This window comes from Pseudoxanthomonas sp. GM95 (genome assembly GCF_900109775.1).
In the GTDB taxonomy this organism is placed as follows: Bacteria; Pseudomonadota; Gammaproteobacteria; order Xanthomonadales; family Xanthomonadaceae; genus Pseudoxanthomonas_A.
In genome coordinates this window covers 228,645-456,348 of the sequence record NZ_FOAX01000002.1, presented here as the reverse complement: position 1 = coordinate 456,348, position 227,704 = coordinate 228,645, and the positions used below count along the sequence as shown (strand labels likewise).

General features: G+C 67.1%; 198 protein-coding genes, 1 tRNA gene and 1 pseudogene (2 of these 200 only partly in view). 86 read left to right on the top strand and 114 right to left on the bottom strand.

The features are described from left to right. From BMZ17_RS10190 to BMZ17_RS10150, 9 genes are all read left to right on the top strand, one after another. Positions 1-1,517 carry the 3' portion of an exo-alpha-sialidase gene (locus BMZ17_RS10190; protein ID WP_254775268.1) on the top strand. The gene continues 61 nt to the left of window position 1, outside the view, so 1,517 of the gene's 1,578 nt are visible here — the last part of the coding sequence; its start codon lies off the left edge, out of view; its stop codon occupies positions 1,515-1,517. A gap of 102 nt (positions 1,518-1,619) precedes the next feature. Continuing rightward, the gene (locus BMZ17_RS10185; RefSeq protein WP_254775267.1) at positions 1,620-2,336 is read left to right on the top strand and encodes a FadR/GntR family transcriptional regulator; all 717 of its coding nucleotides are present in this window, start codon (positions 1,620-1,622) and stop codon (positions 2,334-2,336) included. 10 nt (positions 2,337-2,346) lie between these two features. Further along, positions 2,347-2,982, top strand: a complete 636-nt coding sequence (locus BMZ17_RS10180) for a 2-dehydro-3-deoxy-6-phosphogalactonate aldolase (RefSeq protein ID WP_093138477.1) — start codon at positions 2,347-2,349, stop codon at positions 2,980-2,982. Next, entirely contained in the window at positions 2,979-4,127 is a 1,149-nt protein-coding gene (gene dgoD, locus BMZ17_RS10175) for a galactonate dehydratase (protein ID WP_093138476.1), read from the top strand. The genes BMZ17_RS10180 and dgoD overlap by 4 nt, the downstream gene beginning before the upstream one ends. 5 nt (positions 4,128-4,132) lie before the next feature. Further along, on the top strand, positions 4,133-4,918 hold the full coding sequence (locus BMZ17_RS10170; protein ID WP_093139583.1) for an SDR family NAD(P)-dependent oxidoreductase: 786 nt from the start codon (positions 4,133-4,135) through the stop codon (positions 4,916-4,918). After that, on the top strand, positions 4,915-5,817 hold the full coding sequence (locus BMZ17_RS10165) for an SMP-30/gluconolactonase/LRE family protein (protein ID WP_093138475.1): 903 nt from the start codon (positions 4,915-4,917) through the stop codon (positions 5,815-5,817). The genes BMZ17_RS10170 and BMZ17_RS10165 overlap by 4 nt, the downstream gene beginning before the upstream one ends. A gap of 36 nt (positions 5,818-5,853) precedes the next feature. Beyond that, complete coding sequence (locus tag BMZ17_RS10160) at positions 5,854-7,413, top strand: sodium/sugar symporter (RefSeq protein WP_093138474.1); 1,560 nt, start codon at positions 5,854-5,856, stop codon at positions 7,411-7,413. A gap of 94 nt (positions 7,414-7,507) precedes the next feature. Next, a complete protein-coding gene (locus tag BMZ17_RS10155; RefSeq protein WP_093138473.1) occupies positions 7,508-10,840 on the top strand; it encodes a glycosyl hydrolase in 3,333 nt (1,110 codons plus the stop codon). Between the two features lie 40 nt (positions 10,841-10,880). Beyond that, the gene (locus tag BMZ17_RS10150; protein ID WP_093138472.1) at positions 10,881-11,891 is read left to right on the top strand and encodes a glycoside hydrolase family 43 protein; all 1,011 of its coding nucleotides are present in this window, start codon (positions 10,881-10,883) and stop codon (positions 11,889-11,891) included. Positions 11,892-11,907: 16 nt separating this feature from the next. Here BMZ17_RS10150 and BMZ17_RS10145 read toward each other — a convergent pair whose 3' ends face one another. The 25 genes from BMZ17_RS10145 to BMZ17_RS10025 form a co-directional block, all read right to left on the bottom strand. Continuing rightward, positions 11,908-12,993, bottom strand: coding sequence for a Ca2+-dependent phosphoinositide-specific phospholipase C (locus tag BMZ17_RS10145; protein WP_093138471.1), 1,086 nt, complete (start codon positions 12,991-12,993; stop codon positions 11,908-11,910). Next, a complete protein-coding gene (locus BMZ17_RS10140; protein ID WP_093138470.1) occupies positions 12,993-14,378 on the bottom strand; it encodes a CehA/McbA family metallohydrolase domain-containing protein in 1,386 nt (461 codons plus the stop codon). The genes BMZ17_RS10145 and BMZ17_RS10140 overlap by 1 nt, the downstream gene beginning before the upstream one ends. A gap of 104 nt (positions 14,379-14,482) precedes the next feature. Beyond that, a complete protein-coding gene (locus BMZ17_RS10135) occupies positions 14,483-17,530 on the bottom strand; it encodes a TonB-dependent receptor (RefSeq protein WP_093138469.1) in 3,048 nt (1,015 codons plus the stop codon). A 213-nt stretch (positions 17,531-17,743) separates the two neighbouring features. Next, positions 17,744-18,799 (bottom strand): FecR family protein, encoded by a 1,056-nt coding sequence (locus tag BMZ17_RS10130; RefSeq protein WP_254775266.1) that lies wholly within the window; start codon positions 18,797-18,799, stop codon positions 17,744-17,746. Then, positions 18,796-19,281 (bottom strand): RNA polymerase sigma factor, encoded by a 486-nt coding sequence (locus BMZ17_RS10125; protein ID WP_093138468.1) that lies wholly within the window; start codon positions 19,279-19,281, stop codon positions 18,796-18,798. The genes BMZ17_RS10130 and BMZ17_RS10125 overlap by 4 nt, the downstream gene beginning before the upstream one ends. Positions 19,282-19,450: 169 nt before the next feature. Beyond that, the gene (locus BMZ17_RS10120) at positions 19,451-22,015 is read right to left on the bottom strand and encodes a beta-glucosidase (protein ID WP_093138467.1); all 2,565 of its coding nucleotides are present in this window, start codon (positions 22,013-22,015) and stop codon (positions 19,451-19,453) included. An 81-nt stretch (positions 22,016-22,096) separates the two neighbouring features. Next, positions 22,097-24,391 (bottom strand): TonB-dependent receptor, encoded by a 2,295-nt coding sequence (locus BMZ17_RS10115; protein WP_175485548.1) that lies wholly within the window; start codon positions 24,389-24,391, stop codon positions 22,097-22,099. Positions 24,392-24,844: 453 nt separating this feature from the next. Beyond that, positions 24,845-25,324: a flavin reductase gene (locus BMZ17_RS10110; protein WP_175485547.1), complete on the bottom strand. Its 480-nt coding sequence runs from the start codon at positions 25,322-25,324 to the stop codon at positions 24,845-24,847. A 35-nt stretch (positions 25,325-25,359) separates the two neighbouring features. Next, positions 25,360-26,319: a PDR/VanB family oxidoreductase gene (locus BMZ17_RS10105; protein ID WP_093138465.1), complete on the bottom strand. Its 960-nt coding sequence runs from the start codon at positions 26,317-26,319 to the stop codon at positions 25,360-25,362. Positions 26,320-26,394: 75 nt separating this feature from the next. Beyond that, the gene (locus BMZ17_RS10100) at positions 26,395-27,144 is read right to left on the bottom strand and encodes an SDR family NAD(P)-dependent oxidoreductase (protein WP_093138464.1); all 750 of its coding nucleotides are present in this window, start codon (positions 27,142-27,144) and stop codon (positions 26,395-26,397) included. Beyond that, positions 27,141-27,647, bottom strand: coding sequence for an aromatic-ring-hydroxylating dioxygenase subunit beta (locus BMZ17_RS10095; protein WP_093138463.1), 507 nt, complete (start codon positions 27,645-27,647; stop codon positions 27,141-27,143). The genes BMZ17_RS10100 and BMZ17_RS10095 overlap by 4 nt, the downstream gene beginning before the upstream one ends. Further along, positions 27,644-28,921, bottom strand: a complete 1,278-nt coding sequence (locus BMZ17_RS10090; protein ID WP_093138462.1) for an aromatic ring-hydroxylating oxygenase subunit alpha — start codon at positions 28,919-28,921, stop codon at positions 27,644-27,646. The genes BMZ17_RS10095 and BMZ17_RS10090 overlap by 4 nt, the downstream gene beginning before the upstream one ends. Before the next feature lie 43 nt (positions 28,922-28,964). Next, positions 28,965-29,543, bottom strand: a complete 579-nt coding sequence (locus BMZ17_RS10085; RefSeq protein WP_217645781.1) for a nuclear transport factor 2 family protein — start codon at positions 29,541-29,543, stop codon at positions 28,965-28,967. After that, positions 29,540-29,902 carry a hypothetical protein gene (locus BMZ17_RS10080; RefSeq protein WP_093138461.1) on the bottom strand — a complete coding sequence of 121 codons (363 nt, stop codon included), beginning with the start codon at positions 29,900-29,902 and terminating at the stop codon, positions 29,540-29,542. The genes BMZ17_RS10085 and BMZ17_RS10080 overlap by 4 nt, the downstream gene beginning before the upstream one ends. Positions 29,903-29,945: 43 nt before the next feature. Continuing rightward, positions 29,946-31,118, bottom strand: coding sequence for an acyl-CoA dehydrogenase family protein (locus BMZ17_RS10075; protein ID WP_217645780.1), 1,173 nt, complete (start codon positions 31,116-31,118; stop codon positions 29,946-29,948). A gap of 8 nt (positions 31,119-31,126) precedes the next feature. Then, on the bottom strand, positions 31,127-32,269 hold the full coding sequence (locus tag BMZ17_RS10070; RefSeq protein WP_093138459.1) for an amidase: 1,143 nt from the start codon (positions 32,267-32,269) through the stop codon (positions 31,127-31,129). 1 nt (position 32,270) lies between these two features. Next, complete coding sequence (locus BMZ17_RS10065) at positions 32,271-33,032, bottom strand: class II aldolase/adducin family protein (RefSeq protein WP_093138458.1); 762 nt, start codon at positions 33,030-33,032, stop codon at positions 32,271-32,273. Beyond that, on the bottom strand, positions 33,029-34,039 hold the full coding sequence (locus tag BMZ17_RS10060) for a ketopantoate reductase family protein (protein ID WP_093138457.1): 1,011 nt from the start codon (positions 34,037-34,039) through the stop codon (positions 33,029-33,031). The genes BMZ17_RS10065 and BMZ17_RS10060 overlap by 4 nt, the downstream gene beginning before the upstream one ends. Continuing rightward, positions 34,036-35,238 (bottom strand): amino acid aminotransferase, encoded by a 1,203-nt coding sequence (locus tag BMZ17_RS10055; RefSeq protein WP_093139576.1) that lies wholly within the window; start codon positions 35,236-35,238, stop codon positions 34,036-34,038. Before BMZ17_RS10055 ends, BMZ17_RS10060 begins: the two co-directional genes overlap by 4 nt. A 189-nt stretch (positions 35,239-35,427) precedes the next feature. Next, entirely contained in the window at positions 35,428-36,450 is a 1,023-nt protein-coding gene (locus BMZ17_RS10050; protein ID WP_093138456.1) for an amidohydrolase family protein, read from the bottom strand. 41 nt (positions 36,451-36,491) lie between these two features. Then, a complete protein-coding gene (locus BMZ17_RS10045) occupies positions 36,492-37,163 on the bottom strand; it encodes a 4-carboxy-4-hydroxy-2-oxoadipate aldolase/oxaloacetate decarboxylase (RefSeq protein ID WP_093138455.1) in 672 nt (223 codons plus the stop codon). 59 nt (positions 37,164-37,222) lie between these two features. Further along, entirely contained in the window at positions 37,223-38,638 is a 1,416-nt protein-coding gene (locus BMZ17_RS10040) for a carbohydrate porin (protein WP_093138454.1), read from the bottom strand. Positions 38,639-38,707: 69 nt separating this feature from the next. Beyond that, positions 38,708-40,009: a C4-dicarboxylate transporter DctA gene (gene dctA, locus BMZ17_RS10035; RefSeq protein ID WP_093138453.1), complete on the bottom strand. Its 1,302-nt coding sequence runs from the start codon at positions 40,007-40,009 to the stop codon at positions 38,708-38,710. 60 nt (positions 40,010-40,069) lie between these two features. Beyond that, positions 40,070-40,972, bottom strand: coding sequence for a substrate-binding domain-containing protein (locus tag BMZ17_RS10030; protein ID WP_093138452.1), 903 nt, complete (start codon positions 40,970-40,972; stop codon positions 40,070-40,072). Beyond that, positions 40,969-41,829, bottom strand: a complete 861-nt coding sequence (locus BMZ17_RS10025) for an amidohydrolase family protein (protein WP_093138451.1) — start codon at positions 41,827-41,829, stop codon at positions 40,969-40,971. Before BMZ17_RS10025 ends, BMZ17_RS10030 begins: the two co-directional genes overlap by 4 nt. A 212-nt stretch (positions 41,830-42,041) precedes the next feature. Between BMZ17_RS10025 and BMZ17_RS10020 the strand changes: the two genes are divergently transcribed. From BMZ17_RS10020 to BMZ17_RS10005, 4 genes are all read left to right on the top strand, one after another. Next, positions 42,042-43,262: a LysR substrate-binding domain-containing protein gene (locus BMZ17_RS10020; protein ID WP_093138450.1), complete on the top strand. Its 1,221-nt coding sequence runs from the start codon at positions 42,042-42,044 to the stop codon at positions 43,260-43,262. Between the two features lie 393 nt (positions 43,263-43,655). Then, positions 43,656-44,759: an efflux RND transporter periplasmic adaptor subunit gene (locus BMZ17_RS10015; protein WP_254775315.1), complete on the top strand. Its 1,104-nt coding sequence runs from the start codon at positions 43,656-43,658 to the stop codon at positions 44,757-44,759. A 7-nt stretch (positions 44,760-44,766) separates the two neighbouring features. Beyond that, on the top strand, positions 44,767-47,868 hold the full coding sequence (locus BMZ17_RS10010) for an efflux RND transporter permease subunit (RefSeq protein WP_093138448.1): 3,102 nt from the start codon (positions 44,767-44,769) through the stop codon (positions 47,866-47,868). 139 nt (positions 47,869-48,007) lie between these two features. Next, positions 48,008-48,790: a transporter gene (locus BMZ17_RS10005; protein WP_093138447.1), complete on the top strand. Its 783-nt coding sequence runs from the start codon at positions 48,008-48,010 to the stop codon at positions 48,788-48,790. Positions 48,791-48,815: 25 nt separating this feature from the next. On the opposite strand, the gene pcaF is transcribed toward BMZ17_RS10005, so the two are convergent. From pcaF to BMZ17_RS09985, 4 genes are all read right to left on the bottom strand, one after another. Then, positions 48,816-50,015, bottom strand: a complete 1,200-nt coding sequence (gene pcaF, locus BMZ17_RS10000) for a 3-oxoadipyl-CoA thiolase (protein ID WP_093138446.1) — start codon at positions 50,013-50,015, stop codon at positions 48,816-48,818. A 23-nt stretch (positions 50,016-50,038) separates the two neighbouring features. Continuing rightward, a complete protein-coding gene (locus tag BMZ17_RS09995; RefSeq protein ID WP_093138445.1) occupies positions 50,039-51,367 on the bottom strand; it encodes an MFS transporter in 1,329 nt (442 codons plus the stop codon). A 93-nt stretch (positions 51,368-51,460) separates the two neighbouring features. Continuing rightward, on the bottom strand, positions 51,461-52,735 hold the full coding sequence (locus tag BMZ17_RS09990) for a porin (RefSeq protein ID WP_093138444.1): 1,275 nt from the start codon (positions 52,733-52,735) through the stop codon (positions 51,461-51,463). A 95-nt stretch (positions 52,736-52,830) separates the two neighbouring features. Continuing rightward, entirely contained in the window at positions 52,831-53,697 is an 867-nt protein-coding gene (locus BMZ17_RS09985) for an alpha/beta fold hydrolase (RefSeq protein ID WP_217645778.1), read from the bottom strand. A gap of 523 nt (positions 53,698-54,220) precedes the next feature. Between BMZ17_RS09985 and BMZ17_RS09980 the strand changes: the two genes are divergently transcribed. From BMZ17_RS09980 to BMZ17_RS09940, 9 genes are all read left to right on the top strand, one after another. After that, entirely contained in the window at positions 54,221-55,201 is a 981-nt protein-coding gene (locus BMZ17_RS09980) for a LysR substrate-binding domain-containing protein (RefSeq protein WP_093138443.1), read from the top strand. 103 nt (positions 55,202-55,304) lie between these two features. Further along, positions 55,305-55,874, top strand: a complete 570-nt coding sequence (locus BMZ17_RS09975; protein WP_093138442.1) for a carboxymuconolactone decarboxylase family protein — start codon at positions 55,305-55,307, stop codon at positions 55,872-55,874. Next, a complete protein-coding gene (locus BMZ17_RS09970) occupies positions 55,871-56,668 on the top strand; it encodes an amidohydrolase family protein (protein WP_093138441.1) in 798 nt (265 codons plus the stop codon). The genes BMZ17_RS09975 and BMZ17_RS09970 overlap by 4 nt, the downstream gene beginning before the upstream one ends. Before the next feature lie 141 nt (positions 56,669-56,809). Then, positions 56,810-57,586 (top strand): enoyl-CoA hydratase/isomerase family protein, encoded by a 777-nt coding sequence (locus BMZ17_RS09965; RefSeq protein ID WP_093138440.1) that lies wholly within the window; start codon positions 56,810-56,812, stop codon positions 57,584-57,586. A 75-nt stretch (positions 57,587-57,661) separates the two neighbouring features. Continuing rightward, a complete protein-coding gene (locus BMZ17_RS09960) occupies positions 57,662-58,888 on the top strand; it encodes a CaiB/BaiF CoA transferase family protein (protein WP_093138439.1) in 1,227 nt (408 codons plus the stop codon). Beyond that, positions 58,888-59,490, top strand: a complete 603-nt coding sequence (locus BMZ17_RS09955) for a glutathione S-transferase family protein (protein ID WP_093138438.1) — start codon at positions 58,888-58,890, stop codon at positions 59,488-59,490. Before BMZ17_RS09960 ends, BMZ17_RS09955 begins: the two co-directional genes overlap by 1 nt. Further along, positions 59,483-61,009 (top strand): 3-hydroxyacyl-CoA dehydrogenase, encoded by a 1,527-nt coding sequence (locus BMZ17_RS09950; RefSeq protein ID WP_093138437.1) that lies wholly within the window; start codon positions 59,483-59,485, stop codon positions 61,007-61,009. The genes BMZ17_RS09955 and BMZ17_RS09950 overlap by 8 nt, the downstream gene beginning before the upstream one ends. Then, complete coding sequence (locus BMZ17_RS09945) at positions 61,002-61,772, top strand: enoyl-CoA hydratase-related protein (RefSeq protein WP_093138436.1); 771 nt, start codon at positions 61,002-61,004, stop codon at positions 61,770-61,772. Before BMZ17_RS09950 ends, BMZ17_RS09945 begins: the two co-directional genes overlap by 8 nt. Before the next feature lie 123 nt (positions 61,773-61,895). After that, a complete protein-coding gene (locus BMZ17_RS09940) occupies positions 61,896-63,311 on the top strand; it encodes a carboxylesterase/lipase family protein (RefSeq protein WP_093138435.1) in 1,416 nt (471 codons plus the stop codon). A 48-nt stretch (positions 63,312-63,359) separates the two neighbouring features. Here the strand turns inward: BMZ17_RS09940 and paoC are convergent, their stop codons facing one another. The 3 genes from paoC to paoA are packed head-to-tail and all read right to left on the bottom strand — an operon-like array spanning position 63,360 to position 67,176. Then, positions 63,360-65,576 (bottom strand): aldehyde oxidoreductase molybdenum-binding subunit PaoC, encoded by a 2,217-nt coding sequence (gene paoC / locus BMZ17_RS09935; RefSeq protein ID WP_093138434.1) that lies wholly within the window; start codon positions 65,574-65,576, stop codon positions 63,360-63,362. A 2-nt stretch (positions 65,577-65,578) separates the two neighbouring features. After that, on the bottom strand, positions 65,579-66,529 hold the full coding sequence (locus BMZ17_RS09930) for an FAD binding domain-containing protein (RefSeq protein WP_093138433.1): 951 nt from the start codon (positions 66,527-66,529) through the stop codon (positions 65,579-65,581). Continuing rightward, positions 66,526-67,176, bottom strand: coding sequence for an aldehyde dehydrogenase iron-sulfur subunit PaoA (gene paoA / locus BMZ17_RS09925; protein ID WP_093138432.1), 651 nt, complete (start codon positions 67,174-67,176; stop codon positions 66,526-66,528). Before paoA ends, BMZ17_RS09930 begins: the two co-directional genes overlap by 4 nt. A 407-nt stretch (positions 67,177-67,583) precedes the next feature. On the opposite strand from paoA, the gene BMZ17_RS09920 reads away from it, so the two are divergent. Next, positions 67,584-67,656 (top strand) — tRNA-Ile (locus BMZ17_RS09920). Between the two features lie 86 nt (positions 67,657-67,742). Here BMZ17_RS09920 and BMZ17_RS20945 read toward each other — a convergent pair. Together BMZ17_RS20945 and BMZ17_RS09910 are read right to left on the bottom strand one after the other, a co-directional pair. After that, complete coding sequence (locus BMZ17_RS20945; RefSeq protein WP_139202885.1) at positions 67,743-68,210, bottom strand: hypothetical protein; 468 nt, start codon at positions 68,208-68,210, stop codon at positions 67,743-67,745. Beyond that, positions 68,207-68,785 (bottom strand): hypothetical protein, encoded by a 579-nt coding sequence (locus BMZ17_RS09910; RefSeq protein ID WP_093138430.1) that lies wholly within the window; start codon positions 68,783-68,785, stop codon positions 68,207-68,209. The genes BMZ17_RS20945 and BMZ17_RS09910 overlap by 4 nt, the downstream gene beginning before the upstream one ends. A 178-nt stretch (positions 68,786-68,963) precedes the next feature. On the opposite strand from BMZ17_RS09910, the gene BMZ17_RS09905 reads away from it, so the two are divergent. Together BMZ17_RS09905 and BMZ17_RS09900 are read left to right on the top strand one after the other, a co-directional pair. Next, positions 68,964-70,004, top strand: coding sequence for an aldo/keto reductase (locus BMZ17_RS09905; RefSeq protein WP_093138429.1), 1,041 nt, complete (start codon positions 68,964-68,966; stop codon positions 70,002-70,004). Positions 70,005-70,199: 195 nt separating this feature from the next. Then, positions 70,200-70,985: a hypothetical protein gene (locus BMZ17_RS09900; protein ID WP_093138428.1), complete on the top strand. Its 786-nt coding sequence runs from the start codon at positions 70,200-70,202 to the stop codon at positions 70,983-70,985. Positions 70,986-71,430: 445 nt separating this feature from the next. Here BMZ17_RS09900 and BMZ17_RS09890 read toward each other — a convergent pair whose 3' ends face one another. Then, positions 71,431-72,000, bottom strand: a complete 570-nt coding sequence (locus tag BMZ17_RS09890) for a hypothetical protein (protein WP_093138426.1) — start codon at positions 71,998-72,000, stop codon at positions 71,431-71,433. Positions 72,001-72,198: 198 nt separating this feature from the next. On the opposite strand from BMZ17_RS09890, the gene BMZ17_RS09885 reads away from it, so the two are divergent. Then, positions 72,199-72,435, top strand: coding sequence for a hypothetical protein (locus BMZ17_RS09885; protein ID WP_093138425.1), 237 nt, complete (start codon positions 72,199-72,201; stop codon positions 72,433-72,435). Positions 72,436-72,548: 113 nt separating this feature from the next. On the opposite strand, the gene BMZ17_RS09880 is transcribed toward BMZ17_RS09885, so the two are convergent. From BMZ17_RS09880 to BMZ17_RS09860, 5 genes are all read right to left on the bottom strand, one after another. Further along, the gene (locus tag BMZ17_RS09880) at positions 72,549-72,776 is read right to left on the bottom strand and encodes a hypothetical protein (RefSeq protein WP_093138424.1); all 228 of its coding nucleotides are present in this window, start codon (positions 72,774-72,776) and stop codon (positions 72,549-72,551) included. Beyond that, entirely contained in the window at positions 72,773-74,137 is a 1,365-nt protein-coding gene (locus BMZ17_RS09875; protein ID WP_093138423.1) for a sensor histidine kinase, read from the bottom strand. The genes BMZ17_RS09880 and BMZ17_RS09875 overlap by 4 nt, the downstream gene beginning before the upstream one ends. Continuing rightward, a complete protein-coding gene (locus tag BMZ17_RS09870) occupies positions 74,124-74,834 on the bottom strand; it encodes a response regulator transcription factor (protein ID WP_093138422.1) in 711 nt (236 codons plus the stop codon). Before BMZ17_RS09870 ends, BMZ17_RS09875 begins: the two co-directional genes overlap by 14 nt. Positions 74,835-74,868: 34 nt before the next feature. Further along, on the bottom strand, positions 74,869-75,672 hold the full coding sequence (locus BMZ17_RS09865; RefSeq protein ID WP_093138421.1) for a MipA/OmpV family protein: 804 nt from the start codon (positions 75,670-75,672) through the stop codon (positions 74,869-74,871). Between the two features lie 80 nt (positions 75,673-75,752). Continuing rightward, a complete protein-coding gene (locus BMZ17_RS09860; protein WP_139202884.1) occupies positions 75,753-76,700 on the bottom strand; it encodes an SDR family oxidoreductase in 948 nt (315 codons plus the stop codon). Positions 76,701-76,986: 286 nt separating this feature from the next. Between BMZ17_RS09860 and BMZ17_RS09855 the strand changes: the two genes are divergently transcribed. Genes BMZ17_RS09855 through BMZ17_RS09845 form a run of 3 tightly spaced genes read left to right on the top strand, consistent with a single transcriptional unit; the run spans position 76,987 to position 80,809 of the window. Beyond that, the gene (locus tag BMZ17_RS09855) at positions 76,987-77,541 is read left to right on the top strand and encodes a 2Fe-2S iron-sulfur cluster-binding protein (RefSeq protein ID WP_254775265.1); all 555 of its coding nucleotides are present in this window, start codon (positions 76,987-76,989) and stop codon (positions 77,539-77,541) included. After that, the gene (locus tag BMZ17_RS09850; protein ID WP_093138418.1) at positions 77,538-78,524 is read left to right on the top strand and encodes an FAD binding domain-containing protein; all 987 of its coding nucleotides are present in this window, start codon (positions 77,538-77,540) and stop codon (positions 78,522-78,524) included. Before BMZ17_RS09855 ends, BMZ17_RS09850 begins: the two co-directional genes overlap by 4 nt. Positions 78,525-78,538: 14 nt before the next feature. After that, positions 78,539-80,809 carry a xanthine dehydrogenase family protein molybdopterin-binding subunit gene (locus BMZ17_RS09845; RefSeq protein ID WP_093139570.1) on the top strand — a complete coding sequence of 757 codons (2,271 nt, stop codon included), beginning with the start codon at positions 78,539-78,541 and terminating at the stop codon, positions 80,807-80,809. 103 nt (positions 80,810-80,912) lie between these two features. Here the strand turns inward: BMZ17_RS09845 and BMZ17_RS09840 are convergent, their stop codons facing one another. The 3 genes from BMZ17_RS09840 to BMZ17_RS09830 form a co-directional block, all read right to left on the bottom strand. Continuing rightward, positions 80,913-81,146, bottom strand: a complete 234-nt coding sequence (locus BMZ17_RS09840) for a hypothetical protein (protein WP_093138417.1) — start codon at positions 81,144-81,146, stop codon at positions 80,913-80,915. A gap of 96 nt (positions 81,147-81,242) precedes the next feature. Beyond that, positions 81,243-82,349 carry a zinc-binding metallopeptidase family protein gene (locus BMZ17_RS09835; protein WP_093138416.1) on the bottom strand — a complete coding sequence of 369 codons (1,107 nt, stop codon included), beginning with the start codon at positions 82,347-82,349 and terminating at the stop codon, positions 81,243-81,245. A gap of 3 nt (positions 82,350-82,352) precedes the next feature. After that, on the bottom strand, positions 82,353-83,153 hold the full coding sequence (locus tag BMZ17_RS09830; protein ID WP_093138415.1) for a transglutaminase-like domain-containing protein: 801 nt from the start codon (positions 83,151-83,153) through the stop codon (positions 82,353-82,355). Positions 83,154-83,357: 204 nt separating this feature from the next. On the opposite strand from BMZ17_RS09830, the gene BMZ17_RS09825 reads away from it, so the two are divergent. From BMZ17_RS09825 to BMZ17_RS09815, 3 genes are all read left to right on the top strand, one after another. Further along, positions 83,358-84,623 (top strand): phospholipase D-like domain-containing protein, encoded by a 1,266-nt coding sequence (locus BMZ17_RS09825; protein ID WP_175485609.1) that lies wholly within the window; start codon positions 83,358-83,360, stop codon positions 84,621-84,623. A 109-nt stretch (positions 84,624-84,732) separates the two neighbouring features. Continuing rightward, positions 84,733-85,209 carry a hypothetical protein gene (locus BMZ17_RS09820; RefSeq protein WP_093138414.1) on the top strand — a complete coding sequence of 159 codons (477 nt, stop codon included), beginning with the start codon at positions 84,733-84,735 and terminating at the stop codon, positions 85,207-85,209. Between the two features lie 144 nt (positions 85,210-85,353). Beyond that, positions 85,354-86,544, top strand: coding sequence for a winged helix-turn-helix domain-containing protein (locus tag BMZ17_RS09815; RefSeq protein ID WP_093138413.1), 1,191 nt, complete (start codon positions 85,354-85,356; stop codon positions 86,542-86,544). A 79-nt stretch (positions 86,545-86,623) separates the two neighbouring features. Here BMZ17_RS09815 and BMZ17_RS09810 read toward each other — a convergent pair whose 3' ends face one another. Both BMZ17_RS09810 and BMZ17_RS09805 read right to left on the bottom strand, forming a co-directional pair. Then, the gene (locus tag BMZ17_RS09810) at positions 86,624-87,457 is read right to left on the bottom strand and encodes a pirin family protein (protein WP_093138412.1); all 834 of its coding nucleotides are present in this window, start codon (positions 87,455-87,457) and stop codon (positions 86,624-86,626) included. A gap of 16 nt (positions 87,458-87,473) precedes the next feature. Then, positions 87,474-88,064: an NADPH-dependent FMN reductase gene (locus BMZ17_RS09805; RefSeq protein ID WP_093138411.1), complete on the bottom strand. Its 591-nt coding sequence runs from the start codon at positions 88,062-88,064 to the stop codon at positions 87,474-87,476. Between the two features lie 122 nt (positions 88,065-88,186). Here BMZ17_RS09805 and BMZ17_RS09800 point away from each other — a divergent pair, with 122 nt between their 5' ends. Next, positions 88,187-88,582: a winged helix-turn-helix transcriptional regulator gene (locus BMZ17_RS09800; protein WP_093138410.1), complete on the top strand. Its 396-nt coding sequence runs from the start codon at positions 88,187-88,189 to the stop codon at positions 88,580-88,582. A 254-nt stretch (positions 88,583-88,836) separates the two neighbouring features. Here the strand turns inward: BMZ17_RS09800 and BMZ17_RS09795 are convergent, their stop codons facing one another. Next, positions 88,837-90,129, bottom strand: coding sequence for a phospholipase D-like domain-containing protein (locus BMZ17_RS09795; protein WP_093138409.1), 1,293 nt, complete (start codon positions 90,127-90,129; stop codon positions 88,837-88,839). 472 nt (positions 90,130-90,601) lie between these two features. Next, entirely contained in the window at positions 90,602-90,970 is a 369-nt protein-coding gene (locus BMZ17_RS09790) for a hypothetical protein (RefSeq protein ID WP_217645775.1), read from the bottom strand. A gap of 290 nt (positions 90,971-91,260) precedes the next feature. On the opposite strand from BMZ17_RS09790, the gene BMZ17_RS09785 reads away from it, so the two are divergent. Next, positions 91,261-91,455: a hypothetical protein gene (locus BMZ17_RS09785; RefSeq protein ID WP_093138407.1), complete on the top strand. Its 195-nt coding sequence runs from the start codon at positions 91,261-91,263 to the stop codon at positions 91,453-91,455. Between the two features lie 160 nt (positions 91,456-91,615). On the opposite strand, the gene BMZ17_RS09780 is transcribed toward BMZ17_RS09785, so the two are convergent. The 5 genes from BMZ17_RS09780 to BMZ17_RS09760 all read right to left on the bottom strand — a co-directional run bounded on the left by BMZ17_RS09780 (position 91,616) and on the right by BMZ17_RS09760 (position 103,010). After that, the gene (locus BMZ17_RS09780) at positions 91,616-92,029 is read right to left on the bottom strand and encodes a response regulator (protein WP_093138406.1); all 414 of its coding nucleotides are present in this window, start codon (positions 92,027-92,029) and stop codon (positions 91,616-91,618) included. Next, positions 92,026-93,207, bottom strand: coding sequence for a sensor histidine kinase (locus BMZ17_RS09775; RefSeq protein WP_175485546.1), 1,182 nt, complete (start codon positions 93,205-93,207; stop codon positions 92,026-92,028). Before BMZ17_RS09775 ends, BMZ17_RS09780 begins: the two co-directional genes overlap by 4 nt. A gap of 7 nt (positions 93,208-93,214) precedes the next feature. Beyond that, positions 93,215-94,027: an alpha/beta fold hydrolase gene (locus BMZ17_RS09770; protein ID WP_093138404.1), complete on the bottom strand. Its 813-nt coding sequence runs from the start codon at positions 94,025-94,027 to the stop codon at positions 93,215-93,217. A gap of 227 nt (positions 94,028-94,254) precedes the next feature. Then, positions 94,255-94,482 carry a hypothetical protein gene (locus tag BMZ17_RS09765; protein WP_254775264.1) on the bottom strand — a complete coding sequence of 76 codons (228 nt, stop codon included), beginning with the start codon at positions 94,480-94,482 and terminating at the stop codon, positions 94,255-94,257. Continuing rightward, complete coding sequence (locus BMZ17_RS09760; protein WP_175485608.1) at positions 94,482-103,010, bottom strand: glycoside hydrolase family 94 protein; 8,529 nt, start codon at positions 103,008-103,010, stop codon at positions 94,482-94,484. The genes BMZ17_RS09765 and BMZ17_RS09760 overlap by 1 nt, the downstream gene beginning before the upstream one ends. Before the next feature lie 223 nt (positions 103,011-103,233). Here BMZ17_RS09760 and BMZ17_RS09755 point away from each other — a divergent pair, with 223 nt between their 5' ends. Continuing rightward, on the top strand, positions 103,234-103,572 hold the full coding sequence (locus BMZ17_RS09755) for a hypothetical protein (RefSeq protein WP_093138402.1): 339 nt from the start codon (positions 103,234-103,236) through the stop codon (positions 103,570-103,572). A gap of 71 nt (positions 103,573-103,643) precedes the next feature. Here the strand turns inward: BMZ17_RS09755 and BMZ17_RS09750 are convergent, their stop codons facing one another. The 3 genes from BMZ17_RS09750 to BMZ17_RS09740 form a co-directional block, all read right to left on the bottom strand. Then, positions 103,644-103,976: a hypothetical protein gene (locus BMZ17_RS09750; RefSeq protein ID WP_093138401.1), complete on the bottom strand. Its 333-nt coding sequence runs from the start codon at positions 103,974-103,976 to the stop codon at positions 103,644-103,646. After that, positions 103,976-104,251: a hypothetical protein gene (locus tag BMZ17_RS09745; protein ID WP_093138400.1), complete on the bottom strand. Its 276-nt coding sequence runs from the start codon at positions 104,249-104,251 to the stop codon at positions 103,976-103,978. Before BMZ17_RS09745 ends, BMZ17_RS09750 begins: the two co-directional genes overlap by 1 nt. 853 nt (positions 104,252-105,104) lie before the next feature. Beyond that, positions 105,105-106,109 (bottom strand): LacI family DNA-binding transcriptional regulator, encoded by a 1,005-nt coding sequence (locus BMZ17_RS09740; protein ID WP_093138399.1) that lies wholly within the window; start codon positions 106,107-106,109, stop codon positions 105,105-105,107. A gap of 94 nt (positions 106,110-106,203) precedes the next feature. Here BMZ17_RS09740 and BMZ17_RS09735 point away from each other — a divergent pair, with 94 nt between their 5' ends. Genes BMZ17_RS09735 through BMZ17_RS09720 form a run of 4 tightly spaced genes read left to right on the top strand, consistent with a single transcriptional unit; the run spans position 106,204 to position 110,554 of the window. Further along, entirely contained in the window at positions 106,204-107,256 is a 1,053-nt protein-coding gene (locus tag BMZ17_RS09735) for a sugar phosphate isomerase/epimerase family protein (RefSeq protein WP_093138398.1), read from the top strand. A gap of 42 nt (positions 107,257-107,298) precedes the next feature. After that, positions 107,299-108,516, top strand: a complete 1,218-nt coding sequence (locus tag BMZ17_RS09730) for a nucleoside permease (protein ID WP_093138397.1) — start codon at positions 107,299-107,301, stop codon at positions 108,514-108,516. A gap of 11 nt (positions 108,517-108,527) precedes the next feature. After that, complete coding sequence (locus BMZ17_RS09725) at positions 108,528-109,652, top strand: Gfo/Idh/MocA family protein (protein WP_093138396.1); 1,125 nt, start codon at positions 108,528-108,530, stop codon at positions 109,650-109,652. 44 nt (positions 109,653-109,696) lie between these two features. Further along, entirely contained in the window at positions 109,697-110,554 is an 858-nt protein-coding gene (locus tag BMZ17_RS09720; protein ID WP_093138395.1) for a sugar phosphate isomerase/epimerase family protein, read from the top strand. A 96-nt stretch (positions 110,555-110,650) separates the two neighbouring features. Here the strand turns inward: BMZ17_RS09720 and BMZ17_RS09715 are convergent, their stop codons facing one another. From BMZ17_RS09715 to BMZ17_RS20940, 5 genes are all read right to left on the bottom strand, one after another. Continuing rightward, entirely contained in the window at positions 110,651-111,391 is a 741-nt protein-coding gene (locus BMZ17_RS09715; RefSeq protein ID WP_093138394.1) for a 3-keto-disaccharide hydrolase, read from the bottom strand. 40 nt (positions 111,392-111,431) lie between these two features. Next, the gene (locus BMZ17_RS09710; RefSeq protein ID WP_093138393.1) at positions 111,432-112,016 is read right to left on the bottom strand and encodes a gluconate 2-dehydrogenase subunit 3 family protein; all 585 of its coding nucleotides are present in this window, start codon (positions 112,014-112,016) and stop codon (positions 111,432-111,434) included. Beyond that, positions 112,016-113,701 (bottom strand): GMC oxidoreductase, encoded by a 1,686-nt coding sequence (locus BMZ17_RS09705; protein ID WP_093138392.1) that lies wholly within the window; start codon positions 113,699-113,701, stop codon positions 112,016-112,018. The genes BMZ17_RS09710 and BMZ17_RS09705 overlap by 1 nt, the downstream gene beginning before the upstream one ends. A gap of 33 nt (positions 113,702-113,734) precedes the next feature. After that, positions 113,735-114,607 carry a hydroxypyruvate isomerase family protein gene (locus BMZ17_RS09700; protein WP_175485545.1) on the bottom strand — a complete coding sequence of 291 codons (873 nt, stop codon included), beginning with the start codon at positions 114,605-114,607 and terminating at the stop codon, positions 113,735-113,737. A 292-nt stretch (positions 114,608-114,899) separates the two neighbouring features. Further along, positions 114,900-115,082, bottom strand: a complete 183-nt coding sequence (locus BMZ17_RS20940) for a hypothetical protein (protein ID WP_139202881.1) — start codon at positions 115,080-115,082, stop codon at positions 114,900-114,902. Between the two features lie 165 nt (positions 115,083-115,247). Between BMZ17_RS20940 and BMZ17_RS09695 the strand changes: the two genes are divergently transcribed. Both BMZ17_RS09695 and ilvA read left to right on the top strand, forming a co-directional pair. Then, positions 115,248-116,453 (top strand): MFS transporter, encoded by a 1,206-nt coding sequence (locus tag BMZ17_RS09695; protein WP_093138391.1) that lies wholly within the window; start codon positions 115,248-115,250, stop codon positions 116,451-116,453. 212 nt (positions 116,454-116,665) lie between these two features. Next, entirely contained in the window at positions 116,666-118,210 is a 1,545-nt protein-coding gene (ilvA, locus tag BMZ17_RS09690) for a threonine ammonia-lyase, biosynthetic (RefSeq protein WP_093138390.1), read from the top strand. Positions 118,211-118,275: 65 nt separating this feature from the next. Here ilvA and mdoH read toward each other — a convergent pair whose 3' ends face one another. The 3 genes from mdoH to dtd form a co-directional block, all read right to left on the bottom strand. Next, complete coding sequence (gene mdoH / locus BMZ17_RS09685) at positions 118,276-120,237, bottom strand: glucans biosynthesis glucosyltransferase MdoH (RefSeq protein WP_093139558.1); 1,962 nt, start codon at positions 120,235-120,237, stop codon at positions 118,276-118,278. A gap of 361 nt (positions 120,238-120,598) precedes the next feature. Beyond that, positions 120,599-122,464, bottom strand: a complete 1,866-nt coding sequence (gene rpoD / locus BMZ17_RS09680) for an RNA polymerase sigma factor RpoD (protein WP_093138389.1) — start codon at positions 122,462-122,464, stop codon at positions 120,599-120,601. Between the two features lie 109 nt (positions 122,465-122,573). Beyond that, positions 122,574-123,011: a D-aminoacyl-tRNA deacylase gene (gene dtd, locus BMZ17_RS09675; RefSeq protein WP_093138388.1), complete on the bottom strand. Its 438-nt coding sequence runs from the start codon at positions 123,009-123,011 to the stop codon at positions 122,574-122,576. A 94-nt stretch (positions 123,012-123,105) separates the two neighbouring features. Between dtd and BMZ17_RS09670 the strand changes: the two genes are divergently transcribed. From BMZ17_RS09670 to BMZ17_RS09655, 4 genes are all read left to right on the top strand, one after another. Next, positions 123,106-124,026, top strand: a complete 921-nt coding sequence (locus BMZ17_RS09670; RefSeq protein WP_093138387.1) for a lauroyl acyltransferase — start codon at positions 123,106-123,108, stop codon at positions 124,024-124,026. A gap of 221 nt (positions 124,027-124,247) precedes the next feature. Continuing rightward, entirely contained in the window at positions 124,248-125,369 is a 1,122-nt protein-coding gene (gene ribA, locus BMZ17_RS09665) for a GTP cyclohydrolase II RibA (RefSeq protein WP_093138386.1), read from the top strand. 282 nt (positions 125,370-125,651) lie between these two features. Then, on the top strand, positions 125,652-126,083 hold the full coding sequence (locus tag BMZ17_RS09660; RefSeq protein WP_093139555.1) for a PH domain-containing protein: 432 nt from the start codon (positions 125,652-125,654) through the stop codon (positions 126,081-126,083). Continuing rightward, the gene (locus tag BMZ17_RS09655; RefSeq protein WP_093138385.1) at positions 126,080-127,591 is read left to right on the top strand and encodes a PH domain-containing protein; all 1,512 of its coding nucleotides are present in this window, start codon (positions 126,080-126,082) and stop codon (positions 127,589-127,591) included. The genes BMZ17_RS09660 and BMZ17_RS09655 overlap by 4 nt, the downstream gene beginning before the upstream one ends. 102 nt (positions 127,592-127,693) lie before the next feature. Here BMZ17_RS09655 and BMZ17_RS09650 read toward each other — a convergent pair whose 3' ends face one another. Next, a complete protein-coding gene (locus BMZ17_RS09650; RefSeq protein WP_093138384.1) occupies positions 127,694-128,758 on the bottom strand; it encodes a CDP-glycerol glycerophosphotransferase family protein in 1,065 nt (354 codons plus the stop codon). Between the two features lie 3 nt (positions 128,759-128,761). Here BMZ17_RS09650 and BMZ17_RS09645 point away from each other — a divergent pair, with 3 nt between their 5' ends. After that, positions 128,762-129,571: a glycosyltransferase family 2 protein gene (locus tag BMZ17_RS09645; protein ID WP_093138383.1), complete on the top strand. Its 810-nt coding sequence runs from the start codon at positions 128,762-128,764 to the stop codon at positions 129,569-129,571. Between the two features lie 6 nt (positions 129,572-129,577). Here the strand turns inward: BMZ17_RS09645 and BMZ17_RS09640 are convergent, their stop codons facing one another. From BMZ17_RS09640 to def, 5 genes are all read right to left on the bottom strand, one after another. After that, on the bottom strand, positions 129,578-130,828 hold the full coding sequence (locus tag BMZ17_RS09640) for an O-antigen ligase family protein (protein ID WP_175485544.1): 1,251 nt from the start codon (positions 130,826-130,828) through the stop codon (positions 129,578-129,580). A gap of 41 nt (positions 130,829-130,869) precedes the next feature. Then, a complete protein-coding gene (locus tag BMZ17_RS09635) occupies positions 130,870-132,597 on the bottom strand; it encodes an ArnT family glycosyltransferase (RefSeq protein WP_093138381.1) in 1,728 nt (575 codons plus the stop codon). Between the two features lie 65 nt (positions 132,598-132,662). Beyond that, on the bottom strand, positions 132,663-133,961 hold the full coding sequence (rsmB, locus tag BMZ17_RS09630; protein ID WP_093138380.1) for a 16S rRNA (cytosine(967)-C(5))-methyltransferase RsmB: 1,299 nt from the start codon (positions 133,959-133,961) through the stop codon (positions 132,663-132,665). Next, a complete protein-coding gene (gene fmt / locus BMZ17_RS09625) occupies positions 133,958-134,878 on the bottom strand; it encodes a methionyl-tRNA formyltransferase (RefSeq protein ID WP_093138379.1) in 921 nt (306 codons plus the stop codon). The genes rsmB and fmt overlap by 4 nt, the downstream gene beginning before the upstream one ends. Before the next feature lie 90 nt (positions 134,879-134,968). Continuing rightward, the gene (gene def, locus BMZ17_RS09620) at positions 134,969-135,481 is read right to left on the bottom strand and encodes a peptide deformylase (RefSeq protein WP_093139552.1); all 513 of its coding nucleotides are present in this window, start codon (positions 135,479-135,481) and stop codon (positions 134,969-134,971) included. 145 nt (positions 135,482-135,626) lie between these two features. Here def and BMZ17_RS09615 point away from each other — a divergent pair, with 145 nt between their 5' ends. The 9 genes from BMZ17_RS09615 (at position 135,627) to BMZ17_RS09575 (ending at position 145,235) form a co-directional block, all read left to right on the top strand. Then, complete coding sequence (locus tag BMZ17_RS09615) at positions 135,627-136,778, top strand: LysM peptidoglycan-binding domain-containing protein (protein ID WP_093138378.1); 1,152 nt, start codon at positions 135,627-135,629, stop codon at positions 136,776-136,778. Positions 136,779-136,852: 74 nt separating this feature from the next. After that, positions 136,853-137,980 carry a DNA-processing protein DprA gene (gene dprA / locus BMZ17_RS09610; protein ID WP_093138377.1) on the top strand — a complete coding sequence of 376 codons (1,128 nt, stop codon included), beginning with the start codon at positions 136,853-136,855 and terminating at the stop codon, positions 137,978-137,980. Between the two features lie 43 nt (positions 137,981-138,023). After that, a complete protein-coding gene (locus BMZ17_RS09605; RefSeq protein ID WP_093138376.1) occupies positions 138,024-138,497 on the top strand; it encodes a DUF494 family protein in 474 nt (157 codons plus the stop codon). 56 nt (positions 138,498-138,553) lie between these two features. Next, entirely contained in the window at positions 138,554-139,258 is a 705-nt protein-coding gene (locus BMZ17_RS09600) for a GYF domain-containing protein (RefSeq protein ID WP_175485543.1), read from the top strand. Positions 139,259-139,317: 59 nt separating this feature from the next. After that, positions 139,318-140,316, top strand: coding sequence for an RDD family protein (locus BMZ17_RS09595; protein ID WP_093138374.1), 999 nt, complete (start codon positions 139,318-139,320; stop codon positions 140,314-140,316). 170 nt (positions 140,317-140,486) lie between these two features. Then, positions 140,487-142,976 (top strand): DNA topoisomerase I, encoded by a 2,490-nt coding sequence (locus BMZ17_RS09590; RefSeq protein ID WP_093138373.1) that lies wholly within the window; start codon positions 140,487-140,489, stop codon positions 142,974-142,976. A 13-nt stretch (positions 142,977-142,989) separates the two neighbouring features. Next, the gene (locus BMZ17_RS09585; RefSeq protein WP_093138372.1) at positions 142,990-143,556 is read left to right on the top strand and encodes an L-threonylcarbamoyladenylate synthase type 1 TsaC; all 567 of its coding nucleotides are present in this window, start codon (positions 142,990-142,992) and stop codon (positions 143,554-143,556) included. Positions 143,557-143,610: 54 nt separating this feature from the next. Then, positions 143,611-144,201 (top strand): DUF4124 domain-containing protein, encoded by a 591-nt coding sequence (locus BMZ17_RS09580; protein WP_093138371.1) that lies wholly within the window; start codon positions 143,611-143,613, stop codon positions 144,199-144,201. Continuing rightward, entirely contained in the window at positions 144,201-145,235 is a 1,035-nt protein-coding gene (locus tag BMZ17_RS09575) for a DUF4124 domain-containing protein (RefSeq protein ID WP_093138370.1), read from the top strand. Before BMZ17_RS09580 ends, BMZ17_RS09575 begins: the two co-directional genes overlap by 1 nt. Before the next feature lie 168 nt (positions 145,236-145,403). On the opposite strand, the gene mmsB is transcribed toward BMZ17_RS09575, so the two are convergent. Genes mmsB through BMZ17_RS09550 form a run of 5 tightly spaced genes read right to left on the bottom strand, consistent with a single transcriptional unit; the run spans position 145,404 to position 150,990 of the window. Further along, entirely contained in the window at positions 145,404-146,297 is an 894-nt protein-coding gene (gene mmsB, locus BMZ17_RS09570) for a 3-hydroxyisobutyrate dehydrogenase (RefSeq protein ID WP_093138369.1), read from the bottom strand. Next, positions 146,294-147,472: an enoyl-CoA hydratase/isomerase family protein gene (locus BMZ17_RS09565; RefSeq protein WP_093138368.1), complete on the bottom strand. Its 1,179-nt coding sequence runs from the start codon at positions 147,470-147,472 to the stop codon at positions 146,294-146,296. The genes mmsB and BMZ17_RS09565 overlap by 4 nt, the downstream gene beginning before the upstream one ends. Continuing rightward, positions 147,469-148,263, bottom strand: a complete 795-nt coding sequence (locus BMZ17_RS09560; protein WP_093138367.1) for an enoyl-CoA hydratase — start codon at positions 148,261-148,263, stop codon at positions 147,469-147,471. The genes BMZ17_RS09565 and BMZ17_RS09560 overlap by 4 nt, the downstream gene beginning before the upstream one ends. Then, positions 148,260-149,441 (bottom strand): acyl-CoA dehydrogenase family protein, encoded by a 1,182-nt coding sequence (locus tag BMZ17_RS09555; protein ID WP_093138366.1) that lies wholly within the window; start codon positions 149,439-149,441, stop codon positions 148,260-148,262. Before BMZ17_RS09555 ends, BMZ17_RS09560 begins: the two co-directional genes overlap by 4 nt. A gap of 43 nt (positions 149,442-149,484) precedes the next feature. After that, complete coding sequence (locus BMZ17_RS09550) at positions 149,485-150,990, bottom strand: CoA-acylating methylmalonate-semialdehyde dehydrogenase (RefSeq protein ID WP_093138365.1); 1,506 nt, start codon at positions 150,988-150,990, stop codon at positions 149,485-149,487. Positions 150,991-151,109: 119 nt separating this feature from the next. On the opposite strand from BMZ17_RS09550, the gene BMZ17_RS09545 reads away from it, so the two are divergent. The 3 genes from BMZ17_RS09545 to BMZ17_RS09535 all read left to right on the top strand — a co-directional run bounded on the left by BMZ17_RS09545 (position 151,110) and on the right by BMZ17_RS09535 (position 153,681). Beyond that, complete coding sequence (locus BMZ17_RS09545; RefSeq protein WP_093138364.1) at positions 151,110-152,489, top strand: helix-turn-helix domain-containing protein; 1,380 nt, start codon at positions 151,110-151,112, stop codon at positions 152,487-152,489. A gap of 49 nt (positions 152,490-152,538) precedes the next feature. Beyond that, the gene (locus BMZ17_RS09540) at positions 152,539-153,147 is read left to right on the top strand and encodes a hypothetical protein (protein WP_139202879.1); all 609 of its coding nucleotides are present in this window, start codon (positions 152,539-152,541) and stop codon (positions 153,145-153,147) included. Between the two features lie 123 nt (positions 153,148-153,270). Then, positions 153,271-153,681 (top strand): hypothetical protein, encoded by a 411-nt coding sequence (locus BMZ17_RS09535; protein WP_093138362.1) that lies wholly within the window; start codon positions 153,271-153,273, stop codon positions 153,679-153,681. 13 nt (positions 153,682-153,694) lie between these two features. Here the strand turns inward: BMZ17_RS09535 and BMZ17_RS20935 are convergent, their stop codons facing one another. Continuing rightward, positions 153,695-154,075: a hypothetical protein gene (locus tag BMZ17_RS20935; protein WP_139202878.1), complete on the bottom strand. Its 381-nt coding sequence runs from the start codon at positions 154,073-154,075 to the stop codon at positions 153,695-153,697. A 147-nt stretch (positions 154,076-154,222) separates the two neighbouring features. Here BMZ17_RS20935 and BMZ17_RS09530 point away from each other — a divergent pair, with 147 nt between their 5' ends. After that, entirely contained in the window at positions 154,223-157,252 is a 3,030-nt protein-coding gene (locus tag BMZ17_RS09530; protein WP_093138361.1) for a TonB-dependent receptor, read from the top strand. A gap of 92 nt (positions 157,253-157,344) precedes the next feature. Here BMZ17_RS09530 and BMZ17_RS09525 read toward each other — a convergent pair whose 3' ends face one another. Then, on the bottom strand, positions 157,345-159,351 hold the full coding sequence (locus BMZ17_RS09525; protein ID WP_093138360.1) for a CocE/NonD family hydrolase: 2,007 nt from the start codon (positions 159,349-159,351) through the stop codon (positions 157,345-157,347). Positions 159,352-159,515: 164 nt separating this feature from the next. Between BMZ17_RS09525 and BMZ17_RS09520 the strand changes: the two genes are divergently transcribed. The 7 genes and pseudogenes from BMZ17_RS09520 (at position 159,516) to BMZ17_RS09485 (ending at position 167,471) form a co-directional block, all read left to right on the top strand. Beyond that, complete coding sequence (locus BMZ17_RS09520; RefSeq protein ID WP_093138359.1) at positions 159,516-160,289, top strand: glutaminyl-peptide cyclotransferase; 774 nt, start codon at positions 159,516-159,518, stop codon at positions 160,287-160,289. Positions 160,290-160,321: 32 nt separating this feature from the next. Then, positions 160,322-160,717, top strand: a complete 396-nt coding sequence (locus BMZ17_RS09515; protein ID WP_093138358.1) for a hypothetical protein — start codon at positions 160,322-160,324, stop codon at positions 160,715-160,717. A gap of 696 nt (positions 160,718-161,413) precedes the next feature. Further along, positions 161,414-162,682 (top strand): annotated as a pseudogene (locus BMZ17_RS09505) (malic enzyme-like NAD(P)-binding protein); the annotation flags it as partial. Positions 162,683-162,908: 226 nt separating this feature from the next. Next, the gene (locus tag BMZ17_RS09500) at positions 162,909-163,643 is read left to right on the top strand and encodes a DUF3348 domain-containing protein (RefSeq protein WP_093138356.1); all 735 of its coding nucleotides are present in this window, start codon (positions 162,909-162,911) and stop codon (positions 163,641-163,643) included. A 15-nt stretch (positions 163,644-163,658) separates the two neighbouring features. Next, positions 163,659-166,169 (top strand): DUF802 domain-containing protein, encoded by a 2,511-nt coding sequence (locus tag BMZ17_RS09495; protein WP_093138355.1) that lies wholly within the window; start codon positions 163,659-163,661, stop codon positions 166,167-166,169. Continuing rightward, on the top strand, positions 166,166-166,786 hold the full coding sequence (locus BMZ17_RS09490; RefSeq protein WP_093138354.1) for an OmpA family protein: 621 nt from the start codon (positions 166,166-166,168) through the stop codon (positions 166,784-166,786). The genes BMZ17_RS09495 and BMZ17_RS09490 overlap by 4 nt, the downstream gene beginning before the upstream one ends. Position 166,787: 1 nt before the next feature. After that, positions 166,788-167,471 (top strand): DUF2894 domain-containing protein, encoded by a 684-nt coding sequence (locus BMZ17_RS09485; protein ID WP_093138353.1) that lies wholly within the window; start codon positions 166,788-166,790, stop codon positions 167,469-167,471. 34 nt (positions 167,472-167,505) lie between these two features. Here the strand turns inward: BMZ17_RS09485 and BMZ17_RS09480 are convergent, their stop codons facing one another. Genes BMZ17_RS09480 through BMZ17_RS09470 form a run of 3 tightly spaced genes read right to left on the bottom strand, consistent with a single transcriptional unit; the run spans position 167,506 to position 169,066 of the window. Further along, positions 167,506-168,282 carry an SDR family oxidoreductase gene (locus BMZ17_RS09480; protein WP_093138352.1) on the bottom strand — a complete coding sequence of 259 codons (777 nt, stop codon included), beginning with the start codon at positions 168,280-168,282 and terminating at the stop codon, positions 167,506-167,508. A 20-nt stretch (positions 168,283-168,302) separates the two neighbouring features. Further along, the gene (locus BMZ17_RS09475; protein WP_093138351.1) at positions 168,303-168,710 is read right to left on the bottom strand and encodes a GNAT family N-acetyltransferase; all 408 of its coding nucleotides are present in this window, start codon (positions 168,708-168,710) and stop codon (positions 168,303-168,305) included. Between the two features lie 26 nt (positions 168,711-168,736). After that, the gene (locus BMZ17_RS09470) at positions 168,737-169,066 is read right to left on the bottom strand and encodes a hypothetical protein (RefSeq protein ID WP_139202875.1); all 330 of its coding nucleotides are present in this window, start codon (positions 169,064-169,066) and stop codon (positions 168,737-168,739) included. Positions 169,067-169,136: 70 nt separating this feature from the next. Between BMZ17_RS09470 and BMZ17_RS09465 the strand changes: the two genes are divergently transcribed. Next, positions 169,137-169,361, top strand: a complete 225-nt coding sequence (locus BMZ17_RS09465; RefSeq protein WP_093138349.1) for a hypothetical protein — start codon at positions 169,137-169,139, stop codon at positions 169,359-169,361. A 109-nt stretch (positions 169,362-169,470) separates the two neighbouring features. On the opposite strand, the gene sppA is transcribed toward BMZ17_RS09465, so the two are convergent. Both sppA and BMZ17_RS09455 read right to left on the bottom strand, forming a co-directional pair. Further along, positions 169,471-171,378, bottom strand: a complete 1,908-nt coding sequence (sppA, locus tag BMZ17_RS09460) for a signal peptide peptidase SppA (protein ID WP_093138348.1) — start codon at positions 171,376-171,378, stop codon at positions 169,471-169,473. A gap of 92 nt (positions 171,379-171,470) precedes the next feature. Then, positions 171,471-172,823, bottom strand: coding sequence for an MATE family efflux transporter (locus BMZ17_RS09455; RefSeq protein ID WP_093138347.1), 1,353 nt, complete (start codon positions 172,821-172,823; stop codon positions 171,471-171,473). Positions 172,824-172,928: 105 nt separating this feature from the next. Between BMZ17_RS09455 and BMZ17_RS09450 the strand changes: the two genes are divergently transcribed. Then, on the top strand, positions 172,929-174,125 hold the full coding sequence (locus BMZ17_RS09450) for a DUF3667 domain-containing protein (RefSeq protein ID WP_175485542.1): 1,197 nt from the start codon (positions 172,929-172,931) through the stop codon (positions 174,123-174,125). 4 nt (positions 174,126-174,129) lie between these two features. On the opposite strand, the gene BMZ17_RS09445 is transcribed toward BMZ17_RS09450, so the two are convergent. Together BMZ17_RS09445 and BMZ17_RS09440 are read right to left on the bottom strand one after the other, a co-directional pair. Further along, on the bottom strand, positions 174,130-174,747 hold the full coding sequence (locus tag BMZ17_RS09445) for a DUF3106 domain-containing protein (RefSeq protein ID WP_093138346.1): 618 nt from the start codon (positions 174,745-174,747) through the stop codon (positions 174,130-174,132). Beyond that, complete coding sequence (locus BMZ17_RS09440) at positions 174,734-175,792, bottom strand: hypothetical protein (RefSeq protein ID WP_139202873.1); 1,059 nt, start codon at positions 175,790-175,792, stop codon at positions 174,734-174,736. The genes BMZ17_RS09445 and BMZ17_RS09440 overlap by 14 nt, the downstream gene beginning before the upstream one ends. Before the next feature lie 469 nt (positions 175,793-176,261). On the opposite strand from BMZ17_RS09440, the gene BMZ17_RS09435 reads away from it, so the two are divergent. Together BMZ17_RS09435 and BMZ17_RS09430 are read left to right on the top strand one after the other, a co-directional pair. Next, positions 176,262-178,442 (top strand): primosomal protein N', encoded by a 2,181-nt coding sequence (locus BMZ17_RS09435; RefSeq protein WP_093138344.1) that lies wholly within the window; start codon positions 176,262-176,264, stop codon positions 178,440-178,442. Between the two features lie 156 nt (positions 178,443-178,598). Further along, positions 178,599-179,921 carry an NAD(P)/FAD-dependent oxidoreductase gene (locus tag BMZ17_RS09430; RefSeq protein WP_093138343.1) on the top strand — a complete coding sequence of 441 codons (1,323 nt, stop codon included), beginning with the start codon at positions 178,599-178,601 and terminating at the stop codon, positions 179,919-179,921. A gap of 58 nt (positions 179,922-179,979) precedes the next feature. On the opposite strand, the gene BMZ17_RS09425 is transcribed toward BMZ17_RS09430, so the two are convergent. The 10 genes from BMZ17_RS09425 to BMZ17_RS09380 all read right to left on the bottom strand — a co-directional run bounded on the left by BMZ17_RS09425 (position 179,980) and on the right by BMZ17_RS09380 (position 191,999). After that, complete coding sequence (locus BMZ17_RS09425) at positions 179,980-180,801, bottom strand: ABC transporter ATP-binding protein (RefSeq protein ID WP_093138342.1); 822 nt, start codon at positions 180,799-180,801, stop codon at positions 179,980-179,982. 8 nt (positions 180,802-180,809) lie between these two features. After that, positions 180,810-181,856: a FecCD family ABC transporter permease gene (locus BMZ17_RS09420; RefSeq protein ID WP_093138341.1), complete on the bottom strand. Its 1,047-nt coding sequence runs from the start codon at positions 181,854-181,856 to the stop codon at positions 180,810-180,812. Continuing rightward, positions 181,853-182,875 (bottom strand): FecCD family ABC transporter permease, encoded by a 1,023-nt coding sequence (locus BMZ17_RS09415; RefSeq protein WP_217645774.1) that lies wholly within the window; start codon positions 182,873-182,875, stop codon positions 181,853-181,855. Before BMZ17_RS09415 ends, BMZ17_RS09420 begins: the two co-directional genes overlap by 4 nt. Positions 182,876-182,910: 35 nt before the next feature. Beyond that, positions 182,911-183,873 (bottom strand): Fe2+-enterobactin ABC transporter substrate-binding protein, encoded by a 963-nt coding sequence (gene fepB / locus BMZ17_RS09410; protein WP_093138339.1) that lies wholly within the window; start codon positions 183,871-183,873, stop codon positions 182,911-182,913. A gap of 69 nt (positions 183,874-183,942) precedes the next feature. Further along, positions 183,943-185,364, bottom strand: coding sequence for a YncE family protein (locus tag BMZ17_RS09405; protein WP_093138338.1), 1,422 nt, complete (start codon positions 185,362-185,364; stop codon positions 183,943-183,945). A gap of 132 nt (positions 185,365-185,496) precedes the next feature. Continuing rightward, positions 185,497-186,426, bottom strand: a complete 930-nt coding sequence (locus tag BMZ17_RS09400) for an alpha/beta hydrolase (protein ID WP_093138337.1) — start codon at positions 186,424-186,426, stop codon at positions 185,497-185,499. A gap of 97 nt (positions 186,427-186,523) precedes the next feature. Beyond that, on the bottom strand, positions 186,524-188,776 hold the full coding sequence (locus BMZ17_RS09395) for a TonB-dependent siderophore receptor (protein ID WP_093138336.1): 2,253 nt from the start codon (positions 188,774-188,776) through the stop codon (positions 186,524-186,526). 291 nt (positions 188,777-189,067) lie between these two features. Further along, the gene (gene rpoH / locus BMZ17_RS09390) at positions 189,068-189,946 is read right to left on the bottom strand and encodes an RNA polymerase sigma factor RpoH (RefSeq protein WP_093138335.1); all 879 of its coding nucleotides are present in this window, start codon (positions 189,944-189,946) and stop codon (positions 189,068-189,070) included. Positions 189,947-190,210: 264 nt separating this feature from the next. Then, positions 190,211-190,531: a TFIIB-type zinc ribbon-containing protein gene (locus BMZ17_RS09385; protein WP_093138334.1), complete on the bottom strand. Its 321-nt coding sequence runs from the start codon at positions 190,529-190,531 to the stop codon at positions 190,211-190,213. 97 nt (positions 190,532-190,628) lie between these two features. Further along, positions 190,629-191,999, bottom strand: a complete 1,371-nt coding sequence (locus BMZ17_RS09380; protein ID WP_175485541.1) for a Dyp-type peroxidase — start codon at positions 191,997-191,999, stop codon at positions 190,629-190,631. Between the two features lie 467 nt (positions 192,000-192,466). Here BMZ17_RS09380 and gndA point away from each other — a divergent pair, with 467 nt between their 5' ends. The 3 genes from gndA (at position 192,467) to BMZ17_RS09365 (ending at position 196,695) form a co-directional block, all read left to right on the top strand. Then, positions 192,467-193,876: an NADP-dependent phosphogluconate dehydrogenase gene (gndA, locus tag BMZ17_RS09375; protein WP_093139546.1), complete on the top strand. Its 1,410-nt coding sequence runs from the start codon at positions 192,467-192,469 to the stop codon at positions 193,874-193,876. A 208-nt stretch (positions 193,877-194,084) separates the two neighbouring features. Continuing rightward, positions 194,085-194,960, top strand: coding sequence for an endonuclease/exonuclease/phosphatase family protein (locus BMZ17_RS09370; RefSeq protein ID WP_093139543.1), 876 nt, complete (start codon positions 194,085-194,087; stop codon positions 194,958-194,960). Between the two features lie 106 nt (positions 194,961-195,066). Next, entirely contained in the window at positions 195,067-196,695 is a 1,629-nt protein-coding gene (locus BMZ17_RS09365; RefSeq protein ID WP_093138332.1) for a sensor domain-containing diguanylate cyclase, read from the top strand. A gap of 12 nt (positions 196,696-196,707) precedes the next feature. Here the strand turns inward: BMZ17_RS09365 and BMZ17_RS09360 are convergent, their stop codons facing one another. From BMZ17_RS09360 to BMZ17_RS09350, 3 genes are all read right to left on the bottom strand, one after another. After that, entirely contained in the window at positions 196,708-197,178 is a 471-nt protein-coding gene (locus BMZ17_RS09360) for a hypothetical protein (RefSeq protein WP_139202869.1), read from the bottom strand. Between the two features lie 328 nt (positions 197,179-197,506). Continuing rightward, the gene (gene pip / locus BMZ17_RS09355; RefSeq protein WP_093138330.1) at positions 197,507-198,460 is read right to left on the bottom strand and encodes a prolyl aminopeptidase; all 954 of its coding nucleotides are present in this window, start codon (positions 198,458-198,460) and stop codon (positions 197,507-197,509) included. Positions 198,461-198,627: 167 nt separating this feature from the next. Continuing rightward, on the bottom strand, positions 198,628-199,083 hold the full coding sequence (locus BMZ17_RS09350; RefSeq protein WP_093138329.1) for a PA2169 family four-helix-bundle protein: 456 nt from the start codon (positions 199,081-199,083) through the stop codon (positions 198,628-198,630). A 389-nt stretch (positions 199,084-199,472) separates the two neighbouring features. Here BMZ17_RS09350 and BMZ17_RS09345 point away from each other — a divergent pair, with 389 nt between their 5' ends. Together BMZ17_RS09345 and BMZ17_RS09340 are read left to right on the top strand one after the other, a co-directional pair. After that, a complete protein-coding gene (locus BMZ17_RS09345; RefSeq protein WP_139202867.1) occupies positions 199,473-199,730 on the top strand; it encodes a hypothetical protein in 258 nt (85 codons plus the stop codon). An 80-nt stretch (positions 199,731-199,810) separates the two neighbouring features. Further along, on the top strand, positions 199,811-200,239 hold the full coding sequence (locus BMZ17_RS09340; protein ID WP_093138327.1) for a VOC family protein: 429 nt from the start codon (positions 199,811-199,813) through the stop codon (positions 200,237-200,239). 10 nt (positions 200,240-200,249) lie between these two features. Here BMZ17_RS09340 and BMZ17_RS09335 read toward each other — a convergent pair whose 3' ends face one another. Continuing rightward, entirely contained in the window at positions 200,250-201,566 is a 1,317-nt protein-coding gene (locus tag BMZ17_RS09335; RefSeq protein ID WP_343124183.1) for a glycoside hydrolase family 2 TIM barrel-domain containing protein, read from the bottom strand. A gap of 157 nt (positions 201,567-201,723) precedes the next feature. Here BMZ17_RS09335 and BMZ17_RS09330 point away from each other — a divergent pair, with 157 nt between their 5' ends. Then, positions 201,724-202,962: a sensor histidine kinase gene (locus tag BMZ17_RS09330; protein ID WP_093138325.1), complete on the top strand. Its 1,239-nt coding sequence runs from the start codon at positions 201,724-201,726 to the stop codon at positions 202,960-202,962. On the opposite strand, the gene BMZ17_RS09325 is transcribed toward BMZ17_RS09330, so the two are convergent. Beyond that, positions 202,948-203,928, bottom strand: coding sequence for an NAD(P)H-quinone oxidoreductase (locus BMZ17_RS09325; protein WP_093138324.1), 981 nt, complete (start codon positions 203,926-203,928; stop codon positions 202,948-202,950). The genes BMZ17_RS09330 and BMZ17_RS09325 overlap by 15 nt on opposite strands. Positions 203,929-204,108: 180 nt before the next feature. Between BMZ17_RS09325 and BMZ17_RS09320 the strand changes: the two genes are divergently transcribed. Continuing rightward, entirely contained in the window at positions 204,109-205,533 is a 1,425-nt protein-coding gene (locus BMZ17_RS09320) for a GGDEF domain-containing protein (protein ID WP_093138323.1), read from the top strand. Between the two features lie 4 nt (positions 205,534-205,537). On the opposite strand, the gene BMZ17_RS09315 is transcribed toward BMZ17_RS09320, so the two are convergent. Beyond that, a complete protein-coding gene (locus tag BMZ17_RS09315) occupies positions 205,538-206,365 on the bottom strand; it encodes a polysaccharide deacetylase family protein (RefSeq protein ID WP_093138322.1) in 828 nt (275 codons plus the stop codon). Positions 206,366-206,460: 95 nt separating this feature from the next. Beyond that, positions 206,461-207,168, bottom strand: a complete 708-nt coding sequence (locus BMZ17_RS09310; RefSeq protein WP_093138321.1) for a DUF6445 family protein — start codon at positions 207,166-207,168, stop codon at positions 206,461-206,463. A gap of 101 nt (positions 207,169-207,269) precedes the next feature. Between BMZ17_RS09310 and BMZ17_RS09305 the strand changes: the two genes are divergently transcribed. Beyond that, positions 207,270-207,743 (top strand): YehS family protein, encoded by a 474-nt coding sequence (locus tag BMZ17_RS09305; RefSeq protein ID WP_093138320.1) that lies wholly within the window; start codon positions 207,270-207,272, stop codon positions 207,741-207,743. 70 nt (positions 207,744-207,813) lie between these two features. Next, positions 207,814-208,836, top strand: coding sequence for a purine-nucleoside phosphorylase (locus tag BMZ17_RS09300; protein WP_175485540.1), 1,023 nt, complete (start codon positions 207,814-207,816; stop codon positions 208,834-208,836). 18 nt (positions 208,837-208,854) lie between these two features. Here the strand turns inward: BMZ17_RS09300 and BMZ17_RS09295 are convergent, their stop codons facing one another. Further along, positions 208,855-209,919 carry an SDR family oxidoreductase gene (locus BMZ17_RS09295; RefSeq protein ID WP_093138318.1) on the bottom strand — a complete coding sequence of 355 codons (1,065 nt, stop codon included), beginning with the start codon at positions 209,917-209,919 and terminating at the stop codon, positions 208,855-208,857. A gap of 83 nt (positions 209,920-210,002) precedes the next feature. On the opposite strand from BMZ17_RS09295, the gene BMZ17_RS09290 reads away from it, so the two are divergent. Further along, entirely contained in the window at positions 210,003-210,386 is a 384-nt protein-coding gene (locus BMZ17_RS09290) for a winged helix-turn-helix transcriptional regulator (protein WP_093138317.1), read from the top strand. Positions 210,387-210,452: 66 nt separating this feature from the next. Here BMZ17_RS09290 and BMZ17_RS09285 read toward each other — a convergent pair whose 3' ends face one another. Beyond that, positions 210,453-212,153, bottom strand: a complete 1,701-nt coding sequence (locus tag BMZ17_RS09285; protein WP_093138316.1) for an alpha-amylase family glycosyl hydrolase — start codon at positions 212,151-212,153, stop codon at positions 210,453-210,455. 411 nt (positions 212,154-212,564) lie between these two features. Between BMZ17_RS09285 and BMZ17_RS09280 the strand changes: the two genes are divergently transcribed. Together BMZ17_RS09280 and BMZ17_RS09275 are read left to right on the top strand one after the other, a co-directional pair. Beyond that, entirely contained in the window at positions 212,565-213,926 is a 1,362-nt protein-coding gene (locus tag BMZ17_RS09280) for a family 16 glycosylhydrolase (protein WP_093138315.1), read from the top strand. A 195-nt stretch (positions 213,927-214,121) separates the two neighbouring features. Next, entirely contained in the window at positions 214,122-215,729 is a 1,608-nt protein-coding gene (locus BMZ17_RS09275; protein WP_093138314.1) for an alpha/beta hydrolase, read from the top strand. Positions 215,730-215,751: 22 nt separating this feature from the next. Here the strand turns inward: BMZ17_RS09275 and BMZ17_RS09270 are convergent, their stop codons facing one another. Next, positions 215,752-216,723: an HPP family protein gene (locus BMZ17_RS09270; RefSeq protein WP_093139540.1), complete on the bottom strand. Its 972-nt coding sequence runs from the start codon at positions 216,721-216,723 to the stop codon at positions 215,752-215,754. Positions 216,724-216,862: 139 nt separating this feature from the next. After that, the gene (locus BMZ17_RS09265) at positions 216,863-217,756 is read right to left on the bottom strand and encodes a LysR family transcriptional regulator (protein ID WP_093138313.1); all 894 of its coding nucleotides are present in this window, start codon (positions 217,754-217,756) and stop codon (positions 216,863-216,865) included. Positions 217,757-217,843: 87 nt separating this feature from the next. Here BMZ17_RS09265 and BMZ17_RS09260 point away from each other — a divergent pair, with 87 nt between their 5' ends. Continuing rightward, on the top strand, positions 217,844-218,635 hold the full coding sequence (locus BMZ17_RS09260; protein ID WP_093138312.1) for an NAD(P)H-dependent oxidoreductase: 792 nt from the start codon (positions 217,844-217,846) through the stop codon (positions 218,633-218,635). A gap of 10 nt (positions 218,636-218,645) precedes the next feature. Here BMZ17_RS09260 and BMZ17_RS09255 read toward each other — a convergent pair whose 3' ends face one another. From BMZ17_RS09255 to BMZ17_RS09245, 3 genes are all read right to left on the bottom strand, one after another. Beyond that, the gene (locus BMZ17_RS09255) at positions 218,646-219,686 is read right to left on the bottom strand and encodes a S41 family peptidase (RefSeq protein ID WP_093138311.1); all 1,041 of its coding nucleotides are present in this window, start codon (positions 219,684-219,686) and stop codon (positions 218,646-218,648) included. Positions 219,687-219,758: 72 nt separating this feature from the next. Next, positions 219,759-220,310 carry an SRPBCC family protein gene (locus tag BMZ17_RS09250; RefSeq protein ID WP_093138310.1) on the bottom strand — a complete coding sequence of 184 codons (552 nt, stop codon included), beginning with the start codon at positions 220,308-220,310 and terminating at the stop codon, positions 219,759-219,761. Beyond that, positions 220,307-220,699 (bottom strand): ArsR/SmtB family transcription factor, encoded by a 393-nt coding sequence (locus tag BMZ17_RS09245; RefSeq protein ID WP_093138309.1) that lies wholly within the window; start codon positions 220,697-220,699, stop codon positions 220,307-220,309. Before BMZ17_RS09245 ends, BMZ17_RS09250 begins: the two co-directional genes overlap by 4 nt. Positions 220,700-220,860: 161 nt before the next feature. Between BMZ17_RS09245 and BMZ17_RS09240 the strand changes: the two genes are divergently transcribed. After that, complete coding sequence (locus tag BMZ17_RS09240; RefSeq protein WP_093138308.1) at positions 220,861-221,451, top strand: NADPH-dependent FMN reductase; 591 nt, start codon at positions 220,861-220,863, stop codon at positions 221,449-221,451. 36 nt (positions 221,452-221,487) lie between these two features. On the opposite strand, the gene BMZ17_RS09235 is transcribed toward BMZ17_RS09240, so the two are convergent. Beyond that, complete coding sequence (locus tag BMZ17_RS09235; RefSeq protein WP_093138307.1) at positions 221,488-221,955, bottom strand: cupin domain-containing protein; 468 nt, start codon at positions 221,953-221,955, stop codon at positions 221,488-221,490. Between the two features lie 191 nt (positions 221,956-222,146). Between BMZ17_RS09235 and BMZ17_RS09230 the strand changes: the two genes are divergently transcribed. Beyond that, positions 222,147-222,578, top strand: coding sequence for a DUF3597 domain-containing protein (locus BMZ17_RS09230; protein WP_093138306.1), 432 nt, complete (start codon positions 222,147-222,149; stop codon positions 222,576-222,578). A gap of 94 nt (positions 222,579-222,672) precedes the next feature. On the opposite strand, the gene BMZ17_RS09225 is transcribed toward BMZ17_RS09230, so the two are convergent. From BMZ17_RS09225 to BMZ17_RS09215, 3 genes are all read right to left on the bottom strand, one after another. Further along, entirely contained in the window at positions 222,673-223,164 is a 492-nt protein-coding gene (locus BMZ17_RS09225; protein WP_093139537.1) for a pyridoxamine 5'-phosphate oxidase family protein, read from the bottom strand. Positions 223,165-223,272: 108 nt separating this feature from the next. Then, positions 223,273-223,641, bottom strand: a complete 369-nt coding sequence (locus tag BMZ17_RS09220) for a TraR/DksA family transcriptional regulator (protein WP_093138305.1) — start codon at positions 223,639-223,641, stop codon at positions 223,273-223,275. A gap of 96 nt (positions 223,642-223,737) precedes the next feature. Next, the gene (locus tag BMZ17_RS09215) at positions 223,738-224,049 is read right to left on the bottom strand and encodes an ArsR/SmtB family transcription factor (RefSeq protein WP_254775263.1); all 312 of its coding nucleotides are present in this window, start codon (positions 224,047-224,049) and stop codon (positions 223,738-223,740) included. Between the two features lie 98 nt (positions 224,050-224,147). On the opposite strand from BMZ17_RS09215, the gene BMZ17_RS09210 reads away from it, so the two are divergent. Then, entirely contained in the window at positions 224,148-225,242 is a 1,095-nt protein-coding gene (locus BMZ17_RS09210) for an NADH:flavin oxidoreductase/NADH oxidase (RefSeq protein WP_093138304.1), read from the top strand. A gap of 99 nt (positions 225,243-225,341) precedes the next feature. Here the strand turns inward: BMZ17_RS09210 and BMZ17_RS09205 are convergent, their stop codons facing one another. The 3 genes from BMZ17_RS09205 to BMZ17_RS09195 all read right to left on the bottom strand — a co-directional run. Beyond that, positions 225,342-226,346, bottom strand: coding sequence for an amidohydrolase family protein (locus BMZ17_RS09205; protein ID WP_175485539.1), 1,005 nt, complete (start codon positions 226,344-226,346; stop codon positions 225,342-225,344). A 308-nt stretch (positions 226,347-226,654) separates the two neighbouring features. Further along, positions 226,655-227,077 (bottom strand): YqaA family protein, encoded by a 423-nt coding sequence (locus tag BMZ17_RS09200; protein WP_093138302.1) that lies wholly within the window; start codon positions 227,075-227,077, stop codon positions 226,655-226,657. A 216-nt stretch (positions 227,078-227,293) separates the two neighbouring features. Further along, positions 227,294-227,704, bottom strand: partial view of an SDR family oxidoreductase gene (locus BMZ17_RS09195; RefSeq protein ID WP_093138301.1) — the 3' portion only. The gene runs 345 nt beyond the window's last position; the window shows 411 of its 756 coding nt (coding positions 346-756); the start codon falls outside the window, past its right edge; the stop codon is at positions 227,294-227,296.

Here is a 227,704-nt window from a genome sequence, read left to right as displayed (position 1 = left end):
CCGCCGCCGCCCTGCCCGCGTCGAAGGACGCGGCGCCGGTCGTCGGCACGCGCCTGGCGACCGGGATGAGCTATGTCTCGGCGGTGCGCATGGCGCATCAACGCAACGCCGCGGACAACAAGCGGATGCTGATGGTGTTCGAAGTAGCCGGCGATCCGACCCTGCCGCTGTATGAAAGCCGCGACGACGGCGACAGCTGGAGACAGATCGGCCACCTCGCCGACCAGGCCCACGACGGCTCGCCGCACTGGAGCCTCCACTGGCAGCCGCACCTGAGCGAGCTGCCGCGCGCCAGCGGCGACCTGCCGGCCGGCACGCTGCTATTGGCCGCCAATTCGATTGAACGCAACGACGACAAACGCATCACCGCGCAGGACATGCAGCTCTACACCAGCGCCGATGCGGGCAAGACCTGGCACTACCGCAGCAGCATCGTCAAAGGCGCCGGGCAGCCGTCCGATCGCCTCAACGGCGGTGTCTGGGAACCGTACATCGTGATCCTGGACGACGGCCGCATGGTCGCCTTCTATTCCAGCGAACGGCACAAGCGCGAAGGCTTCAACCAGCTGCTGGCCCACAAGGTGTCCAGCGATGGCGGCCGGACCTGGGGCGAGGAAGTGTTCGACGTCGCCCTGCCCGGCGGCGTGGATCGTCCCGGCATGGCAGTGGTCGAACGCCTGCCTTCGGGCGACTACGCGATGGTGTTCGAAAACATCGACAACACCGATGGTCCGCGCAGCGGACAGGTGCATATCAAGTTCAGCCGCGATGGCCTGGCCTGGAACGCCAGCGATCGTGGCATCGGCCTGGAAACCGCGTCCGGCGCATGGCCTTCGGCCTGCCCGATGATCCGCTGGATGCCGGGCGAAACCGAGGATGGCGTGCTGCTGGTCGCCGCGCAACGCGCTGGCGGTGGTGGCGATGTCGCCGGCCGCACGCTGTATCGCAACGACACCGGCGGGCGCGGCCCGTGGTGGGAAACCGTGGCCCCGGTGCAGAAGCGCACCGGCAACGGCCATGCCGGCTGGACCCAGGTGCTGCTGCCGCGCGCCGACGGCAAGCTGCTGCATGTCACCTCGTCGTCCAGCGCCGCCACGCCGGACGTCGAAGCCGACAACGAGATCCTCTACGCCAGCGCGCCGCTGGCGCTCAACCGCTACGAAGCCGAGGACGCCGCCCGCAGCGGCAGCGCGCAGATCGAGGACAAGACCGCCTCGGCCGGGCGCCGCGTGCGCGTGGCCGGTGTCGACGACGCCCGCCTGACCTTCCCCCTGCGCATCGGCAAGGCTGGCACGCGCCGGCTGCAGGTGCGCTTCAACGACATCGGCCTGGGCGGCACGCCACAGGTTGAGGTCAACGGGCAGCCCGCGCGCATGATCGGCGCGGTGGATGGCAGCGGCTGGCGCATGGCGCAATTCGATGCGGCGTTCCGCGCCGGTGACAATCAGGTCATCGTGCGCAACCCGGCGCAGGCGCTGGACTACGACTACCTGCAGATCGATCCGGTGACGCCATGACCGGAAACGGGACTTCCAGCTTGCTCGTCGACCGCGTTAACCCCTATTGTCGGATAATAGGAGCATCCGCATGGCGCGGTGCTTTCCGTCGAAGGGCGCTTAGTGAAACAGATCTCGGTTCGCAATCTCCACGATCAGGTGATCCAGGAACTGGGCCGGCTGATCATCACCGGCGAGATCAAGCCCGGCGAACTGCTGCCCCGCGAGGAAGCCTTGGCCCAGCGCATGGCGGTCAGTCGCACGGCGCTGCGCGAGGCGTTGAAGGTGCTGGGCTCCAAGGGCCTGATCGAAACCAAGCAGAAGACCGGCACCCGGGTGCGCGATCCGCGCTACTGGAACCAGCTGGACGCCGACATCCTGGCCTGGCGCTGCGCGTCGATGCCGACCGAGGATTTCGTCGAGAAGCTGGTGGAGATGCGCGAGATCATCGAGCCCTTCGCCTCGGCGGCGGCGGCCAAGCGCCGCACGCCCGAGCAGCTGGCGCGGATCAAGGCTGCCTACGAGGACATGGATGCGGCGCAGGACCAGGATGCCTGGGCCACGGCCGACCTGTCGTTCCACGAAGCGGTGCTGGATGCGGCCAACAACGAGCTGCTGGGGTCGCTGTTCTCGGTGATCGACACCGCGCTGGGCGCCTACCTGCTGCTGTCGGCGCGCAAGGCAGCCGACTTCAAGTATTCGCTGCCGCGCCACTTCGCGGTCTACGACGCCATTCGCCTCAAGCGCCCCGAATCGGCGCGCGAAGCGATGCACGGGATGATCGTGGACTCACGCGCCAACATCAAACGGCGCTCGCGCGCCACCAAATCCAAACCCTGACGGAGTCCTCATGAGTACCGCATGGCTGCAACCTCTTCCACTGGTTGCGATCCTGCGGGGCCTCACGCCGCAGGACGCACTGGCCGTGGGCACGGCGCTGGTCGATGCCGGCTTCCGCACGCTGGAAGTGCCGCTCAATTCCCCCGACCCGTTGCAGAGCATCGGGCTGCTGGCCGAAGCCTTCGGTGATCGCTGCCTGGTCGGTGCCGGCACGGTGATGACGCCGGCGCAGGTGCGCGACATCGCCAGGGTCGGCGGCAAGCTGATCGTGATGCCGCACGCCGATACGGTGGTCATCTCCGAAGCCAAGGCCGCCGGCCTGGTCTGCGCGCCCGGCGTGTCGACCATGACCGAAGCCTTCGCCGCGCTGGCCGCCGGCGCTGATGCGCTCAAGCTCTTCCCCGCCGAACAACTGCCGCCGCCGGTGCTCAAGGCCTGGCTGAGCGTGCTGCCCAAGGGCACGGCCCTGCTGCCGGTCGGCGGCATCACCCCGGACAACATGGGCGCCTATCGCAAAGCCGGAGCCAGCGGCTTCGGCATCGGCTCGGCGCTCTACACCCCCGGCCTGGACGCAGCCGAAGTCGGCCGCCGCGCCCATGCCTTCATCAACGCCTGGAACGAGACGAACAGGGCCCCCACCCCATGAAGATCACTGCGATTACCACCTTCCTCGTGCCGCCGCGCTGGCTGTTCGTCCGCATCGATACCGATGCGGGCATCAGCGGCTGGGGCGAGCCGGTCGTGGAGGGCCGCGCGCACACCGTCGCCGCGGCCGTCGACGAACTCTCCGACTACCTGATCGGCAAGGATCCGCGCCACATCGAGGACCACTGGCAGGTGTTGTACCGCGGCGGTTTCTACCGCGGCGGCCCGATCCTGATGAGCGCGCTGGCCGGCATCGACCAGGCGCTGTGGGACATCCACGGCAAGGCGCTGAACCAGCCGGTGCACAAGCTGCTCGGCGGCCCGGTGCGCGACCGCATCCGCGTGTACTCGTGGATCGGCGGCGATCGCCCGGCCGACACCGCGCGCGCGGCCAAGGCGGCGGTCGAACGCGGCTTCACCGCGGTCAAGATGAATGCCACCGAGGAAGTGCAGTTCGTCGATTCGCACGACAAGGTCACCAAGGTGCTGGAGAACGTGCAGGCCGTGCGCGATGCAGTGGGCAAGGACATCGGCCTGGCGGTGGATTTCCATGGCCGCGTGCACAAGCCGATGGCGCGCGTGCTGATGCGCGAGCTGGCCCCGTTCGGCCTGATGTTCATCGAAGAACCGGTGCTGTCCGAACACCTGGAAGCCATCCCCGAGCTGGCCGCGCTGTCGCCGGCGCCGATCGCGCTGGGTGAGCGGCTGTACTCGCGCTTCGACTTCAAACGCGTGCTGCAGACCGGCGGCGTGGACATCATCCAGCCCGATCCCTCGCACGCAGGCGGCATCACCGAGACGCGCAAGATTGCGGCGATGGCCGAAGCGTATGACGTCGCCCTTGCGCTGCACTGCCCACTGGGCCCGATCGCGCTGGCCGCCAACCTGCAGCTGGATGCCGTCTGCTACAACGCCTTCATCCAGGAGCAGAGCCTGGGCATCCACTACAACGCTGCCAACGACCTGCTGGATTACCTGGTCGACCGCGCGCCGTTCGCCTACAACGAAGGCTACGTAACCATCCCCGATGGCCCGGGCCTGGGCATCGAGATCAACCAGCAGTACGTGGACGAACGCGTCGCGGAGGGACATCGCTGGCGCAATCCGATCTGGCGCCACGCCGACGGCAGCGTGGCGGAGTGGTGAGCGCGATGAGGGAGGGCATCGACAACACCGACAACACCGCGCACTACCCCAGCCTCGCTGGCCGCGCCGTCCTGGTCACCGGCGGCGCCACCGGCATCGGCGCCAGCTTCGTCGAGCAGTTCGCCCGCCAGGGCGCGCGCGTGGCGTTCCTGGATATCGACGACGCCGGCGCCCAGGCGCTGGTCGAACAGCTGCACGACGTGCCGCACGCGCCGGTATACCTGCATTGCGATGCGACCGACATCGACGCACTGCAGGCCAGCATCGCCGCGGCGCGCGCGCAGATCGGCCCGATCTCGGTGCTGGTCAACAACGCGGCCAACGACGTGCGCCACAGCTTCGCCAAGACCACACCGGCCGATTTCGAACGCAACATCGCAGTCAACCTGCGCCACCAGTATTTCGCCACGCAGGCGGTGGTGGCCGACATGCGCGCCAACGGCGGCGGCTCGGTGATCTGCCTGGGCTCGACCGGCTGGATGATCAAGAACGCCGGCTACCCGATGTATGCGATGGCCAAGTCCGCCGTGCACGGCCTGGTCAACGGCCTGGCACGCGAGCTGGGCGGCGATCGTATCCGTATCAACGCGTTGATCCCCGGCTGGGTGATCACCGAGAAGCAGCGCCGGCTGTGGCTGGACGAGGAAGGCGAGGAGCAGATCCGCCGCTCGCAATGCTTGCCTGGCCACCTGCAGCCGGAGGACCTGGCCCGGATGGCGCTGTTCCTGGGCGCGGACGACAGCCGCATGTGCACCGGCCAGCACTTCATCGTCGACGGCGGCTGGGTGTGAGCACCGACGCGCGCACGGTCGTGGCGGCCGGTAACCGGCTGGGCGAAGGCGTGGTCTGGTGCGAACGCACCGGCGCCCTGCTCTGGACCGATATCCACAACGCGGTGCTGTGGCGGCACGTGCCGGCCACCGGTGCGACGCGGCAGTGGCCGATGCCCGAGCGGCTGGCCTCGTTCGCGCTGTGCGACACCGACGGCTGGCTGCTGCTGGCGATGGCCTCGCGGCTGGCGTTCTTCCACTTGGACACCGGCGAGCTGCGCGCCATCTGCACGATCGACGGCGCACCAGACACCCGTGCCAACGACGGCGGCTGCGACCGCCAGGGCCGGTTCGTGTTCGGCACGCTGCACGAGCCGGCGCAGGGCCCGAAGCAGAAGGTCGGCGGCTTCTTCCGGCTCAACGCCGAGCTGGCGCTGGAAGCCCTGCCGCTGCCCGGTGTGGCGATCTCCAACGCGATCGCCTTCAGTCCCGACGGCGACACGCTGTACTTCTGCGACTCGCTGGACAAGGCGATCCAGCGCGTGGAGTACGGCGACACGCTGGGCACGCCCTCGACCTTCGTCGACTTGTCCGACCAGCCCGGCGAGCCCGATGGTGCCGCGGTGGATGCACAGGGTGGCGTGTGGAGCGCGCAGTGGGGCGCCGCACGCGTGGTGCGTTACCGGCCTGATGGCCGCGAGGACGGCGTGTTCCCCATGCCGACCGCGCAGCCCACGCGTCCGGCGTTTGGCGGCGGCGAGCTTTCCACGCTCTACGTCACCAGCGCGCACGACGGCATGGATGCCGCCACCCGTGCAGCCGATCCCTCGGCAGGCGATGTGTTCGCCCTGCCGGTGGGCGTGCGTGGCCTGCCTGAGGCCCGGTTCGCCGGGCATCCCGATTCCGCGCTGCGTCGCTGACGCCGCGCACCTCTTGCAACAGCGGAGCACCTCAACATGGGTCTTTCCACCCTCGACATCACCATCGTCCTGGTCTACCTTGCAGGCATCTTCATCCTGGCCCAGGTCGTCTCGCGCGAGAAAGGCGGGCGCGAGAAATCCGCGCAGGACTACTTCCTGGCCAGCCGCAGCCTGCCCTGGTGGGCGATCGGCGCCTCGCTGATCGCGGCCAATATTTCTGCCGAGCAGATCATCGGCATGTCCGGCTCCGGCTATGCGCTGGGCCTGGCGATCGCCTCCTACGAATGGATGGCCGCGCTGACCCTGCTGATCGTGGGCAAATGGTTCCTGCCGATCTTCCTGCGCAACCAGATCACCACGATGCCGCAGTTCCTGGAGGAACGCTACGGCAACCGCATCCGTACGCTGATGGCGGTGTTCTGGCTGGCGCTGTACGTCTTCGTCAACCTGACCTCGATCCTGTGGCTGGGCTCGATCGCCATCGCCCAGGTGGCCGGCATCGACCAGACCCTGGCGCTGGTGCTGCTGGGCATCTTCGCCCTGGCCTACCAGCTCTACGGCGGCCTGAAGGCGGTGGCGCTGACCGACATCGTGCAGGTCTGCCTGCTGGTGCTGGGCGGGCTGATGGTCACCGGCATCACCTTGAGCCGGATCGGCGACGGCAGCATCGTCGGGGGCTTCACGACCCTGCTGCAGACCCATCCGGGCAAGTTCGAGATGATCCTCAAGCCGGACAATCCCTTCTACAAGGATCTGCCGGGCCTGGCGGTGCTGTTCGGCGGTCTGTGGATCGCCAACCTGAGCTACTGGGGCTTCAACCAGTACATCATCCAGCGCGCCCTGGCGGCAAAGGACATTCCCGAGGCGCAGAAGGGCATCGTGTTCGCCGCGTTCCTCAAGCTGCTGATCCCGGTGATCGTGGTGTTGCCGGGCATCGCCGCGGTGATGCTGGCGCCGGACCTGAAGCGCCCGGACGAAGCCTATCCGACCATGCTGCGCATGCTGCCCAGCGGCGTGCTGGGCCTGGTATTCGCCGCGCTGATCGCCGCGATCGTCGCCTCGCTCGCTTCCAAGATCAATTCGGTGGCGACCATCTTCACCCTGGATTTCTACGCCAAGCGCGCACCGCAGGCTTCCGAACAGAAGCTGGTGCGCGTGGGCCGCATCACCGCGATCGTGGCGATCATCATCGCGGTGCTGACCGCACGCCCGCTGCTGGGCGGCTTCGACCAGGGCTTCCAGTACATCCAGGAATTCACCGGTTTCTTCACCCCGGGCATCGTGGTGATCTTCTTCCTGGGCATGTTCTGGAAGCGCGCCAACGAAGCCGGCGCGCTGACCGCGGCGATCGGCTCGTTCGTGCTGTCGCTGGTGTTCAAGTTCGCGCTGCCGGACATGCCCTTCATGAACCGCATCGGCCTGGTGTTCCTGGTGTCGCTGGCGCTGTCGGTGGTGGTCTCGCTGATGACCAAGGCCAGCGGCGACCGCGACCGCATCCAGACCCGCGACGTGGTCTACGCCACCCGGCCGTCGTTCAACATCGCGTCGATCGCGATCATCGCGGTGCTGGTCGCGCTGTACGCCACGTTCTGGTGAGCCACGCGGGCGCGGCGTGATCCTGTCCGCCGCGCCCGTTTCCACATCGTCGATGCCGCCGCCCGCGCAGCGAGCCACTGATCCGAGGACGCGCATGGCCACCCGCCACCGCACGCTGCTGTTCGCCGCGCTGTGCCTGTTCGCGCCGATGGCGTCGAGCCAGCAGCGCGTTGCAGGCGGCGATGCACTGGCCGAAGGCTTCGCCGATCCGCCCAGCGACGCGCGCCCGCTGGCGTGGTGGCACTGGATGGACGGCAACATCACCCGGGACGGCATCGATGCGGACATCGCCTGGTTCAAGCGGATCGGCCTGGGCGGCGTGCAGAATTTCGACGCCGGCCTGCGCACGCCGACCATCGTCGACCAACGCATCACCTACCTGTCGCCGCAGTGGAAGGCCGCCTTCCGCCACGCAGTGCAGCAAGCCGATGCGCAGGGCCTGAGCTATGGCACTGCGGCCTCGCCGGGCTGGAGCGAGACCGGCGGCCCGTGGGTGTCGCCGCAGGACGGCATGAAGAAACTGGTCTGGAGCGAGGCAATCGTCAGCGGCGGTGCACGCACGATCCGCCTGCCTGCCTTGCCCGATGTCGCCGGGCCGTATCAGCAGATTCCGCGTGGCGACGGAGAGCTGCCTGGCGGCGCGAAGCGCGTCGCGCAGGACACGCGCGTGCTCGCCTATCCGCTCGACACACCGGCCGAGCAGCCCGCTTCCCGCGTCACCGTCTCGGGCTATCCCATCGATGGCGCGCCGCTGTCCGATCCACGCGGCGCGCGTTCGATCAGCGTGCCGTCCGGCACGCCCGAGCAGCCCACCGACCTCACGCTCAGCTTCGAGGCGCCACGCATGCTGCAATCGGCGACGCTGTTCATGGCCGGGGCGTGGGTGCCGTTCCAGGCCGCGCGCTTCGTGCCGGCGCTGCAGGCGCGCATCGACGGGCAATGGCGCACGCTGGCCACGCTGCCGGTCGAAGCGGTGCCAACCACGGTGAGCTTCGCACCGGTGCGGGCCGATGCGATGCGCGTGGTGTTCACCGTCAATCCGCATCCCGTGCGCCCGGTCATCGACAACCCCGCGCCCGGTGTCGATGTCGGCGTCGATATGCACGCCGCTTCGCGTTCGATCGAGGTCACCACGTTCACCGTCTCCGGCGATGCGCGGGTCAACCGGTTCGAAGCAAAAGCCGGGTTTGCGACGGCGCCGGATTACTTCGCGCTGGGCGATCCGACGATCGAGGCGCACGGTGTCGATCCCACGCAGGTCCGCGACCTCACCGGCAAGCTGCACGCCGACGGTACGCTGGACTGGACGCCGCCGCCCGGCCGTTGGCGCGTACTGCGCCTGGGGTATTCGCTGCTGGGCACCACCAACCATCCCGCGCCGGCCGAAGCCACCGGCCTGGAAGTGGACAAGTACGATCCGGCCGCGGTATCGCGCTACTTCAGCACCTACCTGTCGATGTACAAGGCGGCGGTGGGCGCGGACCTGTTCGGCAAGCGCGGGCTCAAGACCATCGTCACCGACAGCATCGAATCGGGCAACGCGAACTGGACGCCGACGATCGTCGGCGACTTCAAGCGCCTGCGCGGCTACGACCCCACGCCGTACCTGCCTGCGCTGACCGGCGTGGTGGTTGGCTCGCGCCGCGCGAGCGATGGCTTTCTCTACGACTGGCGCCGCACGCTGACCGACCTGCTGACCAGCGCCCACTACGGCACGATCGCGCGCATCGCCAAGGACCAGCAACTCACGCTGTTCGGCGAGGCGCTGGAAACCGGCCGCCCGCAGCTGGGCGATGACCTGGCGATGCGCAGCCACGCCGATATCCCGATGGCCGCGCTGTGGACCTTCAATCCTGCGCTCGGGCCGAACCCGGCGTATGTGGGCGACATGCGTGGCGCGGCATCGGTGGCGCATGTGTACGGGCGCCCGTATGCGGCGGCCGAAACGATGACTGCTGGACTGGCCTCGTATGCCTTCGCGCCGAGCGACCTGAAGCGGGTGATCGACCTGGCCTTCGCCAGCGGCATCAATCGGCCGGTGATCCACAGTTCGGTACATCAGCCCGTTGACGACAAGCAGCCGGGGCTGACGCTGTCGGGCTTCGGCCAGTACTTCAACCGCCACGACACCTGGGCCGAGTTCGCGCGGCCGTGGGTCGACTACATCGCGCGCAGCAGCTATCTGTTGCAGCAGGGCTGCAACGTGGCCGACGTGGCCTGGTTCATCGGCGAGGAAGCGCCGGTGACCGCGCAATGGGCCAACGGCACGCTGCGCGCCGGGCCAGCGACCCATGCCTACGACTACGTCAACGCGGACATGCTGCTGCACGAGTTCTCGGTCGACCGCGGCACCCTGCTGACCCGCGGCGGTGCGCGCTACCGGGCGCTCTATCTGGATGCTGCGAGCACGCAGATGACCCTGCCGACACTGCGTGCGATCGCGCAATTGGTGCAAGCGGGTGCAACCGTGATCGGCACGGCGCCGAGCGATACACCCTCGCAGGCCGACGACCACGCGGCATTCAATATGCTGGTCCAACAGCTGTGGGGCGCGTCACCGAAGGTGGCGGCAGGCCGCATCGTCGCCACGCAGGATCTCCCCGCAGGCCTGTCCACGGCCGGCATCGCTGCCGATGTCACCGTGCAGGCCACGACCGGCGACCCCACGCCGAGCTTCGTGCATCGCGCCTTGCCCGACGGCGCGCTGTACTACCTGCACACCACCGCGATGCGCCCGACCCAGATGGAAGCCAGCTTCCGCATCAACGGCTATGCGCCGGAGCTGTGGCGCGCCGACACCGGTACGCGCACGCCGCTGCCCTATACGGTGCGCGACGGGCGCACGGTGGTGCCGCTGTCGCTGGACGCCGAGGATGCGGTGTTCGTGGTGTTCCGCGAACCGAGCCAGGCCGCGTCGCGCGACATTCCGGCCGCGCGCATCGTCGACGCCATCGACCTCAGCCAGGACTGGGACGTGGCATTCACCACGCCGCGCAATCCGCCATCGGCGCAACACCTGCAGACCCTGCAGGCCTGGAACCAGTCCGACGATCCGCGACTGAAGTACTACGCCGGCACGGCGCGCTACACGCGTACGTTCGCGCTCGCCCGTGCGCCCGCAGCGGGCACACGGCTGCAGCTCTCGCTGGGCCAGCTCGGCGACATCGCGCGCGTCACGGTCAACGACCAGGTGGTCGGCACGGTGTGGCACGCACCGACGACGCTGGATATCGGCGACGCGCTGCGGCCGGGCGAAAACCGCCTGCAGGTCGAGGTCGCCAACCTGTGGGTCAATCGCCTGATCGGCGATGCGCAGCCCGGCGCGACACCGACCACCTTCACCACCGCCATCCCGTATCGCGCCGATGCGCCGCTGCGACCGTCCGGCCTGCTTGGTCCGGTGCTGCTGCAGACGCTGGCGCCGTGAGCCGATGCGCCCCCTTCCCCCGATTTCCCGGAGCCCCTGCATGCGCCTGAAGACCGCCCTCCTCCCTGCCCTCCTGCTGTTGTTGGCGCCGCTGGCATCGCCAGCCGCCGAAGGCACGTTCACCAATCCGTTGCTGAAGTCCGGACCCGATCCGTGGATCGCGCGCCAGGGCGACACGTACTACTTCATGGCCACGCACGGCAACCGGCTCGCGATCCGCAAGACCACCGACCTGGGCAAGCTCGCCGAGGCGCAGGACATCACCGTGTGGACGCCGCCGGCGACCGGGCCGAATGCGAAATCGATCTGGGCACCGGAGCTGCATCGCATCGGCAGCAGCTGGTTCATCTACTACACCGCTTCAGACAACGTGCATGACGACGATGCGCACCGCGGCGTGTTCGTGCTGCAGAACGACAGCGTCGATCCTACGCAGGGCACGTGGACCGATCACGGCAAGTTGAAGACCGCGCATGCCGGCATCGATGGCACCACGTTTGCGGTGGGCAACAAGCGCTACTTCGTCTACTCGCCCTACGTCGGCCCGGACAGCGTGCTGGCGATCGTGGCGATGTCCAACCCGTGGACGCTGAGCGGCGCAGAGACCGTGATCGCCAAGCCCGATCAGACCTGGGAGCGCCAGGGCGGCCGCCAGATCCTGGAAGGGCCGGAATTTTTGCAGGGGCCGCGCGGCGACCTGTTCCTGACCTATTCGGGCAGCGCGTGCTGGTCGGACGACTACGCGTTGGGGCTGCTGCGCGCGCCGGCCGGCAGCGATCCGCTCAAGGCTGCCAGCTGGACCAAGCAACCCGGCCCGGTGTTCGCCAAGTCGGCGCAGGGCGGCGTGTATGCGCCGGGTCACAACGGGTTTTTCACCACGCCCGACGGCAAGCAGACCTGGATCGTCTACCACGCCAATTCCGGCCCCAACATGCAGTGCACCGCCGCACGCGCGCCGCATATCCAGCGCGTACGCTGGTCCGAGACCGGCGCCCCGATCTTCGATGCGCCGGAAAAGGCTGGTGCGGCCGTGCCGCTGCCGGGCAATTGAGCCCACGCGCAGGTGATCAGGGCATCGCCTCCAGCACCGTTGCGCCGCAACCCTGCGGCCGTCGTACCGGATTGCAGGTGGCGGCCGCGCCCTCGGGCAGCGGCACCACGTAGTCGACCGACACGCGCGGATCCGGCCACAAGTAATCGGTGGAGATGTAGTGCGCGCCGCTGGCCAGCGCGGCGTCGCGGCGGCGGGTGTCGTTAGCGCGTGCTTCGCGGGTGTCGGCATCGGCGCGGGTGCGAACCAGGAAACCCTGCTGCACCGCGCGCCGGATGCGGTCGCCGTCCTTGATCGGATCGTTGATCGTCATGTACGCCGCGGCCGACGCGCTCGCATCGGTGTTGACGAAGAACACGCGCCCTTCCAGCGAGCGACGCGTTCCCTGGTACAGCGCGACCTTCGGGTGCTGCTCGTCCAGCGCGAAGATGAAGCGTCCACGCGCCTGCTCCAGCGTCGGCCACTGTCCGGCCAGCACCGCCTGGCGCAGGGTCGGGAAATCGCCCTGCACCTCGTCGGGCACGATCAGCTTGTTCGCCGGCAGCACCGAGCGGATCTCCGCATCCAGCGCATCGAACGCAGCCGCATCGAAACGCAGCGCATCGATCCCGCCGCCTTTGGCGTTCTGGTCGTCCTTGGCATTGAACAGCAGCAGGATCGGCACGTGCCGCGGATGCGCGTCGGACCAGTCGCGCAGCACTTGCAGGCATTGCACCAGGCGGACGCAGCTGCTGGTGTTGTCCAGGCCCGGCATGTGCAGCACTTTGAAGCCGGGCGCCAGCAGGTCCGGCGCGCTGGAACCGGCGGCGTAGTGGCCGCCGCGCGGATCGTAGTTGACGTCCAGTTCCAGCTGGCGCGCGCCGTGGTCGAGCTGTTCGACCAGCGGGCGATGCGCGTAGTCCAGCGCCTGCGCCATCGCCGGCTCGTCGCGCTGCAGCCGCACCATCGTTTCTGCTGGCATCGGCTGCTTGTAGCTGTTGTGGGTGCCGACTGCGCGCAGGTCGTTGAGCCGCACCGGCACCTCCTGTGCGTGCGTGGAGTTCACGCCACTAACCACTGCAAGCAGCGCACCCAGCACGGCCTTGCATGCGTATTGGCCCATCAGCCTTCGGCCCCGACGAAGACCGGGTTGGAATAGAACCACAGGTCCTGCCACGGGTCCTCGCCCGGCACGTCTGCCAGCGGCGTGACCTCGGCCGTGCTGCTGCCGCGCGCGCGGACGAAGCCGCCGCTGGCCGGCACTGGCAGTTCCCAGCGCACCGTGAGCCACGCGCCGTCACGCTGCCAGTCGGTCGCGGCGAAGCGCTTGGTCTGCATCGCAGGGTTGCCCGCGGCGTCGGCGCTGCCGACGATCAGTTCGACGTGATCCAGCGCGGGACGCTGCCCGTGCGCATTGGGCGCGTCGGGCTGGCGCACGCGCAGTTGTACGCGCATCGTCTTGCCCGGCTTGAGGGCCAGGCGCTCGCCCATCGTGGCGCTGGCCCCGGCATCGCCGACGGAGCTGACGGTCAGTTCCAGTCGATCAATGAGGTCTCCGGTGACGGCAAAGATGCGTCCTTCGCGCAGCCCGTCCATCACATCGCCGGCCTCGGGCCGCGCCCACACGTAGGTCTTGCTGTACTGGCCCGGATCGAAGTCGCTGCCGCCATCGCGCTGGTTGACGTGCGAATCGGACGTGGCGGTGATCCAGAACCGCCTGCCCTGCGCGAGCAGCTGGTCCCATGCGCCGCCGACCTGCGTGGTCATCTGGTCGAAGCCACCCAGCGCGCGCGCCGGCGCATTGCGATACAGGCCGCGATCGGTCGCCGACGCCTGGTGGCCGGGCGCGCCCTCGAAGCCGACCAGCACGGTCGGCGCGGCATCGTGCCAGCTACGCAGCTCATCGGGCTCCACCTCGCCCCACTGGCCCATGCCCGTGGCGGTGCGCGAGGGATGGTTGATGAACACCAGCGGCTGCGGCGCCAGCGCCTTCATGTGCGCCAGCGCATCGAGCATCAGCTGGCCATCGTCGCGCTCGCCTTCCACCAGCGTTTCGCCGCGGCTGTAGTCGCGCTCGATCACGTACTCCTGTTCGCGCTCGGCCGCACCCGGCGCGATGATCAGGGAGGCGTGTTCGCCCGCCGGCACGTTGAACTCCATGCCGTGGAACTGGATGACGCCAGGCACCGCCTTGCGGGCCTTCAGCAGTTCCGGCCAGGCCAGGTCGCGCGTCACCCGCGAATGGCCCGGACCGCCGTGGTCGGTATGCACCATCCACACCAGCCCGTTGGCCGCCGCTTCCTGCGCATTGCGGGTGCGGCTGTACCTGGAATCGCCACCGCGGATCGGCGTGGGCGGCGTGGTGCTGCGGTCCCAGTCCACGCTCCACTCGCTGTGGACGTGGTGGTCGCCGGCCAGCCACTGGCGGCCTTCGTCCTGGGCGGTGGCCCGTAGCGGGCATGCCAGGAGCAGCAGTGCCAGCGCAGGCACCGTGGGGATCAATCGCATCGGGGGTTCCTCTTGGTCAACCCGCTGGCGCACGCGTGTCGCGCCAGCGCAGGACCGCTGCCCGCCTCACACGCGGGCAGCGGCGCATCACTTCGCGCAAGCGCTCAGAAATCGGCGCGCACGCCCAGGCTGATGCGGCGACCCGACAGCTCGTACATGGTCGGGAACGAGGGGTCCATCGTGTAGCCGGTGGTGGCCTCGTTGGTCATGTTGATGCCCTTCAGGCTCAGCTTGACGTTGTCGCTGATGCGGTAGCCGATCGACACATCCACCTGGCCGTAGGCATCGCGGTAGATCGGATACAGGTTGTAGCCGATCGATTCCACGTACTCGCTCTTGTGGTTGTAGGACACGCGCGCGTCGAAGCGGTCGTTCTCGTAGTAGGCGGTGAAGTTGTAGACCTTGTCGGCCAGTCCTGGCATCGGCGTCTTGACGCCCAGGTCCGATTCACCGGCCAGCGAGCTGTCCAGCATCGTGTAGTTGGCGTTGATGCCGAAACCTTCCAGCAGCGGGTGGAAGTTGCCCAGCGGCAGCTGCGCGATCAGCTCCCAGCCATCCACTTCATACGTGCCCGCCGCGTTGACCGGCTGGTACACGTCGAAGTCGTAGATGCCGTTGAGGCTGCCGTTGGCGTTGTAGACGGTGACGCCCGGCACGGTGCCGGTCAGCGCGCTGATCACCACGCCGTCGATCTTCTTGTAGAAGTACGACGCCGCCAGCAGGCCGCCGTTGTCCAGGTACTTCTCCAGGCCCACCTCCCACTGCTTGGCGTAGGTGGGCTTCAGGTCCGGGTTGCCGTCGGTGTAGCGGTAGGAGCTCCAGCTGGCGGTGCGCTTGTAGGCGATGTCGGTCAGGGCCGGGCGCATCATCACCTTCGAGGCGGCGCCGCGCAGCAGCAGATCGGGCATCAGCTCGGCGGTGGCATTGAAGCTGGGCAGCCAGTCCTTGTAGCTGCCGTCCTTGGAGATCGGCGTATCGGTGTAGCCGGTGGTGCCGTCGGCGTTCTGCACCGGGTGGAAGCCAGCCGAGGTCACCGAAGTATCGACATAGCGCGTGCCGGCGTTGACCGTCACCGGCACGGTGCCGATATCGAACGCGAAGTCGGCCATGCCGTACAGCGCGGTCACCGTCTCGTCGACCTTGTAGTACTGGCCATCGTCGAACGGCGTGTGGAAGCCGTCGTAGCGATAGAAGTCACGCGCGTAGTCGTTGGAGACCATCGCCCAGTCCAGCCCTTTCAGGCTGTAGCCGCCGCCCGGCACGATGTCGCCGATGGACTGCAGCGGATTGTCGGCCAGCGTGCGTGTGTTGACCCACGCGGTGCTGCCGGCGCTGGGGCCGGTGATCTTCAGCTCGCCGTACTGGCGTTCCTTGGTCTTGTCGGTATAGCGGCCGCCGAAGCTCAGCGTACGCAGCGCCGGCAGGAAGGCCAGGTCCAGCGACTTGCTGAAATTCAGCTGCGCGGCGTACTTGTCGTCATTGACTTTTTCCAGCGTGGTCTCGTACGCCTCGAACAGGTACTTGTCCGGCGCGTTGTACATGTCGATGGTGGCCGGGTTGCTGCTGGGGATGGTCTCGCCACTCTTCTCCGTCCAGCGCGTACGCGAAGGCGCGTAGGCCACGTGTTTGAGGTTGGAGGAATCCAGCGTCTTCTCCGCGCCCGAATAGCCGACCAGGCCATCGAGCGTCCAGCTGTCGCCCTTCCAGTCCAGGTTGGCGCTGAACTGGCTGTAGTCGGTCTTGTTGATGCGTTCCTTGCTCAGGAACTCATGCTGGGTCGCGGTGTAGGCCACGTCGCGCAGCACCACGATGCCGTAGTCGGACAGGGTTTCGGCGTCGTAGTCGTAGATCTGTTCCAGCGTGCTGCGGCTGGAGGCCGAATACGCGGCCGCGTCGTACTCGTCCTCGGTGGTGTCGTAGCCGCCCACCATCGCATCGAAGCTCAGGCTGAAATCGTTGCTGGGCTTGTACTGCACCGAGGCGGTGGCGCCCCACTTGTCCTGGTCGTTGACGTAGACGCGATCGCCCACCTTGTCCTGGAACACCAGCAGATCGGTCTCGTCGGTGTCCTTGGGGTTCTGCACGGTGATGCCGGCGTCGCGCTGCAGGACGTCCACCGCCTGGCTGCTGCGCGTGCCCGAGGCGCCCAGGAAGCGCGTCAACGGGCGAAAGTTGATGCCCGAGGTCGAGTCGGTGCGGTTGGTGCGCTTGGCCGTGGCGAAGGACACCAGCGCGCCCCAGTCGCCCCAGGTGTCGCTGGCCAGGAACGCGAACTTGGGATCGGTCTCTTCGGAGATCGAGTTGTAGGCGCCCTCGGCCGAGGCCACCAGCTTGCGGCCCTGGTAATCGAACGGCTTGGCCGTGGAGATGTTGACCGAGCCGGCGATGCCGCCTTCCTCGTCGGCGGCGGTCGGCGACTTCTGTACGGTCACCTGCTGGATGATTTCCGAGGCGAAGATGTCGAACTCCACATCGCGCCCTCCGCTGCCCGAGGCGGTCGCCAGGTCGTTGATCGAGACCATCGTGTATTCGGTCGGCAGGCCGCGCACGCTGACCTTGGTGCCCAGGCCCTTGTTGCGCTCGATCGCCACGCCGGGCATGCGCTGCAGGGCTTCGGCGATGTTCTGCTCGGGGAAGTCGGCCACGTCGGTGGCGACGATGGAATCAGAGAAACCGATGTTGGCGCGCTTGATGTCCACCGCCTGCTCTAGGCTGCGGCTGTAGCTGCCGGTTACCTGCACGCCGTCCAGGTCCTGTAGTTGCACGTTGTTGGACACCGGTGCGCTGGCGACCTGCGCCTCGGGACCGCCGCGCTGCGCGGTCGGCACCGCGGCAGGCGTCGGCGTGCCCGACGCATCGGCTTCGATGGTCACCGTGTTGGTGTTGAGGTAGCGATAGCGCAGGCCGGTGCCCTGCAGCAGCTGCTTGAGGCCTTCCTCCGGCGCCAGGCCCGCGGGGATCGCACGCGCGGTGGGATTGCCCGCACGCTGCGCGTTGTAGACGAACTGCAGGCCGGTCTGGCGCGACAGCGCATTGAGCGAGTAGTCCAGCGGCTGCGAGGGAATCGCGGCGGTGGCCGTCGTGGCCTCCTGTGCGGTCGCGGTGAGGGTATTCAGGGCGAGGGCGATGGAGAGAAACAGCGTGCGGCGCATCGTGGAGTCCGAGGGTGGCGGTGGGGAGTGGGCGGCGCAATGTGTCTGCGCATGCCCAACTACGACCGCCGTCGGCACAAACCGGGTACCGGTTTTTCGATGAATTTTTTTTGACATCGCATCGGCCTGCGATGCAGGGACATCAACACGCGCATTGCCACGTCGCTGTCGCACAACTGCTGTATTGCGCGCCGTCGAATCATGCGCAATGCGCTACCGGCGATGCAGCTCCGCGGGCGCGTCGTGGCGCGTGCCGACGCGCAACGTGCCCGCTTGCAGCTGCGTCACCAGCGTCGGCTGGTCATCGAGAAACGCGCGCAGCGAAGCCAGGTCATCGCCGCGCAGGTTGCCGGTCAGGCGCAATGCGCCAGCCGCATCATCGTCCAGCTGCAGGCGGGTGCGATTGAGCCGGTTGAACTGTTCGGCCACCTCGCGCAACGGCTCATCGCGGAACACGACGCGGCGCTGCCACCAGGCGGTCATGGCGCCGACATCGACCGCCTGCACACTGACACTGTCATCGCGGTAGTCGATGCGCGCGCTCTGGCCGGCATGCAGGTCGGCCAGCATCGGGCCATCGCCATCGGCGCCGATCACGTGCACCTGGCCTTCGGCCACGTCGATGCGCGCCTGTTCGCGCCGCAGCGATACATCGAAGGTGGTGCCGATGTCGCGCACCTGCAGCCCCGCGGCCTGTACCTGGAACGGTCGGCGATCCACCGCCACCACGAAGCTGGCCTGGCCGCGCTCCAGCGTCACCTTGCGATCGAACAACCCGAAACGCATCGACAGCGCGCTTTCCGCGTTGAGGTGCACCACCGTGCGGTCGGGCAATTCGAAGCGCTGCGGTGCACCGTGTGCGGCGACGTAATGCCGGGTCTGCGGCCAGGCCAGATATGCCGTGATGCCCACGCAGGCCAGCGCCACGCCTGCCGCAAGCGCCTGCGGCCACGCGCGGCGCGGCTTGCGCGGTGCCACCGCGCGCACGGCCCCACGTGCCGGCAGCGCCACCACGTTGTCGGTCCGTGCGGGCGAAGGCGCGCCATCGAGCAAGGCATCCACGTCCAGCTGCATCGCCCGCAGCGCATCGCCCAGCTCGCTGGCCACGCGCGCTACTGCCAGGTATTCGCGCAGGTGCTCGGGCGTGGCCACCAGCCAGTCCATGAAGCGCGCCTGCTGCACCGGATTCAGGCCACCGGCGCGCTGCAAGGCGTGCCAGTGCGCGGCTTGTTCGGTCAGCGTGGCCTGGTCGAAATCGAGGTCGCTCACCACGCATCTCCGGCCAGCGCCTGGCGGCACACCGACAGGCCGCGCGTGACGTGCTTCTTGACCATGTGCGAGGACACGCCCATGCGCTCGGCGATCTGCTTGTAGCTCAGGCCATCGCGGTACTGCATTACCAGCACGGCACGGGTGTGCTCGGGCAGCGTGCCCAGCAGCGCTTGCAGGCGCGTACGGCGCTGGTCGCGCGCCGTCGCATCCTCGACGCTGTCCTCATCGGCCAGCAGCGAAGTGATGTGCTCGACGTCCTCGATCGGCAGCGGCGTGCGCCTGCGGCGCACCGCCTGCTCGCGCGCCAGGTTCAGCGCGACGGTGAAGAGATAGGCTTCCGGGTTGGCGATGGCCTCACCCTGGGACTGGTGCGCGCGCAGCAGGCGAAGATAGGTTTCCTGCACCATGTCCTCGGCCTCTTCATGCGCGCCACGACGGACGAAGAAGCCGCGCAGCACCGGGCGCTGCTCTGCAAACATCCGTGCCAAGCCACGCTTCGCCTGCTCGGCCACGCTGCTGCCCTACCCGTCGGAAACCGCGCACGGTAGGAAGCGCAGATGACGCTGGCATGACCCTGACAGCTTGGTCATGTCGCCATCAATGAAGCCCCTGCGTGGCCGCCATCGCGGCAGCCACGCAGGTGATGGATCAGAAGTCCTTCGCCGCCACGATGTCGGCCGACGAGGTACCCACTTCCAGGCGATAGCTGCCAGCCGGCTGCATCCAGCCCTTCGCGGCGGTGTCCCAGATCTTGCCGGCGTCGGCGCTGACCGAAATCTCGACCACGGTGCTGGCGCCGGCGGCGAGCGTGGCCTGGGCGAAGCCGACCAGCTGGCGCGGCGGTTCGCCCGCACTGGCCGGATAGGTGAGATAGAGCTGCACGGTCTGGGTGCCGGCGCGCTTGCCCGTATTGGTGACGCGTACGCGTGCACTGGGTACGTGCTGGCCGCTGACCGGCTTCAGTGCAAAGTCCGACAGCGCGAAGGTCGTGTACGACAGACCGTAGCCGAACGGGAACAGCGGCGTGTCGCCGGTGGCGTGGTAACCGCGATAGCCCACCAGCAGGCCGTCGTCGTAATCGGCCTGCGCATTGGTGCCGGGGAAGCGCGCCTGGGACAGCAGCAGCGGATGATCTTCGCCGCGCGGGAAGGTGATGGTCAGGCGGCCGGTGGCATCCACGTCACCGTAGAGCACCGCGGCGATCGCATTGCCGGCTTCTTCGCCCGGATACCAGCCCTGCACCACGCCGGCGACCTGGCCCAGCCACGGCATCGTCACCGGGCCGACGGTGTTGAGCACCACCACGGTCTTGGGATTCACCGCCGCCACGGCGGCGATCAGCGCGTCCTGGTCGCCAGGCAAGGCGAGCGAGGTGCGGTCCATGCCTTCGGAGACGTGGTCGCCGACGAACAGCAGCGCCACGTCCGCCTTGCGTGCCACTTCAACTGCAGCGGCGATCTTCGAATCGGACGCCGGTTCCCAGCCCAGACGCACGCCGGGATGCGACAGGCCCGCGCCGCTGGCGTAGTCCACGCGCAGCTGCACGGCCTTGCCGGCAGTCAGCTGGGCGATGCCATGGCTGGTGCCGCTGAAGCTCTGCTTCCAGATCTTGGCGATCTCCACGCCATCGACGAACAGGCGCAGGTCGCTGCCGCCGGTGATCGAGAAGCGATACAGGCCGCTGTCCTTGGGCACCAGGGTCGCATTCCAGCGCGCGGAGAACGGCTTGGGCAGCGTCTCGGGCACCTTGTCGATCATGTCGATGGTGGCTTCGCTGCGCGTGATAGCCGGTGCGCCAGAGAAGTCGTTGTTGGCGTAGTAACGCGCGGTCCAGCCCTTGCCCTGCAGCGCGGAGGCCTCCATCACCGGCAGCGGCTTGATGCCGGCGGTGCCGAGCGAATACTTCACCGTGGTGCCCTTCGGCGCGCGGCGCTGCAGGCCGCCGAGCGGGGTCACGATCTCCATGCCCGGATAGTTGACGAAGCCGCCGTAGCGCTCGGTCGCGCTGACATTGGCGCCGGCGTCGTCACCGATCACGGCCAGGGTCTTGAGCGTGGGTGACAGCGGCAGCACGCCGCGGTCGTTCTTCAGCAGCACGGTGCCGCGCTCGGCGATCTCGCGCGCCAGAGCCTTGTGCTCGGGCGTGCGCACATCGGCTTTGACTTCGCGCGGCAGCGGATGGTCGACGAGCCCTAAGCGGAACATCGGCGTGAGCACGTTCAGCGCCATGCCATCGATGTCGGACGTGGTGACGCTGCCGTCTTTCACCGCGGCCACCAGCGGCGCGCCGTAGAAATCCTCGAAGCCGAACGGGTTCTTGCCGCCGGGCATCGAGATATCCATGCCCGCCTTCACCGCAGGCAACAGGCTGCGGTGGCCGAAGTACCAGTCGGCCACGATGAAGCCATCGAAGCCCCACTCCTTGCGTAGCGTGCCGAAGGTCTGTGCGTTCTCGCAGGCGTAGTGGCCGTTGATGCGGTTGTAGGCGCACATCACCGAGCCGACCTTGCCCTCCTGCACCGCCGACTTGAACGCCGGGTAGTAGATCTCGTGCAGCGCGCGTTCGCCCACCTGCACGTCCACCGCGTTGTAACCGGGCGCGTCGCCGAAGCGGTCGGTTTCCTGGTTGTAGGCGGCGAAATGCTTGGCGTCGGCCATGATCGGGTGCGACTGCACGCCCTGGATGATCGCCGTGCCCAGCTTGGCGGTGAGCAGCGGGTCTTCGCTCAGGGTTTCGGCCAGGCGACCCCAGCGCGGCGAGCGCGCGATGTTGATGGTCGGTGCCAGCACCACGTTGTGGCGCTTGCCGGCGTGCTCGGCGCCCAGCGCCACGCCGTAGCGGTACAACAGGTCCGGGCTCCAGCTCGATGCGGTCATCATCGGCGCGGGGAACACGGTGACGCCGGTGGTGCCATTGCTGACGCCGGCCGGGCCATCGGCCATGCACAGCTCGGGCAGGCCCAGACGCGGATTGGCGGCGATATGGCCGATGCACGGGTTGATACCGGTGCCGATGTCGTCCAGCTCCACGTCGCCGTTGAGCAGCTTGAGCTTCTCCTCGGTGGTCATCTGCGCCAGCACGGCGCGGGCGCGTTCGGCCGCCGGCTTGCTGGCATCCATCCACGGACGCGATGCGGGATCGGCAGCGATGGCCGGCGCGCATAGCGCTAAGGCAAGCAGGGAGAGCGTGGCGCGCAGCGGACGTTTGGGCATGGAATCGAACCTTGAATTCTGGGAGGTGCGTAAAGCGACAAAGCCACCGTCGTTTGACGGTGGCTTTGTCTTGTGCAGCGCTTACAGCTTGTAGGAGAAGCTCAACACGAAGGTACGCGGCCGGTTGATGTACACGTTCCACGGCGTGGCGCCGTAGGCCACCGCGTCGTAGTTGGTGGCGGTGTCGTCGTTGGTCAGGTTGGAACCGGACAGCGCGATGGTCCACGGGCCCTTGCCGATGCTCACGTGCGCGCCCAGCAGCGAGTAGGCGTCCAGCGGCATGTAGGTGTTGACGCTGTCGTTGAAGTCGGTGGCACGCGCGCCGGTGTAGGAGTAGTCCGCGCCGATGTTGCCTTCCAGGCCTTCGCCCAGGCTGGCCAGCGAGAACGCGTAGTCGGCCGTGGCCGAGGCGGTCCACTTGGGCGAGTACGGCAGGCGGTCGCCCTTGTTGCCGTCGCTGGGCGCCGGGTTGTTCTTGGACAACTTGGAATCGTTGTAGCTGCCCGAGAGGCCCAGGGTCAGCGCGTCGGTCGGCTGCGCCTGTAGCTGGAACTCGAAGCCGGTCACGTCCGCGCCGCCGCCGTTGGCGGTGTACGGGAAGGACAGGCTGCCCGAGGTTGCCTGCGAGGTGACCTGGATGTCGCTCCAGTCGATGTAGTACGCCGCGGCGTTGAAGATCAGGCGCTGGTCCAGCCAGCTGGTCTTGAAGCCCAGCTCGTAGTTCACCAGCGAGTCGGCGTCATAGCCGCCCGGGATGGTGACGTTGGCCAGCTCGGCCGCGGTCTGGTCGTTGACGCCGCCCGGGCGGAAGCCCTGCGCCACCTGCAGGTAACCCATCACGTCGGGGGTGAACTTGTAGCTGGCGTTGAACTTGCCGATGAAGCCGTTATCCGACGAGCTGCCGGCCAGGCCGGCGCCGGTGCCAGCGCTGCCGCCGGCGCGGGTGATGCTGATCGGCTGCGATTCCAGGTCGAACTTGTAGTAACGGCCGCCGACGGTGAGGTCGAACTGGTCGTTGACCGCCCACGACACTTCGGTAAACGCGGCCTGCTCTTTCAGGCCGGTCTGCAGGGTGCGCTCCAGCAGGGTCGGACCGCCGAACTGCGCATTGCCCGAGGCATCCGAATACGGCCACACGCTGCGGAACAGGCGGTTCTGGTTCTGCTGGTACAGGCCGGCCAGGAACTGCACCGGGCCGTCCAGGGTCGAGGCGAAGCGCGCTTCGTAGGTATTGACCGAACGCTGGTTGGGCTGGACCAGGCTGCTCAGGCCGGTCGTTTCCGGATCCAGGCCGAAGTACAGGCCGGCCACGAACGACGCATCGCGGCTGTAGCTGGTCTGACGGTCGTAGCGCGAGGCCGTGGCGGTGAAGGTGCCGTACGGCTGGTAGTACTCGACTTTGAAGTTGTAAATGTGGGTGTTTTCGTCCCACGGATTGCGGGTCAGGTCGGCCTGGTTGTAGTCGCTGCCGCTGGAAATCGTGTTGCCGTCGTAGTCGGTGACGTTGTAGTAGCTCTTACCGTCCTGCTGGGTACTCTGCTGCATCGCCATGGCGGTGATGGAGAGGTTCTCGGTCGGAGTCCACAGCGCGGAGATGCGGCCGGCCTTGCTGGTCTCGCCGTTGATGCCCTTGTCGAACTTGCTGTCGATCCAGCCGGGCAGCTCGGTGCCGAAGCCGGCCACGCGCACGGCGAACTTGTCCTTCACGATCGGCAGGTTGATCGCCACATCGCTCTGGTAGCCCAGGTCGGCGCCCTTGGTGGCGCGCACCGAGGTGTTGATCTTGCCTTCGAACTTGGAGGTGTTGGGCTGAGCAGTGATGTAGCGGATGGTGCCGGCCAGCGAGCCCGAGCCGAAGGTGGTGCCCTGCGGGCCCTTGAGCACTTCGACGCGATCCAGGTCGAACAGCTTCACGTCGGCCTGCTGGCCGCCGCCGTCCTGCTCGTTGGAGCCGGTGATGACCACGTCATCCAGGTACACACCGACCGTGCCGGCACCGTTGGAGGTGATGCCGCGGATCACGTAGCGCTTGTCGCCCGGGCCGTTGTCCTGCACCGACAGGCCGTCGATCTGGTGGTAGAAATCCGAAAAATCCGTGGCCGCCTTCTTGTCGAAGTCTTCCTGGCCCAGCGCCTGCACCGAGATCGGCGTGTCCTGCACGGTGCTGGCGGCGGACATCTTGCTGGCGGTGACTTTCACGTTGCCCAGCAGCTTGGGCGAGGTCGTCGCGTCGGCGGCGGCGTCCTGGGCGGACGCGGCCAGCGGCGCCAGCAGGGCCAGGCCGGTCAGGCCGACCAGCACGGCGCGGCTGAGCTGGGAGGGTGCGAGGTCGGCGGCGCGGCAGCGGCCCGGACGACGGTTGGACTTCGGATTCATGGTTTCCCCGGTGAGGTATGGAGCGGTTGGCGATGCGCAGGCGCGCATTCGTCTGACTGAAGTGATGGCCATGCCGGCCGTAGTGATCACGACTCCTGGCAACCGGCCCCTCCCCAGGCACCGGTTGCGTGGACTGCGATCTGTTGCAATCCGCAGACCGATACTGTTTCGGCCGTGTTGGCAGGTCGATAACACATGGCGGTGAGTTTGTTGCTCATAACGCAACCGCCCTGCACATCGCCACGCACGGTCCCCGCCCGGAAACCGCTTTCCTGCAGGCACGAAAAACCCCGCCGTGCGGACACGGCAGGGTTTGTCCTGGATTCGACCACGCACGCCCCGGCGCGGATGCTACCGCAGGCGGCCCGGCCCGGACTGTGCGCCAGGCCCCGCCGGCGCGGGTGACAGCTCGGTCAGGCGCGCTTGATCAAGCGTTCTCGGTCAGGCGCGAACTCAGCCCGCGCCCAGCGCGTGGTAGGCACGGTCGAACCACACCAGCCCGCCCGGCTGGGCGGCGGTGGACACGCCCACCACCTCGCAGAAAAACACGCTGTGGGTGCCGACATCGCTGATCTGGCTGATCCGGCAGTCCAGCGCGGCGCTGGCGTCTTCCAGCACCGGAGCGCCGGTGACCAGCGTGGTCCACAGCTCGTGATCGAAGCGCGTGGCCGCGTCCGCCGGCGTGGCAAAGCGGGCCGACAGCGCCTGGTGGTGCCCGGCCAGCACGTTCACGCACAGGTTGCCGTTGTCGCGGAACCGCTGGTGCGAGCCGGAGCGGCGGTTCATGCACACCAGCATGGTCGGCGGACTGTCGGTGACGCTGCACACGGCCGAGGCCGTCATGCCGTGGCGGCCGGCCGGGCCGGCGGTGGTGATGACGTTCACCGCGGCGCCCAGGCGGGACATGGCGTGGCGGAATTGTTCGGTATTCATCTGCGCATTATCCCGCGTCGGGGCCACGGCCGCGCTCATAGGTCCAGCACCAAGCGCGGGCTGCAAGACCGCGAGCAGCACAGCAGCATCTGGTCGTTGTCGGTTTTTTCCTCATCGGTGAGGAATACATCGCGGTGATCGGGCACCCCGGAGATCACGTTGGTCAGGCAGGTGCCGCACACGCCTTCCTCGCACGAGACCTGGATCTTGACCCCGATCGCCTGCAGCGCCGAGACGATGCTCTGCCCTTGGGCGATCTGCAGCACCTGGCCGGTGCTGGCCAGCTCGACCTCGAACCCGTCGCCGCTGGTATCCACCTCGACGGTGAAGTATTCGCGATGCACGTTGGCCGGCGCGTGGCCGGCGGCGGTGGCGCCGGCAATCACCCAGTCCATGAACCCGTTCGGCCCGCACACGTACACGTGCGTGCGCGAGGCCGGCGCCGGCAGGCCGCTGGCCGGGTCGAAGCGGCTGCCGCCGTCATCGTGGTACAGCTGCACCTGCGCGGCGAACGGCGCGGCGCGCAACTCGTCGATGAAAGCCGTATGCGACACCGCGCGCGTGCAGTAGTGCAGCTCGAACGAACGCCCGGCCGCATGCAGCGCGTGGGCCATCGCGATCATCGGGGTGATGCCGATGCCGCCGCCGACCAGCACCGAATGCGCCGCATCGCCGGCCAGCGGGAATAGATTGCGCGGCGTGCCCACGCCGATGGTCGCACCGGGCAGCAGCTGGTCGTGCACGGCCTGCGAGCCGCCGCGCGTGGCCGGGTCCAGCAGCACGCCGAGGCGATAGCGCGAGCGGTCGGCCGGATCGCCACACAGCGAGTACTGGCGCACCAGCCCGTCGGCCAGGTGCAGGTCGACATGGGCGCCGGCTTCGAACGCAGGCAGCGGCGCGCCATCGGGCGCTTGCAGGTCCAGCACCACGATCTGCGCGGTGTGCAGTTCGCGGCGGGCCACCTGGAGTTGCAGCGGAGAAGCGGTTGCGGACATGGCAGGCCTGCTGAAGAAAAAACGCGCGGCACAACCCAGCACCGCGCGAAGGGGAAAGAAAAACCCTGCGTTGTCCTAACGCAGGTAAAGGCCGCCGTTGATGTCCCAGGTTGCCCCGGTGACAAAGCCAGCGGCCGGAGAGAGCAGATGCGCGACCGTGGCCGCGACGTAGGTCGGGTCGCCGAGCGCGCCGACCGGGATGTTCTTGAGGAAGGCCGCCATGCGCGCGGCCGGCACCACGCGATGCACCACCGGCAGGTCCAGTGGACCCGGCGCGATCGCATTGACGGTGATGCCGGACGGCCCCAGCTCGCGCGCGAACACCTTGGTCAGGGTGGCGATCGCACCCTTGGACGCGGCGTAGTGCGCACCGGTGGCGGTGCCGCCGTTCTGCCCGGCCAGCGAGGCCAGGTTGACGATGCGGCCGTAGCCGTTGTCCTGGAAGTGACGACCGAACACCTGGCAGCCAGCGAACACGCTGCCGGCGTTGATCGACAGCACGCGCTGGAATTCTTCCGGCGCGATCTCCATCACCGGCGTGGCCACGGTCACGGCCGCGTTGTTGACCAGCGCCTGCACGCTGCCCCAGCGGTCCCGCAGCGCGGCCAGCGCGGTTTCGAACGACGCGTGATGCGCGACATCCAGCGCCAGCGCACACGCTGTGTCGCCGCTGGCGTCCAGCGCCTCGGCCACGGCCTGCGCGGCAGTGAGATCGATGTCCGACACCGCGACCTTCCAGCCGGCCGCATGCAGCTGGGCGGCGATGAGCGCGCCCAGGCCCTGCCCGGCGCCGGTCACCAGGACGGTTTGCGCGGCTTCGCTCACAGCAGGTAACCCAGCGCGTGCAGCGCGTCGGACGAATTGACCAGGCGCACGACCTTGCGATCGAGCTTGAGGCCTTCGTCGTCGGCGAGCAGACGGTATTCCACTTCGGCCGCGTAGAGGCGCTGCACCTGCAGGCGCTGTTCGACCAGCACCATCGCCGCGCGCAGTTCCAGCACGCCTTCGCTGCTGTGGGTGACGCGGAAGCGCGAGAGCGTGCGCACCGTGCGCGCGGCCGGCGCAGCAGAAATGGTGAAGCCGCCGCTCAAACGCCGGGTGCGCATGAGGCGCATCTGCGCATCGTCGTAGGCCACGTTGAGCGTGTTCTCGAAGTCGGTCTCGTCCGGCTCGATCGGGATCACGTAGCGACCGCCGTCGGACCACAGCGCCAGCCACGCCGGGTAATCGTTGTGGTCCAGCAGGTCGGCTTCGCGCCAGATGAACTCGGACGCCTCGGCCAGGGAAATCGTGCGCGCCTGCGGCGCCAAAGCAGTGATGGCGCTCATGCAGTCATCATCCTCTTCCACTGTGCGTAGGACGCACGCATGCCGGTCTCGGCGCTCACATCGCCCAGCGGCTTGCCGCCTTCGGATTCGGTTTCCAGCCCCAGGCTGCGGTTGAGCAGGATCCACACGTCCTCGCCACCGGCCTGCACGCCGCGCTGCACGCGCTGCCAGGCTTCTGCGTCGTCGGGCGTGCCGAAGCCCATCGGCCCCTGGAAGTGCTCATGCAGCCGCAGGCGCGCGCGATTGGCCGCGGCCGGGCCGCCGTCCATCGTGATCACGACGTGGTTGATCTCGGTTTCGTCCACCGAGATCGGCCGCAGCTCGCGGAAGAACGCCATCGAGCAAGCGATGTTGGGGAACAGGTTCAAGTTGAAGCCGGTGCCGCCCACCGCGCGCACGATCTTGCGCACCTGCGCATCGTCGTGGCCTTCTGCGGCCAGCTCGTCGGCCAGCGCCTGGAAGCGCTCGGGGATCGGGTCGTCGAGGTTTTCGTCCAGGTCGACCAGCTCGGGGATCATCACCATCACGCTGTGGCCGTTGCCCAGGTCCTCGACACTGCCCTTGCGGCCGACGAAAGTGAAGAGCTCCTCGGTGCTGCCATCGAGCGACTGCAGGAACGACTTGTGCACCACCGGGAAGTGGTACGCGTCGGTGGTGTTCTCCATCTGGATCTTCCAGTTGCCGGGGAAGCGGAACTTGTGTTCGCCACCGGCCTTGATCGGATAGCCCGCGCCCTGCTTCATGAACAGGTCCATCCACTTCCTGGCCGGGCCCAGGAAATCCATCAGCGGCTCGATGTCCTCGCGGAACGTGGCGAAGATCATCCCGGCGTACTGCTCCACCCGCAGCGAGCGCAGCGGGAACTTGGCCTTGTCGAAGTCGGCCGCATAGCTTTCCGGGTGCGGCACTGCGCGCAGCGCGCCGTCCAGTCCGTAGCTCCAGCCATGGTACGGACACACGAAGCTGTTGGCCTTGCCCTTGCGGCCTTCGCACACGGTGGAAGCGCGATGGCGGCAGCGGTTGAGGTGCACGTGCACCTCGCCCTTGCGGTCGCGCACCACGATCACCGGATGACGGCCGACATGGGTGTTCTTGAAGCTGCCCGACTGCGGCACTTCGCTGGCATGGGCCACCCAGACCCAGGTGCTTTCGAAAATGCGCGACATCTCTTCTTCGAAGAGCGCCGGGTCCTTGTACAGGGCGCTGTGCACGCGGTCGGGCTGGACCATCTGGTCCAGGTCGACCGGCGCGGTGGCGGTGGCGGCGGTTTGCATGGTGGGGTTTCCTGCCTTGATACGAAGGTGGGTGCGTGGGGCGTCAGCGATGGCGTGGTTCGACGATGACCGCGGCGTCATCCCAGGCGCGGTCGCGGGCCTGGCTGAACAATTTGGTGGTGCTGAAGTGGCCGATGCGCCAGCGGCCGAAATCGAAGCGGAAGTCGGCTTCGATGCGTGCACTGCGCAGCGTCGATTCACCGCTGGCCAGCGTGGACACCTGCAACATCACCCAGGTGCCGTGCGCCGACTGCACGCTGTTGACGTGGATGGTTTCGGAGGTGAGGTAGTGCACGTTGAGTGCGAAGTGCGGCGTGGGCCCGCGATAGCCGTCAAGGAAATCGACGATGGCCTGGCGCCCTTCGTGTCGGCCGAACGCGGCCGTGTAGGTGCTGCCGCGCCCTTCCCAGACCGCGTCGCTGGTGAACAGCGCGCCGAGCTCGTCCATCGGCGTGGAGGCGTCGAGCTGGTCGCACAGCCGCATGTACTCGGCCATCACCCAGCGGCAGGCGCTCTCTGCTTCATGGCGGACGGCGCGCTGCTCCAGCGCGGCCAGCCGCTCGGCCAGCTCCTGCACGGTGGGCACGCGCAGGCGCGTGCGGGCAGCGCGCGGCGCTGTCACGCCGGCACGACCAGCTCGCGGCCCAGGCGCGCTTCCACGCGCAGGTATTTCCACAGGCGGTATTCGCCGACCTGGGTGACGCGGAACAGGTTGCAGCAGTTCACCACCGCCTGGCGGTCGGCGGCTTCGACCAGCAGGTAGCAGGTCCACGGCCAGCCGTTCGGCGAGGTGCCGACCATCGTCTCGTCATCGTCCATCGTGCCCATCAGGCGCACGCCGGGCATGGTGTTGACGCCCTTGAGCATCTCGCCGACGGCTTTCCATACCGTGCCGATCTCGCCACCCGGCAGGTCGAAGAAGTTCTGCGTGACAGCGATGCACAGCAGCGCGCGGATCGGATAGGCGGAAGCGTCGGACATGGGTGTTCTCGTTCGAAAAAAAAAGAAAGGACAGCGAAAGGAATCAGGGATAACCGGGCGGCGTGGACTGGCCCAGCAGGACGCGGCCGGCGCTCTGCCAATGGCCTTCGGCCAGGAACGCGTGCTGCACCACCACCAGCGCGTCGTGTAGGTAACGCTGCATCGGCTGGGCGCGGAAGATGCCGGGCGTGCCGGCCAGGGTGAAGGCGGCGCGGGCCACGTCGGCACCGGCGCGCGCGGCGTTGGTCGAGGCCAGACGCAGCAGGTTGGATTGCTGCGGCGTGATCGCTTCGCCGGCCAGCACCGCCTGCCACACGCTTTCGGTGGATTCGTAGAAGAACGCGCGTGCCGAACGCAGCTGCGCCTCGGCCTTGGCCAGTTCGATCTGCACGTAGGCGCGATCGGCCAGGTTCGGCGCGCCGGTGATCGAGACGCGACCATCGGCGGCGGCGGTGATCTCATCCAGCGCCGCGCGGGCCACGCCCAGGCCGACCACGGCCAGCACCTGTGCGGCAAAGGCAATCGAGGGATAGCGATACAGCGGCGACTCCAGCGTCGGCGCGCCCCCGCGGATGAATGTCCACTCCGGTGGCACCACGGCTGCATCGACGGCCACGTCGTGGCTGCCGGTGCCCTGCATGCCGATGACATCCCAGTTGTGCTCGATCCGCACCTGCTCGCGCGGCAGCACGGCCATGCGCGGCAGGCCCGGCGCCGGATCGGTATCCAGCTTGATGCCAACGCCCACCAGCGAGGCACCGGTGCAGCCACTGCCGAACTTCCAGCGACCGGCCACGTGGATGCCGTCGTCCTTGGCCTGCGCGGCCTGCGGCGGGAACACCGCGCCGGCGAACACCACGTCCGGACCATCGGCATAGATCGCCTCCAGCGTGGCCTGCGGCAAGGCGGCCAGGTACATCACCGACACGCCGAAGCTGGCGACCCAGCCGGCAGAGCCATCGGCCTGCGCGATGCGTTCGACCAGGCGGCAGAAATCGGCCGGGCTGACTTCATCGCCACCCAGGCTGCGCGGCACCAGGGCGCGGTACACGCCCACCTGGCGCAGCTTCTCGACGATGTCCTGCGACAGATACGTCTGCTTGGCGAACTCATCGCGGCGCGCGCGGATTTCCAGCAGCAGCGCGTCGAGCGCCGCGTCGTGGGCATCGGTCTGCGCGTCGGGAAACACGGGGTGTTCGAGGGCTTCGGCGTGCATGGGCGACCTCAGGTGACGATGACGTTGGGGGCGCGCTGCGCCAGACATTCGGCGATCCGGCACAGGCGCGCGTCGTCGCCCTTGCGGCCGATCAGCTGCAAGCCGGCGGGCAGGCCCTGCGGCGTGGACAGCGGCACGGTGATGGCCGGATGGCCGCTCAGGTTGAACGGCCGCACCAGGCTGGTGATGCCAATCGCCGCGCGCGCATCGGCGCCCTGCTCCAGGGTCAGCGGGAAGTCCGGCATGGTCGGCAGCACCAGCGCATCGACCTGCGCCAGCGCCGCATCGACCGCAGCGGAAAAACGCTGGCGCACGCCCTCGGCGCAGGTCACCGACGCGGCGGTGGTTTCACCGGCGGCCTTGAGGCGCACGCGCACGTCTTCGCCCAGTTGCGGATGGCCGACCAGCGTGCCGAAGGCCTGCCAGTTTTCCTGGTTGATGATGATCAGGCCCGCATCGAAAGCCTGCGAGAGCATCGGCAGGTCGAACGGCGTGTGCTGGAAGCCCGAGTGATCGATTGCGAGGGCGATCGCCTGCTGGATCGCCGGATCGGCTTCCACCTGCACCCAGCCGACACTGGCTGCGCACGGCCCACGATCGGCGACGAAGGTCGGATCGATGATCGCCATCGCCTTGGCCAGCATCGGCGCGTTGCCGGTGAACACGCCGACACAGTCCAGCGACGAGGTCGGCGGCGCGACACCGGCGCGACTCACGCGGCCGTAAGTCGGCTTGATCCCGAACACACCGCAGCACGCAGCGGGAATCCGCACCGAGCCACCGGTATCGGTGCCTAGCGCGAAATCGGCCAGGCCCGCGGCGACCGCCGCAGCCGAACCGCTGGACGACCCGCCGGGCACGCGATCTGGAAACTTGGGATTCGGCGGCGTGCCCATGCGCGCATTGAGTCCGGTCACGCCGAACGCGAGTTCATGCAGATGGGTCTTGCCAACGATCGTGCAGTCGGCCGCCAGCAGGTGATCGACCACCTGCGCATGGCGTGCGGCCGGCGGCTCCGCATCGAACACCGCCGAGCCAGCGCGCGTGCGCAGTCCGGCGATGTCGATCGTGTCCTTCACCGCGACACGCAAGGCGCCGTCGCCCAAGGCCAGCGACTCGATGAAGATCGGGCGTTCGTTGGAATCAGTCATCTCAGCGCCCCTGTGCATGGCGCATGCGGCGCACGGTGGCGTCGAACACCAGCTGCGCGGCGTTGGACTTGTCGACCATGCGACGTGCCGATTCGACGCAGCGCTGCTGCACGTCGCTCGAAAGCGCGATGTCCGCACCGGGGATCATGCCGGCGTGGGTCTGCACCTCGGCGGCGCGCTGCACGATCCACAGCAGCATGAAGGTGTTGGGGATATCGCGCTCGCACACGGCGATGCCATGGTTGCGCAGGCACAGCACGTGCTTGTCACCCAGGCTGTCCAGCATGCGGCCACGCTCGTCATCGAAGAGCGTGATGCCTTCGAAATCGTGGTAGCCGATGCGCCCGATCAGCTGCGCGCCGTAGAAATTATTGTGGCTGAAGCCGCCCTGCTTCATCGCCACGCCCGACACCGGCAAGGTGTGGGTGTGGGCGACACAATGCACATCGGCGCGCGCGCCGTGGATGGCGCCATGCAGCGCGAAACCGGCAGGATTCGCTGGATATTCGGACGCCTCGACCAGCTTGCCGTCCACGCCGACCTTGATCAGGTTCTCAGGCGTGATCTCGAAGTAATTCAGGCCGAACGGATTGACCAGGTAATGGTGTTCCGGGCCCGGGATGCGCACCGAGATGTGGTTGAAGATCAGCTCGCCCCAGCCCATCCAGTCGACCAGGTGATAGAAGTCGCAGAGCTGCTGGCGCAGCTGCTGTTCCACCGCGTCGGGCTTGGGGCTGGGCAGCGCGGTCGCGACCTGGCTCATGGCAGTTCCTTGGAAACGAAGGCAGTGGCGCGCTGCGCCTTGTAGGCAGCCAGGCCGACCATGCTGCGGGCTACCGGCATGGCGTGGCCGGCCTGCTCGGCCAGCTCCAGCACGGCCTGCCCGATGGCGCCCAGCTCCAGCGGCCGGCCGGCGCGGTAGTCCTGCAGCATCGAGGTATCGAACGCGCCGACGCGCTTGCCGGTGGCGATCATCTGCTCCAGGTCCATCGACGGCTGCACGCCGTACAGGCCGGCCAGCGCGACGGTCTCATGCAGCACCGCATCGACCGCGTTGCGCAGGTCGTCGCGGTTGAACTGGTCGGCCAGGTGCGCCTCGGCCACGACCGAGAGCGGGTTGGTCGCCAGGTTCAGCGCGACCTTGGTCCACACATCGCGGCGGATGTCGTCACTGACCTTGGTGCTGATGGCAGCCGATTCCAGCAGCGCGGCCAGCGCCTGGATGCGTTCGCTCATGCCGCCGAGCACTTCGCCGATCACCAGCCGCTGCGGGCCGGTGGCGTGGGCCACGCCGTCGGCGCTGAGCGCGGCGGTGATATAGACCACGCTACCGATAAGTTGCGCTGGGGTCAGCAGCTGCTGCGCACGCGCACCGGGATCGACGGTTTCCACGTGCTCGCGCGCAAACGGCGCATCGGTGCCGAGGAAGTACCACCACGGCACGCCGTTCACCAACGGCACCACCTGCGTGTTCGGGCCGATCATCGGCATCGCCCCGGCCAGCGCCGCCGGCAGCACCTGCGATTTCACCGCCAGGAACACGAGGTCCTGCACGCCGAAGTCCGCCGCATCGCCGACCGGCAGCGGCAGCGCCTGCATCGGCGCATCGCCGAGCTGGAAGCGCAGGCCGTCTCGCGCGATCGCCGCGCGGCGCGCGCCCAGTTCGACCACGCTCACCTGCGCACCGACCCCGGCCAGCATGCCGGCCACGACCGCGCCGATGGCGCCGGCGCCGACCACGCCGATCCGCAGCGACGAAGCCTCGCTCATGCCGCGGCCGCCGTCTGGGCGGCCGCCAGCGCATCGCCGAAACGCGCCACGGCCGACTGCGCCAGGCCCGCGATGTTGATGCGGCCGTTGCCGGCCATGTACACGCCGTGCTCCACGCGCAGGCGTTCGATCACGTTCGGCGCCAGCGGCAGCAGCGCGAACAGACCGCGCTGCTGGGACAGCGGCGTCAGGTCGACCAGGCCCACCTGGCCCAGCGCCGAGAGCCCGTTGCGGATGCTGGCGATGCGCGCGGCCATGCCGCGCAGTTCATCGCTCCACTGCGCGCGCAGCGTCGCATCGGCCAGGATGGTCCGCACCACGGCCGCACCGTGGTCTGCGGGCATCGAATAGCTGGCGCGCGCATGCGCCGCCAGGTGGCTCAACGCGGCTTCGGCACCGGCTGCGCGCGCAGCCACGACAAAGAGCGCGCCCACGCGCTCCCGGTACAACCCGAAATTCTTGTCACACGAGTACGCCACCAGTGCCTGCGGCACGCGCGCCACGATCCGGCGCAGCGCCCAGGCGTCGCTTTCCAGGTCCTGGCCCAGCCCCTGGTAGGCGATGTCGATCAGCGGCACCAGCCCGCGCTGGACCACCACCTCGATGATCTGGTCCCACTGCGCAGCGGTCGGATCGGCGCCGGTGGGGTTGTGGCAGCAGCCGTGCAGCAGCACCACATCGCCCGTGGCCGCCTGGTTCAGCGCCACCAGCGTGGCCTCCAGGTCGAAGCGCTGGGTGGCCGCATCGAACTGGCGATACGGGCGCACATGCAGGCCACCGCCGGCGAACACCGGCGCGTGGTTGGGCCAGCTCGGCGTGCCCAGCCAGAGACGATGGCCAGGCGAGGCCGCGGCGATCAGGTCCGCCGCCAGGCGCAATGCGCCGGTGCCGCCGACGGTCTGCAGGCCGGTCAGGCGGCCACCGAGTTCAGCCGTCAGCGCCGCGCCGAACACCACCGGCTGCAGCGCGCGCACGAACTCCACATCACCTTCCGGGCCCAGGTAGGACTTGCTGCCCTGGATGTCCACCAGCCGCTGTTCGGCCAGCTTCACCGCCGCCATCACCGGCGTGGCGCCGGCCTCGGTGCGATACACGCCCACGCCCAGGTCGAGCTTGGTGCGACGCGGATCGGCCGCGTACTGGGACATCAGCGCCAACAGGCCATCGGGCGGCTGCTGGGTCAGGGAATCAAGGGGCACGGCAACCTCATAGCGCTTGGAAGAAGCCGCCAAACGCGGTGCAACACCCGCGGTCCGGCGACAAATCCAGCCTATCGGCTCCCCTCACCCGTTCAATGATCGCCCCGGCGAAGTTCGTTGCGCGGGGGACAATCGCCGGAGATGGTGCTTAGGTCCCGGCGACCCGCCCGGGCCGGTCGCCGCGCCCGTTCAAAGCCCGCGTGCGCGCAGGCGGGCATCCAAGCGCGGATAGACCCGGCGCGCATTGCCCGAAAACACCTTCTGCTTGTCCGCCTCGGAAATGGACAGCGCGTCGATGTAGCGCTTGGTGTCGTCGAAATACTGGCCGGTCTGCGGGTCGATCCCGCGCACCGCGCCGACCATCTCCGAACCGAACAAAATGTTGTCCACGTCGATCACCTCGAACAGCAGGTCGATGCCAGGCTGATGGTAGACGCAGGTGTCGAAGAACACGTTCTTCATCACGTGCTCGGCCAGTGGCGGCTTGCCCAGCATGTCGGCCAGGCCGCGGAAGCGGCCCCAGTGATACGGCACCGCGCCGCCGCCGTGCGGAATGATGAAGCGCAGCTCCGGGAAGTCTTTGAACAGATCGCCCTGCAGGAACTGCATGAACGCGGTGGTGTCGGCATTGAGGTAATGCGCGCCGGTGGCGTGGAAGTTGGGGTTGCAGCTGCCCGAGACATGCACCATCGCCGGCACGTCCAGTTCGACCATCTTCTCGAAGAATGGATACCAGGCCTTGTCGGTCAGCGGCACGCCGGTCCAGTGCCCGCCGGACGGATCGGGATTGAGGTTGCAGCCGACGAAACCGAGTTCGTTGACGCAGCGCTCCAGCTCGGCGATCGAGTGGTCGATCGGCACGCCCGGCGACTGCGGCAGCTGGCACACGCCGATGAAGGTCTCCGGGTACAGCCCGACCACGCGCGCGATCAGGTCGTTGCAGTGGCGCGTCCATGCCTGGCTCACCGCTTCATCGCCGACGTGGTGCGCCATGGTGCTGGCGCGCGGCGAAAAGATGGTCATGTCAGCGCCGCGCTCGCGCAGCAGGCGCAGCTGGTTGGATTCGACGCTCTCGCGCAGTTCGTCGTCGGAGATGGCCGGGTATTGCGCCGCTGGCAGCGACGGATCCTTGAAGTGGGCAACTTGCGCCTTGCGGAAGGCGTCGTGGCCGGCGGGCGCGGTGGTGTAGTGGCCGTGGCAGTCGATGATCATGTGCGGGACTCTTAAAAGCGGAAAGAAAGCCGACGAGGCCGTCAGATGTAATGCAGGCCCTTGGCCGCCAGCCGTTCACGCATGGAATAAATGTCCAGGCCCAACTCGCCTTTGGCCAGGCGTTCGCGCTTCTCGGCTTCCTTTGCCTCGCGCTCTTGCGCCTTCGCCAGCACAGTTGCCGCATCGGCATGCTGCACCACGCACACGCCATCGTCGTCGGCGATGACCACGTCACCGGCATTCACCAGCGCGCCAGCGCAGACCAGCGGCACATTCACCGAGCCCAGGGTCTCCTTGACGGTGCCCTGCGCGTGAATGGCGCGGCTCCACACCGGAAAGCCCATCTGGGTCAGGTCGCGGATGTCGCGCACGCCGGCATCGATCACCAGCCCGCGGCAGCCGCGCGCCTGCGCGGAGGTGGCCAGCAGGTCGCCGAAGTAGCCATCGGTGCATTCGCTGGTGGGGGCTACCACCAGGATGTCACCGGGCTGCAGCTGCTCGATGGCCACGTGCATCATCCAGTTGTCGCCCGGCGGCACCGACACGGTCACGGCGTTGCCGGCGATGCGCGCACCGCTGTAGATCGGCCGCAGACGCGGATGCAGCAGGCCGCTGCGGCCCTGCGCCTCATGGACGGTGGCGACGCCGGCCTGGGCCAGCGCATCGATCACGGCGCGCTCGACGCGCGCCACATGGGTGAAGACTTTGGACATGGGGGTTCCTCTGCAGCGAAGTCCTGCCGTGCCGTCCGGCACACGCAAGGACGAAGGGATCAGTCGCCACCACCGCTGTCGCGCTTGAGCCCGATCATGCTGCCGAAGTTGAGCTGCACGCTGAGGCCGAACGCGAACATGTTCTTCGGCAGCACCGAGGTGTTGGGCAGCGCCGAATTGTCGGGGTGGATGATGTATTGCACGTTGGGCATGACGATCACCCCGCGGGTGGGATGCCAGCCGTAATTGAGTTCGAACGCGTACTGGTTGGGGTTGTTGGTGCCCTGCCCGCCCGCGCGGATGCGCGCATCGCGCAGGTAGGCCTGCTCCTTGTCGGTCATGTCGAAATAGGAGACCTGGACGCCCAGGGTGTCCTGCGGCCGCGCCGCGAACGGGCCGGTCATCACCACGCCGCCGTAGACCTGCTGGCGCATGACCTCCTCGACCTCAAGCTGCTGCGCGATGCCGCCGAACAGATTGAGCCCGCGCGTGGAATGCGCCTCCGGCCGCCAGATCACGCGCTCGCCCATCACGTAGATGCCGGTGCGATTGGCATCGATGGTGCGCGCTGTGCCGCCATACAGTCCGCGCGAGCGGCCGGCGGTGTTGTAGAACGGATCGGTGTGCGGCGCGGTGCTGACGTAGCCACCGACCTTGAGCGCGAAGGTATGCGGATCTTCCTTGGTATCCGTGCGGGTCCAGCCCCACTCCACCGGCACGGTCACGCCGGTGGCATTGGCCACGGAGAAATCGGCGCCATTGCTGGGCGCCGAGGTCGGATTGACCTCGAAAACGCCGGTCTCGATGTAGGTGTGCCTGGTCGGCTTGAACTGCGCGTTGAAGCCCCAGGTCGCCGATGGCAGCAGGCTGAAGCCGGCCTCGGCATTGATCAGGCGCGGCAGGCCGCAGGTGGTGGCCGCCTGGAACTGGCAATTGGCCGCCAGCTTGCCGTAATAGCTGGTGGTCCCCAGCCGGCCGATGACCAGGTCCAGCCGGTTGTTCATCAGCTTCTGTTGATACGCGAACAGGCCCAGGTGCACCGCGTTGTATTCGTTCTTGTAGATGTTCTGCTGCTTGGTGAAGGTGCCGGTGGTGTCGTGGTTGAGGCCATGGCCGTAGTCGCGATACACGGTCACGTGGAAGCTGCCGCCGCGCACGCCCCACAGCTTGTCCAGGTCCAGGTCAGCGCCGACATTGAACTGGCCGACGTTGCTGCCGTCCTGATCGACCGCGCCAGTGGTGTTCTGCGCGTACTGGTTGATCAGGTTGGCGCGCAGGAACACGCCTTCATCGGCCCAGCGCCGGATCACCGCCGCCAGCGAGGGATCGTAGGCTTTGGCCGGCGCGTCATCGCCGCCTTGCACGGCCAGTGAAGCGGGCGGTGCGAAGGCGTCGTCGACCGGCGTGGCCAAGGCAGTGCCGCTGGCGGCCAGGCACAGGCTGCCGAGCCCCATCAGGGTGATGCTGGATTTCATGGTGTCGCCCTCCCAGGCGCGTGCGCTGGCGCGGTGGCCGCGCGTCGACGGTATGTGCGTGGCGCGCCGTCAGGCAGCGCGATAGCCGTGTTGTAGTTCGTGGTCCAGCTGCTGGCGGTCGATGGCGTTCTCCCATTTGCCCACCACCAGGGTCGCCACGGCATTGCCCGCGATGTTGGTGAACACGAAGGCCGAAGCCAAGATGCGGTGGATGCCCAGGATCAACGCGATGCTGTTGACCGGGATCGCCTTGGTGGCCGCCAGCGTCATCGCCAGCACCGCGATCGCAGAGCCGGCCACGCCCGCACCGCCTTTCGACGTCACCAGCAGCACCATCAACAGGCCCAGCTGCTGCTCCCAGCCCATCGCCGTGCCGGTGGCCTGGGCCAGGAACACGCTGACCGCGGCGAAGTACAGGCAAGTGCCGTCATGGTTGAAGCTGTAGGCCGTGGGCAGGACCAGGCCAACCACCGATTCTTCCACGCCCAGCTTCTTGAGCTTGCCGGTGAGCTGCGGGAACACGCTCTCCGACGAGTTGGTGCCGATCACCAGCACCAGTTCCTCACGGATATAGCGCATCAGCTTGAGCAGGCTGAAGCCGGCGTACCAGGCAATCGGCGCCAGCACGATGACGAAGAAGATCAGGCAGGTCAGATAGAACTCGCCGATCAGCGCAGCCAGCGGCACCAGCGACTGCAGGCCAAACTTGGCGACGGTAAAGGCAATCGCACCGAAGGCGGCGATCGGCGCGATCTTCATCGCCACGCGGATCACCCAGAACAGCGCCTGCGACACGGCATTGATGCCATCGAGCACTGGCTGCGCCTTGTCGCCGATCGAGGCCAGGCCGCAGGCAAACAGCACCGAGAACACCAGCACCTGCAGGATCTCGCCTTCGGCAAAGGCCTGCACCGCCGACTTGGGCACCAGGTTCAGCAGGAACTCGCCGAAGCTCATGCTGGCCGCCGGATGTACCGCCTCGCCCGGGTTGTGCAGCGCGGCCGGGTCGATGTGCATACCCGCGCCGGGCTGCAGGACGTTGATCGTCACCAGGCCAATCACCAGCGCAATGGTGGTGACCACCTCGAAATAGACGATCGCCTTGATCGCGATGCGCCCGACCTTGCCCAGGTCGCGCACGCTGGCGATGCCATGGGTGACGGTGCAGAAGATGATCAGCCCCACCACCATCTGGATCAGGCGGACGAACACATCGCCCAGCGGCTTGAGCTGCTTGCCGATGTCCGGCGCCAGCGCGCCCACGGCCACGCCCAGCGCCATGCCGGCCAGGACCTGGAACGTCAGGTCTTCATAGAAGCGTTTGGGGCGCGCGGGCTTGGGCGGCGCGATTTGGGAAACGGGAGTAGCCATGAGGCGAAATTCCGGAGTGGGTGGTGCGGGGGAAATGCGGCGCCGTCCCTGGCGTGTTGCTCAGTAACCGTCCGTGCCCAGCAGGGCGCGGGCCGGCGCGAAGACTTCTTCAGCCGTCATCTGGCGCGGCAACAGGTCCTGCTGCAGGCAGGCGTCGATGGTGAACTGGACCGGGCCGAGCAGGCGTTCGAAGCCGAACAAGGTCTGCCGTGGCCCTTCGCGACTGCCGTTGGCCTGCGCATCGGCCTGCCGCAACAGCGCGTAGGCGGCACGCACGGCGTCGGGCTGCCGTTCGACTGCATCACGACCGGCCACGACCATGTGATTGATCGGCATGAAGCCGTGCTGCGCATACCAGGCCTGGTCGCGCGCGGCTGCGTCGGGGATCAGCGGTACGTAATCATCGTCGCCCTTGGGCAGGTCGTTGCCCAGGATGCAGGCCTCGACCTCACCATCGCGCAGCATGTCCAGGGTCTTCTTGTCGCCATTGGGCGTGAGGACGTAGGACGGGTTGTCGTATTCGGCCACGTGCGCCGGGTCATGGGTCACCCACTGCACCTGGCGCAGGTCCACGCCGAAATCCTCGGCCAGATGCGCACGCACCCACATGCCGGTGGTCTGCGTGTAGGCGCGTACACCGACGCGGCGACCGGCGAGTTCCTGCGGCGCGGGCAGGCCGTTGGGCCGGCTGCCGATCAGACAGCCACGCTGAAAGCGCGAGGCCACCACCGCCGGCAGCAACACCACCGGCTTGCCGTAGGCGATGGCCTGCAGCGCGGTGACGATCGCCAGTTCGCACAGATCAAAAGCCTGCGTGCGCACCATCGGCGCAAACGCCTTGTGCACCGGCGCGACGTCTTCGAACGCCAGGCGCACGCGCGGATCGGTCAATGCCCCGCTGCGTAGCGCCGCGGTATGCGGATAGCCGGCCAGCACCGTCTTCAGGACCGGCGCGCCGCTCATGCCTGCGCCATCGTATCGGCGAACGGATACAGGCGCTGTGCGGTGCCGCCGAAGATGGCCACCTGTGCATCGGAAGGCAGCGTGGACAGCGCTGCGCGCGCGACCTGTGCCAGTTCGGCCAAGGTGCCCGCAGCCGCCGGGAAATTGGAGCCCCAGGCGATGCGCTCGGCGCCGAAGGACGCCACGATCCGCTCCAGGAATGCGGCCGGAGTCGAGTCGCCTTCAGCCGCCGCGGCCAGCGTGCGATTAGTCAGCTTGAGATGGACGCCGGGGAAGCTGGCCAGATCGAACAAGGCTTGCGCCTTGGCGTACGGAGCACCATCGGACAGCACCGGACGCGCGCAGTGGTCCAGCAGCACGATCGCCTTGGGGAAACGCGTCAGTAGGCTGCGCAGCGCCGGAATGCCCTCCATCGTCATCTGCAGGCACACCGGAATGCCCTGCGCTTCGGCATAGGCCCAGGCCGGATAGGAATCGGCATGCCCCAGCCAGTCGGCCTGGCCCGGCATGGTGCTCCCGGTGGTGAACAGGCGGAAGCCGTGCAGCCCCTGCGCCTGCCAGTGCTGGATCTTTTCCACCGCGTCGGCGGCCATCGCATCCAGTGAATACACGCCGACAAAGCGGTCCCGGTGCTGACGCACGCTGTCGGTCACGTAGCGGTTGTCGTGTCCGTAGACGGTCGACGCCTGCACGACCACGGCCTGCTCGATCCCGGCCGCATCCATCGCCCGCAGCAAGCCATCGGCATCGACCGGACGCGCCTGGGACCATTCGGACTGATGGCCGCCGATCGGGTTGGTCGGATAGTGGTTCTTGTCGGGAGAGATGACGTGGGTGTGGGTATCTAGCAGCTTCACGCAGGGCCTCGGGGGAGAACGATGGGGATCTTGGATGGCGTCGGGCTTGGATCGATGGTCACTCCGCAAACACAGTGCGTATTCGGAATGCCTATTGATTTGTGCAGTGCAATATCACCCGCGCTGCGCCGAGGTGCGCAATATGGTCAATTGCGAGCGCCCATCCAAATTCGATTTATGATCGCGCCATTGAATCTTGCTAATGAATTTTCATGGATGCGATCTACGCACTGAACGTGCGCCATCTGGACGCACTGCTGCAGGTCGCGCGCCTGGGCAACATCAGTCTGGCCGCCGGCTCGGTCAGCCTGTCGCAGCCGGCCTTGGCCCAGGCGATCGGCAAGCTGGAGCAGGTGCTGCAGGCGCGGCTGTTCGATCGTCATCCCGGGGGCGTCACCGCGACCGAGGCCGGCGCACGCTTCATCGACCGCACCCGCCGTGCCCTGCGCTACCTGGAGCGCGGCGTGCAGCAGATCCGCCGGCCCGCCCGCCTGCCGTCCATCCACCATGTCGAACGGCGCGTCACCATGAGCCAGCTGCGCGCGCTCGTGTCCGTGGTGAGCGCCAGCAGTTATGCCGGCGCGGCGGCACAGACCGGGCTGTCGCAGCCCTCGCTTCATCGCGCCATGCGCGAGCTGCAGGCGGTCGTGCAGGTGGCGCTGCTGGACCGCAGCGGACGCGCGGTGAGGCCGACCGATGCCGCGGCGCGGCTGGTCCATTTCGTCCGCCTGATGCTGGCCGAGCTGCGCGCAGGCATCGACGAACTCAGCGCGCAAGACCAGGCACCGGTTGGCAAGATCCGGATCGGCGTGCTGCCAGTGGCGCGCGCGCAATTCCTGCCACGGGTGCTGTCCGAATTCTGCAGCCAGCATCCGGGCGCCTCGGTCGAGGTGATCGAAGGCCCGTACGCCGAGTTGCTCGGGCGCCTGCGCCAGGGCGACATGGACCTGCTGATCGGCTCGCAGCGCGCCTCAGTGCCGGCGCGTGACGTGGTCCAAGAAGGGCTGTTCGACGACGAACTGGTGATCGTCGGCCGCGTCGGCCATCCGCTGGGTGGCAAGCGCCGGCTCTCCGATGCCGACCTGCACCGGCATCCGTGGGTGGTGCCGGCGCACGGCGTGCCGATGCGGCTGAACTGGGAGCGCATGTTCCAGGTCCGCGGTCAGGCGCCGCCGGTGCTGCGGGTGGAATGCGGCTCGGTCCTGATCATGCGGGGGCTGATGCTGGAGGGCGACTGGCTCACCCTGATGTCACGCGATCAGTTCCTGCTGGAGAGCCAGGCGGGGCGGCTGATGGAGATCGGCTCGCCGGGTGCCGACTTCTGGCGGCGGATCGCGATGACCCGCCGCATCGACTGGCGTCCGACCGCGCTGCAATCGCAGTTCGTGGCCCTGCTGCAATCGGTGGCGGCGCAGAAGGCCCCTGTCCGCTAGGGCCATAAGAGAATTTTATGCGGTACATAAGCGCCGGCCGGCACCCGATTGCAGGCGCGATGGCTTAGCGTGGCGGGCCGTCCGCGGGCGCCCGCGAACTGAACTGAATCCATCCCCACCGCGCCTGGCTTGGGCATGACCATCACGTCATGGGCCACGCCTGGCCACGCGCGGGGATGCAAGACTGAACTGGCTCCGACAAATCCATGTAGAGCGTTCGCGTAGGATGCCGCGACTGTTTTCCTCCCCTTTGACCAGATTCCCCTTCTTACGTCTATGTGCAAAGCCGCATTGTTGTCGCATGACCGCGCCGTGACAGGCCCCCGGTTGGATTCCACGCGCGGCACGCCGCATCGCCACGCGCCACTGGTGGCGCTGCTGATCGGCACGGTCTTGCTGCTGGGCGGCTGCAAGGGCAAGGGCGAAGCCGCCGCGCCGCAGGCCAAGCAGGTCCAGGTGCTGGTGCTCAAGGCCGAAGCCGTCGCGCTGGACACCGAGCTGGCCGGTCGCACCGTCGCCTCGGAGGAATCGGAAGTGCGGCCGCAGGTCAGCGGCGTGCTGCTCAAGCGGCTGTTCACCGAAGGCGACACGGTCAAGGCCGGGCAGCCGCTGTTCCAGATCGAGCCGACGCTCTACCAGGCCTCGGCCAATGAAGCCCAGGCCAACCTGGCCACCAGCCAGGCCGCGCTGGTCACTGCCAAGCTGCAGGCCGAGCGTTACCAGCAGCTGGGCAAGCAGCAGATGATTTCCCAGCAGGACGTGGACGACGCGGTGGCGACCTATCGCCAGGCCGCCGCGCAGAGCGAGGCCAGCCGCGCCGCGCTGGACACCGCGCGCACCAACCTGCGCTTTGCCACCGTCACCGCGCCGATCACGGGCCGCATCGGCCGCGCCGCGGTCACGCCCGGCGCGCTGGTGACCGCCAGCCAGACCGATGCCATCGCCAAGATCCAGCAGCTGGATCCGATGAACGTGGACATCACCCAGTCCAGCAACCAGTTCCTGGCGCTGCGCCGGGCCATCGCCAATGGCGGCGTGCAGGCGTCGGCCGCGCAGGTGAAGCTCAAGCTTTCCGATGGCAGCGACTATCCGGTGGCCGGCACGCTGGAGTTCGCCGACATCGACGTGGACGAAACCACCGGCAGCATCACCCTGCGCGCGCAGTTCCCCAATCCCGATGGCCTGCTGTTGCCCGGCATGTATGTGCGCGCACTGGTCGGCCAGGGCATCCGCCAGCAGGCGCTGCTGGTGCCGCAGACCGCGGTGGACCGCACCCCGCGCGGCAACGCGCAGGCCTGGGTCGTCGGCAGCGACAACGTCGTGCACCTGCGCGAGTTCACCACGTTGCGCGCGGTGGGCAATCGCTGGCTGGTGGCCGATGGGCTCAAGGCCGGCGACCAGATCGTGATCGGCGGTTCGCAGGGCCTGAGCGACGGCGCCAAGGTCACGGTGACCAGCGCCCCGGCCGCTGCGGCGGCCACCACCAAGCAGGGCTGATCGACCGATGCTGCCGCGCTTCTTCATCCACCGCCCGATCTTCGCGTGGGTGCTTGCGATCGTCATCATGGCCATGGGCGCCATCGCGATCCGCACCCTGGCCGTGGAGCAATACCCGGACATCGCCCCGCCACAGGTGAATGTCAGTGCCACCTACAACGGCGCCTCGGCGCAGACGGTGGAAGACAGCGTCACCCAGGTGATCGAACAGCAGATCAAGGGCATCGACCACCTGCTGTATTTCTCCTCGACCAGCTCGTCCTCGGGCCAGGCGCGCATCAGCATCACCTTCGACCAGGCCGCCGACCCGGACATCGCCCAGGTCCAGGTGCAGAACGCAGTCAACCAGGCCCTGACCCGCCTGCCGCAGGAAGTGCAGCAGCAGGGCGTCACCGTGGCCAAGTCGCAGGGCGACAGCCTGATGGTGGTCGCCCTGTACGACACCACGCGCAAGATGACGCGCGTAGACGTGGCCGACTACCTGGTCAGCAACCTGCAGGATCCGATCAGCCGCATCAGCGGCGTGGGCGAAATCAACGTGTTCGGCGCGCAGTACGCCATGCGCGTGTGGCTGGACCCGCACAAGCTCAATGCCTACCAGCTGATGCCCAGCGACGTGCGCAGCGCGATCGAGGACCAGAACACCCAGGTCACCGCCGGCGAGATCGGCGCGTTGCCCACTGGCCCGGACCAGGCGCTCAACGCCACGGTCACCGCGCAGTCGCGCCTGCAGACGCCCGAACAGTTCCGCGACATCATCCTCACCACCCTGCCCAGCGGCGCCAGCGTGCGCCTGGGCGATGTGGCCCGCGTGGAGATCGGCGCGGAAAGCTACACCACCAGCAGCTTCCTCAACGGCTATCCGGCATCGGGTTTTTCGGTATCGCTGTCGTCGGGCGCCAACGCGCTGGCCACCGCCGATGCGGTGCGCGCGGAGATCGATCGCCTGTCTCCCACCTTCCCGCCGGGGATCAAGGTCGCCTACCCGCGCGACAGCACGCCGTTCGTGCGCGTGTCGGTGGAAGGCGTGGTCCATACGCTGATCGAGGCCATCATCCTGGTGGTGGTGGTGATGTACCTGTTCCTGCAGAACGCGCGCGCCACGCTGATCCCGGCGATCACCGTGCCCGTCGTGTTGCTGGGCACGTTCGGCATCCTGGCCATCGCCGGCTTCACCATCAACACGCTGACCTTGTTTGCGATGGTGCTGGCGATCGGCCTGCTGGTCGATGACGCCATCGTGGTGGTGGAAAACGTCGAACGCATCATGCACGAGGAGCATCTGCCACCGCGCGAGGCCACCGAGAAATCGATGGGCGAGATCACCGGCGCATTGGTGGGCATCACCGTGGTGCTGGGCGCGGTGTTCCTGCCGATGGCGCTGTTCGGCGGCTCGACCGGCATCATCTACCGGCAGTTCTCGATCACGATCGCCTCTGCCATGGCGCTCTCCGCGCTGATCGCGCTGACGCTCACGCCGGCGCTGTGCGCGACGCTGCTCAAGCCGGTGGAGAAGGAGCGCAAGCCGGGCCGCTTCTTCCAGTGGTTCAACCGCGGCGTGGAGCGCACCCAGGGCGGCTACCAGCGCCGCCTGGGCAAGATGCTGGTCCAGCCCAAGCGCTGGATGGCGCTGTATGCGGTGATCGTGGTGGTGATGGTGGCGCTGTACATGCGCATGCCGACCGGCTTCCTGCCGGTGGAAGACCAGGGCCAGGTGATGGTGCAGTTCACCACGCCCGAAGGCACGCCGATGGCCGTGACCGAAGCGCTCGCGCAGGACATCAGCCATTACTTCCTCACCGAGGAAAAGGCGAACATCGATGCGATCTTCCTGGTGGTCGGCCGCAACAACGCCGGCACCGGGCAGAACGCCGGCCAGGGCTTCCTGGCGCTGCAGCCCTGGGGGACGCGCAACAGCGACAACACCGCCGCGGCGATCATCGATCGCGCCAACAAGCACTTCGGCAAGCTGGCCAACGCCAAGGTCAGCGTGCTCTCGCCGCCGGCGGTGCGCGGCCTGGGCCAGTCCAGCGGCTTCGAGCTGTGGATGCGCGACACCGACGGCGCCGGGCGCACCGCGCTCAACGCCGCGCAGGCCAAGGTGCTGGACCAGGCCAGTCAGGACCCGCAGCTGACCGCGGTGCGCCTCAACGGCCTGGGCGACAAGGCCCAGCTGCAGGTGGACATCGACCACGCCCAGGCCAGCGCGCTGGGCCTGGCGCAGAGCGACATCAACTCCACCCTGGCCACGGCCTGGGGCGGCAGCTACGTCAACGACTTCATCGACCGCGGCCGCGTCAAGCGCGTGTACGTGCAGGGCGATGCGCCGTATCGCGCCCTGCCCGAAGACATCGGCCAGTGGTACGTGCGCGGAAGCAATGGCCAGATGGCGCCGTTCGACAGTTTCGCCAGCGTCCACTGGACCCGTGGCCCGCAGCTGCAGCAGCGCTTCAACGGCCTGGCCGCGGTGCAGCTGCAGGGCAGCGCGGCGGCAGGCGAAAGCTCGGGCGCGGCGATGGACCGAATGCAGGACCTGGTCGCGACCCAGCCGGGCTTCGACCTGCAATGGAGCGGCCTGTCCTACCAGGAACAGCTGTCCAGCAACCAGACGCTCTGGCTGTACGCGGCGTCGATCGCTTTCATCTTCCTGTGCCTGGCCGCGCTCTACGAGAGCTGGTCGATCCCGGTGGCGGTGCTGATGGTGATCCCGCTGGGCGTGCTGGGCACGGTGACGGCAACCACGCTGGCCGGCTTCGTCAACGACATCTATTTCCAGGTGGGCCTGCTCACCACGATTGGCCTCTCGGCCAAGAACGCGATCCTGATCGTGGAGTTCGCCGAGGCCGAGGAAGAAGCCGGACGCTCGCCGATCGCCGCCGCGCTGGAAGGTGCGCGCCTGCGCCTGCGACCGATCGTGATGACCTCGCTGGCCTTCGTCGCCGGCGTGATCCCGCTGGCGCTGTCCACCGGCGCCGGCGCGGCCAGCCGCCGCGAGATCGGCATCAGCGTGATCGGCGGCATGGCCACCGGCACGCTGCTGGCGGTGCTGCTGGTGCCGCTGTTCTTCGTGCTGGTGCGCCGCGGCCGGCCCGGCCACGCCGAAGCATGATGCAGGCAGCGCGCGGCCATCGCTTCGCGTTGCAGGCGTGTGGCGCATGCGGGCAGTGGCGCACGGTGTGTCAGCGCGCGTGATGCAACGCTGACAGCGGCGGGCGGACAATGACGGACCGGTCAGTCCGAGATCCACCATGTCGTCGTCCTCCGCTTCCGCTTCCTCCCCGCGCACGCGCCTGCATCGCCGCTGGGCCGGCCTGCTCCTGCTTGTACCCGTGGTGGCTTTAGCCGATGACATCCCGTTCGATCGGCCCGGCATTCCATTTGCCACCGAGACGCTCAAGGCGGGCGGCTTTGCCTGGGAACAAGGCCTGCCCGATATCACCCTCGACCGCAGTGATGGCACCACCCAGCGCCAGTACGTGGCCGACACCGTGCTGCGCCTGGGCCTGACCGACGCGGTGGAGCTGCAGCTGGCCAGCGACACGCAGGTGTCGGAGCACGACACCGGCGCCGCGCGCTTCACCGGACACGGCGCTGGCGACAGCACGCTGGGCCTGAAGATCGCCCTGCCCAGCCAGCGCGAGGCATTCTCGTGGGCACTGCTACTCAACGCGCAGGTCGCGCGTGGACGCTCGCCCTACGGCAGCGACGCGCACACGCGTTCGCTTGGCCTGTCCACGCAGTGGGCACTGGCCGACCAGCGCGCGCTCACCCTGTTCGCCGAAGCGGTGGACAGCGACGAAGGCCACAGCTGGACCTTCGCGCCCAACCTCACCGTGATCAAGCGCGAAAGCTGGCAGGCCTATGTGGAAGCCGGCATCGGCCACGGCCAGGACAGCACCCAAGGCGTGGGCGGCGGCATCGCCTGGTCGCTGGGCGATCACGCCCAGCTCGATGTCTCGCTGCTGCGCGGCACGACCTCCGATGCCGCCGACTGGCAGGGCGGCCTGGGCGTGTCGATCGGGTTCCAGTAGCGCAGTCAGCGACTGAGCGCAGCGCTCAGACCCGCGCGACTGCCAGCGCGACGCCCTGACCGACGCCGACGCACATGGTGGCCAGGCCGAGCCGGCCGCCACCTACTTCCAGCTGATGGACCGCGGTCTGCACCAGGCGCGCGCCGCTCATGCCCAGCGGGTGGCCCAGCGCGATCGCGCCGCCGTTCGGATTGACCTGCGGTGCGTCGTCCGCCAGTCCAAGCGCGCGGGTCACCGCCAACGCCTGGGACGCGAAGGCTTCGTTGAGCTCGATCACATCGAACGCGGCAATGTCGATCCCCAATCGTGTTGTGAGCTTCTGCACCGCCTGGGTCGGTCCGACGCCCATGATGCGCGGCGCCACGCCGGCGCTGGCCATGCCCAGCACGCGGGCGCGCGGCGTCAGCCCATGCGCCTTGACGGCCTCGGCCGACGCCAGGATCAGCGCCGCAGCGCCATCGTTGATGCCCGACGCATTGCCGGCCGTCACCGTGCCACCTGCATTGACCACACGCAGCCCGGCCAGCATCTCGGCAGTGGTCTGCGGGCGCGGATGTTCGTCTTCGGACACCACGGTGTCGCCCTTCTTCCCGGCGATCGTGACCGGCGCGATTTCTTCTGCGAAGTAGCCACGCTGCCGCGCGGCCGCCGTACGCTGCTGGCTGCGCAACGCGAACGCATCCTGGTCCTCGCGCGATACGCCGAAGTCCGCCGCGACGTTGTCGCCGGTCTGCGGCATGGTCTCCACGCCGTAGGCCGCTCGCAGCGCCGGGTTGATGAAGCGCCAGCCCATGGTCGTGTCTTCCAGCACCTGCGTTCGACCGAACGCGGCTTCCGGCTTGCCCATCACAAACGGCGCGCGCGTCATCGACTCCACGCCACCGGCGATGGCGAACTGCATCTCGCCCAGGGCGATGGCACGGAACGCCGCGCCCACCGCGTCCATGCCCGAGGCGCACAGGCGATTGAGGGTGACGCCCGGCACGTCCTTGGGCAGGCCGGACAGCAGCACGGCCATGCGCGCGACGTTGCGATTGTCTTCGCCGCCCTGGTTGGCGCAGCCCATGAAGACCTCGTCCAGGCGCGACCAGTCGATGTCGGCGTGCCGTGCCATCAGTGCGCGCAAGGGATGCGCGGCCAGGTCGTCGGCGCGCACCGCGGACAGGGCGCCGCCGTAGCGGCCAATGGGCGTGCGCACGGCATCGCAGATGAAAACGTCTTGCATGTCAGCTCCGTTCAACAATCAGGTCAGGCTTTGGCCGCAGGCTGCGGCGCGCGCGTGGCGGCAACGATCGTGATGGCACCGGCCATCAGCAGCGTGCCGTAGGCCAACTGCGACGCGGCCAGGGTGCCGGTCTTGTCGATCAGCACCCCGACGATCATCGGCACGAACACGTTGCCCAGCCCGGCCAGCGTGGTGACCAGCGCGATGCTGCCGGCGGCCTTGGGGCCGGAGAAGGTGCTGCCCGGCAGGGTCCAGAAAGGACCGGTCGCGCCCAGCGTCGCCGCCGTGCAGACCGTCAGCAGGGCGATGGCCGGCATCGTGCTCAACTGCGTGGTGCCGAGCACAAGCCAGGCCACGGCCGCAGTGCCCAGGCACAGCGCAACGTGCCAACGGCGCTCGCCGACCTTGTCCGAATGACGCGCCACCAGGAACTGCACGATCAGGCCGGCCAGGAACGGAATCGACGACAGCAGCCCGACATGCAGCACGTCCTTGATGCCCGAGTTCTTGATGATGGTCGGGATCCAGTACGCGTTGGCTGCCGCGCCGCTGAACACCGCCAACGCAACGAAAGACAGGATGTAGACGCGCTTGTCGCCGAAGGCCTGCCACAGCGAATGATGCTGGCCCGGCGATGCCGCGCTGTCGCGGTCCACGTCGGCCTGCACCAGGGATTTTTCCGACGCGGTCAGCCACTTGGCATCGGCCGGCTTGTTGTCCAGGAAGTAGTACACCACCCCGCCGAGTACGCAGGCGGGCAGGCCTTCGACGATGAACAACCACTGCCAGCCATGCAGGCCCAGCGCGCCATCGAGCAGGCGCATGATCGTGCCGGCCAACGGCCCGCCGAGCATGCCGGCAATCGGCAATGCGGCCATGAACAACGCGGTGACGCTGGCGCGGCGCGCCTTGGGAATCCAGAAGGTGATGTACAGCAGCACGCCGGGGAAGAAGCCGGCTTCTGCCGCGCCCAGGAGGAAGCGGTAGATGTAGAACTCGGTCGGCGAGGACATCATCGCGAACGCCGCGCAGGCCAGGCCCCACAGGATCATGATCCGCAGGAAGGTCAGGCGCACGCCGATCTTCTGCAGCCACAGGTTGCTGGGCACCTCGAACACGAAGTAGCCGATGAAGAACATGCCGGTGCCGATGCCGTACATGACCTCGTTGAACCCCAGCTGGTGCATGAAGTCCAGGCGGGCAAAGCCGATCACGTTGCGGTCGATCAGCGCCACGGTGTAGCACAGCATGATCAGCGGCAGGATGCGCCACTTGATCTTGCGGTAGGTGGCATCGGCCAGCGAGGGCTCGACCATGCCGGTGGTGGATGACGGTTGCACCTGGGAACTCATTGGGGACCTCGCATCAGGGTGTCAGGCAGCGCCGCGCGCCGCCAGCCTGGCGGGTGGCGAAGCGCTGCAGTAAAGGGGATCGCCGGGCGCGCATCAGTACTTGACGTGCAGGCCAAGGGCCACGTTGTCCAGCGTCGCGCCGACCGGTGCCCGCACCGGCGAGCCGTAGCTGGAAGAGGCGCCGTTGTCGACGCGCCCGGCAAGCGCAAACAGTGAGGTGTACTTGAACAGGCTGTATTGGACGCCGACGTTGTAGGCCTGCGCGCCGAGCCCCAGCGTGCTGCACGTCGCGCCGCCGGACAGGACGCAGTGACCGGCGCCAGCATGGATGTAGTTGGCGGCCAGCGTGAGCTTGGGCGTGGCCTGCCACTCGCCGCTGACCTTCCAGGTCGGCACTGTGTAGGACTTGAACTTGCCGTAGGCCGCGGTGGGGTCTTCCGCGTACTGCACGCGCGACAGGTCCAGGCCCAGCTTGAAGCGCTTGGTCTGGTAGGCCGCGCTCAGGCGCAGGTTCTGGTCCAGCGAGCCGCCGCCCTGGTTGACGATCGAGCTGGCCGCCGGCGTGGTCGTCGGCACGCCGCTGATCACCAGGTGATTGGTGTGGCGCTCGTACTGCAGCGCGGTGTACCAAGGTCCCTGCTCCCAGCGGATACCGTAGGAATAGGCGCGGCGTGGCCTGCCGTAGTCGGGGCCATCGCGATGCGGCATGTAGCTGGTACCGAGCGAGAAGCCCTTCCACTTCGCGCTTTCCCACTTGTAGCCGTGGCTGGCGCGCGTCACCCAGGTGGTCGTCCCGGCACGACTGCCGGTGCCGAACGCCGCGCCGCCCAGCAGGGTCGAGGTCGAAACGAAATTGCTCTCGCTCACGCCCAGCATGCGCACCGGGTCGCCCCAGTTGGACAGGATGCTGTTGATGCGCCCGCCGGTGAAGGTGCCGAGCACGCGATGCTCGACATAGACGAACGCATCGCGGCTGCGATTGAAGTACTCGCTGTTGTCGTACGGCTCGGTCACCTGCTCATCCAGGCGGAAGCCGACTTCCCAATCCGGGTTGAAGCGGTAATGGCCGCGCATGGCGAAGAACGACTGCGACCAGTTGACGCGATCCGCGTCGGGTTTGTCGGTGACACTGCGCAGCGTGGTGCTGGCGTTGGACTTGGTGGTCAGCGTGCTGACCTGGCTCCCCACCGTGGTCGGGCTGCCGAACGAGGTCCATTGGTACTGCGGATACAGGTTGCCGAAGAACTCGATGCCTGCGTCTTCGTTGCCGAAGGTGGCGGCGTGGCCGCTGCCGGCCACGGCCAGCAGGCAGAGGCTGGTGATAAGACGCCGATGGCGCGGCAGGCGCGAGATGTTGCAGACAGGCATCGAATTCCCTCCCAGGACTGGATGCGAATGGCGGGAGCGTCGCCGCCTGCGGCAGCGCGCTGAAGAAGCGGGGGACGACAGGGGCGCGGCCGCGCTCAAGGCAGGGTGGCCGCCCAGTCAGCGATGGCCGCGACGACCTGCTGCGGCTGCTCGGGCAGCAGCGCGTGGCTTGCGCCAGGGATCGTGACCACGCTGACGCGCGGACCCAGCTCCTCGCGCAGCTCCTGGCGACGATCGGCCGGCATGAAGGGGTCCGATGCGGCCTGCAGATCCAGCAGCGGCACCTTGCCGCCCGCGCTCCACCACAGCGCCTTTGGCGTGGCATCGCTGGCGTTGCGCTGACTGGTGCGGACCTCCGGGTGCCAGCCTTCCAGCCACACCGCGGCATCGTTGCCCGGTGCGAAGAAGGTGGCCTGCAGCTCCGTCAGGCGATCCTCGCGCGAGGTCTTGGGATCGGCGATGCGGATGATGCTGGCCGATAACGCCTTGGGATAGGTCTTGGCCGCGGCCGCGGCAACCACCACGCCGCGCACGGCCTGCGGATGCCGCGCCGCCAGCATGCGGGCCACCCAGTTGCCGTAGGCATGGCCGACGACGATCGCCGGCGCCTTGCCGGCCTGCGCGATCGCGCAGCCCACGTCATCGGCCAGGTCGGCCAGGGTGATGCCGTCCATCGGCCCACGGCTTGCACCCAGGCCACGCGGCTGCGGGCGCAGCACCTGGTAACCACGCGCCACCAGGCCTTCGGCGATCGGATCGTAGTCCAGCGAATCGCGACCGAGCGACGGCAGCAGCACGATGGTGGGGCCGCTGCCTTCGACCACCACATCGAGGCTGGCCGGGCCGCACTGCAGCTGCTGGTGGACGCGCGCATCGCCGGCCATCGCCACTGCGGGGCTGGCCAGCACGGCGAGACAGAGGAACGCGAGACGCCGGACGGCAACGTTGGAGAAAAGGTGCATCAGAACCTCCCGAAACTGATGGACGACCCTGGCGCCAGAGATCCGGCTGCGCGGGGCCAAGCGCGCTGGCCTTGTGCAGGCGCCAGCACGAACGAATGGGATGCAGTTGGAGCGCGCGATCCGCGCTTGCGCTAGGCGCGTGATCAGCCCGGCGGTGGCCTGGCGTTGATCAGTCGTCCCGCTGGGCGCGGCGCCAGCCGACGGGATACGTGGTGCATGGACATGAGGCCCTCCTCCTCGATGATGTGGACCTGCGGTGCACTGCAGGCGATGACGGAGCGGAGTCTAGGCACGGTGTTTTTTTGGGCGCACGGCCGGCGCGGTCAATCCAGCTATGGCGGGAATGCGATGGCTTGCGCGGCGGGCACCGGCGCCCCGCAAACACAGGGTTTCAAGCGGATTTCAGGCGCCGCAGTGCGACTTATCCTTTAGTCGAAGAGGCCCGAAACTCCATGCGTGCAGGGCCGTAATGCAGCCGGTTTGCTACCCTCATTCACTCTTTCGATCCGCCAGCCGCACTGCCATGCCCAGCCCCAAGGTCACCGCGCTCAACATCGACCTGGTGACCGATCTGGGACGTTGGCGCACCTTCGTCGCCATCGGCGAGCTGGGCAGCGTGACCCGCGCGGCGTTGTTCCTGGACAGCAACCAGTCGGTGCTCAGCCGTCAGCTCAATGCGCTGGAGCGCGACTGCGGGCAACGCCTGTTCAATCGCACCGGCCGTGGCGTGCAGCTCTCGGAGCTGGGCGAGCGCCTGTTCCCGCAGGTCAAGGCGTTGCTGGCTGACGCGGCGCAGCTGGAACGCGATATCCGCGGCGAGGCGCTGGAACCGACCGGCCGGGTCACCATCGGCCTGCTGCCGTCGATCTCGCAGGCGCTGACCGGCCAGCTGTTTTCCGGCCTGCGCAGCCGCTATCCGGCCGTCACGCTGAAGATCCTGGAAGGCTCCAGCGGGCAGGTCGAGGAATGGCTGGCCGATGCGCGCGTGGATATCGCGGTGTTCTATCGCTACGGCGCCGCGCTGCCCGAAGGCGAGCAGTCGCTGGCCGTGGTCGACAGTTATCTGATCGGCCGCAAGGGCGACAAGCTGACCGCCAGCGGCGCGGTGCCTTTCGATGCCTTGGACCGCCTGCCCCTGGTCCTGCCGAGCGCGCCCAATGGCCTGCGCACGGCGCTGGATGCCACGGCCCGCACGCGGCACATCACATTGGCGCCGGCGATCGAGGCTGATTCGCTGCCCCTGCAGAAGTCGCTCTCCGCCGGTGACGGCGTCTACACCGTGCTGCCCATCCACGCGGTGTGGAAGGAGCTGGCCGATGGCGTGCTGCAGGCTGCGCGCATCACCGATCCACCGCTGCAGCGGATCATCTCGATGGCCCATGCACGCGCCAAGGGACCGGCCCGCGCAGTCTCGGCCGTGGCCCAGCAGATCGACCACGTCTTCCAGGCGCTGGCGACCGAAGGTCTGTGGCAGCGCGCGGCGTATGCCTCACCCGATGCATAACAGCCTTGCCGCCGGCACGGTGACCTGGGCCGGCAGCGCTCCGCTATAACGACCGGATCATGGCGCGCCGCCGCGCTGCCACTTTCGATCCGATGGAGTGACCATGCCCCGCATCACCCTGCCCGACCCCGCCACGCTGGATGCCGACCAACGCGCGGTGTACGACCGCGTCGTCTCCGGCAAGCGCGGCAAGATCCAGGGCCCTCTGCGCGCCGCCCTGCACAATGCCGAACTGGCTTCGCGCTGGTCGGCGCTGGGCGAACTGCTGCGTTACAACACCTCGCTGACGCCGCGCCAGAGCGAGCTGGCGATCCTGGTCACCGGCCGTGCCTGCAACTCGCCGTTCGAGTGGTATGCGCATCGGCTCGAAGGCGAAAAGGCCGGCCTGTCCACCGAGATCCTGGAGGCGTTGCTGGCGCAGCAGATCCCCGAAGGGCTGGACGACACCGAGCACGCCATCGTCTGTTTCGCGCGCGAGCTCAATGCGCACAACTCGGTCAGCGACGCGACCTACGCACGGACGCTGGCCCTGCTGGGCGAGAAGGCCATCGTCGAACTCACCGCGCTGGTGGGCTACTACACGATGGTCGCCATGACCTTGAACACGCATGAGATCCCGCTGCCCGAAGGCGTGACGCCGGCCTTTCCGCTGCCGCAGCGTGACCTCGCATGAGCGGCTGGGATTGCCATGCGCATGTATTTGGCCCGTATGCGCGCTTTCCGCTGGCCGACACCAGCGTGCATTCGCCGCCCGAAGCCAGCGCCGAGGCCTATATCGGCCTGCTGCATCGGCTTGACCTGGAGCATGGCGTCCTGGTCCATCCCAGTGCCTACGGCCAGGATTTTTCGCCACTGCTGGATGCACTGGACCGCTATCCGCAGCTGCGCGGCGTGATCGTCGCGCGCCGTGATGACGTGCTGGACTTCAAGGCCTTGCGCGCGCGTGGCGTGCGCGCGGCCCGCTTCAGCCATCGCAGCGGCGGCAACTTCCCTGGTGCAGCCGGCCTGGACGATCTACAGGCACTCGCACCGGCCCTGGCCGATGCCGGCCTGCACGCCGAGCTCTGGACCGACACTGCAGCACTGCAGGACGTAGCAGGCCTGTTGGACGGACTGCCGATCCCGGTCGTGATCGACCATGCCGGCGGTTTCGATCTCGATGCCGGCGTGGAGGCCCCCGCCTTCCAGTCGTTGCTACGCCTGGTCGAGCGAGGCAATACCTGGGTCAAGCTGTGCCTCTATCGCAACCTGCTGGGCAAGGAACAACCGGAACGCGGGCTCGCCTTCCAGCAGGCGCTGCAGCAGGCCAATCCGGCCCGCATGCTGTGGGGCAGCGACTGGCCGCACCTGCGCGTGTCGCCGGAACCGGACACCGCGCAGCTGTTCGCTCTTTTCCACGAAGGCGCCGGCGATGCACAGACTGCGCAACGCATTCTGGTCGACAATCCCGCCGCACTCTACGCCTGAGCGCCGCACCAGGCCGCGCAATACGACGTTGGTCATAGAGGTTATGCGCGCACTGGCATAGCAGCTCTGCGGCGAGGTGCGTCGGCATGCGCGAAGGCGCTGCCTAAGCTGGCCTTCGATGAAAGACGAAGGCCACAGCGCATGGATGACCTGACCCAACTGCACGTGCAGGTGACGGCGCACGTTGCCGTACTGACGATGGATGCCCCGCCGGTCAATGCATTGACCCGCACGCTCAACGACGAGCTGGTGCTGGCACTGGATCGCATCAGCGAGGACGACGACATCCGCGCGGTGGTGCTCACCTCCGCCGGCAAGGTGTTCTGCGCCGGCGCCGACCTGAAGGGCCGCGCAGCGGTCATCAAGGGACCGGGCGACCTCGGCGCGCACCTGCGCCGCACCCGCGAATGCTTCCATGCCATCCGCGAATGCGCCAAGCCGGTCGTGGTGGCCATCAACGGCGCGGCGCTCGGCTCAGGGCTCGCGATGGTGGCTTCCGCCGACATCCTGGTCGCCTCCGAAAACGCCAAGCTCGGCCTGCCGGAAATCGACGTCGGCCTGCTCGGCGGCTGCCGCCATGCGATGCGCCTGTTCGGTCATTCGCGCCTGCGCCGCATGGCCCTGACCGGCCTGCGCGTGGACGGCGCCGAGCTGTACCGGCTGGGCCTGGTCGAAGCCTGCGTGGCACCGGAAGCCCTGCTGCCCACCGCGCTGGAGATCGCCAACACCATCGCCGCAAAAAGCCCGGTAGCCACGCGCATGAGCAAGCACACGCTCAACACCATCGAGGACATGAGCCTGCGCGATGGCTATCGCTACGAACAGGACATGACCGCCGCCATCGGCCGTACCGAAGACGCCCGCGAAGCGCAGGCCGCGTTCCGCGAGAAGCGCGCGCCGGTCTTCGTCGGCCGCTGAACACCCAGCCATCGCGCGGGCCGGATGCGGCCTGCGCATCCAACGCGCAGCGCCGCTGCCGGAGCACGACATCGCATGAGTTCCAACGTACGTCCGCTGAGCGGCATCAAGGTCCTGGACCTAAGCCGCATCCTCGCCGCGCCGTGGGCCGGCCAGATCCTGGCCGACCTGGGCGCGGAAGTGATCAAGGTCGAGCGTCCCGGCGCCGGTGACGACACCCGCTCGTGGGGTCCGCCGTTCCTCAAGGATGCCGCAGGCAAAAATACCCGCGAGGCCGGCTACTACCTGGCCGTCAATGCCGGCAAGCAATCGATCACCGTCAGCATCGACACCGAAGAAGGCCAGGCCATCGTGCGCAAGCTCGCGGCCGAGGCGGACATCGTGCTGGAGAACTACAAGGTCGGCACGCTCAAGCGCTACGGCCTGGATGCCGACAGCCTGCGTGCGCTCAATCCGCGCCTGATCTACTGCTCGGTCACCGGCTTCGGCCAGGATGGCCCGCGCGCCGAACAGCCCGCTTACGACTTCCTGATCCAGGCGATGGGCGGCCTGATGAGCGTCACCGGCGAGCGCGACGGCAAGCCCGGCGGTGGTGCGCAGAAGGTCGGCGTGCCGATCGTAGACTTGATGACGGGCATGTACACCGCCGTTTCGGTGCTGGCCGCGCTCAATCGCCGCCACGCCACCGGCGAGGGCGATGCCATCGACATCAGCATGCTGGACGTGCAGGTCGCCTCACTGGCCAACCAGGCGATGAACTACCTGGTCTCGGGCAAGGTGCCGCAGCGCAACGGCAACGCGCATCCGAACATCCAGCCGCAGGATGTCTATCACTGCGCCGATGGCGACATCATCCTGGTGGTCGGCAACGACCGGCAGTTCGCCAAGCTGTGCGACGTGCTGGGCCAGCTGCAGTGGGCGCAGGGGCAATACGCCACCAACGCACAGCGTGTGGAAGGCATCGCCGAACTCACGCCGCTGCTGCAGGCCAGCTTCAAGGACTGGACGCGTGCCGACCTGATCGCCCGGCTCGACGCCGCCGGCGTGCCCAGCGGCGCGATCAACTCGGTGCCCGAAGTGTTGGACGACCCGCAGGTGAAGTTCCGCAAGATGGTGCAGACCGCCCCGCATCCGTCCGGCGTGGACGTCGCGCTGGTCGCCAGCCCCATGCGCTTTGCCCAGGCTCCGCTGCAGGCGCGCACCGCGCCGCCGCTGCTGGGCCAGCACAGCGACCAGATCCTGCGCGGACTGGGTTACGGCGACAATGAGATCGAAGGCCTGCGGGCCAAGGGAGTCATCTGATGAAACTGCACTGGTCCCCGAAGTCGCCCTTCGTGCGCAAGGTGATGGTGGCGGCGCACGAGTTGGACTGCGTCGCGCAGCTGGAGCTGCAGCGCTCGGTCGCCGCGATGCTCAAGCCCAATTCCGCGATCATGGTCGACAACCCGCTGAGCAAGATCCCGACGCTGGTGCTGGACGACGGCACCACGCTGTTCGACTCGGCGGTGATCTGCGAATACCTGGATGCACGCTTCGATGGCGGCCTGTTCCCGACCGGCGACGCACGCTGGCCGGCGTTGCGCTGGCTGGCCTTCGGGGATGGCCTGCTGGATGCGCTGATCCTGTGGCGCAACGAGCGCGAGCGCGCGCAACCGCTGCAGGCATTGATCGAGGCCTTCGTGCTGAAGACCGAGGCCAGCCTGGCGATGCTGGACGGCGAAGCCGAGGCGTTGGCCGCCGCGCCTTTCGGCATCGGCCAGATCTCCATCGCCTGCGCGCTGGGCTATCTCGACTATCGCTTCGATGATGTCGGCTGGCGCGCCAAGGCGCCGGCACTGGCGGCGTGGTTCGCCACGGTCGCGGCGCGTCCGTCGTTCGCGGCAACGGAGCCGGCCGATGGTTGAGTCCACTGCAACCGCTTTGCCGCTGGACCGTGCGGTGGTGGTCATTGGCGCCGGCACCATGGGCGCCGGCATTGCCGAAGTCGCCGCCAGCGCCGGCCACGTCGTCTACCTCTGCGATACCAGCGAGGCTGCGCTGGATCGCGGCCGCGCACAGATCCGCGCCAGCCTCGACAAACGCGTGGCCAAGGCGAAGATCGCCCAGCACGACGCCGAAGCCGTGTATGCCCGCGTCCACGCCGCCGGCCCGGGCGCGCCGCTGGAGCGCGTCGGCCTGGTGATCGAGGCCATCGTCGAGAACCTGGAGATCAAGGTCGCCGCACTGCGCGACATGGCCGCGCGCGTGGACGAGGACGCCATCCTGTCCACCAATACTTCGTCGCTCTCGGTGACCGCACTGGCCTCGCGCCTGCCGCAGCCCGGGCGCGTGGTGGGCATGCACTTCTTCAACCCGGCCACGATCCTGCCGCTGGTGGAAGTGGTGCGCGGCCAGGCCAGCGATCCAGACGTGGTCGACACCATCGTCGCCACCGCGCGCGCCTGGAAGAAAGTGCCGGTGGTGTGCCAGTCCACGCCGGGCTTCATCGTCAATCGGGTGGCCCGGCCGTTCTACGGCGAGGCCTTGCGCCTGCTGCTGGAGCAGCACACCACGCCGGAAACCCTGGATGCGGTGATGCGCGAATGCGGCGGCTTCCGCATGGGGCCGTGCGAGCTGATGGACCTGATCGGCCACGACGTCAATTTCGCGGTGACGCGCTCGGTATGGGAAGGCTTCTTCCACGACCCGCGTTACCAGCCGTCGCTGGTGCAGAAGCAGCTGGTCGATGCCGGCTGGCTGGGCCGCAAGAGCGGCCGCGGCTTCTTCGCCTACGGCGAGGGCCAGGAGCGCACCCCGATCCAGGACCTGCACGGGTCGATCACCACGCAGGTCGTCATCGAAGGCGACCTCGGCCCGGCCGCGGCACTGGGCACGCTGATCGAAGAAGCCAACATTCCCGTGCACTACGCGCCAGGCCGCGGCCTGATCCGCGTCGATGGCGTCGCCCTGGCCTTGACCGATGGCCGCAGCGCCGCAGCCCGCAGCGTGGAGCTGGGCGAACCGGTGGTGCTGTTCGACCTGGCCCTGGACTACCGCACCAGCACGCGCATCGCGCTGGCCGGTGCGGTGGATGTGAGCCCGGCGCAGCTGGATTCCGCAGCCGGTTTGTTCACCGCGCTGGGCAAGAAGGTCTCGGTGCTGGGCGATGCCGCCGGTATGGCCGTCTCGCGCACGGTCGCCATGCTGGTCAACGAAGCGGCCGACGCCGTGCAGCAGGGCATCGCCAGCGAGCATGACGTGGATGCCGCGATGACCGGCGGCGTCAACTATCCACTCGGGCCGCTGGCCTGGGGACGCAAGGTGGAACTGCCCTACGTCGCCGGCGTGATCAGGCACCTGTCCAGCGCCTACGGCGAGGACCGCTATCGCGTGTCGCCGTGGTTGCAGGCGCGCACCCAGGCCGAGGCTCGCGCACATGGCTGAGTTCGTCGGCACCGAACTCCACGACACGGTCGCGGTGATCCGCATCACCCGGCCCGAGCGTCGTAACGCGCTCAACCTGCAGGTGAAGCAGGAACTGGTCGACGCACTGGAAGCCGCCATCGCCGACGAGGCCATCGCCGTCATCGTCCTCACCGGCAGCGGTGGCTACTTCGTCGCCGGCACCGACATCGGCGAAATGGCCGACATGCGCCCGATCGATCATGTCCTGCAGCGTTCGGGGCGCCTGTTCGACGTGGTCCGTGCTTCGACCAAACCCGTCATCGCCGCGGTGGAAGGCTACGCACTCGGCGGCGGCTGCGAACTCGCACTGGCCTGCGACCTGGTGGTGGCCGCTGACAACGCCAGTTTCGGCCAGCCGGAAATCAAGGTCGGCATCATGCCGGGCGCCGGCGGCACCCAACGCCTGCTCCGTTCGGCCGGACGCTACAAGGCCGCGCTGTGGGCGTTGACCGGCGACATGATCCCCGCGCGCGAAGCGTATGCGGCCAACCTGGTCTCCACGCTCGTGCCTGCGGGCGAGGCGTTGAACCAGGCGCTGGAGATCGCCCGCAAGATCACGCGTATGCCGCCGCTGGCGGTGCAGGCCATTCGCGAGGCACTGCGCCTGGGAGGCGACGTGCCGCTGGAGACCGCACTCTCGCTGGAACGGCGCCTGTTCGAACGCCTGTTCGATACGGCCGATCAACGCGAAGGCATGCGCGCCTTCATGGAGAAGCGTCCGGCCGCGTTCGAAGGACGCTGACGCCGCGCGGGCCACGGAGCAACCAGCCGTGCAGGTTGGCTGCATTGCGCCATGGTCGAATCAGGATCGACGCTATGCTTGCGCGCTGTGGCGGTCTGGCCACGCTGCCCGCGAGAATGCTCGATGCCCACGCTCCGCCATTTCGCCAGGACCGCGCTTGCGGTGCTCGCGCTGACCACCACAGCATCGTCCGTCGCCGCCACCCAGGCGGAGACCGCCCGCATTGACACCGGCGAGCTGCGAGGCAACACGCACGACGGCGTCATCGCCTTCAAGGGCATTCCGTTTGCCGCGCCGCCGGTGGGTGCGTTGCGCTGGCGGGCGCCGCAGCCGGCCTCGGCGTGGAGCGGCGTGCGCGATGCCACGCAGTACGGTGCGGACTGCATGCAGCTGCCCTTCCCCAGCGATGCGGCGCCGCTGGGCACCGCGCCGGCCGAAGACTGCCTGTACGCCAATGTGTGGAAGCCGGCCAAGGCGCGCGGCAAGCTGCCGGTGCTGGTGTGGATCTATGGCGGCGGCTTCGTCAACGGTGGCGCATCGCCGCCCACCTACGCCGGCGCCGCGCTCGCGCGCCAGGGCATCGTGGTGATGAGCTTCAACTATCGCGTCGGCCGCTTCGGCACCTTCGCCCATCCGCAGCTCACTGCACAGCATCCCGATGGCGCGCTGCTGGCCAACTATGGCTTCATGGATCAGCTCGCTGCGTTGCAGTGGGTCCAGCGCAACATCGCCGCATTCGGCGGTGATCCGGCGCAGGTCACGATCATCGGCGAGAGCGCCGGCGGCATGTCGGTGCATACGCTGCTGACTTCGCCGATGACCAAGGGCCTGTTCCAGCGCGCGGTGATCCAGTCCGGCGGCGATGGCGGCGCCTACAAGGGTGACGTCGTCGCGGCCGAGCAGATCAGCGTGGCCTTTGCCGCGTCGAAAGGCATTGCCGCCGATGATCCGCAGGCACTGGAGAAACTACGCGCATTGCCGGCCGACACCATCGTCGGTGGCTTGAACCTGGCGTCGCTGTTCACCCCGACCGACGCGCCGCGCACCTTCAGCGCGCCGGTGGTGGATGGCACGCTGTCGGTCGACAGTGCTGCCGCGTATGCCAGTGGCCAATTCAACACCGTGCCGGTGATGCTGGGCGCGACCAGCGACGACATCGGCGGACGCGATGGCTTCATGATCGCCGGCGCGCGCAAAGCCGCCGATGTCTTCGTCGGGCATGGCGTGCCGACGTATTACTACCGGTTCTCCTACGTGGCCGACAGCACACGCACGCCGCAGACCGCCGGCGCCAGCCATGCCAGCGACATCCCATTCTTCTTCGACACCGTCGACATCAAATACGGCGCGCAGGCCACGGCGAAGGACCGCGGCGTGGGCCGGCTCGCCAGCAGCTACCTGGTGAATTTCGTCAAGCACGGCGATCCCAACGGCAAAGGCTTGCCGCAATGGCCCGCCTACGACGCCAAGGCCCAGCCGATGCTCGACTTCAATGCGGACGGCAAGACCAGCACTGGCCGCGATCCGCTGCTGCCCTGATCCACTTGAACCCATGCCGCGCCGTGCAGGCGCGGCATGGCCGGTGCATCACGCGGTCAGGTTGATCTCCGGCATCCCGGCACGCAGCAGCTTGTCCAGCGTGACGGGATAGTCGCGGATGCGGATTCCGGTGGCGTTGTAGGTCGCGTTGGCGATCGCCGCGGCCACGCCGCAGATCCCCAGCTCGCCCACGCCCTTGGCCTTCATCGGCGAAGTGGTCGGATCGGTCTCCTCCAGGAAGATCACCTCCTGGTGCGGGATGTCCGCATGCACCGCAACCTCGTATCCCGCCAGGTCGTGGTTGACGAAGAAGCCCAGGCGCTTGTCCACCACCAGCTCCTCCATCAGCGCGGCACCGGCGCCCATCGCCATCGCACCGATTACCTGGCTGCGCGCGGACTTGGGATTGAGGATGCGTCCGGCCGCGCACACCGCCAGCATCCGGCGGATGCGGATCTCGGCGGTGGCACTGTCCACGGCCACCTCGACGAAATGCGCGCCGAAGGTGGACTGCTGGTACTTCTTGGCCAGGTCGCCGAACTCGATGCTGTCCTCGACCGTCAGGTTGCCCGAGGCCGCCGCATCGGCCAGCGCCACATGCTTGCGCCCCACCGAGACCTTGCCATCGGCGAACTCGGCCTTGGCCGGGTCCAATCCGAGCTTGGTGGCGATCGTCTCGCGCAGCTTCATGCAAGCCGCATACACGCCGGCGGTGGAGCTGTTGGCGCCCCACTGGCCGCCAGAACCGGCCGACACCGGAAACGCCGAATCGCCCAGGCTCACCTTGACCTGCTCCAGCGGCAGGCCCATCACCTCGGCCGCGGTCTGGGCAATGATCGTGTAGGTGCCGGTACCAATGTCGGTCATGTCGGTCTCGACCGTGACCACGCCGTCGCGATCCAGCGTGACGCGCGCGCCGGACTTCATGTTGAGGTTGCCGCGATACGCCGCAGCCACACCCATGCCGATCATCCAGCGGCCCTCGCGCCGGCTGGCTGGCGTGGCACTGCGCTTGTCCCAGCCGAACTGCTTGGCGCCGGTCTGCAGGCACTCGATCAGCTTGCGCTGCGAGAACGGGCGCTCCGGCTTGGCCGGATCGACCTGGGTGTCGTTAAGGATGCGGAACTGGATCGGATCGAGCTTGAGCTTTTCGGCCATCTCGTCCATCGCGATTTCCAACGCCATCAGGCCGGGCGCTTCGCCCGGCGCGCGCATTGCGTTGCCTTCGGGCAGGTCCAGCACGGCCAGGCGCATCGCGGTCATGCGGTTGGCGCCGGCGTAGAGCAGCTGGGTCTGCGCAACGGCGGTCTCCGGGGCACCGCCTTCCAGGTCACCGGACCAGCTTTCATGGCCGATCGCGGTGAGCTTGCCATCGGCCGTGGCGCCCAGGCGCAGGCGCTGGATCGTCGCGGGACGGTGCGTGGTGTTGTTGAACATCTGCGGACGGGTCAGGTTGACCTTGACCGGCCGACCGACGGCCTTGGCGCCCAGTGCGGCCAACACCGCATCGGTGCGCACGAAGAGCTTTCCACCAAAGCCGCCGCCGATATAGGGCGACACCAGGCGCACGTTCTCCTTGGGCACGTTGAGCGTGGCCGCAACATCGCCCACGCCCCAGGCAATCATCTGGTTGGACGTCCAGATCGTGACCTTGTCACCCTCCCACGTGGCGATGGACGCGTGCGGCTCCATCATGGCGTGAGCATGGTCGGGCGTGGTGTAGGTGGCATCCAACTGTACTGGCGCGGCGGCGAACGCGCCGGCGAAATCGCCAACCGCGGTGTCCGCATCGGAAGGCCCGGTCTCGGGCATTTTCGCGCCGTCGCGCGCCGCCGCCAGATCGAATGCACCGGGCTTGCGCGCGTAGTCCACCTTCACCAGCTGCGCGGCGGCGCGCGCCTGTTCGAAGGTCTCGGCTACCACCAGCGCGATGGCCTGGTGGTAGTGCTGCACCTCCGGCCCGCCCAGCAGGTGCGCGGTATTGAATTTACCCTTGCCCAGCTTGCCGGCGCTGGCGGCGGTCACGATGCCCAGCACGCCGGGCGCGGCTTTGGCTGCGGCCAGATCCATCGAACGGATCTGGCCCTTTGCGATCGTGGCGCCGACGACGAATCCATAGACCTGGCCGGGTACCACGTCGTGGCGTTCGTAGGCATAGGGCGCGCTGCCGGTGGTCTTGAGCGGCCCATCGATGCGGTCGTGTGGCTTGCCGATGACCTTGCCTTGGTCGATCGGATTGGTGGTGGCAGGCGTGTCGAATTTCATGTTCATGCCCTCGCTTCGGCAATGATCGCGCCGAGGGCGCGTTCGACCAGCGGCACCTTGAAGGCGCTGTGCTCGGTCGGCTTGGCGCCGGCCAGAAGGCGGTCCACCACGGCCTTGGCGCCGTTGGGGAACTGCGCATCGGCCGCCGCATCGCGCCACGGTTTATGCGCCACGCCGCCCAGGGCGACCCGGCCGCTGCCGTCGGGCTGTACGATCGCCGCCACCGAGACCAGCGCGAAGGCGTACGAGGCCCGGTCGCGGACCTTGTGGTAGACCTGCTTGCCGCCCACGGGCTTGGGCAGGGTCACCGCCGTGATCAGCTCACCACGCTCCAGCGTGGTCTCCAGATGCGGCGTGCTGCCCGGCGCGCGATACAGCAGTTCCAGCGGGATCGTGCGGGTCTTGCCATCGGCCTTGAGCGTTTCGACCTTGGCATCCAGCGCGCGCATGGCCACGGCCATGTCGCTGGGATGGGTAGCGATGCAGGCGTCGCTGCTGCCGATGATGGCCAGCATCCGGTTGAAGCCTTCCATCGCGCCGCAGCCGCTGCCTGGCAGGCGTTTGTTGCACGGCTGGCTGGTGTCGTAGAAGTACGGGCAGCGCGTGCGCTGCAGCAGGTTGCCGGCCGTGGTGGCCTTGTTGCGCAGCTGGCCGGACGCGCCAGCCACCAGCGCACGCGAGAGCAGCGGATAATCGCTGCGCACGGTCTTGTCGGCGGCCAGATCGGTATTGCGCACCAGCGCGCCGATGCGCAGGCCGCCATCTTCGGTCTTCTCGATGGTATCGAAGCCCAGGCCGTTGACGTCCACCAGATGCGTGGGCGTTTCGATCTGCAGCTTCATCAGGTCGATCAGGTTGGTGCCGCCAGCGATGAAGCGCGCGTTGGAGGCCTTGGCCATCGCAGCGGCTGCCGCTGCGGGCGAGCTGGCGCGCTCGTAGGTAAAGGCCTTCATGCGCGCTCTCCCGAGACTTCGGTGATCGCTTCGACGATGTTGGAATACGCGCCACAACGACAGATGTTGCCGCTCATGCGCTCGCGCACTTCATCGGCACTGAAGGCGACCTTGTCCAGGTCGCCACTGACGTGGCTGGGCACGCCCTGCTTGACCTCCTCCAGCACCGCCACTGCCGAGCAGATCTGGCCCGGCGTGCAGTAGCCGCACTGGTAGCCATCGTGTTTGACGAAGGCCGCCTGCATCGGATGCAGGTTGCCAGGCTGGCCCAGGCCTTCGATGGTGGTGACCTTGCTGCCCTCGTGCATCACCGCGAAGCTCAGGCAGGTATTGATGCGCCGGCCATCGACGATCGCCGTACAGGCACCGCACTGGCCGTGGTCGCAGCCCTTCTTGGTGCCGGTGAGCTTGAGGTGCTCGCGCAGCGCATCCAGCAGCGTGGTGCGCGTATCCAGCTCCAGCGTCACCGGCTTGCCGTTGACCTCCAGGGACACGGACTGCGTGCTGATCTGCTCGACCGCCGGCTTGGCCAGCGTGCGGGCCGGGCCTGCCACCAGGCTGCCGGAGGCGGCCGTGGCGGCCGAAGCCGAGCCGGCTTTCAACAAGCCACGGCGGGAGATCTTGAAATCGTCGAAAGGAGTGTTCATGCCTGGCTGATGCCTCCAGCTGGGTGGGTGGATTGGACCAATAACGCAACATCGCCGGTGCGCTGCGGCGGTTCTGCAAAGACAGGAGTGCGGCGCATATCGCCGACGCGCGCGTCGTGGCCCCACAACGCCATCCGAGCTTAGGCCATCAGCATGAAGCTGCCGTGTTCAATCGCCGCCCTGACCGGATCGTCAGCCCCGATGACGCTTAAACATCAGGGAGAGCAGGGTTTTCAAGGCAGCGCCGCACTGCGGAACCCCATGAATGCGCCAATTCCTTCCCACACTGCGCAATCGCCGGCGTAAACCCCGCCACCGAACCTCGCGTCATCCCGCGTGAGGGCCAACCTGCGGCAACGTCCAGACCCGAGACCGATCCTCCCACGACCGGTACAATGCCCGGCTGCGGGCCTATAGCTCAATGGTTAGAGCAGAGGACTCATAATCCTTTGGTTCCAGGTTCGAGTCCTGGTGGGCCCACAAGCTGGTGCGATCCGTGCGATGGCTTTCTTGGCGCGCAGCGACTTGGTGGCCTTGCGCAACAGCGCATCTGCTCATGCGGAGGGTCATGGTGCGACCGGACCGGTTCGATCCAAGTCGCCGGTTTGGACGGCGCGATTCACTGCCCTGAGTGGCCTGACCTTGGGATCCATCAGGTGCCGCCCGTCTGGCCTGGACACCAACGCCACTGGGTCAGGATGGTGCTTGGCTGCATGTTCGGTCAGCAGGGCTGAAAGCACGCGAAGGCGCCAGGATTGCGTCTCGCCTGACTCAACGACAACCATCCCAGATGCCCTGTGGAACTCGGCGCGGGCAAGCGGCAGACGGCACATGAGAGTGAAATCAGCCTCACCGACACCACTGGGAACATAGGGCAGCCCTTCCAGGCGGATGGCCATCTCAGGGATGCAGTAGCGCCCGCGTTCCTGCCAGCCCATGACGATCCAGTGCTCGAAGCTCCCGAGCTTGAGAAGATCGTGCAGTTCGGTACCGCTGCCGGCATCAAGTGCGATGCGATGCAGTGAACGGGTCATGCGGCCACCCGCACTGGCTCGATCACCGTCTCCTGCGCAGCCTCTTCCCTTGGCAGGCACACATCGCGCGTTGCCAAGCTTGCGACCGCACGGTCAATCGACACGCACAACATCCGGACGGCTCTGGCGTAATCGGTCGCGCTATAGCGTGGCGTGCTGTCCTTGGGCATCTGCCCGGACGGCAGCAGATAGTGGTGTTCAATCAGCACCGACGTCCTGGCAAGCGTCTGGGCCTCCAGCGCCATGCGGGACAGCAAGACAAGTGCCTCATCCCCCACGGAATGGCTGTCCATGGCGGCAAAGACGCTGTCTGGCACGCCCAGCGTGTCCCAGCGCATCGCATACCTGACGTCGTTCCAACGGCCAAGATGCAGGGCGATGGCGAAGGTTTTCAGATCATTGGACCAGGTGGCCAGGCTGGCTTCGAGTGCGCGATCGGGAGCGACCGTCGCATCAAGCGCTTTGAGCCGTGGCCTGAGGTGCAGCAAACCAAAGAACGCACAGACCAGAGCAAGCAGAACAAGCGCGACTGCCACAGTGGGATACGTCGTGGAAAATGCAGTGATCGTATCCAAGGGGAGCAGGCAACCGTTCGCAAGAATTCACGATTTTCTACGGTGCTTGCCGTGACGGCCGCGCAATGAATTCCTGAACAGGTGACCGCGAAGCAGCGCCGCTGCCTGCAGCGTTCCGCACCGCCCGTACACGGCATGGATGCGAGGCTCGGCGTGATCCTCACTTCGAGCAATCCGAATGAAAGATGCCGCCAACACGCCATCCACATCTGACAGCGCAAGCCCACAAGGCAGGTTCCGTCCCTCCAGCCATCTCGGGCTGGGCGGCGTCGCCATCGGCAACGGCTTTGCGCCGGCGACCGATGCGCAAAGCCAGGACACGCTCCAGGCGGCATGGGACGCGGGGATCCGATATTTCGACACATCGCCCTGGTACGGACTTGGACTCAGCGAGCGTAGGTTCGGCCATTTCCTGCACAGGCAACCGGCGAACGATTACGTCATCTCAAGCAAGGTCGGACGCCTGCTGACCGCCACGACCGGCGAGCTGCAGGAGACGATGTGGACCGATCCTCCACCCTTTCGCTATCGCTACGATTATTCGGCCGCAGGTGTTCGCCGCTCGGTGGAGGACAGTCTCAACCGCCTGGGCGTGGCCAAGCTGGACATCGTCTTCATCCACGATCTTTCGCCGGACAATGAGGCGGACCTGGGCATGCCTTGGGAAGAACGCTTCAAGCAGGCACTGGAAGGCGCGATGCCCGAGCTCACCAGGATGCGCGAGGAAGGATTGATCAAGGCCTGGGGTTTTGGGGTGAATAGTCCCGAGCCTGCCCTCCGCGCCATCGAACAGGCGGACCCGGACATCTTCCTGCTGGCGTGCCAGTACTCGTTGCTCGACCATGCCAAAACGCTGCATGAGACCTTTCCGAAGATTCAGGCCCACGGGGCTTCGGTCGTTGTCGGCGCTCCCCTGCTTGCCGGCTATCTGGCTGGCCGGGACCGCTACCTCTACGACGGCAAGGTGCCGGACTGGGCGCCGGCCAAGCGGGCGGAAGTGCAAGCGATCTGCGATCGCCACCAGGTCGATCTGCGCACAGCCGCCCTGCAGTTCGCCTGCGCCCCGGACGTGGTCTCGGCGATCATCCCTGGCGCCAGGACACCCGAACAGGTTAGGGAAAATGTCCAATCGATGGCAGCACGCATTCCCCAGGCGCTATGGGAGGAACTCAAGCAAAGCGGACTCATCGACGCTGAAGCGCCGGTTCCCACCAGCTGATCCCTCGTGCTCGCGCACGTGCGCAAACCCATGCCTTTGACGCGCCTCGCGCGAACGTTGCCAAGGCATGTGCATCGAATCACGTGGCTCGCACGTTCGATTAACGCAGGGCTTCCCAAAGTCGATCCACATCTGACGCGACGCTTTCGCACCTCGCAGCAAGCCACGCGATGGATCTACTTGGGAGTCACAGACATGAGCAAGCACGATCACAACTATGGAGATCTTCCTGACGACGCCAATCGCGACCCGATCACGGGCGCACCGGGTTCCCATCCGGTGGGTGTCGGGGTCGGCGGCGTCATCGGCGGCGCCGCCGCTGGTGCAGCTGCAGGGACGGTACTGGGACCGATCGGAACCCTGATCGGCGCGGCCGTCGGTGTCGTTGTCGGCAGCGCAGCTGGTAAAGGCGTGGCAGAGCGCATCGATCCCACCATGGAGACGGAGTACTGGCGCGGCGAATTCGCCAATCGACCTTATGTGGATCCGTCCAAGGAATTCGATCGCGACTACGCCACCGCCTACGGGTTTGGCCTGCAGGCCAGGGAACTGGAGCCTGGGCGTCGCTGGGAGGAGCGTGAGGCCGAGCTTGAAAAGCAGTGGCCAGCGCAGCGCGGCACCTCCACCCTCGAGTGGGACCAGGCGCGTGAAGCCGCACGGGACTCCTGGTATCGCGCCGATCGGACCTATGGCACCTACGCAGGCAGTGATGACTACTTCAGGTCGCGCTTTGATCACGCAGCCTATCGTGAGCAGGACAGCGCTTACGAAGATTATGCCCCTGCATATCGCTATGGGACCCGCTCACGCTTCAGTACCGACTTCGGCGGGCGCAAATGGGATGACACCGTGGAGAATGATTTGCGCCTGGGCTGGGAGTCGGCGAAGCATCACTCTCGCCTGACCTGGGATCAGGCCAAGGGGGCGGTGCATGATGCCTTTACCTCCGACGAACCGTTCGATGGCGGACGCAAGGGCTGATCTCTCCTTCACGGCCCTAGCGGTTCATTTGTACGAAGGCCGGACCCAGTCCGGCCTTTCTTCTTGTTGCACGACGCAAGCGCTGGGCGATGGACCCGTGACCAGGCGTGACCTGTTTACTGGACGCACAGTGCAACGCAATGGCCGTGCCCCACGGAGAGTCAATTCGAAACTCTCATGGACCACACACGGCAATCTCTTTCTTTTTTTACGTTGCAGACCTGCGATCAGGATCAGGCCCTGGCCATCCAACTGCAGTGCGAGGCATTCGATGAGAGCGGCATGTGCGCACTTCAACAGCGGAGCTTGTTCGACAGGATCCGGGCGCACTTGATGCGGCAGACACCGGACAAGTCAATGCGGCAGATTGACTCGCTCAGCTGCGGGACAATTAATGCTGGAAGAAATAGAAACGGCGCCGACCCTGGGGTAGGCGCGCAGTCAATCAGAGCAAGCTGAGCTCACGCTCGTACGCGGACTGGCGATGCCGGCGCCCCATGTCGCGCATGATCCGGATATCCTCCTGGCGCAGACGGCGGGACGCAACAATTTGCTGCTTGTAAGCCAGCACGTCCGGATAGGTCCTTGCCAAGGCCAGTGCCTCCTGAACCTGCTCAAGCGAGTCATCCATCTCGGCCAGTGGCGAGCGACTGCTGAATGCGCGCACCCAGCGGGCAAAGCCGGCGGTCTGGTCAAACATCTGTGCAATCAGCCACAGTACAAACAGCATGCCGACCCAGATCAGCAGCACAAGGACAATCTTGGGGAAGCTCGGGTTGTAACTATGCTCCCACAGGTTATCGGCGATCACCGCAAGGGCGGTCAGCGATACACCCAGCCAGAGCATGACCGAACCGGCCAGCCACTGGCCCTTGGCGGTTTCGATCAATTCGCTTTCAACCTCGATATCGCGCTCTGACTTCTGGCGCCACTGCGCAGCCTGCTCGTCGAGTGGTTTGCGCTGCAGGTCGTTGTCGGCCAACAGCAGCTGTAGACCTTTGAATAACTGGCTCATGGGAGCACCTCTCTTGGGGGAGAACTCGATGGCAACCATCTGATCGCCATCGAGTGCGATCCAGCTTACGCAGGCCGTACGCAAACAAGGTGTGAGGTACTGATGCTCTTTTCACCTGCCACATGTATGAATAAGTGACCGATCGATACTGGGCAAGCGATCCGAATGCAATGCAAGGATGATCAACGCGAGAGGAGCATGGGTTTGCGCGCAGAACCTGACAATGACAACTCCAGCAGCATTGAAAAGATGATTCGCAAGGCCTGGGCCGAGCACGGCAGGAGCGAAGCGTTCAGAACCGAAGCCCTGCAGCTCAAGGCACACGCAATCTCCGAGGCTGCACCTGCGCAACGGCCGATGGTCAACTTCCAGATCGATGCCATCCTGTGGGACTTGCCCGGCATGACGGCACTGTTCTACTTCCACCTGCAGTAAACCTGTTGGCGGCCGATTTCCGGCCCTGTTGCGATGGCCGCGCGGTCCTCACATACGTCTTGAGTCGATCCGTTCTTTTCTGGCAATTGCGGAAGCGGCACGTGAGCCGCCCGCTACCAGTTCGTCTCGAGTTCGATCTCGATGACCGCCCATAGGAATGCCATCACGGCGCTGCCACGTCCCTGACAGACCAGCTCGGCGGCTGTTTCATCGCCAAGTGCGCGGATCGGCACGGCGTGGTACCAGTCCATCACTGCCTGTGGGCTGGATTCCAGCAACCCTGCAACGGACAAGATGTCCTGCTCGATTGCCGTGTCGAGCAAGGCAAGGCTGGCGTTCATCGCGCGGCCTCGCTGGGTTTCATCGCCACGAAGAAGCAAGCGCCCTGCCCGGCCTGCACATCGGCCAGGCCGACACGCCAGCCATGCGCAGCGCAAATTTCCTGGCAGATCGCCAGGCCCAGTCCAGCCCCATTGCCATCGCGCTGCGACCGCCAGAAGCGCTGAAACAGATGGGCGCGATCCGACGGCGCAACGCCCGGACCCTGATCCTGCACGGAGAACCCGTCAGCTCCCAGCATGACCAGAACGACGCTGCCGGCTGGCGCGTGGTTGAGCGCGTTTTCCAGCAGGTTCTTGGCCAACACAAACAGCGCCGCAGCGTCGCCTTCGATATGGCCAAGTGCCCCTGGCTCGCGCGCAAACTCCAGGTGCACGCTGCGCTGATGTGCAAAGCGCGCGACGTATTCCTTCACCTCTTCCAGCACGCTGCCGGGATCGATCGCAGCGAAGGTGTAGTTGTGCCCCTCACTGACCTCGGCCAGGTGCAGCAGCTGGTGTACCTGACGCGCCATCAGTCCGGTGTCACGCAGCAACAGCTCGGTATTGGCAGCGCCACCCAGTTCGATCTCAGCCTGGAGCAGGGCCAGCGGCGTCTTGAGCTCATGCGCAGCCGCGGCCAGGAACTCCTGCTGCACCCGATAGCCACGTTCCAGACGCTCCAGCGCGGTGTTGAAGCCCTGCACCAGTGGCACGATTTCCAGCGGTACCCGCGCTACATCCAGGCGCGTTGTGAGATTGCGCGGCCCGATGCCCGCCGCCACCTGCGAGACGCGATGAAGCGGCAGGATCATGCGACGCACGGTCAGAAAAACCACGGCGCCGAAGGTCATCAACGCAAGCAGTGCCGTTGCCAGCCCGGCACGCACATACAGCTTGTCGGCGTAGTCGCGCAGGGTCAGCACCAGGCGGTCGCTGCGTGCCACGCGCACGGTAAAGACCTGGTCAGCGTGCCGGATCGAACGCTGGATCAAGCGCAGCTGCCCGCCACCATTGCTGATGGGAACGGCCTGCTCGTCGGGCCCGGGCGACATGCCCATCAACGCCTGAAGCGCCGGCCCCTGCGGACTGTGGGCAACCGAACGACCGGCCGCATCGAAGAGCTGGTAAGCCGCGTCCCTGGGCATGGCGTCGTAAACCCGCGCATTGCCCTGCTTGAGCCAGACATGCACGCTGCCAGCGGGACCGATGCGCAAGCCGGCCTGTATGTCGGCGACCTCTTCCTCCAGTTCTGCGTGCAGCAGGCGGTCCGGAGAGCGGAGGTCAGCACCGATCCAGACCAGCACGCAGGCCACGACCGTCGCCGCGGCCAGGCCGGCAACCGCCGCCAGCATCAGGCGGGCGGTCAGGCTACGCGGACGCATCGGCCGCCCTGAGTGCAAAACCCTGCTGGCGTACGTTGACCAGGCCCACCGCCGCCTCGATCGCGACCAGCTTCTTGCGCAAACGGTGAATGGCCACGTCCAGCGCGTTGGGTGTCACCGCGCCGCCCGCCCCCCATGCCGCGTTCTCCAGCGCAGTTCTCCTGACGGTCTGTCCTTGGGCGCGCAGCAGCGCCAGCATCAGCTGCAACTCTGCAGGCGCCAGGCTGATGCGTTCCTGCCCGGCCAGCATCGAGCCGCTTTCCGGCTCCACGCTCAACCCCAGGAAGCTCGGCGCCACGCTGCGCAGCGCCGTCGGGCGCCGCATCAGGGCACGCACGCGGGCTGCCAGTTCGTCCAGGGCGAACGGCTTGGGCAGGTAGTCATCGGCGCCGGCATCCAGGCCGTCAACACGGTCGCGCAACGCATCGCGCGAGGTGAGCATCAGGCAGGGCGTGCGCACATCGGCGCGCCGCAGCCGGCGCACCAGGTCCAGGCCGTCGCCATCGGGCATGCCGCGGTCGACGATGGCCACCGCATAGCCCTGCCCGCTCAAGCCATGCCAGGCAGATTCCAGCGTCTGGAAGACATCGACCGCGATCCCGGCGCTGGCCAGCCCACGCTCGATCAACCCTGCCAGCCTGGGGTGGTCCTCGATCAGGGCAACGCGGGTCGCGATGGCTGGCGCTGTGTCGGTCATCAGGTTTCCCGCCAGAGACAGGGCGGCTACCTTCTCAGAACGACCAGCCAATGCCAACGCGCGCACCCAACGCGCCGCTGACGTCCGGATCCATCAGCGGGCTGTCGGTGATCTCGCTGGGGAGGAACTTGTAGTTGACCGAGCCGGTGACCTTCCAGTGCTCGCCCAGCGGACGCGAGAACCCCACGCCCACCTGCGGTACCACCGCCGAACCCGGCTGGTAGCGCACCACACCTCGGGCAACTTCCTCGTCCAGGGTCCCGTAGTAGTACTCAACAAGATCACTTGACATCCAGCGCACGCCCACACTGGGCACCAGCGTGGTACGCCCCCAATGGAGTGCATAGCCATAGTCAGCGGCGAACTCGTAGCCGCCACTGGAATCGGTAACGTCGGCCAGCGCCGAGAGCTTCAGTTCGCCCGCGGTGCCTCGCCAGGACGCTGACAGGCCCGCATCCAGGCCATCGTCGCGGTCTTCAAGCAGATCGGCGTTCAAGCCATTGGCAGCCAGTTCCTTTCTTCCCAGGTCGTCGATGTCGAAGCCATCGAACCGCCCGGCAAGCACGGCGTCCAGCGTGAAACTCTCGCCTTTGATGACGTGGACGCCGCCAGTGAGGCCACGCCAGAACACGCGCTCACCTTCGTAGCCGATCAGCGGGAAAGGACGGATACGGGTGCCCTCGCCTGCATAGCCATCATCCTTGACCGAAGCGCCGACCCCGATGGTCCAGCGATCATCTTCCTGCTTGGCCAGCAAGTCACTGGTGCTGGACGGGGACTGTGCCAGCGCGATGGAAGGGAACAGGCAGAACAGGCTTGCAGCGGCTTTCAGGGTCATGACGTCAGGGGGAGTCAGCGAACGGGACGTCAGTCTTTTCCTCTCGGACTTACAGGCAACTTACGGCGATGGCCTGATCTTCAGCTGCGACCGCTGCCGCCGGCCACGCCATACACCTCGCCGGTGGTGAACGCCGAATCACTGGTGGCCAGGTTCACATAGACACCGGCCAGCTCGGCGGGCTGCCCCGGGCGACCCAGCGGCGTCTGCGCACCGAACTGTGGGAGCGCCTCCGGCGGCTGCCCACCTGCGGGCTGGAGCGGCGTCCAGATCGGCCCTGGCGCCACGGCATTGACGCGGATGCCGCGCTCGGCCAGTTGCTTGGCCAGGGCATGGGTGAAGGCCACGTTGCTCGCCTTGGTCTGCGCATAGTCCAGCAGGCACTGCGATGAGTGATAGGCCTGGATCGAAGCGGTGTTGATGATGGCCGAACCGGCGGGCAGATGGGCCAGCGCGGCCTTGGTGATCCAGAACGGCGCGTAGACATTGGTTTTGAAGGTCTGGTCGAACTGCTCGGACGTCAGGTCCTCGATCTGCGGCACGGTGTGCTGGAACGCCGCGTTGTTGACCAGGATGTCCAGACCACCCAGCTGCTCGACTGCATCGGCGACCAGCTGCCGGCAGAACGCCTCGGTACGGATATCACCGGGGAGCGCCACGCCCTTGCGGCCGGCCTGCGCAATCAACGCAAGCACCTCGTCGGCATCCTCCTGTTCCTGCGGAAGGTGCCCAATGGCGACATCAGCGCCTTCCCGGGCAAAGGCGATCGCCGCAGCCCGTCCCATCCCCGAGTCGCCCCCCGTGATCAGTGCCTTGCGCCCTGCCAGGCGCCCTGACCCCACATAGCTGGTCTCACCATGATCAGGACGTGGATCCATCCGTGATGCCAGGCCCGGCCAATCCTGCTGCTGGTGCTTGAACGGAGGCCTGGGGTATTGGGTTCTCGGATCTGGAAGGTGTGCCTGGTGACCGCTCGCCTTTTGCGAGTCGGCCGCGGTGTCACTTTGCTGGTCGGGTTGCCTGGACATCGAATGGCCCTTTTCTCGTTGGAGCGCCATGGTCACTCTGTATGCGCAACCAGCAGGTCAAGTCGAAGTCCCAGCGCGTACACGGAATGGTTACACCGTTAGGACGGCCAGCCCTGGTCTGTGCAGGTCGAACGAGAATGTCCGGGCTTGGCCCAACCACGGGACAATACTGGCCGAAGCACACCACCATCACCTGCACCTATTGGGGAAAGTGCAGGGCGTATTCGCACCTCGATGACAGTCCGGCAACATTGGACCTGACATAACCGAAACCGCCAGCTCGGGCATGCCCCTTACCGCCAGCGGAGCGATCGCAATGGACTTCCTGATCAACGGCGCACCTGTCAGCGCCGAAGTGGATGTGCGCACTTCCCTGCTCGACCTGCTCAGGGAACACCTGCGACTTACCGGCACGAAGAAAGGCTGCGACCAGGGCGCCTGCGGCGCCTGCACGGTGCTGGTCGACGGTGAACGCATCAACAGCTGCCTCGCGCTTGCCGTGCAGTACCAGGGGCGCGAGATCACCACGGTGGAAGGACTGGCACAGGGCAGCCAGCTGCATCCGATGCAGAAGGCGTTCATTGCCCACGACGGATTCCAGTGCGGCTACTGCACGCCTGGCCAGCTGTGTTCCGCCCTGGGCATGCAAGAGGAATTCCAGCGCGGCGTACCCAGCCATGTGACCGCAGACCTCGCGAGCGAGCATCTGGTCTTGAGCCATGACGAACTGCGCGAACGCATGAGTGGCAACCTGTGCAGGTGCGGCGCCTATAACGGCATCGTCGATGCGATTGCCGATGCGTTGGACGCGCCACAGGCCGCCAAGCAGGAGGCCGCATGAAGCCCTTTGCCTACCATCGAGCTGACGCAGCAGACCAAGCCGTAAAACAAGCGGCGCACGCCAACGCACGCTACCTTGGCGGCGGCACCAATCTGGTCGACCTGATGCGAGAAGGCATCGAGCAGCCGGACGTGTTGGTCGACATCACCGCGCTCCCCCACGAGATTTCCCGCACCAGCGAAGGCGGCCTGCGGATCGATGGCGCCACCCGGAATACCGCGGTGGCAGCGAACCTGGAAATCCGCCGGGAATTCCCGCTGCTCTCCCGCGCGATCCTGGCGGGCGCATCGGCGCAGATCCGCAACATGGCCACGGTGGCCGGCAACCTCATGCAGCGCACGCGTTGCGCATATTTTTACGATCAGGCAGCCGCCTGCAACAAGCGTGTCCCCGGTTCGGGCTGTGATGCAGCCGGCGGTTTCAACCGCATGCATGCCATCCTCGGCGCATCTGCAGACTGTGTCGCGACCCATCCATCGGACATGTGCGTGGCGCTGGCCGCGCTGGATGCCACGGTTCATCTGTGCAGCGAAGACGGAGACCGTGCAGTTCCGCTTGTGGAGTTCCATCGCCTGCCAGGCGAACATCCCGAGCGGGACACGGTGCTGCGTGAGGGTGAGCTGATCACCGCTGTTTCCATTCCAGCCGCGCCCGGGCACACGCGTTCGAGCTATCGCAAGGTCCGCGATCGCGCCAGCTATGCCTTCGCCCTGGTTTCGGTGGCTGCCGTGGTTGGCCTGTCGACCGATGGCACGATCAACCACGTGCGCGTGGCATGGGGCGGCGTGGCGCACAAGCCTTGGCGGGCAACCAGGCTTGAAGCCGAACTGCTGGGCAAGCCATTGACCACCGATGCCATTGCCCAAGCTATCGAACTTGAACTGCAGGCCGCGGTCCCGCTCTCCGACAACGCATTCAAATTGCCGCTGCTGCAGCGAACCACCGCCGCCGTGCTCGCCGAACTGGCCGGAGGTGCGCTGTGACCTTGCAGGAGATGATGAAGACCGTGCTGCGGCACGTTCCCGAGGCGTTGCTCCCGGGCACGCGGCCGGAACAGCTGGAAGGCCCGCGACCCAATATTGGCGTGGCGACACCGCGCATCGATGGCCCGCTCAAGGTCCAGGGCAAGGCCCGCTTTGCCGGTGAAGTGTCCCTGGACGGCATGTTGTATGCCGCGCTGGCCCACAGCACGATCGCCCGCGGCCGGATCGCTCACCTGGACGTCTCCCGGGCCGAGGCGGCCGCGGGCGTCGCGTTGGTCATGACGTACCGCAACGCGCCCCGGCTGAAGACGCCACAGGCCTTCGGACAGGGCAGCGGCGTGGCAGGCGCAGCCCTGCCGGTCATGCAGGACGAACAGATCCACTGGAACGGTGAGGCGGTCGCAGTCGTCCTGGCAGCCACTGCCGAGCAGGCCAATTACGCCGCCACCCTGGTTGATGTGTCCTATGCACTCGAACCGGCGATCACCGATTTCCAGCGCGCCAAGGAACATGCGCACCAGCCGGAGTCGGTCCTGGGCGAATCGCCATTGCTGGAGATTGGAGACGCCGAGTCCGCGCTGGCCAAGGCTTCGGTCAGGGTGGATCAGATCTACACGACCCCTCGCCACAATCACAACGCCATCGAACTGCATGCGGTGACGGTGCAGTGGCAGGACGACAACCTGGTCGTCCACGACGCCACGCAGATGCTCAATGGGACGGTCTCCACGCTCGCACAGGTCTTCGACCTGAAGCCCGAGCAGGTGCGTGTGCTGTCTCCGTTCGTCGGCGGTGGCTTCGGCGGCAAGGGGCTGTGGACCCACCAGATGCTGGCCGCGGCGGCGGCCAAGCTCGCCGGACGACCCGTGAGGCTCTCGCTCAGCCGCGAGAGCGTCTACCGCCTGATCGGCGGGCGTACCCTGACCGAACAGCGCGTGGCACTGGCCGCCAATCCCGACGGGACCCTCGCCGCATTGATCCACTCCGGCGTGGTGGCCATGACCGCGCATAACAGCGTGCCCGAACAGTTCACCTTTCCCGCCCGCCATCTCTATGCCGCAGACACCATGCGCCTGGAACAGCAGGTCGCTGAAATGGACATGCTGGCCAACACCTTCATGCGCGCTCCCGGTGAGTCGGTCGGGACCTTCGCGCTGGAGTCTGCGCTGGACGAACTGGCCGAACAGCTCCAACTTGATCCAATCGAACTGCGTCGTCGCATCGAGCCTGACAAGGATCCTGCCAGCGGCGCGGAGTTCTCCTCGCGCCATCTGATCAAGGCCTACGCGGACGGCGCCAAGGCCTTTGGCTGGGAGCAGCGCGCCGCGCCTGGCACCAGGCGCGAGGGCGAATGGCTGATCGGGATGGGGGTGGCCACGGCGACCTATCCCTACTACCGGATGCCAGGCTCTGCCGCACGCGTTCGCCTCGCGGCCGACGGCACGGCGCACGCGTCAACCGCAGGCCACGAAATGGGGATGGGCACCGCGACCGTCCAGGCCCAGCATCTGGCCGACCGGCTTGGACTGCCGCTGGATCGCGTGTCATTCGAATACGGCGACAGTGCCCTGCCTGCAGGTGCGATGGCCGGTGGCTCGTCCCAGACCGCGGGCACGCTTGCTGCAGTCGAGGCAGCGGTCAGCCAGCTGCTGAAGGACCTGCTGAAACAGCTGCCCAGGGACTCGGGGCTGCATGGCTGCAAGGCCGACGCACTCGTTCCGCGCGACGGCGGCCTTGGCCGCAGCGACGATGCCAGCGTGCACGTGCCCTACCCCACGCTGCTGCGACAACTGGGTGTCGACCACCTGGAAGCCAAGGCAGACGCGCCGGCGCCAATGGAGCTGATGAGATACTCCATGCATTCCTATGGCGCCCAGTTCTGCGAGGTCCGCGTCAATGCCATCACCGGCGAAGTAAGGGTCAGCCGTTTCCTTGGCTCATTCGACACCGGGCGCATCCTCAATCCGCAGACGGCGACCAGCCAGTTCCGCGGCGGGATCATCATGGGCATCGGACTGGCGCTCACCGAACAGACCGAGTTCGATCCGCGTAGTGGGCGAATCATGAATCGCAGCCTGTCCGAGTACCACGTCCCGGTCCACCTGGATGTGCCCAACATCGAGGTGATGTGGACGGACATCCCCGATCCCCACACGCCGCTTGGCGCACACGGCATCGGCGAGATCGGCATTACCGGCGTTGCCGCTGCGGTGGCCAACGCCATCTACAACGCCACCGGCAAACGCATCCGCAGCCTGCCGATCACGCTGGACAAGCTGCTCTGAAGTTTCAAAAGGAAATCGGCCGCCCAGCGCCAATGCAGGTCGGCTGAAGCGAGGCCCCTGGCGCGCACGGCGTCCGGCCTTCGCGCGCCCTGTGTCACGCAGTTCAATTCGGCGTGAAGCCCAGCATCGTTACGAGATCAGCGGCCTCTGCCTGCATGCCGGCCTCGGTGGCGGAGGGCTCACCATCGACGATGGCGCGGATGGCCAACTCTTTCCGCACGGCCTCGCGTGCTCCTTCATCCAGGTGCCTCAGCAGGCCTCGTAGGGCGGCGCGGTGTGCCTCCAGCCGCCCCTGGAGCTCTTCGAACTCTTCGCGGATCACCAAGCTATGTTCCATCACGCTCACCCGCCATGCACTCGACCCTGCCCAGTCCGGACATTCCTCCAGCGCGGGTGAAAGCCGCGTCGCCGGTTTTGCCGTGTCAATGGCCGGTCAAACGCCGGATTCGGCTACACCTGTGGCATCGGCCGAGCGCGTGCGCGCTGCATTGTCCATGACGAGCTGATGGATATACGCGAGCTTGGACTTGAGCGAGATGTTGATCACGAAGGGATAAAGGTCGTTCTGGCCCATCGCGCGATTGAGGCTGTTGACCGCATAGGTCAGGGGAAGCCAGGCATCGATGATCTTCTGGAAATCGCGCACGCCGTGGGGATCGAAATCAATTCGAGATCCCATGAACTGGGCATCTGGCACATCCGGTTGCACCCGGATGCCGAAGGCGCCCGCCATCTCCAAGGTATCGACGATATGGAAATAGTGCGCCCATGTCTCGGCCCAGTCCTCCCATGGGTGCACGGTGGCATAGGGGCTGACAAAGCGCTCCTGCCAGTCGTCCGGCGCACCGAAGTTGTAGTAGTCCGCCAGGGACCTGGCGTAGTCGCGCCGCTCGTCCCCGAACAACGCCCTGAACCTGTGGCGCTCGTCTGAGCCCGCGTCCCGAACGAGCCTGTCCCAGTAGTAATGGCCGACCTCGTGCCGGAAGTGTCCAAGCAACGTCCGGTACAGCTCGCCCAGGCGGACCCGCGACTTCTCACGCTCGGCATCATCTGCCTCGCTCAGCGAGATGGTGATCAGTCCATTCTGATGACCCGTCATGACCTGCGGCATGGCGGGCTGATCGGCCAGGAAGTTGAACACCAGCGGCTCGTGATCGCCCTCGCCCGGCGCGGGTGCGGGCAGATGCAGGCGCAAGATCGTGTAGTACAGGCGGCGCTTGGCGACCTCGATGCGCCGCCAGGCCTCGATTCTCTTCTCGCAGCTGAGGTCCGGGATCGTCCTGTTGTGCCGGCAGGCCCTGCAGAATGCGGCGTCATCGGCGCTGTCGATCAGCCAGTTGCACGCGCCATAGGTCGCGTTGGAACACAACCTCCAGCGCCTGTTCTGGTCAGCCACGTGTACCCACAGCGCGCCTTCAGCGGCGACCGCGACCATGGCAGCCTGCTTGGGATCGAAGGCCAGGCGCGCGCCGCACCGCAGGCACTGGGAATTCTCGAAGTAGACGACGTGGCTGCACACGTCACAGGTGAAGAGCTTCATGATCTAGGCGAACTGCGCCTGCTCGGCCCGGGTCCAGACGTTGACCGATAGGGTCTTGAGCGATCCATAGCTCATGAGGAATGCCACATCGGCCGCATCGCGTCCGTAGCCGATCACCGCGCGCCCTGCCCTACGCTCGGGCTGGGTCGCGTCGAAGGTGTACCAGGCATCGCCGACGTAGGCTTCGAACCATGCATGCAGGTCCATTGGTTCGAGACCATGCAACCAGCCGACCACCATGCGCGCCGGGATATCCAGTGCCCGACACAGCGCGATGCCGACGTGCGCAAAATCACGGCACACCCCCACCCGCTGCTCGATGGTGTCGCGCGCACAGCTGTGCGCGTCGCTCACGCCATAGCGATACTCGATGTTCTGCCGGATCCAGGCCCGGATCGCTTCCACCTGCGCATACCCGGGCGCAAAGCCGTTGACGATCTTCGTCGCCAGTGCGAGCAGCTCGGGACGGTCCGATGCGCAGTACCGGCTCGGCAGGGTGAACTGCAGCGTCTGCGCGGGCAACGCAAACGGCGTGACAAGCCCAGCCGCCTCATCGAATGCAAGCGCGTCATCGGCGTCCAGGGTGGCCTCGATGGAAACCCGCATCTGGCCTTCGGGGACCCAGAAGCGCTGGCAGAAGTTGCCGAAGGTATCCAAGTACTCTTCAAAGGCATGCCGCGACTGGAAGCCGGTACGCCCGTCGACCCGCCACACGCATTGCGCATCGCGGGGCCGAAGCATGGAGACCACCGGGCTTGGCGCTTCTGCCTCCAGGAGCAGTTCGCAGCCGGCAAGCATCTTCATGGGGCACTCCTGTCGTGGGCGCGCATTCTGAGTGCAGGTTCGTGCAGCAGATGTATAGGCCTGTCAGGCCAAACGCCCGCCCGATCGTGGCCGCGCAACGGCGCTGCGTTGCACCGACAGACCTTCACATCCTGCGTGAAGCGCGTTTGCTGACAATTCCGCGCTGGCGGGATGCCGCGACTCGACCTTGGGGACACTTACACGATGTTTTGGATCATTGCGGGCGCGGTGGTGGCGACCCTGGTCGCGGTGCTGTTCGCGCTGAATTTCGCCACGCCCGAAAAGAAGCTCGAACATATCCCTACGCACGAATACAACGTCACCGACCCGATGTTCAAGCGCCAGATGTCTGCACTTCTGGGGCCGACCATCCTGCCGGGCAACAAGATCGAGGTGCTGAACAATGGCGCGGAGATCTTCCCGGCGATGCTCGACGCCATGCGCTCGGCCCGGCAGACCATCACGTTCGAGACCTACATCTACTGGTCTGGCGATATCGGACGTGCGTTCAGCGAGGTGTTGTGCGAGCGTGCCCGTGCCGGCGTTGCAGTCCGTACAACAATCGACTGGGGTGGCAGCCTCAAGATGGACAACGCGCTGATCCAGAAGATGGAACAGGCCGGCGTTGAAGTGCATCGCTACCGTCCGCTGGCCTGGTACAACCTGCACCGGGTCAACAATCGCACCCACCGCAAGCTGCTGGTGGTCGATGGGAAGATCGGCCTTACCGGCGGCGTCGGCGTTGCCGACCAGTGGATGGGCAACGCGCAGGACCCCGAACACTGGCGGGATACGCACTATCGGATCGAAGGCCCTGTCGTGGCCCAGGTGCAGGCGGCGTTCAACGACAACTGGATCAAAAGCACTGGCCGGGTCCTGCATGACCCTGAGTTCTATCCAGAGCTCCCACCGGCTGGCGATACCGATGCACAGCTGTTCCTCGCCTCCCCTGCAGGCGGCAGCGAGAGCATGCACCTCATGTACCTGCTTTCCATCGCAGCCGCAGCGACGAGCATCGATCTGGCAGCGGCCTACTTCGTCCCTGATGACCTGATTTCCAAGGCGCTGCGTGATGCGGCGGCCCGCGGCGTCAAGATCCGGGTCATGCTGCCCGGCCCGCATATCGATTCGAGCTCCGTGCGCCTGGCGTCCAAGGCAAGCTGGGGACCATTGCTGCAGGCAGGGATCGAAATCCATGAGTTCCAGCCCACGATGCTGCACACCAAGCTGCTCATCATCGACAAGCTGCTGGTCTCGGTGGGTTCGACCAATTTCGACATCCGCTCCTTCAGGCTCAACGACGAAGCCAGCCTCAACATGTACGACCCCGACATGGCCGAGCGCCTGAGCGCGGTCTTCGAGCTCGATCTTAAAAAGTCCAAGCGTTACACCCTCGAGCATTGGCAGCACAGATCCCTTTCCGAAAGGCTGTTCGAAACCCTGGTACTGCCCTTCAAGTCGCAGCTGTGAGCATGTGCCTGAACGGCTCCGCGTCGCGGTGAGGCACGCAAATTGAAATCAACGCGAGGGACGCAATGAAGGATGAGCGCCCGCGGTTGGGCGCCCTACGGAGAAATGCATGCCGCACCATGAAAAGATCGCCCTGCGTGGCGTGATCGAAAATGTCTTCGCCCATCGCTTCACCGTGCTTTCCAAGGGCCAGACCCACCTTGCCGACCTGGGTCCCAAGGGCGCTGAAGCTTTCCCGCTTGTGGAAGGCTTGACCGTTACCCTGGAAGGCGAGCGACGGCCCTCGGAGATCAAGGTCCTCCGGATCAGCAAGAAGGGCGGGCATCCTGTGGACATCGAACACAAGAAGCCTCACCACGGCCCCAAGCATCACCATCCCGATGTTGCGGCCGATCCGGAATTGATCTTGAAGGCCGTCGGCAAAGCCGGCTGGACGGTCGAAGGAGAACCGGAGCGCAAGCCCAAGCACTTCGAGGTCCTGGCCTACCAGGGCGAGGGAGATTGGACCGAACTGCATGTCGATTTCGCAGGCGTGATCTACAAGGAAAAGCCGGCCGACGCCCACAAGTGGGGCATCGAGGCTTAAACGCTCGCCAGGAGCCTCGGTAGACCCGAGGCTCCATCTTGCTCGATCAGTCAGAAGCCGCAGAAAGCGAAGCTCTTCACCAACCGATTAGCGCGCTGCAGGTAGAACCAACTCCTTCTGCTGTTGATCGGAGCTTGAGGCGGTATGGTTAAAGCCGAGTTCTCCCTTGGCGAAGCACGACGCATCGCGCTGACAGCGCAAGGATTCAATTCCTTGCATCGCGACGGAGCTGCTGACGCGGCTGGCCTGCGCAGGTCGATCGCACGCCTTGGCCTGCTGCAGATCGACAGCGTCAATGTGCTGGTCCGGGCGCACTACATGCCTTTGTACTCGCGCCTGGGTGCCTATGATCGATCGCTGCTGGACGCGGTGATCTGCAGCAAGGCCAAGCGCCTGTTCGAATACTGGGGACATGAGGCTTCCCTGCTCCCCCTGGATGTTCATCCGCTGCTGCGATGGCGGATGGAGCGCGCTCGCCAGGGAATCGGCGTGTGGAAACAGCTCGAGCCATTTGCAGGCAGCCGCCGTGGTGAAGCCGATGCCATGCTGGACCGCATCCGCAGCGACGGCCCCCAGGCGGCTTCAGATCTCGCCGGCAGCAAGGTATCCAAGGGCATGTGGGCCTGGAGCGATGCCAAGCACGCGCTGGAATGGCTGTTCTGGGCGGGCTTGATCACCTCCACGCATCGGCGCGGCAGTTTCGAGCGCGTCTATGACCTACCGGAACGGGTGCTTCCAGCCGCCATCCAGGCCCAAGCAACGCCAACTGCACGTGACGCGCAACGGAACTTGCTTGCGCGCTCGGCGAAGGCATTAGGCATCGCCACAGCCGAAGACCTACGCGATTACTACCGGATTCCGGCAGCGGACGTGGCAGCGCCGATACAGGACCTCGTTGAGGATGGAACGCTCGCCATAGTCCGGGTCAAAGGCTGGAAGCAGCAGGCCTATCTGCATCGCGACGCAAGTGCAGGACGCAAGACAGACGGCGCCACGCTTCTATCGCCATTCGACCCGCTCATCTGGCATCGGCCACGAACTCTGCGGTTGTTCGGTTTCCACTATCGCCTGGAGATCTACACGCCTGCGCACAAGCGTGAGCATGGTTACTACGTGCTGCCATTCCTGATGGACGGCCAAATCGTCGCACGCGTCGATCTGAAGGCTGATCGCAAGTCCGGAATCCTCATCGTCCAGCGTGCCCACCTCGAGCCCGACCCTCCACGTGACACAGCCAGGCGACTTCGTGAGGAACTCGATCTCATGGCTAGCTGGCTTGGGCTGTCGGACATCCGGATCGAACCACAGGCGGCTGCCGCCCTGACCGTTCAATAGGCCTAATCTTCCGGTCAGAAGCAGCCATCCGCACCATGGGTCCTCCGAGAACTGGGAGCTTGTGAGTGGGTCGCGGGTATTACAGGCGGCCGGAGGCACGCAGCTGGACGGCCAGTTCTTCAATCTGGCGCTCCCCGGCCGCCAGCGCCTCCCCGCTGGTGTGGATCGAATAGCGTCCCATCACCAGGTCGTGCTCATGCGGTTCCGCCGAGCCGATCACGAAGATGGTGTCGACGTTGGTGGTGAGCATCACGGGCGCATCGGTTTCATCGAAGACGACCAGCTCGCCGTGAGCGACCTCGGGCGACACCAGATGGCCTTTGACGACGGCGAGCCACAGGACGCGGTGCCCGGCCGGCGCCCGGTAGGACCACGAGCTCCCGGCCGCAAGCGACACAGCGAAATAATTGACCGGAAGGTCCACGTCGATGCGCGACCCCACCGTCCCGGACGTTCCGAGCAGGACCCGCGCCGGACCATCGCTGTCGATCTGATCGGCCGCAATGTAGGCAGACTCGTATGGTGTCAGCTCAAGCGCTGGCGGCAGTGCGACCCAAAGCTGGATCCCAATCAGGGCGCCGGCCTCCGAACCGCCGGCGTGCCACATCCCGCGTCCGGCCTTCATCCATTCCAGGCTGCCATCGGCAAGGATTCCAGACTCACCGCTCGGATCTGTGTAGTTCGCCGTGCCCTCGGCAACATAAGTCACCGTTGCGATGCCAGAGTGCGGGTGCAAACCAAATCGCGATGCGGCGCCGTCCTTCTGGAACACGTCGAGCAGCACGAAGGGCTTGAGGGTGCGGCCAAGCCCGTTCGGGCTGATCAGCCGGGTGAGCGGACCATGTCGCTCGCCGCGCGTGCGCTGGATCACCGCTCTCGACGCATCACCGGAGTGGGCGTGGTCCTTGAGCATGCCAACTCCCTCCATGTCAGGCCGCTGCCTTGGCCGCAGTGGTCGCCTTCGCCCACCAGACAAGCTCGTCCAACGCGGCCTTGGTCTGGTTGAATAGACCCTTCTCGATCGCCTCCATCGCGAGGTTGCCCCCCATCGGAAAGATCGCGAAGAAGTCCGCGCCGCCGATGTGGACGGCCGTGCGGGTCGAGACCATCTGCAGTTCAACCGCGATGCCGCGCAAGTGTTCCAGTGCCCGTGCCCCACCCATGCCGCCGTAGGCGATGGCGGTGAAGGGCTTGCGATTCCACTCGTTGTAGGCCTGATCGAGCGCGTTCTTCAGCGCGCCGGTGATCGAATGGTTGTACTCGGCCACGACGAAAATGTAGCCGTCGTACTTGTCGACCTCCTGCTGCCAGCGCTGGGCTTCGGGACTCTTGCTGGGCATGTAGAGATTGGAAGCCATCTCGTCGAACAAAGGCAGCGAGAAGTCCCGCAGGTCGAGGATCTCTGCCTCCATGTCGCCCCGAGCGTTGGCCTGGTCCAGGATCCAACGCGCGGGTTTGTCAGCCATGCGCGTGTCGCGTGTTGAGCCAATTACAATGGCGATATTGAGCTTTTTCGTCACGTACGTTTTCCCGAATTGATCTGCCAAGCGAAGCGCAAGAAGTCATTGCTCGAAAGCTTGGCGGCACCGCGGCTGGCAACCGCCTGTGACCATTTGCGTGATCCCAACTATAGAGAGTGGTCATGACTTCACAAGAAGGCACCGTTGCGTGCTCAGGTATCCAAAAAGAAACCAGCAACTGCATCTATATCAACCAGATGCTCGGGCAGATCACCGACAAGTGGACGCTGTTGGTCATCAGGGCGCTTCGCGGCGGACCTCTTCGGTTCAACGTGCTGCGACGCGAGCTCGGGACCGTGAGCCAGAAGGTGCTCACCGGCACGCTGCGCAGCCTGGAAGAGACGGGTTTTGTGTCCCGGACCGTCACTCCCGTTGCGCCCGTGCGCGTGGACTACGCGTTGACGGATTTCGGACGGGAGTTCCTCGAGCCTGTCGAGACACTCTCGACATGGGTGGTCAGCAACATCGCGCGCATCGAGGACGCCCGATCCCGTTACGCGGCGAGCCAGGAGCAATAGTGCGTAACGCCTGACTCGAGGTCGGATCGAGCATTCTCCATCGCAAGAGGCCTGACGCCATGACGCCTAGCGTGGTGCACGCCATGTGGCTTTGCGGGTCCGTCCCTGACACACGCTTGTCGCACACTGGTCCGCGCGCACCTGCCTCCTGGGCTTAATAGAGTCGGGTGATTGAGTTTTCCCGCGTTGGCACGCCGCCAGCGTTTTCATGTCGAATTACGGGACCGTACTGGCCATGCTCAAGCGCAGATGGGTCACAGCTGCGACTTGATCGGCAGGACGATCTTCTCGAAGAGCTTTTCCTTCACGGGCCGCGATCGCCAGTCTTCCAGCGTGTAGGGCGTGGCCTTTCTCAGGTCACGCTCGAATACCTGCGTCATGACGGCGGCGAATGCAGGGTCGTAAACGTTGAGGCTGGCCTCGTCGTTGAGCCGGAAGGACCGGATGTCGAAGTTGGTCGATCCCACCGACACCAGCAGGCCATCGACGATCAGCAGCTTGGTATGCAGCATCGTGGGCTGGTATTCGCTGAACTCCACGCCGGCCTTGAGTAGTGGCTCCCAGCTGGCCTTTGATGCCAGGCGCACCGCATCCGAATCGATATGCGGTCCCGGCACCAGGATACGGATACGAATCCCCCGCTTGCTGGCGTCCAGCAACGCCTGGGTAATGAGCGCGTCGGGGACGAAATACGCGGCCGCCAGATCGATCTGCTTGTTGGCCGCCGCGATGGCCAGCAGATACATCAGGTGCATGCTCTCGCTGCCCCCGGACGGAGAGGCCAGGAACAGCTGCGCATCGCTATGCCCGGCCTGATCTAGCCGAGGGTAGTAATCAGGGCCATTGAGCACCCGCCCGGTGCTCTTGATCCAGTTGTCATTGAAGGCGGCCTGCAGTTGCGCCACCACAGGCCCTTCGACCTTGAAGTGCGTGTCGCGCCAGTGGTCAGGATCCTGCGCATGGCCCATCCACTGATCGGCGATGCCGACTCCGCCTGTAAAGCCGATCCGGCCATCGACCACCAGCAGCTTGCGATGGGTCCGGTTGTTCATGCGGTGCAGGTCATACCATCGCAGCGGCCGGTAGCGCTGGATCCGCACGCCAGCGGCCTCCATGTGCGCCAGCATGTCCTCGTCCATCTTGATGCTGCCGGCCCAGTCGATGGTGATGGTCACGGCCACCCCGGATCGTGCCTTCTGCGAGAGCAGGTCGCTGAGTTGACGACCGATCTTGCCCGACCAGTAAATATAGGTCTCAAAGGTGATGGTCTGCCTGGCCGAGCCGATCGCCTCGAGCATGGCCGGAAAGATCTCACTGCCGTTGTTCAAGACGGTGATGCGGTTTCCCGGCAACACCGTCGGTCCCAGCAGCACTGACATCTCGCGCTTGAACTGGGGATCGTCCACGCCGTACTGATGGCGGGGCACGTGCTCGAGCTTCTTCTCCGGAGTCGAAAAGTTCACCGCGAAAAGGATCCCCAGCCCCGTCAGCAGCACCGTGGCTGCGATGGTCCATGCCTTGCGGCCCCGCCCAAACCCTGTTGCCATTCCATCCCTCCAATCAGGAAGCCGAGTCTGACATCAGGGTCGTGACCTTCGCTCACGTTTGGCGCGCATCGAGCGCAGATCGGTAGGCTTCGTGGCGAACCAGCGTCTCGTCCACTGCGCGCGCGATGGCCCGAACTACCGTGAATGAGGATTGGGCTCCGGCCTGACTTCATGGGGCACAAGCTCGCGCGTGGCGATCGTTCCCCGCCTTGGCAGCGCCCAAACCCCACTGCCGAGGCCATCGCTCAGGGCACATGGGTGAAGGTGCTGGAGCAGTGGCGCCTACTCGCTTCCCCTTCCACGTGCGCCAGCCGCAGATTCCGATTCTCGCTCGCTCTTCTTCCACCATTTCCCCAAGGTGATCAGGCGACATTGGATGCGTATCCGGCCAGCCAGAATGAGGTTCCGAATCTGGAAGATGTAGCTTCCTCCGACGCCTAGCCTTGATCAGGCCAAGAGTGACCCTGCGGCGCTACACGGGTTGGGGTAACGATTGGGACTCGCCGGCGAGTGGATCACGCTGATTCTCGTCGAACAGGCGGTTCGAGTGGTCAGCCAACCTCCGGGCGTCCTTCTCCGCATCGATAAGTTGCGCACGCAGCTCCATCTCGTCGGCGACCAGCTCCAAGTGATAGGAGGAGCTCGGAGGGCTGATTGCCCCCTTATAGATGCCGTTGACGCCATGGACGGTGAGTGAGCGGATACGGGCGACGGCTCGGCTGGCATCGCCGTGAAAAGCTGCCAGCTCTTGAGCATGGCCTTTCAGTGAACCGAAGGTCCCCGCGCATGGCGCCGAGTGGCCCAGCTCCTCCAACCTTTGCTCGCCCTTGTGGGCCGCCATCCATAGCCGGAAAACCTGGGATTCCGCGCTGCGTTGCGCTGCGAATCTAAGTTGGCGTGCCGTCATCAGGTCCCGCTGTGCGCGGCGAATCTCCCGACTCGTGAACCAACTCCTCAACTTCCACATCGTGCTGTCCGCGCAGGGGGTGAACTGACGGTGCCACGTGGCCTGTGAACGGAGGGAGACAGTGAATCTGTACGGAGTCGTGGACCGGCAAGCGAAGCCTCGGAGACGCCTCCATCACCCCGATACACGTAGCTTAATGAGCCCTCCAATACGGGAGCTCGCGGATGACCTTGCTCAAGCTCGTCGACCAGCTTGGTCGCATCCTGGCACTTCCGCCAACGGTACGCATCGAGCACAGCGGCGGACCTTGGCTTGTGACTGGCGCTGTGCGCATCCCGCTCCCAGCAGAGCCTGAAGAGCTGACCAGCGAGAAGTTGACCATGATCAAGCGGTCGGTGCCTGGCTCACGCTGGGTCTAAAAAACGCCCACCTCGTTTTTCCGTCAACAGGCCTTCTCAGGGTGTTGCCATGTCGTCGTGACGACAGCTACCGGCCACCAACAGGCGTCTTGTTCAAGTTGTCTCGCATCTTTCGATGCCTTGCGTCTTGCGAGATGCAGTTGAAATGCTGCGCAGGCGGTCAGGCCGCATCCCTGGCAGCAAGAATCCGCTCCAGCGCATCAAAGAACTGCTTTGCGCCGTAGGGCTTGGCAAGCGACGTCTCACGCACGATTTCTGGGTGACTGAGGTTTACAAGCGCCGTCGTGTAGAAAAACGGGATTCCACGCGCCCTGAGAATGGCGGCTGCCGCGAAGCTGGTCTCAGCACCCAGATTGACATCAAGGATTGCCGCGTCGATCTCCTCGTTGCTCGCCATCTCCTTGGCCACCTGCAGGGTTTCTGCGGGGCCAACGACATGCAAGCCGCGATATTCCAGCAGATCGACGGCCAGCGTGGAGATGAGACGATCGTCCTCCACCAGCAGGACGCGTTTGTTCGCGCGAACGGGACTGTCGCCTTCTACCAAGTTCGAACCTGCGCGCAGGGTATTCATTGTGATTCCTTGGACGACGCGCACTGAATCTCGTCGTCAGGCTGTTTCGATGTATCCACTGCGGTTGCAGGCTGGATTGGAAATTCGATTCCCACACGCGTACCCGAGACACTGTCTGAAGCAACGAGCGTCGTACCACCGTGTCCGGAAGCGATCACGCTCACGATGTATAGACCCAGACCTACGCCGCCACCGTGATGGGTGGATCCCCTGGTCATCGCCTGAAACAAACTTGGCATTAAGGATTCCGGAATCGGCTCCCCGCTGTTTTCGACTGTCAGGCGCGCGGTTTCCCCATCAATGACGGATCGAACTGTGATGCCGGCCCTGTTATCTCCATAACGCGCCGCATTGGCCACGAGGTTCCCCAGCACGCGGACAAGACGCTCGGCATCGGCACTGACCGCTGCCTCGCCCTCACTGCGATGCTCGATGGCAATGCCACGAAAAGCCAACCTCAGCTCGTCCACACCCGTGGCGATCACGTGATGGAAATCGACGTCATGTCGATTCATCGCCATCTCCCGACCGGTCTTGGTCAGGGTGAAGTCCAGCAGGTCTTCAACCAGCAGCAACGCACGGTCGACTGACTGGTTGATGCGCTCGGACAGGCGCAAGCGCTTGGGATCGACATCGTCCAGGACCAGCATCTCGGTCCCCATGCGGATGGCCGTCAGCGGATTGCGAAGATCATGGCTCACGATCCCGATCAGCTGCTCGGCGAACAGCGAGCGCTGGTCCGCCTCCGCCTGCAATTGCGTCCGCTCCAGCAGCAATTCTTCTGCGCTTGCACGCGCCTTGACCAGCTCCCGCTCGTATCGGTCCCGGTCCGTGGCGACGGATGCCGAAATGGAGTGGCAGATTTGCCCATCGGCCAGGACCAGCGTCCTGGCATTGACCAGCATTGGGACTTTCCTTCCCTCTCGATGCTGGAAATCCAGTTTGATCTCCGCGACCGAGTGCTGCAGCTGCATCAACGGTAGCCAATGGGTCTGATGGAAGATGCGCGCACCGACCGTCAGCAGCTCCTGAAACCGCTTCGTCCCCTCCAGCGCTCCTGCCTCATACCCCAGCCAATCGCAGAAGGTGCCATTGATCCTGAGGATCATGCCCCTGGCATCGGTCAGCACGAGTCCGCATGCCGCACCGGCAAACATCACCTCGTCAGTAACGACCATGCCTGCGTCAGCGCTTCGGCAAGGAGAGCGAGCCCAGGAAGGCCTCGATCTCCCTGGCGCAGGCCTTGGGGGCGCTGAGGTGCGGACAATGGCCAATGTTCTCCACGAGGCGAAGCGTGCCATTGGCGACAGTGCGACTGGTGTACTCACCCACCGAGACGGGCGCGATGAAGTCGTCCGTGCTCTGAAGCACTAGGGCGGGCGCGGTCAATCTGGGGAGGTCGGCAAGGTTATTGGCCAGGAAGGTGGCCCGCGCGAACCTCGCCGCGATCTGCGGATCGGTCCTGCAGAAGCTGTTTCTGAGCTCGTCGGTCAGCTCCGGCTGGTCAGGCGCGCCCATGATGACCGGCGCCATATCGCCTGCCCATCCCAGGTAGTTGCCCTCCAGCGTCGTCAGCAGCTCGTCGATATCGGCGCGTTCGAACCCTCCGACATAGTCCCCTCGATTGATGTAGGACGGCGAAGGGCCAATCATCACGTGCGCGGCAAACAAACCAGGCGCCCGCTGATCCGCGATCAGGCCGACCATGGCACTGACCGAGTGGCCGACCAGCACCAAGGGCCCCGCGCCCGCGGCACGCGCCACCGCGATCAGGTCATCGGCGTATCCATCGAGAGTCGCGTAGCGCTCGGCGTCGTACTGGCTCAGATCCGACCCGCCGCTGCCCATGTAATCGAACAGGACGATCCGGAATCTGCGCTGCAGTTCAGGCGCCAGCAGGCGCCACATGTTCTGGTCGCATCCGTACCCGTGGGCCAGAATCAGCGTGAGATCGCCCTCGCCAAGCGAGTGGACATTGTTCCGCAAACGAATGTCCATACGGCGCGCCCCGGGTGTCGCAGACAGCTTAGCACCAACATCGGATTTGGACCCTTCGGCCTGCGCTCCGATCGGCCAGCTCCGTGCGGCCAAGGCCCGCCGGCGAACGACCCCGAAAAGCCAGCGCGCAGCGCGCAATCCCGTACCAGGAATGCGAAGAACGTGCGCCGAACCCGCCAGACCGTTCGGTCACCCGACGTCCTCCGCCATCGCAACGCAATGCCGTGTCAGGGCTGCGCCTGATCCGGCCTGACCAGCCCGTGCCGCTGTAGCAGCAACGCCAGGCGGCGCCGGACGTAGGGCAGTTCGCACTCGGGGCAGTCATCGAGGATGCCCTGCGCCAGCGCATCGAACTGTGGCCAGAACTGCGTCGGGTGGCGCAGCTTCTCCAGCCAGTCGGGCAGCATGTCGCCGAGCTCCTGCAGCTGGCGGTCAAGCGATTCGCGCGTACTCATCACACCGCTCCAGGCCATCCAAGCGTTACCGCGTGGGTGGCGCCATCGTCGGACAGGGGGAAATCCAGCGCGGCCTGCGGCACGCCATCGAGCATGAGCGCCGGGATGCCCGGACGCTGGCGCACGTCGATCACATAGAGGCTCGTGCCGAAGCGATAACGCAGCTGATACCCAGGCCAGTCCGCGGGGATGCACGGGGTGATCCGCATCCGATCGCCCGTGCGATGCAGGCCGAGCAGCGATTCGGTCAACAGCCGGTACATCCAGCCCGCCGCGCCGGTATACCAACTCCAGCCGCCACGTCCGATGTGGGGTTCCACGGCATAGACATCGGCGGCCAGCACGTAGGGCTCGACCTTGTAACGCTGGGCTGACGTCGCATCGCGCGTATGGCCGATCGGATTGATCATGCCGGCCAGCTGCCAGGCGCGTGCGGGGTCGCCTTGTGCGGCGAAAGCCATCGCCGCCCAGACCGCGGCATGGGTGTATTGGCCACCATTCTCGCGCACGCCCGGCACATAGCCGCGGATATAGCCTGGATCGTGCGTGGTGCGATCGAAAGGCGGCGCCAGCAGCTTGATGACTCCGGCGTCTTCATCGACCAGCTGCGCGTGCATCGCCGCCATCGCCTGCCGGCCGCGCTGCATTGCCGCGACGCCGGACAGCACCGACCAGCTCTGCGAGATCGAATCGATCGCGCATTCTTCCGACTCCGTCGATCCCAGCGGGGTTCCGTCATCGAACCAGGCGCGGCGATACCAGCCGCCGTCCCAGCCGTGCTCATCCAGCGCCTTGCGCAGGGCGTCGGCCTGCGTGGTGCAACGTGCGGCCAGTGCATCATCGCCACGGCGCCGCGCCACCGCGGTGAAGCGCACCAAGGTGTCGTAGAGGAAGAAGCCCAGCCACACGCTTTCGCCCTTGCCCTCTTTGCCGACGCGATTCAGCCCATCGTTCCAGTCGCCGCTGCCAATCAGCGGCAGCCCCTTGCCGCCAAGGCTGGCCAGTCCATGCTCCAGCGCCAGGACGCAGTGGGCGTACAGCGTCTGCGCCTGGCCCACGCGCTGCGGCTGGTCGTAATACGACTCCTCGTCCGGGTTGAGTGGCCGTCCATCGATGAAGCCCACCGGCTCGCCAAGCACAGCCACGTCATCGGTCACGTCCAGGTAGCGGCACACCGCCTGCGGCAACCACAGGAAATCGTCCGAGCAGCGCGTTCTCACGCCACGATCCTGCGGTGGATGCCACCAGTGCTGCACATCGCCCTGCAGGAACTGATGGGCCGCGCTGCGCAGCAGGTGCGCACGGCTCAGGGCCGGCTGCGCGTGGACCATCGCCATGCTGTCCTGCAGCTGGTCGCGGAAACCGAACGCGCCGCCGGACTGGTAGTAGCCACTGCGCGCCAGGTAACGGCAGGCGATGGTCTGATACAGCAGCCAGCCATTGGCCAGCAGGTTCACGGACTGATCTGGCGTCGAGACCTGCACGGCACCCAGCACGTCGTGCCAATGCGCACGCACGGCCGCGAGCGCGGCATGCGAGGCCTTCGCGCCCCGTGCCTGCAGGGCCAACGTGAGCGCAGCCTCGCGCCCCGCAGCCGCGCCCAGACGGAAGGTGGTCTCGAAAGACTGATCCACCGCCAGCGCGACCGGCACCTGGATCGCGCCACAGGGATCCAGCCCTGCCCCGACGCGACCGGACAGGCGCTGCCGTTGCATCGCCGCCGGTGCGGCGAGATCGCCGTTGCGGCCGATGAACTCGACGCGATCGGCCGTGACGCTGCGTGCCGCCGCATCGACATCGAAGAACGCCACGCGCCCTTCGAACTCGGTGTTGTAGGGATTGCGCGCGGTCAACAGCTGGCTGGCCAGGTCCAGCTCGCTGATCACGTGCGCATGCGAGCGTGCCCGGCTGTCGCCCAGCACCCATTCCACATAGCCGGTGATACTGAGCCTGCGCGCGCGGCCGGACTGGTTCTTCAGCTGCAGCACGCTGTACTTGATCGATTTTTCCAGATCGACGAACACCCACAGCGTGCTCGCGATGCCCTGCTCCACGTGGTGGTAGACGCTGTAGCCGAAGCCGTGCCGCACCTCGTAGGCCCCCTGCCCGCGACAGGGCAGCGCCATCGGTGACCAGACCTGGCTGCTGTCTTCATCGCGCAGATAGAACGCCTCGCCACTGACATCGCCGACCGGATCGTTATGCCAGGGCGTCAGGCGAAACTCGTGTGCGTTCTCGGCCCAGGTGTAGCCGGCGGCACTCTCACTGACCACGGTGCCGAACTGCGCATTGGCCAGCACGTTGCACCACGGCGCGGGGGTCGGCTGCCCCTCTTCCAGCACGATGCGGTACTCGCGTCCGTCCTCCGAGAAGGCGCCGAGGCCGTTGCTGAAATGGTGATCGCCAACATCGGGGGCTTTCGGACGTTCCCGCTCGATGACCTCGGCTTGGTGCGGCACAGCGCCTTGCATCATGGGCGGTGCCCGCTCCAGCATCGGCACCTGCACGCGTGCAAGCAGGCGTCGCTCAAGCTGCGCGTCCAGCGTCCCCAGCGTGTCGCTCAGGATCACCCGGGCCACGGTCTGCAGCAGGATGCGATCCTCCTGCGAGATATGCTCGATGGCGCGTACGAAGATGCCGCCCGGACGGTCCATGACGTTGGCTTCCGGATCAGCCGCGATCAAGCCCACGATGCTGTCCTGCAGCTGCTGGCGATAGCCGGCCTGGCTCTCGTTCCAGATGACCAGGTCCACGCGCAGGCCCTTGAGGCGCCAGTACGCATGGGCCTGCACCATCTGCCGGACCAGTTCCAGATGCTCGGTGTCGGTGATGCGCAGCAGGGCGATCGGCAGGTCACCGGAGATCGCATGGCTCCACAGCGCCGACTGGCCGCGACGGTTCTGCAGCAGCACCTCGGCATCGGCGCGCAGCTCCGGCGCGATGAACAGCACCCGCGCCGCGAGGCGCTCGTACAGCTGCACGTCCACCAGCGACGCGTTGAGCTGGCGCCGCGTGACCTGGCTCTGCGTCAGCGCCATCTCGAACACGCGGTCGGCCAGGCGCCGATCGCGATACTTGTCGATGAGTGCAGTGCAAGCCTCGCGCTGGGCGCCCACGCCGGAGACCATGTCGATCTGCACCTGTTGATCAGGTGCCAGCGCGATCCTGCAGCGGATCGCCACGATCGGGTCCAGCACCGAACCGGCCGAATCGGACAGCGCGCCGTCCCCGGTCATCGCCGCCGGGCGACGCGTGCTCTGGCCGCGCCCGATGAAGCGCGCGCGGTCGGTCTCGTAGGAGATCGCATCGACATCCGCGTCGTGCACCGCCACCAGGTGCAGCATCCAGGGCTGTGCTTCGTCGTGCGCGCGCGGACGGCGGGTACACAACAGCGCCTGCTTGTCGGCCAGCAGCTCGGTCTGTACGAACAGGTTGCTGAAGGCCGGATGTGCCTCGTCGGAGAGCGCGGGTGCCAGCACCACTTCGGCGTAGGTGGTGATCTCGATGACGCGGCTCTGGCGCGAACGGTTGCGCAGCCGCAGCCGGCGCAGCTCCACGTCGTCTTCGGCAGAGATGGCGATTTCGAGATGGCTGTCGTAGCCGAGATGGCTGCCCTTGAACTCGGCCTTGGCATCGGAAAAGATCGCTTCGTAGCGATCCACCGGCACGCACGTGGGCTGGTGCGTCGCCGACCAGAACGTACCGCTGCCAACATCGCGCAGATAGCAGAAGGTGCCCCAGTGATCGCGCGTGCTGTCTTCGCGCCAGCGGGTCACCGCCATGTCGCGTGCACGGCTGTAGCCGCCGCCGGCGCTGGTCAGCATGCCGTGGTAGCGGCCATTGGACAGCAGCTGGACCGCGATCTGCGGCGCCGAAGGATCGCGATGGATGCGCAGCGGCATGCCCGCGTCAGGCGGCGTGGCACGTTCGGCCACCTCGGCCAGGCCCTTGGCAAAACTTCCCCCCGTGCGCGGCGCACGCTCCTGCAGCAGCAACAGCGTGGCCTGGAACTCTGGATCCGCGGTGAAGCGCCGCTGCATCGGCGCATCGCGCAGGACGTGGTCGATAGCAAGCAGCGCCATGCCCTGGTGATGGGACATGAAGGAACGCACGATGGCATGGGCCTCGCCGCGCGGTACGCGCGAGGGCGTGTAGTCGATCGCCTCGTACAGGCCGAAGCGGCCGCCGAAGCCCAGCGCATCCAGGCGCTGCAGGTTGCGGCAGGCCGCATCGGGTTCGACCATCAGCGCCATCGCGGTCGCATACGGGGCGATCACCAAGTCCTGTCCGAGCCCGCGCTTGAGCCCGAGCCCCGGCACGCCGAACGCGCGGTACTGGTAATTGCGCTGGGTATCGACCGTGTTGTATCCAGACTCGGAAACGCCCCAGGGCACGTCGCGCGCGGCGCCGTAACGGATCTGGGCCTGCACCGCGCCGTGCACCGTGCGATGCAGCAGGGTCTGCGGATAGCTGGGCATCACCAGGTCGGGCATCAGGTACTCGAACATCGACCCGCTCCACGACAGCAGCGTGGGTTCGCCGCCCGCATCGGTGAGCGTGCGCCCCAGCGCGAACCAACTCTCCTGGGGCAACTTGCCCTGGGCGATCGCGACGAAGTTGCCAAGCCGGGCTTCGGACGCCAGCAGGTCATAGTGGCCGGCATCCAGGCGACGCTCATCGACGTTGTAGCCGATCGACATCAGGTGCTGGGCAGGGCTGTACAGGAAGTCGTACTCCATCAGCGACAGTTGCCCGGCGACATGCGCCAGGCGCTCGAGCTGCTGGATGCGCTCGCTGGCCCAAGCGCGGAGCCTTGCCTCGGTGCTGGCCTCGCGCAGCTGGCGCAGGGTCGGCACGGCGCGCAGGGGATGCGGTTTCAGGCCATCGCCGGTCACCGCCGGCGACACGGCGCAGAGGCGCAGATCCAGCTGCGCCGCCTGACAGGCCTGCAGCATGCGCGCGACCCAGGGCTCATCCTCGTCGATGTCCTGCGGCAGGCCCGCGTCCAGCAGGACCTGCGCCTGATCGATCAATTGCACCAGCGCCGCATCCGCCTGGTCGAGGCTGGGATTGGGCAGCGCGCAGATGGCCTTGAGCGTATGGGCAAAGGCCGCCAGCGCGCGCTCCTGCGCTTCGCTGGGGTGGTCGAGCGTGTCCCGCAACACGCCCAGCGTGTCCGACAGGCCTGCGAAGACCATCAGCGATACCGCGGGTGCGTCGACCAGCGCCAGCAGCCCCTGTCGCAGCGTCAGCAGATGGCCGGCCAGGTTGCCGCTGTCGACGCTGGAGACATAGCGCGGCAACAGCGGGGTGAGCGTTTCGGTGTCGTACCAGTTGTAGAAGTGACCGCGATGCCGCGGCAGTCCTTCCAGCGTGGCCAGCGTGTCCGAGACCCGCCGGATGACGCCGGAAACGCCCAGGTAACCCAGGTCGTAGGCCGCCAGGTTGGCCAGCAGCGACAGGCCGATGTTGGTCGGCGAGGTGCGATGGGCCACCACCGGCACCGGATGCTCCTGGACATTGTCCGGTGGCAGCCAGTGGTGCCGGGCCGTGCAGTGCGATTCGAAAAACGCCCAGGTCCGGCGCGCGAGCCGGCCCAGGAACAGCCGCTGCGCCGGCACCAGCTGGCCAGCGGGCGCGACCGGCGTCCTGCCAAGCCAGGCCATCAACCACGGTGCGACGCTCCAGGCCGCGCACAGCGGCACCGCCACCCACAGCGCGCCCGGCGCCCGCCAGGCAACGACGCCCAGCATCAGGACGGCGGACACCGCCGCGCCGGCCATCAGCCGATGCTCGGCCTGGCCACCGCGCAGGCCGCGTTCCACCTCGCTCGAAGGATTCCACTGCAGCAGCCGCCGGCCGCTGATCATCATCCGGAACAGCGTGCGGCCGATGGCCGCCAGCTGCATGCCGGCCTCGTAGGGCAGGCAGGCCAGCGTCACGCCGGTGCGGACGAGCTGCTGGCGCAAGTCCAGGCCCACCTGCCGCGCGTGATGCGCAACGCCCAGCCCCTCGGGCACGCGCACCAGGGCGTACAACGCACCCAGCACGCCGGGCAGCAACCACAGCGACAACAACCACAGGGTCCAGCGCACCGGCATCGGTGAGGCCAACCACCCCACCAACAGCAGCACCAGCGCGGCGGGCGACACCAGGCTGCGACGCAGGTTATCCAGCAGCTTGCCGCGCGACAGCCATGACAGTGGGTTTCGCTCGTAGCCGCGTGCGGTGGGCACCCATGGCCACAACCACGGCAGCAGCTGCCAGTCGCCACGCACCCAGCGCGCACGTCGCTTGGCATCGGCCGCATAGCGCTGCGGATAACCTTCGTACAGGCGCACATCGCTGATCAGGCCCGCGCGCGCATAGCAGCCTTCGAGCAGGTCATGGCTGAGTACGCGGTTGTCGGGAAAGCGCGCCGTCAGCACCTGCTCGAACGTTGCCACGGCATAGATGCCCTTGCCGATGAACGAGCCTTCGCCGAACAGATCCTGATAGACGTCCGAGACCACGCGCGTGTACGGATCCATGCCCGGCTCGAGGCCGAACATGCGGGCAAAACGCGTGTCCTGTCCGGCGCCCATGCCGGTGCCGAGCCCAGGCTGGAGAATGCCGTAACCGGCCACCACGACCTTGCCGGCCGCATCCAGGCGCGGCACGTTCAGGGGATGGGACATGGCGCCGACCAACGCCTTGGCGGCATCGCGGGGCAACTGCGTGTCGCTGTCGAGCGTGATGACATAACGCACCCGCGACAGTCCGGTGAGATCGCCGGTGATCCGCAGAAACTCCTGGCCGGCCTGCGCGTCGAAGGGCTCGGTGCTCAGCAGGCGGTTGAGCGCTTCCAGCTTGCCGCGCTTGCGTTCGACGCCCATCCAGCAGCCTTCCGCGGCATTCCACTGGCGCGGCCGATGCAGCAGGAAAAAGCGATGCCCGCGTTCGGGCGCATAGCGTTGGTTGAGCTGATCGATCTGCTGCCCGGTGTAATCCAGCATGTCCTGATCGTCGGGCATGACCTGCTGCCCGGCATCCAGGAAATCGGTCAGCAGCGCGAAGTGCAGATGCGCATCGCGGTTGGCCAGGTAATGCACCTCCAACGAGGCGACCAGCACGTCAATGGCATCGCGCCCGGCCAGCATGCTGGGGATCACCACCAGGGTGCGGCTCTCGACCGGGATGCCGAGCCTCAGATCCATGCGCGGCAACGCACGTGGCGTGACCGACAGCGTCGCGACCCAGTTGACCAGTGCAATCCCCAGCTCGCTCGACGCCACCAGCGCCAGCAATCCACTGAGCCACCACAGCAGGGCCGGCGCCGCCACGGGCGCACCACGCAGGAGCACCAGGCTCCACAGCACCGCAATCGCCGCAATCGGCGCCAGGTACAGCCACAAGGGCACACGCCGCGCGGGTCCATCTTCCGCGGCGGCGAGCGTTGCAACACCAGGATCTTGCAGCTCGGCGCGCAGCTGCGGCAGTCCCGCATCGATCAGATAGAAGCCCACATGCGCGCGCAGCTGCGGCGCGTCCTCGCCACGTTGGGCCAATCGCAGGGCCGCGGCAGCCACGACCGTCTCGTCCAGTCCCGCACCGCGCGCCAGGCGTTCAACCGCGTGGCGATATCCATCGCGTGTCTGGAACGCCATGCGCGGATAGATGCCGGCCGGATCCTGGCCCAAGGTCTGCTCGACCACGCTCATCGTCTCGACGAACTCGCGCCAATCCATGTTGTCCAGGAACCGCAGGCTGCCGATGCTGTTGCTTACCGACACCTGGTCGGCGGCCTGGCGCTGGCTTTCGGTGTGAACCAGCGCTTCCACGCCCTGCCCACCCGCGGCCAGCCATTGCTCGATCCAGGCGCTGGCCATCGAGACCACCGGCCCGCGCCCCTGGAGGCCACGCGTCAGTTCGGCGACAAAGGCCCCCGTAACCGGCGGCTGCGAACGTGCGAGATCGGCCACCACCAGCACCAGCGCCGATGGATCGTCCAGGGCCGTCGTATTCAGACGCGTGGACCAGGCATTGGCGAGGCGATGGTCTTCGCCATCGCGCATGATGCCGTCGGCCACGCGCCGCAGATTCTCGATCAGCGCCAGCCGCAGCATGATCGGGATCGCCCACAGCTCGCCCAACTTGAGCGGCGCAATGCGCTGATAGGCGGCGATGAAGCGGCTCAACGTGATCGCATCGACCTGTCCATCGCCATGGGCGATAACCTGCTGGCCGAGTTCGTAGACACGCGGCAGGCCGATCACCTCGCCGACCTTCAAGCGTGGAAGCTGCCTGCTATAGCCTCGCGGAAGATGATCGCGCGCCGCGCGCACCTGCTCTTCGACCAGGTAGTAGTTATCCAGAAGCCATTCGCCAGCAGGATGCAGTCGCAGCCCATCCGCCGACATATGCGCCAGGCTGCGCGCCGCGGCGCTGAGTGCAAGCGTGTTCGAGCGCAGCCTTGCCAGCAACAGCTCCTGCGCCGCGCCTTGATGCACGACATGCACATTGGCCAGCGCACGCCCCAGCGCTTCCATCTGCTCAGCGCCCAGCAATGCAGCACGCACCTGCCCTCGCTGCTGGCCGTCGGTAACCTGGGCGCGTTGAGCCAAGCGAGCGTTGCGTCGAAACGGACTACGCCACGCCAAGAATCCCGACATCCTCCATGTTGGAGGCATATGACGTGGCCTGTGCGGCATGGGCGCCGCTAGAGGCAGCGATCATGCGCGCTCATGAAGCCAGAGGCGTGAAGACACCTTGATGATCATGGCGTACCGCCTGTCAGAAACGCACGGCCTTGCCGGCACCGCGTTCGCCACATGCGTATGTTGCCCAATGTCATCTCCCATCTGCCGTCAGATCTTCCACGTCCGCCACAGCAGTAAAGATTCCGTGCTGCTGCTGGGCAACCTGGGCGCGGCCATCCGCAAGATGAAGTCCCTGGGTGATGAGATCTCGGTGATCAGGATGGATTCGAATCCAACCGTTGACCAGGACGGCGCATTTGTCGTGGTAACCATCGATGCGCTCTTGGACTGGGAAGTCCTCAGAGCGTCATCTCTGAAAGAACATGGCCTGACGTGTCGACGTTACGCATAGGCGAAAGAGCGCCAGGATCACAAGAAACACCAGGACTCACACAACTGCGCCCAGCGATACATGAAAGGGCTTCATCGCGCAGGAACGTCCGCGTTCCGCTCGCGATCCTCCCGGCGAATGTAGTCGTGCTCGGTCAGTTCAACGCCATGTTCCGAATCAAGGTTGAAGGGGAAGTATCCCAGTTGATCCGCCCTGGTCAGCGCGTTGCTATACGCGTGAAACAGATTCCTGGAGCATCTCGGCGAGGTCAGTACCGCCATGAGCTCGGCGTTGTGCCCGCACTTCTCGCGCTCGAACATCTGGAAGATCTTACCGGCAGGATCAAATTGCCCGATCCACAGCGAGAGTCGCGAGATCAACGCCGCGTCGCCTGTAGTCTCCGGCTGGTCCTCGATGTAGTGCATCAGCACGTTCCCATGCCGAGCTCATCGGGAAAGTATGAGCAGCTGACGCCATGACGCAGGAAGATCGATGCCTGCTGGTACTGCCAGCCTGCGGCCGAGGCAATGTCCATGAGGACATACCCGCTATCTGACCCACACGTCTCGGTGGCATCCAGGGCCTCGTGGTAAAGCGCACCGCCGACCTGGATTTCCCGAAGCGCGGCGCGCACCGACACGATCAGTTGATCGTCTTTTTCCGACACTTGGCGCAGGTTCTTGAAGAGATAAGCAACCATTTCGATGTCCCTGAAGGAGGGTAGGCGCACGCTTTTCCATCACGAAGACGCAGACAGTCGCCTCCAGCGAGCGCGCATTTCAAGCCCGGCCTGAGATCAGCGCGAGCGGGTCAGACGAAAAGCGAGTCCGCAGGCGTCCAGCATGCGACGCATCGATCCCTCAGCGACCTCGATCCTCGCACCCGGGCTTGCCCCCAGTCGGTATGTCACCTGATCGTTGGCATCGTTACCGCCCTGAGGGCAGGAAACGCTAGTCCCGAACGTCGAGCCGCACGCACGGCTCCACATGGAACCAAGCCGATCCGGGCTGATGGATTGGCCATTCCTCAAGTGAAGCAGGAACAGGTGGGTGCGCTCGGTCATGACGTTCCAGGCCGCAACTGCAACCCTTCCAGCACGCCATCTGGCTGCCGTGGTCCATGCATCCAACCGGGATCCTGCAAGCAAGGCCCGGCAAACGAATTGATGGAGAGACGTGGCGGCGACAGGCCAGATCCAGCCTGCACTGCGCGGAGAACGTCTCGATGCACGATGCGGGGCCCCTTGATGCACTTCATCACAATCCTGCGGGGCACGAGAAAGATCTCGTTGCTGCACGCTACGCCACTTGCACCGGAACCGTTGGCAATTCAGACGGACGGTACCCAGCATGCAAGCACGCAGACGCTTGAAAGATGCCACCGCGCTGGCAGAACGCAAGGAGACTGATGGAGGACGTCTTGAAGGCTCTGGCCCGGCGTGGCCAGCAATGCCCACTTCGCACACGTCAGGACCGTGCATGGCCTGAACATCAAGACATGCGCGACTTCGGTCGAGCAAGTTCAGCAGCGGCAGCCCATTGGAGCGCAGTAAATCAAGCCGGCGGCGCGGCGGTCGAACCACGCAGGTTCAGTCGGAAATCCAGGGTCTGCTGCAGTGGGACGTCCACTGCTTCGATGATGGCCAGCAGCAGGTTGACGGCGCGCATGCCGATCTCCCGCATGGGCTGGCTGATCGTGGTCAGCGGCGGGGTGAGGTAGCGCGAGGAGGCCAGGTCGTCGAAGCCGACCACGGAAAACTCTTCCGGCACACGGATGCCCTGCTCGCGGCACGCCGCCAGCACGCCGAGCGCCATCTGGTCGCTGAAACAGAACGCGGCCGTCGGTGCGTTCGCCTGTGCTAGCAACGCGGTCGCGGCGGCGTGGCCGGATTGGACCGAGAAGTCGCCCGGCACCAGCGTCAACGAGCGCACGCGTCCCCTCGCCCGGGCCGCGGCCTTGGCGCCTTCCAGGCGTTGCTGGTGCAGGGGGTTATCGGCCGGCCCGCCAATGACCGCGATCCGTTCGTGGCCGAGGCTGTAGAGATGTTCCATCGCCGCGCGTGCGGCGGCGGCGTTGTCGATGTGCACGCTGGGGATCCCCATCGACGGATCGAATTCACAGCCGTTGACCACCGGTGCGCTGGCGCCGAGCTGCTTGACGATCTGGCGCGCGGTGGGCGGCAGCCGATGGCCGAGCACGATCAGGCCATCGGCCTCGTTGCGGCGGAGCATCTGCGCATAGCGTTCTTCGCGCGCGGGCTGCTGCTGCGTGTCGCCAAGCAGCACGGCGTAGTCGGCAGCCTGCGCCGCTTCTTCGGCCCCTTGCAGGATCTGGGCGAAGAACGGGTTGGCGATGTCCGGCACGGTGACCAGGATCTTGCCGGTGCGCTGGGTCTTGAGCGTGCGGGCCGCCGCGTTGGGCACGTAACCCAGCGCGGCCGCCGCCTGCTCGATGCGCTTGCGCGTGTCCGGCAGCACCTTTTCCGGCCGGGAGAGCGCACGCGACACCGTGCCAGCCGAGACGCCGGCGCGTTTTGCGATGTCGTAAATCGTGGCCATAACTCAGTCCGGCAGGCGTCGATGCGTTGCACAACGTGTGCGGCGATGATCGCATGCTAGGATCATGCAATCGATTGCATCAAGTCGGATTGGCATGAAAACGCTCAAGGGTCCCGCGCTGTTCCTGGCGCAGTTCATCGGTGACACGCCTCCCTTCGATCGGCTGGACACGCTGGCGCAATGGGCCGCCGGGCTGGGCTATCGCGGCCTGCAGATCCCCACCAGCGCACCGCAGCTGTTCGACCTCGAACAAGCCGCGCAGAGCCAGGCGTATTGCGACGACATCGCCGCGATGCTGGACAAGCACGGCGTGCAGATCACCGAGTTGTCCACGCACCTGCAGGGCCAGCTGGTGGCGGTGCACCCGGCGTACGACACGTTGTTCGATGGCTTCGCCCCGCAGGACAAGCGCGGCAATCCGGCCGCGCGCCAGGCCTGGGCGGTCGAGCAGGTCAAGCTGGCCGCCAAGGCCAGCCAGCGCCTGGGCCTGACCGCACACGCCACCTTCTCCGGGGCGCTGGCGTGGCCGTACTTCTATCCGTGGCCGCAGCGCCCGGCTGGCCTGGTGGACGAAGCCTTCGCCGAACTCGGCCGCCGCTGGCGCCCGATCCTCGATGTGTTTGACGAGTGCGGCGTGGACCTGTGCTACGAGATCCATCCGGGCGAGGACCTGCACGACGGCGCGACGTTCGAGCGCTTTCTCGATGTGGTCGACCAGCATCCGCGCGCCAAGATCCTCTACGACCCCAGCCACCTGCTGCTGCAGCAGATGGACTACCTGGGCTTCATTGACCGCTATCACGCGCGCATTGGCATCTTCCACGTCAAGGACGCCGAGTACCGCCCCAGTGCGCGCAGCGGCGTGTATGGCGGCTACGAGAACTGGATCGATCGCCCGGGCCGCTTCCGCTCGCTCGGCGATGGTCAGGTGGACTTCAAAGCCATCTTCTCCAAGTTCGCCCAGTACGACTTCCCCGGCTGGGCGGTACTGGAATGGGAGTGCTGCCTGAAGCATCCGGAGGACGGCGCGCGCGAAGGCGCGGCCTTCATCCGCGACCACATCATCCGCGTGACCGAACACGCCTTCGACGATTTCGCCGGCAGCGGCGCCAGCCCGGACGCCCTGCGCGGCCTGCTGGGCCTCTGACGCACATTGGCCTGATTCAACACTGACCTGGGAGGGGAAGTCATGACGTCCACCCTGTCGCGCCTGGGCGCGATGATGTTCCTGCAGTTCTTCATCTGGGGGGCGTGGTTCGTCACCCTGGGCACGTACCTGGTCCAGGGGCCGCTGCAGGCCAGTGCCGGCCAGGTGGCAACGGCCTTCCTGAGCCAGTCGATCGGTGCGATCGTCGCGCCGTTCCTGGTCGGGCTGATCGCCGACCGCTACTTCGCCGCGCAGCGCATCCTGGCGGTGCTGCACCTGGCCGGCGCGGTGCTGATGTGGGGCGCCTCGGTCGCCACGACCTTCGATACCTTCGCCGCCTGCGTGATGGGCTACATGCTGTTGTTCATGCCGACCCTGGGGCTGGCCAACAGCATTGCGATGCGCCACATGCAGGTGCCCGAGAAGCAGTTCCCGCCGGTGCGCGTGGCCGGCAGCATCGGCTGGATCATCGCTGGCGTGCTGATCGGCTGGCTGGGCTGGGAACAGGCGCATCGCCTGGAACTCACCTTCCGCATGGCCGCCGGTGCCTCGCTGGTGCTCGGCCTGTACGCACTCACCCTGCCGCACACGCCGCCGCTGGAGCAGCAGCGCAATGCCAAGCTCGGCCAGATCCTGGGCCTGGACGCGCTGCGGCTGCTGAAGTCGCGCGCCTACCTGGTGTTCTTCCTGGCCTCGATCGCGATCTGCATCCCGCTGTCGTTCTACTACAACTTCACCAACCCCTATCTCAACGACCTGGGCGTGCGCGGCGCCGCCGGCCTGCAGTCGCTGGGCCAGGTGTCCGAAGTGCTGCTGATGCTGGCCATGCCGTTCCTGTTCGCGCGATTGGGCGTCAAGGCGATGCTGGCGCTGGGCATGGCGGCGTGGGTGCTGCGCTATGTGCTGTTCGCCTATGGCGATGCGGGCGGCGGCTTCGCCCTGCTCGTGCTGGGCATCGTGCTGCACGGCATCTGCTACGACTTCTTCTTCGTCACTGGCCAGATCTACACCGACGCGCACGCCGGCCCGGCGTTCCGCAGCAGCGCCCAGGGCTTCATCACCCTGGCCACCTATGGCGTGGGCATGTTGATCGGCACCTTCCTGTCTGGCGCGGTCGTGGAGCACTACACCACCGCCGCTGGCCCGGACTGGCAGCACATCTGGCTGTTCCCGGCGGGTGTGGCGTTCGTGGTGCTGGTCGCCTTCCTGCTGCTGTTCCGCGACAAGCCCGCGGCGCAAACAGCGGCTTCGACGCATTGAGGAGTTGAAAGATGAGCAAGCTCGGGATCGCCATCGTCGGCACTGGGATGATCGGTGCAGTGCATCGGCGCGCTGCACTGCTGGCTGGCGCCGAAGTCCGTGGCGTGAGTGCTTCAAGCGCCGCACGCGCGCAGGAAGCCGCGCAAGCCTGGAACATCGCCCACGCTTACCGCGATTTCGATGAAGTCTTGTCCGATCCGCAGGTGCAGGTGGTGCACGTGTGCACGCCCAACCACCTGCATCGCGCCATGGCCCAGGCTGCGCTGGAAGCCGGCAAGCATGTGATCTGCGAGAAGCCGCTGGCCACCACCCAGGCCGATGCGCAGGCACTGGCCACACTGGCCAAGTCCACCGGGCTGGTGGCGACGGTGCCGTTCGTCTATCGCTATCACCCGGTCGTGCGCGAGGCGCGCGCGCGGATCGCGCAGGGTGAACTCGGCCCGCTGCGCCTGATGCACGGCAGCTACCTGCAGGACTGGCTGCTCGACCCGGCCAGCAACAACTGGCGCGTGGATCCGAAGCTGGGCGGCGCCTCGCGCGTGTTCGCCGATATCGGATCGCACTGGTGCGACCTGGTGGAATGGGTCAGCGGCGAACGCTTTGCCGAGGTCAGCGCGGCCTTCGAGACCGTCATCGCGCAGCGCGCCGTGGCCACCGGCAAGAGCTTCGCCACGCCTGCGGCCGGCGGTGACCTGCAGACCGTGAGCAGCGAGGACGTAGCCGCGGCGATGTTCAAGACCGGCAACGGCACGCTCGCCACGCTGACGGTGAGCCAGGTGTCGGCCGGGCGTCGTAACCGCCTGTGGTTCGAGATCGATGGCGCCAAGGCCAGCGTCGCCTTCGACCAGGAAGACAGCGAGCGGCTGTGGATGGGCTACCAGGACCAGCGCGAGATGACGTTCTATCGCGGCCCCGGTGCCGGCAGCGCAGAACAACGCCGCCTCTCCACCTTGCCCGCCGGCCACGCGCAGGGCTATGCGCAGTGTTTCGAGGCGTTCGTCGCCGATACCTACCAGGCCATCGCGGCCGAACGGCCGGAAGGCTTGCCGACCTTCGAGGATGGCCTGCGCTCGGCGTTGATCGTCGATCGTGTCATTGCCTCGGCCAGGTCGCGCGCCTGGACATCCATCGGCTAAACAGATTCCGCATCATCCATCGTCATCTGATCTGGGAGGACACCATGACACTCACCCTGCCCCGCCGCGCTGCGGCCGCTGCCCTGCTGCTATGCGCGGCGCTGCCTGCGTTTGCCAAGGAAACCACTGCGGCCAAGTTGCCCATCGCTGTGCAGATGTACACGCTGCGCAACATTCCCTCGCTGGAAGACCGGCTCAAGCTGGTCCACGACGCTGGCGTCACCGCGGTCGAAACCGTCGGCACGCAGGACGTCACCGCGGACGAACTCAAGCGCCTGCTCGGCCAGTACGGCATCCAGGCCATTTCCACGCACGCGCCGCTGGCCGATTTGCGCAAGGACCCGGACGCGGTGGTGGCCTTCAACAAGGCGATCGGCAACCACGTGCTCGTCGTGCCCTACCTGCAGGAAGAAGAACGCCCGAAGGACGCCGCCGGCTGGACCGCGCTAGGCAAGGAACTGGGCGGACTGGCGAAGAAGGTCAACAGCGAAGGCATGACGCTGGCCTACCACAACCATGATTTCGAGTTCGCCAAGTTCGGCGACAAGACCGGCCTGGAGCTGATGTTCCAGGGCGCCGGCCCCGCGCTGAAGTCCGAGCTGGACCTGGCCTGGGTTGCGCGCGCGGGCTACGACCCGGCCGCGTTCCTGGGCAAGCTCAAGGGCCGCGTGATCGCCGTGCACGCCAAGGACAACGCGCCCAAGGGGCAGGCGATCGAAGAACATGGCTTTGCAGCGCTGGGCACCGGCGTACTGGACTGGAACAAGATCCTGCCGGCCGCAGATCGCGCAGGCGTGAAGTGGTACATCATCGAGCACGACTATCCGATCGATCCTGCGAAGGTCGTCCAGATCGGCGCGACGTTCCTGGTCGAACACCTGCCGGCCGACGTGAAGCGCTGACGCTTCTCACGCGATCGCCCAAGAAAAAGCGGCGCCCGATGGGCGCCGCTTTTTTGTGCCTCATAACACGTTGCACGCCGCGCGCGGCACGCGGCCTTACAGCTCGCGCACCCAGATGTTGCGATAGCTGACCTTCGAATGGTGGTCCTGCAGCGCGATCGGCGCGCAGCCGTGCGGCGCGTACGAGGGTGCGCCGATGTATTCGGTCTTGCCCGACAGCACCGTGTCGTCCTGCACCAGCACGCCGTTATGCAGCACGGTGATGCGCGCCGGCGCTTCCAGTCCGCCGCCCTTGGAGAAACGCGGGGCTTTCCAGATCACGTCGTAGGTCTGCCACACACCCGGCGGGCGCGACGCATTCACCAGCGGGATCGCCTGCTTGTAGATCGAGCCGGCCTGGCCGTTGGAATAGGTCGGGCTGTTGTAGCTGTCCAGCACCTGCAGCTCGTAGAGGTTCTGCAGGAAGATGCCGCTGTTGCCGCGGTCTTGGCCTTCGAAGCCCTTGGTCTCGGTCGGGCTGCGCCATTCGATGTGCAGCTGGATATCGCAGAAGCTGCGCTTGGTCTTGATGCCCTTGCCGCCGGGCACCACGGTGGCCGCGCCGTCGGCCACGGTCCATGCCGGCTTGCCGCCTTCTTCGCCGTCCCAGGCCGACAGATCCTTGCCGTCGAACAGCACCACCGCATCGGAAGGCGCTGCGTTCTGCGGCGTGGCCACTGCGGCGGGCACGGGTTTCCACACTTCGGTCTTGGCCGGATCGCCCTTGCTCTCAGCTTGCGCCAGGGCCAGGGCGGGAATCACGGCGATCAGGCAGCCGGTGATAACGATGGATTTCATGGATGGTCTCCAGACATGCAAGGCAAGCGCAGGGATGCGGTCAGTTCGTGGCCCAGGCCGGCGTGCCTGGTTCGTAATGCAGGTCGCCGTCGTAACGGCCCGGCACGGCGACGTAGCGCAGCACCTGGTTGGCCCCCACTTCGGAGGTGAAGAAGCTGAAGAGCGTCAGCTGCTTGAACATCGTGAAGTAATGCGGCGTATGGGCCTGTGGCTGGCCATCTTCCGGCACCACCTGGTTGGCCAGCACCTGGGCCTTGGCTTCCTCGTCCAGCTTGCGCAGCAGCGTGGCGCGCGCCTTCGGCGTCAGCTGCAAGAAGCGACCATTGGCCCGCTTGTCCAGGTCGGCCAGGCCCGCGCGGAAGACCGCCTGCTGTTCGGGCGTGTAGCAATCGGTCACGAATTGCGCCATGAACAAACCCACGCCCGCATCCTTCGCGCCCGGCGTGTCGGTCTTGGGGAGGATGGTCTCGGCGATCTCGTCCAGCATCGCCACCTCGGCCGCCGAGAACGCATTGTTGGCCGGCGCCACCGGCAACTGCGCCTGGGCGAACACCAGCGCAGGACGACCGATCATCGCCATGCCGGTCGCCGCGGCGATCATCTTGAGCAGTGCGCGACGTTCCATCAGAGGTTCCCCGCCTTGAGTTCGCGCACGGCATGATCGGCAGCGCGCGCGGTCAACGCCATGTAGGTCAGCGATGGATTCACGCAGGCGCTGGAGGTCATGCAGGCGCCATCGGTGACGTACACGTTGGGTGCGTCCCAGACCTGGTTGTGCATGTTCAGCACCGAGCTCTTGCGGTCGCGGCCCATGCGCGCGGTGCCCATCTCGTGGATGCCCATGCCCGGCGCATAGTCGCTTTCGTAGATCTTGACGTCCTTGACGCCGGCGGCCTCCAGCATCTCAGCCGCATCCACGCCCATGTCCTTGCGCATCGCCAGCTCGTTATCGCGCAGCGAGACATCCATCGCCAGTACCGGCAGGCCCCACTTGTCCTTGCGGCTGCGATCCAGGCTGATGGTGTTGTCGTGGTACGGCAGCATCTCGCCGAACGCCGTCATGCCGATGCTCCAGTCACCTGGAACGCTCAGCGCCTGCTTGAGGTCGGCGCCGATGTTGAGTTCGGCGATATCGCGCGACCAGCCGCTGCGGCTGGCCGAGCCCTGGTAGCCGAAGCCACGCACGTAGTCGCGCTTGTCGTTGCCGACGTTGCGGAACCGCGGTACGTAGAACCCGCACGGACGTCGGCCGAAGTAGTACTTGTCTTCATAGCCCTCCACGCGACCGGACGCACCGACGCGGAAGTGATGGTCCATGACGTTATGGCCCAGCTCGCCCGAGGACGAGCCAAGCCCGCCCTCCCACACCTCCGTGGCCGAGTTCATCAGCACCCAGGTCGAGTTGAAGGCCGAGGCATTGAGGAACACGATCCTGGCCGTGTATTCGTAGGTCTGGCCGGTTTCGGCATCGATGATCTCCACGCCGCGCGCGCGCTTGCGATCCTTGTCGTAGAGCACTTCCTTGACGATCGAGAACGGACGCAGGGTCAGGTTGCCGGTCTTCATCGCCGCCGGCAGCGTCGCCGACTGCGTCGAGAAATACGCGCCGAACGGGCACCCCAGGATGCACTTGTTGCGGTACTGGCAGTTGACGCGGCCCTGGTCGACCTTGGGCTCGGTGATGTTGGCCGTGCGCGAGTGGATCATGTGGCGCGTGCCGCCGAAGGCGCTCTTGATGCGCGCGGCCACGTCCTTCTCGACGATGTTCAGCGGGATCGGCGGCAGGAACTGTCCATCGGGCAGCACGTCCAGCCCCTCATTGGTGCCGGAAATCCCTGCGAAACGCTCCGCATGGTCGTACCACGGCGCGATGTCGGCGTAGCGGATCGGCCAATCGGTGGCGATGCCTTCCTTCGCATTGGCGCCGAAATCCAGGTCGGAGAAGCGATAGCTCTGCCGGCCCCACATCAGCGAGCGCCCGCCCACGTGGTAGCCACGAAACCAGTCGAAGCGCTTGGTCTCGGTATACGGGCATTCCTTCTCGTCGGCCCACATGCCGTGGGTGTTTTCTTCCAGCGGATAGTCGCGCTTGAGGACCGGATGATCGGCCTTCATTTTTTCCGTCGGCACATTGCGATGCGGGAAGTCCCACGGCTCCTTCATCGCGTTGACGTAGTCCTTGACGTGCTCGATGTTGCGGCCGCGTTCGAGCATCAGGACCTTCAGCCCTTTCTCTGTCAGCTCCTTGGCGGCCCAGCCGCCGCTGATGCCGGATCCGACGACGATTGCGTCGTAGTGGTTGTCTGCCATGGGGAGATGTCCCTGGGTGGATGTGCGGGTGTTTCAGACATCGCAGAGGCGGATCGCCTCGCGGACCGCGTCAATCGGATCGGACGCCACGGCGCTGAACTCATGCGCCAGGTAGCCGTCGAATCCCGACGCGCGGATCGCGCGACAGATCGCCGGGTAATTCAATTCCTGGTCAGCGCCGATTTCATGCCGTCCGGGGACGCCTGCGGTGTGGTAGTGAACGAAATACTCATGGTGCTTCCTGATGCTGGCGATGATGTCGCCTTCCATGATCTGCATGTGATAGATGTCGAACAGCAGGCCGAAATTGGGTGAACCAATCCGCTTGCACAGCTCGACGCCCCACGCGGAGTGGTCGCACAGATAGTCGGGGTGATCGACCCGGGAGTTCAGCAGCTCCATCACCAGCACCACGCCGCGCTTCTCGGCGTGGCCGAGCAGGCGCTTCAAGCCGGCTTCGGAATGCTTCAGGCCGTCCTCGGGATCCATGCCATTGCGATTGCCTGAAAAGCAGATCAGGTTGCGATAGCCGGCATCGGCAACCAGATCGATGTGGCGCGTGTAGCGCGCGATCAATTCGTCATGGAATTCGGTGGCGGCAAAGCCCTTGGTCAGGCTGATCTCGGCGCCGTTGCACATCGAGCTGTAGAGGCCATTGGCCTTCAGCGTCGGCCAGTCTTCGGGCCCGACCAGGTCGATGGCCGACAGCCCGAGCTGCTTGACCGTCTTGCATAGCTGGTCGATGGACTGGTTGTCGAAGATCCAGCGCGCGACCGATTGCTTGAGGTGACCTTTGGGCGTGGACGCGGTCTTGGCGAATGCAGGCAACAGACTGGAGGCGGCCAAGCCCGCACTCCCCAGCAGCGCGGCGCGCAGGACATCGCGCCGAGTCGGTCGATCGGTCATGCGGATAAGCCTCGGGCTGCACGACACAACGCGTGCGCAACGCAGGCACCGCGCGATTTAAAGGTTTTAAAGCCGGCGAAAAAACAAAAGGCGGCGTGCGGTGCAAGCCCGCTGCGGCAAATCGACGTGTGATCGAGTCGTGCCATTCACCGGCCTCCCAACCGGATGCGACCTACATGAGCCGCGCCCATGCAATCGATTGCACGATAGCAGCCACGCCCTTGATTGCAAGGTCTTTTTGCTCAAAACGTCGTGCTGCAAAGCAACAACAATCAGGCCATGCGCGACCACTTCAGCGTAGATGGAATCTTTCGCGGATCGCGCCATGGAAGCCACGTGATTCGTCGGGTGGAGCAGGAATGACATGCACCGCAGCGCGCGCCGCCAACGCATGGGATTTTCCTTCCGCAACCCGACGGCCGATCACGCAAGTGTCGATCTGATGGAAGTCGTCCACCTTCGATGCATTGCGCACGGTAGATTCCGACCAGCGATCACCACGCGCCCGTGATCGCATCGCGCGTGAGGACGACGATCAACACTGTGTTCCGCGCGATTCCATGCGTTTCCTGACGTGGATTGCTGGGGACTGACACGTCGAGCTTGCATACTGTGCACCCCCACGTTCCTCAAGCCCCCAATGTCCCTCTCCCCTGAATCGCTGGCAGCCCGGCTGTCCCCGCGCGAGCGCAATTTCATCCTGTGGGCGCTGGCGCTGGGCGGATTCGCCATCGGTACCAGCGAGTTCGCCAGCATGGGCCTGATGCTGGAAATCAGCCGCGGCCTGGCCATCACCCAGAGCCAGGTCGGTCATCTCATCAGCGCCTACGCGGTCGGCGTGGTGGTCGGTGCGCCGATCCTGGCGTTCTTCGGCGCACGTTTTCCGCGGCGCACCCTGTTGCTGGCCTTCATGGGCTTCTATGCGGTCGGCAATCTCGGCAGCGCGTTCGGCACCAACTACGCGACGATGCTGGTCGCGCGCTTCATCGCCGGCCTGCCGCATGGCGCCTACTTTGGCGTGGCGATGCTCGTGGCCGCGGCGATCAGCCCGCCGGCGCAGCGCGGCGTTGCGGTCTCGAAGGTGTTGCTGGGCCTGTCGATTTCGATCCTGGTCGGCAACCCCTTTACCACTTGGCTCGGCCAATTGATCAGCTGGCGCGTGGCGTTTGCGCTGGTGAGCGTGCTGTCGATCGCCACGGCGCTGATGATCGCGCGCTTCCTGCCCAGCGATCCGAGCGAGCCACGCAGTTCGCCGATGGGCGAGCTGCGCGCCTTCAACCGCACCCAGATCTGGCTGGCGCTGCTGATCGGCTCGATCGGGTTCGCCGGCATGTTCGGCGTGTTCACCTACATGGCGCCCACGCTGGTGCAGGTCACCGGCATGCGCGAGTCGTGGTTGCCGCTGGCGGTCGGTGCGTTCGGCGTCGGCGCGGTGATCGGCAACGTGGCCGGCGGCAAGCTGGTGGACCGCTTCAAGTTCCGCGCCACGGCCATCGTGCTGGCCTGGTCGGTGGTGATCTTCCTGGCATTTCCTTTCGCCGCGCTGTCGCTGTGGACCGCCCTGCCCTGCATCGTCGCGGTCGGCACCGTCGGCGCGCTGGCCGTGGCCCTGCAGACGCGCCTGATGGACGAGGCCGGCGAGGCGCAGACCCTGGCCGCAGCCTCCAACCACGCCGCCTTCAACGCCGCCAATGCGCTCGGCCCGCTACTCGGCGGCCTGGCGATCGACGCCGGTTACGGGCTCACCTCCACCGGTTACATCGGCGCGGCGATGGCCGCCGGCGGCCTGGCGCTGTGGTACGTGGCGGTCACGCTGGAAGGCAGGGCACGCGCGTCGGTGGCGTGAGTACATCTGGAATCTACGCTCGGCTGAGCGCTGGATCGTTGATCGGGCACGGCGGACGCAGGCGGCCCGCGAGAACGCAGTTAGACTAGATCCGATCGCGCAGCTTGGAATCCGATCAGTTCCGTACGAAACGATTTCGCGTTTCGGCGGGGCGATCAACGACGACATTCGGACCCGTGTGCGTGCGGCCCCAGCCCACCTGTTCGAATGCCATGACCAAGCACTTAAAACCTGCCGATTACCTCAAGAAAATTCTCACCGCGCGCGTCTACGACGTGGCCGTGGAATCGGCGCTGGAACCGGCGCGCACGCTCAGCCAGCGCCTGCACAACAAGGTGCTGCTCAAACGCGAGGACCAGCAATCGGTCTTCAGCTTCAAGCTGCGCGGCGCGTACAACAAGATGGCGCACCTGACGCCGGAACAGCTCAAGCGCGGCGTGATCTGCGCCTCGGCTGGCAATCATGCGCAAGGCGTCGCACTGGGCGCGCACAAGCTCGGCACGCGCGCGGTGATCGTGATGCCGGTGACCACGCCGCAGCTCAAGATCGATGCGGTCAGGGCGCTGGGCGGTGAGGTCGCGCTACATGGCGAAAGCTATTCCGATGCCTACGAGCACGCGGTCGCGCTGGAAAAAAAGCATGGCCTGACCTTCGTCCATCCCTTCGACGATCCGTACGTGATCGCCGGTCAGGGCACGGTGGCGATGGAAATCCTGCGCCAGCACCAGGGCCCGCTGGATGCGGTGTTTGTCGCCGTCGGCGGCGGCGGCCTGATCTCTGGCGTGGCCAACTACATCAAGGCGGTGCGCCCGGAGACCAAGGTCATCGGTGTGCAGATGGCCGACTCCGATGCGATGGTGCGCTCGATCGCCGCGCGCAAGCGCGTGGTGTTGAACGATGTCGGCCTGTTCGCCGATGGCACCGCGGTCAAGCTGGTCGGCGAGGAAACCTTCCGCATCGCGCGCGGCCTGGTCGATGAGTTCGTGATCGTCGATACCGATGCGGTGTGCGCGGCGATCAAGGATGTGTTCGTCGACACGCGTAGCATCGTCGAGCCATCCGGCGCGATGGCCGTGGCGGCGATCAAGCAATACGTGGCCACGCACAAGCTCAAGGGCCAGACCTTCGCGGCGATCCTGTGCGGCGCCAACATGAACTTCGATCGCCTGCGCTTCGTCGCCGAGCGTGCCGAAGTCGGCGAGGAGCGCGAGGCGCTGTTCGCCGTGACCATCCCGGAGGAGCGCGGCAGCTTCCGTCGCTTCTGCGAACTGGTGGGTAATTTGCCCGGCGGCCCGCGCAATGTCACCGAGTTCAACTACCGCATCAGCGATGCCAGCCAGGCGCATGTGTTCGTCGGCCTGACCACGCATGGCAAGGGTGAGTCGACCAAGATCGCAGCCAACTTCAAGCGCCATGGTTTCGCCACGCTGGACCTGACCCACGACGAGCTGGCCAAGGAGCACGTGCGCCACATGGTGGGCGGGCATTCCAGCCTGGCGCAGGACGAGCGGCTGCTGCGCTTCGTCTTCCCCGAGCGTCCCGGCGCGCTGCTGAAGTTCCTCAACCTGATGCGGCCGAGCTGGAACATCAGCCTGTTTCACTACCGCAACCAGGGCGCCGACTACGGCCGCACGCTGGTCGGCCTGCAGGTGCCGAAGAAGGACGACAAGGCCTTCGCACAATTCCTCGATGCGTTGGCCTACCCGTACGTCGAAGAGACCGACAACCCGGTCTATCGCCTGTTCCTGCAGAAGTAGGCCGCAACGCGCGGCCGATGCACGCGCCTGCGGCATGCGCAGGCGCGTGACTGGATTTCAAACCGTCAGGAAGACGCCTGCGCGGCGTCGGCCGCTTCGGCCTCGGCTTCGATGCGACGACGCAGGCGACCGGCCCGCACCAGGATCGGCGGCGGCACGGTTTCCTCGGGAATGCTGAGCAGGCGCAGCCGGCTCAGGAACTGGCCAGGCGTGCGCGAGGAGGTCAGCGCCACGATCGGGATCGAGAACACCAGGCCGATGATCACCGGCGACATCCACGCCAGCAGCGCCGGCGAGACGAAGTACGCGGCCGCGCCGGTCAGCACGCCGAACAGCGACAGTCCGCCATAGCGGCGCACCAGCGTCGACCACGGCATGCTGCCGTCGTCGCGGCGCTGCGCATCCCAGCCCGAATCCTTGCCGGCCAGCACTTCGGCCACGCCGCGCGACTGCACGTACATCACGATCGGCGCCATGAGAGCGGCCAGCACGCTTTCGATCACGATGCTCACGATCATCCGCAGCCAGCCGCCGCAGCCGCGGCGCACCTTGGTGTCGGCCAGCACCGCCAGGTAGCCCATCACCTTGGGCGCGAACAACGCGAACATCGTCGCGCCGAACACGTAGACGATGCGCTCGGGGTCCAGCGTGCGCCAGTACGAGACCGGCGAGAAATGCTCCAGCGCCTGCAGGCTGACCAGCGCGCCGCCCTGCTCCAGCGGGATCGCGATGCCGATCAGCATCATCAGCGCCCACATCGGTGCGGTCAGGTAATGGCCGATGCCGATCATGAAATGGGTACGGCTGATCCAGTGCATGCCGCGCGTCGGCAGCACCGCCACGTGTTGCAGGTTGCCCTGGCACCAGCGGCGGTCTCGCACCAGCAGGTCGGTCAGCGACGGCGGGCCTTCCTCGAAGCTGCCGCCCAACGCCGGCGTCATGTGACAGGCCCAGCCGCCGCGACGGATCAGCGCGGCTTCGACGAAGTCATGGCTCAGCACGTGGCCGTTGAACGGGCGGATGCCATTGAGCTTGGGCAGGCCGCAGTGATCGGCGAAGGCCTGGGTGCGGATGACCGCGTTGTGGCCCCAGTAGTTGCTCTCGGTGCCGTGCCACCAGGCCACGCCGTGCGCGATCACCGGGCCGTACACACGCCCGGCGAACTGCTGCATGCGCGCGAACAGCGTGCTGCCGTTGACGATCAGCGGCAGCGACTGGATCAGGCCCACGTCCGGGTGCGTTTCCAGGCCCCAGGCCAGGCGCACGATGGTGTCGCCAGTCATCAGGCTGTCCGCATCCAGGATCAGCATCTGCGGATAGGCACCGCCGAACCGGCGCACCCATTCGGCGATGTTGCCGGCCTTGCGCTCGCTGTTGTCGGCGCGGTGGCGGTAGTAGAGGTTCGGCGCGCCGCCGAGGCGCTCACGCAGGCGGTGGAACTCGGCCACCTCGTCCATGCGGATCGGGCCGCGCGTGGTGTCGGACAGGATGAAGAAGTCGAACTGCTCCAGATGCCCGGTATCGCGCACCGATTCGTAGATCGCCTGCAGGCCAGCCATCAGCCGCTGCGGTTCTTCGTTATAGGTCGGCATCAGCAGCGCCGTGCGCTGCTTGGGCGTGGGCAGCGGGTCTTCCGGGCGCAGGCCCAGGCGACGACGGCGACGCGTGACGATCAGCATGAAGCCGGCCAGCGCGCTGACGAACGACAGCGACACCCAGGCAAACAGCAGGGTGAAGAAGCACAGGAACACCACTTCCAGCACGCCCAGGCCATCGGTCGCCATGACCCGGAACATCTGGTACAGGCCGGCCAGGGTGATCGCCGCGGTCCCGCCGAAGATGTAGAAGCGGCGCATCGCCATGTTGGGCGGCGTCGAGGGCATCGGCGGGCTGTGCAGCTTGCCGGTGCGCAGCGACTGCTGCGGCATGGCCATCGGCGCAGGCGGCGGCATCAACTCGTAGGCACGGGCTTCATCGGTGAGCGGGATGTCCAGGTGCGGGACGAGGATGGGTTCGACGGTCTTCATGCGATCCAGCACGGCAGCCGGTCCTCCTGTGGCGACATCATGGCGTGATGGAGTGCAGTGACATGGGCGCCAGAATACAGGCGCAGGCCGGCGGCCTGCATGGCGCGATTGCATTGCGTCCGCGCCCGCGGCAACGGCCGGCGGGGCGAAGCGGGAAAAGATCGGGGCGACGCGCGGAGCACCGCAGCGTCATGGAAGGCCGGTCTGCAAGACACGCAGTCTCCTGAAGGGCGGTGGGGGCACCCGACCGGATGGTAATCGACGATTCGTTAGCGCCAGGACACGGGCCGCCACAAACGCAACGGGCCCGCCAATGGCGGGCCCGTGCCAGGTCCTGCATGCGCCCGCGGGCGCCGCTGGATCAGTCGATGTCCAGGAAGCTGCGCAGCGTTTCCGAACGCGAGGGGTGACGCAGCTTGCGCAGCGCCTTGGCCTCGATCTGGCGGATGCGCTCGCGGGTCACATCGAACTGCTTGCCGACTTCCTCAAGGGTGTGGTCGGTATTCATGTCGATGCCGAAGCGCATGCGCAGCACCTTAGCTTCCCTCGGGGTCAGACCCGCGAGCACGTCGCGCACCGTCTCCATCAGGTTGATGTTGGTGGTGTTCTCCACCGGGGACTCCACGTTGGTGTCCTCGATGAAATCGCCCAGGTGCGAATCCTCGTCGTCGCCGATCGGGGTTTCCATGGAGATCGGCTCCTTGGCGATCTTCATGACCTTGCGGATCTTGTCTTCCGGCATGTCCATTTCCTTGGCCAGCTCCTCCGGCGTGGCCTCGCGGCCGTACTGCTGGAGCATCTGGCGGGAAATGCGGTTGAGCTTGTTGATCGTCTCGATCATGTGCACCGGGATACGGATGGTGCGCGCCTGGTCGGCGATCGAGCGGGTGATCGCCTGGCGGATCCACCAGGTGGCATAGGTCGAGAACTTGTAGCCGCGGCGGTATTCGAACTTGTCCACCGCCTTCATCAGGCCGATGTTGCCTTCCTGGATCAGGTCGAGGAACTGCAGGCCGCGGTTGGTGTACTTCTTGGCGATGGAGATCACCAGGCGCAGGTTGGCCTCGACCATTTCCTTCTTGGCCTTGCGCGCCTTGGCTTCGCCGTAGGCCATCTGGCGGCTGATGTCCTTCAGGTCGGCCAGGATCAGCATCAGGGACTTTTCGACCTCGATGGTGGCTTCCTGCTCGGCGATGATCTGGTCCTTGACCTCACGCAGGCCCGAAGACCACTTCTGCTTGCGCTTGAGGGCTTCGTCGACCCATTCCAGGTTGGTCTGGTTGCCTTCCCACGAACGGATGAAGTCCTTGCGCGGCATGCGTGCAGTGACGGTGGACAGGTGCAGCACGCGGCGCTCCTGGTCCTTGATCTGCTGCAACACCTCGCGCACGGTGCGCACCAGCGTGTCGGTCAGCGCCAGCGGCAGCTTGAGCGTCACGAAGGTCTCGGCCATCTCGACGCGCAGCTTGTTGTTGGCCTTGTTGTCGACCGCGCCATTCTTGGCGTAGCCCTTCTTGAACTTGGCCAGCGCCGTGGACAGCACGTCCATGCGGCGGGCGACTTCTTCCGGGTCAGGACCGGTCGGGCCGGCTTCTTCCTCGGCCGAATCGTCGTCACCGTCGTCTTCGTCACCTTCGGTGTCGGCGTCATCGCTGGAGTCATCCGCAGCAGCGGCAGGCGCCGGTTCCGGCTCGTCGACTTGGTCGTTGAAGCCCACGATCACTTCGGCCAGGCGCTTCTTGCCGGCCTTGTGCAGTTCGTAGTCTTCCAGCACCAGCTCGACGATCGACGGCATCAGGCCAAGCGACGCCTGGACCTGGCCCAGGCCTTCCTCGATGCGCTTGGCGATGGCGATTTCGCCTTCGCGGGTCAGCAGCTCGACCGTGCCCATCTCGCGCATGTACATGCGCACCGGGTCAGTGGTGCGGCCGCCTTCGGTATCCAGCGAGGTCAGCGCAGCGGCGGCTTCTTCGGCCGCCGTTTCGTCGACTTCGCGGTTGCCGGAGGCTTCGCCGGCCAGCAGCAGGGTTTCAGCATCCGGTGCGACTTCATGGACAGCAATGCCCATGCCGTTGATCATGCCGATGATGTCTTCGATCTGCTCCGGATCGACCATGTCGTCGGGCAGGTGATCGTTGACCTCGGCATAGGTCAGATAGCCTTGTTCAAGGCCCTTGCTGATCAACAGCTTGATGTCGGATGCCTGGGCAGGACGTTCGTTGGCCATGAGTGCTTGCGCCGCCTAAAATAAAGGTCAGGAGAACCACGTATTATACCAGCCGGAGGGTGTCCAGTCTGGCCGCGTGGCGTTCAGTTTTTGCTTTTTTGCGCGAAGTTCAGCTCCGCAGCAGGAAAGTCACTGGTCCATCGTTGACCAGGTCCACCACCATGTGGGCGCCGAACCGGCCGGTTTCCACCCCCGGATGGCGCTGGCGGCAGATTTCCACCAGCTGGTTGAACCCACGTTCAGCCTGATCCGGGGCCGCCGCGGTCGTGAAGCTGGGCCGCATCCCCGAGCGCGTATCGGCGGCCAGGGTGAACTGGCTGACCAGCAGCAGGCCGCCGCCGGTGTCGGCCAGAGAGCGATTCATCTTGCCGGCCTCGTCGCTGAAGACCCGGTAGCCCAGCAGCCGCTCGGCCATGCGTGCGATCTGGGACGGGCCGTCCTCAGGCTCCAGGCCGACCAGGGCGAGCAGGCCGGGGCCGATCGCGCCGACGGTTTCGCCGTCCACGACGACGCAGGCGCGGGTGACGCGCTGGATCAGCGACAGCATGGGGCGGCTCCGTGTCTGGCAGGGCCCGTCAAGGTGCGGACCGCCGCGGTGCTTTGCAATGCCATGCCGCAGGGCCAGCCGATAGACTGGCCGGATGAAACCGCAATCCCTGGCCGAAGGGCTGTTCCGCATGGCCGCCGCCTTCACGTCCCTGCCCTGGCCGCTGCTGAGCCGCTTCGGCGATGCGCTGGCCTGGACCTGGGGCAGGCTGGACGCCCGCGAAAGCCGGGTCACCCGCCGCAACCTGGAACTGGCCTACCCCGAGCTGCTACCCAGCCAGCGCGCCGACCTGCATCGGCGGATCCTGCGCGGCACCGCGCGGCAGGCGCTGGAAACCCTGTACTTCTGGACCCGGCCGCACGCGCAGAACCTGGAACGCCACCTGCGCCAGCGCCACGGCCAGGACCTGTACGACGCGGCGCTCAAGTCCGGCCGCGGCGTGATCGTGGCCGCGCCGCACTTCGGCAACTGGGAGCTGCTGAACCAGTGGCTGGCCTCGCGCGGGGACATCGCCATCGTCTACAAACCGCCGTCGTCCGACGTAGGCGATGCCTTCCTGCAGCGCGTGCGCGGCGCGGAGAACATCCGCCAGGTCCGCGCCGAAGGCCCGGCCGTACGCCAGCTGTTCAAGGTGCTCAAAGAGGGCGGCGCGGTCGGGATCCTGCCAGACCAGCAACCCAAGGCCGGCGATGGGGTGTTCGCCCCGTTCTTCGGCAAGGAGGCGCTGACCATGACCTTGGTCAACCGCCTGGCCGAGCGCACCGGCGCGATCGTGCTGCTGGGCTGGTGCGAGCGCGCCGGCTCGGGGCTGGACTTCGCCCTGCATGTCGAACCGACTCCGCCCGGGATCGATGACAAGGATCCGGTCGCCGGCACCGCCCTGCTCAACGCCCAGATCGAGCGCGTCGCCCGGCGCGATCCGGCCCAGTACCAGTGGACCTACAAGCGCTACACCCTGCGCCCGCCGGAAAGTGGCGAGACCGATCCTTACTGGACCGCCAAGCACCCGCACTGAGGGCAATCCGCATTACTGGCGCAACGACGGGCCACCGCAAGGCCGCTCCGTTCCGCCAGCGACCTCGTCGCGGGCCAAGTGAATCGGCGAAAATGCCAGCCTGCCCACGCTGCACGGATGCGATGGGTGCCGGCTGGAGATCGCCGTCCTTCGTCTCCATCTGATCCTTGCGTGCCTGGCGCGCAGGACTTTCCCGTCGCTGACGCCGTTGCCGCATGCCCATGACCGCTCCCGATTCCGCCATCGCCCTGTTTGGACACCCGGCCGCCGTTGCCTGCGAGCGAGCCGCGGCCGAGTTGCGCAGCGGCCGGCCGGTGGTGGTCGATGACGCCAGCGGCAGCCGCACGGCGCTGCTGGCCGTCGACGGCGCGACGCCGGCGACCTATGCCGCCTTCGGCGACGCGGCCGGCGGCGATTTTGCCCTGAGCCTGACCCCGACCCGCGCGCGCCTGCTCGGCCTGGCCGCGCCGCGCGGCGCCCGGCTCGACCTGGCCGGGCATGCCTTCGATGCACTTGCCGCACTGAGCCACCTGCCGGTAGCCGCGCCGCACGCCGGCGCGTGGTCGCGCGGCACCGAGCGCGATGCCGGCGGCCTGCAGCTGGCGCGCCTGGGGCTGCTGCTGCCCGCGCTGCTGGTGCACGACATCGTCGGCGACGCCTCGCCCTTCGATGGCTGCGCGCGGATCTCGCTGGACCAGCTCGCCCAGGGCGCGGCCCACGCCGGCCAGGGCTGGGAACTGGTGGCGCGCACCCACGTGCCGTTGCGTGAGTTCGGCGATGCGCAGTTCGTGGTGTTCCGCGGCGGCGTGGCCCAGCGCGACCAGGTCGCCATCGTGATCGGCACCCCGGACTTCAGCCAGCCGGTACCGGTGCGCGTGCATTCGTCGTGCCTGACCGGCGACCTGTTCGGCTCGCTCAAGTGCGACTGCGGCGACCAGCTGCGCAACGGCCTGCACAAGCTGGCCGAACTGGGCGGAGGCGTGCTGCTGTACATGGACCAGGAAGGCCGCGGCACCGGCATCGCCGCCAAGATGCGCGCCTACGGCTACCAGCACGACGGCCTGGACACCATCGACGCCGATGCGCTGCTGGGCTTCGGCCCGGACGAGCGCCGCTACGACGGCGCCGCCGCGATGCTGCGCGGCCTGGGGATCAGCCAGGTGCGCCTGCTCAGCAACAACCCGGAAAAGGTCGACCGCCTGCGCACGGCTGGCGTGGCGGTGATCGAACGCGTGCCGGTGACCGGCCGCATTACCGCCGACAACGAGGCCTACCTGCGCACCAAGGCGGCCCGCGCCGGCCATGCGCTGGACGTGGACGCGCTGATCGCCTCGCTCTCGTAGCGCGCCGTTGCGGTGACGGTCGCGTCATCGCCGAAGCCACCGCCACTGCAGTGATAGGCTCCCCGCCGATGACCGGACCGGGAGCGCCGGCCGGTGCATGGCATCGGCGGGCGCCTGACGCCGCGGTCGCTTCCGCACCGTTTCCAGCAGGCCCTCGCGTTGCACGACTCCCCCACGCCCGACGACCGTCCCGCTTCCACTGAGGCCTTCAGCCCGGCGCCTCCGCCACTGCCGAGCGGATTGCCCGAAGGCTGGCAGCAGCTGCCACCGCGCGGGGCCAAGATGGCCGCGGCCGGCGCATTCCTGGGCACGCTCTGCGCGCTGCTGGTCGCGAGCGTGGTCGCGCGCCTGGCCTGGCATGTCGCGCTGCCCTGGGGCTGGATCGCCGCGGCGATCTTGGTGTTGGCGCTGGTGACAGCGGTGATCGCCTATCGCCGCCATCGCTACACGCGCTGGCGCCTGGACGCTCAGGGCTTCGCGCTGATGCAGGGCCGGCTCTGGCAGAGCGAAACCCACGTCCCGATCTCGCGCGTGCAGCACCTCGATGTGCGCCGCGGCCCGCTGGAACGCGCCGCCGGCCTGTCCACGCTGGTCGTCCACACCGCCGGCACGCGCCTCAACGCGGTCTCGGTCTCCGGGCTGGACCAGCGCGATGCCGAACGCCTGCGCGACCGCCTCGCCCACCAGCTCGACCGCGACGACGACGCGCTGTGAGTTCAACCAGCGAGGCCAGCTCCGCGTCGGCGAACGACCAGCGCCTGCATCCGTGGTCGTGGCTGTTCGTGCTGCTGCAGCAGCTCAAGCAGTTCCTGCTGCCGCTGATCGTGCTGGTGGTATTCGGCGGACGCGATGGCGAGCGCGATTACTACGACAACATCGCCACCGCCGTGGTGATGGCGATTCTGGTCGGCATTTCAGTGATGCGCTACCTGACCTATCGCTATCGCATCGGCAGCGAGGGTCTGAGCATCCGCAGCGGGCTGTTCAACCGCAGCCGGCGCGAGATCCCGTTCGCCCGCATCCATAACGTGGTGGTCCACCAGTCGCTGCTGCACCGGCTCTTCGGCGTGGCCGAGCTGCGCCTGGAATCGGCCGGCGGCACCAAGCCCGAAGCACAGATGCGCGTGCTGCGCCTGGACCAGGCGCTGGCGCTTGAACAGCTGGTGCGCCATCGCGGCCAGGCCACGCCGGAACACGCCACCGAAGCCAGCGACAGCAACACGCTGCTGACATTGCCACTGGGCGAAATCGTGCGCCTGGGACTGATCTCCAACCGCGGCATGATCGTGATGGCCGCCACCGCCGGCGCGGCCTACCAGATGTTCCCGCAGAAGATGGTCGCCAACGCCCTCGAGGACTACGGCCGGCAGGTACTGGGGTACACCAGCCACCTGCACATGGGCTGGCTGTCGTGGGCAATCACCGCCGCCAGCCTGCTGCTCTGGGCGATCGCGCTGCTGCGAGTGCTGTCGATCGTGCTGGCCGTGGTGCAGTACCACGGATTCCGGCTGAGCGAGACCGACCGCCGCCTCACCGTCGAACGCGGCCTGCTGACGCGTATGCGCACCAGCGCGGCGCGGCGGCGGATCCAGTCGTGGACGTTGCGCGAAGGCGTGCTGCATCGCGCCTTCAAGCGCCGCAGCCTGCGCATCGATACCGCCGTGGCCGAGTCGCATGGCGAGCAGGACAAGTCGATCCGCGAACTGGTGCCGCTGGCTACGCCCGACACCTGCGATGCCCTGGTCCAGCACGTGCTCCCCGGTGTGCAATGGCCGCCGTCGCAATGGCATGCGGTGCCGAGCCGGCACTGGTGGCGGCTGTGCTTGTGGCCGGTGTTCTGGCTGGCAGGCCTGGCAGCCGCGCTGTGGCCGTGGCTCGGCGCACCCAGTCTGCTGGTGTTGCTGTGGCTGCCGTGGTCGGCGTTCAAGGCCCATCGCCAGGTGCGGCGCATGGGCTGGAGCGTGGATGCGCGCTTGGTCACCGTGCGCGGCGGCTGGTGGACGCGCTGGTGGCGCTTTGCCGAAGTGGACAAGCTGCAGGCGCTGCGCCTGAGCCGTTCGCCGCTGGACCGGTGGTGCGATACCGCGACCCTGCTGCTGGATACGGCCGGTGCCTTCGGCGACGGGCCGCGCATGACACTGCGCTTTGTGCCCACGGCACAGGCGCGCGCCTTGCACGAACAGCTCACCCGCACCCTGGCCCGCCGCCAGCTGCGCTGGTAAGCGCGGCAAACCGCGGTTGTAGGAGCCGCTTCAGCGGCGATGGCTTTACTGGGAAGACCACATCGCCGCTGAAGCGGCTCCCACACGGGCAGCGGGCTTCGGTCAGCGCGCGCCCAGTCCCCAGTACCCCAGCTCCTTGCGGATCTGCAACGCACGGAAACGTGCGCCGAACGGCTTGGGCTTCAGCACGCCCAACTCGCCAGCGACGAAATCCTCAGTCGCCGCGATCACCCGCTCGGACGACTGTCCATCGCGATCGGGATGGATCGAATCGGCATAGCGCACGATCTCTTCCATCAGCGCAGGCTCAGGCGCCAGCGCGCGCGCCAGCTGCTGCGGCAGCGCATCGGCCTCGTCGAAATCCAGCATGTGCGGTTTGGGCGCGCGATTGCGGAAGGTCACTACCGGTTTGTGCTGGACGATGAACTCCGAGACGATCGAGGACGTGTCCGACAACAGCACGTCCGCCGCACGCTGCGCGGCCATCACCTGCTCGGGTTCGACGAAGGTCGCGTTCGGCCCGGCCAGCGCGCGATAACGGTCGAACAGGTCCGGCGGACACTTGGGATGCAGGGTCAGCAGCCAGTAGCGATCGCCGCGGGCGATGTCGGCGGCAATCTGATCGATCAGCAGCGGCGCAGCGCTGAGGCGCTCGGTGAAGGTCGACCCGAACAGGATCACCGAACGACCCGCCGCCGACGCACGCAGCGCCGCACTGGCGCCACCATCGTCGCGAAACAGCGGATCCAGCTTCGGCCAGCCGGTCTGGACCACGGCGAAGTGGCCTTCGCGCTGGGCCAGTTCGCGGAACGGCGCGGTCGTGGCCGGCCCCTGCGTGCAATACAGGTCGAACAGCCCGCGCACGCGGAAGTGCCCGCGCGTATCGGCACGCTTCTCCACGTTGAAGCCATGGAACAGCTGCACCTTGGCGCCGGACACGAACGGCGGCACCCAGTTGGCCGCGCTGAACACCGCGCGCGGCTTCAGCGCTACGGCCTGTTTGAGGTTCACCTGCCGCACGTACGGCGCCACCTGCGTCTCCAGCCCGCGCGCATTGCCCTCGAACCAGGCGCTGACGGACTGGCCAGAGGCGTGCAGTGCCTGGGCCAGAGGCGCCAGAATAGGCAGCGCGTACCGTTCGGTCGCAAACAGCAGGTAATCGCCCACGCCATGTCCTCCACGTCCGCACACGACCCACGGCCGCGCATTTCGGCTTGCATTATCGCGTTCAACGAAGCCGACCGCATCGGCGACTGCCTGGACTCGCTGGCGTTCTGCGATGAATGCGTGGTGGTGGACTCGGGCTCGACCGATACGACGCTACAGATCGCGCAGGCCAAGGGTGCACGCGTGCTGCAGCGCGCCTTCGATGGCTATCGCAGCCAGAAGGATTTCGCCGTGCAAAGCGCCTCACACGACTGGGTGCTGTGCCTGGATGCCGACGAGCGCGTGGATGAGGCGCTGCGCTTGGCGATCCTGGCCGCGCGCGACAGGGGCTTTGCCGACGCGGCGGGCTATCGCTTCAACCGGCTCTCGGATTATTTCGGCAAGTTCCTGCGCCACGGCAACGCATATCCGGACCGCGTGCTGCGCCTGTTCGACCGGTGTCGCGGCGGCTGGCGCGGCACGCGCGAGATTCATGAAGCCGCCAGCGTCGATGGCGCGCTCCAGACGCTGGCCGGCGACCTGGTCCACTTCCCGTATCGCTCGCTGGAACAGCAGCTGGCCAAGACCCAGCGCTATGCCCTGATGATGGCGCAGCACGAATTCGCGCGCGGCAAGCGGGCCTCGTTCGGCAAATTGGTGGTGTCACCAGCGTGGCGCTTCTGGCGCGGCTACGTGTTCAGGCTGGGTTTCCTCGATGGCTGGCGCGGCCTGGTCTATGCCTACGTGCGGGCCAACTACGTGCGCCAGAAGGCGATCATGCTGTGGCTGCTGCAACACGGCCAGCCAGTACAGGACCCGCCGCGCAAAAGCTGACGCGGATCAGGGTTTGTGCGGGTCTTCGCGCAGGCTGAAACCCAGCAGGATGCCGACCAGCGTCAGGAAGCTGCCACCGCTGAGCTGGTGCGCCCACATCGACTGGCTCAACCCGCACAACACGAACACGATCACCACCGCCAGCCCGGCCAGCGCCGCGCTGCGCGAACGCCGCGGGAATGGCCGCACCAGCACCTGGCGGGCGAACAGCCAGGCCGGCACGCCATACAGCACCAGCAGTGCGATCAGCCCGGGAATGCCCATCGTCGCGCCCCATTCGGGCACGTCGCTGTGCGCGTGGCCGAGCTTGCACCAACCATCAGGGGCCGGGACCTGACACTGCGGCGCGGCCTGGACCACGCGCTCGAAACGGCCCACGCCGGCACCGGTCCAGGGCCGGGCCTCCAGCTCGTCCCGGGCCAGGCCGAATAGTTCGATCCGCGCGCCCGAGGACGAATCCGGGTCGCCGGCTGCGTAGCGCAGGATGTCCACCTGCAGCGCTTCCACCCGCTGCTGCACCTGCGGCAGGACCACCGCGAAAGCCACTACCGCCAACAACGCCAGCGTCCAAGCTTCGAACCGATGCCCGCGCCCGCTGGTGGCGCGCACGAACAGCGCGATGATCATCACCAGCGCCGCCGCCGGCCAGGCCCCGCGCGTGCCGCTCAGGCCGATGGCCACCAACCCTGCGCAGGTGGCGACCACCGTGATCACGAACCGGCCCGAAGGCCGCAGGAACACCACCAGCGCCAGCAGCAGCACCGCCATGTCGGCGAAGGTGATGGCGTTGTTCCAGCCATCGGCGCGCGGCAGATGCTGCAGGGTCTGCACGACCGCCACGATGCCCGCGCCGATCAACCCCAGCACCGCGCCCGCCCAGAGCGCTGCGCGCGGCGGCGCGAAGCCCAGCACCATCAGCGTGGCGACCGGGATCATCAGCACCCGACCACGGTCGCCGGCGTCTTTCCAAGTGTCGTGGTGGACCAGCACCGAAAAACTCACTACCGCCACCACGAACAGCACCGCCAGCAGCATTGCCAGCAGGGGCCAGCCGGCGGCCTTGCGCGCCTGCCAGATGCGATCCGGCGCCAGCAACGCGGCCAGCAGTGAACAACAGGCGGCCGGGGTCAGGCCCCACGGCGTGGCGATCATGCACGCCGGCAGCAGCACCAGCGCCAGCGTGTAGCACGCGCGCGCGGCACGCAGCCGCAACGTGTCGGGGAAAGGCTGGTCCAGGAACATCCTGTCGTCGTGCACGAGCATCGGGACTATTTACACCGCACAACCCGAACGCAGGCTCACTCGTCTTCCACCTGTGCGGCACGCGCCGCATCGTCGGCCGGGACCGGTGGCGAGGCCGGGCAGCCCACACGCGCAGCCATCGGCACCAGCCACCAGCCGCGACGGTTGGAATTGGCCACCTGCTGGGCCACGGCGCGGTCCACGCAGGTCGGCAGCGCCACGTCCTGCACCAGCAGCCAGCGCGCCTGCTGGGCCTGGGCCTGCCAGGCTAGGCCGCGCTGCAGCTGTTCTTTCCAGGTCATCTTGAAGCCGAAGGTCGTGGTCCGCGATTGGGTCATCAACAGGTTCTGTTCCTTCCAGGCGACCAGGCCCAGTTCGGCCTGCGGGCCGATCCGCCGGGCGACTTCGTGCATCACCCCGCGCGCGGAGCTGGAATCGTTGATCAGCGGCGCCAGCGTGATGCCGTAGAGCACCCACAACGCGCCCAGGATCGACAGCAATGCCTGGAGCGGCCGACGCCGGAACCAGAGCAGGCTGCCCAACCCCCAGGTGCCGATCGTCACCAGCACCCAGGCCAGGGTGTCGGTGATCGAATTGTCCAGGCCGCGTTCGACATGCAGCTTGCGCTCGAACGACGGCTCGCCGGTCAGCATCGTCACGCCCAGGCCCAGCGTGACCATCACCAGAAATCCGGCAAAGGCATACAGCACCGCGCGCGGCAGGCGCAGGCGCAGGATGCCCGGCAGCAGCGGCGCCAGCGCCAGGCACAGCATCGGCAGCGCCGGCATGATGTAGACATCGCGCTTGCCGTGCGGGATGGAGAAAAACACCATCACGAGCAGCCACCACGCGATCGGCAGCAGGTAGCGCGGGTCGTGCCGCAGCCGTAGCCGGCGCGCCCACGGCGCGATCGCCCACGGCAGCGCCAGGATCGCCGGCGCCCACATCGCCAGCACCGTCAGGAAATACCAGACCGGCTGCGGATGGTCCCAGGACCGCGCGTAACGCTTGGCCGTCTGCCGGAACAGGATGTCGTCCAGGTACGCACGGTGCTCCGGATCGCCCGACAGCAGCACCGTGGCCACCATCGGCACCAGCCAGATCGAGACCGCCACCAGAAAGGCCAGCGGCCCCAGCCAGAAGCGGCGATCGCCCGCCCACACCTTCACGCCCGGCCAGCCGCGCACCGAGGCCACCGCTGCCGGCAGGATCATCAACAGCGCCAGGAAGCCCACGCCCTTGGTGATCGTGCCCAGGCCGGCGAAGAACCAGCCCATGACCCACATCTTCCAGTCCGGGCCCTTGATCAGGTGCCGGATCAGGCCGTAGTTGGCCAGGGTGATCATGCCCAGCACCAGCGCGTCGATCTGCGCGCGCTTGGCCTGGTAGGTGAACTGGAAGGCGAACAGCAGCGCCCAGCCCGCATACAGGCCGACCTTGCCCGTCCACAGCCGCTGGCCCAGGTCCTTCACGCACCAGATCGCGCCCAGCGTGGCCACCAGCGACGGCATCAGGAACGCCACCCGCCAGTTGCCGGTGATCAGGAAGAACAGGCCTTCCAGCCACATCAGCATCGGCGGCTTGTCCGAATACAGCTCCACGCCGCGATGCGGGAACAGCCAGTTGCCGCTCTCCACCATCTGCTTGGCCACCAGCGTGAAGCGCGGCTCGTCGGCCGGCCACGGATCGCGCAGGCCGATGCCCGCGCCGATCACCAGCAGCGCGGTGATGAAGAGCAGCCAGGTATCGAGGGAACGGGTGCGGGCGAAGGTCATTGGGCGCATGGCGCAAAATGATAGCGATGGAATGTCGGAAGCCCGTTGTCTTGCGCAACGGGAAGCACTTTGCCTCAGCCAGGCTTGCGCAGGCGTGCGTAGAAAAAGCCGTCCATGCCGTCCTCGCCGGTCAGGCGCTGGCGGCCGACGCCGCTGGCATGGCCGAACGCCGCGCCCGGATCATCGGGCTGCGCCTCGGGATGCCGCGCCAGGAACGCGTCGATCTGACGCGCGTTCTCGTCGGCCAGCAGCGAGCAGGTCGCATAGACCAGCACGCCGCCGGGCTTGAGCACCGTCCAGGCCGCGTCCAGCAGGCGCGCCTGCAAGGCGGTCAGCGCGACGATGTCGTCTTCGCGCCGGTGCAGCAGCACATCGGGCTGGCGGCGCACGATCCCGGTGGCCGAACACGGCGCGTCCAGCAGCACTGCGTCGAACGGCGTGCCGTCCCACCACGCGTCCAGATCCGAGGCGTCAGCCGCCAGCAAGGTCGCCTGCACGCCAACGCGCTCCAGGGTCTGGGTGACCTGGCGCAGGCGTCGCGCGTCGACATCCATTGCGGTCAGGGCCAGGCCGGGAAAGCGTTCGAGCAGATGGGCGGACTTGCCGCCGGGCGCGGCGCAGGCGTCCAGCACCCGCGCGCCGGGCTTGAGGTCGAACAGATCCGCGACCTGCTGGGCCGAGCCGTCCTGCACCGAGGCGGCGCCTTCGGCAAAGCCCGGCAGCGCCGACATCGGCACTGATTCGGCCAGCTGCAGCGCGTCTCGCAGGACTTCGCTGGGCTGGGCGTCGATGCCTGCCTGGGCCAGTTCGGCCAGATAGATCTCGCGCGTCCCCAGCTGCGGATTGACCCGCAGCCACAGCGGCGCGGCCTGGGCGCTGGCGGCGAAGATCGCCGCGGCCTGTTCGGGCCAGTCGGCGCGTAGGCGCGTGCGCAGCCAGGCCGGCCAGACCTGGGCCGGATCGCCCTCGGGCACGCCTTCGCGCTGGGCGCGGCGCAGCAGCGCGTTGACCATGCCGGCCTGGTGCGGGCGACCGAGCGTGCGCGCGGCTTCGACCGTGGCCGACAGCGCGGCGTGCGGCGGCAGTTCCAGCGCATCCAGCTGGGCCAGGCCAGCCAGCAGCAGCGCGCGCAGGTCACCTTCGCGCGGGCCGAGCGGCCGGGTCATCCAGCTTTCGAGCGCAGCGTTATAGGCACCGCGGCGGCGCAGCGCGGTGAAGCAGATCGCCTCCAGCAGCGCGCGGTCGCGCACGTCGGCCAACTGCGGCAGCGCGGTGGCCAGCTCGCCCTTGAGCGAACGGCCGCGATGCAGCACCGCATCCAGCACGCGCGCCGCCATCACCCGCACGACCACGCCGGCCTGGGTGGTGCTCATGCGCTGACCAGGTCGCGGCGCGCGTTGAGATAGTCAGCCGCGGTGATCGCCTTGCCGCCTTCGCGCTGGACCACGCGCAGGCGCAGCGCGCCTTCGCCACAGGCGATGTCCAGGCCCTGGCGCGAGGCCATCAGCAGCGTGCCCGGCGCGGCGTTGTGCCGCAGCTCGATCGCGATCGCGCCGTGGATGCGCAGGCGCTCGCCGGCCACCGTGGCTTCAGCGATCGGCCACGGCACGAACGCGCGCACCTTGCGCGCCAGCAGGTCGGCCGGCTGGCTCCAGTCCAGGCGCGCCTCGGCCTTGTCCAGCTTGTGGGCGTAGGTGACACCCTCAGCCGGCTGCGGCGTGGGGATCGGGCGAATGCCGGCACGCAGCAGGCCCAGGCCATCGGCCAGCACCTGCGCGCCAAGCTCGGCCAGGCGGTCGTGCAGCTGGCCGCCGGTATCGGTGTCGTTGATCGGCGTGGTCTGCTTGAGGATCACCGGGCCGGTATCCAGGCCGGCTTCCATCTGCATCAGGCAGACGCCCGATTCACTGTCGCCGGACTCGATCGCACGCTGGATCGGCGCCGCACCGCGCCAGCGCGGCAGCAGCGAGGCATGCACGTTCCAGCAGCCATAGCGCGGGATCTGCAGCACCGCTTTGGGCAGGATCAGCCCGTAGGCGACCACGATCATCACGTCCGGCGCCATCTCGCGCAGGGCGGCCTGGGTCTCGGGGTTGCGCAGGGTTTCCGGCTGCAGCACCGGGATGCCGCGCTTGACCGCCTCCAGCTTGACCGGCGAGGCCGACAGCCCGCGCCCGCGCCCGGCCGGGCGGTCGGGCTGGGTATAGACGGCGATGACTTCGTTGTGGCGCACGGCCGCGCGCAGCGACGGCACGGCGAACTCAGGCGTGCCGGCAAAGACGATTTTCATGGGGCGTGACCGAAAACTTCAGGAGGGGAAGCGCCGGCGGCAGACCCACCGACGCAGGGCCGCGGCGCAAAACCGCGCCGGCCATGGCCATCAGGCCGCGTTGCGCTTGGCCTTGGCCAGCTTCTTCTTGACCATCTCGCGCTTGAGCGGCGAGAGGTAATCGACGAACAGCTTGCCGTCCAGGTGATCCATCTCGTGCTGGATGCAGACGGCCAGCAGGCCATCGACCTGCAGTTGCTGGGCCGCACCGGCGCGGTCCATGAACTTCACCGTGATCGCATCGGCGCGGGTCACGTCGGCGAAGATGCCCGGCACCGACAGGCAACCTTCCTGGTAGACCTGTTCGCCGGTCTTGTCGACGATTTCGGGGTTGATGAACACCTGCGGGGTGTTCTTCTCCTCGCTCACGTCGATGACCATGAAGCGCTGGTGGACGTCCACCTGGCTGGCGGCCAGGCCGATGCCCGGCGCGTCGTACATGGTCTCGAACATGCTGTCGAGCAGGGTCTGGAACGCCGGTTCGGCGACCTGGTCAGCCGTGACCGGCACCGCCTTGGTGCGCAGGCGGGGATCGGGGAATTCAAGAATCGGCAGCAGGGCCATGGTGACCACCAAGGTAAGGTGCCGGCTCTGGTCCGGCGACGGACCGCACATTGTAGCGCAGCCGACACATCGGATCGCTTGCATAGCCCGGGTTTTTCTGGACTATAGTGGCGACCGCCTGTTGGGGAATCAGGTACATACCGCCATGTTCAAACACTTTCGTACAGCTGCGGCTGTCGCGTTCCTGACCCTTGCCACCTATGCGACCGCACAGGAAATGGCGGGCAACCACCCCGACACCTATGTGGTGAAGAAGGGCGACACGCTGTGGGACATCTCCGCGCGCTTCCTCAAGAAGCCGTGGCTGTGGCCGGAGATCTGGCAGGCCAATCCCCAGATCGCCAATCCGCACCTGATCTACCCCGGCGACATCATCAGCCTGGCGTATCTGGACCGCGTGGCCACCGTGCAGCCCGGCCCGCGCCAGGAGGCACCGCTCAGCGGCGTGCCGCTGTCCGATGTGGAGCCGTTCCTGCGCAACATGCGCATCGTGGACAGCTTCGAGGAGCTGCCTTACATCGCCGGCCTGCAGGACGACCGCCTGCGCGCCTTCGGTGACCAGGACGTCTACGCCCTGAACCTGGAAGCGCCACAGGTCGGCCAGCGTTACGCCATCGTCCGCCCGACCAAGCTCTACGACGAACCCAAGCCCAGCTACGACCTGGATGCCCGCGGCGACTACACCCGTGGCGAAGGCAGCCTGTGGAAGCAGACCGAGGTTCCCAACGAGAACAGCGACTTCCTCGGTTACGAGCTGGAGCAGATGAGCATCGGCACGGTCACCGCCGTCGATCCCGATGGCAACGCCAGCACGCTCAAGCTGGAAGGCAACGGCCGTGAAGTCCGCGCCGGTGATCGCCTGATCCCGGTCGAGGCCCAGCCCTACGACCTGCAGTTCTTCCCGCACTCACCGAAGACCCCGCTGGTCGACGGCAAGGTCCGCATCATGTCGGTCGCCGACGCCATGCAATACGGCGGTGCCCACGACGTCGTCGCGATCTCCGGCGGCAGCCGCGAAGGCCTGGACAACGGCACCGTGCTGTCGATCTGGCGCCCGGGCAGCTACAAGCTGGATCCGTTCAAGGGCGAGACCTCGCGCATCGCCGAGACCAAGAAGTCCGGCCAGGGCCGCAACAAGCTGCCCGACCAGTACACGGCGCACGTGATGATCTTCAAGACCTACGAGAAGGTCAGCTACGGCCTGATCATGGAAGGCTCGGCACCCTCGCGCATCGGCTATTTCCTGCGCGATCCCGATGCCGGCCAGGCCAGCACCGCGACGGCCAGCCTGCACTGACTTCAGGCTTTTCCTACGCATGACCACGACGGCGCCCGAGGGCGCCGTCGTCGTTTGGCCGCCACACTTCTCGCATGGATGACGAGACCGACGCGCTGCTGCTGTTGATCCTGGCCGGAGGCGCCACCGCGCCGCGGCGCCTGCTGCTGGACACCCACGGCAGCGCCCGCGCCGCGCTGGCCGCTGGCGCTTCCGCATGGCGCGCGGCCGGGCTGGACGACAAGCGCTGCGCGCGCCTGCAGTCGCCCAGCGCGGCAGCGTTCGCCCGTTGCGAAACCTGGCTGGACGGGCCGGCCCACCATCTATTGCACTGGCAGCATCCGGACTACCCGGCGCTGCTGCGGCAGATTCCGTCGCCGCCGCTGGCGCTGTTCGTCGAAGGCGATGCCGACCTGCTCTGGCATGCCGGTGTGGCCGTGGTCGGCAGTCGCGTGCCCACGACCGGCGGCCGCGACAATGCCCGCGCCTTCGCCCATGGGCTGGCCTCGGCCGGCCTGGTGGTCTTCAGCGGCATGGCCACCGGCGTGGATGCCGCGGCGCATGAGGCTGCCCTGGCCTTGCCTGACGGCCGCACCGTCGCGGTCGTCGGCACCGGGCCGGACCTGGCTTATCCCGCCAGCCATGCACGGCTGCGCGCGCGACTGGTCGAGCGCGGCGCGGTGGTCAGCGAATTTCCGCCCGGCACCGAGGCGCGTGCCGCGCACTTCCCCAGCCGCAACCGGCTGCTGGCGGGCTTGAGCCTGGGGACGGTGGTGATCGAGGCGGCCGAACGCTCGGGCGCCCTGATCACGGCCCGCCAGGCCGGCGAGGCCGGGCGCGAAGTGTTCGCCGTGCCCGGCTCGATCCACAACCCGATGGCGCGCGGCTGCCACCGCCTTATCCGCGACGGCGCCACCCTGGTCGAGACGCCGCAGGACATTATCAACGGGATCGGCACCCTGGCCGGCGAGCTGGCCCAGGCCCTGCGCCAGCGCCTTGCAAGCGCGCCGCAGCGCCCCCATCCAGAGGCCCGCGTGGCGCCTGCGCCGCTGGACCCGGACTACCAGACCTTGTGGAAGGCCCTTGGCCACGACCCAACCGGTATGGATGACTTGGTCGCGCGCACCCGATTGACGACCGCCGAACTGTCCTCCATGCTGCTGGTCATGGAACTGGATGGGCGAGTGGCGGTCGAACACGGGCGCTACTCACGCAGATCATAGTTTTCCCACCTCCACAGTGCTTGCGAAGCACAGGCCGAGGGCAATGAAAGAGAGCATCCTGGACGTCCTGCTGTACCTGTTTGAACACTATTTCACCGAAGACGCCGACCCGGTCCGCGACCGCGACTCCCTTCAGAACGGCCTGATCCAGGCCGGTTTCAGCCCCACCGAAATCAATAAAGCCTTCGACTGGCTCGATGCGCTGGCCGAACAACGGCCTGCCGCCACCGAACCGCGCGTCGACGGCCCGATCCGCATCTTCCACGGCCCCGAGCTGGAAAAACTGGACGTGGAAGGCCGCGGTTTCCTGATGTTCCTGGAGCAGCACGGCATCCTGGATGCGGACCAGCGCGAGCTGGTACTGGACCGCGCCATGGCCCTGGACCAGGACGAACTGGACCTGGACGACCTCAAGTGGGTCGTGCTGATGGTGCTGTTCAACCAGCCCGGCTCCGAAGCGGCTTATGCCTGGATGGAAACCCAGATGTTCGCCGACGAACCGGAACCGGTTCACTGACGTTGCTGGACTGATCGCCGGCCGAACCCGGCACCGCATGGATGCCGAGGAACGTCTTGACGCAGTGGTACACAAGTAACGGCGGCCCGCCAGAGGGTCCGCTGACCACCGAGGCGATGGTCGCCGAAATCCGCGCCGGCCGTCTGCTCCCGCAGCACCTGGCCTGGCGCGAGGGCTGGCCACAATGGCAGCCCATCGCCAGCTGCATGGCCGAACTGGGCCTGGCGCCCACATCGATTCCACCGCCGCCCCCGCCTTTGCCCCCTCGCATGGCGACGCCGATTGCCGCGCCCCAACCTGCGCGCAGCCGAGGCTTGTCGGGCTGCGCGATCGTCGCGCTGGTGGCCGCGGGATTGCTGGTGCCGATCATCGGCATCCTCGCGGCGATTGCCATTCCCGCTTACCAGGACTACACCCGCCGGGCGATGGTCTCGCAGGCAATCGGCGCGGCCTCCCCGGCCAAGCTGCACCTGCAGATGTCGATGATCGGCCAACCCGCCGGCCAATGCCCGGGCAATGGCCAGGGCGCCTTGCGCGCCCCGGAGGACTACGCCCGCCAAGGCCTTGCCCGCATCACCTTCGGCGCGATGGAGACCGGCGACTGCGGCATGGAACTGGTCCTGCGCCAGCCCAAACAGCGCGCGCTGGACGGAAAGCGCCTCTGGCTGACGCTGGAACCCGGCCTGTCCGGCGGCTGGACTTGCCGCTCGGAACTGCCCGACAAATATCTCCCGCCCAGCTGTCGCAGCCACGCGGACTAGGCCGGCCCGCGCGGCTGGGGTAACGTCGCGCCGGGAATTCACAGACACGTGGGGAAAGGATGTCGAACTGGTATTACGCCGACCGTGACCGTCAGCGTCATGGGCCGATGGAGGGCGCCGTGCTGGCGCAACTGTTCCGCGATGGCCGCATCGGGCTGGACGCGCTGGTCTGGCGCGACGGCATGCCCGACTGGCAGCCGCTGTCGCAGATGAGCGGCGAACTCGGCCTGCTGGCCGACGCCCCGGTCACGCCGCCGCCAGCGCCGGCCGATCCCGCGTTGCCCGAAGCGCCTGCGACCGCGACGGCCGATGATGGACGCGCCGTGTTCACCGCCCGCGAGCCGAGCTACCAGGCCCAGCGCGAGGCCGAGGCTTTCACCGCTACCCGCACCAGCACCGCCGACTACTCGCCGTATTCGGCGCCCAGCGCCGCGCTGATCGGCCATGGCCAGGTGGTCTTGGGCGGCGAAGTGGTCTACGCCGGTTTTTGGAAACGCGTGGCGGCCTACATGATCGATTCGATCATCGCCGGCCTCGCGTGCGGCATTGTCGGCGCGATCATCGGCGGCGTGATGGGGGCCGGATTTGGCCTCAGCGGCGGCTTGGGCTCGGGCAGCTATATCGCCATCCAGGCTGTGACCCAAGTCGTGAGCCTGATCCTGGGCGCGTCCTATTTCGCCTATTTCCACGCATCCAGCAGCCAGGCAACGCCCGGCAAGATGGCCGTGGGCATCAAGGTGGTGGCGCCAAACGGTGAATCGATCAGCTTTATGCGGGGCTTTGGCCGCTATTTCGCGATGATCGTGAGCAGCCTGACCCTGTGCATCGGCTTCGCCATGGCTGGGTTTACCGAGCGCAAACGCGCCCTGCACGACATGATCTCCGGCACCCTGGTCGTGGACCGCTGGGCCTTCACCGACCAGCCCGAACGGCAGCGTCCGGAGCTGGGCGGGGTGACGATCGCGATCCTGGCGATCTTCGGCGTCCTGATGCTGCTGGCCTTGGTCGTGGCGGGCATTGCGATCGCCGCCGTGGCCTCGCGCGGCTTCGGCTCCTGACCGGCCTTGCCTGAACGCCGCGCTTGACAGCCGGGCTAGGCGCGTGATTCCACTATAAATAGAGAAAAGCTGAACGCCCGGCGCCGCAAGGCCCGGGCGTCGCCTTCTGTCCCCCGTCCAACTGGCGCACACTCGCCGCCCCGCGCGGCCCGACTCGAACACCTTATTCAATGCCCAAGCACCTGCTCATCGTCGAATCGCCGGCCAAGGCCAAGACGATCAACAAATACCTCGGCAAGGACTTCACCGTCCTGGCCTCGTACGGGCATGTGCGCGACCTGATCCCCAAGGAAGGCGCGGTCGACCCCGACAACAACTTCACGATGCGCTACGACCTCATCGAGAAGAACGAGAAACACGTCGAAGCCATCGCCAAGGCCGCCAAGGGCGCCGACGACATCTATCTGGCGACCGACCCGGATCGCGAGGGCGAGGCGATCAGCTGGCACATCGCCGAGATCCTGAAAGAGCGCAACCTGATCAAGGACAAGCCCATGCACCGGGTCGTGTTCACCGAGATCACCCCGCGCGCCATCAAGGAAGCCATGACCAAGCCGCGCGCCATCGCCGGCGATCTGGTCGATGCGCAGCAGGCACGCCGCGCGCTGGATTACCTGGTGGGTTTCAACCTGTCGCCGGTGCTGTGGCGCAAGGTGCAGCGCGGACTGTCTGCCGGCCGCGTGCAGAGCCCGGCACTGCGCATGATCGTCGAGCGCGAGGAAGAGATCGAAGCCTTCATCGCCCGCGAGTACTGGTCCATCGGTGCGGCGTGCGCGCATCCCTCGCAGCCCTTCGCCGCCAAGCTGGTGAAGCTGGACGGGCAGAAGTTCGAGCAGTTCACCGTCACCGATGGCGACACCGCCGAAGCGGCGCGCATGCGTATCCAGCAGGCCGCCCAAGGCATGCTGCATGTGACGGATGTGGCCAGCAAGGAGCGCAAGCGTCGCCCAGCGCCGCCGTTCACCACTTCCACGCTGCAGCAGGAAGCCTCGCGCAAGCTCGGCTTCACCACGCGCAAGACCATGCAGGTCGCACAGAAGCTTTATGAAGGCGTCACCCTGGGCGACGAAGGCGCGGTCGGCCTGATCAGCTACATGCGTACCGACTCGGTGAGCCTGTCGCAGGATGCGCTGAGCGAGATCCGCGACGTAATCGCGCGCGACTATGGCACCGCCTCGCTGCCCGATCAGCCCAACACCTACCTGACCAAGTCCAAGAACGCGCAGGAAGCCCACGAAGCCGTGCGCCCGACCTCCGCGCTGCGCACGCCGGCGCAGGTGGCCAAGTTCCTGTCCGACGACGAGCGCCGCCTGTACGAGCTGATCTGGAAGCGCGCGGTGGCCTGCCAGATGATCCCGGCCACGCTCAACACCGTCAGCGTCGAGCTGGCCGCCGGCAACGCGCACAGTTTCCGCGCCAGCGGCACCACCGTGGTCGTGCCCGGCTTTCTGGCCGTGTACGAAGAGGGCAAGGACACCAAGGGCGCCGACGACGAGGACGAAGGCCGCAAGCTGCCGGCCATGAAGCCCGGCGACACCGTGCCGCTGGACCGCGTCATCGCCGAACAGCATTTCACCCAGCCACCGCCGCGCTTCACCGAAGCGGCGCTGGTCAAGACGCTCGAGGAATACGGCATCGGCCGTCCCTCGACCTACGCCTCGATCATCCAGACCCTGATCTTCCGCAAGTACGTGGAGATGGAAGGCCGCAGCTTCCGCCCGTCCGACGTCGGCCGTGCGGTCAGCAAGTTCCTGTCGGGGCATTTCACCCAGTACGTGGACTACGACTTCACCGCCAAGCTCGAAGACGAGCTCGACGCGGTCAGCCGTGGCGAAGAAGACTGGATCCCGCTGATGGCCCGTTTCTGGGGCCCGTTCAACCAGCTGGTGGAAGAGAAGAAGGAATCGGTCGACCGCGCCGAGGCCAGTGGCGCGCGCGAGCTCGGCACCGACCCCAAGACCGGCAAGCCGGTGAGCGTGCGCCTGGGTCGGTTCGGGCCGTACGCGGCCATCGGCAGCACCGCCGAGGACGCCGAGGATAAGCCCAAGTTCGCCTCGCTGCGGCCAGGCCAGTCGATGCACACCATCTCGCTGGAAGACGCGCTAGAGCTGTTCCTGATGCCACGCGCGCTGGGCGAGGACAAGGGCGAGGACGTCAGCGTCGGCATCGGTCGCTTCGGCCCCTTCGCCAAGCGCGGCAGCACCTACGCCTCGCTGAAGAAGGAAGACGACCCGTACACGATCGACTTGGCCCGCGCCGTATTCCTGATCGAAGAGAAGGAAGAGATCGCGCGCAACCGGGTCATCAAGGAATTCCCGGACAGCGAGATCCAGGTGCTCAACGGCCGCTTCGGTCCGTACATCAGCGACGGCAAGCTCAACGGCAAGATCCCCAAGGACCGTGAGCCGGCGTCGCTGACCCGCGACGAGGTGATCAAGCTGCTGGAAGAAACCGGCAAGCCGGTGCGCAAGGGCTTCGGCGCCAAGAAGACCGCGGCCAAGAAGGTTGCGAAAAAGGCCGAGCCGGCCGAGAAGAAGCCCGCCGCCAAAAAGGCGGTGAAGAAGGCCGCGAAAAAGACGGCCAAGAAGGCCACCAAGAAGCCCGCGGCAAAAAAGACCGTGGCCAAGAAGGCGACCGGCCAGGACGCCGCGCCGTTCTGATCGGCGCCACCGCATGACCGCCAGAACGCTGTCGCTGGATGCCGCTGCCGCGCTGTTGCGCGACGGCGGCGTGGTCGCCTACCCGACCGAAGCGGTCTGGGGCCTGGGCTGCGATCCGATGTCGCAGTCCGCGGTGGAAAAGTTGCTGGCGATCAAGGAACGCCCGGTCGACAAGGGCCTGATCCTGATCGCCGCGCGCGTGGACCAGCTCGATGGCGTGCTCGACTGGTCGGCCTTGCCCGACGCGCGCCGCGACGAGGTACTCGCCAGCTGGCCGGCTGCCAATACGTGGATCGTGCCGGCCTCGGCCAAGGCGCCGGCCTGGGTCACCGGCGCGCACACCGGCATCGCGGTGCGGGTCAGCGCGCACCCGCAGGTGATCGCCCTATGTGAGGCCTTCGGCGGGCCGATCGTCTCGACCAGTGCCAACCTCACCGGGCAACCGGCAGTGAGCACGCAGGACGCGCTCGATCCGGCCCTGCTCGCGCGCCTGGATGGCGTGCTGCCCGGCGCGACCGGCGGCCTGGAGCGCCCCAGCGTGATCCGCAATGCCCTCACCGGCCAGGTGCTGCGCGGCTGAACGTCGCGGCGGCGCACGCTTTCCTGCCTGCGGCCACGCGTGCAAGATGCCGGCATGTCGCGTTACCTGCCCCTGCTGTCGTGTGGTGTCCTGCTGGCGCTGATCGCATCGGGCGTGGCACACGCCAGCGGTCAGGTCACCGTGTATCGCTGCGAAGCGAGCAACGGCAAGGTCACCCTGGGCGATGCGCCCTGCCCGGCCGGACAGCGCCAGGAAACCCGCGAAATGATCCGTCCGCAGGATCCCCCGCCCGCGCCGGCGCCGGTCGCGGCCCCAACACCCCCGCCCACCGCGCCGATCGTGCGCGACGTGGTCGTCTACCGGACTCCACCGCGCCCCATGTACGAATGCACCAACGTCGACGACAGCAAGACCTACACCAGCGACAACGGTGACGGCAATCCGCGCCTGGTGCCGATCTGGTCGCTGGGCTATCGCGGCCGCGGCTCGGTGGTCGTCGGCAATACCTGGGTCCGCGACACCTGCCACCAGCTGCCGCAGGCGGAAGTCTGCGATCGCCTGCGCGATCGCCGTTACGAGATCCTGCGCCAGTACCACAGCGCGCTGCAGAGCGAGCGGCAGGCGCTGGATCGCGAGCAGCGCGGCGTGGACGCGCGCCTTGGCAACGATTGCGGAGCGGGTTGATGTCGATGAAAGGCTGGGCGCGCGCCGCCCTGTGCGTGTGCGGACTGATCGCCGGCGGCGCCGCACAGGCGCAGACCACGATCTACCGCTGCACCGATGCCAAGGGCGAGATGACGGTGCAGAACGCACCCTGCCCGGAAGGCACCAGGCAGGACAAGCGCGAGGTGAAGGACGTCGCCACCCAGCCGCTGCCTGCCTCGTTCAAGTCGTCACCCGCGCAGGCCAGGAGCGCCGCCGAGCCCACACCGCCCGCCGCGCCCCAAATCCCGCCTGCGCCGCTGCATCTCAGCGCCAAGCCGGAAACGCCGGTGGTGGCCGCGCCGTCCGGGCCGGCCACCACGATCTATCGCTGCACCGATGCCAAGGGCGAGATGACCGTGCAGAACGCGCCCTGTCCGCCCGGCAGCAAGCAGGACAAGCGCGAGGTGCATGAAGTGGCCAGCATGCCGCTGCCCGGCAACGCGCCCGCCACGCCGCCGCCGGCGCAGGCCGCGCCGCCGAGCGCCGCAAGCACAGCGCCTGGGCGCAACGACGGTTCGCGTTCCAGCGCGATCGCGCTGCCGCCGCCGGAAGACGCGCAGACCATCCAGACCATCGGCGGCATGACCCTGATCGAGGACCCAACCCTGCACAAGGACGATGCGGCTGCCGATGCCTTGGCCGGTCGCGGCAATGCCGCGCCAAAGGCCGTCGATGCAGGCACGGTCACCGGCAGCGCGCCACCGATCCTGTTCCAGTGCACCACCTACGACAACGGCACCTATCTCACCGAGCAGGCCGAACCGCAGTCGCGCTGCGCGCCGCTCAAGACCGTTGGCCTGGACGGCAATCCGTTTTCGGGCAGCGGCAAGGCCTGCCAGGTAATCCACGACGTCTGCGCGCGCGTGCCCGACCAGAAGCTGTGCGGCGCGTGGAAGAAGCGCCTGGGCGAAACCGAGGTCGCGTATCGCTACGCCAAGCCGGAAAACGCGGCGCAGAACCAGGCTGAGTACGCGCGCGTGCAGCGCATCGTCCAGGATGCCGGCTGCAAGTAAGCCGGCCGTTCGCTTCGCTCAATCACGACATGTGCTGATGTGGAAGCTGCTTGGGCAGCGATGGCGTTAACTGAAAGCCACGTCGCTGCTGAAGCAGCCCGCAAGCCAAGCAAGGCCCGCACAAGCCAAGCCCCACATCAGATCAGCAGCTCAAGTTGGGCGAGCGGATCAGCCCGCCTTGTCGCTCACCAGCTGCACGACACTGGAAAAATCCAGCCCGCCGCGACCAGCCTGCTTGTTCATCGCATAGAGATTGCGGGCCAGCTCGCCCAGCGGAATTGTCGCGCCGACGCCCATCGCCGCTTCCACCGCCAGGCCCAGATCCTTGAGCATCAGGTCGTTGCCGAAGCCGCCGCTGTAGCCGCGCGAGGCCGGCGCGTTTTCCAGCACGCCCGGCCACGGATTGCAGACTTCGGTGGCCCAGCTGCGGCCGGTGCTGACGGCCATCATCTGCGAGAGCACCTTCGGGTCCAGGCCGTGGGCCACGCCCAGGCCGATGGCCTCGCCGGTCACGGCCATGATCACGCCGAGCGCCATGTTGTTGCACAGCTTGGCGACCTGGCCCGCGCCGCTGGCGCCGACGTGGAAGATGTTCTTGCCCATCGCCTGCAGCACTGGGCGCGCGCGCTCCAGCGCGGCGTCATCGCCACCGACGATGAAGGTCAGCGTGCCGGCCTGCGCGCCGGCGGTGCCGCCGGAGACCGGCGCATCCAGCATCGCCAGGCCGCGCGCCTTGGCTGCGTCGCCGACCTTGCGCGCGCTCATCGGCGCGATCGTGCTGCAGTCGATCACCAGCGCGCCGTCCGGAATCTTCTCCAGGATGCCGCCGTCGCCCAGGTACAGGCCTTCGACATGCTTGCTCGCCGGCAGCATCGAGATGACCACTTCGGCACCGGCCAGCGTGTCGATGGCCGAGCTGGCGACGATCGCGCCGGCCGCCTTGGCCGCATCGAGCGCGGCGGGCACCAGGTCGAACACGCGTAGCAGGTGCCCGGCCTTGACCAGGTTGGCGGCCATCGGGCCGCCCATGTTGCCCAGACCGATGAAGGCGATACGGCTCATGCGTGACTCCTGTGATGCAAGGAAGAATCGAGATCGGCCAGCGGATGCGCGTCGGCGGGCCACGGTGAAACGAGGAAGGTGTCGGCCCAGCGTGCATCAGCTTGCGCCAGCGTGGCGGGGCTCCAGTGCGGCGTGCGGTCCTTGTCGATCAGCAGCGCGCGGATGCCCTCGGCGAAATCGCCATGCGCGGCGACATGCAGCGCGGCGATGCATTCCAGGCGGAAGGTGTCGGCCAGCGACAGCGCGGCGGCGCGTTGCTGCAATTCCCACGACAAGCGTGCCGAACCTGGCGCACCCGCGACGAGCGTGGCTTGCGCTGTCTGCAGCCAGGGATCGTCATCGCTCTGCGCCGCGACAATCGCCGCGACGACCTGCTCCAGCGATCCAGCTTTGACCAGCGCCTCGATGGTGTCCAGGTGCGCCTGCAGCGGACCGGGTGCAGGCTTGGTCGACAGACCGTTGAGCAGCGTGGTCAAGGCCGCGCGATCGGCCGCGGCATCACCGCTCCAGCGCTGCGCGACTAACGCATCGACCACCGCGTCATGCTGGCTGCTCTCGATGCAGACATCGGCCAAACCCGCATAGATCGCATCACCCGCATTGAGCGGCGCGCCGGTCAGCGCGAGGAACAGGCCCGCGCCCCGCGGCACGCGCGCCAACAGCCAGCTGCCGCCGACATCGGGAAACAGGCCGATGCTGATCTCGGGCATCGCCAGCTTCGAGCGCTCGGTCACCACGCGATGGCTGGCGCCGGACATCAGGCCGATGCCGCCCCCCATGACGATGCCGTGGCCCCAGCACAGCAGCGGCTTGGGATAGGTGTGGATGAAGTAGTCGAGGCGATATTCCTCCTCGAAGAACGCCGCCGCGTAAGTATTCGTGGTGATGTCGGCGCTGCCGCTCTCGCGGTACGCGCGCATGCTGCGGTACAGGCCGTGCAGGTCACCGCCGGCGCAGAAGGCCTTTTCGCCCGCACCCTGCAGCAACACGCAGGCGATGGCCGCATCATCGGCCCACAGGCGCAGTTGCGTGGCCAGCAGGCGCGTCATCTCCAGCGACAGGCCGTTGAGCGTCTTGGGCGTGTTGAGCGTGGCGATGCCGATGCGCTGGCCATCCACGCCCGCGCGCTCCTCGAACAGCACCGGCGCTTCAACCAACGGCTCGGCCATGTTCATGCGTTGCTCCACTGCGGTGCGCGCTTGTCCAGGAAGGCGTTGACGCCTTCGGCCTGATCGGCCGTATCGAACAGATCGACGAAGGCCTCGCGCTCGGCCACCAACGCACTGGCGAAGCTGCCGCTGCGCGTGGCCTGCACCAGCGTCTTGCACACGGCCACGCTGGTCGGGCTCTGCTTGCCGCATTTGTGCACCCATTCGATCGCACGCGCCTTGCCTTCACCCTTCGGCGCGACGTCTTCGACCAGGCCGATGCGCAAGGCCGTGGCCGCATCGACGCGTTCGCCGAGCAGGATCATGCGCTTGGCCCAGCCCTCCCCGACAAGCCGCGGCAGCGCCTGTGTGCCTCCCGCACACGGCAGCAGGCCCACGGCTGCTTCGGGGAGCGCCATCTGTGCATGTTCCTCGGCGATGCGCAGGTCGCAGGCCAGCGCACATTCCAATCCGCCGCCCATCGCATAGCCGTTGATCGCGGCGATGGAGACACCACGGAACGCGGCCAGCGTTTCGAACGCCTCGCCGAAGCGGCGCGCCGCCTCACGCGCATGCGCCTTGTCACCCGACGCGAACTGCTTGAGGTCCGCGCCGGCCGAGAAGAACTTCTCGCCCTCGCCGGTGATCACCAGCGCGTAGATCCCGCGATCGGCATTGAGCGCGGCGATGAGATCGCGCAGCGCCGACAGGCTGTGCACGGTCCAGGTGTTGGCCGGCGGATTGGACAGCGTGACGACGGCGACGTGGCCATCGGCTTCAACCTGCAAGCCGGTGTGCGCAGCAGTGCGCCAGCTCATCGCAGGCCCTCGTCGGTGGTCAGCAGATGCCGCGAAATGATCACGCGCATGATCTCGTTGGTGCCTTCCAGGATCTGGTGCACGCGGCAGTCGCGCAGCAGGCGCTCGACCGGATACTCGCGGATATAGCCGTAGCCGCCGTGCAGCTGCAGCGCATCGTTGCAGATCGAAAAGCCCGCATCGGTGGCGAAACGCTTGGCCATCGCGCACCACACCGTAGCATCGCTTGCGCCGGCATCAAGCTTGCGCGCGGCCGTGTGCACCATCTGGCGCGCCGCGACCAGCTCGGTCGCCATGTCGGCCAGCTTGAACTGCAGCGCCTGGAACTCGCCCAGCTTCTTGCCGAACTGGGTGCGCTCGCCCATGTAACGACGCGCCGCATCCAGCGCACCCTGCGCCGCCCCCAGCGAACACGCGGCGATGTTGATGCGGCCGCCATCCAGCGCTTTCATCGCCAGCTTGAAGCCATCGCCCTCGCTGCCCAGCAGGTTGGCGGCGGGAATACGCACGCCTTCGAAGGTGATGCCGCGCGTGGGCTGGCTGTTCCAGCCCATCTTTTCTTCCTTGCGGCCGTAGGTGATGCCCTTGGCATCGGCCGGCACCACGAACGCACTGATGCCGCGTGCGCCGATGTCGCCGGTGCGCGCCATCACCACCAATACATCGGTCGCGCCTGCGCCGGAAATGAAGGCTTTCGAACCATCCAGCACGTACTCGTCACCATCGCGCACCGCGCGGGTCTTGAGCGAGGCCGCGTCCGAGCCTGCACCCGGTTCGGTCAGGCAATACGAGCCCAGCTTTTCGCCTGCGGCCAGCGCCGGGCACCACGCATCGCGCACGGCGGGCGTGGCGTTGCTGGCAATCAGCCAGGTGACCATGTTGTGGATGGTGATGAAGGCCGCCGTGGACGGATCGACGCTGGCCAGTTCCTCGAACACCACCGCCGCATCCAGCCGCGTCATGCCCAGGCCACCGGCGTCCTCCGGCGTGTACAACCCGCAGAAGCCCAGCTCGCCAGCCTTGGCGATGGTCTCGCGCGGGAAGATGCCTTCCGCATCCCACTTGGCCGCGTAGGGCGCCAGCTCCTTGTCGGCAAAATCGCGCGCCGCATCGCGGAACGCGAGCTGTTCCTCGTTGAGGTCGGCGGCATCCATCGGGAGTTTCATCACTGCATTCATGGCACTGCTCTCTGGCGAAGGCTGGACTGGCTTGCTTGAAGACTTACTTGAGGCTGATCGTGGTGTTGACGCCGTGGCTCAGCGTGTCGTCGTCGAACCAGCGCGCGGTGACCGTCTTGGTCTGCGTGTAGAACATCACCACCTGCTTGCCGTACGGCCCCAGGTCGCCAAGCTTGGACGCGCGCGAGCCGGTGAAGGAAAACAGCGGCACCGGCACCGGGATCGGCACGTTGATGCCCACCTGGCCCACGTCGATGTCTTCCTGGAACTTGCGCGCGGCCGCACCGGACTGGGTGAACACCGCCGTGCCGTTGCCGTTGGGATTGGCGTTGACGAAGGCGATCGCGTCTTCCAGCGTGTCGACCTCGACGATCACCAAGACCGGCCCGAAGATCTCTTCGTCATAGATGCGCATGCCCGGCTTCACGCCGGAGAAGATGGTCGGGCCGACGAAGTTGCCCTGCGCGTGGCCGTCCACCTGCGGCTTGCGGCCATCGAGTTCCAGCGTGGCGCCTTCGCTGATGCCCGATTCGATCAGGCTCTCGACACGCGTGCAGGCGCCGGTAGAGATCAACGGGCCGACATCGACGCCCTTCGCATTGCCCGGGCCCACTTTCAGCGTCTTGGCCTTGGCGACGATGTCCGGAATCCACTCACGCGCCGCACCGACGACCACCATCGTCGAAGCCGCCATGCAGCGCTGTCCGGCCGCGCCGAATGCCGCGCCGGCCATCGCGTTGAGCGTTTGCTCCTTGTTGGCATCAGGCAGCACGACGGCGTGGTTCTTCGCGCCCATCATGCATTGCACGCGCTTGCCGGCCAGCGAGGCCCGGTTATAGACGTGCGTGCCGACCTTGGTGGAACCCACGAAGGACACCGCTTTGATGTCCGGGTGGTCGCAGATGGCGTTGACCACTTCTTCGCCGCCATGGACCACGTTGAGCACGCCCTTGGGAATGCCCGCTTCCAGCGCGAGCTCGACCAGGCGCATGGTCACCATCGGGTCCTGCTCGGACGGCTTGAGGATGAAGGTATTGCCGGTGGCGATCGCCATCGGGAACATCCACAGCGGGATCATCGCCGGGAAGTTGAACGGGGTGATGCCGGCGCACACGCCCAGCGGCTGCAGCACGCTGTAGGTGTCCACGCCGGTGGCGACGTTGTTGGCCAATTCGCCCAGCTGCAGGTTGCCGATGGCCGCGGCGTGCTCGACCACTTCCAGGCCGCGGAACACATCGCCTTCGGCGTCGGGCAGGGTCTTGCCCTGCTCGGCGGTGAGGATCGCGGCCAGCTCGCTCATGTGCTCGCGGATCAGCTGCTGGTACTTGAGGAAGATGCGCGCGCGGGTGCCGATCGGCGTCTTGCGCCAGGTCTTGAAGGCCTCCTTGGCCGCCGCGACGGCCTGGTCCACCTCGCCCACGGTGGCGAACGGCACCTGCGCCAGCACGTCCTGGGTAGCCGGGTTGATGACGTCCTTCCAGGTGGTCGTGGAGGATTCGACGAAGGCGCCGTCGATCAGCAGGGACACGCGGGGCAGTTCGGCATTCATGGGAGCGGCGGCCTGGGAGCGAAAGAGATTCACATTGTTTGCAAGCTCCACGCCGTCTTCAGCCGATTTTTTGCTTAATCTGGCGAATCTCGCCCCACCATTCTGCGAAGATTGTGAAGATGAGCCGCCCCCACCGCCAGCTTGGCCTGCGTCTGCAGCGCCTGCGCCAGCAGCACAGCCTGACCCAGGCCGAGCTGGCACAGCGCCTGGAGCTCTCGCCCAGCTACCTGAACCAGATCGAGCGCAACAAGCGCCCGCTCACCCCGGCCGTGCAGCAGCGCCTGCGCGCCGCCTTGGGCGATACCGCCGAGCTGTTCGATACCGACGACCCGGCCGCGCTGGTCGATCCGCTGCACGACACCCTGCGCGCGCTCGGCCAGCCCGGCATCAGCGCGGCCGAGCTGCGCGCCCTGGCCGGCAACCTGCCGCAGGTGGCGCACGCCCTGCTGGACCTGCATCGCGAGCACCGCTCCCTGCGCGAACGCGCCGCCGCGCTGGAGCTGCAGCTGGGCAGCGGGCCCGCCCCCAACGCGCCGGCCCTGCTGCCGCCGGGCGACCAGGTGCGCGATTACTTCAATCGCCTGCGCAACCACATCCCCGAGCTGGACGACCTGGCCGAGGCGCTGTTCGCTGAACTCGGCCTCGTCCCCGGCCACACCGCGCCGCGCCTGCGCCAGCTGCTGGCCGATCGCCACGGCGTGCTGGTCGAGGTCCACGGCGCCGCCGGCTACGACAAGCGCGCCTACGATCCCATCGCGCGCGTGCTGCACCTGCCCGATTACCTGCGCCCCGGCCAGCAGGCCTTCCAGATGGCCGCACAGCTGGTACTGCTGGAACACGCGGACCTGGTCGCCGCGCTGATCGCCCGCGCCGGCTTCGACGATCCCGCACGCATCGCGCTGGCGCGCATCGGCCTGGCCAACTATTTTGCCGGCGCGCTGGTGATGCCCTACGGCGAATTCCTGCGCAGCGCCGAGGACAGCCGCTACGACATCGAATGGCTGGCCCAGCGCTTCGGCGTCGGCTTCGAAGCCGTGTGCCATCGCCTGTCCACGCTGCAGCGCGAGGGCGCCGCCGGACTGCCGCTGTTCTTCATGCGCGTGGATCGCGCCGGCAACGTGTCCAAGCGCCACTCCTCGACCGATTTCCACTTCTCGCAGGTCGGCGGCTCATGCCCGCTGTGGATCGTGTACGAAGCCTTCAACCAGCCCGGCCGCGTGCTGACCCAGGTCGCGCGCCTGCCCGATGGCCGCCGGCATTTCTGGCTCGCCCGCCAGGTCAGCAGCGGACCGGTCGGCCACGGCCAGCCGCGCAAGACCTTCGCCGTGACGCTCGGCTGCGACCTGCGCCATGCCGAGCGCCTGGTTTACGCCCGCGGCATCGACCTGCGCGCCGACAGCGCCGTCCCGATCGGGCCAGGCTGCAGAACGTGTGAGTGGAGCGACTGCCTGCAGCGCGCGTTTCCGGCGCTGCCGCAGTTGGGGGCGGTGGTGCGGTAAGCGCCACCCGTGCGCTATGGTTAGCCTGTCCATGGAAGGATCCAGAACGATGCTAAGCAAGACATGGTTCGCACTGCACCTGTTAGCGTGGAGCGTTCTCGGCGCCCTTCTATCTTGTGATGCACATGCAGGTGTGACCATCCATTTCGACGGCCACCTGAGACAAGGCATCGAGATCGACGATATCGCCAGCGCCGCCTGCAGATCCGCAGAGGGCTTGTCCTGGCGATGCGTTCTGATTTCGGGCGCATCGGATCCGAAGCTCGATCAGATAACGATCGACATGCTTTGCGAACTTGAAGGGAATCAAAGCCGTTCTTCGGCGCTTGGCGTTGTCATTTATCCGAACGAAATGTCAGAGCCACTTTATCTGGTGGTTGGCGAGGCGAGAGCCTTCAAAAATTTTGTCAAAACGCAATTCGCTGGCGCGAATGCTCACATCGGTGTGATTCATATCCTAGATGCCATCAAACCCTTTACCGATCAGTTGGATGTCGTGGACGAGGGCAGGTACTGGACTACCCGCGACCGGAAGCTCCTTGAAGAAGATCTGGCATCGGTGGCATCACAGATGCAGATGATCAAGCTGCAGCACCCGAATGCAAAGGGACCAATCAAGCGCCCGGATGGACGCATCCTTGATCTCGCTTCAGACTGACCAGGTAACTCGCGCGTGGTCGCCAAGACGAAGGCACGTCAGACAATGAAGCCGACTAACTGGCGAAACAGGAAGCAGAATGAAGCTCGTCTGGGTGATGGAAGCCAGTTTTGGAGAGGTGACATGAAGCAAGCGACGCTGCTCGTCCTGCTGTCGATCTCCAGCACAACGCTCGCATGTGAACCCGGCGAAGCATCGGTGTTCTCATGTCCTTCCAACACCGGTCCGGTTGAAGTGTGTCAGGCGGCCACGTCCGTCGTGTTTCGGTCCGGCGACAAGGCGGTATCGGTGCCGACTGACAAGCTGCTCTGGCAGCACGACGATCGTGCGGGCGAAGCGGTCGATGACCTGCACTTTCCCGAAGCGGGCGAGGTGTTCCATGTGTCGGTCACGCGTGATCGCGGCGCGGCAGGACCCAAGGCCGAGGTGGCGCTCACCAAGGCGCAGAAGATCGTGGCCAAGCTGACCTGCGAAGCGGGCAAGACCACCTTTGACCGCAGTTTATTGAAGGCCACACCGAAGCCGCACGACTGAAGCGCAATGCGCTTCACGCGGCCGCAAATTTCGCGCGTGCTGACGCAACGCGATCGCGATCGACCTCCTCGCGCCGCCTGTCCGGCGCAATCGCCAACACGCTTTCGACGCCGCCTTCGATCCAGCCGGGGCCGAACACGCGCGGCCCTGATCCCCTTCTTCGAACGACCTTCGTCGCCTGCCTGACGCGGCCGCACGCCGTTTGACCGACACCGACGCGCGCAGGGAACTTCCTGTCGCCACTGTCAGAAATGGAACACATATCACTCGACTGTGCCGGAACCGTCATGCCAATCTCGGGCTTCGATTTGTATCGATTTAAATCTTCCAGCCCGGCAAGCAGAAGCCGACATTGCTCGCGCCAAGAGGCGCTGCAATGCGGCGCTGCGCGCACGCCAGAACCGGATTTCTAAAACGCTTCAGATCGCATCGCGATCGGTACACGCGTTGAGGCGGCTGGAGCAGGGACGCAACGCGCGGCGCCGGCAACCGTTGGGACGTGATGGCGCCGCCTTCCTTTTCGCTCCAAGGGGAATCCGCCATGAAGACCCGTCCTTTCCTGCGTCGCAAGGCGCTCGCCCGCAGCCTGATCGTGGCCCTGGGCCTGGGCAGTGCGACCGCTGCGATGGCCCAGTCCACCACCGGCTCGGTCTATGGCCAGGTCGCACCCGGCACCGGCACGCAGGTGGTGCTGGATAACGGCAGCGGCGTGCATCGCGTGGTGCCGGTCAATGCCGATGGGCGTTACGTGGCCTCGCAGCTGCCCATCGGCACCTATGGCGTCACGCTGCAGAAGGACGGCCAGACGGTCGAGAGCCGCGAGAACATCGCGCTGCAGATCGGCGGCGCCGCCAACGTCTCCTTCGCCGCACCGGCGCCGGCTTCGGACGCCGGTGTGCAGGAACTCGGCGCGGTCAGCGTCAAGGCCAGCGCGGTGCCGCCAATCGACGTGACCCAGGTCGACTCACGCACGGTGATCACGGCCGAACAGTTGCAGAAGCTGCCGCTGGGCCGCAGCGCCGAGGACATCGCCAAGCTGGCCCCAGGCGTGGTGCAGAACAGTGCCAACTTCACCAGCGCCACCGGCCAGTCGCTGGTGAGCTTTGGCGGCTCGGCCGCCAGCGAGAACGCGTACTACATCAACGGGTTCAACACGACCGATCCGCTCAACGGCGCCGGCGGCCTCACCCTGCCCTACGGCGCCATCGACCAGCAGGAGGTCTATACCGGCGGCTACAGCGCGATGTACGGGCGCTCGGACGGCGGCGTGATCAACCAGCTGGGCAAGCGCGGCACCAACGACTGGCATTTCGGCGCGCAGGTGCTGTGGGAGCCGAAGTTCGCCCGCGCCAGCGAGCGCGACGTGTATTACGCCAACGGCACGCCGGACAACCCGGTGGCCGGCGGGCTCTACGATCCCAAGAGCAAGAACGATGTCGACAGCACCACCGTCAGCGCGTATGCGGGCGGCCCGATCATCAAGGACAAGCTGTTCTTCTTCGTCGCCGGCGAGTTCGAGCGCGAGAACGGCAATTCGGTGAGCAACGTGGAAGACAGTTCGACGCCTGCCACCACGTACCGCTACGACAACCCGCGCCTGTACGCCAAGCTCGACTGGAACATCAACGACAACAACATCCTGGAGTTCACCGGCGCCAGCGACAAGCGCAAGGGCTCGGGCAGCATCTACGACTACGACTTCAACGCGCGCCTGCGCGGCGACAAGCTGCGCGACCGCGACACCACCGAGACCGGCGGCGACCTGTGGGTGGGCAAGTACACCGGCTATCTCACCGATGCGCTGACCCTGAGCGCGACCTACGGCGAACTGAAGACCAAGAACTACGACGTCCCCGGCTCCTACGACCCCAGCCTCACCTACGTCAGCGGCGCCATCAACCAGAACCCGGCCATCACCGGTGGCACGCCGATCACCAACACGCAGGTGTCCTCGCTGGCCGATGCCGGCCGCGGCAACAAGACCACCAACACCCGCATCGACCTTAACTACCACCTGGGCGACCACAGCATCAGCGTCGGCATCGATAACCAGGTCGCCAATGCCTACAACCAGGGCAGCATCAATACCGGGCCGGGCTACAGCTGGGGCTATGGCCACACCGATACGCCCAACACGCCGATCGTCAGCGGCCTGGGCGTGCCGGCACCGGCCGGCTATCCCGGCGGTGAGGACGGCTATTACGTGCAGCAGAACGTGGCCTACAACGCGGTGTCGGTGCGCTCTTCGCAGCGCGCGCAGTACATCGAGGACAAGTGGCAGATCCGCGACAACCTGCTGCTGTCGCTGGGCCTGCGCAACGATCAGTTCACCGATTACAACCCGGCCGGCGAGGCCTTCATCAAGCAGACCAAGCCGCAGTGGGCGCCCCGCCTGGGCTTCGCCTGGGACGTGCATGGCGATTCCAGCTTCAAGATCTACGGCAACGCCGGGCGCTATTACCTGGGCCTGCCGCTCAATCCGGCCACCGGCGCGGCCTCGGGCTATATCGCCACGCAGACCTATTACACCTACACCGGCATCAATCCCGATGGCACGCCCAACGGCCTGACCCAGATCTCCGATGCGGTCTCGGCCAACAACTCTTTCGGCCAGCAGCCCGATCCGCAGACGGTCACGGCCAAGGGCATCAAGGCCGAATACCAGGACGAGTTCATCCTGGGCTTCGAAAAGCAGCTCAACGCGCAGTGGCAGTACGGCGCCAAGGTCACCCACCGCATCCTGCGCAACGCCATCGACGACTTCTGCGACGTGGACCTGGTCACCGCCAAGGCCGAAGCCGAAGGGCACGAGGTGGGCTCGACCAACAGCTGTTACCTGATCAATCCGGGCCGGGCCAACACCTTCACCCTGGTCGATACCGACGGCAACCACTTCACCACCTCGCTGAGCAACGATGAGCTGGGCTTCCCGCAGCTCAAGCGCAAGTACTACGCGATGGATGCGTTCCTGGAACATCCGTTCGATGGCACCTGGTATGCGCGCCTGGATTACACGTTCTCGCGCAGCTACGGCAATACCGAAGGCCAGCTGCGCTCGGATCTGTTGCAGAGCGGTGCATCGGCGTCGGAAGACTGGGACAACGCGGTGATCATGGAGCACACCAACGGCCCGCAGAACAACGACCACACGCATCAGTTCAAGGCGATGGGCTATTACCAGTTCACGCCGGAATGGCTGGTCTCGGCGACGCTGTCGATCCAGTCGGGCAACCCGAAGATCTGCCTGGGGTCGTACGGCGCCGATTACAGCGATCCGGTCGGCTACGGCAACGCCTATCACTACTGCGATGGCGAGCCTTCGCCGCCGGGCAGCCACGGCCGCCTGCCCTGGCAGCACCAGTTGGACCTGGGCGTGACCTACCGGCCGAACTTTGCGCAAGGGCGGCTGGGCTTCAGCGCCAACATCTTCAACGTGCTCAACGAGCAGCACGCGACCTTCGAGAATCCCAACTCGGTCACCGGCGGCACCACGCCCAACCCGCTCTACGGCACCGCGATCATCCGCGAAGCGCCACGCTACATGCGCTTCAGCGTCAGCTACGACTTCTGATGCAAAAAGGCCTGGCGCGTCGTTCGACGCGTCAGGCCTGGATGGGACGCCTGCCGCCCCGCGCGGTCGCGGGGAGGCAGGAATGAGCGCACTTACTTCGCGTCGTCGTCCTGATCGACCGACGCCGGCTCGGCCGCCGGCATCACCGTCAACGTGATCTTGGATGGGTACTGCGCACCGTGGTGGACGACGTTGCGGGCGATGACGCCGTGATCTTCATCGACGTTGTTGCCACCGGTGTTGAGGTTGCGGTCGAAGCGCGGGAAGTTGCTGCTGGACACGTCCACGCGCAGCTTGTGGCCGGGCTTGAAGTAGTACGCGGTGTCGATCGGCTGGAAAGTCACCGGCACCACCTTGCCCTTCTCCATCCACGCCAGCGGCTTGTCGTAGCCGTTGCGGTAGCGCATGCGCTGGATGTTCTCGGTGATGTTCATCGCACGGCCGTCCGGGGACACGTCGATGAGCTTGAAGGTGAAGTCGGTGTCCTTGGCATCGGAGGACACGTACAGCGTCACCGTCACCGGGCCGCTGACTTCCACGCCCTGTTCGAACGGCTTGGTGTCGTAGACCAGGATGTCGTTGCGGGTTTCCTGCTGGCGCTGGTCGAACGAGCCGAACTTGGTGGCCCCCTGGCAGCAGCCACCGCCACCCAGCGTAGGCACCGGATTGCTCGGGTCGTAGGTGAACTTGTCGGATTGTTCGGTCGTGGGCAGCGTTTCGGTCAGCGCGCCGTTGCCGTACAGCGTGTTGGCCTGGCCGTCGCTGCCGAAGTACAGCTCCTGCGTCTTGACGCCGGCCGGCGGCCAGGTCTGCGCGTTCTTCCAGCGGTTGGCGCCCATCACGTAGTACATGACCTTGGGCTGCTTGGCGACCACCGGGCTGTCCTCGCCCTTGAGGTACTGGTCGAACCAGCCGTAGACCAGATCATCGTAGTTGAAGCGCGCGTCGCCCATGTCCATGTCGCCGACCATGGTGTGCTCGCTGGCGCGCTTGTAGGCGCAGTGCAGCACCGGCGCGATCACCGCGTACTGCTGGTCGGCGATCGACTTGTCGGCGGTCTTGCGTACCTGGTTGTAGGCGGCCAGGTTGGGCGAGACCGATACGTCGAACCAGCTCATGAACCACAAGCCGGGCTTGTTGATCTTCATGTCCTCGTGCCACAGGCCGCCCTTGTACCAGGCCGGGCTGTTGGGCGTGCGCGCGACCATGTTGCCGCCGGTCGCCACCGGCATCGCCGTGTCGTAGATGCCCGGCGGGCCGCCAACGGCCTTGATGATGTCCTTGCTGGGCAGGTGCCAGAACGCCTTGTCCCAGTCGACCTTGGGCATCTGCGGATCCAGGTCGAAAAAGCGCGAGGCGTTGATCAGTTCTTCCTGCGTGGTGCCGGCCGGGAACTGCGGGCGCACTTGATTCTGGATCCCGTAGTCGTAGATCCACGAGACGAAGAGCATCTGCATCGCGCCACCGCGATACCAGTTGCCCTGCTCGTAATACGGACCGACCTTGCCCACGCCGGCGCCGAAGCCCTGCACGTTGAAGGTGGCCAGCGCCGGCTCGTCCTGCGCGACCACGGCCATCTGCCATTCGGCGGTGGACGAACAACCGGTGGTGCCGACCTTGCCGTTGGACCACGGCTGCGAGGACATCCACTTCAGCTCATCGGTGGCATCGCTGAGCGGCATGCCGAGGATGTCGTAGTTGCCCTGCGAGAAGTAGTGGCCGCGCTCCTGCATCTGCACCAGCGCGTAGCCACGCTTGACCGCCTCAAGCTGGTTGCTCATGTCGCGCGGCGCGCCCAGCTTCACATCCCAGTAGTTGAAGTTGTACGGCGTGCGCGAAAAGATCACAGGATGCTTGCCGGTGCCCTTGGGGCGATAGATGTCGGCGGCCATCAGCTTGCCGTCGCGCATCTTGACCATCACCTTGCGGTCGATCACGGCGATCTTTTCCAGCTCCGCTTCCAGCGCGTTGCGCTTGGCGATCAGTTCGGCGTTCGGATCGGGTTTCTGCTGGGCCAGCGCGGGCGCGGCGGCCAGCAGGGTCAGGCCGCACGCCATGAGCGCGGTGGCCAGGGGCGTGGTGCGCCGTGGGAGTCGCATCGGGTTTCTCGCGAGGGGAAACCCTGGAGTTTCGGCCAGATGCGGGCGAGCGGGAAGATGACGGATGGCACGGGACGCAAGGGCGGCCGGCCAGCGGGCGGCGCGTCATCCTGGCGCCGGCACGCTGGGCTAAGCTGCGCGCACGCTTCCTGCCGCTGCTCCAGATGACGCTCTCCTTCCCGCGCCTGTTCCTCAGCCTGGTCCTGTCGCTGTCCGCGTTGCCCGCCTTCGCGGAAATCCCGGTCTACGGGGTCAAGGCGGTCAACACCTATCCGCACGACACCGCCGCCTTCACCGAGGGCTTGCTGTTCCTGGACGGACATCTGTACGAGAGCACCGGCGAACAGGGCGCCTCGTGGGTGCGCAAGGTCGAGCTGACCACCGGCAAGGTGCTGCAGCAGGCTGATTTGCCGCCGCAGTATTTCGGCGAAGGCATCGTGGTGCACGAAGGCAAGCTGATGCAGCTGACCTGGCGCAACGGCGTCGGCGCGGTGCGCGACCTCAACAGTTTCGAGATCGTCGCTAGCTTCCGCTATCCGGGCGAAGGCTGGGCGCTGACCCGCGACGACACCCGCGTCTACATGAGCGACGGCACGCCGACCATCCGCATCCTCGACCCGGCCACGATGACCCAGACCGGCAGCATCGCCGTCACCGCCGACGGCAAGCCGCTGCAGCGGATCAACGAGCTGGAGTGGATCAAGGGCGAGCTGTGGGCCAACGTCTGGATGACCGACCGCATCGCGCGGATCGACCCGAAAACCGGCCACGTCGTGGGCTGGGTCGACCTGAAGGGCCTGTTCGACTACCGCAAGCTACCCGACCCCACCGACGACGTCCCCAACGGCATCGCCTACGACGCCCAGCACGACCGCATCTTCGTCACCGGCAAGCGTTGGCCGAAGCTGTTCGAGATCAAGCTGACCAAGGCGCGTTGAGCGCAACCTTTTCCAACAAAAGGAATTGTTGAATGGATCGCATGTATCAGGTCGCCGACGATTTCGAAGCGAGCATCCGCATCCTCACGGAGGCCGAAGGCGGCAGGAAAACCTCGCCGTTCAATGGCATTCGCTGGGACTTTGCTTACGCAGATGATCCGGCGTCCAGGCAGCTCTACATGATCTGGCCAGACTTCCACGGCCCGTCTGGTGACAGCTTCCCCAAAGACATGCCTCTCCCGCTTTCTACCGAGCTGTTTGCGCGTATGACCGTCCTGGTGGACGAGATGCGCGAGGAGGTTCATCGGGCGCGCATCAAACCGGGTGTCACGTTTTATTGCCATGAAGGCTCCAAGCGTGTGGCGATTGGCCGCGTCACGCGCATCACAGGACTTTTCTTGGATCGCCCAGCGCGACCGAAACACTAGAACCGGGGTCAGAGCGCGATGTCGTTTTCTTGAGCTTGCACACTGACCCCGGCTTTGCCCTTCGCTGTTGCCCTCCGCCGTTGCTTTTCGCTCCTGATCTTGCGAGCCGTAAAGCGCGCCGAGCACCGCAGGCTGAAATGGCCGAAGAGGCGCGGGTGTCTGAGCGAAGCGAGTTCCCGCGCCGTGCCATTTCAGGCGAGGAGCACAGGGCACCGCCGCAACGCGGCGGCGAGCGTCCGGCGAAGACGGTTTTGCTTCCTTTTGCCAAGACAAAAGGAAGTCGCGCCTTCAGGCGCGAAAGCTCTGCACTCCCCATCGAGACAAATAAGGTATTCATTCGATTGCCGTTGCCTCACCTGATGTAGCAAGGCACTGGATCCCCGCGTTCGCGGGGATGACGAAATCAGGTGTATGAGCTGTCCGCAAGACCGCGACGCAGACCGCCAAGTACCGCGCAAATCCGACGCGATCTCACCAGAAACCGCTTCCATCGCAGCACTTCAATGTTTTCAACGGAAACCGCCAACGACAGCGTTCCGTTGAGTGGGAATGCGCGTAAAACAGCGATTGTCCGCAGCGCGTCAACTCTGGTCTGATCGCGTCCCCCGGCAGGCCATGGGCCTGACTTGTGCGCGTCGCGTTGCGACGCCGATCGCGCCACGGGCCTCTTTCCTCTCTCATGCTTTTTTTGAATCCATGACCGCAGATTCCAACAACGCCGCCCCGCCCGCCGCCGACCATCGCCAGGCCGCGCTCGACTATCACCGCTGGCCGCAGCCGGGCAAGCTGGAAGTGGCGCCGACCAAGTCGGTCAGCACCCAGGCCGACCTGGCGCTGGCCTATTCGCCGGGCGTGGGCTACGCCTGCGAAGCGATCGTCGCCGATCCGGCGCAGGCGCACTTCATGACCGGCCGCGGCAACCTGGTGGGCGTGGTCACCAACGGCACCGCCGTGCTGGGCCTGGGCAACATCGGCCCGCTGGCCGGTAAGCCGGTGATGGAAGGCAAGAGCATCCTGTTCAAGCGCTTCGCCGGCGTGGATGCGTTCGACATCGAGCTGGACGCCAACGATCCGGACAAGCTGATCGAGATCGTCGCGGCGATGGAGCCGACCTTCGGCGGCATCAACCTGGAAGACATCAAGGCGCCGGAGTGCTTCGCGATCGAACGCACGCTGGCCGGCCGCATGAACATCCCGGTCTTCCACGACGACCAGCACGGCACCGCGATCGTGGTTGGCGCGGCCGTGACCAACGCGCTGTCGCTGGTCGGCAAGCGCATCGAGGACATCCGCCTGGTGGTGTGCGGCATGGGCGCGGCGGGTGTGGCCTGTGTGGACATGCTGGTCTCGCTGGGCCTGCAGCGCGCCAACATCCTGGCGGTGGACCGCAGCGGCGTGATCCACAGCGGCCGCAGCAACCTGGATGCGAGCAAGGCGGCGTATGCGCGCGATACCGACGCACGCACGCTGGCCGATGCGATGGTCGGCGCGGACCTGTTCCTGGGCCTGTCCGGCCCGGGCACGCTGACCACCGAGATGCTGACCACCATGGCGGCTGATCCGATCGTGCTGGCACTGGCCAACCCGTATCCGGAAATCCTCCCGGCCGAAGCCAAGGCCGTGCGCAGCGATGTGATCGTCGGCACCGGGCGCTCGGACTTCCCGAACCAGATCAACAACGTGCTGTGCTTCCCCTACCTGTTCCGCGGCGCACTGGATTGCGGCGCGTCGCAGATCGACACCGGCATGAAGGTCGCCTGCGTGCAGGCGCTGGCCCAGCTGGCGCTGACCCAGACCGATGCCGAGGGCAACGCGCTGTTCGGCCGCGAGCGCCTGATCCCGCACCCGCTGGACGCGCGCCTGCTGGTGGAATTGCCGGCGGCCGTCGCCCAGGCCGCGGCCGCCAGCGGCGTGGCCACGCGCCCGATTGCCGACATCGACGGCTATCGCGTCCGCCTGGCGCAGCTGGCGCAGGACCTGAAAGCCCGCTGGGACGGGGTTTCGGCCGGCTGAGGCCCGCCCGCGCGGACTGGCGGCCCGAAAAGCCACCCGTACGGGCTCCTCAACAGCGACAAGCCCCTGAAAGCCCGCTCCGGCGGGCTTTCAGCGATCTGCGCTGAGGGCAAGGCGGGGCGTCGTCTCCGGCGTGTAAAATTGCCGTCTTTTGCGCGCGCAGCTGGCGTGCCCCTTCATGGCGAAAGCGCAACAACGCGGACCTGTGCCCGGCCCGGCCTTCGTGCGACTGCTCGCGCGGCTGGGCGAGGTGACCGTGCCTGCACCGCCGCCCGCACTGCCCGATCGCCTGGCCCAATGGGTGGACTGGAACCGCGCCGTGGCGCTGTCGCGGGCGCTGGATGGCACTCCGCCTGCGCCAGATGCGGGGCCCGCGTTCGACGAGGCCGAAGCCGAAGCCTGCGCGACCCAGCGCACCACGCTGGCCAATGCGATCCGCGAAGACCGCGACCTCACCGCCGCGATCCAGCGGCGCGTGGACAAGGCCGTCAGCGAGGGCACCTCGCTGCACACCGCGGTCGAGTTCTCTGTGTTCCGCCAGCGCTACCTGGCCCACCAGCGCGCGATGCTCACCGCCACCGGCCACCTGCGCGGCCGCCTGCGCGACATGCTGGGCCAAGGCCCGGCGGCGCTGGCGCGGCTGGCCGAAGTGGACGCGGTGATGGAGCTGACCCTGAGCCCGCGCGAACAGACCGTGCTGGCGACCGCGCCCGGCCTGCTGGAGCAGCACTTCCTGCGCCTGCGTCCGGCCGATGCCGACACGCCTGCGCCGGCCGAACCCCATCCCGACGCCGCGCAGATCCCTGCCTGGCTGGAGACCTTCCACACGGACATGCAGCGTGCGCTGCTGGCCGAGCTGGAGCTCCGCTTCCAACCGATCGATGCGCTGCTCGCAGCGCTCCGCAGCCAATAAGTCATTCAAGTCCCCATGCCCAGAATCGTCCTGAACTTCGTCGTCTTCCTGTTGGGCCTGCTCGCCGTGTGCTGGGTGGGCGCCGGCTATGTCGGCAACAACCCACTGGGCGTGGCCGTGTCGCTGGTGATCGCCGCCTGCTATGTCGCTGGCGCGTTCGAGCTGTATCGCTATCGGCAGGCCACGCGCTCGCTGGAACTGGCGCTCAGTGAAGACCCGACGGGTAGCAACGGCCTGCCCGCGTGGCTGGAACGGCTGGCGCCCAACCTGCGCCAGCCGGTGCGCCTGCGCATCGAAGGCGCACGTGTCGCCCTGCCCGCGCCGACGCTGACCCCGTATCTGGCCGGCCTGCTGGTGCTGCTGGGCATGCTCGGCACGCTGCTGGGCATGATGGCCACCCTGCGCGGCACCGGTCTGGCGCTGGAAAGCGCGACCGACCTGCAGGCCATGCGCGGCTCGCTGGCCGCGCCGGTCAAGGGCCTGGGCTTTGCATTCGGCACCTCGATCGCCGGCGTGGCGACCTCGGCGATGCTGGGCCTGCTGTCGGCGCTGTGCCGCCGTGAGCGCCTGGAAGCGGTGCAGCAGCTCGATGCCGCCATCGCCACCACGCTGCATCCGCATTCGCGCGCGCACCGGCAGGAAGAAGCCTTCCGCCTGCAGCAGGCGCAGACCGCGCTGATGCCGCAGCTGATCGATCAGCTCGGCGCACTGATGCGCACCATCGAGACGCACAGCAGCACCACGCACACGCAGCTGATCGACCGCCACGAAGCGCTGCACGCCAAGACCGAAGCGGCGCACGTGCAGCTGAGCGAGGTGCTGTCCAAGGCGCTGGCCGCCAGCGTCGCCGATAGCGCGCAGGCGGTGAACGCCGCGCTGCAGCCGGTGGTCGCGCGCACGCTCGATGGCCTGGCCCAGGAAACCAAGGCCATGCAGGCCGGCGTGCACGGCGCCGTGCAGCAGCAGCTTGATGCGCTGACCAGCGGCTTTGCCGGTGCGACCACGGCCGCCGCCGCCAGCTGGACCGCGGCCCTCGATGCGCAGCGCCAGGCACAGGCCGCGCAGACCGATGCACTGCACCAGACACTCGCCACTGCCGCGCAAGCGCTGGCCACGCAGGCCACGCAGACCGTCGACAGCATCGGAGCACGCCTGGACGGCACCGCGCAGCAGCTCGGCGACACCTGGACCCAGGCATTGGCCCAACAGCGCGACCTGCACGCTACCCAGGCCGAACACCACGCCCAGGCGCTGGCCGAGGCCGGCCGTGCGTTCGAAGCGCAGGCGGCCGCGCTGGTCCGCACCACCACCGAGGCACAGACCGCGCTGCAGCAGGCGTTGACCGCCCAGGCCGCACGCGGCGGCGAACAGCTCGACGCCGCCACGGCCGCGTTCGCGCGCCACACGGCCGAAGCCGCCAGCGCCTTCGACACGCAGGCCGGCACCTTGTTGCGCACCGCGACCGACGCGCAGGCGCAGCTGCAGGATGCCCTGGCCGCGCAGGCCGAGCGTGGCACCGCGCAGCTTGAAGCGGCCACCGCGGCGTTCGCCCGCAGCACCGCAGAGGCGGCCAGCGCGTTCGATGCGCAGGCCAGCACGCTGCTGCGCACCGCCGCCGACACCCAGGCGCAGTTGCAGGACGCGCTGGCCATGCAGGCCGAGCGCGGCACCGCGCAGCTGCACGAAGCCACCGCGGCGTTCGAGCGCCACACCAGCGCCGTGGCCGAAGGCCTCACCCAGTCGCACGCCACGCTGCAAGACACGCTGGCCGCGCAGGACCAGCAGCGCCTGGCCGCATGGTCGGACGCGCTCGGCTCCACCCATCAGGCGCTACGCGCCGAATGGCAGCAGGCCGGCGCCGACACCGCCCAGCGCCAGCAGGCCATCTGCGACACGCTGGCGCAGACCGCCGAGGCGATCACCGGCCAGGCGCAGACCCACGCCCGCGAAACCATCGCCGAGATCACCCGCCTGGTCGATGCCGCGGCCGAAGCCCCGCGCGCCGCGGCCGAGGTCATCGCCGAACTGCGCCAGAAGCTGTCCGATTCGATGGTGCGCGACACCGAGATGCTGGCCGAGCGCAACCAGCTGATGGGCACGCTGGACACCCTGCTGGACGCGGTCAACCACGCGTCCACCGAACAACGTGGCGCGATCGATGCGCTGGTGGCGACGTCGTCCGACCTGCTCGAACGCGTCGGCACCCGCTTCACCGATCACATCGAAGGCGAGACCGGCAAGCTGGGCGAGGTCGCCGCGCAGGTCAGCGCCAGCGCGACCGAAGTGGCCAGCCTGGGCGATGCCTTCGGCGCGGCCGTGGCCCAGTTCGGCCAGTCCAACGCCGAGTTGGCCGAGCGCCTGCACGGCATCGAACAGGCGCTGGACAAGTCGCTGGCGCGCAGCGACGAACAGCTTGCGTACTACGTCGCACAGGCGCGCGAAGTGATCGACCTGAGCCTGCTCTCGCAGCGCCAGATCATCGAGGACCTGCGCCAGCTCGGTGACACCAAGGCCACCGCAGCATGAGCGGCGAGGTCGAACTCGACGAAGGCGACGGCACGCCGGTCTGGGCCGCCTTCGGCGACCTGATGTCGGTGCTGCTGGGCGCGTTCGTGCTGATCCTGGTCGGCGTGATCGCGGTGCAGCTGCAGCTCTCCAGCAAGCTGGATGAAGAAGCCCGCCGCCGCGAGGCCCTGGAACAGGCCTTGGCCGGCCCCTTGGCCGCCGGACGCGTGACCGTGGTCGATGGCCGCATCGGCATCCGCGGCAACGTACTGTTCGCGCTCAACTCCGACCAGCTGCAGCCGGAAGGCCGCGAGGTGCTGCACAGCCTGGCCGCGCCGCTACGCGGCTACCTGCATGCGCGCGATGAAGTACTGATGGTCAGCGGCTTCACCGACGATCGCCCGGTGCATGGCGACAACCTGCACTACGCCGACAACTGGGAACTCTCCGCGCAGCGTGCGCTGACCGTGACGCGCACATTGATCGCCGAAGGCGTGCCGGCGTCTTCGGTCTTCGCCGCCGCGTTCGGCGCCGAGCAGCCGGTCGCGTCGAACGACGATGCCGACGGCCGCGCCCGCAATCGCCGCGTGGAAATCGCGCCGATGCCGCGTCCGTCCAAGCAGGCCGCCACGCCCTGACATGCGCGACGCGTTGAGCCAGCTCGCACGATGGCGCGCGCAAGGCGCAGACCGGCACGACCCGCTGCGCTTTGCGTTTCTCGATGCCCTCGCCACGCGGACGCAGGCACAGACCGGCGCCGCACGCGCATTGCTGGACGCCCGACTCGACGGCTTGCTCGCGGCCTACGGCGCCGATGTCGCCAAGACGAAGCCGAAGACCCGCAAGGCCGCGCAGGCGGTGAGCGTGGCCAGCCCCTTGGCCGAATTGTTGGACGCATTGCGCGCGGGACCGCAGGCATCTCAGCCACCGGCGCCTGCCTCAGCACGCGGCACAGCGAAGAAGAAAAGCGACGCTGCGCAGCCGAAGCCCATCGCAGCTTCAACCGCCGTGTTCCCGCAGATGCCGGCGCTCGATGAGTTCCAGCGCCTGTGGGAAGAAGTCCGCACCGCGCGCCAGCTGCGCCAGTCGCTGGAGCCGGCGCCGGAAGATGCCGGTCCGCTCAACTCGCACATGCTGGTGCATCGTGCCTTGACCCTGATGCACGACACTGCGCCGGGCTACCTGCAGCACTTCCTCGGCTACGTCGATGCGCTGTCATGGATGGCGCAGCTGCGCGGCGAAACCGACGGCGAGTCGGATGCCCAACGCATGCCCAACGGCGCAAAGCCGAGCAAGCCACGCGCGCGCAAGAAATCGGCGTAAGCGTCGCAGCGAAGCGCTTCCTTCGAACCTGCGGCTAGAAGCCCAGGCTTCCGAATCCGCCATCTACGTCCACGCATGCGCCGGTGATGTAGGCCGAGGCTGGCAGGCAGAGGAAGGCGATCGCACCCGCGACATCCTCCGGCTCACCGATGCGCTGCAACGGCGTGCGGGCCAGCACCTGCTCGTAGTGATCGGTGTTGGCCAATGACTTGGCGGTGCGTGCGGTGCGGATCGCCCAGGGCGCAACGGCGTTGACGCGGATGCCGTCCTCGGCCCACTCCGCCGCCAGGCTGCGGGTGAGCTGGTGCAGCGCGGCCTTGGCCATGCCACCGACCGTGTCGCCGCGCACCGAGCGCAGGCCGCTGGCCGCGCCGACATTGACGATGCAGCTGGCCGGATGTTTCGCCAGCAGCGGCTGCGCGTAGCGGCAGAGTTCGAACGCGGAAAACAGGCTGGTTTCGAAGATCGCGCGCCAGCGGTCCTCGTCGATCTCCATTGCCTCGCCGCGCCGGCTCGCGCCCACGGCGTTGATCAGGATATGCAGGCCATCGCCTTGGTCTTCGACCCAGTCCAGCAGCGCGCGCCGCTCGTCGTCATCGGAAACATCGGCGGCGAAGCCTTCGATCAGGCGCTCGGGATACTGGTCGGTGAGTTCATCGCGCGCGGCTTCCAGCGCATCGGCATCGCGCGCCACCATCAGCACGTCGCAGCCCAGCGACAACAGTTCGCGCGCCGTAGCCAAGCCGATGCCGGCACTGGCGCCGGTGATGAGGGCAAGCTGTCCGTCCAGTCGCCAGCGAGGTGTGGTCATCGTCGTTTCTCCTGCGCCGCTCAACGCACCAACGCCATGCCGACCGACGCCGGCGCGGTCAGCGTGAATCCGTATTGCGCGTACAACCGATGCGCCTGCCCGTCGGCGATCAGGCTGACATAGGCGCTGGTGGGCACGTGATCGCGCAGGTAATCACTGATCGCCTGCATGATCCGCTTGCCCAGGCCCTGGCCTTGATGCGCCGGCAGCACCGCGATATCCACCACCTGGTAGAAGCAGCCGCCATCGCCGATCACCCGACCCATGCCGACCGGCGCGCCTTCGAACAGCACCTGCACGGCGAAGCACGAGTTGGGCAAGCCTGCTGCGGCGGCAGCTTCGCTCTTGGCGCTCAGGCCCGCGCCAATACGCAGGGCGCGATAAACCTCGATGGAAGGAATTTCGTGGAGAAGTTGGTAATCGGACATGGCACCGCTCGAAGCGCATCAATCAATCAGCGCACGTTGTACAACATCCACATCAACGCGCCCAAGAGCGGCGCGAGCAAACCTCCTGTAAGGAAAGCGGCCCACCTCGGCAGCCTGGAAAGTGGCCACAGGATGGCCGTGGCACACAGGCACAGCGCGAGCCAGATGCAGGCCATCCAAGGCAGGCCCTGCACGTGGACGATCATCTCCCCGGACTGCATTGCACGACGCCACAGGAGATAGAAGAACAGCAGTGATGGTGCGAGCAGCAGCGCGCCGCCGAAAACGCAAAGTGCATGCACGCCTTTCGCATCCGACGGCTTGCGGTGCGCGCCGTCCCGGATATTCCTCGACATCTCCATGTCCTCAGATTTACGTAGATCCTGGGCGTAGGATAGCCACGCACTCACCCGCGAGACACCTGCCATGCATGCACACCGCCTCGTTGCCGCCTCTGCGTTATTGACCAGCCTCGCGCTGGGCGCCTGCAGCCCGCCTGCCGCGCCGCAGCCGGAAAAGCCGCCGGCGCCGCAGGCCACCGCGATGTCGCAGGCGATCCACGCGCCACTGAACAAGGCCAAGGCGGTCGAAGGCCAGGTGCAGGCGGCCAAGGACGCGCAGGACAAGCAGATCGAGGCCGACACGCAGTAACGCCGCGCCGCAGACGCCAGATCATCGCGCGCCACGCGCGGCGGATTCGGGCAAAGAAAAAGGCGGGCCAGTGGCCCGCCTTTTCCGTTTCATCCGGTCGCCTGGGCGATCAGAAACCGCAGAAGCAGTACGCCAGTTCACTCACCGGCTTGGCACCGGGCTTGCGGGCCATCGCGTCCTGCACGAACTGCAGCTGCTGCGCGGTCTGCGGCATCGCCTGCAACAGCGCCATGCGGGCGAAGTCGGACCTGCCCAGCAGCGCGCCACCCATCGGGCTGCCCGCCGCATTGGCCAGGAACTGCTCGAACGGCGACAGCTCCTTCTCCACGTAGCGCACGCGGTACTTGCCGGCCTCGCCCAACTTGGCGCGCGCGGCGGCGTCGGCCACGGCGTCCTTCAGCCCACCGATCTGGTCGACCAGGCCGCGGTCCAGCGCCTGCTGGCCCGACCATACGCGGCCACGCGCGATCTGGTCGATCTGCTCGACGCTCTTGTGGCGCGCCTGCGCCACGCGTCCGGTGAAGTCGGCGTAGCCCTTGTTGATCACAGCCTGGATCACGTTGCCCAGTTCTGGATCCAGCGGCTTGGTCGGATCGAACGCGCCGGCGATGCGCGTGGTGCCCACGCCATCGGTGTGCACGCCGATCTTGTCCAGCGCGCGCGAGAAGTTGGGGATCAGGCCGAAGATGCCGATCGAACCGCTGATGGTGGAGGCATCGGCGTAGATGCGATCGGCATTCATGCTGATCCAGTAGCCGCCCGAGGCCGCCAGGTCGCCCATCGATACCACCACCGGCTTGCCGGCGGCCTGCAGCGCGACCACTTCGCGACGGATCTGCTCGGAGGCGAACACCTCGCCACCGGGCGAGTTCACGCGCAGCACGACCGCCTTGACCTTCTCGTCCTCGCGCGCATCGCGCAGCAGCGCCGAGGTGCTGATGCCGCCGATCTTGCCGGCCGGCTGGTCGCCGCCTGCGATCTCGCCGGCGGCCACGACCACGGCCACCTGGTCGCGCTCGTCCAGCGGCGAGGTGCGCGCGCCCAGCTGCGCCAGGTAGGCGTCGAAATTGATGTGGCGGAAGCCCAGGTTGTCGTCGTCATCCTCGTCGGCGACGCCGCGTTTGGTCAGCTCCTGGTTTACTTCCTCGGCGGTCTTGAGGCCGTCGACCAGCTTCTGCTTGAGGGCCAGCTTGGCCAGGTCGCCGCCGGCGGCGACCACGTCGGTTGGCAGGTTGTCGATCGACGCGCCCAGTTCGGACGGTGCCAGCTTGCGCGCCTTGCCGACGTCGGCCAGGTAGCGGTTCCAGATGTCGTTCATCCAGAACAGGTCGGCTTCCTTCGATTCGGGCGAGGCCGCATCGAGGATGTAGGGCTCGGCGGCGGACTTGTACTCGCCCACGCGGAACAGGTGCACGTCCACGCCCAGCTTGTCCTGCAGGCCTTCGCGGTAGTACTGGCGATAGCGGCCCAGGCCTTCGATCACCACGCTGCCCATCGGGTCCAGGTAGACCTCGTTGGCCTGCGCAGCCAGCAGGTACTGGCCCTGGCTCATGTTCTCGCTGAAGGCCACGATCTGCTTGCCCGAGGCGCGCAGCTCGGCCAGTGCGCCGGCCACTTCACGCAGCGAGGCGTAGCCGCTGGCCTGCAGCTTGTCGAAGTCCACTAGCACGCGGTTGATCTTCTTGTCGTCCTTGGCCGCCTCGATCACGCGCAGCAGGTCGCGCAGCTGGATCTCGTTGCCTTCCTGACCGAAGGCCTTGGACAGCGCGCGGCTGGCCGGGTCGGAGGAGTACTGCTCCACCAGCGCCGCGTCGGGCGCGATCACCAGCGTGGTGTTGTCCACCAGCGGCTTGGGACCGGCGTTGCCCTTGGCCAGCCCGATGATCACCAGCACCGCGATCAGGAACAGCAGGCCGAAGAAGACCAGGTTGAAGATCAGGCGACGGGTGAAATTCATCACGTCCCACAGGCCGATGAAGAATCGGCTGACGGGATCGCGGCGGACAGGCTGGTTCATGTGGGGCGGGCGCTCTTCGCGGGAACTGGCGCCAGCTTAGCCGCAGTCCATCGAATCCGGCATGCCCCACACGTCATGGCGGCGGCTTTCGATCAGGTCATCTGCGCGGCGCTGCGGCGCAGGCGCAGGCCCATCAGCAGCGCGGCGGTGGTCAGGCCCACGGTCAGGCCGATCCACATCCCGCGCGGGCCGTAGCCCAGCCCCAGGCCCAATCCGGCGCCCAGCGGCATGCCGATACCCCAGTAGGAAATGGCCGCCAGCACCATCGGCACGCGGGTGTCCTTCAAGCCCCGCAGCGCGCCGGCCGACATCACCTGGATGCCGTCGGGGAACTGGAAGATCGCCGCCAGCACCAGCAGGCTGCCGGCCAGCGAAGCCACCGCCAGGTCGTTGGTGTAGATCCCGGCGATCTGGTTGTGGAACAGCGTCAGCACCAGCGCCGAACACAGCTGCGTGCCCAGCACGATCGCGTAGCCGGCGCGCACCGCGCGCAACACGCCCGCGCCATCGCGCCGGCCCAGCGCATGACCCACGCGCACGGTAGTGGCTTCGGCCAGGCCCATCGGCACCATGAAGCAGATCGCTGAGAGGTTGATCGCGATCTGGTGCGCCGCAGCCGGCACCGCGCCCAGGCGCGCGATCAGCAGCGCAGTGGTGATGAACAAGCCGCCTTCCATCAGCACCGTCACGCCGATCGGCAGGCCGGTGCGCAGCAGCGGCGCGATCTGCGACCAGCGCGGCGGTTCGAAATGGGCGAACAGGCCCAGCGGCGCAAAGCGCTTCGAGCGCGCCAGATACAGGCCGAACAGCAGCATCTGCACCCACATCATCACCGCCGAGGCGATGCCCAACCCGCCTGCGCCCATTTCAGGAAAGCCCCACGCGCCGAACGCCAGCGCATAGCCCAGCGGGGCCAGCAGGAACAGGCCGCCGAAGCCCAGCACCATCGTCGGCAGCGTCCAGTGCATGCCTTCGCTCAGGTTGCGCATGCACAGGAACAGCGCCATCGCCGGCAAGCCCCAGCGGATGCCATGCAGGAAATCGCGCGCGCCCGGCACGATCTCCGGCGCGATGCCCATCGGCGCCAGCGCATGTGGCGCCAGGCTCAGGAAGGTGAACATCGCCAGCCCCAGGCCCAACGCCAGCCACAGCGCCTGGCGGAACAGCGGGCCGATGCGGTCGTGTTCGCCAGCGCCGTCGTGGTGCGACACCGACGCGGCCAGCGCCACCAGTGTGCCGATCGGCACCATCAGCGGCAGCCACATCAGCGCCGTGCCGGTGGTGACCGCGGCCAGCGTGGCGGTGCCGTGGTGGCCGGCGATGATGTTGTCGACGAAGCCCACCAGGCCAGCCGAGACATGGCCGATGACCAGCGGCAGCGCCAGCCGGCCGGTGGTGCGCACTTCCTGCGCAAGGCCCGGCGCGGGCGAAAGAGAGGAGGACATGGGAAGCCAGGCACATCGGCTGCGACCGCGCGCGGGATGGGCGCTGGCATCGGGCCGGAAAGGCCGGCTATCTTACCGGCCTCCTTGGGGAAGGAAGCTCCTGCGATGCACACACCGGCCGGCGACCACGCCGCTCCTGCCGCCTGCGACAACTGCGCCACGCCACTGTCGGGCGAGTTTTGCCCCCACTGCGGCCAGCACGCGCACAACCCACTGCGCAGCTTCAGCCACGCGGTGGAGGACGTGTTCGAATCGTTCTGGCACCTGGACGGCCGCATCGTGCGCACGCTGCGCGACCTGCTATTTCCAGGGCTGCTGGCGGCGCGCTTCCTGAAAGGGCATCGCGCGCCCTACGTGCCACCGCTGCGCCTGTTCGTGGTGCTGAGCGTGCTGACGTTCTTCGTGGCGCAGTTCGCCCTGCACTGGGAGAGTCCGACCGTATCGGTACCCAGAGTCGCCACGCTCGCTCCCGGCAAGACCGATCCTCAGCCCGACCCAGGCGAATTCGCCGCGCAGGGCACCGTGGCGGCGGTGGAAGCCGAGCGCGACGCCAAGCTCACCGCCCTGACCCAAGCCAACGCACAGGTCTCAGGCGTGCCGGGTCTCGCACAATTCACGCAGTTCGGCGCGCGCAAGATCCGCGCTGACGCGCAGGCACGCATCCATGAGCTGGATCCGAGCCAACCGGCCACCCTGGCAGCACCGGCGAATGCTTCAGGCGCCTTGCCCGAAACGCAGGATGCCGATGACGGCAACCTGCTGGGCCATTTCGACCCGGCCAAAAACCCGGTCCACATCGATGCGCTTCCCGGATTTGCCAATCGCTGGATCAACAAGAAGCTGGCACGTGCGCAGATCAACTTCCAGCGCTACAGCGACGATCCCGCCGAAGCGCTGCATGTGTTCATCGCCGCGATTCCGAGCGCATTGTTCGTGCTGGTACCAGTGTTCGCCGTGCTGCTCAAAGTGGCCTACCTCGGCAGCGGCCGCGGCTACCTGGAGCATCTGGTGGTCGGCCTCTACAGCCACGCCTACATGGTGCTGTCGCTGCTGGCGCTTTTCCTGCTGATGCTGATCGACGGCGCACTGCCGGCCAGCGCCGGCTGGCTGTCATGGATCCTCGCCACGCTTCGGGTCCTACTGCTGCTGTGGATACCGATTTACCTCTGGCTGACCCAGCAGCGCGTCTACGGCGAGCCTTGGTGGCTGACCACCATCAAATACGTGGTGATCGGCAACCTGTACTTCATGCTGGTCGGCATGGCCGCGCTCATGGTGGCCTTCAACGGCATGACGCACTGAGGTCTCAGCGCGACAACTGCTCGTGCAGCCACTGCGCGCGTGAGGCACTGGTGGTGGCGATCAGGCCCTGGCGCAAGGCGTCGCGTTCCTGCGGCGGGGTGCGCTGGGTCAGCACGGCCAGGTCGGCGCGCTGAGGGGCGCTCATCTGCTGCAACACCTGCCGCATCGGCTGGCGTTCGGCCTCGGGCATGAAGGCGAGCAACGGATACAGCCTGGCGTAGTCGGCGCCGACGTCCGGCCCCAAGCGCCAGCCGGCCTGCTCGGCCGCATCCAGCGCGGCAAAACGCGCCGCCATCGCCTGCTGCTGCGCCGGCGGCAGGGTCGCCAGGGTCGCGGCGGCCTGCTGCAGGCGCTGGCGGGTCGCGGGATCCAGCGCGCGCCAGTCGGCGTACGCGCCACGCTGTTGCAGGCGCTCCAGTGGCGACAGCGCATCCCAGGCGGCCATGCGCTTGGCGAAGGCCGCGCGTCCGGGCGCATCCAGCGCGGCCAGGCGGCTGGCACGCCGCGCCTGTACGGCCGGCGTTGCAGCGTCCTCTTCGGCCGGCTGCGCGACCAGGGTGGCGGTGACGATCAGCAGCAGCGCCGGCAGGCCCAGCAGCAGCCAACCCTTACTGCGCGGCATCCATCGCCTCCTGTGGCGTGGTCATGGCCTGCGCGGCCTCGCGCTGGCGGTCCTGCGGCGCGGCCGCATACCAAGCCAGCAGGCCGGCGCGCTGCGACAGCGCCTGGCCCTGCGGATCCATCAGCAGGTCGAAATCCGGATGGGTCAGCACGCCCTGCGCGGCATCGAAACGCTTGCCGGCATCGTCGTCGCGGGACAGCGCTTCGACCTGCACCTGCGCGTCATCGACCAGGCCCTGCTCACCAGCGAGGCCCCCAGCCTGCGTGGCCGGAGCCGACAGGCGTGCCTGCTGTCCGTGCCACCACCACGCGCCCAACGCCGCCAGCGCGCACAGCACCACCAGCGCGATCGCGGCCAGGGTCCACGGGAACGGCTTGCCCGGACGGCGCGGCTTGGCCGGCGCACGCGACGGGGCGGCCTTGGGCGCTGCCGCTGCCGCTGCCGCAGCGGCGACTGCAGCAGGCTGCGGGCTGGCTTCGGCCTCAGGCTCCTGCACCACGGCGCGGCGATCGGCGCCCAGCACCAGGGTTTCGCGCAGGCGCGACAGATGCGCCAAGCGCTCGGGCGACAACGCGCGCAGGTGCTGCTGGATCGCTTCGGCCAGGTCACGCCAGCCCTGCGGATCGGGCTGTCCTTCGGCATCGCGCGGACAAGCGCGGGTCAGGGCGGCGCGATAGCCGGCCTGGTCCACGTCCATGGCGGCGGCGGCATCGTCCTCGTCCAGGCCGGCGGCCAGGCGCAACAGCAGCGCCATGCGGTCCACATCGGAGAGGTCGGCCAGCCAGTCCAGGTCCTGCGGCCAGCGGGCTTCGGGATGGGCTTGGCGCAGCGGCGGGGCGGCGGCCAGCAGCGACCAGAAGCCGCGCGGCCACTGGGCCATCGGCTGCTCGCTGGCGTATTGGCGGAAGGCGCGCAGCGAGGCAGCCAAGGCGATCTCGCCGGTCTCGCGGCGACCGCATTGCAGCTCCGCCAGGACCACGCCGCGGCGTTCAACGCCACGCAGGAATGCGGAGAGCGCCGCGGGGACGTCGGCAGGTGCGTTCAAAGGGAAATCGGTCTGCTTCAGCGGAAACGTGTCGCCATGATAGGCGGCGATGCCCCGGTTGGGTTCGTCAAGAAACGTCTTGACATTGGACAAACATTCAAATTTCCCGGGAATCCCGCGGGTTCCCTGCTGCGACGGTTGTGCACAGCAATCATTTTTCGTTCACCCAGCGGGCTCGAGTGGCCGGATGACAGTCGTGTGTCGCCCTGTTCCACGCGCAAGTGATTGAATTTTATTGATAAATCGCGCTTGGCGTTTTTTTCACCAATGTGACGCCGGCCCAGAAGACACCGGATTTTTCGCGTGGAGCAGCTCGTCCATGCACAGGCTTATCCACAGGCGGTGTGGATAAGGGGGTTTTCCTAACGGGGACCAGCAGTTGCGTGCGGTTCGTCACTTGGCGGACAGGTTTCTGTCGCAAACGCACATCGGACTGCCGGGCGTGACCGGTGCCCTACACTTGCCGCCGATGTCTCCCACTTTGGTTCTCCGTGTCGCCGTGCCGGTTCCGCTGCGGCAGGCCTTCGACTATCTGCCGCCTGCCGGGCATCCGGCCGGGCCCGACGCGATCGGCCGCCGGGTGCGGGTGCCGTTCGGCAACCGCGAGCTGGTCGGCGTGGTGGTCGCGGTGACCGAACCGGACCCGGCGGCCAGCGAGCTACGCACCGCGCTGGAACTCCTGGACGACGCGCCGCTGCTGGCCGGCGAACTGCGCCGCTCGCTGCAGTGGCTGGCCGGTTATACCCACGCGCCGTTGGGCGAGGTGTTGGCCACCGCCCTGCCCGGCCCGCTGCGTCACGGCGAACCCTTGCCGGTGCGCGAGACCTGGCGCTGGCGCCTGACCGAGGCAGGCATGACCGGCCTGGATCGCCTGCGTGCCGGCAGCAAGCCGCGCCTGCTGGCCGAGGCCCTGCGCGGCGACGGCCTGGCCGAGTGGCAGCTGGACGACACCCAGCCCGGCTGGCGCACCGCCGCACGCAGCCTGGCCCAGCGCGACCTGGTCGAACGCATCGCCGAACAGGCCGCGCCCCAGGTGCTGCCGATGCAGGCCGGACCGACCCTCAATGCCGAGCAGGTCGCCGCCGTCGCGGCGATCCCCGCCACCGGCTTCGCCCCGATCCTGCTGGAAGGCGTCACCGGCAGCGGCAAGACCGAGGTCTACCTGCAGGCCATCGCCGCCTGCCTGGCGCGCGGCCAGCAGGCGCTGGTGCTGGTGCCGGAGATCGGCCTGACCCCGCAGACGCTGGCGCGCTTCCGCGCGCGCTTGGGCGTGGAAGTGCACGCGTTGCATTCGGGCCTGGCCGACAACGAACGCGCGCTCACGTGGGCCGCGTGCCTGCGCGGCGAGGCGCGGGTGGTGGTCGGCACGCGCTCGGCCGTATTCGTGCCGCTGCCAAACGCCGGCCTGATCGTGATCGACGAGGAACACGACGGCAGCTACAAGCAACTCGACGGCATCCGCTATCACGCGCGTGATTTCGCCCTGGTGCGCGGCAAGGCGCTGGACGTGCCGGTGATCCTGGGTAGCGCCACGCCGTCCCTGGAGACGCTCTACAACGCACAAGCCGGCCGCTACGCGCACCTGCGCCTGGTCAAGCGCGCGGGCGATGCCAAGGCGCCGTCGGTGCGCGTGGTGGATGTGCGCAAGCGCCCGCTCGCCGCCGGCCTTTCGCCGGAGATCCTGGCCGCCATCGCCGCCCAGCTACAGGCCGGCGGCCAGGTGCTCGTCTTCAAGAACCGCCGCGGCTACGCGCCGGTGCTGCTGTGCCACGACTGCGGCTGGAGCGCGCACTGCAACCGCTGCGACGCCCCGATGACCGTCCACGCGGCCGGACGCCGCCTGCAGTGCCATCACTGCGGCCATCGCAAGCCCGCGCCACCGGCCTGCCCGGACTGCGGCGGGCTGGCGCTGCAGCCGCAGGGCGTGGGCACCGAACGGCTGGAGGAACTGCTGGCCGACACCTTCCCGCAGGTGCCGGTGCTGCGCATCGACCGCAGCACCACCCAGCGCAAGCACGCGCTGGAGCAGCACTTCGCCACCCTCGGCGACGGCCCCGGCATCCTGGTCGGCACCCAGATCCTGGCCAAGGGCCACGACCTGCCGCTGCTGACCCTGGTGGTGGTGGTCGGCGTGGATGAAGGCCTGTTCTCTGCCGACTTCCGCGCTGGGGAAAAACTCTCGCAACTGCTGATCCAGGTCGCCGGCCGCGCCGGGCGCGCCGCGCGTCCGGGCCAGGTCTGGCTGCAGACCCACCATCCCGGCCATCCGCTGCTGGAAACGCTGCTGTCCGGTGGCTATCGCGCCTTCGCCGATGCCGAACTGATCCAGCGCCAGGAAGCCGGCTTCCCGCCGTTCGCGCACCTGGCGATGATCCGTGCCGAAGCCAAGCAGATCGAGCACGTGCAGGCCTTCCTGCGCGCCGCCCGCGCCGCCCTGGCCCAGGCCGATGCAGCGCTGGAACTGCACGGCCCGCTGCCGGCGCCGATGCCGCGTCGCGCTGGCTTCCAGCGCATGCAGCTACTGCTGTCGGCCGCCCAGCGCCCGCGCCTGCACGCCGCGCTGCAGGCGGCCTTGCCGACCATCGACGCCCTGCCCGAAGCCCGCCGCGTGCGCTGGTCGCTGGATGTGGACCCGGTCGACCTGTACTGATCGGCGCCGCGCGTCGGATTGAGCAGAACGCATCAAAAAGTCGAATTGACTTGACGGCCGCGATGACGCAGGCATGACAAAATCGACCCCATCGCGCGCGACAGGTGGACGATCGCCCGGCGCCGCCACGACTTTCCCACTGCCGTTGTCTTTCCCATGTCCCTTACCAAACACCATCTGGTCATCGTCGGCGGCGGCTTCGCCGGCCTATGGGCCGCGCGTGCGCTCGACGATGCGCCGGTGCGCATCACCCTGATCGATCGCCACAACCACCACCTGTTCCAGCCGCTGCTGTACCAGGTGGCCACCGCCGGCCTGTCCGCGCCGGATATCGCCGCGCCGTTGCGCCACATCCTGCGCGACCAGCGCAACGTCGAAGTGCAGCTGGGCGAAGTCACCCACCTGGCGCCGGAAGCCCGCCAGATCGAGCTGGCCGACGGCACCCGCATCACCTACGACAGCCTGCTGCTGGCCACCGGCGCCGGCCACGCCTATTTCGGCAACGACCAGTGGGCCCAGCACGCGCCGGGCCTGAAGACCCTGGACGACGCCCTGCGCCTGCGCCGCGAGATGCTGGTGGCGTTCGAACGCGCCGAAGCCGAGACCGACCCGGCCAAGCGCGCGGCGTGGCTGCACTTCGCCATCGTCGGCGGCGGCCCGACCGGCGTCGAACTGGCCGGCACCCTGGCCGAGATCGCGCGCCACACGCTCAAGGACGAGTTCCGCCACATCGACCCGCGCGAAGCCCGCGTGCGCCTGATCGAAGCCGGCCCGCGCGTGCTGCCGTCCTTCCCCGAGGACCTCACCACCAAGGCTCGCGCCCAGCTGGAAAAGCTCGGCGTGGAAGTCAGCACCGGCAAGCCGGTCACCCACATCGACGAACACGGCTACAAGCTGGGCGACGAAGCCTTCGCCGCGCGCACTGTGGTCTGGGCCGCCGGCGTGGCCGCCTCGCCGCTGGCACGCCAGCTGGGCGTGCCGCTGGACCGCGCCGGCCGCGTGCTGGTCGAACAGGATCTGAGCGTGCCGGGCTACCCGGACATTTTCGTCGGAGGCGACCTGGCCGCGATCAATCAGGCCGACGGCAAGCCGGTGCCCGGCGTGGCCCCGGCCGCCAAGCAGATGGGCAAGCACATCGCCAAGGTGCTGCGCGCGCGCCTGGCCGACAAGCCGGTGACGCCGTTCAAGTACAGCGACTTCGGCAACCTGGCCACGATCGGCCGCATGGCCGCGATCGTGCACCTGGGCAAGCTGAAATTCGCCGGCCCGCTGGCGTGGTGGTTCTGGCTGGCCGCGCACGTGTACTTCCTGATCGGTTTCCGCAACCGCTTCGTGGTGCTGGTCAACTGGGGCATGGCGTACATGAGCTACCAGCGCGCCGCGCGTATCATCTTCGGCGAGGCCTCGCGCGAAGTGGTGCCCGATGAAGGCCTGCCGCAGTCGCTGCCGGAAGCGGACAAGCAGCGCGCCGCCGGCTGACGTCCCGAAGCGATATCGCACCAAACGAACGGCGTGGACATCCACGCCGTTCGTGTTTTCAGCCGTGGGAATCAGCGGGCATCGCCGCAATCGGAATCACCATCGGCGTGGCGGTCACCGGGTCGGGCACGATCATCGCGCGCATGCCGAACACCGTTTCGATCAGCGTCTCGGCGATCACAGCCTGCGGCGGTCCGCTGGCGACGATCTCGCCGGCCTTCATCGCGATGATGTGATCGGCGTAGCGCGCGGCCTGGTTGAGGTCGTGCAGCACCATCACCAGCGTTCGCCCGCGCGTGCGGTTGAGCGTGCGACACAGTTCCAGCAGTTCGTACTGGTGGGCGATGTCCAGGTACGTCGTCGGCTCGTCCAGCAGCAGCAGCGGCGTGTCCTGGGCGATGGCCATCGCCAGCCACACGCGCTGGCGCTGTCCGCCTGAGAGCGCATCGACCGGCTGCTGGGCCAGCGCGTCGACGCCGGTCTGGCGCATCGCCTCCCACACCACGCGCTCGTCTTCGCCCGACCACTGCCGCAGCAGCGTCTGGTGCGGAAAGCGACCGCGCGCCACCAGGTCTGCGACACAGATGCCTGCCGGCGCAAGCGGCGACTGCGGCAACAGGCCGAGCCGGCGCGCGACCTCACGCGTGGGCTGGTCGCGGATGTCGCGCCCATCCAGCAGCACGCGGCCCGACTGCGGCTTGAGCAGCCTCGCCAGCGCGCGCAGCAGCGTGGACTTGCCGCAGGCATTGGGACCGATGATCACGGTCACCTGGCCGTCGGGAATCTGCACGTCGAGGTCGCGCGTCACCTGCCGCGCCTCGTAGGACAGGGTGAGGCATTCGCCACGCAGGGGCGAAGCAGCGTCGTGGTGTGGAGGCATCGTCGATGTCATCGTGAGGGCCGCTGGCCGGTCAGCAGCCACAGCAGGTAGGCGCCGCCGACAATCCCGGTCATGCGCCCGATCGGCAGGGTGATCTTCCACGGCAGCGCCTGGGCGATCAGGTCGGCGACCAGCAGCAGGCACGCGGCCATCGCCGCCGAGGCCAGCACCGGCCGGCGTCCGCCGCCGCACAGGCGCGTGGCCAGCTGCGGCGCGGCCAATGCCACGAAGGCAATCGGCCCGGCCGCGCCGGTCGCCAGGGCCGCGAGCACCACGCCACATGCGATCGCGAGCAGGCGCGTGCGTTCGACGCCGATCCCGAGCTGGCGGGCCAGGTCGTCGCCCATCTCGATCAGCTCCAGGCGGCGCGCCATCGCCTGCACCAGCGGCAGCAGCACGGCCACGCCCAGCATTGCCGGCACCGCATGTTCCCAAGTGCGCGCCTCCAGCGAACCGGCGCGCCACAGGTTGGCCATCACCGCGGTGTCCAGGTCGCCCTTGACCAGCATCAGACCGTTGAACGCATCCAGGATCGCGCCCATGCCCACGCCGACCAGCACCAGCCGGTAACCGCCGGTGACGCCGACACGCAATGACAGCAGGTAGACCAGCGCCGCCGTCGCGCAGCCGCCCAACACCGCGGCCAGCGCAACCTGCAGCGCGCCGCCGCCGAACAGCACGATCTGCGCGATCGCGCCGCTGGCCGCGCCCACGGTGAAACCGATCACGTCGGGCGAGCCCAACGCATTGCGCGAGACCGACTGGAAGATCGCGCCGGAGATCCCCAACGCCGCACCGGCGAACAGCGCGGTCAGCGCACGCGGCAGGCGGATGTGCAGCACGATGCGCTCGACGATGCCGCCATCGCCTGCGCCGCGCAGCACGTCGAACACCTGCCCCGGCGACAGCGCCATGCGGCCGACCAGCAGTTCGCCCAGCGCCAGCAGCAACGCGAGCCCGCACAACGCCAGCACGATCCACACGCCGCGCCGATGCACGACCAGCGACGCGCCGCCGATCCGCCACACGCGCTGCGCGGAAAAGCCCACGCTCACAGGTGCGCGATCCGGCGCTGGCGGGCCAGCGCGACGAAGCACGGCCCACCGATCAACGCGGCCATGATCCCGACCCCGATCTCGCTGGGCCAGGCGATGACACGCCCCAATACGTCAGCGGCCAACAGCAGCAGCGCCGCGATCAGCATTGATGCCGGCATCAGCACCCGGTGCGCCGGTCCCACGATGCGACGCGCCACGTGCGGCGCGGCCAGGCCGACGAAGGCCAGCGGTCCGGCGGCCGCGGTTGCCGCGCCGGCCAGCACCACCACCGCCAGCATCGCCAGGCTCCAGACCCGCAGCGGATGCGCGCCGAGCGCATGGCCAAGGTCTTCGCCCAGCACCACCGCGTCCAATGGCCGTGCCAGCGATAGCGCGAGCGCACTGCCGAGCAGCGTCGCCACCGCGACCGGCCAGAACACGGCCATCCCGCGTCCCTGCAGCGAGCCCACCGACCAGTGCCGGAACTGGTCGTACACCGCCTCGTCGCTGTTGAGCAGGATCACCTGCGTCAGCGCCTGCAGCACCACCGTCAACGCCACGCCCGCTAGCACCAGCCGCACCGGATCCACGCCGCCCAGCAGGTACACGCCAGCGCCGGCCAACGCCGCGCCGATCAGGCCGCACCACAGGTAGCCGGTGACATCGGTGATGCCGAAGGCCACCACTGCCACGGTGATCGCGGTGGCCGCGCCGGCATTGATGCCCAGCAGGCCGGGATCGGCCAGCGGGTTGCGCGTCAGCGCCTGCATCACCGCGCCGGCTGCGCCCAATGCCACGCCGACCACGATGGCAATCAGCGTGCGCGGGATGCGCAGCAGCCGCACCAGCAGGTGATCGCTATTCCCGGGATCGAACGCCTGCACCGCCTGCCAGGTCACCGACAGCGGCAACGTGCGCGTCCCGACGCAGCAGCTCACCAACGCCAGCACCGCAAGCAGCACCAAGCCTGCGAGCAGCGCGATGCGCTGCCGCGAACGGTGTGCGCTCCCGCCTTGCATCGCCATCTCAGCCAGCACGCGCGAGCATCAGTTGTCGAAAGACCGCAACGACATCAAGGACCGAACTTGCGCACCAGATCGTCCACGATCTCGCTGGCGCTGTAGTAGTCGATGCGGAAGGAATTCTTGCCGAGCCCATGCACCTGCTGCGCGCGTACCGACGGCAGATTGGCCAACACCGGATCGGTCAGGAATTTCTGGGTACCGGCCTCATCCACGCTCAACAGGAAGGTCGTCTGCGCGGTCAGTTTCCCTAAATTTTCATACGGTGCCCAGATGAAATCCTTGCGCTGCCCGGCGTTGGTCTGCCATGACGGATCGGGCTCTTCGATGTCAAAACCCAACGCGCCCAGCAGGCGCCCGTGCGCGCTCTCTCGGGTGGCAATGGGATTGCCCATGCCCGCGCCGTTGAAGCTGATCAGGTTGGTCTTGCCTGCCGGTGCTTTGATCTTCGCCCGCGCCTGGGCGACGCGTTCCTCGAACGCAGCGATGCGCGCTTCGGCCTGGGCCTCGTGCCCAGTCGCGCGGCCCAGCTTGAGCGCCAAGTCCTGCCAGGTCTGGTCGCCGTAATCGAGCACGATGGTCGGCGCGACCTTGCGCAGTTCGGCCAGCTGCGGCATCGCCGAATCGGCGCCGCTCACCGCGATCACGATCAGATCAGGCTTCACCGCATACGCCGCTTCCAGGTTGACGCTGCCCGCCGGCCACACGTCCTCGACGCCACGCGCCTGGGCGACTGACGCCCACTGCGCGAAGAACTGGTGCTTGGCGTTGGAGCCGCTGGCCACCACCGGCGCATCAATCGCCAGCAGCGTGCCGGTGATCGCGACCGAGGTCGAAAGAATCCGCGTGGGCGACGCGGGAATCTCGGTCCTGGTGCCATCGGCGTTGTCGAACGTGCGCCACACCGCGGTCGGCGCTGCGGCGCTGTCGGTCGAAGCGGCGGGCTTGCCGCCACCGCACGCGGCCAAGCCCAGCACCAACAAACCGATTACCCACCCGTTGCGTTGTTTCATGCGGTCCTGCCTTGAAGTATTGGCATTCGACACCGATGGCAGGCACGCGCCCGCCACCGGCGTACGGGCTTAGCGCTTGGACACGATGCGGGTGATGCGATCGCCCTTGGGATCGTCTTCGCCGCGCGACTTGTTGACTGCGTAAACCGCGCCCTTGCCGTCGGCATGAACGTGGTTGGGCAGCGTGCCGCCGTCGAGATTCGCCACGACCTTGCCGCTGCGATCGACCACCGCCAGCGTGCCCGAGGCGCGATTGCTGACGTAGGCCAGGCCCGAGACCGGATCGACCGCCACGTTGAGCGGACCGGCGCCGACCGGCACGTCGTGTTCGACGCGGCCGCTGGCCGGATCGACGATCAGCAGGTTGTCGCTGCCCTGCGCAACCACCAGCAGGCGCTTGGCGCCGCCGTCCCAGCCGACGCCAATCGCGCTGGTGGCATGGCCCAGAGCGATCACCTTTTCGACGGTATCGGTGGCGGTATCGATCACCACCGCCTCGGGCGTGCCGATGCTGGCGCTGAACAGCTTGCCGCCTTGCGTGTCCAGGGCAAGGCTGGTCGGAGTGAACTTCTCGCCGCGCTGCGCGCTGTCGATCTGGATGTCCTTGAGGTGTTCCAGCGTGCGCGTATCGAACACGGCCACGTGCGTTTCACCGGTGGCCGACACATAGGCTTTCCCGCGCACTTCATCGACGATGACATCGCGCGAATGCGGCACGGCTTCGGCCGGGAACTGCTTGACCAGCGCCAGGTCGGACTGGCGATACACCGCCACTGTGCCCTGGCGTGTGTTGGTCACCCACACGTGGCCGTTGGCGTCGTCCACGCCCACGCCATAGACCGCGTAGACGCTGGCCTCGCGCGCCGGCTGGTCGGGACGCGCTTCCGGGGCCGGCGCGGTCTGCGGCGTGACCCGCGCGAGGATCTTCAGCGTCTTCGGATCGACCTTGACCAACTCGGATTGCTTGACCGGCGGACGGCCCACAGCCGAGGTCACGAAGACCGCATTGCTCCTGGCGCTGTACGCGGACTGGTACAGGCCACGCACCAGCGGCGCGCCGTGCGCGCGGGCCTGCTTGTCGCCGGAGAGTTCGAGCTTCGGCGAGACCTTCAGCTCGAACACTTCAGCCGCATCCGGCCCGGCCACGTTCACCAGCAGCGGATGCCGTCCCGCGGCCGCATCGGCCGGCACCTGCAACGCGGCGGTGAACTTGCCCTGCGCATCGGCGATGTAGGGCTGCGCGTTGAGCACGCGGGTGCCGCGCGAGAGCGTGACCTGCTGGCCGGGCTTGAAGCCCTCGCCTGCCAGCTCGACGGTCTCGCCGGCGTAGGCCACCGGAGTTTTCAGGCTGAGCTTGCCGGCGAAGCTGGTATCGGGCGCAGTAAACGCGCCCTGCTGGGCCCATGCGTTGGGCGCAACGCCCAGGGCGAGCGCCAGCGCGGACACGCGCAGCAGGCGCGACAGGGAAACCGAGGGAAATGAAAACGACATGGTCAGGCCTCTATCGAAAAGGCGGCGACACGCGCCGCACGCGGTGATGCCTGGGGAATGACCTGGGCGCAGGGAAACAAATATCGGCACGCTGCAGCGCGCACCGGGACATCGCATCGGACGACGCGCCTCTCACGGCGCGACATCGGTACTGTGATCGGCAACGCCGGCCACGGCATGCAGTGCGTAGAGCAGCGAGGCGCGCAGCATCGGGCCGTGACCCAGGCCGTCGAACTCGCGGTACTCAACCTGCAGGCCGGGTAGCGTCTGCAGCCGTTCGGACAACGCGAAGGCCGCACCCGGCGGCGCATCGCCGACGCGCTTCATGTGCGAAGCCACGCGCGGATTGCTAAGATCGCGATCGCTGTAATCGGGATGGCGCTCGGCGCCGCCCAGCATCAGCAGCACGCGTACGGCGTGGCGTTCGCGATGGGCAACGAAGTCACGCTCCGGCACGCCCAGCATGACGCCGTGGTCCCACCACAACGATGGACTGGCAGGCGCAAAGGTCTGGAAACCGCTGGCCCCGCTGTAGAGCGCATCGAGCGTGAACAAGCCGCCGAACGAATGCCCCCACAGCGCCTGCCGGCGCGGATTGATCGTCACGCGACGCTCGACCTCCGGGCGGATCTGCTGTTCGATCGTCTGCAGGAAGGCCTGCGCACCGCCGCCGAGCTGTTCGACGGCATTGCCTTCGCCACGCACGCTCACCGACGGCGTGTAGTCGCGGGTGCGAGACGCGCTATCGATGCGCTGGTCGTTGTCGTAACCAACGAACACCAGCACCTGCGGCGTGGCTGCGGCAAGCTCCTCCAGCAAGGCCGCGTCGAACACCTGCAACGCGGCGTTGCCGTCGAGCATCCAGAATGCCGGAAAGCCATTCACCGGCGCCGCTGTTTTCGGAATCCCCAGGTTAATCCGCCAACGGCGCACACCATCGGGACTTTCGACGACGAAGCGCTCGAACCGGTACTGCGCCGAAGGACGCTCGGCCACCGTCTCACCAATGGTCTGTTCGAACTTGCGCTGGTACGCCTCGGCCGAATCGATCGGTAACGTCATCACGCCTCCCAGCAGACAGGCGACGGCGAACGGCGATCGCAGGATCGTCGTCCACCACCGCAGGCATCGCGCAGGGCGCACATGGCCTGCATCCACCTCAGAAGCCGAAGTTGAGGCTGGCCCAGTACGCGCGTCCCGGCTCGTTGTAGGTCGCCGCCCCGGCGCTGCTGGCGCGGCTGCCTTCGCGGAAGATGCGCTTGTCGGCCAGGTTGTTCACGCCGAAACCGACGCCCACCTTCTTGGTGATGCGATAGCGCACGCTGGCGTTGAACAGGTGGTACGCGCCCAGCGTGTCGCAGGCGACCAGGCCGTCGGTGCCGCACACCGCTTCGTTGTTGCGGTCCAGCGAGGCCTGTTCCTGCTTGCCGTAGAAGGTGGCCATCAGCGACAACGAGAGCTTCTCGGTCGCGCGCCAGTCCAGCGCGGAATTGACGGTGTACTCGGGGATCACCGACAGCGGCTGGCCGGTGGCCTTGTTCTTGTTGTCGATCATCCAGGTGACGTTGGTGTTCCAGCTCAGGCGGTCACCGCGCTCGCCCAGCAGCGGGATCTTGACGTTGCCTTCCACGCCCTGGATCAGCGCCTTGGACGCGTTGATCCACTGGTATACGTAGCCGCTGGCCGAGGTCTCGTAGTAGTCGCTATAGCCGGCGACGATCTTGTTGTCGTAGTCGTTGTGGAAGTAGGTCAGCGACGCGTGGTAGCCGGAGTCGGGCAGCCACTCCACGCCGATTTCCTTGTTGATGCTGGTTTCCGGATCCAGGCTGGCATTGCCCTGGATGTAGCAGCCGCCGCTGCCTGTGTAGTAATCCGGGCAACCGTTACCGCGCGTGTAGTACAGGTAGTTGGGGTTGGCCTGGTACAGGTTGGGCGCCTTGAACGCGCGCGCCACGCCGCCCTTGATCAGCCAGTCCGGCGTCAGCTTGTACTGCACGTTGAGGCTGGGGCTGAAGTTGTTGCCGAACGCGCTGTGATGGTCGAAGCGCAGGCCCGGCGTCACCGTCAGGCGCTCGGTGGCGTAGATATTGTCCTCGATGAAGACCGCGGTGACCTGCTCGTCGGTCTTGCCGTCGCGGTTGGTCAGGTCCACGCCTTCCACACCGGTGCCGGTCTGGGTCATCGAGTACGGATCGTCCAGCTCGCTGTCGCGATACTCGAAGCCCAGCGTCCAGATGTTGTCCATGCCACCGATGACGCTGGGGATATTCACTTCGCCTTCGGCGGTGGTGTCCTTGAGGTTGGAGTGCGTCCATACCGGTGTGGTGGACAGCGAGCCTTCCGGGCCGCCGGCCAGGCCTTCGCTGATGCGGTCGTTGTCGGTGTCGCTGGTGGACACGGTCAGGCGCGAGGTGCCGAACGCCCAGTTGCCGCGATGGGTCACCGCCGCGTTGCGACGGGTCATCACGTTGGTCTCGTCGCCGACCTTGCTGGTCACCGTCGCGTTGGAGGTGTTGAGGTAGTCGCCGGCGAAGATGTTGCCCTGGCGGCTGTAGCCGGCTTCGAATTCCAGCACCTGGTCGTCGGTGAGATCCCAGCGCAGCAGGCCATTGACGTCCTTGTTGCGTACGCCTTCGCGGCCGGCCGCAGCCACGCCGCTTTCGGAGTTGGCGCTGTTGATGTCGGCGGCGTCGGCCTCGGTCTTGTTGAGGTTGCCGTACAGGCGGAACGACCAGTCGCGCGACAGCGGCCCGCTCAGGGTGAAGCCGGCACGCTGGCTGCCGCCTTCGTCGTTGTTCTCCGGCACCAGGCCGTACAGCGTCATGCTGCCGGTCAGGTCGCCGGTGGGCTTCTTGGTGATGATGTTGACCACGCCGCCAGCGGCGCCGGAGCCGTAGCGCGCCGCGGCCGGGCCGCGCAGCACTTCGATGCGCTCGACCGCTTCGGCCGGCACCCAGTTGGTGTCGCCGCGGCTGTTGCGTTCGCCGGCCACGCCCATGCGCACCGAGTCACGCGCGCTCACGCGGCGGCCGTCGACCAGGATCAAGGTGTTTTCCGGGCCCATGCCGCGCAGGTCGATCTGGCGGTTGTTGCCGTAGGCGCCCGACGAGCTGTTACCGGTCAGGTTGACGCCCGGCATGGTCCGCAGGATGTCGGACAGGTCGTTGGCCGGCGGCCGGCGTTCGATGTCTTCCTGGGTGATGATCGAGGTGCCCAGCGCCTGCTTGGCGATCTGCTCGGCGGTCACGTGCAGCGTATCCAGCGTCGAAGCACCGGCCTGCTCGGCACGGGTTTCATCTTCGTCGGCCTGCTGCGCATGCAGCGGCGCGGCGAGGGCCAACGACGCCAGGACGGCCAGGGTCAGCGGATGGGAAACAGGCGAACGGAAAGCACGGCGTGCAGCGCGGATCATGGGACAGCCTCGTCAGGGGGAGGGCCCTGGCGATTGGCTTGGGCGAATGCAGCGGAGTCAGGCGCGGGAACGGCGCGAGCGCGCGTTCCACCTTGGCCAGCTTCGTGGCCCAGCCGGAGGGCTGTGACCGAATTCGCGAAAGCCTAACAAATGCGAATCATTCTTGAAATCGTGATTACACGATTGTCAGGGAACCCGTGACCGGTGATCGCCCACGCGATCTTTCCGCCACGCGGCAAAAAGAAACCCCGCACATGGCGGGGTTTCTTCATCACAGCAGCCGTCGCGTGCTTACGCGGCGAACAACGCCTTCATCTTCTTCAGCGCATTCGCCTCGATCTGGCGGATACGCTCGGCCGACACGCCGTACTCGTCGGCCAGCTCCTGCAGGGTGACCTTGTTGTCGGCGTCCAGCCAGCGACGGGCCACGATGTCACGCGAACGCTTGTCCAGGTTGGCCATGCCTTCGCGCAGCAGCTCCAGCTGGTTGTCCTCGCTGTCGGCGCGCTCGTAGGCCTGCGAGGGATCTTCCTCGTTGGCCCGCAAGTAGGCGGCCGGCGACGGCGGTGCGCGCTCTTCGTCTTCGTCCGCCGGCGCGTCGAAGCCGATGTCGCGACCGGACAGGCGCGACTCCATCTCGACCACTTCGCGTTCGGAGACGTTGAGGTCCTTGGCCACGGCGCTGACTTCGGCCGCGTTCATCCAGCCCAGGCGGGTCTTGGACTTGCGCAGGTTGAAGAACAGCTTGCGCTGCGCCTTGGTCGTGGCGACCTTCACGATGCGCCAGTTCTTGAGGATGAACTCGTGCATCTCGGCACGGATCCAGTGCACGGCGAAAGACACCAGGCGCACGCCCATGTCCGGGTCGAAGCGCTTGACGGCCTTCATCAGGCCAATGTTGCCTTCCTGCACGAGGTCGCCCAGCTGCAGGCCGTAGCCGCTGTAACCGCGGGCCACATGCACGACGAAACGCAGGTGCGAGTGCACCAGCTCGCGCGCGGCGTCGAGATCGTCCTCGTCGCGGAAGCGGTGCGCCAGTTCCTGTTCCTCGTCGACGGTGAGCACCGGGATCTGGTGCACGGCGCCGATGTAGGCGTCCAGCGAGCCAAGCGGGCTGGGAATCGGGAGATTGTTGGCCACCATGGCGGTGGCTGCGGAGGTCTGGTTCATGGCAGCGATATTAGCAATGTGAGGGTTCGACTGCTAAGGCCTGGGATGGTTCCCATTGTTCTACCAGGGAGACAATTTCCAGACTTTTCGTTGTATTGCATTCACTTTTAGAAATCAGCGCCTTCAGAAGAATTTTTCCTTCCTCGTCAGTCACTTGCGACAAGGCGCCAACCAGATCGCGCTGCCCCAGCTTTCACATAGGACCGGCCGGGGGCTGGTTCAAGGGCCGACACTGCTGTCGCGCCCCATCGCCATGCAGCGCGCTCAAAAGTCGAACAGGTCCGAGAGGAACCCTTCCTTTTTCTTCTTGGGATGATGCCCGTAGCCGTCCCGATACCCGTCATGGCGGCGGCCATCGCGATAGCCCTGCGGCGGGTGGCCATGGCGCGCCTGATCGTAATGGGCGGCCGGCGGCGGTGGCGGCGCGGCCATCTGTGGCGCGGAAGCCGGCACGGCGCGTTCGATCAGCTTGTCCAGCTCGCCGCGGTCCAGCCAGACCCCGCGGCACTGCGGGCAATAGTCGATCTCGATGCCCTGGCGCTCGGACATGACCAGAGCGGTGGTTTTGCAGACGGGACAATCCATGAAGGGCTCCAACGCGGGAAACCATCGAGCCTAGCGACGCGCGTTGAAGCCCTCCTGAAAAACGCACCCTTCTGTCCGGATCGTCACGCCGCGGCCATCAAAGGCTGCGCAGACCGCTAATCGACGGGGCAAAAAAGTAATCCCCGCCCTTCAGCTTGACGAAGCCGCCGACATGCTCGGACTGCGGCGAGGCGGTCGAGCCGAAGGTCGGGAACCAGCGCTGCCCCAGCGTGCCCACCTGCCCGATCACTGGATCGATGCCCACGCCGGCGCTCGGGAACCCTTCGTTGTTGGCCCACTGGGTCTGCATGAAGTGGAACTGGTTTTCGATCGAGGCCTGGTAGCTCATGAACAGCAGGCCGACGCCATCGTTGGGCTGGTCGATCAGCTCCTTGGTGTCCGGGTCCTGCAGGCGATGCCCATAGGTAATACCGCGCCGGGCCATCTGCACGGTGTTGTCGAAGGCCAGTCCACCCGGACTCGAGCCACGCGGATGGGTCTTGCGGATATGGCCCTGGAACGGACAGCGCGAGGCATTGGCATCAGCGCCGTAGTTGAAATCGTTGCGCACCGGAACGCCGCCTTCGGCATTGCCCAGGGTCAAAGGCGTGCCGTCCTCGAAGCGTCCGACGATCTGCGCGCCGGCGCGTTCGCGATCATCGCCGGCCAGCGACAGCGTGGCCGCCAGGTGGCGCTCGGCGGCCTTGAAGCCGGCCACGTCCTGCTCCAGCTTGCGGAACACCAAGAAGCTGCCGAAACCGTCGCCGCCCAAGGGATCGGCCAGGATGAACTGTCCCAGCGGCGCGGTCGGATCATGCTGGCCGATGCCGCCACCACCGTTGGCTTCGCGCTCGATGTCGCTCTTCATCATCAGCGGCTGCGAGCGCCCGTCGACATAGCCGAAGTGCTCGATGCCCTCGCCGTCACTGTTCTTGTAGGCGCGACCTTCCTGCACCAGCAGGGTCTTGAACGGCGCATCATCGGCTGCGAAATCCTCGACCAGCTTGCCGACCATCCGCGCCAGCGTCGCTTCGTCGTGATATGCGATGAGCAGCAGCACGTGCGCCGGCTGCTTCAACTGCGCCTGCCACGATCCATTAGAGCCACCATCGAGCACGCCGGCATCCGCGGCCATGCCCGAAGCAAACGCCCCGAAACCGGCAAACGGCGCGCCGTGCCCCAGCGCATCAAGCCCGGCCTTGGTAAAAAACACCAGCCGCACCACGCCGCCGGGCGCGCGCGTTTCCTTGAAGAGTTTGGTTTCCTCCAGCTGGGTGAAGGCATCGGTGACCGGATAGGCGTGCAGAAAGGCGAGCGCCTTGGCCTGATCGGCGATTTCGAGGAAGAGCAGCGCGATGTGCTCGCGTCCGTGTCCTTTGAGGATGTTGGCCTGCAGGCCGCGCAGGAAATGTTTTTCGACGTTGCTGATGACGGTGTCGTCCAGGGGTTTTGTCAGGTTGATCGACATGCGTGTGCTCCGGCTTCCGTGTGGGTGGCGCGGGTCTGTGGGGAAGCCGGCAGCGCGCGGCGTGCCTGGAAAGCGCAGTGACTGCCCCTGCGAATGCGCCCCAGCCATCGCTTGGCCTTGGGTGCGCACTTCCACTCAACGCCGCCTCGATCACGCATCGGACACGGCCAAACGTGCTTGGCTTCACGCATTGCGCCATGCAGATGCGCAATGCGCAGCAAGCGCGCGGCCCTCGCGCGAGATCGTGCGTTACACCCTGCGGTGCTGCATGCGCAGAACCGCTGACGCTTTTACACAATCCATCCATGGCGTCATCAAGACTGCAGGCACCTGGCGCAACGCAGCAGGGCCAGCGCGCCGCACATGCTGCGTTCCATGCCGCGGCCACCAGCGCACACGGCGACCGGCATAAAATGGCGCGCTGCGCGGAGCCTTCCGCGGCCTTCTTCCTTTCCAGGAGCAACAACGTGAGCAAGCAACCCATCGGTGTGGTCGGCATGGCGGTTATGGGCCGCAACCTGGCGCTCAACATCGCCAGTCGCGGGCACCAGGTCTCCATCTTCAACCGCAGCCGCGAGAAGACCGACGAAGTGATGGCCGACAGCCCCGATGCCGGCCTGGTGCCGACCTATTCGCTGCAGGAATTCGTCGACTCTCTGGAAACCCCGCGCCGCATCCTGCTGATGGTCAAGGCCGGCGCCGGCACCGATGCGGTGATCGAGGAATTGAAGCCGCTGTTGTCCAAGGGCGACGTGCTGATCGATGGCGGCAACACCTTCTTCCAGGACACGCGCCGGCGGAACAAGGAACTGGCCGATGCCGGCTTCCACTTCATCGGCACCGGTGTCTCCGGCGGCGAGGAAGGCGCGCTGAAAGGCCCGTCGATCATGCCCGGCGGCCCGAAGGATGCGTACGAGCTGGTCGCCCCGATCCTCACCGAGATCGCCGCAAAGGCCGAAGACGGCACGCCGTGCGTGACCTACATCGGCACCGATGGCGCCGGCCACTACGTCAAGATGGTCCATAACGGCATCGAGTACGGCGACATGCAGCTGATCGCCGAAAGCTATGCGGTACTCAAGGACGTGCTGGGCGTGTCCAACGCCGAGCTGGCCGACATCTACACGCAGTGGAACGACGGCGAACTCGACAGCTACCTGATCGAGATCACCTCCAAGATCTTCCGCAAGCGCGATGACCAGAGCGACGCCGACCTGGTCGACGTGGTGCTGGACCGCGCCGCGCAGAAGGGCACCGGCAAGTGGACCAGCCAGAGCGCGCTGGACCTGGGCGCGCCGCTGCCGCTGATCACCGAGTCGGTGTTCGCGCGCGTCCTGTCCTCGCTGAAGGACGAGCGCGTGGCCGCGGCCAAGATCCTCGCCGGCCCGGATGCGCCGAAGTTCTCCGGCGACCGCGCAGTCTTCATCAAAGCGGTGCGCAAGGCGCTGTACCTGAGCAAGATCGTGTCTTACGCGCAGGGCTTCGCGCAGATGCGCGCGGCGTCGGACGAATACGACTGGGACCTGCAGTACGGCGAGATCGCCAAGATCTTCCGCGCCGGCTGCATCATCCGCGCGCGTTTCCTGCAGAAGATCACCGACGCGTACGCCACCGACGCGAAGCTGGCCAACCTGCTGCTGGACCCGTACTTCCAGAAGATCGCCGCCGATTACCAGGGCGCGCTGCGCGAGGTCGTCAGTACCGCGGTGCAGGCCGGCATCCCGGTGCCGTGCTTCTCGTCGGCGATTGCCTACTACGACAGCTACCGCAGCGCGCGCCTGCCGGCCAACCTGCTGCAGGCCCAGCGCGATTTCTTCGGCGCGCATACATTCGAACGCACCGATCGCGAAGGCAGCTTCCACGCCGACTGGAACTGACCGGGTGCACGGCGCCGGGCAGACGTCCGGCGCTGTTGCGGCGATGGCTGTGCCACAACGCACCTGATCGGTGCGACACGCCGGATCTGTGACGCAAACCTCGCATTTCGGGGTTCCTGCGGGATTCATCTGCGACCATCGCCGGGTGTTCACGCCCGGGTGCGAGGGGGACCATGCCTGCGTCTACTTGCTTCCGCACGAAACCGCCATGTTCTTCTCCCGCGCCCGGCGACGTCGTTTCCGCCTGCTGCTGATCATCCTGATGGTGCTGCCCGCCGCGGCCACGCTGGCGGCTACGCCGTCGCTGAAGGTGATGAGCTTCAACGTGCGCACGCCGGCCGACACCAACGACAACCGCTGGGAGAATCGCCGCGACCTGATGGCCAAGCTCATCACCGCGCAGGCGCCGGATGTGATCGGCACCCAGGAGCTGGTCAAGCAGCAGGCCGATGACCTGATCGCGCGCCTGCCGCAGTACCGCTGGTTCGGCGAAGGCCGCCGTGGCGGCGACGGCGACGAGCACATGGGCGTGTTCTATCGCACCGACCGCTTGAAGGTGCTGGCCTCGGGCAACTTCTGGCTCAGCGACACGCCCGAGGCGGCCGGCAGCATCACCTGGGGCAACCTGTATCCGCGCATGGTCACCTGGGCACGCTTCGAGCGCGTCGCCGACGGCAAGCGCTTCGTCCTGTACGACACCCACTTTCCCTATCGCGACCAGGACGACGCGGCGCGCCTGAAAAGCGCCCAGCTGATCGTCAAGCGCATCGCCGCGCTGCCGGCGGACGAGCCGTTCGTGCTCACCGGCGACTTCAACACCACCGACGCCGATCCAGCCCACGCCGCGTTGACCGCGGTGCTCAAGGATGCCTGGCTGGCCGGCGCGCCGCGCAGCGGGCCGGAAGCGACCTTCCACGATTTCACCGGCACGCCCGACCGGCGCCTGGACTGGATCCTGTTCCGCAACATGACATTGCAGTCAGTCCAGACGCTCACCGATCACGCCGGCGCGCGCTATCCCTCCGATCATTTCCCGGTTGTGGCGGAGTTTGCGCTGCCGGTCGCGCCGGCGGCCACGCACTGACGCAAACGCGGGCACGCGACGCGGGTTCAAGTCTTGCCCGCGCCAGCCGATACCATGGGTGGACGCCGGGGATTCCCGTCGGCGCCAGTTGCCCTCCCACGACCCGATGACCTTGCTCCTGGCGCGTCGCGCCACCAGGCTGCTGTGCATGCTGCTCGCCCTGTGCGGGTTGGCGGCGTGCGCGCGTGCGCCCATGCAGGACGCCTACGTGGTCACCGGCGAAGCCGCCTTCAGCGAGGCCCCGCTTCAGCCCTGCCTGCACCAGCACCAGCCCGACCGGACGCGACTGACCTTGCCGCCGCCCAGCGGTGGTTGGTCCGGCGCGCCGCAGGCCGTGGTGGTGATGAATGTGTTCCGCGGCGAGATCGAGATCCGCCAGGGCAGTCGCGAACGCTGCGGCCTGCTGCAGGATGCGCGCACGCTGGACTCGCGCTTCCTGGCCGGCATGGGCACGGTGCTGGTGCCCAAGCGCGGTGACCTGACGCCGATCGAGGTGGAATTCGACCCGAGCCCGTTCCCGCTGTGGCGGCCGATCGTGCGCCTGGGCGAACCGGCAACCGTGCAGCGCCAGGATACGTTCCGCTTCTCGCTGCGCGTGGCCTCGGTGGCGGTGATGCTGGCGCTGGTGCTGTCCTCGCTGCTGACCTTCATCAGCACGCGCGAGCGGGCATTCCTGTCCTACGCGGTCAGTGCGGCGCTGTTCGCGCTGTGGATGGCGCTGCTATCGGGCCTGTGGGCGTATCCGCGGCCGTGGCTGCCGCTGGGCGGAGCTGCCCTGCAGCTGATGATCGCCCTGCCCACCGCGATGATTGGCCTGACCGTGCGGATGCTGGCCTACCAGTCCGCGCCGGCGTCGGTGGTCAGGACGGTGCGGCGGATTTCGGACGGGCTGATGCTGGGCTGCTTCGCGCTGGCCGGACTGGTCATGCTGCTGCCGCCCGGCGTCTTGCCCCTGGCCTCGTTGCTGGATGAGATCGGCCTGTACCTGCTGGGCCTGGTGCTGGCCGCGCTGGCGGTGCTGACCCTGTGGCGCGGCGAAGGCGGCGGCGTCACCTCGCTGGCGTGCGTGGCGCCGTTCCTGCTGCTCGGCCTGCTGGAACTGACCGTGCCCGGCACGCTTGCCCGCTGGAAAGTGGAAGCCATGATGCTGTGCGGCTGCTGGCTGGCGCTGACCGCCAGCATGGCCCTGACCCTGCGCCTGGGCAGCCTGCGCCGGCAGCGCGACGAGATGCGCCTGCTCGCCCAGACCGATGCCCTGACCGGCCTGCCCAATCGCCGCGCCGCGCTGGAATACCTCGCCGCCGCCAGCACCAGCGCCCGTCGCGGCGGCCTGTCGCTTTCGGTGGGCTTCCTGGATATCGACCACTTCAAGGACATCAACGACCGGCTCGGCCACGATGTCGGCGACCAGGTACTGCAGCTGTTCGCACGCACCCTGCGCCAGGTCTTCCGCGATGGCGATTACGTGGCCCGCATGGGCGGCGAGGAATTCCTGGTGGTCCTGCCTGGCGCGCAGCCTCAGCGCGCACGCGAGCGCATCGAATCGCTACGCGGCCTGCTGGGCCAGATTGCCGGTGAGCTTGGCTTGCCCGATCTGCACGTCAGCCTCAGCGCCGGCGTCACTGCACTGCTGCCCGACGACGCCGACACCGTCGCCCTGCTGCAGCGCGCCGATGCCGCCATGTACGCGGCCAAGCGCGCCGGCCGCGACCGGGTCGAACTGGCCCCGGCCTGACCTGCCGGACCTTCAGCTCAACAGGCGCGCGTTGCCGAGCTGCAGTTGGTCGTAATCCAGACTCGCATAGGCCTGCGCATCCATCCGGCCGCGCAGGCGCTCCACCCCGGCAAAGGCCGCCTTGCAGGTCATGCTGGCCCGCGGCAGGTCGAACGACAGCCGCCGCAGGAACGCGACCAGGCCTTCCGGATCGTCTTCCTGCGCCACGCTCTGCGCGACCAGGCATTCGATCATCAAGCGGCGGTTCTCGTCATCCGGCTCGCGGCCGCCGACCAAGGCGCCCTGGAAATAGCCCAGCACGGTCTGATCCTTCCAGCGCAACCCACCGATCAGGATCGCCCGCTCGCGGATCTCGCTGCGTGGATGGTGCAGACAGCTGGTGACCAGCTGGTAGTCGTCCTGGCGCGGTTGCTCGCTCATCCCGGAGATGCGGAACAGCATGTCCAGCAACCGGCTTTCGTCCTGCTCATTGAAGTCCCACATCGCCATCCCCCTGTCGTCTGGCGTTGCATGCGGTCGCAGTGGCGATCGCCCCCAGCGGGTACGCAATGAGCGTGCCAGCGAGGACAGGCGCATTGCAGCACACCTGACGGGTGCGTCCATGAACAGGCTTCGGGCGTGTGGTGGCACGCGTTTGGACAGGATCCGTGACGCCCGGATCGCTGTGGAAGCGATCCCCGTCGCGCGCCGACGTTGAGCCCGCGGTGGGCGCCAAGCACGGACCGACGCGCGAAGTGCGGCTCCCGCCTTTGCGAACGCGCGACGGCAGCAGTCCGCCGCGTCATCCAGCGACGCAGGCGGGCGATACGCGTCAGCCCAACGTGTCGGCCAGTGCGTCGGTGGCGCGCACCAGTGCATCGGTGATCGCCGGGTCGAAGGCGCTATGCCCGGCCAGCACCATCTCCAGCGTCGCCTCGGGCCAGGCCTGCGACAGTTCGTAGGCCGCCTTGGCCGGGCACAGCATGTCGTAGCGCCCCTGCACGATGGTGCCGGGCAGATGGCGGATGCGGTCGATGTCGCGCAGCAGCTGGCCGGGCTGCAGGAACACGTCGTGGCGGAAGTAGTGCGCCTCGATCCGTGCCACCGCCAGCGCGGCCGCCGCATCGTCTTCCGGCGGCGGCGGATCGGCCTCGTGGATCAGGGTGGAAGAGCTGTCCTCCCATGCATTCCAGGCGTCGGCCGCGGCCTGGCGCACGGCCGGGTCATCGCTGTCCAGGCGGCGCCAGTAGGCCTCGACCATCTGGCCACGCTCGTCTTCGGGAATGTGCGCCTCGTAACGCGCCCAGCCTTCGGGGAAGACCATGCGCGCGCCGCCGTCCACTTCGTTGCACCAGTGCAGTTCTTCGCGCCGGCCCAGGAAAATGCCACGCACGATCACGCCGGTGACCTGCGCCGGATACGCTTGTGCGTAGGCCAGCGCCAGGGTCGACCCCCAAGAGCCACCGAACACCGCCCAGCGTTCGATGCCCAGGTGCTGGCGGATCGTTTCGATGTCTGCAACCAGATGCGCGGTGGTGTTGTCGCGCACCTCGGACATCGGGGTTGACCGGCCGCAACCGCGCTGGTCGAACAGCACCACCCGCCACCGCTGCGGATCAAAGAAGCGCCGATGGTCGTCGACCACACCACCGCCGGGGCCGCCGTGCAGGAACACGACGGGCCTGCCCTCGGGATTGCCGCACTCCTGGATGTGCAGCGTGTGCAATGCGTCCACGGCAAGCCGCTGCTCGGCGTAGGGAGAAATCGCGGGATAAAGCGTGCGCATGAAACGCCATCAGGTCGGCAGGAAGGCGCCTACAGTCGCCGATGCGGCGCACGGGAGGCAAGCAGGGCGTGCCTGGCGCCTTGCGTGCCCCGCGCAAAAACAAGCAGCCCACCCGATCTGCATCGGGCGGGCTGCATTCAGACGCCTGGCTTTCAGGCGGTTGCGGTTTACGCCGCGTTCTTCATCGCGTGCTTGCGATCACGCATCACGTTGTGACACTCGCGCACCTGCGGCAGCAAGCGCTGTGCAGCCTCGCGCACGGCCACGCTGGCATCGTTGTCCGAGGCCGCCTGGGTGAAAGCCTTCAGCAGGCGATCTTCCGACTCTTCAAGTTCGGCAACATAGCCGTACTGCTTGTCACCCAGCGTGGCGCGGACCTTGCCGTAGAACTCCTGCATCGTGCCGACGACCGTGCCGTGCGTGGCCGGCTCGCCGCCTGCTGCAGTCACCGCGGCGCTGAGATCGCGCACGATGTCCTGCTTGACGCCGGCGATGCGGCTGAACAGCGCGCTCAACGTGGCGTCATCCACCTTGCCTGCGGCCTCGGTGTAGAAATCCTGGCCATCGCGCGCGATGGCGATCAGGTCATTGAGGGTATGCGTGGTCTTGGTCTGGGTATTCATGCGTTGGAACTCCTTCGCGGTGGGCCGTGGCGTCGGTCGCGCTTATCAACGCGATGTCGAGCTGGGCGAAAACAGGGACTGCTGGCAAGCAGCGTTGGTGCGAGTCACCCTGCGCGCGGCGACGCTAGCGAGGCGTGAGCAACGCAGCGCATTTCCTCACCTGACAACGCCTTCGATGAACCTGCATTCATCGCACCGGCGCATCGCCTTGCGCCGCCGGGGCTGCATCAGAGAAAACGTCGCGACGCGATGCAACGCGTCGACATTCATGACGTGCGAAGGAAGTGCACACGTTCCGTTTCGGTATGGGTTCGTGACCTGCGCAGGAGCAGTTCTGAAGGGGCGATTGGGTAAGTTGAACAGGCAGCGCTCCCTCAAGGAGAAACGCCATGTCCCCATCCGCATTTCGTATCTATGGTCGGACGACCGACCGCTTGTATTTCGTCACCTCCGGCGACGACACCATCGCCGTCACCGCCGATGGCCAGGTTGAGCTGTGCAGCGGCGCCGACCTGCTGACCATGCGGTGCGCGCCGGTCTCGCACCTGGAAGACAATCCGGTCGCACTAGCCGCCTGCAAGGCCGCGGTCGCCTTTGCCAAAACACACGCGCTGGCCATCGATGCGGCCGACGCGTTCTATGAGTAATGCGCCGTTGGATGCGCGTGAAGCCCGCTGCCAGCTGGCCAGTGCTAGAACGCCCACTCCATCCTTAGCGGAGCACCGCCATGGAAACCCAGCAGCTTCATCGTGGACGCCTGATCGATCACCTGCAGCTGGTCGTGCGCGACCTGCCGGCCAGCCAGGCGTTCTACACCGCGATCTTGGACGTGCTGGGCGTGCCGATCGGCGGCACCGGCGAAGATTATTTCTGGGCCGACGAACTGTTCGTCTCCACTGCCGACAGCGTCGCTGCGCAGGGCGCGTTGACCGGACGCCATCACCTGGCATTCCAGGCGCGCGACCGCGCGATGGTCGAAGCCTTCCACGCGGTGGCATTGGCGCACGGCGGCACCGATCACGGCGCGCCTGGCGAACGGCCTTACCACCCAGGGTATTACGCGGCCTTCGTGCTGGATCCGGATGGCAACAACATCGAGGCCGTCTTCCACGGACAAGCCAAACGCAGCGCGCCGTCGGTGCAGATCGACTTCTGACCCGCCTTCGTTACTCCTTGGCCTGCACACGGAACGGGAAGTTGGCGTAGGCCGCGTGGCCGTGTTCGTCACGCACTTCGACGAACAGGCGATAGGCGCCAGGCTGCGTGGGCGCGACAAATCGCATCGCGCCGTTCGCCGTCTCGCTGATACGCACATCGACCTGCGCCGGCACGTCTTCCGGATCGCCGCCAACGGTCCTGGCGGTGCTTTCGGCGCGCACGCTCCACTGGTAGTGCAGCGCATCGCCGTCCGGATCTTCTGACGCGGCCTTGGCCGCATGTTCGCTGCCGGGCGCGACGGTCACGCTGGCCTGGGCAAGCTGCCCGTCGATGGTGGGCACGGCGATCGACGGCGCGCGGTTGGCTGCCGGCTTGCCGGTCCACAGCTGCTGCATCGCATCGACGCTGGGCGTGGATTCTCCGCTTGGCAGGAACAGGCCATACCAGGTCGGCGTGCGCTCCTGCTTGTTGCCCCACAGAAATACATACGAGCCCAGCGCCTGGCGCGTGTCGCTGGCGATGTAACGCTGGTAGCGCTCGGTCAGCAATTGCGCCTTGCGCGTGGCGGTGTCTTCGATCGGCGCGCCCCACGTGGTAAGCGGGCTTTCCCAATGCCCGGTCGGGCCCCACTCGGTGACGATGTACGGGCCAGTCCAGCCGCTGGTCTTCAGTTTTTCCGGCAGCGCGGAAATGTCGCCGTAGAGCTGGATGCCGATCAGGTCCAGCGACGGGGCGCGCTGCTTGATCGCCTCGATCAGCGGCTTGTCGAACCCCGCCAGCGTGGTCATCACCGGATGGTGTGGATCGAGAGTGTGGATCATGTCGGCCAACTGGCCGACCGCGGTCCACACGGCAGGATTCTTCCCTTCAAGATTCAGCTCGTTGCCAACCACCCACATCAGCACGGCGGGATGGTCCTTGTAGGCCAGCACTTCGCGGCGGATACGGGCACGCTGCGCGTCGACCGCCTTGGCGTCGTCGTAATCGAAGCCGTGGCGCTCGCGTGCGACCTCGATGCCCATGGCCACCTTCAGCCCGCTGCGCTGGGCGTGGTCGAGCATGGTGACCACGTCGCTGCGGTTTTCGCCGGTGTGCCAGGTGCGGAAGGAATTGCCGCCACGCGCGGCCAGTGCGTCCTGCTGCTGCGGCGTGCCGGCCATGCCGCCGCCCTTGACGTAGAACGGCTTGCCATCAACCTGCAGCTGGTAACGGCCCTGCACCTGGACCACGTGCACATCGGCCGGGCCGCGCTGCGCGACCTGGGCCAGGCAGGACAGCGGCATGCAGAGCAGCCACGCGGCCAGGACATTGCTTGGCTTCCACATCATTGATTCCCCTCGACAACGACGGCAGGCCGCGCGCGATGCTCCGGCGCGGTGAGGATGTGGGGGAGGCGGATCATGCCATGCCTGCGCGCAGCCGGTTTCACTGTGCGGCTACGGCCGTCATGCCAGCGTTCGGCGACTTCACAAGATCGATTCCATGATCCATCGTGCCGCCCCCACTCTTCCGGCTGCTGTCGAGCAGCGACGGCTCGAAGCGCTGCGGCGCTATGAGATCCTCGATACGCCGCCCGAAACGGTCTTCGACGACATCACCCGGATCGCAGCCCAGCTCTGCGGCGTGCCGATGGCACTGATCAGTCTGGTGGAAACCGAGCGCCAGTGGTTCAAGTCCGAACACGGCCTGGGCGCGCGCCAGACCCCGATCGAAGGCTCGATCTGCGCGCATGCGCTGCTGCAGGACGATCTGCTGGTGGTGCCGGATACGCACCTGGATGCGCGCTTTGTCGGCAATCCCCTGGTGGTGGGCGAACCGGGACTGCGCTTCTATGCCGGCGCCCTGCTCAAGACGCCCGACGGCCTGCCGATCGGCACGGTGTGCGTGCTCGACACCGTGCCCAACGCCATCACCGAGGAACAGGGCCAGGCGCTGCGTGCGCTGGCGCGGCAGGTGATGGCCCAGCTGGAACTGCGCCGCATGCTGGCCCTGAGCGAGCGCACCAGCCAGTACCGGGCCGGCCTGCTGGCCTCGGCCGGGCATGATTTCCGCACGCCGATGACCACGGCGATGCTGGCGTTCGACCTGGCGCGCGATGCGCCGCCCGAGCGCATGGAACGCGTCGTCAGCATGGGGCAGGAAGCGTTGCGCAACGTCGACAACGGGTTGACCCGGATGCTGTCGGCGGCCAGCGGCAAGAACACGTTCGAGCTGGAACAGCTGGTCCCGACGCCGCTGCACGGCGTGCTGGAACACGTGGTGTCGACCCAGGCGACCGCGGCCGGGCGCCGTGGCCTGCAGCTGCGCATGGTCGCCACGCGCGCCAGCGCGCTGACCCATCCGCGCCAGCTGGAAACACTGCTGGGCAACCTGGTCGCCAATGCGGTCAAGTACACCCCGCGCGGCGGCAAGGTGCTGATCGGCGTGCGCCGGCGGCGCGGCCAGGTCGAGATCGAAGTGGTCGATACCGGTCGCGGCATCGCCGAGGACCAGATCGAGCACATGTTCGGCGCCTTCCGCCAGCCCGACCACAGCCGCGACGGCCTGGGCCTGGGCCTGTGGATCGTGCAGAAGACCGCGGCCAGCCTGGGCATCGGCCTGCGCGTGTACTCGGTCCCCGGCACGGGCACGCGCTTTGTGATGGAGATGCCGAGCGCGGTAGACGATGCCGGGGACACCGACGCTCTTCCCGCCGAGATGCCGGCCTCAGTCCACGGTTAACACCACCTTGCCCAGGTGCTGTCCGGCTTCCAGATACGCATGCGCCGCGGCGGCCTGGTCCAGCGGAAAGGTCTTGTCCACCTGCGCCTTGACCTGGCCGCTGGCGATCCACGGCCACACGCGGCGTTCGATCTCGGCGGCGATGCGGGCCTTTTCGTCGGCGTGGCGCGGGCGCAGGGTCGAGCCGGTCAGCACGGCCTGGCGACGCATGAGTTCGAACACCGGCACTTCCAGCGTGCCACCGCCGAGCGCGGCGATATAGACGATGCGGCCGCGCGGATTGAGCACCTGCAAGGTGTCGGCGAAGACGCTGGCGCCGACCATGTCCAGCGACACGTCCACCCCGCCGGCCGCCTTGGCCGCCTCGACGAATGAACCCGCCGAGGTATCGACCGACACGTCGGCGCCCAGCGCGCGCGCCTGCGCGGCCTTGTCGGCGCCGCGTGCGGTGGCGATCACCTGCGCCCCGGCCGCCTTGGCCATCTGGATCGCCATCACGCCGATGCCGGAGGTCGCGCCGTGTACCAGCAGGCGCTCGCCGGCCTTGAGCTGGCCGTGTTCGAACACGTTGACGAACACGGTGAACGCCGTCTCCGGCAAGGCCGCAGCCTGGATGAAGTCATCGCCTTCCGGGATCGGCAGCGCATGGCGTGCATCGACCACCGCGTACTGCGCGTAGCCGCCTCCGCCCAGCAGCGCGCAGACCCGATCGCCCGCTTGCCAGCGGCCGCTGCCCTGCACCACTTCGCCGGCGACCTCCAGGCCCAGGGTCTCCGGCGCGCCCGGCGGCGGCGGGTAATGGCCTTGCCGCTGCAGCAGGTCCGGCCGATTGACGCCGGCCGCGCGTACGCGGACCAGCAGCTGGCCGTCGCCGGCCACCGGCCGCGGCACCTGCACCGGATGCAGCGCCTGCGCATCGCCCTTGCCGTCGCGAATGGCGATCGCGGTCATCGTGGTCTCGGTCATGGAACGGCCTGGCTGCAAAGAAGGGCGCTCATGCTAGGCCGGTCACGGTGAACCTCGTGCGCAGCAGCGCGACGTGGTTCACGCCTGGACACCTGCGCTGCACCAGCGCGCCGGGCCTGGCTTGTGAGCCATGCAGCTCCGCGCGTATGGTCAAGGCTCATGCGGCGGGGGAGGCTGCACGTGCCGCTGGCCTTACCGTTGCTCTACCTGCTGGGCCACATGCTGGCCATCGTGCTGGCCCCAGGCCGGGCGGAAGTGCTGTCGTTCCTGTTCCTGATCGGCGCGCCCCTGCTGGCGGCCGGCACCTGCCTGTGGCGCTGCCGCGGCAATGGCGCCGCGCCGGCCTGGATTGCCCTGGCGGTCGGCCTGCTGCTGTGGGCGGGCGGCATGGCGGTGAACATGGTGCAGACGGTGCTGCTGGACAGCGCCGACGCCACCGCCGGCGCCAGCATCCTGCTGTACGTGCTCTACGGCGTCCCGCTCACCTTTGCCCTGGCCAGCCCCGAGCGCGAGCGCTGGCAGGTGCGGGTGGTCGATGCGGTGCTGGCGCTGGTGCTGGGCTACCTGTTCTTCGTCCATACCTTCTCGTTCGCGACGATGAGCACGGCCAGCCAGAACGACCTGGGCAAGCTGGTGCTGATGCTGGACATCGAGAACAGCTTCATCGCGCTGTTCTCGCTGGTGCGCTGGCTGGCCAGCCGCACGGCGTCGCGGCGGGGGTTCTACCGCTGCCAGACGGTGTTCGCCTGGACCTACCTGGCCGTGGCGGCCTACATCAACCACGCCGAACCCGCCGATGCAGGCTTCGGCGGCATGACGGACCTGCTGATCGACCTGCCGTTCCTGCTGCTGGCCGCGCTGGCGCTGCGTGCGCCGACGACCGCGCCACCGGCCCGGGTCTCGCCGCGACTGTCGCTGGTGGTGCAGGCCGGCAGCCCCCTGCTGCTGCCGATGAGCCTGCTGGTGATGTCGGCGCTGATTTCCGGCACGCACCTGCACCTGGCCATCGCCGGCTTCGTTATCGCCACATTGGGCTACGGCGTGCGCAGCGTGATCACCCAGCTGCGCGCGATGGCCGAGCGCGACCAGCTCGATGCGCTGGCGCGGGTGGACAAGCTGACGGGGCTCGCCAACCGGCGCGAGTTCGACGACGCCCTGCAGCGCGAATGGAATCGCGCGCGCCGCTCCGGCGAGCCGCTGTCGCTGCTGATGGTGGACATCGACCACTTCAAGCGGCTCAACGACAGCTTCGGCCACCAGATCGGCGACGTGCGCCTGCGCGAGGTCGCCCAGGCGCTGGCCGGCGGCACCGCACGTGCGCTGGACCTGGTGGCGCGCTATGGCGGCGAGGAGTTCGCGGTGATCCTGCCGGCGACCAACGCGATCGCCGCGCAACCGCTGGCCGAGCAGATGCGCGCCGCCGTGCAGGCATTGATGCTGCCCGCGCCCGAGGGCGAGGTGACCGTGAGCATCGGCGTCAGTTCGGCCGAGCACGTGGTCAGCGACGACCCGGCCACCTTGCTGGCCGCCACCGATGCGGCGCTGTACGACGCCAAACGGGCCGGCCGCAACCGCGTGGCCTATCGCGCCCTGGGCGAACGCTGAGGCGTTACGGCGCCTTGGCCTGCGTGGCCTGCTGCTGGCGCACGTACGTCATCAGGTTGAGGAAGGTGTCGGTCCAGTAGCGATCCTTGTGCGCGGCCAGATAGGCCAGCAGCTCGGCGTGGGCTTCGTTGGACACGGTGAGGTAATCGCCGCCCACGCCGTGGAAGGTGAAGTTGACCATCGTGCCCTTGCGCCCAGCTTCCTCGACCTGCGCGATCAGCTGCTTGCCGGTGACGCCGACCGGCGCCTCCACCGGCACTGCAGATGGGTCCAGCGCCATCATGTCCGGCACCACCGCGCCGCCGCCCAGCTTGATGCCGACGAAGGCCTGCTTCACCAGCGGCAGGTAGTCGCCGTCCTGCGCGTGCACATCGCCGCACGGCACGGTCAGGGTGCGCGCGGTCTTGCCGTCGATGGCGTGCAGCATTGTGTTGGCCAGCAGCACCTGGTCGGCCATCTGCGCCTTGGTGGTGGTGTCGAGGTTGCGCTGCGGCTCGACCCAGCTGCGATCCGGCAACGAGGCCTGGCACTGGTGGAACAGCGTGTGGTTGCCCAACTCGTGGCCTTCAGCGGCCGCCGCGCGCCATTCGGCCAGGCGCGTGTTGACCGGTTCGCGCGAAAGCTGCAGGTAGAAGCTGCCCTTCAGTCCGACCTTGTCCAGCGCCGGGATGACGTTGTCCAGCTGCGAGTCCAGCGCATCGTCATAGGCCAGGCTGACCGCAGCGCGCTTGCCGTCGGGCCAGGCGAACCGCGCCGGCGTGGCCGCGCTGGCGATTGCCACCGCACACCAAGCCGCCATGCCCAAAGCCCACACCGCTGCGCGTCGTGCCATCGCCTGTCCTTCGCTCGTGATCGAGGCCGGCGAGCGTAGCGGCCAGCGGAGGCGCGGGCATCAGGCAGTGCAGCATCAACGCACGTCAAAGCGCATCAGGCTGCCGCGCGACTGCAGGTGAAAAAGCCATTGAGCGTGAGCCGGCCGGTCTCCGGATCGTCGCGCAGCAGCTCGGGGTGATCGATCTGGCCGCTGTGGAAGATGCTGGCGTCGTAGAAGATCAACCGGTTGAACTTCGCCGGCACGCTCGCCAGCGCCGCGAAGTAGGCATTGCCGGTGGTCATATAGCCCTGCGCCACGCCATGACGCGCCTGGAAGCTGGCCGGGTCCATGCGTCCTGCATCGCCCATCAGCTGGCCGACCTCGGCCGGGCTGCGGGTCGGGGCGTAGAAGCTGGTCCCGCCCAGGCGCGGATCGTCGAACAGGTACAGCACCGAGGCAGCGATCAGCTGCTCCGGCGCCACCAGCAATCGGTCCTGGTGACAGACCGACTGGCCCGGCTGCAGCTGCTCCGGCCGCAGGGTGACCATCGACAGGCGGCTGTACAGGGCCAGCGTTCGACGTGCGCCTAGCAGCGTCCGCGCATGCTGGCGGAAGACATCGTCCAGCTGCGCGGAGAACCCGTCGGGCATGCGCAGTTCGCGCCCGGGATAGGCGTTGTGGGTCGGCCAGCTGAACTCGGCGCGTCGCTCCCGCGCGTAGTCGCGCAGGCGCTGCGGCTCCAGCAGGGCGTCGTCGACCACCACGCAGGGCGCGCGCCCGGGGATGGCCACGGTGGAGAGCTTGGGCTGCGGATTGAACATGGCGCGCATGGTCCCACAGCGCCGCGTCGGCGGGCAGACAGGCGCAGGAGGCTAAACTGTGCGATTCCGGCCGCTGGGCCGGGCAGTCCTGATGGAACCCCATGATCACCAACGACGTCCTGCGCAGCATCCGCTACATGCTGGATCTGAGCGAACCCAAGATCATCGAGATCGCGCAATTGGCCGATCCCGGCTTTGCGATCGAGCGCAGCGACGTGCAGGCGGCGCTGAAGAAGGAAGACGAGGATGGCTTCGCGCCGTGCTCGGACGCGCTGCTGGCGCATTTCCTCGACGGCCTGATCGTGCAGTGCCGCGGCCGCGACGAATCCGCGCCGCTGCGCCCGGTCGAAAAGCGCGTCACCAACAACCTGGTGCTGAAGAAGCTGCGCGTGGCCTTCGAGCTGAAGGACGTGGATATGCACGCGATCTTCGACGCGGCCGGTTTCCCGGTGTCCAAGCCGGAACTGTCGGCGCTGTTCCGCCAGCCCGACCACAAGAACTACCGCCCCTGCGGCGACCAGCTGCTGCGCAACTTCCTCAAGGGCCTGACCATGCGACTGCGCCCGGCCGGCTGAAGCGTGCATCCCCTGCCCGGCCAACGCCGCGCGGGATAGGCTTGGCGGCCCGCACGTCGTGATGCCTGCCATGCCCCGTTTCGCCTTGAAGGTTTCCTGCACCGCCTTGTGGACGCTCGCCGCGCTGTGCCTGGCGCGCGCCGCGCCTGCGGCCACGCCACAGCAGCCGATACAGGTGAAGGTGTTCGTGGCGGCGATGTTCGAGATCGGCGCCAACACGGGCGACCGCGCCGGCGAGTTCCAGCACTGGTACGAGCGCTACTGGAAGAACGCCACACCGATCGCCGTGCCCGGCGCGCTCAACCCGGTCTACTGCAACACCGATGGCGTGTGCGGCGCGGTGCTGGGCATGGGCAAGGTGAATTCATCCGCGTCGATGCAGGCGATCCTGCTGAATCCCGCGTTCGACTTCTCTCGCAGCTATTACCTGCTGTCCGGCGTCGGTGGCACGCCGCCATCGCGCGGGACCATCGGCGAGGTCAACTGGGCCAGCTGGCTGGTCGATTTCGATCTGGGCCATCGCTGGGCGCCGGAGGAAAACACCCCGGGCGCACCGACCTTCATGCCGCGCAAGGGCTACGAGGCCTACCGCGTGTTCCAGCTCAACCCGGCGCTGGTCGGCTGGGCGCTGCAGCTCTCGCAAGGCGTGCCGCTGGCCGATTCCGACGCCGCACGCGCCTATCGCCTGCGCTATCCCGATGCGGCCGCGCGGCGCGCGCCGTTCGTGGGCACCGGCACGCACATGACCGGCGATACGTTTTTCCACGGTCCCGGCTTTTCGCAGCAGGCGCAGTACATCGCCAAGCTCTACGGCGCCGACGATTACGTCATCACCGAGATGGAAGCGGCCGCGCTGGTCCTGGTGATCCAGCGTACCCATGGCACCGACCGCATCCTCAGCCTGCGCGGCGCGGTCAACTTCGACCAGGGCAATCCGCACGAAACCACGCTGCAGCACCTCGATCCCGCGCCGGGCGAAACCGCCGGCGGCTTCCCCGAAACCGTGCAGAACATCGAGGCCGTGGGCGCCCGCGTGGTCGACCACATCGTCGCCCACTGGCCGCAATGGCGCGACGGGGTGCCCGCACGCTAAGGCCCCGGCGGCGTCCGCTCAGGGAATCAGCCGCTCCGCACGCAGGCGCGTGAACAGGTCGAAGAACGCATCGTCGCTGGGCTGGTAATCGAGGAAGCCCATGCGCCGGCTCTTGGACATGTCGGTCATCACTTCCAGCGGACGGCCAAGGTCGGCATCGGTATGCCAGGGCGAGACCAGGCGCGCCATGTCGGGCTCGGCCAGGCCGTGTTCGGCCGCCAGCGCGGCCCAGTGCGGCGCGTCATCGGCCATCTGCTGTTCCAGCGGCCGCACTTCCCCGTTGAACGGCGCAGCCTCGACATCGAACCACTGCGCCAGGCGCTGCCACATCCAGCTCCAACGGAACACATCGCCGTTGACGATGTTGAACGCCTGGTCGAACGCCGCCGGCGTCTGCGTGGCCCAGAGCAGCTGTTTGGCCAGCTGGCGCGCGTCGGTCATGTCGGTCAGGCCGTTCCACTGCGCGAGCGAACCGGGGAAATAGAACGGCCGGCCGCGCGCCTTGCACAGCGCCGCGTAGACGGCCAGCGTGGTGCCCATGTTCATCGCATTGCCGACCGCCGCACCGATCACCGTGTGCGGGCGATGCACGCTCCAGTGGAAGCCGTCGCGCTTGGCCGCGGCGAACACTTCGTCTTCCTGCGCGTAGTAGAAGTTGTCCACGTCCAGGCGGCCCTGTTCCTCGCGGAACGGCGTCTGTGGCAGCGCGCCCTGCGCATAGGCTTCGAACGGCCCGAGGTAATGCTTCAACCCCGTCACCAGCGCAACATGCTGCACGCTGCGTGCCGGCTGCAGTGCGTCGAGCAGGTGGCGCACCATCGCGCCATTGACGCGAATGTTCTCGGCCTCGTTGGCCTGGCGCGCCCACGTGGTGATGAACACGTGCGTCGGGGCGATGCCGTCCAGCGCCGCGCGCGTGGCGACCGCGTCCTGCAGATCGGCGGCGATGCGGGCCACGCCGGCGCGCAAGGTGTCGGGACGACGCGCAAGCCCGCTCACCTGCCAGCCGTGTTCAAGCAGCAGATCGATGAGCGCGCTGCCGGTGATGCCGGTGGCGCCGACGACCAAGGCGTGTTGGGTCACAATGTGGACTCCGAAAAATTCAGGGCGCCACCATAGACAAGGCGGTGGACGCTTCCAAGCAGGCACGAAATGGTGACCACCCCATGAAGTCAGGTTCGCCCGAAGAAGACTGGCGCGAGGATTGCGCGCCACGGCGCGTGCTGGAGCTGTTCAGCACCAAATGGACCTCGATGGTGCTGCACACGCTGTCGGTGCGCCACGGCGGCAGCGCGCGCACCGGCGCGCTGCATCGCAGCCTGCCGGCGATCTCCAAGAAGATGCTGACCCAGACCCTGCGCGAGCTGGAAGACGCCGGCGCGCTGCTGCGCACCGTGCATCCGACCGTGCCGCCGGCGGTCGATTACACCCTGACGCCACTGGGCGTGCAGCTGGTCGAACCGATCGAACTGATCTACGACTGGGCGCGGCGCAATGCCTCCGCACTGGATGCGCTCAAGCCGCGCGCGACCTCACGCCGCCGGGGTTGATCGCCGCGACACGCAACGCACGCGATCGATGCGTGCGTCTCGCCGTCTCTGCAGTGAAAGCAAGCGCTAGCGCGGCAGCTCCGCCACCGCCGCGCTGTGCGGCGCCAGGATCCAGTCCGCATCAACCGCGCCGCTGTCCTCGACGCAACGCGCCGGATCGACTGTCGCCCCCTGGATTGGCTGCGCACCGTGCAACAACGCAGGCCGCGGAATCACCACCGCTTCGCCACCGAGATTGATCATCACCACCAGGCTGCCGGGCGCACGCTGCGACGGATCGTGCGGCAACGCGCCGCGCTCGAACAGCAGCACGCCCTCCGGCGCCTCGTGGAACCGGATATCGTCCACGCGCAGCCGCGCCTCGTCGCGGCGCCAGGCCAGCAGGCGCCGGGTGTGGTGATAGGTGCTGAACGGATCTGCCCGCTGGCGGTCCACCGCGCGTTCGGCATGCGAACCACTCAGCGGCAGCCAAGGTACGTTGACGGTAAAGCCGCACTGCACCGCATCGGCGATCCACGGCATCGGCGTGCGGCAGCCGTCCCGCCCCTTGAATTCCGGCCAGAACGCGATGCCGTAAGGATCCTGCAGCCGCTCGAACGGCACCTCCACTTCCGGCAGGCCCAGTTCCTCGCCCTGGTACAGGCACACGCTGCCGCGCAGGCACACCAGCAGCGTCATCAGTAGGCGGCTGACGTTGTCATCGACCACGCCGTCAGGCGCCCAGCGCGACGCGACGCGCATCACGTCGTGATTGGACAGTGCCCAGCAGCCCCAGCCGCCGGTGCGGGCCAGCTCGCGCTCCAGTAGTTCGACCTCCTGGCGGATGCGCGCGGCCGAGCCATCGCCCTGCAGCAGCTGGAAGCTGTAGGCCATGTGCAGGCGCTTGCCGGCCGCAGTGTAGTCGGCCATCAGCGGCGGCGCGGCTTCGTCGCCGATCTCGCCGACGCTGGCCACGCCGTAGTCGTCCAGCAGCATGCGCAGGCGTTCGAGGAAGGCCAGGTTCTCCGGCCGGCTCTTGTCGTGCACGTGCCATTGCAGGCTGAAAGGGTTGTCGCGCTTGACCGTGCTGGTGCGCGCACGTTGCGCGTCCGTCGAAGGCGGATTGTCGGTCAGCGCCGCGTCGTGGAAGAAGTTGTTGCAGGCATCGAAGCGGAAGCCGTCCACGCCACGCTCGCACCAGAAGCGCACCTCCTCCAGCACGGCGGCCTGCACCTGCGGGTTATGGAAGTTCAGATCCGGCTGGCTGGTCAGGAAGCCATGGAAGTAATACTGCTGGCGCCGCGACTCCCACTGCCAGGCACCGCCGCCGAACATGCCCAGCCAGTTGTTGGGCGGGCCGCCGTCGGGCTTGGCGTCGGCCCACACGTACCAGTCGGCCTTGGGATTGTCGCGGCTGCTGCGGCTTTCGACGAACCACGGATGCGCATCGGCGGTGTGCGAGATCACTTGGTCGATCAGCACCTTCAGGCCCAGCGCGTGCGCACGCTCGACCAGCGCATCGAAGTCGGCCAGCGTGCCGAACAGCGGATCGACGTCGCGATAGTCGGAGATGTCGTAGCCGAAGTCGCGCATCGGCGACTTGAAGAACGGCGAGATCCACACCGCGTCGCAGCCCAGCTCGGCAATGTGGTCCAGGTGCGCGGTGATGCCGGGCAAGTCGCCCACGCCATCGCCGTTGCTGTCGGAAAAACTGCGCGGATACACCTGGTAGATCACGGCGCCGCGCCACCACGCGTCGAGCACCTTGGGTCGAAGTTTGGAACGCATGCAGGCCCTGGGTTGCGGAAGAAGCATCGGCTTTCCAGCGAACGCCGACGCACGCCAACTTACCGAGCGCCGCTTCAACGCGCCGTAACCGCCGGTTCGCGCTAGCGCTGGCGCACGCCGCGTTTTGGTTCCCGCCGGCGCCTGGTCCGCACAGGGCGCTCGCGCGCTGGGAAACGCCACCGAAAACGCTTCCATATCAAGGACTTGCACCGATGGCGCGCTGTTGTCATGCAGCAAGACCCGGCGAATCTGACCGTGCTTTTCATGCGCCGTGAACGACTCGCTGTGACAGAGCCTTCAGTTCCGCACATCGCGCAAATCAGGCTTTGACAGCGCTGTCATGCCGGGTCGAGGGTCGCTGCCGGCCCGCCGCCCAGGCAGGCCGCTCCACCACCCAAAGGAGAGAACCGCATGACCTTATTCCGTGCCCTGGCGGTGTCATCCGCCGTGCTCATCGGCGCTGCCTGCGCCACGCACGTGCCGGCTGCGCAGGCCCAGACGCTAGTCTGGGAAGACAACTTCGATGGCACCGCCATCGACGGCAACAAGTGGACCTATGACGTCGGCGATGGCTGCCAGATCGGCAACTGCGGCTGGGGCAACGCCGAGCTGGAGTACTACACCAGTCGCCCGGAAAACGCCCGCGTGGAAAACGGCAACCTGATCATCGAAGCGCGTCGCGAAGACTTCGGCGGCAAGCCCTTCACTTCCGCGCGGCTGAAGACCGAGGGCCGCATGCACTTCAAGTACGGCACGCTGGAAGCGCGGATCAAGATCCCGCAGGCCGGCAATGGCCTGTGGCCGGCGTACTGGATGCTGGGCGCGGTCGGCGTGTGGCCGGCCCGCGGCGAGATCGACATGATGGAAGCCGGCTCGGCGCAGGCCATCGCCGACGGCATGGCCAACCGCCGCGTCGGCGCCGCGGTGCACTGGGACTACAACGGCTCGCAAGCCGACTACGGCAGCGACTACAACAGCCCGGTGGACCTGCAGAACGATTTCCACACCTACAAGCTGACCTGGGACGCGAACTACCTGCGCATGTCCATCGATGGACAGCAGTACTTCGAGTTCGCCATTTCCGATATCCAGGGCGGCTCGCTGGATGAGTTCCATGCCCAGCAGTTCCTGCTGCTCAACCTGGCCGTGGGCGGCAACTATCCGGGCATCCACGACGTGGCCGGCATCACCGCACCGATCCCCGGCAAGATGGAGGTCGACTACATCCGCCTGTACCAGGACACGCCCGGCGCGGAGCTGTACGTGGGCTCGGCCAACGCCGCGCCGGCCGGCAAGTTCGGGCTGTTTTCCGAGCAGTCCGGCCTCAATGGCCAGCTGACCTATGGCAACGGCACCGACCTGTTCCTGTGGAACAACCTCACGCCCAACAACGGCGCCGCGTTCGAAGGCAGCGAGGTGATGTCGTACCACGCCGCGGCCAACAACTGGTACGGGCTGGGCATCAGCACCGGCTTCATGAACTTCAGCCACTACGCCGGCGGATCGCTCAAGTTCCAGATGAAGACCAATGCCACCGGCACCTTCAAGATCGGCATCAATACCTCCTTCGGCGATAGCTGGGTGGACTTCGTCAGCGGCGGCAACAACTACGGCCTGGTCCGCGACGGCCAGTGGCATGAAGTCACCGTGCCCTTCAGCGCGTTCTACGACCTGGACCTCACCGCGGTGAAGCAGCCTTTCATGGTGGTCTCCGATCCGCCGCCGGCCGATGTGGATTTCGCCATCGACAACGTCTACTACCAGAGCCCGTAAGCGCGACATCGAAGTGCATGCTCCAGGACCGCGGGTCGCTCCCGCGGTCTTTTGCATCAGAGCGACGCAAGCGGTACATGGGAAGGAAGTCATGGTGTCCATCGCGTCATGCGCGGAGCCAGAAAAAAGCGGATAACGTCAGCGTCCGCGGGGCAGCGCGCCCTGCCCTTGCCACCGCTGCTTCAAGGGACTTTCATGTATCTGCATCGTCTTGCCCCAACCCTGGGCCTGGCCGTCAGCCTGCTGTGCGCCTCCTGCGTGCATGCGGCCGAGCCGGCCACCTCGCACCGCCTGCTGCGCGTCACGCTTGATGGCGCCAGCCAGCAGCCGACGTCCGGTCGCCTGCTGGTGTTCGCGACCAAGGCCGACGAAGCCAAAGCGCAGGCCAAGGACGACAAGGTCGAGGAAGTGGACATGAATCCCTTCCACCCCACCTCGGTCGCCGTGGCCGCGCAGGAAGTGACCGCGCTCAAGCCCGGCGCCAGCGTCGAGATCGATCTGGACGACGTGGCCTTCCCCAGCGGTTTCTCCGCCCTGCCGGCTGGCGACTACCTGATGCAGGCGGTGCTCGACCCCGATCACAGCTACAACTACATCGGCCGCGATGGCGGCGACCTGATCAGCGCCGTCACGCCGGTCGCGCTGGCCAAGGGCAAGCCGCTGCCGACGCTGGCACTGACCCAGCAGGTGCCGGTCAGCGACGATCCCTGGCAGCTCTCGCCACGCGCCCCGCAGGCCGCGCGCGACGCCTTGCCCGAAGCCAAGGCGCACACCACCGATGCCTCGATGGTGAGCCCGGCGCTGAGTGCCTTCTGGGGCCGTCCGGTGTCGATCCGCGCGCGTGTGCTGACCCCGCCCGGTTACGACGCCAAGGCCGCCACGCGCTATCCCACCGTGTATTTCACCCATGGCTACACCGGCAACTACAACCGCTTCGCCGGCAGCATCGCCTCGGTGTGGCAGGCGATGGCGGCCAAGCAGATGCCGGCGATGATCTGGGTGTTCCTGGACCAGGCCACGCCGACCGGCACCCACGAGTTCGCCGACTCGGTCAACAACGGGCCGTGGGGCACGGCGCTGACGGAAGAGCTGATTCCTGCGCTGGAAAAGAACTACCGCATGGACGCCAAGGCCAGCGGGCGCTTCCTCAACGGGCATTCGTCCGGCGGCTGGGCCACGCTGTGGCTGCAGACCCGCTATCCGAAGCTGTTCGGCGGCACCTGGTCGACCTCGCCTGATCCCAGCGACTTCCACGACTTCACCGGCGTGGACCTGTACGCGCCCGATGCCAACATGTATCGCAAGCCCGATGGCAGCCAGGTGCCGCTGATCCGCGACCAGGGCGAGGTCATCGCCGACGTCGAAACCTTCGCCAAGCTGGAGCGCGTGCTGGGCCCTTATGGCGGCCAGATGGCCTCGTTCGAATGGGTGTTCTCGCCGCGCGGCGCCGATGGCCGCCCGGTGCCGATGTTCGACCGCGATACCGGCAAGGTCGATCCGGCCGTGGTCGCCTACTGGCACGACCACTACGACATCGCCGCGCGCGTGGCGGCGCAATGGCCGTCGCTCAAGCCCGACCTGGACGGCAAGATCCACCTGATCGTCGGCACCGCCGACACGTTCTACCTGGATGGCGCGGCGCACAGGTTCCAGGCGGTGCTCGATGGCCTGAAGGCGAAGAGTGACTTCCGCTACCTCGACGGCCGCACCCACTTCGATTTGTACAAAGAGGGCGAGGACAGCAACGCCCTGCTCAAGAAGATCGCGTGGGAGATGTACGGCGTGGCGCGGCCGAAGCAGTAATCGCGCACCCGCAACCGGCCGGTCAGCGCGTGTCGCGACCGGCCTTGTGCCAGCGGCCATCGGCCTGCGCGCTGACTTCAAAACGCGCCCACTGGCGGAACATCTCGCGCGTGCAGCTGCCGGTCTGGCCCGCCTCGGCGCCAGCGACGGCGCGGTAATGCACCTGCGCGGTCGCCGTATTGGCTGACGCCTCTTCCAGCACTTCGCGCACGCCCCAGGCGCGGCCCAGGCGGCCATTGCTGTAGCAGTGACCGACGACGATGTCCTGCGGATGGATCGCGTCGCGCTCGGCGTGCTGCTTGGCCAGCTCCAGCAACTCGGTCAGTTGTTCGCTGGTCACGTCCACGTAGGCGTTGAGTTCGGCCATCGCCGCGTGGAAGTCTTCCTGGGTCAGGTCGAACTGGCGTTGCGCCGGCGGCGTCACCATTGCGGCCCGGGCGCGATGATTCAAGTGCGCGGGATAGCGCCGCCAGCCGAACAGTGCGTTGAACAGCACCGCAATCGCCAGGATCGCGACCACATTGATCAACACCGGCATCAGCAGGTAGTGATAGCCCAGCGCATGCACCGCATCGCCGCCGATCACGGCCGTCAGCGCGGTTGCACCACCCGGCGGATGGATGCAGCGCGCGAACGCCATCGCGCAGACGGCCAGGCCGACCGCCAGCGCGGGCGTGAGGTCATGTCCAGGCAACAGCCGCTGGCAGCTCACGCCGATGAAGGCCGACAGCAGATGTCCGCCGATCACCGCCCACGGCTGCGACAGCGCGCCCTGCGGCACCGCGAACAGCAACACGGCCGAGGCGCCCATCGAGGCCACCATCGGCCCGCCCATCGGCGAACCCTGCGGCGCGCACCAGCGCGCCAGGCCGTACACCGCCAGGATGCCGAACAGCGCACCCAGGCCGGAGATCCATTTCTCTCCCGCACGCGTGGTCCCGCGTTCGATGCCCAGCAGCAGGCGGAGTTCGTTCAACAGGGACGATGCAGTCATGCGGGCCATCTCGATGCGGCAGTGTCATCGGCACCGTCAAGGACGCGCCGAAGCGCGATGCTAACGCGGCCCGCGAACCGTGATGCAGCCTGACGACACGTCGGCGCGAATTCGTTGCCACCAGCCGGCAGGCGTGTACTCACACGCTCGCCGCCAGCTGCGCGCGCAGCCATTGGTGCGCTGAATCGCGATGCACGCGCTCGTGCCAGAGCATCGACATCTCGAACCCCGGCACCGCCAGCGGCGGCTCGACCACGCGCAGCGACGGTTGCCCGCACATCAGCCGCTGCGGCAGCAACGCGACCAGGTCGGTGCGGGCCAGCACCGACAGTACGAAGCGGAAGTGCGGCACCGACAGCACCACGCGGCGCGCCTTGCCCAGCTCGGCCAGCGCGGCATCGGTGCCCGCGTGGAAGCCGCCGCCGTCGGGCGAGACGATCACATGCTCCAGCTTGCAGAACTGCGCCAGCGTCGGCTTGCGCTGCAGGCGCGGATGATCCGCACGGCCGGCCAGCACATAGCGCTCGGTGTAGAGCGCGCGGCGGCGCAGGCCGGGCGGCGCGCCTTCGGTGGTGTGCAGGGCCAGGTCGATATCGCCCTGCTCGGCCAGGCGCGCGAGTTGCGCCGGCTGCTTCTGCAGGATCGCCAGTTGCGTGCCGGGCGCTGCAGCACGCAGCGCGGCCAGCGCGGGCAACAGTACCGTGGTCTCGGTGTAGTCGGACGCCACCACGCGCCAGCGGTGGCGCGCCTGGGCCGGATCGAACGGCGCTGCCGGCGAGACCGCGCGCTCCAGTCCTTCCAGCGCCTGGCGCAGGGGCTCACGCAGCGCGTCGGCGCGAGCGGTCGGGCGCATCCCGCGCGGCCCGGGCAGCAGCAGCGGATCGTCGAACACCGCGCGCAGCTTGGCCAGGTGCACGCTCACCGAGGGCTGGGACAGGTGCAGCCGCTGTGCGGCACGGGTGACGTTGTGCTCGGCCAGCAGCGCATCCAGGGTCAGCAGCAGGTTGAGGTCCAGCGTCCTCAGATTGGTCATGGCTATACCTGGAATATTGGAAATTCATTTCCAATATACCGGGCGCCTGCCTACGGTGCGCTGCATCTTCTTCCCAGGTGCCACGCCATGAACGTCCTGATCGTCTACGCCCATCCCGAGCCGCAGTCCCTGAACGGCGCGCTGAAGGACTTCGCCGTCCAGCGCCTGCAGGCCGCCGGACACCAGGTGCAGGTCTCGGATCTGTACGCCATGCAGTGGAAGGCGCCACTGGACGCACGCGACACGCTGGACCCGCAGCCGCCCGCACGCTTCAACGCCTCGTGTGCATCCAGGCACGCGCTGGAACACGGCCTGCAGACGCCGGACATCGTGGCCGAGCAGGACAAGCTGCGCTGGGCCGATGCGCTGCTCCTGCAGTTCCCGCTGTGGTGGTTTTCGATGCCGGCAATCCTGAAAGGTTGGGTCGAGCGCGTGTATGCCTATGGGTTTGCCTACGGCGTGGGCGAGCACTCGGACCGACATTGGGGCGACCGCTATGGCGAGGGCATGATGGCCGGCAAGCGCGCGATGCTGGTGGTCACCACCGGCGGCTGGGAACCGCATTACAGCGCGCGCGGCATCAACGGGCCGATCAACGACCTGCTGTTCCCGATCCAGCACGGCGTGCTGCATTACCCAGGCTTCGACGTGCTGCCGCCGTACGTCGCCTATCGCACCGACCGCGCCGACGAGGCGCGCTTCGTGCAGATCCGCGACGCACTCGGCCAGCGCCTGGACGCACTGTTCACGACACCCCCGATCGCCTTCCGCAAGCAGAACGGCGGCGACTACGTGATCCCCGCACTGACATTGCACGATGGCATCGCGCCGGGGCAGACCGGCTTTGCCGCGCATGTGAGCACCGCGGCCACTGACTGAGCTGGGGCCGTCAATCCGCCGCGGGCATCAACGCGCGCAGGCGCTCTCGTTCCCCCACATCGGCACTGGCCTGCGCGAGGCGTTCGAGCGCCGCGCGATGCGCCACCTGCAGCGCATCACCGGCCGGTACCGGGCGCTCTGGCACCACGCCCGTGCCTTCCCAATTCGTCTGGCTGATCGGACTGCGCGAGCGCGCATACGGGATGGCAATGGCGAAGTGCTCGGTCAGTTTGAATGCACGGCTCGGATGCGCGCCACCGCCGGTGGGTTCGCCCACGATGGTGGCGCGCCCTTGCTGTTGCAGTGCATAGGCGAAGTCTTCCGCCGCTGAGAATGTCGCCTTGCTGGTCAGCAGGTAGAGCGGCTTGCGTCCGCCAAAACGCGGACCTGGCACCGGCATGGTCCACGCCTGCTCCACCACGCCCCCTTTGCGGAAGACCAGATCGTTGAGATGCACCGGCCCGTCCAGCACGTAGCTCGCCAGGTACGCCACCATCTGCGGGTCACCGCCCGCGTTGTCACGCAGGTCCAGGATCAGCGCATCGGTGTGCGCGACCAGGCCCATCGCCTGGCTCGCGGCCTGCGCGCCCAGTTCCGGGTAGGCGAACACGCGGAACTTCACGTAGCCGATGTTGCCTGCCAAGCGTTCGACCCGATCAAAGCCGAAGCCATCGCGGGCCACGGCGTCGCGCCAGCGTTCAAGGTCTTCCAACGAGGGACGGATCGGCTCGTCACGTGCGCCTTCCGGGTGGTATTCCAGCCACAGGTGTCCGTCATGACTGACCGCACGCAGGTCTTCGGTCAGGCGTTGGCCGAGCGCGACCGGATCTTCGAGCGTGGCGTAAGCACCGCGGCGTGAATTTTCCCGCAGTGCCTCAGCCATCGGCTGGACCAACGCCAGCGCGATGTATTCGTCACGCAACCGCGTGGCGATCGCGTCGATCAGCGCGTCGCGCTCGCCCTGGCTGATGCGGTCGGCGGCCGCGGCATTGCCGGCCGACAGCAGGCTTGCCGCCGCCAGGACGATCGTGCCGATGAGCCGTATCCGCATGGCGCACTCCGTGCCGTCCAAGCGGGACGGCCTGCCCTTGCACCTTACTCGCCCTGGGTACAGCCGTCTTCGCTAGAGACCAAGCCGCTTTGCGTACTCGGCTTCCAGCCGCGTGTGCTTGCGCCAGAAGCCTTCCGGCGTGCGGCCGGCGATGCAGTCGCCCAGGATGTCCAGGTGGGTGTGCCAGCCGCCGGACACGCTGAGGATCATGCCGGCCGACGACAGGCGGCTGTGGATCACCACCAGCCGGACCTGCTCACCGCGTTCGCTCAACTCGAACCGCACGTGCGAGGCATCCTCGCCCTCACCCCACAAAAAACCCAGCAGGTGCGGCGGATCGAAGTCGGTGATCGTGCCGCTCGAATGCACGGTGCCGGCCTGCCTGGCGTATTTGGCCGGTGCCGGATCGTCGTGCTCGGTCAGCTCGGAATTCTTGAACACCAGCGCCACGGCACCGCCGGGATGCGGGGCCATCGGGCCGCCGGCAAACCACTGCGCACGCAAGTCGGGCTCGGTCAGATAGCGCCAGACGCGCGTGATCGGGCCGGGCAGCAGGCGTTCGACACGGACGGTGTCGGGCGCGGTCAACACGCCGTAATCGGCGTCGGTCGAGGCAAGGGTCATGGTGTCCTCCTGGGCTTGCGGGTGGTGCCGCTGCGTGTGGCGGGCGGCGTTGGCGTGGCGGCGTCCTCGGCCTTGAGCACGGCATCGAGGGCGTCGAATTGCTGGTTCCAGAAGCGTTCGTAGTGGCGGATCCACTCGGCGCCAGCGTGCAGCGGTTGCGCTTCCAGCCGGCAGGTGTGGACGCGGCCCTGCACCTCGCGTCGGATCAGCCCCGCGCGCTCCAGCATCTGGATGTGCTTGGACGCGCCGGCCAGTGAGATGGCGAACGGCGCGGCCAGTTCGCCCACCGTGCGCGGCTGGCGCGACAAGGCCTGCAGCATCGCCCGGCGCGTGGGATCGGCCAGCGCGCGGAACACGGCATCGAGTGCATCGGACGTTTTCTCAACCATGCGGTTGAATTTACCCGGATCGCGGCGATATTCAACCGAAAGGTGAAATTTATTCTGCCGCGCCGACGAACGGCATCCGCGCATGGGCATACGCCTCGACAACGCCCTTCCACCGGCGATGCCATGCTCGGGCTCGCCCCCTCTTCCACACAGGCCTCCCGATGTCCGACCGCATCCTCGTCTTCTACGGCTCCTATCGCGCCGACCGCATGGGCATCCGCCTGGCCGACTACTGCGTGCGCACGCTCAACGCGCGCGGCGCGCAGGCCGAGCTGATCGACGCCAAGGCGGTCGACCTGCCGATGCTCGACCGCATGTACAAGGAATATCCGAAGGGCCAGGCGCCGGCCGCGATGGAAGCGCTGGCCGACAAGATCCGCCAGGCTGATGGCTTCATCTTCGTCACCGGCGAATACAACTGGGGCGTCCAGCCGGGCCTGAAGAACCTCACCGACCACTACCTGGAAGAGTGGTTCTGGCGCCCGGCCGGCATCGTCAGTTATTCCGCCGGGCGCCTGTCCGGTGCGCACGCCAGCGTCGCCTGGCACGGCACGCTCTCGGAGATGGGCATGGTGGTGATCTCCAGCACGGTCACCGTCGGCCCGATCGGCAAGACCCTGGATGCACAGGGCGCGCCCATCGATGAAGCGGGCAAATCGCTGGAGAAGAGCTTCGCGCGCTTCGCCGACGACCTGGCCTGGTGGAGCGAGGCCGCCCGCGCGCAGCGCGAACGCAAGGCCCCGCCTTACTGACGCGATGTGTGCAGTTGCGACCGGCGGCGCGCGGGCCTACTTCGGCGCGCCAGCCGGTGCGGGCACCAGCACGTCATCGTCCTGGCTCCAGGCCGGCGTGGTGATCGCGTAGAACTTCAGCGGCTCGCCCCTCGAGGCGCGGATCGAGCGCACCGATTGCGGCTGCACCAGGATGTAGTCGCCCGGGCCGACCGCATGCGGCGCGCCATCCACCCAGACTTCGCCATGACCTTCGAGGATGAAGAACGACTCCTCGCCCACCTTGTTGTGGCTCCACGCGCTGGCCTTGCCAGCCGCCAACTGGAACAGCGCCACGCTGCCCTGGCTGGAACGCGCACCTGCCGGTGCGACGCGGCCAGTGAGTTCCTTGAGCTGCACGCCTTCGGACACCGTCACGGCCGGCAGGTCATCGGGGTGGATCACGCGCGCGGGCTCGGCCGCATGGACGCTGCCGGCAACCAGCAGCAGCGAGAGCGAAACAGCGGTGACGAAGGACGTGGCCATGAGGAAGCGATCCAGAGGAAGCGGGTGCCGCGATTGGGCAGGGTCGGCATTCTACTGGCGCACCTGCGGGCGATTGAAGACTACGCAGCAATCGCGCCCGGCGACTTCACCTGCGTGCAACCGCGCTTTCATCCCGCGTGCGTGCGGGCCGGCGTAGGCTCGCGGTTCCCCCGACCAACCAGGACATTGCGATGAGCATCTTCTCCAGCATCGTCAACAAGATTTTCGGCCACCCGAGCACGCCGCCGGTGGCCACGCCCAGCGCCGCGCCGAAGCCCGCGGTGATCATCGTTGATGGCTCCGAGGCCACCGCCGGCATCGCCCCGCCGGCACGCACACCCGAACCCGTCGCCCCGCCGGCCGAGCCGGTGGACGTGGCCGCGGTGCTGACCGCGATGGCTGAGGCCAAGGGCGGCAAGAGCGACTGGCAGCATTCCATCGTCGACCTGCTCAAGCTGCTTGACCTGGATTCCAGCCTGGCCGCGCGCAAGGAACTGGCGGCCGAACTCGACGTGCACGCCGGCGACCACGGCAGCGCCGAGCAGAACATCGCCCTGCACAAGGCGGTGATGAAGAAGCTGGCCGACAACGGCGGCAAGGTGCCGGAAGAACTCAAGCACTGAAGGCGCCTCCAGGCGCCACACAGAACGACGATGCCCGGACCAGGTCCGGGCATCGTCGTTTGCGTCATTCAACTTGGCCAACTGGCCGCCGCGCTCAGTCGAGCGACACCTTGGCGACCTTGTCCTTGTAGTCGTGCTTCGGGTCGCGGCCGAGCAGCAGTTTCAAACCCGCCAGCAGGCTCGATCCATTGAGCCAGATCTCGGCCTGCTCCGGGTCCAGTCGCAGTAGTGCGAGCTTGGGATCGTCCTTGCCGCCTTCGTACCAGGCGGCGATGAAGGGATTCCACAAGCGATCGATCACCGCGCGATCGTCATCGCGATGCAGGCTGCCGCGCACGCTGGCGAACAGCGCGTGATCCTTGGCGGCAAAGGCGGCGATCGCGCGATGGCCTTGGGCCAGCTGCTGCACCATCGCATTGTCGGTGGCGGTGAAGAACCAGATCGGCCCGCCCGCATCCCCTTCGATCATCGCGGTCATCGGCCGCGTGTGGCCATCGTCCACGCCCTCCAGCCCGAGCATGACGGTGCGGTCGGACTTGAGGGCTTTCCAGAACTGCTGTTCCAGGTCCTGCGGCGTGCTGGTCATGTGGCGCTCCTGCGAAAAGGTGCCGCCAGTGTCCGCACCCACCTGCTCATCCACTGTGGTGATGCAGTCGCCGGATATTGACGGCACCGCAACAGATGCGGCGGTGCTTCAGTCCTGGCCGCTTTCTTCCACGGTGAGCAGGCTTTCGGGCAATGCCTCCAGGCGCGCCTTCGGAATCGGCTGGCCACTGCGATCGGACAGGCCGTAGGTGCCGTCCTCGATCTTCTGCAGCGCGCGCTCTACGTCGCGAATCCGCACCGCGTTGTGCGCGATCAGTGCGGTGTCGTTGTCGCGCAAGGTGTTCTTCTGCGCGCCGTCGCCGGAGCTCTCCGCCTCGTTCATGGTCTCCTCCTGCAGCGTGTCTTCTTCCTGCTGCGAGGCCTGCGTATCGCCGCGCAGCTCCGCGCGCAGGTCGAGCAGGCGCTGCTTCTGCGTGGCGATGAAATCAGGGGACAGGGGCGAGGCGTCGGTAGGCATGGCAAATCCAATGGCAGGTTCGTGCCCACCGTAGGCGCCCCTGCGGGGCGATGCCGTGAATCCGATGAACCGCGCGCAACGCCGCGGCCGCGTGCGTCAGCGCGGTTGCTTCAGCACCGCGCCGAGCAGGCCGGGGAAGCGCGCGTCCAGCTCCTGCCGGCGCAAGGTGTTCAGGTGCGTGGTCCCGGCGGTCTGCGTATGCACCAGGCCCGCCTCGCGCAGGATACGGAAGTGATGCGACATGCTGGATTTGGGCCGGCCGAACTCCAGCTCGCCACACGTCGCCCGTTCCACGCTGTCCAGGTGGCGAACGATGTCCAGCCGCGCCGGGTCACTGAGCGCATGGAAAATGCGTTCCAGCGCGAAGGTCGACGGATCGGGATGCTTGTACGGGCGCATGACGGTCATGGTACCCGGGGTGACATAGAATCGATAGTTCGACTATTATCGAATTAATGGCGGCGACACGCTCTCCTGCCGCCTGCCCTCCCCCCCAAAGGAATCCGATGTCCGCGCTCTTCCAACCCTTCACCCTGAAGGACGTCACCCTGCGCAACCGCGTGGCGGTGCCGCCGATGTGCCAGTACGAGGCCGTCGATGGCCTGGCCAATGACTGGCACCACGTCCACTTGGCCGGCCTTGCCCGCGGCGGTGCCGGTCTGGTCATCGTCGAGGCCACCGGCGTCTCGCCCGAAGGCCGCATCACCCCCAACTGCCTGGGCCTGTGGAATGACCAGCAGGCCGAAGCGCTCAAGCCGATGGTGGCCGCGATCCAGGCCGCCGGCGCCGTGCCCGGCATCCAGATCGGCCACGCCGGCCGCAAGGCCAACGCCAACCGGCCGTGGGATGGCGACGACCACATCGCCCACGACGATCCGCGCTACTGGGAAACCCTGGCACCGTCGGCGATCGCCTTCGGCCAGGGCCTGCCGCGCGTGCCCAAGGCGATGACCCTGGCCGACATCCAGCGCGTGCGCGAGGACTTCGTGGCCGCGGCCAAGCGCGCGCATGAGGCAGGCTTCCAGTGGCTGGAACTGCACTTCGCCCACGGCTATCTGGGCCAGAGCTTCTTCTCGCCACATGCCAACCAGCGCGACGACCAGTACGGCGGCAGCGCCGAAAACCGCGGCCGTTTCCTGCTGGAAACGCTGGCCGCCGTGCGCAAGGTGTGGCCCGAACACCTGCCGCTGACCGCGCGCTTCGGCGTGATCGAATACGACGGCCGCGACGAGCAGACGTTGGCCGAGTCGATCGCGCTGGTGCAGGACTTCAAGCGTGAAGGCCTGGATATGCTGAGCGTCAGCGTCAACTTCACCATTCCCGACGTGAAGATTCCCTGGGGCCAATCGTTCCTGGCGCCGATCGCCAAGCGCGTGCGCCAGGAAACCGGCTTGCCGGTGTCCTCGGCCTGGGGCTTCGGCACGCCGGAGGCCGCGGAAGCGGCGGTGGCCAGCGAGTCGCTGGACCTGGTGATGGTGGGCCGTTCGCACCTGGCCGATCCGCACTGGACCTTCGCCGCCGCCAAGCAGCTGGGCGTGGAAAAGCCGTCGTGGACGCTGCCGGCGCCGTACGCGCACTGGCTGGAGCGTTACGCAAGCTGAGGTCATGGCGATGCGCGCCGCAGGCATCGGCGCGCATCGTTGGACATCGTGTTCAAGCGAAAGGCGCAATGCGTCCCTTCGCGTTTTGCAGGACGCGGATCAGATCGTCTGGTGCTGCGCGCGTTGCTGTTCGCTGAGCCGCAGGAAGCGCGCGGCGTTGTTGTAGAAGATGTCGCGCTTCTGCCCGGCATCCAGGAACGGTGCGCGGTTGACCGTCTCGATCGCACGGCCGATCGATTCTGGCCACACGCGACTGCCCGAACCGAACATCACGCGGTTGCCGAAGCCCGCTTCCACCATCGCCTGCAGGTCGCGATAGAACGCCGGCCTGGATTGCGTGTAGGCCAGCTGGCCGACATCGACATACACCTGCGGATGCGCATCCAGCACCGCCAGGAGTTCGTCCAGGGTCGGCTCGCCGGCATGCATCAGATACACGCGCAGGTGCGGATGGCGCGCCAATACATGGGCAAGCGTCTGCGGGCCGCCGCGCACCGCGCTGTGGTGCCGCGCGTCCGGCGCGGGGCCGGTGACGCGAATCCCGACCGGAAGATCAACCTCATCGGCCAGCGCCCAGAAGGCTTCCATGCGCGGATCGTCCAGGCCGATGCCGTGATGCTGCAGGCCCACTTCGCCCAGCACGGCCAGCGTGCCGGCGGCCTTCATCGCTTTGACCCGCGCCACGGTCTGCCGGTCGATCTGCAGCGGATCCAGCGGCAACGTGCTGGGGATGATCCGGCCCGGCGCGGCCTGTCGCCACGCAGGTATGGCATCGGCCTGTTCGGCATGCAGAACGCCGACCACGTTGTAATGCTGCAGCTGGGCCAGCGTGCGCTGGCGCATCGCGGCTTCGGCCTTGGGCGACCAGCTCACCGGCAGGCAAGCGTCCTGCGTCTGCGCGCCCATCGCACCTGCGCATGTGTCGTGCTTGGCCGGGGACGCCGGCACCGAAGCATGCAAGTGCATGTCGATGATCGGCGGGCGCCGCTCCGGTTCGGCCACGGCGGCCCAGGCGATGCTGGCAACCAGCAGGCACAGCACGCCAGGCATCAGGAATCGACCCTGCAGGCACAGCATCGCGCACATCAGCAGACGAGTGGTCATGCACGTTTCCCCAAAAGCGGCAGGCATCGGTCTGCAAGCAACGGTTGCGTCGCAGCGAGCTTTCATCTGAACGCAGGCCTGAACGGGGAACGGACACTGCGCCGCTTATTGCTGCGCAAGCTGCACAACGGCGCGTTGCTGGCGGGTGCGTGGACAGGCGCACCGGTCCGTGGAACGAAATCGGCATGGTCACCGCGCCCAATGGGAAGGTGGCCGCATTCCCGACCGACACGCGCCTGGACGAAGTCACGCGCTAGCGGCTGCGGGCCAACGTAGCGCGCGCGATCGCACACGCCTTGCAGTCGTGATCAGCGCAAGCGCAGCGTCAGCCAGATCAGCACCGCATAGCGCCCGACTTTGGCCAGGGTGACCAGCAGCAGGAACACCGGCAACCGCTCGCGCATCACGCCTGCGACCAAGGTGAGCGGATCGCCAACGATCGGCAGCCAGCTCAGCAGCAGCGTCCAGCGGCCATGACGCGCATACCAGCGCTGCGCGCGCGCCATCGCCTTGGGCCCGACCGGAAACCAGCGCCGCTCGCGGAAGCGCTCGATGCCGCGACCGAGCCACCAGTTGATCAGCGAGCCCAGCACGTTGCCCGTACTGGCCACCAGCAGCAGCCAGAGCGCCGGTCGACCGGAGAGCAACATGCCGACCAGCACCGCTTCGGACTGCAGCGGCAGCAAGGTGGCCGCAATCAGCGCGGCGAAGAACAGGCCCAGGTAGTCCATGGATTCGAACGCGTCAGTCGTCAATCACAACATTCGCCAGCACGGCGCAGGCGCGCGCAAGGCCGGTGCATACGCACGATCCAACAGGCAATGGCGCAACAGGGAAGAAGGACATGCGGCAGCGCGGCTCGTTCGAGACTTCTCCGATTGTCGCAGCTGCTTCACCCCGACGCGGCGCCCGATGGACGCTGCGTAGTTCGCATCTGAAAGGCCGACTTACGGCAAGCCGGCTTCCTTTGCCCAGATCACCGCATCGGCGCCGGCCGGCAGGCGCATCGGCGTGGCCGGATCGGTTGCTGCGCGATACACGGCGATGGCCACGTCTTCGGCCTGGGTCATCGGGCGGCCGGGTTCGCGCATGCCGGCGAGCGCCGCCTGCACGATCGGCGCGTAGTCGTCGGGCACGCTGCCCTGCATGCGCGGACCAGCGTTCTCGGCGAACTTGGTGGTCAGCGAAGCGCCGGGCAACACCAACGTGGCGCGCACGTTGAACGGCGCCAGTTCCACGGCCAGCGATTCGGTAAAGGCATTCACCGCGGCCTTGCTCGCGGTGTAGACCGAGACCAACGGCAGCGGGCGCAGCGTGACGGTCGAGGTCACATTGACCACCACGCCGGCCTTGCGCGC

What these genes read in the sequence shown, in the direction of transcription:
- BMZ17_RS10180 (WP_093138477.1), top strand. Translation starts at nt 2,347, where the DNA reads ATGAGTACCGCATGGCTGCAACCTCTTCCACTGGTTGCGATCCTGCGG.
- dgoD (WP_093138476.1), top strand. Translation starts at nt 2,979, where the DNA reads ATGAAGATCACTGCGATTACCACCTTCCTCGTGCCGCCGCGCTGGCTG.
- BMZ17_RS10170 (WP_093139583.1), top strand. Translation starts at nt 4,133, where the DNA reads ATGAGGGAGGGCATCGACAACACCGACAACACCGCGCACTACCCCAGC.
- BMZ17_RS10160 (WP_093138474.1), top strand. Translation starts at nt 5,854, where the DNA reads ATGGGTCTTTCCACCCTCGACATCACCATCGTCCTGGTCTACCTTGCA.
- BMZ17_RS10155 (WP_093138473.1), top strand. Translation starts at nt 7,508, where the DNA reads ATGGCCACCCGCCACCGCACGCTGCTGTTCGCCGCGCTGTGCCTGTTC.
- BMZ17_RS10150 (WP_093138472.1), top strand. Translation starts at nt 10,881, where the DNA reads ATGCGCCTGAAGACCGCCCTCCTCCCTGCCCTCCTGCTGTTGTTGGCG.
- BMZ17_RS10145 (WP_093138471.1), bottom strand. Translation starts at nt 12,993, where the DNA reads ATGGGCCAATACGCATGCAAGGCCGTGCTGGGTGCGCTGCTTGCAGTG.
- BMZ17_RS10140 (WP_093138470.1), bottom strand. Translation starts at nt 14,378, where the DNA reads ATGCGATTGATCCCCACGGTGCCTGCGCTGGCACTGCTGCTCCTGGCA.
- BMZ17_RS10135 (WP_093138469.1), bottom strand. Translation starts at nt 17,530, where the DNA reads ATGCGCCGCACGCTGTTTCTCTCCATCGCCCTCGCCCTGAATACCCTC.
- BMZ17_RS10125 (WP_093138468.1), bottom strand. Translation starts at nt 19,281, where the DNA reads ATGTTTGCAGAGCAGCGCCCGGTGCTGCGCGGCTTCTTCGTCCGTCGT.
- BMZ17_RS10120 (WP_093138467.1), bottom strand. Translation starts at nt 22,015, where the DNA reads ATGCCCAAACGTCCGCTGCGCGCCACGCTCTCCCTGCTTGCCTTAGCG.
- BMZ17_RS10115 (WP_175485548.1), bottom strand. Translation starts at nt 24,391, where the DNA reads ATGAATCCGAAGTCCAACCGTCGTCCGGGCCGCTGCCGCGCCGCCGAC.
- BMZ17_RS10110 (WP_175485547.1), bottom strand. Translation starts at nt 25,324, where the DNA reads ATGAATACCGAACAATTCCGCCACGCCATGTCCCGCCTGGGCGCCGCG.
- BMZ17_RS10105 (WP_093138465.1), bottom strand. Translation starts at nt 26,319, where the DNA reads ATGTCCGCAACCGCTTCTCCGCTGCAACTCCAGGTGGCCCGCCGCGAA.
- BMZ17_RS10095 (WP_093138463.1), bottom strand. Translation starts at nt 27,647, where the DNA reads ATGAGCGCCATCACTGCTTTGGCGCCGCAGGCGCGCACGATTTCCCTG.
- BMZ17_RS10090 (WP_093138462.1), bottom strand. Translation starts at nt 28,921, where the DNA reads ATGCAAACCGCCGCCACCGCCACCGCGCCGGTCGACCTGGACCAGATG.
- BMZ17_RS10080 (WP_093138461.1), bottom strand. Translation starts at nt 29,902, where the DNA reads ATGTCCGACGCTTCCGCCTATCCGATCCGCGCGCTGCTGTGCATCGCT.
- BMZ17_RS10075 (WP_217645780.1), bottom strand. Translation starts at nt 31,118, where the DNA reads ATGCACGCCGAAGCCCTCGAACACCCCGTGTTTCCCGACGCGCAGACC.
- BMZ17_RS10070 (WP_093138459.1), bottom strand. Translation starts at nt 32,269, where the DNA reads ATGACTGATTCCAACGAACGCCCGATCTTCATCGAGTCGCTGGCCTTG.
- BMZ17_RS10065 (WP_093138458.1), bottom strand. Translation starts at nt 33,032, where the DNA reads ATGAGCCAGGTCGCGACCGCGCTGCCCAGCCCCAAGCCCGACGCGGTG.
- BMZ17_RS10060 (WP_093138457.1), bottom strand. Translation starts at nt 34,039, where the DNA reads ATGAGCGAGGCTTCGTCGCTGCGGATCGGCGTGGTCGGCGCCGGCGCC.
- BMZ17_RS10050 (WP_093138456.1), bottom strand. Translation starts at nt 36,450, where the DNA reads ATGATCATCGACTGCCACGGCCACTACACCACCGCGCCCGCCGGCCAC.
- BMZ17_RS10045 (WP_093138455.1), bottom strand. Translation starts at nt 37,163, where the DNA reads ATGTCCAAAGTCTTCACCCATGTGGCGCGCGTCGAGCGCGCCGTGATC.
- BMZ17_RS10040 (WP_093138454.1), bottom strand. Translation starts at nt 38,638, where the DNA reads ATGAAATCCAGCATCACCCTGATGGGGCTCGGCAGCCTGTGCCTGGCC.
- dctA (WP_093138453.1), bottom strand. Translation starts at nt 40,009, where the DNA reads ATGGCTACTCCCGTTTCCCAAATCGCGCCGCCCAAGCCCGCGCGCCCC.
- BMZ17_RS10030 (WP_093138452.1), bottom strand. Translation starts at nt 40,972, where the DNA reads ATGAGCGGCGCGCCGGTCCTGAAGACGGTGCTGGCCGGCTATCCGCAT.
- BMZ17_RS10020 (WP_093138450.1), top strand. Translation starts at nt 42,042, where the DNA reads ATGGATGCGATCTACGCACTGAACGTGCGCCATCTGGACGCACTGCTG.
- BMZ17_RS10010 (WP_093138448.1), top strand. Translation starts at nt 44,767, where the DNA reads ATGCTGCCGCGCTTCTTCATCCACCGCCCGATCTTCGCGTGGGTGCTT.
- BMZ17_RS10005 (WP_093138447.1), top strand. Translation starts at nt 48,008, where the DNA reads ATGTCGTCGTCCTCCGCTTCCGCTTCCTCCCCGCGCACGCGCCTGCAT.
- pcaF (WP_093138446.1), bottom strand. Translation starts at nt 50,015, where the DNA reads ATGCAAGACGTTTTCATCTGCGATGCCGTGCGCACGCCCATTGGCCGC.
- BMZ17_RS09995 (WP_093138445.1), bottom strand. Translation starts at nt 51,367, where the DNA reads ATGAGTTCCCAGGTGCAACCGTCATCCACCACCGGCATGGTCGAGCCC.
- BMZ17_RS09990 (WP_093138444.1), bottom strand. Translation starts at nt 52,735, where the DNA reads ATGCCTGTCTGCAACATCTCGCGCCTGCCGCGCCATCGGCGTCTTATC.
- BMZ17_RS09985 (WP_217645778.1), bottom strand. Translation starts at nt 53,697, where the DNA reads ATGCACCTTTTCTCCAACGTTGCCGTCCGGCGTCTCGCGTTCCTCTGT.
- BMZ17_RS09980 (WP_093138443.1), top strand. Translation starts at nt 54,221, where the DNA reads ATGCCCAGCCCCAAGGTCACCGCGCTCAACATCGACCTGGTGACCGAT.
- BMZ17_RS09975 (WP_093138442.1), top strand. Translation starts at nt 55,305, where the DNA reads ATGCCCCGCATCACCCTGCCCGACCCCGCCACGCTGGATGCCGACCAA.
- BMZ17_RS09970 (WP_093138441.1), top strand. Translation starts at nt 55,871, where the DNA reads ATGAGCGGCTGGGATTGCCATGCGCATGTATTTGGCCCGTATGCGCGC.
- BMZ17_RS09965 (WP_093138440.1), top strand. Translation starts at nt 56,810, where the DNA reads ATGGATGACCTGACCCAACTGCACGTGCAGGTGACGGCGCACGTTGCC.
- BMZ17_RS09960 (WP_093138439.1), top strand. Translation starts at nt 57,662, where the DNA reads ATGAGTTCCAACGTACGTCCGCTGAGCGGCATCAAGGTCCTGGACCTA.
- BMZ17_RS09955 (WP_093138438.1), top strand. Translation starts at nt 58,888, where the DNA reads ATGAAACTGCACTGGTCCCCGAAGTCGCCCTTCGTGCGCAAGGTGATG.
- BMZ17_RS09950 (WP_093138437.1), top strand. Translation starts at nt 59,483, where the DNA reads ATGGTTGAGTCCACTGCAACCGCTTTGCCGCTGGACCGTGCGGTGGTG.
- BMZ17_RS09945 (WP_093138436.1), top strand. Translation starts at nt 61,002, where the DNA reads ATGGCTGAGTTCGTCGGCACCGAACTCCACGACACGGTCGCGGTGATC.
- BMZ17_RS09940 (WP_093138435.1), top strand. Translation starts at nt 61,896, where the DNA reads ATGCCCACGCTCCGCCATTTCGCCAGGACCGCGCTTGCGGTGCTCGCG.
- paoC (WP_093138434.1), bottom strand. Translation starts at nt 65,576, where the DNA reads ATGAAATTCGACACGCCTGCCACCACCAATCCGATCGACCAAGGCAAG.
- BMZ17_RS09930 (WP_093138433.1), bottom strand. Translation starts at nt 66,529, where the DNA reads ATGAAGGCCTTTACCTACGAGCGCGCCAGCTCGCCCGCAGCGGCAGCC.
- paoA (WP_093138432.1), bottom strand. Translation starts at nt 67,176, where the DNA reads ATGAACACTCCTTTCGACGATTTCAAGATCTCCCGCCGTGGCTTGTTG.
- BMZ17_RS20945 (WP_139202885.1), bottom strand. Translation starts at nt 68,210, where the DNA reads ATGACCCGTTCACTGCATCGCATCGCACTTGATGCCGGCAGCGGTACC.
- BMZ17_RS09905 (WP_093138429.1), top strand. Translation starts at nt 68,964, where the DNA reads ATGAAAGATGCCGCCAACACGCCATCCACATCTGACAGCGCAAGCCCA.
- BMZ17_RS09900 (WP_093138428.1), top strand. Translation starts at nt 70,200, where the DNA reads ATGAGCAAGCACGATCACAACTATGGAGATCTTCCTGACGACGCCAAT.
- BMZ17_RS09890 (WP_093138426.1), bottom strand. Translation starts at nt 72,000, where the DNA reads ATGAGCCAGTTATTCAAAGGTCTACAGCTGCTGTTGGCCGACAACGAC.
- BMZ17_RS09885 (WP_093138425.1), top strand. Translation starts at nt 72,199, where the DNA reads ATGGGTTTGCGCGCAGAACCTGACAATGACAACTCCAGCAGCATTGAA.
- BMZ17_RS09880 (WP_093138424.1), bottom strand. Translation starts at nt 72,776, where the DNA reads ATGAACGCCAGCCTTGCCTTGCTCGACACGGCAATCGAGCAGGACATC.
- BMZ17_RS09875 (WP_093138423.1), bottom strand. Translation starts at nt 74,137, where the DNA reads ATGCGTCCGCGTAGCCTGACCGCCCGCCTGATGCTGGCGGCGGTTGCC.
- BMZ17_RS09870 (WP_093138422.1), bottom strand. Translation starts at nt 74,834, where the DNA reads ATGACCGACACAGCGCCAGCCATCGCGACCCGCGTTGCCCTGATCGAG.
- BMZ17_RS09865 (WP_093138421.1), bottom strand. Translation starts at nt 75,672, where the DNA reads ATGACCCTGAAAGCCGCTGCAAGCCTGTTCTGCCTGTTCCCTTCCATC.
- BMZ17_RS09860 (WP_139202884.1), bottom strand. Translation starts at nt 76,700, where the DNA reads ATGTCCAGGCAACCCGACCAGCAAAGTGACACCGCGGCCGACTCGCAA.
- BMZ17_RS09855 (WP_254775265.1), top strand. Translation starts at nt 76,987, where the DNA reads ATGCCCCTTACCGCCAGCGGAGCGATCGCAATGGACTTCCTGATCAAC.
- BMZ17_RS09850 (WP_093138418.1), top strand. Translation starts at nt 77,538, where the DNA reads ATGAAGCCCTTTGCCTACCATCGAGCTGACGCAGCAGACCAAGCCGTA.
- BMZ17_RS09845 (WP_093139570.1), top strand. Translation starts at nt 78,539, where the DNA reads ATGAAGACCGTGCTGCGGCACGTTCCCGAGGCGTTGCTCCCGGGCACG.
- BMZ17_RS09840 (WP_093138417.1), bottom strand. Translation starts at nt 81,146, where the DNA reads ATGGAACATAGCTTGGTGATCCGCGAAGAGTTCGAAGAGCTCCAGGGG.
- BMZ17_RS09835 (WP_093138416.1), bottom strand. Translation starts at nt 82,349, where the DNA reads ATGAAGCTCTTCACCTGTGACGTGTGCAGCCACGTCGTCTACTTCGAG.
- BMZ17_RS09830 (WP_093138415.1), bottom strand. Translation starts at nt 83,153, where the DNA reads ATGAAGATGCTTGCCGGCTGCGAACTGCTCCTGGAGGCAGAAGCGCCA.
- BMZ17_RS09825 (WP_175485609.1), top strand. Translation starts at nt 83,358, where the DNA reads ATGTTTTGGATCATTGCGGGCGCGGTGGTGGCGACCCTGGTCGCGGTG.
- BMZ17_RS09820 (WP_093138414.1), top strand. Translation starts at nt 84,733, where the DNA reads ATGCCGCACCATGAAAAGATCGCCCTGCGTGGCGTGATCGAAAATGTC.
- BMZ17_RS09815 (WP_093138413.1), top strand. Translation starts at nt 85,354, where the DNA reads ATGGTTAAAGCCGAGTTCTCCCTTGGCGAAGCACGACGCATCGCGCTG.
- BMZ17_RS09810 (WP_093138412.1), bottom strand. Translation starts at nt 87,457, where the DNA reads ATGCTCAAGGACCACGCCCACTCCGGTGATGCGTCGAGAGCGGTGATC.
- BMZ17_RS09800 (WP_093138410.1), top strand. Translation starts at nt 88,187, where the DNA reads ATGACTTCACAAGAAGGCACCGTTGCGTGCTCAGGTATCCAAAAAGAA.
- BMZ17_RS09795 (WP_093138409.1), bottom strand. Translation starts at nt 90,129, where the DNA reads ATGGCAACAGGGTTTGGGCGGGGCCGCAAGGCATGGACCATCGCAGCC.
- BMZ17_RS09790 (WP_217645775.1), bottom strand. Translation starts at nt 90,970, where the DNA reads ATGGCGGCCCACAAGGGCGAGCAAAGGTTGGAGGAGCTGGGCCACTCG.
- BMZ17_RS09785 (WP_093138407.1), top strand. Translation starts at nt 91,261, where the DNA reads ATGACCTTGCTCAAGCTCGTCGACCAGCTTGGTCGCATCCTGGCACTT.
- BMZ17_RS09780 (WP_093138406.1), bottom strand. Translation starts at nt 92,029, where the DNA reads ATGAATACCCTGCGCGCAGGTTCGAACTTGGTAGAAGGCGACAGTCCC.
- BMZ17_RS09775 (WP_175485546.1), bottom strand. Translation starts at nt 93,207, where the DNA reads ATGGTCGTTACTGACGAGGTGATGTTTGCCGGTGCGGCATGCGGACTC.
- BMZ17_RS09770 (WP_093138404.1), bottom strand. Translation starts at nt 94,027, where the DNA reads ATGGACATTCGTTTGCGGAACAATGTCCACTCGCTTGGCGAGGGCGAT.
- BMZ17_RS09765 (WP_254775264.1), bottom strand. Translation starts at nt 94,482, where the DNA reads ATGAGTACGCGCGAATCGCTTGACCGCCAGCTGCAGGAGCTCGGCGAC.
- BMZ17_RS09760 (WP_175485608.1), bottom strand. Translation starts at nt 103,010, where the DNA reads ATGGAAGCGCTGGGGCGTGCGCTGGCCAATGTGCATGTCGTGCATCAA.
- BMZ17_RS09755 (WP_093138402.1), top strand. Translation starts at nt 103,234, where the DNA reads ATGATCATGGCGTACCGCCTGTCAGAAACGCACGGCCTTGCCGGCACC.
- BMZ17_RS09750 (WP_093138401.1), bottom strand. Translation starts at nt 103,976, where the DNA reads ATGCACTACATCGAGGACCAGCCGGAGACTACAGGCGACGCGGCGTTG.
- BMZ17_RS09745 (WP_093138400.1), bottom strand. Translation starts at nt 104,251, where the DNA reads ATGGTTGCTTATCTCTTCAAGAACCTGCGCCAAGTGTCGGAAAAAGAC.
- BMZ17_RS09740 (WP_093138399.1), bottom strand. Translation starts at nt 106,109, where the DNA reads ATGGCCACGATTTACGACATCGCAAAACGCGCCGGCGTCTCGGCTGGC.
- BMZ17_RS09735 (WP_093138398.1), top strand. Translation starts at nt 106,204, where the DNA reads ATGAAAACGCTCAAGGGTCCCGCGCTGTTCCTGGCGCAGTTCATCGGT.
- BMZ17_RS09730 (WP_093138397.1), top strand. Translation starts at nt 107,299, where the DNA reads ATGACGTCCACCCTGTCGCGCCTGGGCGCGATGATGTTCCTGCAGTTC.
- BMZ17_RS09725 (WP_093138396.1), top strand. Translation starts at nt 108,528, where the DNA reads ATGAGCAAGCTCGGGATCGCCATCGTCGGCACTGGGATGATCGGTGCA.
- BMZ17_RS09720 (WP_093138395.1), top strand. Translation starts at nt 109,697, where the DNA reads ATGACACTCACCCTGCCCCGCCGCGCTGCGGCCGCTGCCCTGCTGCTA.
- BMZ17_RS09715 (WP_093138394.1), bottom strand. Translation starts at nt 111,391, where the DNA reads ATGAAATCCATCGTTATCACCGGCTGCCTGATCGCCGTGATTCCCGCC.
- BMZ17_RS09710 (WP_093138393.1), bottom strand. Translation starts at nt 112,016, where the DNA reads ATGGAACGTCGCGCACTGCTCAAGATGATCGCCGCGGCGACCGGCATG.
- BMZ17_RS09705 (WP_093138392.1), bottom strand. Translation starts at nt 113,701, where the DNA reads ATGGCAGACAACCACTACGACGCAATCGTCGTCGGATCCGGCATCAGC.
- BMZ17_RS09700 (WP_175485545.1), bottom strand. Translation starts at nt 114,607, where the DNA reads ATGACCGATCGACCGACTCGGCGCGATGTCCTGCGCGCCGCGCTGCTG.
- BMZ17_RS09695 (WP_093138391.1), top strand. Translation starts at nt 115,248, where the DNA reads ATGTCCCTCTCCCCTGAATCGCTGGCAGCCCGGCTGTCCCCGCGCGAG.
- ilvA (WP_093138390.1), top strand. Translation starts at nt 116,666, where the DNA reads ATGACCAAGCACTTAAAACCTGCCGATTACCTCAAGAAAATTCTCACC.
- mdoH (WP_093139558.1), bottom strand. Translation starts at nt 120,237, where the DNA reads ATGAAGACCGTCGAACCCATCCTCGTCCCGCACCTGGACATCCCGCTC.
- rpoD (WP_093138389.1), bottom strand. Translation starts at nt 122,464, where the DNA reads ATGGCCAACGAACGTCCTGCCCAGGCATCCGACATCAAGCTGTTGATC.
- dtd (WP_093138388.1), bottom strand. Translation starts at nt 123,011, where the DNA reads ATGCTGTCGCTGATCCAGCGCGTCACCCGCGCCTGCGTCGTCGTGGAC.
- BMZ17_RS09670 (WP_093138387.1), top strand. Translation starts at nt 123,106, where the DNA reads ATGAAACCGCAATCCCTGGCCGAAGGGCTGTTCCGCATGGCCGCCGCC.
- ribA (WP_093138386.1), top strand. Translation starts at nt 124,248, where the DNA reads ATGACCGCTCCCGATTCCGCCATCGCCCTGTTTGGACACCCGGCCGCC.
- BMZ17_RS09660 (WP_093139555.1), top strand. Translation starts at nt 125,652, where the DNA reads ATGGCCGCGGCCGGCGCATTCCTGGGCACGCTCTGCGCGCTGCTGGTC.
- BMZ17_RS09645 (WP_093138383.1), top strand. Translation starts at nt 128,762, where the DNA reads ATGTCCTCCACGTCCGCACACGACCCACGGCCGCGCATTTCGGCTTGC.
- BMZ17_RS09635 (WP_093138381.1), bottom strand. Translation starts at nt 132,597, where the DNA reads ATGCGCCCAATGACCTTCGCCCGCACCCGTTCCCTCGATACCTGGCTG.
- rsmB (WP_093138380.1), bottom strand. Translation starts at nt 133,961, where the DNA reads ATGAGCACCACCCAGGCCGGCGTGGTCGTGCGGGTGATGGCGGCGCGC.
- fmt (WP_093138379.1), bottom strand. Translation starts at nt 134,878, where the DNA reads ATGAAAATCGTCTTTGCCGGCACGCCTGAGTTCGCCGTGCCGTCGCTG.
- def (WP_093139552.1), bottom strand. Translation starts at nt 135,481, where the DNA reads ATGGCCCTGCTGCCGATTCTTGAATTCCCCGATCCCCGCCTGCGCACC.
- BMZ17_RS09615 (WP_093138378.1), top strand. Translation starts at nt 135,627, where the DNA reads ATGTTCAAACACTTTCGTACAGCTGCGGCTGTCGCGTTCCTGACCCTT.
- dprA (WP_093138377.1), top strand. Translation starts at nt 136,853, where the DNA reads ATGGATGACGAGACCGACGCGCTGCTGCTGTTGATCCTGGCCGGAGGC.
- BMZ17_RS09605 (WP_093138376.1), top strand. Translation starts at nt 138,024, where the DNA reads ATGAAAGAGAGCATCCTGGACGTCCTGCTGTACCTGTTTGAACACTAT.
- BMZ17_RS09595 (WP_093138374.1), top strand. Translation starts at nt 139,318, where the DNA reads ATGTCGAACTGGTATTACGCCGACCGTGACCGTCAGCGTCATGGGCCG.
- BMZ17_RS09590 (WP_093138373.1), top strand. Translation starts at nt 140,487, where the DNA reads ATGCCCAAGCACCTGCTCATCGTCGAATCGCCGGCCAAGGCCAAGACG.
- BMZ17_RS09585 (WP_093138372.1), top strand. Translation starts at nt 142,990, where the DNA reads ATGACCGCCAGAACGCTGTCGCTGGATGCCGCTGCCGCGCTGTTGCGC.
- BMZ17_RS09580 (WP_093138371.1), top strand. Translation starts at nt 143,611, where the DNA reads ATGTCGCGTTACCTGCCCCTGCTGTCGTGTGGTGTCCTGCTGGCGCTG.
- BMZ17_RS09575 (WP_093138370.1), top strand. Translation starts at nt 144,201, where the DNA reads ATGTCGATGAAAGGCTGGGCGCGCGCCGCCCTGTGCGTGTGCGGACTG.
- mmsB (WP_093138369.1), bottom strand. Translation starts at nt 146,297, where the DNA reads ATGAGCCGTATCGCCTTCATCGGTCTGGGCAACATGGGCGGCCCGATG.
- BMZ17_RS09565 (WP_093138368.1), bottom strand. Translation starts at nt 147,472, where the DNA reads ATGAACATGGCCGAGCCGTTGGTTGAAGCGCCGGTGCTGTTCGAGGAG.
- BMZ17_RS09560 (WP_093138367.1), bottom strand. Translation starts at nt 148,263, where the DNA reads ATGAGCTGGCGCACTGCTGCGCACACCGGCTTGCAGGTTGAAGCCGAT.
- BMZ17_RS09555 (WP_093138366.1), bottom strand. Translation starts at nt 149,441, where the DNA reads ATGAATGCAGTGATGAAACTCCCGATGGATGCCGCCGACCTCAACGAG.
- BMZ17_RS09550 (WP_093138365.1), bottom strand. Translation starts at nt 150,990, where the DNA reads ATGAATGCCGAACTGCCCCGCGTGTCCCTGCTGATCGACGGCGCCTTC.
- BMZ17_RS09545 (WP_093138364.1), top strand. Translation starts at nt 151,110, where the DNA reads ATGAGCCGCCCCCACCGCCAGCTTGGCCTGCGTCTGCAGCGCCTGCGC.
- BMZ17_RS09540 (WP_139202879.1), top strand. Translation starts at nt 152,539, where the DNA reads ATGCTAAGCAAGACATGGTTCGCACTGCACCTGTTAGCGTGGAGCGTT.
- BMZ17_RS09535 (WP_093138362.1), top strand. Translation starts at nt 153,271, where the DNA reads ATGAAGCAAGCGACGCTGCTCGTCCTGCTGTCGATCTCCAGCACAACG.
- BMZ17_RS09530 (WP_093138361.1), top strand. Translation starts at nt 154,223, where the DNA reads ATGAAGACCCGTCCTTTCCTGCGTCGCAAGGCGCTCGCCCGCAGCCTG.
- BMZ17_RS09525 (WP_093138360.1), bottom strand. Translation starts at nt 159,351, where the DNA reads ATGCGACTCCCACGGCGCACCACGCCCCTGGCCACCGCGCTCATGGCG.
- BMZ17_RS09520 (WP_093138359.1), top strand. Translation starts at nt 159,516, where the DNA reads ATGACGCTCTCCTTCCCGCGCCTGTTCCTCAGCCTGGTCCTGTCGCTG.
- BMZ17_RS09515 (WP_093138358.1), top strand. Translation starts at nt 160,322, where the DNA reads ATGGATCGCATGTATCAGGTCGCCGACGATTTCGAAGCGAGCATCCGC.
- BMZ17_RS09500 (WP_093138356.1), top strand. Translation starts at nt 162,909, where the DNA reads ATGGCGAAAGCGCAACAACGCGGACCTGTGCCCGGCCCGGCCTTCGTG.
- BMZ17_RS09495 (WP_093138355.1), top strand. Translation starts at nt 163,659, where the DNA reads ATGCCCAGAATCGTCCTGAACTTCGTCGTCTTCCTGTTGGGCCTGCTC.
- BMZ17_RS09490 (WP_093138354.1), top strand. Translation starts at nt 166,166, where the DNA reads ATGAGCGGCGAGGTCGAACTCGACGAAGGCGACGGCACGCCGGTCTGG.
- BMZ17_RS09485 (WP_093138353.1), top strand. Translation starts at nt 166,788, where the DNA reads ATGCGCGACGCGTTGAGCCAGCTCGCACGATGGCGCGCGCAAGGCGCA.
- BMZ17_RS09480 (WP_093138352.1), bottom strand. Translation starts at nt 168,282, where the DNA reads ATGACCACACCTCGCTGGCGACTGGACGGACAGCTTGCCCTCATCACC.
- BMZ17_RS09475 (WP_093138351.1), bottom strand. Translation starts at nt 168,710, where the DNA reads ATGTCCGATTACCAACTTCTCCACGAAATTCCTTCCATCGAGGTTTAT.
- BMZ17_RS09470 (WP_139202875.1), bottom strand. Translation starts at nt 169,066, where the DNA reads ATGTCGAGGAATATCCGGGACGGCGCGCACCGCAAGCCGTCGGATGCG.
- BMZ17_RS09465 (WP_093138349.1), top strand. Translation starts at nt 169,137, where the DNA reads ATGCATGCACACCGCCTCGTTGCCGCCTCTGCGTTATTGACCAGCCTC.
- sppA (WP_093138348.1), bottom strand. Translation starts at nt 171,378, where the DNA reads ATGAACCAGCCTGTCCGCCGCGATCCCGTCAGCCGATTCTTCATCGGC.
- BMZ17_RS09455 (WP_093138347.1), bottom strand. Translation starts at nt 172,823, where the DNA reads ATGTCCTCCTCTCTTTCGCCCGCGCCGGGCCTTGCGCAGGAAGTGCGC.
- BMZ17_RS09450 (WP_175485542.1), top strand. Translation starts at nt 172,929, where the DNA reads ATGCACACACCGGCCGGCGACCACGCCGCTCCTGCCGCCTGCGACAAC.
- BMZ17_RS09445 (WP_093138346.1), bottom strand. Translation starts at nt 174,747, where the DNA reads ATGCCGCGCAGTAAGGGTTGGCTGCTGCTGGGCCTGCCGGCGCTGCTG.
- BMZ17_RS09435 (WP_093138344.1), top strand. Translation starts at nt 176,262, where the DNA reads ATGTCTCCCACTTTGGTTCTCCGTGTCGCCGTGCCGGTTCCGCTGCGG.
- BMZ17_RS09430 (WP_093138343.1), top strand. Translation starts at nt 178,599, where the DNA reads ATGTCCCTTACCAAACACCATCTGGTCATCGTCGGCGGCGGCTTCGCC.
- BMZ17_RS09425 (WP_093138342.1), bottom strand. Translation starts at nt 180,801, where the DNA reads ATGCCTCCACACCACGACGCTGCTTCGCCCCTGCGTGGCGAATGCCTC.
- fepB (WP_093138339.1), bottom strand. Translation starts at nt 183,873, where the DNA reads ATGAAACAACGCAACGGGTGGGTAATCGGTTTGTTGGTGCTGGGCTTG.
- BMZ17_RS09405 (WP_093138338.1), bottom strand. Translation starts at nt 185,364, where the DNA reads ATGTCGTTTTCATTTCCCTCGGTTTCCCTGTCGCGCCTGCTGCGCGTG.
- BMZ17_RS09400 (WP_093138337.1), bottom strand. Translation starts at nt 186,426, where the DNA reads ATGACGTTACCGATCGATTCGGCCGAGGCGTACCAGCGCAAGTTCGAA.
- BMZ17_RS09395 (WP_093138336.1), bottom strand. Translation starts at nt 188,776, where the DNA reads ATGATCCGCGCTGCACGCCGTGCTTTCCGTTCGCCTGTTTCCCATCCG.
- rpoH (WP_093138335.1), bottom strand. Translation starts at nt 189,946, where the DNA reads ATGAACCAGACCTCCGCAGCCACCGCCATGGTGGCCAACAATCTCCCG.
- BMZ17_RS09385 (WP_093138334.1), bottom strand. Translation starts at nt 190,531, where the DNA reads ATGGATTGTCCCGTCTGCAAAACCACCGCTCTGGTCATGTCCGAGCGC.
- BMZ17_RS09380 (WP_175485541.1), bottom strand. Translation starts at nt 191,999, where the DNA reads ATGTCGATCAACCTGACAAAACCCCTGGACGACACCGTCATCAGCAAC.
- BMZ17_RS09370 (WP_093139543.1), top strand. Translation starts at nt 194,085, where the DNA reads ATGTTCTTCTCCCGCGCCCGGCGACGTCGTTTCCGCCTGCTGCTGATC.
- BMZ17_RS09365 (WP_093138332.1), top strand. Translation starts at nt 195,067, where the DNA reads ATGACCTTGCTCCTGGCGCGTCGCGCCACCAGGCTGCTGTGCATGCTG.
- BMZ17_RS09360 (WP_139202869.1), bottom strand. Translation starts at nt 197,178, where the DNA reads ATGTGGGACTTCAATGAGCAGGACGAAAGCCGGTTGCTGGACATGCTG.
- pip (WP_093138330.1), bottom strand. Translation starts at nt 198,460, where the DNA reads ATGCGCACGCTTTATCCCGCGATTTCTCCCTACGCCGAGCAGCGGCTT.
- BMZ17_RS09350 (WP_093138329.1), bottom strand. Translation starts at nt 199,083, where the DNA reads ATGAATACCCAGACCAAGACCACGCATACCCTCAATGACCTGATCGCC.
- BMZ17_RS09345 (WP_139202867.1), top strand. Translation starts at nt 199,473, where the DNA reads ATGTCCCCATCCGCATTTCGTATCTATGGTCGGACGACCGACCGCTTG.
- BMZ17_RS09340 (WP_093138327.1), top strand. Translation starts at nt 199,811, where the DNA reads ATGGAAACCCAGCAGCTTCATCGTGGACGCCTGATCGATCACCTGCAG.
- BMZ17_RS09335 (WP_343124183.1), bottom strand. Translation starts at nt 201,566, where the DNA reads ATGTGGAAGCCAAGCAATGTCCTGGCCGCGTGGCTGCTCTGCATGCCG.
- BMZ17_RS09330 (WP_093138325.1), top strand. Translation starts at nt 201,724, where the DNA reads ATGATCCATCGTGCCGCCCCCACTCTTCCGGCTGCTGTCGAGCAGCGA.
- BMZ17_RS09325 (WP_093138324.1), bottom strand. Translation starts at nt 203,928, where the DNA reads ATGACCGAGACCACGATGACCGCGATCGCCATTCGCGACGGCAAGGGC.
- BMZ17_RS09315 (WP_093138322.1), bottom strand. Translation starts at nt 206,365, where the DNA reads ATGGCACGACGCGCAGCGGTGTGGGCTTTGGGCATGGCGGCTTGGTGT.
- BMZ17_RS09310 (WP_093138321.1), bottom strand. Translation starts at nt 207,168, where the DNA reads ATGTTCAATCCGCAGCCCAAGCTCTCCACCGTGGCCATCCCCGGGCGC.
- BMZ17_RS09305 (WP_093138320.1), top strand. Translation starts at nt 207,270, where the DNA reads ATGATCACCAACGACGTCCTGCGCAGCATCCGCTACATGCTGGATCTG.
- BMZ17_RS09300 (WP_175485540.1), top strand. Translation starts at nt 207,814, where the DNA reads ATGCCCCGTTTCGCCTTGAAGGTTTCCTGCACCGCCTTGTGGACGCTC.
- BMZ17_RS09290 (WP_093138317.1), top strand. Translation starts at nt 210,003, where the DNA reads ATGAAGTCAGGTTCGCCCGAAGAAGACTGGCGCGAGGATTGCGCGCCA.
- BMZ17_RS09285 (WP_093138316.1), bottom strand. Translation starts at nt 212,153, where the DNA reads ATGCGTTCCAAACTTCGACCCAAGGTGCTCGACGCGTGGTGGCGCGGC.
- BMZ17_RS09280 (WP_093138315.1), top strand. Translation starts at nt 212,565, where the DNA reads ATGACCTTATTCCGTGCCCTGGCGGTGTCATCCGCCGTGCTCATCGGC.
- BMZ17_RS09275 (WP_093138314.1), top strand. Translation starts at nt 214,122, where the DNA reads ATGTATCTGCATCGTCTTGCCCCAACCCTGGGCCTGGCCGTCAGCCTG.
- BMZ17_RS09270 (WP_093139540.1), bottom strand. Translation starts at nt 216,723, where the DNA reads ATGACTGCATCGTCCCTGTTGAACGAACTCCGCCTGCTGCTGGGCATC.
- BMZ17_RS09265 (WP_093138313.1), bottom strand. Translation starts at nt 217,756, where the DNA reads ATGACCAATCTGAGGACGCTGGACCTCAACCTGCTGCTGACCCTGGAT.
- BMZ17_RS09260 (WP_093138312.1), top strand. Translation starts at nt 217,844, where the DNA reads ATGAACGTCCTGATCGTCTACGCCCATCCCGAGCCGCAGTCCCTGAAC.
- BMZ17_RS09255 (WP_093138311.1), bottom strand. Translation starts at nt 219,686, where the DNA reads ATGCGGATACGGCTCATCGGCACGATCGTCCTGGCGGCGGCAAGCCTG.
- BMZ17_RS09250 (WP_093138310.1), bottom strand. Translation starts at nt 220,310, where the DNA reads ATGACCCTTGCCTCGACCGACGCCGATTACGGCGTGTTGACCGCGCCC.
- BMZ17_RS09245 (WP_093138309.1), bottom strand. Translation starts at nt 220,699, where the DNA reads ATGGTTGAGAAAACGTCCGATGCACTCGATGCCGTGTTCCGCGCGCTG.
- BMZ17_RS09240 (WP_093138308.1), top strand. Translation starts at nt 220,861, where the DNA reads ATGTCCGACCGCATCCTCGTCTTCTACGGCTCCTATCGCGCCGACCGC.
- BMZ17_RS09235 (WP_093138307.1), bottom strand. Translation starts at nt 221,955, where the DNA reads ATGGCCACGTCCTTCGTCACCGCTGTTTCGCTCTCGCTGCTGCTGGTT.
- BMZ17_RS09230 (WP_093138306.1), top strand. Translation starts at nt 222,147, where the DNA reads ATGAGCATCTTCTCCAGCATCGTCAACAAGATTTTCGGCCACCCGAGC.
- BMZ17_RS09225 (WP_093139537.1), bottom strand. Translation starts at nt 223,164, where the DNA reads ATGACCAGCACGCCGCAGGACCTGGAACAGCAGTTCTGGAAAGCCCTC.
- BMZ17_RS09220 (WP_093138305.1), bottom strand. Translation starts at nt 223,641, where the DNA reads ATGCCTACCGACGCCTCGCCCCTGTCCCCTGATTTCATCGCCACGCAG.
- BMZ17_RS09215 (WP_254775263.1), bottom strand. Translation starts at nt 224,049, where the DNA reads ATGACCGTCATGCGCCCGTACAAGCATCCCGATCCGTCGACCTTCGCG.
- BMZ17_RS09210 (WP_093138304.1), top strand. Translation starts at nt 224,148, where the DNA reads ATGTCCGCGCTCTTCCAACCCTTCACCCTGAAGGACGTCACCCTGCGC.
- BMZ17_RS09205 (WP_175485539.1), bottom strand. Translation starts at nt 226,346, where the DNA reads ATGACCACTCGTCTGCTGATGTGCGCGATGCTGTGCCTGCAGGGTCGA.
- BMZ17_RS09200 (WP_093138302.1), bottom strand. Translation starts at nt 227,077, where the DNA reads ATGGACTACCTGGGCCTGTTCTTCGCCGCGCTGATTGCGGCCACCTTG.